Origin of the sequence: Jeongeupia sp. HS-3, from assembly GCF_015140455.1 — a bacterium.
Taxonomy (GTDB): Bacteria; Pseudomonadota; Gammaproteobacteria; order Burkholderiales; family Chitinibacteraceae; genus Jeongeupia.
The window spans coordinates 1,021,085-1,251,770 of the sequence record NZ_AP024094.1; the positions used below are offsets into that span (position 1 = coordinate 1,021,085).

A 230,686-nucleotide genomic window follows, 5' to 3' on the forward strand; every position below is an offset into this window, starting at 1 on the left:
CAGACTCGTGCCGAGGCTGACGGTGACGTAGCACGAATTTACGGCCACAAATGGTTTTTTTCGGTGCCGCAGGCAGATGCCCACTTGGTGCTGGCGCAGTCGAACGCCGGACCAAGCTGCTATTTCATGCCACGTCGCTACGACGATGGCGGTCTCAATGCCATCAGCCTGTTGCGGTTGAAAGACAAACTCGGCAACTGGTCCAACGCGAGCGCCGAGGTCGAATTCGATGGAGCCCTGGCTTACCCGGTTGGCGAGCCCGGTCGCGGTATTGCGACCTTGCTGGAGATGGCGGCGCGAACCCGGCTCGACTGTGCGATTGCTTCGGCCGGTTTGATGCGCATGGGCTTGCTGGAGGCCATGCACTATGCGCGCCATCGTCGGGCGTTTGGTGTCCGGCTGGTCGAGGCGCCGCTGATGCAGGTGGTGCTGGCCGAGCTCGCCGTCGAGTCCGAAGCGGCGATGTGGTTTGCAATGCGGTTGGCGCATGCGGCGGATGGGGCGGACGAAGCCGAATCCTTGCTCTATCGCGTGTTGACGCCGGTGGCGAAATTCTGGATTTGCAAGCGCGCCGAGGCTTATCTCGGCGAGGTAATGGAGGTGCTGGGCGGCAATGGTTATTGCGAGGATTTCCGCCTCGCGCGTGCTTACCGCGAGGCACCGGTGAACGCGATCTGGGAAGGCGCGGGCAATGTGATGTGTCTGGATGTGCTGCGCACCTTGCGCCGCTTGCCTGGAGCCGCCGATGCGTTGCTGGGCGAGCTCGGCACGGCTGCAGGTTTGGATCGCGATTACGATCGGCTACTCCTTGCGTTGCCGGATCAACTGCGCAGTACCGACGAGGCTGGTGCCAGGCGCTTGACTGGCTTGCTCGCGCGCTTGATGCAGGCCAGTCTGTTGCTGCGTTACGGCGGCAAAGTGATGAGCGACGCTTACTGTGGCAGCCGCTTGAGCGATTGGCGGAACGATGCCGTGATTGGTGAGTCGCCGTTTGTTGGCCATGCCGCAGCGGTGCTGAAACGGGCGTGGCCGGAATAGCAAAGGCCCGGCGGTGCCGGGCCTTTGAGTCGACGCATTGATGGCTTACTTGGCCTGTGCAGTAGCCTCCGACATGCGCCAGCCGCCGCCGACGGCCTTGTACAGCGCGACGCGGCTATTGACCTCGCCGAGCTGGGCATCGACCAGTGCCAGACGCGCGTTGAACAGATTGCGTTCGGTGTCGAGCACTTCCAGATAGCTGGAATAGCCGTTGTCGTAACGCAGGCTGGCAAGCCGGTACTGGCGTTGCAGCGCGACAACCCGCTCGGCCTGTGCCTTGGTCTTTTTGTTCGATTCGGCGTTGGACACCAGGGCACCGCGCACATCGGCAAAGGCCTGTTGCACCGTGAGTCGGTAGTTGGCTAGTGCCTGTTTCTCGACCGCGCGTGCCTGGTCGATCTGGGATGCAGTCAAGCCGCCATCGAAGAGCGGCATCGCCAGATTGCCTGCGTATGACCACGTTTTGGCTGCGCCGGTGAACAGGTCGCCAAACGACAGGCTTTGCAGCCCCAAGAGGCCGGTCAGCGAAATCGTCGGGAAATAGGCCGCGCGGGCGGCTTCGACGCGGGCACGGGTGCCGATCAGCCGGGCTTCGGCCGACTGGATGTCCGGGCGGCGCAGTAGTAGATCCGACGGCAGGCCGGCCGGGATCGCCGGTGGGTTTCCTAATTGGTTGATCGACTTGCCGCGAGGCGGCAGTGCATCGATGATCGTTTTCGGATCGGCGCCCACCAGCACGCCCAGCGCACCTTCGGTCGTCGCAATGCCACTGACCAAGTCCGGCACAGCGGCACGGGCGATATCGAGTTCCGACTCGGCTTGGCGCACATCGAGTTCGGAAATCAAGCCGCCCTTGAAACGCTTGGTTTGCAGCGAATAGGTTTCCTCTCGCGACTTGACGGTGTCGTTGGCAATAGCGAGCTGGGCGTCGAGGGCACGCAGGTTGAAGTAGGTCTGTGCGACCTCGGCATCCAGCGCGATCTCAACGCCGTCACGGTTGTACGCGGCACCGAGGTAATCGCGCCGGGCCGCTTCGGTCAGGTTGGCCAACTTGCCCCACAGGTCGATTTCCCAGCTTGCCGAACCGGCGAGCTGGTAGTCGCTATAGGTACCCAGTGCGGCCGACGAGCCCTTTTCAGATGCCTTTTGCCGGGAGCCTGCGGCACCGAGGTCGACGCGTGGCAGTTGTGCCGCCGAGTTGATGCCGAGCACCGCACGCGCCTGGTCAACGCGGGCGCTGGCGATCGCCAGGTTCTGGTTGTTGCTACGCGCGGTCTCGATCAACTGGTCTAGCGTCGGATCCCCGAACTGCTTCCACCAGCCGTCGCCTATCCATTCCGGCTGCGTTTGCAGCACGTTTGGCAACGGCATCTGTGGCGGCTTGGTGTCTGGCTGAAATAGCGCGCAGCCGGACAGCAGGGCGAGCGCGATGGAAGCGGACAGAAGTTTCAACTTAGGCATGGTGATCTCCCGCGGTCGGCGCGGCTTCTTTCTTCTTGCCCAAGCCCATGATCAGTCGGAAGAAGAGCGGAACGAAGAAGGTGGCAAGGCAGGTTGCAGCGAGCATGCCGCCGATCACGCCGGTGCCGATCGAGTGGCGGCTGGCGGCGCCGGCACCGCTCGAGGTGACAAGCGGGACGCAACCGAGGATGAAGGCGAGTGACGTCATCACGATCGGCCGGAAGCGCAGTCGGGATGCTTCCAGCGCAGCATCGAGCAAGGTCATGCCTTCGTGGTGTTTCTCGACGGCAAATTCGACGATCAGAATCGCGTTTTTCGCCGCCAGACCGATCAGTGTCACCAGCCCGATCTGGAAGTACACGTCGTTGTTGAGGTCGCGTAGCCAGACCGCGAGCAGCGCGCCGAACAGGCCGAACGGTACTGCGGTCACCACCGCGATCGGCAAGGTCCAGCGTTCGTACTGTGCGGCCAGGATCAGGAACACCATGATGATCCCGAACACGAATGCCTGCGTCGACGTGCTGCCGGCGAGTTTCTGCTGGTAAGCGCTGCCCATCCACGCGAGCGTGTAGTCCGAGCCGAGATCCTGGGTGGCGATTTCTTCGGCGGCGGTGATCGCCTGGCCGGTCGAGTAGCCGGCGGCCGGCTGCAGCATTACCTTGCCGGCGGCGAACACGTTGAAGCGTTCGACCAGTTCCGGGCCGGTGACCGGCTTGACCGTAACGAGCGAGTCGAGCGGAATCATCTGGCCACTGGCCGAGCGCACGAACACGTTGCGGATGTCGCTGGGGCGCGAGCGGAAGTCGGCTTCGGACTGCAGCTCGACCTTGTAGGTGCGACCGAACTTGTTGAAGTCGTTGACGTAGAGCGAGCCGAACGTCGCCGACAGCGTCTGGAAGACCTGGTCGACCGGCACGCCGAGCGTCTTGGCCTTCTCGCGATCAAGGTCGAAGTACATCTGCGGCACGTTGGCGCGATACGTCGTCGTTACGCTGGAGAACTCCGGCCGCTTCTTTGCCGCTTCGATGAACGACTGGATCGCCGCCTCGATCTGCTTAGGATCGGTCGTGCCACGGCTCTGGATGTAGGCTTCCAGGCCCCCGGTCGTCGACATGCCGGTAATGGGTGGCGGGTTGAACGCCAGCACCACGGCATCCTTGACCGAGTGGGCACCAAAGCCCATCACCTGCTTGGCGAGCGAGAATGAGTCCTGGCCTTCGCCCTCGCGCTCTTTCCAGTCCTTCAACGTCACGAAGGTCGCGGCCGCATTGGAGCGGTAGGAACTCGACAGCAGGTCAAAGCCGGAGAAGGTGAGAACCTGATCGATATCCTTGTTCTTGACGAAGCCTGCATCCAGCGTGCTGGTGACGGCCTGGGTACGGGTCAGCGATGCGGCATCCGGTAGCACCGGTACGACCATCAGATAGCCCTGGTCTTCGTCCGGCACCAGACCACCCGGGACGCGGTAGAACAGCACCACGAGCAGCACGATCATCGTGCCGAACAGGGTGAACGCGACCAGTACCCGGCGGTTCAGAAACGAGACACCCGCCACGTAGCCATTGGTCATCTTGTCGAAGCTGCGGTTGAACCAGCGGAAGAAGCGGTTCGGTTCCGAATGCGTCGGTTTGAGGATCAGTGCGCACAAGGCCGGGGTCAGCGTCAGTGCGACCAGGCCTGAAATCACCACCGAAACGGCAATGGTGACGGCGAACTGTTTGTACATCTGGCCGGTCATGCCGCCCATGAAGGCCACGGGCAGGAAGACCGAGCACAGCACCAGCACGATCGCGACGACCGGGCCGGACACTTCTTCCATCGCCTTGATTGCCGCGTCCTTGGGTGAGCATTTCTCGGTGCGCATGATCCGCTCGACGTTCTCGAGCACGACGATCGCGTCGTCGACGACGATACCGATCGCCAGCACCATGCCGAACAGCGTCAGCAGGTTGATCGAGAATCCGAGCACATACATGCCGGCAAAGGTGCCGATCAGCGAGACCGGAACGGCCAGGCAGGGGATCAGTGTGGCGCGGGCGTTCTGCAGGAAGATATAGACGACGATGAAAACGAGAATGATGGCTTCGAACAGCGTATGGACGACTTCCTCGATCGAAATCTTGACGAACTTGGTTGTGTCATACGGGATGCTGTATTCCATGCCCTTGGGGAAGCGTGTTTTCATCCCGTCCATGGTGGTGCGCACGGAATCCAGCACCTTGAGCGCGTTGGCGCCCGGCTGCAGATAGACCGCGATACCGACGGTATCCTTGCCGTTGTGCTTGGCAACCATGTCGTAGTTGTCGGCACCGAGCTGGATGCGTGCGACGTCCTTGAGCTTGGTCTGCGAGCCGTCGGAATTCGAGCGCAGGATGATGTTGCCGAATTCCTCGGTCGTCTCGAGCCGGCCTTTGGCGGAGGCGGTGTAGGTGAACTCGAGCGGTTCCTTGGTCGGTGCGGCGCCCACCTTGCCGGCGGCGAACTGCTGGTTCTGCTCGTTGATCGCGTTGACGACGTCGGCCGTGCTCAGGCCGAGCTGGGCGAGCTTGTCCGGGCGCAGCCAGACGCGCATCGAGTAGTCGCCGGCGCCCATCACCATGATGTCGCCGACGCCGTTCAACCGCTTGAGTGCATCGACAACGTTGAGGTTGGCGTAGTTGGCGAGGAACAGCGAATCAAGACTGCCGTCGGGTGAGTCGAGCGTGACGAAGGCGAGAATCGACGATGATTTCTTCTGTACCGTCACGCCTTGCTTCTTCACCGTGTCCGGCAATTGCGCCATGGCGGCCTGGACCCGGTTGTTGACGTTGATGGTCGCCAGGTCGGGGTCGGTACCGATATTGAAGTAGACGTTGAGGTTCATCGCGCCGTTCGATGCACCGGACGACTGCATGTAGATCATGTTCTCGACGCCGTTGACCTGCTGTTCGATCGGTGCGGCAACGGTTTCGGCAATCACCTCCGGCGAGGCGCCCGGATACGCCGTGGTGACGGACACCACCGGCGGGACGATGTTCGGATACTGCTCGACCGGCAGCGCCTTCATCGACACCAGCCCGGCAAGGGTGATGATGATCGAGATGACGCTGGCGAAGATCGGCCGTTCGATAAAGAATTTGGAAAACATGCCGGCTCCTTACTTGGCCGCGGCCGGGGCGCTGGCCCCTGCCTGAACCGGGTTCACCGGCTGACCCGGACGCGCCTTGAGTACGCCGTCGACGATGACGCGGTCACCGTCCTTGAGACCCGAAATCACGACGAATTCATTGCCGCGCTCCTGCCCCAGCTGCACCACGCGCGGCGCAACGATGTTCTTGTCGTTCAGCACCATCACGGCTTTGTCGGCCTGGAACTGGACGACGGCGCGTTGCGGAATCAGCATGGCATTGTTGAGCTGTGCACCGTCGATCACGACGCGGACGAACTGGCCCGGCAGCAGATCGCCCTCGGGGTTCGGAATCACCGCACGTGCCTTGATCGTGCCGGTAGCCGGATCGACCTTGCTATCGGAGAAGTCGATGCGGCCGCTGTGCTTGAAGGTCGAGCCGTCCGCAAGCTTGAGCGAGACCTGGTAACTGCGACCTTCAGGTAGCGTGATGCTGCCGCGCTGGGCGGCTTTATCCAGTGCCAGCTTTTCGGCCTCGGAGAACGAGAAATTGGCATACAGCGGGTCGAGCTGGACGATGGTCGTCAGCAGGCCGCCGTTGGTGGTCGGCGATACCAGGCTGCCCTCGGAGAAGTTGATCTTGCTGGCCATGCCGGAAATGGGCGCCACGACGGTGGTGTAGCCGAGGTTGATGCGCGCCTCGTCGGTCTTGGCGGTCGCGGCGGCAAGGTTGGCCACCGCGGCGTCGTAGGCGGCATTGGCGTCGTCGAAATCCTTCTTCGAGACGGCGTTTTCCTTGAATAGTGGCACGATGCGGTCGCGATCGGCGGTGGCCTTGGTCAGTGATGCCTTGGCTTGCGCCTGTACGCCGAGCGCCTGATCGAGTGCAGCCTTGAACGGCGCCGGATCGATCTGGAACAGCGTTTGACCTTCCTTGACCGGTTTGCCTTCGGTGTACACCCGCTTGAGCAAGATGCCGTCTACCCGCGCGCGCACGTCGATTTCGCGATACCCCGCCGTCTGGCCAACCGCTTCGTAAGTGTACGGCACGGTCAGCTTCTTCATGGTGATGACGCCCACTTGCGGCGGCGGTGCTTGAGGTGGGGCTTTCTGTTCGCAACCGGCCAGACCAATGATCAATGCGGCGGTAATAAGAGTGGGGATCGCTTTAAATCTGCGGCTAGGCACGGGAGTCTCCTGATGCGATTTTGGTGACGTATTTGAAACGCCTTTTTTGAGCGGCAATGCAAAGCACGCTTTTTCTGGCTGGGGCTGAATATCAGTTTACCCAAGATTGAATCAATTTTATGACGATCTGACATGGAGGCGCTGGCTTCGGGCGCTTGGATGTCTTTTGCAACAATGTGCGGACGTGCATCGTAAACAAAGCCGACCAATGGTGCTTGAGGAAACGATGTAGATATTTACGATCCGTCGGGCGACATTTAGACTGGACAGTCCAATCCAGTGTTACGGTGAAGTCTGGTGTCAGAACAAGAGTTGCAAGCGTCAGGTTGCAGGCAGCGCATCGTCGCCGCAGCGCTCGAAGTTTTCCGCGAGTGCGGTTATCGAGCCAGTGTCGATCGCGTGGCGCAACGCGCCGGCGTCGCCCGGCAGACGATCTACAACCACTTCGTTTCCAAGCCTGCGCTGTTCTCGGCCGTTTTGCAGGAAGGCTGCGCCGAACACCGGGCCAGACTGATTGCCGGGGAAGGGGGGCTGGCCGAGCGGCTGCTGCATTTTGCCGTCGCCATGCAGGCCAATCTACTGACGCCAGCATCGATCAATCTGCATCGTTTGCTGACGCACGAAGCGGGGCGATTTCCTGAGCTTGCGGCGCAGGTTTATGTCAATGGCGTTCAGGCGACGGCCGAGCAGCTCGCAAGCTTGCTGACAAAAGCCATGCGGGATGGCGAGCTGCGCGACGATGATCCGCAGCTGGCCGCCGATATATTCCTCGACATCATCGTCAGTCACGACCGTCAGCGGTTGCTGTTTTGCATGCCTTTGCCCGATGCGGACGAGCAATTGCAACTGTTGCGTCGGCGCATCGGTGTGTTCCTGCGCGCCTATCAACCAGATTGCGCCTGACCTTGGCCGTACACGTAGTTGCAGCGCCGTTGTCGTGAAATAGAAAAACAGAACAATCAGCTCGTTACCACAAGGATATTCACCATGCAGCAACGACTTGCCGTGCTGTGCGCCGCGATGGCGCTTGCCCTGACTGCCTGCAGCAAACAGGATGCCGCTGCCAAACCGGGGGCAGGCGGGCCGCCGCCGGCCGAAGTGGCGGTGGTGACTGCTACCCGTGGCGATAGCGCCGTGACGCGTGAGTTCCCCGGTCAGGTCACCGCTTTTCGCACCGCCGAGGTGCGTGCTCAGGTCGATGGCATTCTGCAGAAACGTTTATATGCTGAGGGCGGTGAAGTGCGCGCCGGCCAGCAGCTGTTCCAGATCGATCCGCGCACGTTGCGCGCCAATCTGGCGTCGGCCAAGGCCGAGCTGGCACGCACCCAAGCCAGCGCCGAGATCGCGCGGGCAACGTTGAAGCGCTACGGGCAGCTGGTTGGTGATCAGGGCGTGTCGCGACAGGAATACGATCAAGCGCAATCGGCGCTGAAACAGGCGGAGGCGCAGGTGCTGGCATCCGCCGCGGCGGTCGATCGTGCGCAGATCGATCTTGAGCATGCCGCGGTATCGGCACCGATCTCCGGCCGCATCGGCCGTGCGCTGGTGTCCGAAGGCGCGCTGGTCGGCAAGGGCGAGGCGACGCATCTGGCGACGATCGAACAGCTTGATCCGGTTTATGTCGATTTCGCCCAGTCGGCCAACGACATCCTGCGTTTCCGCCAGCAGCTCAAGTCGGGCAAGTTGAATGCGGCTGACGGCTTGCCGGTGGAGATCATCCTGCCCGATGGCAGCGTCTATCAGCACGCAGGCAAATTGCTGTTTTCCGAGCAGACGGTCGATCCGGCCACCGGCACCATCGTCGTTCGGGCGCAGTTCCCCAATCCGGATCGGCTGCTGATGCCCGGCGTGTTCGTGACCGCGCGCTCGGCGCAAGGCGTGCTGAGTGGCGCGGTACGCGTGCCGCAACGGGCGGTGCAAAGCTCGCCGCAAGGGCAGTTCGTCTACATCGTCGACAAGGACAGCAAGGTGGGGCCGCAGCCGGTGAAGACCGCCGGCTTCTCGGGCAAGGACTGGTTGATCGGCGAAGGCCTCAAGGGCGGTGAAACGGTGATCGTCGAGGGCATTCAGAAGATTCGCCCCGGCGCGTCGGTCAAACCGGTGCCCTTTGGCGCTAGCCATTCAGCCAGCCAGAGTGCCAGTGCGCCGGCAGCCAGTGCAGTCGCGGCCAAACCTGCGGCCAGCGCCGCAGCTGCCAAGTAAAGAGGGGCGACCATGTCACGCTTCTTTATTGACCGCCCGGTGTTCGCCTGGGTGATCGCACTGATTATCATTCTGGCCGGTCTGCTCGCCCTGCGCGGGCTGCCGGTGTCGCAGTATCCGGAGGTTGCGCCGCCGGGCCTGACGATTTCCGCCACCTATCCCGGCGCCAGCGCCAAGCTGGTCGAGGAAACGGTTACGGCGCTGATCGAGCAGGAAATGAACGGGCTCGAGAACCTGCTGTACTTCGATTCGGCCAGCGACAGCAACGGCTCGGCGACGATCACGCTGACGTTTGCGTCGGGCACCGACATCGACATCGCGTCGGTCGAGGCGCAGAACCGCATCAAGCGGGTCGAGGCACGCCTGCCGGCCGAAGTGCGCCAGCAGGGTGTGCAGGTCGCCAAGTCCCGCCGCAACTACCTGCTGTTCATGACGCTGTATTCGCCGGACGGCGCGCTTGATAGCGTCGCGCTCGGCAGCTATGCCAGCTCGGCGGTGCTCGACAGCATCCGCCGGGTCAAAGGGGTCGGCGAGGCAACGTTGTTCGGCACCGAGTACGCGATGCGGGTGTGGCTTGATCCGCAGAAGCTCGCCGGTTACAAAATGACGCCGGCCGAGGCCCTGGCCGCGGTGCGGGCGCAGAACGTCCAGGTGGCTACCGGCGAACTCGGCCAGCTGCCGTCGATTCCGGGGCAGGAAGTCAACGCCACGGTGGTGACGCAAGGGCGTTTCGTGACGCCGGAGCAGTTCGGCAACGTCGTGCTGCGTGACGGCGGCAAGGGGGGGCAAGTCCGGCTGAAGGATGTGGCGCGCGTCGAACTCGGCGCGCAGGATTACTCGGTGGTGGCGCGGCTGAACGGCAAGCAGACGGCGGCGATCGGCGTGAAGTTGTCGCCGGACGGCAATGCGGTCGAGACCGCCGCACTGGTGCGCGAGAAGATGAACGAGCTGTCGCGCTACTTCCCGCAGGGCGTGGCGTGGGATATTCCGTACGACACGTCCAAGTTCGTCGATATCTCGATTAAGGAAGTGCTGAAAACACTGGCCGAGGCGATCGTGCTGGTGTTCCTGGTGATGTACCTCTTCCTCGGCAACCTGCGGGCGACGCTGATTCCGACCATCGTGGTGCCGATTGCCTTGATCGGCTCGCTGGTCGGTCTGTATCTGCTCGGCTACTCGATCAACGTGCTGACCCTGTTCGCGATGGTGCTGGCGATCGGGATTCTCGTCGACGATGCGATCGTGGTGGTCGAGAACGTCGAGCGGATCATGTCCGAAGAAGGGCTGGCGCCACGCGAGGCGACGCAGAAGGCGATGGGCCAGATCGTCGGCGCGATCGTCGCGATCACACTGGTGCTGTCGGCGGTGTTCGTGCCGATGGCGTTTTTCACCGGCTCGGTGGGGGCGATCTACCGGCAGTTCTCGGTGACGCTGGTGCTGACGATGGGCTTCTCGGCGCTGCTGGCGCTGACGCTGACGCCGGCGCTGTGCGCGACGATGCTCAAGCCGATCCACAAGGGCGAGCTGCATGCGCAGACCGGCTTCTTCGGCTGGTTCAACCGCAAGTTCCATAACACCACGGTCGGCTACGTCGGCTGGGTGACGCGCATCCTGCGTCGCTCGGGTCTGGCCTTGCTGTTCTTCGCGCTGATCCTGGCGGCGACCGGCTGGCTGATGAGCCGCCTGCCGACGTCGTTCCTGCCCGACGAAGATCAGGGCTACTTTGTCAGCATGGTGCAGTTGCCGGCCGGCGCGACGCGCGAGCGCACGCTGGTGGTGATGAACGAAGTCGAGCAGTACTACATGAAGCAGCCCGAGGTCGAGAAGGTGATCGGCGTGGTCGGCTTCAGCTTCTTCGGTCGCGGTCAGAATGCCGCGCTGGCGTTCATTACGCTCAAGGACTGGAAGAATCGCCCCAAGAAGGAAGAAGGCGTGTCGACGCTGGTGCAGAACGCCAACATGACGCTGTTCCGCATCAAGCAGGCTTTCGTGTTCGCGCTGAACGTGCCGCCGATTCCCGAACTGGCATCGGTGGGCGGTTTCGATTTCCGTCTGCAAGACCGTGCCGGCCTTGGTCGAGAAAAACTGCTCGAAGCACGCAATACGCTGCTCGGGATGGCGGGGCAAAATCCGGCCTTGGCCGGTGTGCGTCCCGAAGGCCAGGAGCCGGGCCCGCAGGTTTATCTCGACGTCGATCGCGTTCGCGCCAGCCAGCTCGGCATTCCGCTGGCCGACCTGAACGACACGCTGTCGATTGCACTCGGTTCGGCCTACGCCAACGACTTCGTTCGCGATGGCCGCATCCTGCGCGTGCTGATCCAGGCCGATGCGGCGTCGCGCTCGTCGCCGGACGGCATCCTCAACTTGCAGTTGCGCAACCGTCAGGGCGGACTGGTGCCGCTGTCCGAGATCGCGACCGCAAGCTGGGTCATCGGTGCGCCCAAGCTCGACCGCTACAACGGCTTGCCGTCGTACAAGATCAGCGGCGGGCCGGCGCCGGGCAAGAGCTCGGGCGATGCAATGAGCGCGATGGAGGAAATGGCCGCCAAGCTGCCGCAAGGCATCGGCTTTGAATGGTCCGGCACCTCGTACGAGGAGAGATTGTCGGGCTCGCAGGCACCGTTCCTGTTCGGGCTGTCGGTGCTGGTGGTGTTCTTCTGCCTTGCGGCGCTGTACGAAAGCTGGTCGATTCCGTTTGCGGTGCTTCTGGTGGTGCCGCTGGGGCTCTTTGGCGCGGTGATGGCGATGACGATGCGGGGGCTGCCGAACGACGTGTACTTCAAGGTCGGCCTGATTGCGATCATCGGTTTGTCGTCCAAAAACGCCATCCTGATCATCGAGTTCGCCAAGGATCTGCAGCGCCACGGCATGGACTTGACCGAGGCGACGCTCGAGGCCTGCCGGCTGCGCTTCCGGCCGATCCTGATGACGTCGATCGCCTTCATCGCCGGGGTGCTGCCGCTGGTGATCAGCACCGGCGCCGGCGCAGCGAGCCGGCACGCGATCGGCACAGGCGTGATGGGCGGAATGATCGCCGCGACGGTGCTGGCCGTGTTCCTCGTGCCGGTGTTCTTCGTGGTGACCCGCAAGCTGTTCCCGGACAAGGCGCACAAGGCTTTGAGCGAGGCAGCCAGTGACGATCACCGCTAAGGAGCTGACGATGAAAACAACGATACTTTCGTTCGCGATTGCCTCCTTGCTCGGCGGCTGCGCGATGGAGCCGGATTACCAGCGCCCGGTGCTGGAGATGCCGAAACAGGTCGGCACCGCCAGCCAGCCGGCTACCTTGCCGGCGATCAAGTGGCAAGACTACTTCACCGATCCGGCGCTGACGCCGCTGATCCGCGATGCGCTGGCGAACAACCGCGATTTGCGCGTTGCGATGGCGCGGGTCGAGGAAGCCCGGGCGCTGTACGGCATTCAGCGCGCCGATACGTTGCCGTCGTTCAGCGCGGTCGGTGCCGAGGCGGTCAGCCGTGTGCCGGCAACGGTCAACGGCGGGCGCGAGGCGACGATTTCGCGCCGCTACGACGCCAACCTCGGGCTGCTGTCGTACGAGCTCGACTTCTGGGGGCGAGTGCGGCGCTTGAACGAGGCGGCGCAGGCCAACTATCTGGCGAGCGAGGCGGCGCAAAAGAGCTTTCGCGCCGGGCTGATCGCCGACGTTGTCAGTGGTTATTACGGCGCGCAGGCACTGTCCGAGCAACTGGCGTTCTCGCGCAAGACCGAAGTCGCCCGCAGCGAGACCTTGCGGCTGGTGCAGCGCCGGCTCGACGTCGGCCTCGCCGATCGGCTGGAGTTGCTTGAGGCGCAGACGGCGTTCGAGTCGGCGCAGGCGATCTCGGCACAACTGGCCAAGCAAAAGGACAACGCGCGCCATGCGCTCGGCGTGCTGATCGGCCGGGTGGTTGCGGACGACGAAATCATTTCCGGCGATGCCACCCTGCTGGAAAAACGGCCCCTGCCGTTGGCGATCCCGGCCGGTGTGTCGTCGGAAGTGCTGCTGAGCCGTCCGGATGTCGAGCAGGCCGAACAGCAACTGGTGGCGGCCAATGCGAATATAGGCGCGGCGCGGGCGGCGTTCTTTCCCAAGGTGACGCTGGTCGGCTCGGCCGGGACGGCGAGTGCCGAGCTGGGCGATCTGTTCGGCAGCGGCAGCGGAGCGTGGAGCTTCCTGCCGACGGTGTCGATACCGATCTTCGACGGCGGCCGTACGCGTTCGGGGCTGGATCTGGCCGAGGCGCGCAAGGTCGGGGCGGTGGCATCGTACGAGAAAACCATCCAGGTGGCCTTCAGGGAAGTCGCCGATGTGCTCTCCGATCAGCAGTGGCTCGAAGCGCAGCTGGATGCGCAGCAGCGATTGATCCGCAGCCAGACCGCTAGGATGAATCTGGCCGAGCGTCGCTACAAGGACGGCCTGACCAACTATCTGGCATTCCTGATTGCCCAGCGCGATTACTTCGCGTCGCAACAGACGTTGATCGAGGCGCGGCGTGCGCGGCTGACGGTGGCGGCGCAGGCGTACAAGGCGCTCGGCGGCGAGTAGGGGTTGTGGGCGACGCATAAAAAAAAGGCTATGTATCCGCTAACTGTTGTGGATCACTGCGCTACGCCTGCTAGCCCAAGCAACAAGCCGTATTCCAGCGTGCCGTTGGCGTCACTGGTATCGCAAGGGTTCACGCCACTTACGTGAGGTTGCAACAGTTAACGTCGACAGAGCCTAAAAAAAGGCTATGTATTCATTAGCTGTTGTACCCCCAATGCCTCGGCCAAACACAGCTGCGGCGTGATGCCCGAGCGGTAACGCTCCAGCATCCGCCGCCAGCCCAAATAATTCACCAAGTATCGCGTCGCCACACCGTGAAACCGCCGCATCCACTGCTTCAGCCTGCTGTCGTAGGCGTTAACGTTCTGGATATGAAACACCCCATCGACCCGCTGGCCGCGGCGCACATTGATCGCGCGGTGACGCAATCCGCTCGCCTTGGCGAAGGCGGCATACACCCCGGCACTGTCGGTGCACAGCATCGCGTCGGCATCGACCAACGGGCCGAGCACGGCGGCGATGTGTGCCGTATCCAATCGTGCCAGCTGGAAGTCGGCCGTCTGGCCACTGCGATCCCGCACCACCAACACCGGAATCTGCTCGGCAATTGATGCCGCGCTTTTGCGCTACACCGCCACGTTGACGGCTGGGGCGATTGAGGTGGCGCTGGCCCTTGAACGATTCGAGGAAGAAGGTTTCGTCGGCTTCGACAATGCCGCCAAGATGCTCGGCTCGATGGTCAGCGACGGTGGCCAGGAAGCGCTGGCGCCAGCGCCAGGCGATGTTCTTGCCGATAGCGCATTGTGCTGCCGCCGCCTGCACTGACAGGCCATCGATTAGCGTTTGCGCGAAGCGCGCCCATTGTTCGCGCTGGCGCAGCCGCGCCAGCGGCGTGCCGGTGAGTGCATTGCAGGTCTTGCCACAGTGGCGGCAGCGAGAACGGGGCAAGCCATCGCTACTGCCCCAAGGGCGCAGTTCGGGCTGGTGGCAATGCGGACAATCGGACTGCGGATGCAGTTGTTGGATCAGGTTGGCCATGGCCTGGCGCGGGTCGCCGTGCTCGAGCTGCTGCTGCAACTGCTGGCGTTGGTACGGGTTTAGCCGAGCAAGCTTGGCTATCGATGGTACGCATGGCGTCGCCCTCAAACACGCTACAGTGCTTGGGCTACGAGGGGTCGCAATAGTTTATGAATACAGAGCCTAAAAAACGCCAAGGCAAGCCTTGGCGTTTTTATTGCGCTGACGCGAATCAACACATGTGCTGGCCGCCATTGATGGCGAGATTGGTGCCGGTCATGAAACCGGAAACATCCGAGGCCAGGTAGCTGATCAGTCCGGCGATTTCTTCCGGTTTGCCAAGGCGGTTGACCGGAATGTGCGCAATGATCTTGTTGCGAACATCCTCGGGTACGGCCATGACCATGTCGGTGGCGATGTAGCCCGGCGAAATGGTGTTGACCGTCACGCCCTTGCGCGCCACTTCCTGTGCCAGGGCCATGGTGAAGCCGTGCATGCCGGCTTTGGCCGCCGAGTAATTGGTCTGGCCGAACTGGCCCTTCTGACCGTTGATCGACGAGATGTTGATCACGCGACCCCAGCCGCGCTCGGCCATGCTGTCCACGAATTGCTTGCAGACGTTGAAAACCGAATCGAGGTTGGTCTTGATCACCGAATCCCAGCTGATCTTGTCGAGCTTTTTGAACGTTGCATCACGGGTGATGCCGGCGTTGTTGATCAGAACGTCAACCGGGCCGAGTTCCGCGGTCACTTTCGCGGCCATGGCGACGCAGGCATCATAATCGCTGACATCACACTGGTAGGCGTGAACGGTGTAACCCACTTCCTTCATGTCGGCGAGCCAGTGTTGCTCTTTGCCCGGGCGTGAATAGGTCGTGACGACAGTGAAGCCATCGTCCGCTAGCCGTTTGCAGATGGCCGTGCCGATGCCGCCCATGCCGCCTGTGATCAGTGCGATCTTTGTCATGATTCTGTCCTTGTATTTGTAGATTTTGTCGTTTTGGCTGTGGTGTTTGCCGTAGTAATCTTACTATTTACATTCTTTGGATGTAAATATTTGTGGTGCACCGGTTGTGTGTATCAGCAACACCTGTTGTTTTACTAGAAGATGCCACAATGAAAAAAATAGTGAAGGCCATGCCGCGATCCATCCTGATAAGTGGCTGTTCTACGGGGATAGGCCTTTGTGTCGCCCGTGGCTTGGCGCTCCGTGGGTGGCGAGTTTTTGCGACCGCACGCCAAACTGACGATGTGGACAGCTTGGCCGCCGAGGGACTGACCGCCTTTCAGTTGGACGTTGCCGGCGATGCGTCGATTCGTGCGTGTGTAGCCAAGGTGCTGGCGCAAACCGGTGGCAGGCTCGACGCCGTTTTCAACAATGCCGGCTTTGGCGTGCCCGGCGCGGTTGAGGATTTGTCGCGCGAAGCGATGCGGCACCAGTTCGAAACCAATGTGTTCGGTAGTCTGGCGCTGACCCGCGCGGTACTGCCGGTGATGCGCAAGCAGGGGCATGGTCGGGTGCTTTTCAATAGTTCGGTGCTCGGATTCGCGGCCATGCCGTATCGCGGTGCCTATAACGCCAGCAAATTTGCACTCGAAGGCCTGGCGGATACATTGCGACTTGAGCTCGAGGGCTCGGGGATCGCCGTGGCGCTGATCGAGCCCGGGCCGATTACCAGTCGTTTTCGCGCCAACGCGCAGATGCAGTTCGATCACTGGATCGACGAGGGCTCGAGCGCGCATGCGCCGGCGTACACGGCAATGCGGGCGAGACTGGCCAAGCCCGGGCCCGCGGCACCGTTTACGCTACCTCCCGAATCGGTGCTGGCAGCCGTGGTCGCCGCACTTGAGGCTCATCGCCCGGCTGCGCGCTATCGCGTGACGGTGCCGACGCACCTGTTCTGGTGGCTGAAACACCTGTTGCCGACCCGTTTGCTTGATTTGGTACTTTTGCGGGCTAGCGGCGATGAGCCCGGTCACGTCTACGGACGCAAGTGAATCTTGCGCGCAAAACGGGCCAAGCCACATTCCGTCGTCCTTGTCCAGAATTGAGGCTGGCCGCCGGTTCAGCTAAAATAGGCGATTCCAATCTGTTGCCCATCGCCATGACCAAGTACATCTTCGTAACCGGCGGCGTTGTCTCTTCCCTCGGGAAGGGCATCGCCGCCGCGTCACTTGCGGCCATCCTCGAATCGCGTGGCCTCAAGGTCACCATGATGAAGCTCGATCCGTACATCAACGTGGACCCGGGCACCATGAGCCCGATGCAGCACGGTGAAGTATTCGTGACCGAAGACGGCGCCGAAACCGACCTCGATCTCGGCCACTACGAGCGCTTCATCCACGCCAAGATGAAGAAGAGCAATAACTTCACCACCGGTCAGATTTACGAGTCGGTAATCAAGAAAGAGCGTCGTGGTGATTACCTCGGCAAAACCGTTCAGGTGATTCCGCACATCACCGACGAGATCAGGCTGTTCATCGGCGAAGGTACTCATGAGGCCGAGCTGGCCGTGATCGAAATCGGCGGGACGGTCGGCGATATCGAGTCCCTGCCATTCCTTGAAGCCATTCGCCAGATGGGTGTGCTGCTCGGGCGTGAGAACGTCTGTTTCGTGCATCTCTCCTATGTGCCTTACATTGCCGCCGCCGGCGAAATCAAAACCAAGCCGACCCAGCACAGCGTCAAGGAATTGCGCGAAATCGGTATCCAGCCCGATGTGCTGATTTGCCGCGCTGATCGCGTGGTGCCGGATGAAGAGCGTAAGAAGATCGCGCTATTCACCAATGTGTCCGAAAAGGCCGTGATTTCCTGCCCGGACATGGATTCGATTTACCAGATCCCGCACGTGCTTTCGAGTCAGGGCATCGACGATATCATCTGCAAGCAATTGCAGCTGTCGCTGCCGAAGGCCGATCTGGCGTTGTGGGACCGCATCGTTGGCGCGATCCAGAATCCGAAGCAGACCGTCAATGTGGCCATGGTCGGCAAGTACGTCGACCTGACCGAATCGTACAAGTCGCTGATCGAAGCGCTCAAGCACGCCGGCATCCATACCGAAAGCGAAGTGAAAATTCACTTCATCGATTCTGAATCGCTGGAAACCGAAGGCCCGAATTGCTTGGCCGCGATGGATGCGATTCTGGTGCCGGGCGGTTTCGGCAAACGCGGCGTTGAGGGCAAGATCGTTGCGGTCAAATATGCCCGCGAACACAATATTCCTTACCTTGGCATCTGCCTGGGCATGCAGATCGCGTTGATTGAATACGCGCGTGATGTGGCCGGCATGAGCGGCGCCAATTCGACCGAGTTTGATCTCGAAACCGAATTTCCGGTGGTGGCGCTGATCGATGAGTGGGTAAACCACGACGGCAAGATCGAAACCCGTGATGAAAACTCCAATATGGGCGGCACCATGCGTCTGGGCGCGCAAGAGTGCAAGCTCGTTGAGGGTAGCCACGCGGCAGCGATCTATGGCGCCGGAGCCATTACCGAGCGCCATCGCCATCGCTACGAAGTGAACAACTACTATCTGCCGCGGCTCGAAGCTGCCGGGCTGAAAATCAGCGGCAAGTCCACGGGCGCCGAGCAACTCGTTGAAACGATCGAGCTGGCGGGGCATCGCTGGTTCTTCGCGTGCCAGTTCCACCCGGAGTTCACCTCGACGCCGCGTGATGGTCACCCGCTGTTCAAGTCGTACATCGAGGCCGCGATCGCTTATGCCAAAGAGCATGGGCGTGAAGGCCTGAGCTGCTGATTCAGTCTTGGGTTGGCCCGCAAGGGCTAACCCGCCAGCCATTCGAGAGGGTGGGTTGCGGCTATGCCGGGCTCGCCGAGAGGAAGACACCATGAAACTTTGCGGATTCGAAGTCGGGCTCGATCACCCGTTTTTCCTGATTGCCGGCCCATGCGTGATCGAGGGTGAGCAGTTCTCGATCGATGTGGCGGGCCAGCTCAAGGAAATCACCACCGAGCTGGGTATTCCGTTTATTTTCAAATCCAGCTTCGACAAGGCCAACCGCTCTAGTGGCAAGTCGTTTCGTGGCTTTGGCATGGACGAGGGGCTGAGGATTCTCGCCAAGGTCAAGGAGCAGATTGGCGTACCGGTGTTGACCGACATCCACGAAATCGGTCAAATCGAACAGGTTTCGGCCGTGGTCGACGTCTTGCAAACCCCCGCCTTTCTGTGCCGTCAGACCGACTTTATCCGCGCCTGTGCCCAGTCGGGCCGGCCGGTGAATATCAAGAAGGGCCAGTTTCTCGCACCGGGCGACATGAAGAATGTCATCGACAAGGCGCGTGAAGCCGCCCGCGATGCCGGTCTGCCGGACGACGTATTCATGGCATGTGAACGTGGCGCCAGCTTCGGCTATAACAATCTGGTCTCGGATATGCGCTCACTGGCGATCATGCGCGAAACCGGCGCGCCGGTCGTCTTTGACGCGACCCATTCGGTGCAATTGCCTGGCGGTCAGGGTGATCGCTCCGGCGGTCAGCGCGAATTCGTACCGGTGCTGGCGCGCGCGGCGATGGCCGTGGGCGTGGCAGGGCTGTTTGCCGAAACGCATCCCGATCCGGCGTGCGCGATGTCCGATGGCCCGAATGCCTGGCCGCTACCGAAAATGAAGGAGTTGCTGACCGTGCTCAAAGCAATCGATGCCACGGTTAAAGCAAACTCTCTGGCTGAACAAACGCTGTAATCCGGGGCGAGCAGGATAGCCCCGGTTCGTGTTCCACAACATCTATCGTCAACAAAGGAAAGCATCAATGAGCGCAATCGTTGAAGTGATCGCCCGCGAGATTCTCGATTCCCGCGGCAACCCGACCGTCGAAGCAGATGTTCTGCTCGAATCCGGTGTGATGGGCCGTGCAGCTGTGCCGTCTGGCGCATCGACCGGTGAGCGCGAAGCGCTTGAGCTGCGCGACAACGACAAGTATCGCTACCTCGGCAAGGGCGTGCTCAAGGCCGTTGAAAACATCAACACCGAAATCGTTGAAGCGATCATTGGTCTGGATGCAGCCGATCAGGCTTTCATCGACGCGACCATGCTGGAGCTCGACGGCACCGAAGACAAGAGCAAGCTGGGCGCCAACGCCATCCTCGCCGTGTCGATGGCCGTGGCCAAGGCTGCTGCCGAAGAAGCCGGTCTGCCGCTGTACCGCTACATTGGCGGTTCGGGTCCGATGAGCCTGCCGGTGCCGATGATGAACGTCGTCAACGGTGGCGAGCACGCATCGAACAGCCTCGACTTCCAGGAGCTGATGATTGTTCCGGTTGGCGCACCGACTTTCCGTGAAGCACTGCGTTACGGCGCCGAGATCTTCCATAACCTGAAGAAGATCCTGCACGACAAGAACCTGCCGACCCAAGTGGGCGACGAAGGTGGTTTTGCACCGGACGTGGCCAATGCGGAAGAAGCGCTGGATCTGATCCTGGCTGCCATCCACAAGGCGGGGTACAAACCGGGTGAAGACATCATGATTGCGCTGGACTGCGCTGCGTCGGAATTCTTCGACAAGGCCACCGGCAAGTACGTGTTCAAGAAGAGCGACAAGCGTGCGCTTACCAGTGTCGAGATGGTTGATTACCTCGAAAGCCTGGTGAACAAGTACCCGATCATCTCGATCGAAGACGGCATGGGCGAGCGTGACTGGGATGGCTGGAAGGTGCTGACCGACCGCCTGGGCGATCGCGTCCAGCTCGTCGGCGACGATCTGTTCGTCACCAACACCAAGATCCTGGCCGAAGGCATCTCCAAGGGTATCTGCAATTCGATCCTGATCAAGGTCAACCAGATCGGTTCGCTGTCGGAAACGCTGGCTGCGGTTGATCTGGCCAAGCGCCACGGTTACACCTCGGTGATGTCGCATCGCTCGGGCGAAACCGAAGATTCGACCATTGCCGATCTGGCCGTTGCCACTAACTGCATGCAGATCAAGACCGGCTCGCTGTCGCGCTCGGATCGTATCGCCAAGTACAACCAGCTTCTGCGTATCGAAGAAGAGTTGGGCGATGCTGCGGTCTACCCGGGCCTGGGCGCCTTCTACCAGCTCAAGAAGTAATCACTGAGCCGGTACATGCCGCAAACTTGTAGTAAGATGGAAAACCGGGGTTTAGGCCCCGGTTTTCTTTTGGATTTTCAACGGGTTTTCGCCCGCACACACTCATTCCCATGCGCCTGCTTGCCATTATTCTTGCCCTATTGATTGCCCTGTTGCAGTGGCCGTTATGGATCGGCAAGGGGAGCTGGTTGCGCGTGTGGCAGCTGGATAACGAGCTGGTTGCCAAGCGCGGACAAAACGAGCGCTTGAAAGAGCGCAATGCCGCACTCGATGCCGAAGTCGCCGATCTCAAATCGGGAACCGATGCGATCGAAGAGCGTGCCCGCAACGAACTGGGCATGATTCGCCAGGATGAAGTGTTCTTCCAGGTGCTGGATCGGCGCAAGCCGGCGAGTGCGCCGAGCATCGCAGGCCGCATTGCCTCCTCGCCCTGACGTGCAACTGTACTGTTGTATTGCTCAATAAAACAAATATTCACAACTGTTGTACCGTGACTGTATATTGGTATCTCATCTGAAATGAGGTGCCATGATGGCGACGTCGGTCTCCCCTGCCGCAAGGCGCAAGTCGGATACGCTGTATTTCCAGTTGGCTGAGGAAATGGCGCAGGCGATTGCCGCTGGTGTGCTCAAGGCCGGCGAGCGTTTGCCATCGATCCGGAAGCTGTCGGCACAGCGGCAAATCAGTCTCTCCACCGTGATGGAGGCGTATCGCGAGCTGGAAGCCCGTGGTTTGATCGAGGCGCGGCCGCAGAGCGGTTTTTACGTTCGTGCGATGCATACCGCCTTTGTGGCGCCGGCGTTGACCCAGCCACCGACCGAGCCTCGCGAGGTTGTCACCGCACCGGTACTCTGGCCTTATCAGATCAACGAAAACCAATCGATACGCGTCGATTTCGGTCTGGCGATTCTCTCTCCCGAACTTTATCCGACCCAGCAATTGCAGCGCTTGCTGGCGCAAACCACGCGTTATCAGCCGCGCATCCTGGCCGATTATGGCAAGCCGGCTGGCGATATCGAACTGCGGCGACACATCGCCCGGCGCTCGCTGGCCTGGGGTGGCCAGTTCGAGGCCGATGATGTTTTGATCACGCACGGTTGCCTCGAGGCGATCAATCTGTGTTTGCGTGCCGTCACCGAGCCCGGTGATGTGGTGGCGATCGAATCGCCGGCGTATTTCGGGCTGTTGCAGATTCTGGAGAGCTTCAAGCTCAAGGCGCTGGAAATCCCGACGCATCCGCAAACGGGGATTTCGATCGAGGCGCTGGAACTGGCTACACGCGACGGCCGGGTGAAGGCCTGTCTGCTGATTCCCAATTTCTCCAACCCGCTCGGCAGCGTGATGCCGGACGAGAACAAGAAGCGTCTGGTCGAGATGTTGTCGAGCCGGAATATTCCGCTGATCGAGGATGACCTGTATGGCGAGTTTTTCCACCACGGCAGCCGTCCCCGTCCGGCCAAGGCCTTCGATCGCGACGGCAATGTGATGCTGTGCTCGTCGTTCACCAAGGCACTGGCTCCGGGGATGCGTGTGGGCTGGGTGGTGGCCGGGCGCTGGCGGCGCGAGCTCGAGAAGCTCAAGTTCATCAACACCTATTCGACGCCGCTGGCGCTGCAGCAGACGATCGCACGCTTTCTCGAAAATGGCGGCTACGATCACCATTTGCGCCGTTTGCGGCGTGCCGTGGCCGAGCAGGTGGATGGTGCGGTATCGGCAATCCGGCGTTTTTTCCCCAAGGACACCCGCTTGAATGTGCCAAGCGGCGGCTATGTGCTGTGGGTTGAGCTACCAGAGTGTATCGATACGCGAGCACTGCTCAGGCTGGCGCTGAACGAGGGCATCAGCTTTGCGCCGGGCGAGCTGTTTTCGCCCAGCCAGAGCTACCGCAACTGCTTGCGTATTTGCTGCGTCGAGCCGTGGACAACCCGGCACGAGCGGGCCATCCAGCGTTTGGGCGAGATCTGCCAGTCGCTTTTGCAGCCGGTGCCGCAAGATACGGCCACGGTCTGAGTCAGGCTAGCTAGCGGCTGTCGTCGCCGCCCTCATCGGTGATGTTCATCACCATCATGCAGCTGGTCGGGCCGCTATATTGCACCTCGTCGCAAAAGGGCGAGTACGACATCAGGCAGGGCTGGTTGGTGCGTGTTTCATCGACCCAGATTACGTCAAAGCGCTGCCCGCAGACGGAATCCAGCACCGTGCGCAGCATGCTGATGTTTTCGACCAGGCCGGCGGTCGCTACCGAGCTGAATATGCTCACGGCGAGGGCTAACGAGGCGAGGAGGGAGGGGTGAGCCATGGTGAACCTCCTTGCAGTCTGCCAGCACGGCGTGCTGGCCTGATAAATCGACTGCATGGGTTCACTCTAGTTTCTTACAGCGGTCACTTCAGTGCCGTGATGCCACCGAATATCGGCTGGGGTGTTGCCGAAAAACGAAAATGCATACTGCGCGGCGGCTCGGGGTCAAGTACGAGGCACGCCGGAATGCCGCTGGATTCGATCAATGCGATGCCACTTGCGGGCGCATGCCAGTGCTCGCCTTGCGACAAAATGATGTCTACGCCATTGAATGTGAGCCAGGCGCTGCCGTGTTTGCAATACAGCTGCCGCCCCGATGTGAGTGTCAGTTTGAGCAGCCGATCCGCTTGAAGTGTCAGGGTTTGCATCGTCGCCTCCTGTTTGGGCCGATATGACGATGCTACGACGTGCGGTGTTGGCTCGACAGGCGCAACTGTACCGGTTCAGGGTGATGCAGTGCTTCAGGCAAGGCTGATTGTATTGCTTATGCCGTTGGCAAACTGTTTGGGTTCCCCGTCCACCGGATAGCCAGATTGCGGCCGACCTTCCATTCGGGCCAGGGTTTTAGTCGTCATCATCGCCGGGGCTGGGTGCCTGATAGGCCTCGCCACGGCGCAGGGCGCGCAGCAGGAAACGCGCCGGGTCGATCGCCCGAATCAGCGCCGTTTCAACGGGTAATGGTTCGCCGTTGAGCTGGCAGGCGAGGATTTCTCCCGTCAGCACCGACCACGATAATCCGCGTGCGCCAAAGCCGAGCGCGCCGTAGAGGCCGGGCTGGCACGGGATCTGCGCGGGTTGATGGCAACGTGGATAGCCTTCAAACCAGGGCTGCGGCAACGCGCCGACGAGGGGCAGACGATCCGGCGAGGCCGGGCGATGACAAAGGCGGTTCGTCATCGGCAACGCATCGGAGATAACCTGTTCGGGCAGTAGCGCGGCCAGCGCGGCGCGGTTTTCCGCTTCAGCTGCGGTGATGTCGCCGTTATAGCTGGCCGCCCCGACGATGCGCTCGCCGTTGTGGCTGCCGGTCAGGTAACCGGCGCCGGCGATGCCGGCCGCCGGTAGCGCTATGGCGTCGGCGGCGATGTGGCTGGCGACGCGGGCGACACGCCAGAGCGGCAAGTCGCTGGCTTGCGGCAGCGCCCGTGCGGCGCTGGCGTTGGCAAGGATGACGATAGGCGCGCGACCGATCAGGGCCGCGTCGGCATCGAACGCCAGCCAGTGACCGGTCGGTTCATCGTATTCGAGTCGGGCGACGGTGGTCTCGCCGCGAAAGCGCACCAAGGCGCCGTGCCGCGCCAGCAGTGCGCGACAAAAGCCTGGCGGATTGATCCATGCGCCGCGCTCAAACCACCAGCCGCCGCGCGCGGGACGAAGCCGGAGCTTTGCCTTGGCCTCGTCACGAGACCAGAACTGCAAACCGGGCCAGTCACCGCTGCTGGCGATGCTTTGTTGGAGTGTCTCTTGTTCGGCGCTGCGGGCGACCTGCAGGATGCCGTCGATGCCGTGCGGGACGTCGAGGCCGGCGTTGCCGAGTTCATTCAGTAATGCCAGTGTCGCCGCATTGCCGGCACGGCTGAGTCGGGCGAGGTGGTTGTCGTCCTGGGACACATAGGCGTGCATCAAGCCGGCCAGATTACCCGATGATTGCGTGGCCGCTTCGGCTTCGGCATCGACGATGTCGATCTGCCAGCCGCGGGCCGCCAGTCTTTCTGCGGTGGCGCAGCCGGCGAGGCCGGCGCCGATGATCAATGCGTGTCTGGCGGTGGCGTGCGGATCGGGTCGCCGTGGTGCACGGGCCACGCCGCCGCGCAGCATCTGCCATTTGCTGCCATAACCCTTGGATTTGGCGACGGCAAAACCGCATTCGTTCAGGCTGCGCCGCACCGCGCCGGCGGCGGTATAGGTGGCCAGCGTGGTTTGGGCATGGCTGAGCCGCCAGAGTTGCTTGAAGACCGCCGGCGACCAGAGTTCGGGGTTTTTCGACGGTGAAAAGCCATCGAGATAAATGGCATCGGCGCGCGCCTCAAGCTGCGGCAGTACCTCGAGCACATCGCCGAACAGCAGCGTCAGCGTGACCCGGCCCTGAGCCAGCCGCAGGCGATGAAAGCCCGGGGTGAGTTCGGGCCATTGCGCCAGCAGTTCAGCGGCCATGTCGGCAAATTGCGGGTAGCGTGCCAGCAGGGTGGCCAGATCATCCCGGCCGAACGGATGGCGTTCGACCGAGACGAAATGCAGCCGGGCACAGGCTTGCGGATCGGCCCGCCAGGCCGCCCAGGTCACCAGAAAGCTCAGTCCCTGGCCAAAGCCGGTCTCGACGATGGTAAAGACCTCGCGGCCTTGCCAGCGACCGGGCAAACCGTTGCCGCCAAGGAAGACATGCTCCGCCTGGCCGATGCCGCCGTCGGGCGAATGGTAGGCATCGTCATACTGGCTCGAATACGGCACGCCGTGATCGTTCAGCTCGAGGCGGGCGGGCGTGAGGCGGGCAGAGTGAGCCAAGGGGGCTTTCCGGGCAAAGGCGCGATTTTACGCGCCGACGGCCGGCGTGTCGTGGTTGGAGAGGAAGCGGCGTACCAGCAGGCAGAAGCCGATGCCGGTGGCCAGGTTGGCGCAGGCAAACCAGAGGTTGCCGCCGCTGCCATAGCCCCAGCGGACGATTTCGATCCCGACGGTAAACAGCATCATGGTGATCATGCCCAGCGATGCGGCCACGGTGCCCTTGCTGACGGTGCTCGAGAACAGCGTCAGCCGGTACAGCGCGGCGTTGGCAAGACCGGTGCCGAAGGCGCAGAGGCTGATGCCGGCAACGAGCCAGGCCACGGCGTTGCTGTCGATCAGCATCGCCACTGCGGCCAGTGTCAGGCCGGCCATGACCGGAACGAGGCCGATGGCGATCACCCGGTGAATCGGTACGCGGTCGGCCAGGCGGGCCAGCGTCAGATTGCCGGCGATCAGTGCGGCGAACACCGGGATCTGCCACAGACCGTAGCTCAGCGGCGTCATCTGGGCGCGTTCCATCAGGATCACCGGCGCCTGGCCGATCCACGTCAGCAGCGGCAGGCTGGCCGCGCCGATGGCCAGCGCGCCGCAGACGAAGCGGCGGTTGCCGAACACCTTGCGGTAATCGCCGACGATCTCGCGCGCATTGAACGGTGTGCCGCGCAGCTTGGCGGTCTCGGGCATGGTGCGCCAGAGGCCGAACAGCGAAATCGTCGTCGTCACGGCGATGATGACGAAGATGCTGCGCCAGGGGGCCACCTCGATCAGCGCCGCGCCGGCCACCGGGCCGATCAGCGGCGCCAGCAGGGCGACGTTGGCCATCAGTGCCATCACCTTGATCGCCGCAGTCTCGGAAAACGCCTCCTGGATCGAGGCATAGCCGATCGCGGTGACAAAGCACAGGCTCATGCCCTGAAAGAAGCGCAGCACCATGAACTGGCCGATCGAGCTGGTCGGCAGCGTCAGCAGTAGCAGGACGATGAAGGCGGCGACACCGAACAGCATCACCGGGCGCCGGCCGACGCGGTCGGACAGCGGCCCCAGCAGCCACTGCAGTGCCGCACCGCCGGCGAGATAGGCCGCCAGCGCGGTCGGCACCAGCGAAGACGGCGCATTGAATTCGTGCACCACCTGCAGCATGCCGGGCAGGATCATGTCGTTGGCGATGTAGGTGGAGAACTCGAACAGAACCAGCGAGAGCGGAAACAGCATGGCTCGCCAGCTCAGCCGGGAAATGGGCTGACTGATCATGGACGTGCTTTGGAGAGGTGGCCCGGCAGTGTGAAGGATGACGTGGGGATGTGCGATGAACGATTACCAATTCCGACAAGCTGGATCAAATCGCGTGCTCGCTGTGGCTAATCCGGCCCGGTTTCCAGACTGTTCCGGCCCGAATCGGGGGAGGCCGGCACCGGCCGGCACGAGAAAGCTGACTGCCGGTGTTGCGCCTGTCGGGGGCTGAACCCAGTCCGGGGGCGGGTTGAACAAGAGCGGGCTGAGGGTGGTGGCACAGGCTGACGCATGCTGTTCCTGGCTGGAATATCGTTCGCTTTATTAATTCTTTCCGGGTCTATGTGGCGTCTCACTAACCTTGCTGAGTATTTACAAACAAGGAGGAATGTTGAATGACGTCACCCCGCGCCGTATCGAATCTCCCCCGGTCGAGCCGTTTTCGCGGCCAGTTGCTGCTGCTGGCGTTGAGCAGCTTGCTGGCCACCGCCGCCGCACCCGCCGCATCGGTGCTGGCCACGCCCGAGCAGCAGCTGCTCGATGCCAAGGCGATCCAGATCAAGAAGAGCAATATCTTCATCGTGCAGCGGGCCCAGCTTGCTGCGGCCTATGCCGCGGCGCATGGTGCGCCGATCAGTTCGGAAGCATCGTCGCGGCTGAACGGCGCGCTTGATGAGCTGATTTTCAGCGCGATCCAGAAGGCGGTGAACAACGATCCGGTCTACCCGAAGGTGTATTGGCTGAATGCGCCGCCGCGCAACTGGTTCGGCCTGAAAGTGCCCGGCGGCCGTTATTCCTACGACAACCCGGACAATATCTACCGCACCATTCCGATCGATGGCGATTCCAGCTATGTGATCCACGGCAAGCGCACCGGCAGCGGCCCGAGCGACGTGACCTTTTCGCTGATCAGCAATCCGAACTATCAGCAGAGTATTGCGGTGCTGAACGGCCCGGATTTGGTGGTGGACGCCGATGGCAATTTCACGATCACGATCGACAATCAACCGGCCAATGGTCGTCCCAACCACATCCGGTCGACGTCGGAGGCGAAGCAACTGTTCGTGCGTAACAACTTCGGCAACTGGAACACTGAAACGGCCGATGCGCTGAGCGTGACGCGGCTGGGGACGCCGTGGCGCAGCGGCAAGAGTGACGCCGCTATCGTCGCCGATGTGGTGACCAATCTGAACGAATCGACGCTGGCGTACGGCGTCGGCACGCTGGGGGTGAAAACCTACGCCAACCCGGTCAATACGCTGCCGCAGCCGAGCTCGTCGAGCACGCTGGGGACGCTGGTGACCCAGGCGAGCACCTTCGGTCACTTCAGGCTGGCCGACGACGAGGCGCTGATTGCCTCGGTGAGCATCGGAGGCGCGGGCTACTTCGTGCTGCCGGTGACCGATCCGTGGACGGTGACGGTCGATCCGGTCAATCGTCAGCTCAGCCTGAACAACACGCAGGCGGTGGCCGACGCTGACGGCAACTACACCTTCGTGGTGTCGTTGCGCGATCCGGGCGTGCACAACTGGGTGGAGACCGTCGGCCTGCACGAAGGCACGATCATGCCGCGCTGGCAAAACCTGCCGGCCACGGCACCGGCGAGCGGTGGCCCGGCGATTTCGGCGCGCGTCGTCAAACTGGCGGACCTGCCGCATTACCTGCCGGTGGGAACGCGCTATGTCAGCGCCGCCGAGCGCCAGCAACAGTTGCAGTCGCGGGCGGCCGCCTATGCACAACGGCTGGTGACGGACTGAACGCGGCGCGGATCTCGCGTCGGCGACAAAGCACCTGCGGGTGCTTTTGTCCTTTGTGCGCTTGAGTGCGGACGTTGGCCGGGGCTGGCCGGGGCTGGCCGGGCGAGCTGCTTTGCGGCATGCTCGCCGGCTTCCGTCTGACCTGGTTTTAGCGATGAAACAGATTGATATCGATGCCTTGAATAGCTTGTCGGCGCAGGCCGCCGGATCGCCGCGCCAGCGCGCCAACCTCAACCTGCATCCGGAACTCGCCGATCCGATCCAGCGACTGGCGATCGCGATGGAGCCGGGCACCTATGTGCGCCCGCACCGGCATCCACATACCTGGGAGTTGCTGTATCCGCTGCGCGGCCGGTTTGTGGTGCTGCATTTCGACGACAAGGGCACGGTGATCGACCGTGCGGTGCTTGGCGAAGATAGCGCGGTACTGGAAACGCCGGCCGGCGTCTGGCATGCGGTGTTGTCGCTCGACGAGGGCGGGGTGATCTTTGAAGTCAAGCACGGGCCGTACACCGCCATCGCGGCCGAGGACTACACGCGCTGGTCGCCGGCCGAGGGCGATGCGGCCACTGCCGCGCTGATGGCCCGCTATGCAACGGCGCAGCCGGGTGATGTGCTGGCGAACTAAAAACCGCCGCCTAAAACCTGCGCGCTATCGAGTACCGACCTGTTTCGGGCTTTCGCTCACATCTCGGCCGAACCAGATGGCGATCAGCGTCAGCAGCGCCAGAACGGCGAATGTCCAGTGAAACGCGGGCAACAGCGCGACACCGGTCAAGCCGACAGGGGCGAGCGCTGCGAGCAGCAGGCTGCCGAATGCCAAACCGAAGGCAATGGAGAGCTGCATGGCGGTGATCCAGCCGGTATTGCCCATATTGGTGAGGTCGGTTGGCAGTTCGGTGACCGTGGCGGCGTTGAGTACCGTGTACTGGGTCGAGTTGAGTGCGCCGTTGAGCAGTAGCAAGACAATGAGCCATGCGCCCGCGCTATCCGGCGTGAACCAGCCGAAGGCCCAGGTGGTGAAGGCGAGCAGCACATTGGTGGCCGTCAGCAGCCGGGCACGGCCGAAGTGGCGGATCAGCATCGGCAGCAGCGGTTTGGCACCGATAGCGCCAATCGAGGCAATGCCGACACAGGCACCCGCCTTGATCGGGCTGAAACCCAGTGCCAGTTGCAGAAACAGCGGCACCAGTAGCGGGATAGCACCGGTGCCGAGTCGGCCGAGTAGCGTGGCCAGAATGCCGGCACGGAAACCCTTTAGTCGCCATAGTGCGGGCGAAAACAGCGGTGCCTCGTGCCGGCCGAAGTGACGGGTGCACCAGAACAGCGGGAGCAGGGCCAGTGCCGCAAGTGGCAGCGCAATGGCGGCCGGCCATGCCTGCTGGCCCAGTGCATCCAGCGCGGTGGTCAGCACCGCAATGCCGCCGGCAAACAGCAGGAAGCCGTAGGTGTCGAAACGTCGGGCTTGCGGGTTGCGGTAATCGGGCATGCAGCGCTTGATCAGCATCAGCCCGATCAGGCCGATCGGCACATTGATGAAAAAGATCCAGCGCCATGATGCGTATTCGGTCAGCCAGCCGCCCAGCAATGGCCCAAGCAGCGGGCCGACCAGACCAGGAATGGTGACGTAATTCATTACTTTCAGATATCGATCCCGCGGGTAGTGATGCAGGATCGCGGCAAGGCCTACCGGCACCATCAGCGCCGCGCCAGCCCCTTGCAACACGCGTACGAGCACCAGAAACCACAGACTCTGCGACAAACCCGCCGCGAGCGAGCTGACCGTAAACAGCGCTACCGACGCGGCAAAAATCGCGCGGCTGCCGAAGCGGTCGGCCAACCAGCCCGACGCCGGCGTGCAGACGGCAACGGCCAAGCCATAGGCGAGGATGACCGCGTGCAGCGAGAACGGGCTGGTGCCGAGATGCTCCGCCATCGATGGAATCGCGGTATTGAGGATGGTGACGTCCAGCATCTGCATGAACATCGCGATGGCAACCAGCCAAGGCAGACCACGGAAGCGGCGGGTGACGTGAGGGCGTGTATCTGTCTGGGGCATCAAGGGGTGGTGGTCTCGGGCGGCGGGGTGATCAGCTCGGCCAGAAGGGCTGGTGAGACCGGATATTGCGCGCACAGCCCGCGCTTTTGCACCGCAGATAGTTGCTTGACTGCGTACTCGGCGCGGCTGGCGCTGGCGCGGTCCGGGTGTGGCATCACCGCGGCGAGCCGGCGCGGCGGGTTGGCACGGGTGTAGCGCGCGCCCTTGCCGGCGAGGTGGGTGCGATAGCGCGCGGCGACGTCATTGCTGATGCCGGTGTAGAAGCTGCCGTTAACGCATTCGATCAGGTAGACGAACCAGGCCATGGATCATGCCCGGCGTGCGGGCATTCAAACGTGTGGGAACTGCGGATTGTACGCGACCTCCCAGAGGACACCGTCCGGGTCGGCAAAATAGCCGGAGTAACCGCCCCAGTCGGCGCGCTGCGCCGGCTTGACGATGCGCCCGCCGCCAGCGGCGACCTCGGCCAGCAATGCGTCGACCTCGGTTTCGCTCTTTACATTGTGCGCCAGCGTGAACCCGGGAAAGCCGCTGCCCTGCGCCGGTACGCCCGCATCGGCGGCGAGCTCGTCGCGTGGAAATAGCGACAGCCAGGTTTTGCCGAGCTCGAAAAAAAACGATCGCCGGACTCGATGGCTGGCGGGGTAGCTTGAGCACGTCTTCGTAAAAACGGGCACTGATGGCGAGATCGGCGACGCCAAGGGTAACGAAACTCAACCGTGCTTCCATCGCTTACTCCCAGCCCGCCGTCTTGGCGCGGGCGTGCAGCTCGGTTTCGCTGAGCGCCTCGATCCGCGAGGCAATATGCCAGGTGTGGCCGAAAGGGTCGACCAGCGAACCGGTCCGGTCACCGTAGAACTGATTGTCGACCGGGCCCCGCGCCGTCGCCCCAAGCTCGACCGCCTGGGCAAAGGTGGCGTCGACATCGTCGACGTAGAGCATCAGCCCGACCGGGCTGCCACCCAGTTGCGTCGGGCTCTGCGCCTGGCACTCCGGGGAGGGGCTGGCCAGCATCAGCGGCTGGCCGCGAATGCGCATCTCCGCGTGGCCGATGCGGCCGTCCGGCGCCGCGATGCGCAGCGTTTCGACGGCGCCGAATGCCTTGCTGTAATACGCGATCGCAGCGGCAGCGTCATCGACGATCAAATAGGGGGTGATGCCGAGGTAGTCGGCGGGAATGGCTTGGACGGCAGGCATGGTCATCATCGCTTCCAGAGCAATCGAGCTTCAGCTTAGGTCTGCGCGCCAGCGTGGCCAATACGTACCGGCAAGCGGTCAACGCGGTACCAGTTTGAGAATGGCGCCATCCTCCTCGTCGCTCAGCAGGTAGAGCCAGCCGTCCGGTCCCTGGCGAACGTCGCGGATGCGCCGCTTTTCGTTCTGCAGCAGCCGCTCTTCGGCAACGACCTTGTCGCCGGACAGCGTCAGCCGGACCAGCATCGTGTCCTTGAGTGCGCCGATAAAGACGCTGCCGGCCCAGCCCGGATAGCGCGTGCCGGTATGGAACGCCATCCCCGATGGCGCGATCGACGGATCCCAATGGTAGACGGGTTGTTCCATCCCGGCCTTGGCCGTACCTTCGCCGATCTTGAAACCGCTGTAGTCGCGACCGTAGGTGATCACCGGCCAGCCGAAATTACCGCTCGCTTGCGGGATGTTGATCTCGTCGCCACCGCGCGCGCCGTGTTCGACCGTCCACAGCCGGCCGCTGGCGGGATTGATCGCCGCGCCCTGCGGGTTGCGATGGCCGTAGCTCCAGATTTCCGCTAGCGCATCCTTGCGGTCGCGAAACGGGTTGTCGATGGGAACGCTGCCGTCGGTATTGATGCGAACGACCTTGCCCAGATGGCTGCCGAGATCCTGCGCGCGGTCGCGTTGGTAGCGTTCGCCCAGCGTAATGAACAGCGTGCCGTCTCGGGCGAAGACCAGGCGCGAACCGAAATGCGCGCCACCGTGGACCTTGGGTCGCTGGCGGAAAACCACCCGCAGTTCGTCCAGCCTGGCCTTGCCGCCGGCTTCGACCAGCTTGCCTCGCGCGACCGCCGTGCCGGCCTTGCCTTCGCGGTCGGCCTCGGCATAGCTCAGGTAGACGAGGCGGTTGTCGGCGAACTTCGGATCGAGAACGACATCGAGCAACCCGCCTTGGCCAGACGCATAGACGCCGGGGACGCCGGCGACGGGGGCCGAGAGTTCGCCGGCGGCCGAGACGATGCGCAAGCGCCCCGGGCGTTCGGTCACGAGCATCCGGCCGTCGGGCAGGAAGGCGAGCCCCCACGGGTGGTCGAGTCCGCGGGCGACGGTCGTCGTGGCCCAGGCGTCGGATACGCCGACCGGTACCGCGGCCCGGATGCCGCCGGTCAGCGCCGCCAGCGTGACGCCGAGCGCGAACAGAAGGTTGCGAGCGCGGCGCGGACAGGACTGGCACAGCGGCGCTCGATGTACGGCCGTCATCTCGCGTTTGACGTTCGGGCGGGATGTCGTCGCCGGGGCCGGTGGGGCTGACTGGACCATGCTGGATTCCGGAGGTTGAACGCCCCAGCATAGCCGGTGGCGCTGCGATGCAGACTTCGTTACTCACCGTTCCGTCGACCGGCGCTGCGACGGAGCAGGCCGGATGCAATACTTGCGGCATGAATACGGTGACCTTCCGCTTCTACGAGGAGCTCAACGACTTTATCGCGCCCGAGCGGCGCAGGCACGATTTCGCCTGCACGCTGGCGCGGGCGGCGACGGCCAAGCACATGATCGAGGCGCTCGGCGTGCCGCATACCGAGGTCGAACTGGTGCTGGTCAACGGCGAGTCGGTCGGCTTCGAGCGGGTGCTCGACGACGGTGACCGGGTCGCGGTCTACCCGAAGTTCGAGTCGCTCGACGTCTCGCCGCTGCTGCGCGTGCGCGAGCGCCCGTTGCGGACGATGCGCTTCGTCGCCGACGCGCATCTCGGCGGGCTGGCGCGGCTGCTGCGCATGGCCGGTTTCGATACGCTATACGACAACCACTTTGCCGACGACGAAATAGAGCGGCTTGCCGCAGTCGAACAACGCATCGTGCTGACGCGGGACCGGGAACTGCTCAAGCGGCGCACGATCACCCACGGCTGTTACGTGCATGCGCTCAAGCCGCCGCAGCAGCTGCGCGAGATCGTCGATCGACTTGATCTGGCCGGCAGCGTCCGGCCGTTTACGCGGTGCATGCACTGTAACGCACCGCTGCACCGGATTGCCAAGGATCTGGTGTTTGAGCGCCTGCCGCCGGCGGTGCGCGAACAGCACACGCGCTTCAGTACCTGCGACGTGTGCCGGCGCGTTTACTGGGAGGGCTCGCACTGGCAGCGGATGCGAGCGCTGCTTGAAACGCTGGTGCACTGATATGGCGGGCCGGGTTGCCGCCCTGACCGCACTGGCGATGCTGGCCTTCGCCGGCAACTCGATCCTGTGTCGGCTGGCGCTGCGCGCCACCTCGATCGACGCGGCCAGCTTCACCATGATCCGTCTTGTGTCCGGCGCGCTGGTGCTCTGGCTGATCGTCGTGATTCGCGGCGGCAGGGCGGCGGGTAACTGGCGATCGGCGCTGGCGCTGCTGGCCTACGCGGCCATGTTCTCGTTCGCGTATCTGGGTCTGGCCGCGGCCACCGGTGCATTGCTGCTGTTTGCTACGGTGCAGGCGACGATGGTCGGCGTCGGCGTGTGGGGTGGTGAGCGGATGAACGGCGGACAGTGTGCCGGGCTCGCCATTGCGATGGGCGGGCTCGTCGTGCTGCTGTTGCCGGGGCTGTCGGCGCCGCCGCCGCTGAGTGCGGCGCTGATGGTTGGCGCTGGCATGGCTTGGGGCGTTTACTCGCTGCGCGGTCGGGGTTCGACCGATCCGCTCGGCGAGACTGCCGGCAACTTTGCGCGTGCCGTGCCGCTGGCCTTGCCCCTGTTGGCGTGGGCTGTACAGCCGCCGACCGTTGACGGCGTCGTCTACGCGATATTGTCGGGGGCGTTCACCTCGGGTTGCGGTTACGCGATCTGGTATGCGGCGCTGCGCGGCCTGAGCGCCGCCGGCGCCGCGACGGTGCAGCTGAGCGTACCGGTGATCGTCGCCATTGCCGGCGTATTGCTGCTTGGCGAACCGCTGTCGCCGAGGCTGATGCTGGCCTCTGCGGCGATACTCGGCGGCATCGCATTGGTGCTGCGGGCGAAGCGCGCCACCTGAGCTCAGCGCGTCCCCGCCAGCAATTCGCGCAACACATAAGGCAATATCCCGCCGTGCCGGTAGTAATCGACCTCGATCGGCGTGTCGATGCGGCAGCGCGCGGCGACGTCGCGCACCCTGCCGTCGGCGGCGGTGATGCGCAGGGTCAGATCCTGTTGCGGCTTCAGCGCATCGTTCACGCCCAGTACGTCAAAGGTTTCGTCGCCGACGAGCTGCAGTGTTACGGCGCTGTCGTCACCGATGAATTGCAAAGGCAACACGCCCATGCCGACGAGGTTGGAGCGATGAATGCGCTCGAAGCTTTTGGCGACGACCGCCTTGACGCCGAGCAGCTGCGTGCCCTTGGCCGCCCAGTCCCGGCTCGATCCGGTGCCGTACTCCTCGCCGGCAAACACCATCGTCGGCGTGCCGCGGGCGATGTGCGCCTGCGCCGCTTCGTAAACCGTTGTTTGCGCACCGTCGAGCAGGGTGAAGCCGCCCTCGATCCGGCTGCCGTCGGGCTTGGCCGCCAGCATCAGGTTCTTGATCCGCACATTGGCGAAGGTGCCGCGAATCATGATGTCGTGGTTGCCGCGCCGGCTGCCGTAACTGTTGAAGTCGGTGCGCTGCACGCCATGCGCGACCAGGAATTGCCCGGCCGGGGTTTTCTCGGCGAACGAACCCGCCGGGCTGATGTGATCGGTGGTGACCGAATCGCCCAGAATCAGCAGCGCCTTGGCGCCGTGGATATCGTCGACATGGCCGGGCTGCATGGCGAAATCGTCGAAGAACGGGGGTTGGGCGATGTACGTCGATGTTGGCCACGAGTAGACCTGGCCGCTTGGCGCCGGGATGGCATTCCACAGGTCGAGATCCTTGGTGAAATCGGCGTACAGGCGACGGAATACCTCGGGGTCGAGCGCGGTCGGCAGCAGGGTGGCGATCTCGTCGGATGACGGCCAGATGTCGCTCAGATAGATCGGTTCGCCCTCAATGCCGGTGCCGAGCGGTTCCGTGTCGAGGTCGATGTTGACCCGTCCGGCGATGGCGAACGCGACGACCAGTGGCGGGCTGGCGAGGTAGTTGGCACGGATGTTCGGATGGATGCGCGCCTCGAAATTGCGGTTGCCCGATAGCACTGCGGCGGCGATGACGTCGTTCTCGGCGATCGCCGCGTTGAGTTCCGGCGTCAGGTCGCCGGAGTTGCCGATACAGGTGGTGCAGCCATAGCCGGCCAGGGCAAAACCCAGTTGCGCCAGTGGATCGAGCAGGCCGGTTTTCTCCAGATATTCGGTGACGACGCGCGACCCCGGCGCCAGACTGGTCTTGATGTGTGGCTTGACGCGCAAGCCCTTGGCGACGGCATTTCTGGCCAGCAGTCCGGCCGCCAGCAGCACGCCGGGGTTCGAGGTATTGGTGCAACTGGTGATCGCCGCGATCAACACGTCGCCATGGCCCAGATCGATGCCGCTGTCGTGGCGCTCGTCGAGGTGGCCGGGGGCGGGTCGGTTGTCGGCCATTTCAATGACGTTGCGCGTCAGGCCGGAGCTGTCCAGTCGCTGGTTGTCGACGGTGCCGCAACTGCTGGCTTGCTCGACCGGTACGCGGGTATGCAGTTCGGCGGCGGGCTTGCCGAAGCCGTTTTCGGCGACGGGCTTGGAGAACAGCGCGTCAAATGTTTCGCGCATCGCCGGCAGCGCAATCCGGTCTTGCGGGCGCTTCGGTCCGGCCAGGCTGGGGACGATGCTGGCAAGGTCGAGCGTCAGCGTCTTGGAGTAATCGATCTCGCCGGCCTTGGGGACGCCGAACAGCTGCTGCGCCCTGAAGTAGGCCTCAAACGCTTCGATTTCGCGATCGAGCCGGCCGGTGCCTTTCAGGTAGAGGATGGTCTTGTCGTCGACCGGAAAGAAGCCCATCGTCGCGCCGTATTCGGGCGCCATGTTGGCGATGGTGGCGCGGTCGGTTACCGACAGGCTGGCGGTGCCTGCACCGAAGAATTCGACGAACTTGCCGACGACTTTTTCGCGCCGCAGCAGCTCGGTCACCGTCAGCACCAGATCGGTCGCGGTCACGCCTTCGCGCAGCTTGCCCTGGAGTTCGACGCCGACGACGTCGGGCGTGAGGAAGTACACCGGTTGGCCGAGCATGCCGGCCTCGGCCTCGATGCCGCCGACGCCCCAGCCAACGACGCCGACGGCGTTGATCATCGTCGTGTGGCTATCGGTGCCGACCAGCGTATCGGGGAAAGCAAGGCCATCGCGGATCTGTACGCCACGGAACAGGTACTCAAGATTGACCTGATGGACGATGCCGATGCCCGGCGGCACCACCTTGAAGGTGTCGAAGGCCTGCATCCCCCACTTCATGAACTGGTAACGCTCGCGGTTGCGGCTGAATTCCAGTTCCATATTCCTTTGCAGCGCGTCGGGCTGGCCGAACACGTCGACCTGCACCGAGTGATCCACGACCAGATCGACCGGCACCAGCGGCTCGATCAGCTTGGGGTTCTTGCCGAGCTTTTCCGTCGCCGTACGCATCGCCGCCAGATCGGCCAGCAGCGGCACGCCGGTGAAGTCCTGCAGCACCACGCGGGCGACGATGAAGGGGATTTCATCGACGCGTTCGCCCTGTGGCTGCCAGTTCGCGAGCTGCCGGACATGCGCTTCGGTGACCTTTTTGCCGTCGCAATTGCGCAGCACCGATTCGAGCACCAGCCGGATCGACACCGGCAGCCGCGACACCGGGCCGATGCCGGCGGCTTCGAGCGCCGGCAGGCTGTAGTACGACAGGGTTTCGCCGCCAGTCAGGGTAAGCAACTTCAGCGTGTGCGGCATGGCGGAGCTCCGTCTGCAGGGTCGATAAATAGTCCGACCACGCGCCGGCCCGGCCGTTCACGTGGCAGCACTCATCTTTGCAGATCGGGGCGCCGAGGCGCGGGTACGCCGCCCGGCGGCGGCTCAGGGGTGGCGAGGCGGGCCGGGTGGCAGATAAGGGAGCGCCGCCTGCAGCGCCGGGATGCTCAGCACGACCCACAGCGCGGTCAGTCCGGCCAGCCAGAGCCAGTAGCGCTTGAGTGTGAACAGCCAGAGTGCCCAGGCCAGGGCGCTGACCATCAGCGGTAGAAACTGCAGCAATAGCGAGAGCTCTTTGTAATATCTGGGCAGCCGCGGATTCATGTGGCCGACGCCGAGGACGAAGGCCGCGAAGCCATAGACGCCGTATCCGACGGTAAGTCCGGCGATCACGATGCCCAAACGTACCCAGATTCGATGCTTCATCGCACCTCCACGGATGATCCGGTACCGAGGCCCTTGAGTCCTTCGGCCGAGCGTTCGAGCCACTGGCAGAACGCCGCAATGGTCGGGTCGTTCAGCGCCGTGCGCGGCGCAATCCAGCAGTAGCCACGCACCGGCACCGTTGGGCCCGGCAGCGGGGCGATCAGGCTGCCGTTTTCAAGCTCGGTCTGCATCATCGGCATCGGCCCGAGCGTGACACCGAGACCGTCCATCGCGGCCTGCAGCGCCAGGTAAAAATGATCGAACTGTTGCGTCGCCGCTGGCTTGAGGTCGGGAACGCCGGCGAGTGTGAACCAGCGCTGCCACGCGGTCGGGCGGGTATCGGCGTACAGCAGCGTGTGCTTGGCCAGATCGGCCGGCGTGGTAATCGGCAGGCGCTCCAGTAGCTTGGGGCTGCACAGCGGCAGTTCCCATTCATCCAGAAACGGTTTGCTCACATAGCCGGGCCAATCGCCGGGGCCGCGGCGGATGGCGATGTCGAACGGGGTGTCTAGCCGGCTGATGTCACGATCCGAGGTCATCAATCGCAGCTCGACGTCGGGGTGTTCACGCTGGAACTGCGCCAGATGCGGCAGCAGCCAGTACATCGCCAGCGTCGGCGTCGAATTGATCACCAGCCGGCGTTGGCGGTTCGGTTGCATCAGCTGTTGCGTGGCGTTGGCAATGATGTCAAAGCCATCCTGTACCTGCACCAGATAGCGCCAGCCGGCATCATTGAGTTTGACCCGGCCGCCGCTGCGCTCGAACAGCTGCACCGACAGCCATTCTTCCAGTTGCTTGATCTGCTTGCTCACAGCGCCATGGGTAACGAACAGCTCGTTTGCGGCGGCGGAGAAGCTTTCCAGCCGGGCAGCGGCTTCAAAAATGCGCAGGGCATTCAGCGGGGGGAGGGTCTGGCTCATGATGTGAGTATATCTCACAGTCCATGTGGCGATTACTCGTTTGTGCCGCGCGCGCCGGCGCGTTACCCTCGCATCCAAATCCCCGGTTTCCGTTTGCACGCAGCAAGCGGTGGCCGGCGGAGTCGATACGGACGAGACGTCTGATACACAACCGCAAAGGTCACCCCATGCTTGAAGCCTATCGCCAGCACGTTGCAGAGCGCGCCGCTCTTGGTATTCCGCCACTCGCACTGACCGCCCAACAGGTCGTTGATCTGGTGGCGCTGCTGCAAAATCCGCCCGCGGGCGAAGAAGAGTTCCTGGTTGATCTGATCACCAACCGTGTTCCGCCGGGCGTTGATGATGCCGCCAAGGTCAAGGCCGCCTTCCTCGCTGCCGTCGCCGCTGGCAAAGACACCTGTAAGCTGATCAGCCGTGCCAAGGCGGTCGAGCTGCTCGGCACCATGCTCGGTGGTTTCAACATCAAGCCGATGATCGACCTGCTGGGCGATGCCGAAGTCGGCACCGTCGCCGCCGAAGGCCTGAAGAAAACCCTGCTGATGTTCGATTACTTCCACGACGTGAAGGAATTGGCCGACGCAGGCAACGCCAATGCCAAGGGCGTGATCGAATCGTGGGCGAATGCCGAGTGGTTCACCAGCCGCCCGGAAGTGCCGCAATCGGTGACGCTGACCGTGTTCAAGGTCACCGGCGAAACCAACACCGACGACCTGTCGCCGGCGCCGGATGCCTGGTCGCGCCCGGATATTCCGTTGCACGCGCTGGCGATGCTGAAGAACGCCCGTCCCGGCATCACGCCGGAAGAAGACGGCAAGCGCGGCCCGATCCAGTTCATCGAAGATCTGGCCAAGAAGGGCCATGCGATTGCCTACGTCGGTGACGTGGTCGGTACCGGTTCGTCGCGCAAGTCGGCTACCAACTCGGTGTTGTGGTGGACCGGTGACGACATCCCCTTCGTGCCGAACAAGCGCTTTGGCGGCTACTGCCTCGGTGGCAAGATCGCGCCGATCTTCTTCAACACCCAGGAAGACTCGGGCGCGCTGCCGATCGAAGTCGATGTCACCAAGCTCGACATGGGCGACGTGATCGAGCTGTTGCCGTACGAAGGCAAGGTCAAGAAGAACGGCGAAGTGGTTTCCGAATTCAAGGTCAAGTCCGACGTGCTGTTCGACGAAGTGCGCGCGGGTGGCCGTATCAACCTGATCATCGGCCGTGGCCTGACCGCCAAGGCGCGTGAATCGCTGGGTCTGCCGGCGTCGACGCTGTTCCGCCTGCCGACACCGCCGGTTGAATCGACCAAGGGCTACACCCAGGCGCAGAAAATGGTCGGCCGCGCCGTCGGCCTGCCGGAAGGCCAGGGCGTGCGTCCGGGCACCTACTGCGAACCGCGCATGACCTCGGTCGGCTCGCAAGACACCACCGGCCCGATGACCCGCGACGAGCTGAAAGACCTGGCTTGCCTCGGTTTCTCTGCCGACCTCGTGATGCAATCGTTCTGCCACACCGCCGCGTATCCGAAGCCGGTCGACGTCAAGACCCACCACGAACTGCCGGAATTCATCCGCAACCGTGGCGGCGTGTCGCTGCGTCCGGGCGACGGCGTGATCCACAGCTGGCTCAACCGCATGCTGCTGCCGGATACCGTCGGCACCGGTGGTGATTCGCACACCCGCTTCCCGATCGGCATCTCCTTCCCGGCCGGTTCGGGTCTGGTTGCCTTCGGCGCCGCCACCGGCGTGATGCCGCTGGACATGCCGGAATCGGTGCTGGTGCGCTTCAAGGGCGAGCTGCAACCGGGTATCACCCTGCGTGACCTCGTCAACGCGATTCCGCTGTACGCGATCAAGGCCGGTCTCTTGACCGTCGCCAAGGCCGGCAAGAAGAACATCTTCTCGGGTCGCATCCTCGAAATCGAAGGTCTGCCGAACCTGAAGGTCGAGCAAGCGTTCGAACTGACCGATGCATCGGCCGAGCGTTCGGCCGCCGGTTGCTCGGTGCGTCTGGATAAGGCACCGATCATCGAGTATTTGAACTCGAACATCGTGCTGCTCAAATCGATGATCACCAACGGCTACGGCGATGCCAAGACGCTGGCTCGCCGCGTCAAGAGCATGGAAGCCTGGCTGGCCAACCCGAACCTGATCGAGCCGGATGCCGATGCCGAGTACGCCGCCGTGATCGACATCGATCTGGCCGACGTCAAGGAGCCGATCCTCGCCTGCCCGAACGACCCGGACGACGTGAAGGTGTTGTCCGAAGTCGCCGGCACCAAGATCGACGAAGTGTTCATCGGTTCGTGCATGACCAACATCGGCCACTTCCGCGCCGCCGGCAAGCTGCTGGAAGGCAAGCGCGACATCCCGGTGAAGCTGTGGATCGCTCCGCCGACCAAGATGGACGCCCAGCAACTGACCGAAGAAGGCTACTACGGTACTTTCGGCAGCGCCGGTGCTCGTACCGAAATGCCGGGCTGCTCGCTGTGCATGGGCAACCAGGCACAAGTGCGCGAAGGCGCAACCGTGGTCTCGACCTCGACCCGCAACTTCCCGAACCGTCTGGGCAAGAACACCAATGTGTTCCTCAGCTCGGCCGAACTCGCCGCGATCGCCTCGCGTCTGGGCCGCATCCCGACCGTTGCCGAGTACATGGCCGACGTGGCCGTGCTCGACTCGAAGTCGAAGGAAGTCTATCGCTACCTCAACTTCAACGAGATCGAGCAGTATCAGAACGAGGCTGACAAAGCGACCGTCTGATATTGGATGGTTGAATCAAAAAAGCCCACCAGGAAATCGGTGGGCTTTTTTGTTAGCGCTGCTTGTCGATCACCACATGGTCGAATTGTGCGCCGTCGATGCTCACATCGAAGGCCTGGCCAAATCCCACCACATAACGGCCCGCGGCCGGCGTCAGCTCGAACAGCGAAAAATCCAGCCCGCGCAGCAGGTCGAGCATCTTTTCGCCGAAGCGCTCGTTGAATAGCGCAAAGACGTCCTCGTGGCCTTTATTGCCCAGATTCGATGCCGCGCACAACCAGCGTGCACGCTCGCGGCCGAACAGGTTGGCGGTGTCGGCTTCATCGGCCAGCAGCATCACATTGGCTTGCCGGCGCTCGTCGATGCACTGGTAATGCTCGGCAAGGCGGCTGATGTAGATGTAGAGCCTGCCGTCCTTGTGTACATAGGGCGCGTAGCTGATGAAGGGCAGGCCGGCTTCATCAAGACAGCTGATCGCCAGCGTCTTGCGGCTGGCAACAAAATCAAGATAGCGCTGCTTGGCGGCGGGGAGATCAATGGCCATGGTGGGTCCGGTTTTTTGAGCTGGCCGTATTGTCGCGCAAGGCCCTGCTTGCCGTGCAAGCTAGTTGTTGGCTGGACAGGGCTGTTGCGCGGTGCCCGCGCTTTCCGGTGCCGAAAAGGTGTTCCGGAAGGTGAATGCGTAGGGGCTGGGGCCGTGCGCGCGCAGATGCGCGAGGCGTTCGGCTGCTTCGGCCGCATCCGGGCGATGTCCGGCCTCCACCCACCACAGCACCACAACCGCTTCGGCCATTTTCGCAAACCAGTCGCGGCGTTGTTTGATGAGCTCGGTATGAACGGTTTTGTACACGTAGTGGTGCAATGCCTCCACATCCTGCCAGATCGACATATTGACGAGAATGTCATCGCCCAGCGGGCGCAGGTCGGTGGCGTCCCCGTCTTCGGTTTGCAGTCGCCAGATGAAACCGGGCGAGCGCTCGGCCAGTGTGTTGATTTCGTCGAGCCGGGCAACAAAGCCAGCCAGTTGCGGCGAATCAAGTGGTGCCAGTAATTGGGCGATATTGAGTTGGGCAAGTTCGTGCGTTGGCATGGATTCGGTCTTTGTGGGTTGGGGTTTTCTCGTATCTTGTGCTTGGTGTCATGCATTTCAATGACTTATCCAGCCTGACGGCTGCATTGATGCGGCATGGGCGATCTCGGGTAAAATTGCGGCCTTGCCCGGCACCTGCGCGGGTTTTACCCGGTCCGTCCTTTACGTGGACGACCGCCTGGAGAATGAGATGTCCCAACAAAACACCCAGCCCATTGTGGTTGCGGCGCTGTACAAGTTCGTCACGCTGAGCGATTACGCCGCGCTGCGCGAACCGCTGCTGCAATGCATGCTCGACAACGACGTGAAAGGCACCTTGCTGCTGGCCGAGGAAGGCATCAACGGCACGGTGTCTGGCACGCGTGCGGCGATTGATGGGCTGCTGGCGTGGTTGAAAAACGATCCGCGCATGGTCGATATCGATCACAAAGAATCGTATTGCGACGAGCAGCCGTTCTACCGTACCAAGGTCAAACTGAAGAAAGAGATCGTCACGCTGGGTGTGCCCGACGTGGATCCGAACAAGCGGGTGGGCACCTATGTCGAGCCGCAAGACTGGAATGCGCTGATTGCCGATCCCGAGGTTCTGGTGATTGATACGCGTAACGATTACGAAGTCGCCATCGGCACCTTCGAGCGCGCCATCGATCCCAAGACCGAGAGCTTTCGCGAGTTCCCCGATTACGTGAAGGCGCACTTCGACCCGGCCAAGCACAAAAAAGTGGCGATGTTCTGCACCGGCGGGATTCGTTGCGAAAAGGCGTCGAGCTATATGCTGGGCGAAGGCTTTGAAGAGGTTTACCACCTCAAGGGCGGCATTCTCAAATACATGGAAACGGTGCCGCAGGAAGAAACCCTGTGGCGCGGCGATTGCTTCGTGTTCGATAACCGCGTCACCGTGCGTCATGATCTGAGCGAGGGCGATTTCGATCTGTGCCACGCCTGCAGGCAGCCCGTTTCGCTGGAAGATCGCCAATCGCCGCATTACGTGGCTGGCATCAGTTGCCCGCATTGCTGGGATAGCCTGAGCGAGAAAACCCGTAGTGGCGCGCGTGAGCGGCAAAAACAGATCGAGCTGGCCAAGGCGCGTAATCAACCCAATCCGCTGGGGCGCAATCCGCGCGATTTGGTCGAATGAGGCTTGATCGCTAGCGCGATAAAAAATGGCCTGACTAAGCGTCAGGCCATTTTTACGTGCAAATTCGCAGGGCGCTAGCCGCGAATGCGCGTCGTCAAACCCTTGAGGAAGTAACGCAGCACCTGATCGCCGCAGTTGCGATAGTTTTTCTGGCCTTCCTTGCGGAACAGTGCGCTCAACTCGGGCTTGGAAATCTCAAAGCCGGCACTGGCCAGGATGGCGTGCATATCGTCTTCCTTCAGCTCGAACGCCACGCGCAGCTTTTTCAGTACGGTGTTGTTCGATACCGGCCAGCTCACTTCCGGTAGCGGACGGTTCTCGTCCCGGCCGCGCTTGAAGATCACCAGTCCATCCAGAAAGTAGGCGAACAGGGCGTTGTCGCAATGGCGATAACCGTCTTCGTCATCTTTCTTCAGATAAGCCTGGATATCTTCTTTCTGCGCTTCATAGCCGGCGAGAGCAACAATCTCGACCAGTTTGGCGTCGCTGAGGTCGAGCATGTAGCGCACGCTGCGCAGTACATCATTGGAGAGCAAATCGGCATCCTTTTGGTAACGAAGGCGCGACGCGGAACTAGCCGGCCGCGCGAATGCCGTCATTTTGCCATTTTGGCCACGGCTTTGCCCGGTGGCGTTACCGACGGCGTCATCCGGCGGCATGATCGGGCGTCCGGTCGCTCGGGCCGGAACTCATCGTCCAGATGGGGCTAAATTTCTAATTTCCCTGGGTTTTTTACTGTTTTTGGCTTGCCTGGCCTCGCATCACAAGGCAAGATTCTGGTCTTTTTTCGGGCCGGGTTCTCATCCGGCATGTGTTGAACTGATGGCTTGCCCACCCATCGTGACCCGGTCACAAAGTGGCGAGACGTCTTAGACCTTCTAGCCCAGGGGGTATGGGATAAACATGACGAATCTGGCTACGGCTGCAGCCCTGCAGCTGGATATGACGACCCAACTGCCGGTGTCGTCCTACTTCGACGACGCCCTTTTCCAGTTAGAGCAGGAACGCCTGTTCGCCCGTGGCCCGAAATATATCGGCCACCAGTTGATGGTCCCTGAAGTCGGCGATTACCACGTACTGGAAATGAGCAGTGGTGCGCAGTACCTCAAACGCACCGACGCGGGGGTCAAATTGCTGTCCAATATCTGCCGGCATCGGCAGGCGACCATGCTGTCCGGTCGTGGCAGCGGAACGCATACGGTCTGCCCCTTGCATCGCTGGACTTACGATCAGCATGGCCAGTTGCTGGGTGCACCGCACTTTCCCGGTAATCCCTGCCTGCATCTGCCCGAAACCGGACTGGTGCAGTGGAACGGCTTGTTGTTCGAGAAAAATGGCCATGATATCGAGGCCGACCTCAAGGATTTGGGTGTCGCCAAGCATCTGGATTTTTCGAACTATGTTTTCCACAGCGTTCAGGTCGATGAGTACGAAGGGAACTGGAAAACCTTTATCGAGGTTTATCTCGAGGACTACCACGTCGAGCCCTTTCACCCCGGTCTGGGCAAGTTCGTGACTTGCGACGATCTGAAGTGGGAGTTCGGCGACTGGCACTCGGTGCAGACCGTCGGCGTCAATAACGCGCTCGCCAAGCCTGGCTCCAAGGTCTACCAGGAGTGGCACAAGCAGGTGCAGGCCTATTACGGCGACAAGGTGCCCGAGCACGGCGCGATCTGGCTGACCTACTACCCGAACGTGATGGTCGAGTGGTATCCGCACACGCTGGTGATTTCGACGTTGATCCCGACCGGGCCACGTCGTTACAAGAACGTGGTCGAGTTCTACTACCCGGAAGACATTGCCTGGTTCGAGCCCGAGTTCGTCGCTGCCGAGCAGGCTGCATATGCCGAGACCGCGGTCGAGGACATCGAGATCATCAATCGCATGGAAGCTGGGCGTACCGCGCTCTACAAGGCGGGTCGCAACGAAGTCGGCCCATACCAAAGTCCGATGGAAGACGGCATGCGCCATTTCCACCAGTTCATCCGTCGCGAATTGGGCGATGCAATCGGCACTTAGGATTTAGCCCAATAGCCATGATCAATTGCAAAGTTGATCATGGCTTTCAAACGCAAAGGCAGCCGCGGGCTGCCTTTCTTTTTTCAATCACCATAAGCCGATCAATGACCTCACCTCTTTGGCAGCGCCTGAAAAATTCCGGCCCATTCTGGATGGTGATCGCCTGCCTCAGCTTTGCCGTGATGGGGGTGTTCGTCAAACTGGGTAGTCACAGTTTCAGCACCGCGGAACTGGTGTTTTACCGTTGCTTTGCCGGTTTTGTCGGCATTTTGCTGATTGCTTTGCCGGCACGTAGTCCATTGCGGGTGTCCTGGCCTTTGCTGCAGGTTCATCTGGGGCGAAGCATCTCGGGTTTTTTATCGCTGATGCTGTATTTTTTCGCGATCAGCCGCTTGCCGCTATCAACAGCAGTGACGCTCAACTACACCTCGCCGCTGTTTCTGATGGTGGTCTCTACCTTGTGGTACCGGCAGTGGCCGATACGCCGGCAGGTGCTGGCTATCCTGTTTGGTTTCGTGGGCGTGATTTTGCTGCTGCGGCCGGCCCTGCATGACAATGAATGGCTGGCCGGCTTGCTGGGCCTCTGTTCGGGTCTGCTGGCCAGTATCGCCTATATGAATGTGCACGAGCTGGGGCGGCGCGGCGAGCCAGAGTGGCGCACGGTGTTCTACTTTTCGCTGGTCTCGTCAATCGGCGCTGGCGTCTGGATGGCGCTGCAGCCGGGGGCGCTGGCACCGCTGACCTTGGATAATCTGTGGGTCGTGCTCGGCATGGGGACCAGCGCCACGATTGCGCAACTGTCGATGACGCGCGCGTACAGCAAGGGCAAGTCGCTGGTGGTCGCCAGTTTGGCTTATCTGACGGTGGTGTTTTCCACCTTGTTTGGCGTGCTTTTATGGGGTGAGCACCTGCCGCCGTCAAGTTATCTGGCGATCGTGCTGATTGCCGCTTGCGGGGTCGTTTCTGCCCGTTTGGGGACACGGCCGCAACGGCCGGGTTAGCGGTATTTTGTCGTGCCCGACCATCCAGCTAGAATAGGGCTGAGCGGGGGGACGAATGCGCATACTAATTTCAAACGACGATGGTTATTTCGCACCGGGGCTGGCTGCACTGGCCGGCGTGCTGGTCGCCGCAAATCATGACGTCATGGTGTGCGCGCCAGAGCGTGATCGCAGTGGCGCGAGCAACTCGTTGACGCTGGATCGACCGCTGACCGTGCGTACCGCGCCTAACGGTTATCGCTACGTCAACGGTACGCCAACCGATTGTGTTCACCTTGCCGCTACCGGTTTGATGGATGCACTCCCGGATATGGTGGTCTCCGGCATCAATCACGGTGCCAATATGGGGGACGACACCATCTACTCGGGCACCGTCGCGGCAGCAACTGAAGGCTTTCTGCTGGGCGTGCCAGCGATGGCCATTTCGCTGGCATCCCGTAATCCGGTCCATTTTGAAACGGCCGCCCGGATCGCTGCGGAGTTGGTGGCGCGGGCCGTGCGCGAACCATTTCGCGGTGCCGTGCTGCTGAACGTCAATGTTCCTGACCTTCCCTACGAGGCACTGGCGGGAACAAAGGTCACGCGGCTTGGCCGGCGGCATCGTGCCGCGCCGGTCATCAAGGATGCCAATCCGCGCGGAGAGGCCATCTGGTGGGTCGGCCCACCGGGACATGCGGCCGACGCCGCAGAGGGTACTGACTTCCACGCTATCTCCCAAGGCCAGGTTTCGATTACGCCGTTGTCGATCGACCTCACCGCTTATCCCCAGATGGATTTCATCGAATCATGGCAGCGCGCATGAATTTCAACGCTTTTGATGGTGCCGGCATGACGTCGGCCCGCACCCGTGCCCGTATGATCGATCGCATCAAGCAGCTTGGTGTCGAGGATCAACGGGTGCTTGCCGTGATGAGTAATGTGCCAAGGCACGTCTTCGTTGACGAAGCCTTGTCGCACAAAGCATACGACGATACTGCGCTGCCGATCGGTCATGGCCAGACCATTTCCCAGCCCTATATCGTTGCGCGTATGACGGAGTTGGCACTTGGCGCCGCACAGCATGAAAAAGTGCTGGAAATCGGTACCGGCTGCGGTTATCAGGCCGCAGTCCTGTCGCAGCTATTCAAGACCGTCTATACCATTGAGCGGATAGGGCAGTTGAGTAAAAACGCCCGTGACCGGCTCAATCAGCTTGGCGTGCGCAATGTGCGGGTTCGGCATGGCGACGGTAGTGCCGGCATGCCGGATGCTGCGCCGTTCGATGTGATTCTGATTGCCGCCGCCGCGCCTATCGTGCCGGAGGACCTGATCGAGCAATTGCGGCTTGGCGGCAGACTGATTTTCCCTGTGGGGGATGAGGTCCAGGAGTTGCGCATGATCGAACGCCATGAGGATGGGGTCGTCGAAACGCGGCTTGAAAAAGTGCGGTTTGTACCGCTTTTGCCCGGTCTGGCCTGAGCATCTGCAGTGATTGCGCGTTGCCGCGCATCAGGCCATTATGCGCACAACCGGTCCATTTACGATTCGCTGTCGGTAACCGGTGTATCCGCTGGCAGCTAAACAAGGAGATCCTTTGTGAGTTGCAGGCCGCGCCTGATCGCCCCGACCGTTTTATTGCTGCTCGCCGCGTGCACCAGCACGCCGCGCCAGCCGGCGCCGATCGTTGATCATACCAATCCGACGCCTTTGCCGGCGACAACCCCCGCGCCCGTGGCTGTGGTGCCGCCGGGGCAATATATGGTCAAGCGGGGCGATACGCTCTATCGGATCGCACTTGATCATGGCTTGGGTTATCGCGACCTGGCCGGCTGGAACGGCCTTGCCGACTTCAATGACATCAAGGTTGGTCAAGTCCTGCGGCTGACCGCGCCAGTCGGCGCCGCCGTGGGTACGCCGGCCGGGGTCGAGGTTCGTCCCTTGGCCGACTCCGCACCGGTTGGCAGTGTCGCGCAGCCGGTTAAGTCCACGGCTAAGCCGGTGAGTACAGTCACCACAGCGTCGGCCGTTGCTGCCAAACCACAGACGGTTTCAGCGAGTAGTCCAGTTAAGACCACTTCATCTTCGGTCGCCTCTGCGCCAAAAAACACAGAAAAATCAACTGCCAAGCCTGCTTCTGGTGACGATGCCGAGGTGACAGACTGGATGGCGCCGACACCCGGCAAGCCAGGCAAAGGTTTTACCGAGGAAAATCGGGGCATTGATATTCCGGGAAGATTAGGACAATCTATCGTTGCGTCAGCGTCTGGAAAGGTTGTTTACGCGGGGTCTGGGCTTCGTGGGTATGGAAAGATGTTGATTGTTAAGCATAACAAGGAGTATTTGTCAGCTTATGCCCATAACAGCAAGCTGTTCGTCAAAGAGGGCGATAGCGTCAAGAAGGGCGAGAAAATTGCTGAAATGGGTAATACCGATACCGACCAGGTTAAGCTGCACTTTGAAATTCGCAGATATGGCAAACCGGTCGATCCCGTCAAATATATTCAGCTTGAATGACCGACTATGAACGATCAAATCGATATGCTGGAAAACGAACCGGGTCTCGATCAAAGCGACGAGACTGAACGGGAAGAGGCGGAAGAAGAAGCTGAGGCTGAGGAGGCCAGTGGCGGTGACGGAGCCGACCATACCAGCTACGAAAGCACTGGCGATGTCACGCAGATCTACCTGAACGAGATCGGTCGCAGCCCGCTGCTGAAGCCGGACCAGGAGCGGGAGCTGGCCCGACGGGTTGTCCAGGGCGATTTTGAAGCTCGCCAGAAAATGATCGAACACAACCTGCGCCTGGTGGTGAACATCGCCAAGCATTACATCAACCGCGGCATGACCCTGCTCGATCTGATCGAGGAAGGCAATATCGGTTTGATGCATGCGCTGGAGAAATTCGATCCCGAGCGCGGATTTCGCTTCTCGACCTATGCCACATGGTGGATCCGCCAAAGCATCGAGCGGGCCATCATGAATCAGTCGCGCACCATCCGCTTGCCGGTGCATGTCATCAAGGAACTCAACGTCTATCTGCGTGCGCAAAGGCACCTGGAGACTCACCTTGGTTACGAGCCGACTCTGGAAGATGTCGCGCATCTGGTTGGCAAGGATGTTGATGATGTTCGACGGATCATGGGGTTGAACGAGCGGGTTGCATCACTGGATGCGCCGCTGGATATCGATCCGATGCTGACGATCGGTGAATCCATTCCGGACGAGCAGAACGAAGGCCCGGAGATGATTCTGCAGAATGCCGAGATTCAGCGTTATGTGCGCGAATGGCTGCGGCAGCTCAATGAAAAACAGCGCATGGTCATTGAGCGGCGTTACGGTTTGAATGGCTACGAGATCTGCACACTGGAGGATCTGGCGGCAAGCTTGAGCCTGACACGCGAACGTGTGCGACAAATCCAGATCGAAGCGCTGGAACAGTTGCGCAGAATCCTGCGTCGCTACGGGGTATCTCGCGATGTACTGCTGTAAGTATCGTGCCCAATAAAAAGCCGGCCAATTGGCCGGCTTTTTATTGGGCTGAATGCGCGAACTTATCAAATGCCGCGTAGCAACTCGTTGATGCCGACCTTGCCGCGAGTCTTGGCATCAACCTTTTTGACGATCACGGCGCAGTATAGGCTGTACTTGCCGTCGGCCGACGGCAGGTTCCCTGACACGACAACCGAGCCTGCCGGGATGCGACCGTAGCTGACTTCGCCGGTTTCGCGGTCGTAAATCTTGGTGCTTTGGCCAATATAAACACCCATCGAAATCACTGCGCCTTCTTCAACGATCACGCCTTCGACAACTTCCGAGCGGGCACCGATAAAGCAGTTGTCTTCAATGATGGTCGGATTGGCTTGCAGCGGCTCAAGCACGCCGCCGATGCCAACACCGCCGGAGAGGTGAACATTTTTGCCGATCTGGGCGCACGAACCCACTGTGGCCCAAGTGTCGACCATGGTGCCTTCGTCGACGTAAGCGCCGATGTTGACGTAGGACGGCATCAGCACGGCGTTCTTGCCGACGAACGAGCCCTTGCGCGCGATCGCGTTAGGAACGACACGGAAACCACCTGCACGGAAGTCGGCCTCGGAGTAATCGGCAAACTTCGACGGTACTTTGTCGAAATACTGGGTGCAGCCGCCATCCATGGGTACGTTGTCGTTGATGCGGAACGACAGCAGTACGGCCTTTTTCAGCCACTGGTGGGTATGCCATGCGCCATCGATCTTTTCGGCAACGCGGAGCAGGCCCTTGTCGAGCTGGTTGATGACTTCGTTGACGGCATCTCGCAGTTCGGCAGTTGCTGATGCCGGGGTGATGTCTGCACGATTTTCAAATGCGGTTTCAATCACGGATTGCAGATTGTTCATGCTGTTTTCCTTGGTGGTTTACGAAGATTGGGTGAAGCGAGCGATGCGTTCGGCCGCTTCCAGGCATTCTTCCTGTGAGGCAACCAGGGCAATGCGGATATATCCCGCACCTGGGTTGACGCCGTGTGCATCTCTGGCCAGGAAGGATCCGGGCAGGACGGTTACATGTTCTTGTTGGTAAAGCCGCCGAGCAAAATCGGTATCGCTACCGGGCACTTTGGCCCAAAGGTAGAACGACGCATCCGGAACATCGACCTCGAGCGCCGTTTGGAGGCGGGGTGTTACGGCTTCAAACTTGGCGGCGTACAGGCGGCGATTCTCCTCGACGTGGGCCTCGTCATCCCACGCGACTGCGCTGGCGGCTTGAATCATGGGGCTCATCGCGCAGCCGTGATAAGTGCGGTAGAGCAGGAATTGCGCGAGCAGTCCGGCGTCGCCAGCGACGAAGCCCGAGCGCAGGCCCGGCACATTCGAGCGCTTTGAAAGCGACGAGAACATCACCAGATTCTTGTAGTCGCGACCGAGTTTTGCTGCCGCCTCAAGGCCGCCGAGCGGCTTTTCTTTGCCGAAGTAGATTTCCGAATAGCATTCGTCACTGGCGATCACAAAACCATAGCGATCCGACAGCGCGAACAGCTTCTCCCAGTCTGCGAGCGACGCTACCGCGCCGGTAGGGTTGCCAGGGGAACACACGAAAACCAGCTGGGTACGCGCCCAAATATCTTCGGGGACGGCGGCCCAATCGGGCTGGAAACGGGTTTCTGCGGTGCAGTTGACGTAGTAGGGCTCCGCCGCCGCGAGTAGCGCAGCACCCTCGTAAATTTGGTAAAAGGGGTTGGGCGAAAGCACAATCGGTTTTTTGCCGCCGCTGGTGTCGATGACGGTCTGGGCAAAGGCAAACAGGGCTTCGCGACTACCGTTAACGGGCAGAATCTCGGTCGCAGGATTCAGTGCCGAAATGCCGTAGCGGCGCCTTGCCCAGCGGCTGATCGCCGTACGCAAGGCATCGCTGCCTTGCGTTGCCGGATATGCGGACAGGCCGTCGAAATTGGCAATGAGCGCGTCTTTAACCAGCTGCGGTGTCGGGTGTTTGGGCTCGCCAATCGACAGATTGACGTGAGCAAGCGCCGGATTTGGCGTGATGCCGGCAAAGAGCTGCCGCAGCTTCTGGAACGGGTAGGGGTGTAACTGCGCGAGATGCGGTGACATGGCGGCAGGGATTAGGGAAAACGCTGAGTATAACCCGCCAGCCGGCCCCATCGCGCTCCGTCCTTAGCCGTCGCTGCGGGTCAGCTGCGCGAATTGTGCGTGTAGCTTGCGCACCTTGGGCAAGACCACCGCCATACAATAGGGCTGATTGGGATGCCGGTTAAAGTAATCGTTGTGCTCGGCTTCCGCGGCATAGAAGGTGGTCGCGTCTCTTGTCTCGGTCACGATCGGTGCCGAGAACTGGCCGCCAGCCGCCAGTTCGGCCAGCTTGGCCTGCAGCGATTGCCGCTGCGCTTCGTCGTGCACGAAAACGGCCGAACGATACTGGGTGCCGCTATCGTTGCCTTGCCGGTTCAGCGTGGTGGGGTCATGGGTTGCGAAAAATACATCAAGCAGTGTTTCGTAGTCGACTTGATCGGGGTCGTAGTCGATTTGAACGGCTTCAGCATGGCCCGTCGTTCCGCTGCAGATGCTGCGGTAGTCCGGATTAGGGGTGTGGCCGCCGATATAGCCAGAAACAACCCGTTTTACGCCGTTGATGCGCTGGAATACGGCTTCCAGACACCAAAAACAGCCACCCGCGAAAGTTGCGCGATCCATGTCGTTCCTCTGCTTTATTGGCGTGCGGTACGCAGATTGGACGGCTGCGGCGCGTTGAAGTTGCTGCGGTACGGATTGATGTCCAAGCCCCCCCTGCGGGTGTAACGCGCATAAACGGAGAGCTTGAGCGGTGCACAGCTGCGCATCAGGTCGACGAAAATGCGCTCGACGCACTGCTCGTGAAATTCGTTGTGATTGCGGAACGAAATCAGGTATCTGAGTAGTGATTCCCGGTTGATTGGCTGGCCGGTATAGCTGATCTGCACGCTGGCCCAGTCCGGTTGCCCAGTGACGAGGCAGTTGGATTTGAGCAGGTTCGAAACCAAGATTTCGTTGACCGGGCTATCTGCATCATCACAATGGAGTATGCCCGGTGCCGGGGTGTAGGTTTCGACGTCGATATCCAGATTGTCGATGCAATAGCCATCGAGTTCGGCCAGCTTTTGTTTGCCAAAAGCCGAGGTGTCAATCAGTTCGACATGCACGGTGGCGCCTGCGGCATCGCTGAGGTCATGGCGCAGCAATTCGGCCAAAGCCTCGGCGTTGGTGAGGCGAGTCTGGTTGAAGCTATTGAGGTATAGCTTGAACGACTTGGATTCGATGATGTTCGGACTGGAGGCGGGCACCTCGAACCTGGCCAGTGCCACCTGCGGTTTGCCACGCATGTTCAGCCACGACAGCTCATAGGCGTTCCAGATATCGACGCCCATAAACGGTAGCGTGCTGCCGAGGCCGATTTCCTCGCGCTTGCCGCTGCGCGGAATCGGGAATAGCAGGCTCGGGTCGTACTCGGCCGTGTAGCTGACGGCTTTGCCGAGCGGAGAGTGTTGTTCGTTGCTCATCGCAATCCAGAAGTCATCGGTTCAGGGCGGATTTTAGCGGTATTTACGTATCAGACCGACCATGATGCCAAAGATTTCCAGTCCTTCCTGCGGGCGGATCGGCGCATAGGCGGGATTGTGTGGCAGCAGCATATAGCCCTGTTTATCCCGCCCCAGTTCCTTGAGCGTGTACTCGCCATCGACTATCGCGATAACGATGTCGCCGACGCTGGCGGCATGGCGTTTTTCGACGATGGCAATGTCGCCGTCGTGAATGCCGGCATCGATCATCGAGTCGCCCTTGACCTTGACCATGATGGTGTTCGATGGCTTGGGGATCAGGTACTCATCAATAGTGAGCGATTCGCTCATCGCGTCGTTGGCGGCCGCGGGCATGCCGGCGGGGATCGGAAAATCCGCCAGTTCACGCTCGAAGAACCGCTTGGTCGGTGCCAGGCGCTTGTCCGGAGTCATATCAACGTAGCCGGCCAGCGTTAGTCGCTTGATCAATGCTGATACGGCTGATTTGGAGGCCATCCCGAGCATGTCACCAATGACGGCGTATGAAGGGATGCTGCGGTAATCGGCATAGTAGTCTTGCAGCTTGCCGAGGTATTCCTGGTCGCGATTTGGGTTGCCCATAGCCTGTACGATAGAGAACATTCGTTCCATTAGCGTAGTGAACGATCGTACGCGTGTCAATCCGCGTGCGGTCAATCTGTATCGGCAGGGTAAAATGCCGGAATTGTCTTGAGTTTTGATGCCGTGAAAATCTATCTCGCCCCGATGGAGGGGCTGCTCGACCATTTGTTGCGCGACATGCTGACCCGTACACCTGGGGTGGATATCTGCGTGACCGAGTTTGTCCGTGTCTCGGGTACCTTGCTGCCGAACCGAACGTTCCAGCGTATTGCGCCGGAGTTGCTGCACGGTAGCCGCACGCCGTCCGGCGTGCCGGTGCGGGTGCAGCTGTTGGGGTCGGATCCGGTGTGCCTGGCTGAGAATGCTGCGCGTTTGGCTGAACTGGCGCCAATGGCGATCGATTTGAATTTTGGGTGTCCGGCCAAGACGGTGAACCGCCATCGCGGTGGCGCGGTGTTGCTGGATGAGCCCGAATTGCTGCACGAGATCGTTTCGAGCGTACGCCGCGCGGTGCCGGCGCCAATGGCTGTTACTGCCAAAATGCGCCTTGGCTACAACGATCGCGAACGGATGCTCGATTGTGCGCATGCGCTGGGGAGCGCCGGTGCGGCCGAGCTGGTGGTGCACGCGCGCACCAAGGCCGATGGATACAAGCCGCCGGCGTACTGGCACGAGATCGGTCGGATTCGTGAGGCAGTATCGGTGCCGGTGATCGCCAACGGCGAGATCTGGACGGTCGACGATTATCACCGCTGTCGTGCCGAATCCGGTTGTGACGACGTGATGTTGGGGCGCGGCATCGTCGCCGATCCCGGTCTGGCTGCGCGGATCAAGGGCTTGCCGGCACCGGACTGGGAGGCACTGAAGCCTTTGCTATCGAGCTTCTGGGATAACGTGCTGGTGCATATTCTGCCCAAGTATCAGGCTGGGCGATTGAAGCAGTGGCTCAACTACCTGAAGCGGATTCATCCCGAGGCCGAAGCGGCGTTCGAGCACGTCAAAACCATCAAGGATGCCGAGGTAATCAGCGCCTGGCTGACCGACGGCTGCCCGATTCCGGTGCAGGATCGGGCGAGCCATTGAATCAATGCGGCTGCAGCTTCAGAACGGTATTTCCCTGCAGGGTTTCTTCCGCCTTGAGGCGCCACTGGCCGGCATCATCACCTAATTCCAGCTGCCAGCGATGCGACGGGAGTGGCTTGTCCAGCTGCGCGGCGTACAGCATCGGACCTTGCTCGACGAGCTTGAGCTGCTGATCGTGGCCGGCGATGGTCGGGTGGACGATTTTGAGAAACAGAGCCCCCTCGACTGGACGATTGAGCATGATGCGGATGGCTCGGCTGTCGTCGCTGATCATGATTTGCGCGCTCAGGCCCAGTTCACGTGCCTTGTCATCGCGCGCCAGCCGCTGATTGATCTCTTGGCCTTCCTTGTAATAGTCATCCGAAACCAGGCTATCTTCGCTTTTGAAGGCGATCACAAAGGTGGCAATGCCGGCAACGACAGCAATGGCCGGAAAGGCCATCAGAAACCAGGGCCAGGGCGATTTGTACCAAGGTGTTTGTGGTGGCGTGAAGGACTTGCTCATTACGGACCCTGCTTGTGTTCGTGACGTGATGGACAGCCGGGAGTCCTGAGGATTCCCGGCTATGCGGATTACTGACCGATGAATGTCGCTTTTTCCCGCGTGCTGATCTCGGGTTTATCGATCGCGGTAATGACGAAATGAATGTCGTGGCTGCCCTTGGTCGCGATCTGCGGATCGGCTTGCAGACGGATGCCTACGTCCTGTATTTCGGTCGGTGCGACATCGACCTCGCTGGGGCCGTCCATGATGACGCGCAGCCCGGGTAGCCCTTCGGCAGTGATCCGATAAACATGACGGGCTTCATCGGCGTTTTCGATCTGAACGCGATAATTGTTCTCCAGCCAGCCATCATCGGCTTCCCGCACCAGTGCAACGCGATCCCGGGCGATATTGACCTTGACCGGTTGGCGCAGCACCAGACTGGTGATCGTCGTCACCATGATGATGGCGAGCACGATGCCGTACATCAGGACGCGCGGGCGACCGATGCGCTTGAGCATCTGCCGTTCCGGGTAGTCGCCCTTAAGCGCGTTTTCCGATGTATAGCGGATCAGCCCGCGCGGGTAGTCCATCTTGTCCATGACGCTGTCGCAGGCGTCGATACAGGCGGCACAGCCGATGCATTCATACTGCAGTCCGTCGCGGATGTCGATGCCGACCGGGCAGACCTGCACGCACAGCGTGCAGTCGATGCAGTCACCCAGGCCTTCGGCCTTGTAATCGGCACCTTTTTTGCGACTGCCGCGTGCTTCGCCGCGCTTTTCGTCGTAGGACACGATCAGGGTATCGGCATCGAACATCGCACCCTGAAAGCGGGCATAGGGGCACATGTATTTGCAGACCTGTTCGCGCATCCAGCCAGCGTTACCGTAGGTGGCGAAGCCGTAGAACAGAATCCAGAACAGCTCCCAGCCGCCGAGGGCAAGGATCAGCATGTCGTGCCAGAGTGCACGAATGGGGGTGAAATAACCGACGAAAGTAAAGCCGGTCCACAGCGAGAGGACGATCCACGCGGTATGTTTGACCGTTTTTAGGCGCAGCTTGCGGGTATTGAGTGGGCCGTTGTCGAGTTTGATTCGTGAAGGGCGGTCACCTTCGACCCATTTCTCGATCCACAGGAACATTTCGGTGTAAATGGTTTGCGGGCAGGCGTATCCGCACCAGAGTCGCCCGCCGATGGTGGTCCAGGCAAACAGGCCGAACGCACACAGCAGCAGCAAGGCTGTCAGATAGATGAAGTCCTGCGGCAGAAACAGCAGGTTGAAGATGTAGAACTTGCGGGTGGAGAGGTCGAACAGCAACGCCTGGCGGCCATTGATCTGCAGCCACGGCACGGCATAGAAAAATAGCTGGGTCGCAACGACGAAGAAAATCCGCCAGTTGTTCCACAGTCCGGTCACCCAGCGCGGGTAAATCTTCCGGTGCGAGGTGTACAGATGAATCTGCTCGTACTCGCCGTCGTCCTTGACCACGGTAACGGGGATGTCCTGGAGTTTCTGTTTGCTCATCACGCCTTCCTACTGCTGTATCCGTGACGCATCGCAAACGGTTCTCGTTCTTGATCGGTGCATCAAGATGGTAAAACGGGCGGGGATAACCCGCCCGTTGCACATGCCGGAAGTTTTGCCGCTTATTTGGACGCGGTTTCCGGGTTGTTCGACAGACCATACACATAAGCCGCCAGCAGATGAACCTTGCTGTCGCCGAGGAAGTCCTTCCAAGGTGGCATGACGTTATTGCGACCGTTGGTGACCGTTTCGATGATGGTGGCTTCGGAGCCGCCATACAGCCAGGTTTTGTCGGTCAGGTTCGGCGCGCCGATGTCTTTGTTGCCCTTGCCGTCCGCGGCGTGACAGGCGACGCACACCTGCTGATAAGTCGACTGACCGCGCGAGGCGCGTAGCTCATTGTGCGGTTTGCCGGCAATCTGCATCACGTAGTTGGCGACGTCGCGAACCTTCTCTTCACCGAAGGCTGCACCAAATGCAGGCATCTGGCCGTGGCGACCCTTTTCGACCGTTTCAAGGATCTTCTCGGGCGTGCCGCCGTACAGCCAGTCGCTATCGGTCAGGTTCGGGAAGCCCTTGGCGCCGCGTGCGTCAGCGCCGTGGCACTGGATGCAGTAGGTGTAAAACAGGCGCTGGCCCATTTCACGCGCTTCCTTGTCTTGCGATACCTTGGTGATGGGCATGTTCAGGTATTTGTCGTAGATCGGGCCATATTTGGCGTCGGCCTTGGCGACTTCCTGCTTGAACTGTCCGGTCGAGGTCCAGCCTTTGGCATTGCCAAAGATCACGAGGCCAGGGTAGAGCGCAAGGTAGCCCACTGCGAAAACGATGGTCAGGATGAACAGCCACAGCCACCAGCCTGGTAGCGGATTGTTGTATTCCTGCAGATCGCCGTCCCACTTGTGATCGAGAACCGCGGCTTTTTCGCCTTTCTTGAGCTTGATCACCGCCTGGCTCTTGAGCAGGACGGCAAGCCAGATCAGCGACACGATCACGATCACGGCAATGAAAATGCCCCAAAAACCGCTATAGAAATCTGTCATCTCATTCTTCTCCGTACGGCAGATTTTCAGGCGCGCGTATCGTGCGGGGTGTCATCGTCGAGGAGCGGTGCTTGTGCCGCTTCATCGAAACCGGCGCGGCTCTTGCGGCTGTAAGCCCAGATGCAAATACCGATGAAACAGCAAAAACTGCCGACGGTGACCGAGATGCGAGCGAGGTCCTGAAAATCCATGATCCGTATTACCTTTTGTTCTTGAGTGCCAGGCCGAGACCTTGCAGATAGGCGATCAGCACATCCATCTCGGTCTTGCCTTCAACTTCCTTGGCTGCACCAGCGATGTCCGCATCGGTATAGGGCACGCCCACCTTGCGCAGTGCGCTCAGCTTGGCTGGCATCGTTTCTGCATCGGCCTTTTGTGCGGCCAACCACGAGAACGATGGCATTACCGATTCCGGCACCACGTCTTGCGGACGCATCAGATGGGCGCGATGCCATTCATCCGAGTAGCGACCACCCACGCGGGCCAGATCCGGACCGGTGCGCTTGGAGCCCCACAGGAAGGGGTGGTCGTATACCGACTCACCCGCCACCGAGTAGTGGCCGTAGCGCTCGGTTTCGGAGCGGAACGGACGGATCATCTGCGAGTGGCAGTTGTAACAGCCTTCACGGATGTAGATGTCGCGGCCGGCAAGCTGCACCGCGGTGTATGGCTTGACGCCCTCGATCGGTTTTGTCACCGATTTGGAGAACATCAGCGGCAGGATTTCCACCAGCATGGCGACGCTGATGGTGGCGATCGTCAGGACGATCAGCCAGCCCACGTTTTCTTCAATCAGCTTCTGAGCCTTATTCATTTTCTGTAGGTCCTCTTACAGCTCAGGCGTGCGCAGGCACGGCCGGGATCGGCGCGTTGACCGGCTTGCCGTCAAATACGGTGCGCAGCACGTTGTACATCATCAGGAACATGCCGGAGACGAAGCAGCAACCACCGATGAAACGGATGAAGTAATACGGATGGGTTGCCTTGACCGAATCGATGAACGAGTAGGTCAGCGTGCCATCCGGGTTCACCGCGCGCCACATCAGGCCTTGGGTTACACCGGCAATCCACATCGACGAGATGTAGAGCACGATGCCGAGCGTGGCGATCCAGAAGTGGGCTTCAATCAGCTTGACCGAATGCATCTGTTCACGGCCGAAGAGGCGCGGAATCAGGTAGTAGATCGAACCAATGGTGATCATCGCAACCCAGCCCAGCGCACCCGAGTGCACGTGGCCCACGGTCCAGTCTGTGTAGTGGCTCAGCGCGTTGACGGTCTTGATCGCCATCATCGGGCCTTCGAACGTCGACATGCCGTAGAACGACAGTGCGGTCACCAGGAACTTGAGGATCGGATCGGTACGCAGCTTATGCCAGGCACCCGACAGTGTCATGATGCCGTTGATCATGCCGCCCCAGCTTGGCGCCAGCAGAATCAGCGAGAACACCATGCCCAGCGACTGAGTCCAGTCCGGCAGTGCGGTGTAATGCAGATGATGAGGGCCGGCCCACATATAGGTGAAGATCAGCGCCCAGAAGTGCACGACCGACAGGCGATATGAATACACCGGGCGGCCAGCCTGCTTCGGTACGAAGTAATACATCATGCCGAGGAAGCCGGCGGTCAGGAAAAAGCCGACCGCGTTATGGCCGTACCACCACTGCACCATCGCATCGACGGCGCCGGAGTAAGCCGAATACGACTTCCACATTGAGACCGGGATAAAGGCACTGTTGATGATGTGCAGCAGCGCAACGGCGAGGATGAACGCGCCGTAGAACCAGTTTGCCACGTAGATATGCTTGACCTTGCGCTTGGCGATGGTGCCGAAGAACACCACGGCATAGGCGACCCAGACAATGGCGAGCAGAATCTTGATCGGCCATTCCATCTCGGCATATTCCTTGCTAAAGGTCATGCCAAGTGGGTAGGTGATGACGCAAGAAATAATGACCAGCTGGTAACCCCAGAAGGTAAACGCGGCAAGGCGGTCGGAGAACAGGCGCGCGTTACAGGTGCGCTGGACGACGTAATAGCTGGTCGCAATCAGGCCGCAGCCGCCGAACGCGAAAATCACCGCGCTGGTGTGCAGGGCGCGCAGGCGACCGAAGTGGAAATATTGGCCCAGATTGAGTTCCGGCCAGACGAGTTGCGAGGCGATGAACACCCCGAGCAGCATGCCGACAATGCCCCAGACGACTGTCATGATGGCGAATTGCCGAACCACTTTATAGTTATATGTGGCTTGGTTTTCCATGGGAGCGCTCCGAATGTTCTCCAAGAACGGCGAGTTTTAAAATTTTTTATTCGAACGCAATGTTTTCTCTGGCGAGAGAACAAGTGCCGGGTGATGAAGGCACTTTGCGCAATTTACCGGCGCGACTATAGCGAGGCAGGCACTAGTTCAACCTTGATATAAATCAAGCCGGTCGACGACCAACGTGCATTTTACCGTGCCATACGTCCTTCAGTCAGTTGTTTTTTTCCCTTCGGGCCTCATTTGCGGGTGGTTGCTGCTCTGATCGATCATCGTCTTGCAAGATTCGATGGGCCGGCCCTTCCAGATCATCGAATTGCCCGCCGCGAATGGCATTCCAGAACAGAGCCCCAATCACGATGACCAACAGCACCGATAGCGGAATCAGCAGGTATAGGCTCTCCATCATTTACTCCATGGGCTGCGCGCCAGCCGCAAAGCGTTGAGGACGACCAGCAGCGAGCTTGCCGCCATGCCGACGCTGGCCAGCCACGGCGTGACCCAGCCGGCAACCGCGATCGGCAATGCAACCAGGTTGTAGATCAGCGCCCAAGCAAGGTTCTGCCGCACAATCTGCCGGGTGCGGCGGGCAAAGCCGATCGCCTCGGGGACGCGCTGCAGGCGGTTTTCCAGCAGGATGGCATCGCCGGCGCTGTGTGCGACATCGGTGCCGGCACCCATGGCGATCGAGACGTCGGCTGCGGCGAGCACCGGCGCGTCGTTGACACCATCGCCGATCATCAGCACGCGAGCCCCACCGGCCTGCAGCCGTCGCAGGTAATCGAGTTTTCCTTCCGGCGTAGCCCTGGCTTGCCAGTGGTCGATGCCGAAGCGTTGCGCCAGCCCGCCGGCGGCGATGGTCGAATCGCCGCTGAGCAGGTGCGTGCGCAGACCGCGGTGCTTGAGTGTGGCGATTGTCGTGCCGGCGTCGTGGCGCGGCGAGTCGGCAAGAATGAACCAGGCCAGCCATTCGTTTTCTGAGACCAGCGCCACCAGCGTACCTCCCATTTCGTCCGGCAAATCGGGCTGCTTGGTACGGCAGAACTGCGCTACGAAATCGGGCCGGCCGATGGCGTACGGTATGCCATCGATATGACCGCTCAATCCGCCGCCCGGGTGGTTGATGATATTGCTCGCGGTCGGGTGTTCGCTGGCGGCGAAGGCGCGCGCTAGCGGGTGTTCGGAGTGGGCTTCCAGTGCCGTGGCAAGAGCGACCAAGGTGTTCTCGCCTTGCTTGGCGAGCGGAATCACCATTTCGATCCGGGGCTCGCCCAGCGTCAGTGTGCCGGTCTTGTCAAAAACGACGTCGGTGACGTTGGCCAGGGTTTCAAGTGCGTGGCCGCGACTGACCAAAACCCCGCGCCGTGCCAGCGCGCCGGTGGCGGCTGTTAATGCGACCGGCGTCGCCAACCCGAGCGCGCAGGGGCAGGAGATCACCAGTACCGCAACGGCGATCGGCAGGGCGTGAATGGGGTCGTGAAAATGCCAGAAGACCCAGGTGAGCGCGGCGATCACGAGTAATGCGGCCACGAAGGCGCCTGAGACGCGATCCGCGAGCAGGGCAAGCCGGGGCTTTTCGGCCAGCGCCCGATCCAGCAAGCGCACGATGCCGGCCAGGCGGCTTTCTTCGCCTATGCGTTCGACCGTGGCGATCAAGGGAGAATCCAGGTTGATCGTGCCGCCGATGAGGGCGTCGCCTTGACGTTTTTCGACAGGCAGGCTTTCGCCGGTCAGCATGGCTTCGTTAAGTTGTGATTGGCCTTCGACGACCCGGGCGTCGGCGGGCACCGCTTCGCCGGGCTTGATGAGGAGTACGTCGCCGACCGCCAGGCGGGCCACTGCAGCTTCGTGCACGCTGCGATCGTGCGGATAGTCGGCGAGTCGATGCGCGAATGCAGGAATCAAGGCCGCCAGCTGTTCCAGCGCCGCGCCGGCCTTGGCGCGTGCTTGCGATTCGAGGTAACGGCCGGTGAGCAGCAAAAAGACGAACATCGATACCGAATCGAAATACACCTCGCCGTGATCGGTAATCAGCGCGTAGACGCTGGCGAAGAAGGCCGACAACACACCGAGCGTAACCGGCAAGTCCATGCCGGTGCGGCGGCGCTTCAGGTCTCGCCACGCCGATACGTAAAATGGCCAGCTTGAATACGCGACGACCGGCAGCGTCAGCACCAGACTGGCCCAGTTCATCAGCTTGAGCCAAACGGGTTCGATCTCGCCGGTCGGTGCCAGGTAGACCGGCACGGCGAACATCATCACCTGCATCATCGACAGCCCGGCGACCCAGAGCCGGAACAGCGCCGATTTGCGCGCCTTGGCCTGCGCGGCTTCCTGTCGGGCCCGGTCGTACGGCAGCGCGCGGTAACCGATCGCGGCAACCGCCTCAAGTACGGCCGACAGGCTGGTTTGCGCCGGGTTCCAGCGTACGCGGGCACGATGGCTGGTGTAGTTGATCGATACGTCGCTGACGCCCGGTACGCGGGCGATTTGCCGTTCATTAAGCCAAATGCATGCGGCACAGGTGATGCCTTCGATCATCAGTGCCGCATCGCGCAGCTCGCCATCGGTGGCGACAAAGCCGGCTTGCAGTTGCGGATCGTCGTAGAGCTTGAGCTGTTCGCGCAAGGCCTGCGGCAATGGTTCGGCGCGATCGGCCGGCGCTTCGCGTCGCTCGTAATAGGCGTCGAGCCCCGCGTCGATAATGCTCTGCGCTACCGCTTGGCAGCCGGCGCAGCAGGCCGGCTCGCTACGTTGGCGGTAGTGGATGGAGAAACAGGTGCCATCGGGTACGGATTCGCCACAATGGAAGCAGCAAAGATCGACGGGCGAGGAAACGGCATTCATGGCGCGCATTTTACCCGAATGGATGACCCCGGTCGGACTTGTGTGTCCGGATGGCCGGAAAGCAAAACGCCCCGGCGGAACGGGGCGTTCTTGATTGCACGTGGGCGGTCAAGCCAGCCCTTTGGGGAGGGAAAACACGACGTTTTCCTCGATGCCGTCCATCGGCGAAACCGATTCGGCGCCAAAGTCACCAATGCGCGTGATCACGCGCTGCACCAGTACATCCGGTGCCGATGCGCCGGCAGTAACACCGACGCGGGCGCCCTCGGCGAACCATTCGGGCTTGAGCTCGGTTTCGTTGTCGACCATGTACGAGTCGATGCCGAGGCTGGTGCCGACTTCGCGCAGCCGGGTCGAGTTCGAGCTGTTCGGCGAGCCAACCACCACCAGCACGTCGACATCACGCGCCAGCTGCTTCACCGCATCCTGGCGGTTTTGTGTGGCGTAGCAGATGTCGTCCTTCTTGGGGCCGACGATGTCGGGGAAGCGGGTGCGCAAGGCGTTGACCACGCGCTGGGCATCGTCGACCGAGAGCGTGGTTTGCGTCACGTAGGCGAGCTTGGCGCCTTCGTTGACGACCATTGTCGGTACATGCTCGGCTTCTTCGACCAAGTACATGCCCCCATCGGCCTGCCCCATGGTGCCTTCGACTTCGGGGTGGCCCTTGTGGCCGATCATGATGATCTCGAAGCCTTGCTGGCGCAGCCGCTTCACTTCCAGGTGCACCTTGGTTACCAGCGGGCAGGTGGCGTCGAACACGTTCAAGCCGCGCGCTTCGGCTTCGACACGCACCGCCTGCGAGACGCCGTGCGCCGAGAAAATCACCGTGTTGCCGGCAGGCACTTCGGCCAGCTCTTCGACGAAGATCGCGCCCTTGGCCTTCAGGTCTTCGATCACGAACTTGTTGTGCACGACTTCGTGGCGCACGTAGATCGGCGCGCCATATTTTTCCAGCGCCTTCTCGACGATGGCGATCGCCCGGTCAACACCGGCGCAGAAGCCGCGCGGCTGCGCGAGGATGATCTGCATGCTCATGCCGTTTCCTTTTTGCGGAAGCTGTCCCACACCATCAGCGCCGCGCCGACGCAAATGGCCGAGTCGGCGATATTGAAGGCCGGGTAGTACCAGTTCTGATAGTAAAACTGGATGAAATCGATGACGTGACCGAACAGCACCCGGTCGATCACGTTGCCCAGTGCGCCACCCATGATCAGCGACAGCGCCAGCGAGAACAGCTTCTGGTCGTGATGCTTGCGCAGTGTCAGCACGATAAACACCGACACGCCGAGCGCCAGCACGGTAAAGAAGTGGCGCTGCCAGCCGCCGGCATCGGCAAGGAAAGAAAATGCCGCGCCGGGATTGTACGCCAGGGTCAGGTTGAAAAAGCCCGGAATGACCGGCAGCACGTCGCCGTAGCTGAACGCCGCTTCGGCGGCGTGCTTGCTTGCCTGATCAAGCACGATCACCACAATCGCCAGGGCGATCCATTGCCAGAACCGCTTAGGCATGGACGCGCGCCTCGCCTGCACCGTGCAGGTTGTCGTCGCAACGCGCGCACAGGCCCGGATGACCGGCAACGGTGCCGACGCTGGCGACGTAATGCCAGCAACGATCGCACTTGGTGTAGACCGATGGCGTCACCGCAACGGCGGTTTCATTACCTTGCTTGAGCACGGCTTTCGAGGTGATCAGCACGAAGCGCAGTTCGTCACCGAGGCTGGCGAGCACGGCATGGGCATCCGCTCCCACGGTGAGCTCGACTTCGGCCTGCAGACTGGAACCCAGCTTGCCGTCGGCGCGCAGCACTTCAATGTCCTTCTGCGCGGCGGTGCGCACCTCACGGATCAAGGCGAAGCGAGCCGACAATTCTGCGGCATCGGCGATGGCCGGGATCTTGTGCCAGGTCGCCAGGAAGACGCTGTCGTCGCTGCCGTTGAGTACTTCCCATGCCTCGTGCGCGGTAAACGACAGGATCGGCGACAGGATGCGCACCAGCGACTGTGTGATGTGCCACAGCGCGGTTTGCGCCGAGCGACGAATCGCCGAGTCGGCCTTGGTGGTGTAGAGCCGGTCCTTGATGATATCGAGATGGAAGGAACCGAGTTCTTCCGAGCAGTAGCGGTGGATTTCCTGCACCGCCGAATGGAACTCGTAGCGATCGAACAGCGCGGTAACGCGCTGCTGGAATGCATCGAGTTCGACCAGTGCGTAGCGATCCAGCGTCAGCAGTTGCTCGGCCGGTATCAGCTGATCTGCCTTGAAATCGGACAAGTTGGCGAGCAGGAAGCGCAGCGTGTTGCGGATGCGGCGATACGAGTCGGTGGTGCGCTTGAGGATCTCCTGCGACAGCGACATTTCGCCCGAGTAATCGGCGCTGGCGACCCACAGGCGCAGCATGTCGGCGCCGATGCTGTTGAAGATTTCCTGCGGTTCGATGCCGTTGCCCTTGGACTTCGACATCTTGTGACCCTTGTCGTCGACGGTGAAGCCGTGGGTCAGCAGTTGTTTGTACGGTGCGCGGCCTTCGGTGGCGCAGCCGGTGAGCAGGGACGACTGGAACCAGCCGCGGTGCTGATCGGAGCCTTCCAGGTACAGATCGGCCGGCCAAGCGAGGTCTTCGCGCTGTTTCAGTACCGCGTAGTGGGTCGAGCCCGAATCGAACCAGACGTCGAGCGTGTCTTTCAGCTTGTCATACTGAGCGGCTTCGGCGCCGAGCAGCTCTTCGGCCTCAAGCTTGAACCAGGCCTCGATGCCTTCGTTCTCGATGCGCTTGGCGACGATCTCCAGCAACTCGCCGCTGCGTGGATGCAGGTCACCGGTTTCCTTGTGTACGAAGAAGGTCATCGGTACGCCCCAGTTGCGCTGACGCGAGATGCACCAGTCCGGGCGGTTGCCGATCATCGACTCAAGACGTGCGCGACCCCAGGTCGGGAAAAACTCGGTGTCGTCGACGGCCTTGTTGGCAAGCTGGCGCAGCGTGGTGCCGTTGACCGCCTTTTCCATCGCGATAAACCACTGGGTGGTGGCGCGGAAAATGATCGGTGTCTTGTGGCGCCAGCAGTGCGGGTAGCTGTGCTTGAGCTTTTCGCTGGCGAACAATGCTTCATGTGCGGCGAGGGTTTCGATCACCAGCGGGTTGGCTTCCCACACGGTCTTGCCCGGCGCGAACGGTGCGCTGGCGATGTAGCGGCCGTCGCCACCAACCGGATTATCAACCGGCAGCTTGTAATGCAGGCCAACCAGGTAGTCGTCGAGGCCGTGTGCCGGCGCGGTGTGAACCAAGCCAGTGCCCGCTTCGGTGGTGACGTGCTCGCCCAGAATCACCGGTACCTGGCGATCGAGGAAGGGGTGTTGCAGCTGCAACAGATTCAAGCGCGAGCCATGGACCTTGGCGATCACTTCAGCGGCTTCGATGCCGTAGCGCTTCAGTGCCGATTCGGCCAGATCGGCGGCCAACACCAGCAAGCCCTTGGGCGTGGCGATCAGGTCGTAGTTCAGCTCCGGGTGGACGCACACGGCCTGGTTGGCCGGCAGCGTCCACGGCGTCGTGGTCCAGATGGGCGCGTAGGCTGGCTGGTCCTGCAGGTTCACGCCGCCAAAGGCTTGCGACAGCGCCGCTGTGTCGACAAAACGGAAGCCGACGTCGATGGCCGGCGACACCTTGTCTTCATATTCAACTTCAGCCTCTGCCAGCGCAGAGCCACAATCGACGCACCAGTGCACCGGCTTCTGACCTTTGACGATGAAGTCATTGGCGTGGATTTTGCCAAGCGTGCGAACGATATCGGCTTCGGTCTTGAACGCCATTGTCTGGTACGGGTTGGCCCAGTCACCCCAGACGCCGAGGCGGATAAAGCCTTCTTTCTGGATCTCGATCTGCTTGGCCGCGTAGTCGCGGCACAGTTCACGCACAAAGGCGGCCGGCAGATGGGTTTCCTGGTCGGAAAGCCCGGCTTCCTTGCGATAGGCAACGATGCGGGCGTGGATGTCCGGGTTGGCTTTGACGGCTTTGGCGTCGTTCTTGGAGATTTTTTCGATCTGGTGCTCGATCGGCAGGCCGTGACAATCCCAGCCCGGCACATAGGGCGCATCGAAGCCGGCGAGCGACTTCGACTTGATGATGATGTCCTTGAGCGTCTTGTTCACCGCGTGGCCGAGGTGAATCTCGCCGTTCGCGTACGGCGGGCCATCGTGCAGGATGAACTTCGGACGGTTTTCCTGCTTGGCGCGTTCGCGCAGCTTTTTATACAGCTGTTGGTCTTGCCACTGCTTCAGGAAGCCCGGTTCGCGCTTGGCGAGGTCGCCGCGCATCGGGAACGGGGTGTCCAGTAGGTTGACCGGGTATTTGTTCGACGCTTTTTCGCTCATGGTTTCTCTCAGTGTTGGGCACGTGTCGCGAACCAGTCGCGGGCTTGGTCACAATCTTTGTGGATCTGGGCGATCAAGGGTTCCAGACCCGAATACTTTTCTTCGTCGCGCAGCTTGGCGAGGAAATCCACCCGCAGGTGCTCGCCGTAAATCTCGCGCTGAAAATCGAATAAATGCACTTCCAGCACCGGCGCCGCATTGGCGCCCTTGACCGTCGGGCGCACGCCCAGGCTGGCGACGCCTTGCCACGGCTTTTCCAGTCCGTGTGCTTCAACGATGAATACACCCATCATGGGCGGTTTGTTGTGACGCAACTGGATATTGGCGGTCGGAAAGCCCAGTTGCCGGCCCAGCTTGTCGCCGCCGACCACTCTGCCGGAAATCGAATACGGCCGCCCCAGCAGGGCTGCGGCGTGATCCATATTGCCGTCGGCGAGTGCTGCGCGCACAGCGGTCGACGACACGCGCTCGCCGGCATGAATGATCGTCGGTAGCGCGTGCGCCTCAAAGGCGCTTGATGCCGCCAGCAGTGCGATATTGCCGGCCCGTTTGGCGCCAAAGCAGAAGTCGTCGCCGACGATGACATAGCGGGCGTTCAAGCGTTTGGCGATGATTTCATCGCGAAACGCGCTGGCGTCATAGCCGGCGAAGCGACGGTCGAAACGCTGCACGATCAGATAATCGATGCCTTCGGCGGCCAGCAGCTCGGCCTTTTCTCGAAAGCTGGTCAGCCGTGCCGGTGCGGCATCCGGGGCAAACAACTCGCGTGGATGCGGCTCGAACGTCAGCACGGCCGTGGCGAGCTTGCGCCCGGTTGCGACGGTGCGCACCTTGGCAATCATGGCTTGATGCCCAAGGTGCAGGCCGTCGAAATTGCCGATGGTCAGCGCACAGGGCGGAAGATTGGCGGCGGCTATGCCGCGGATGACTTGCATGATCGGCAATGGCAATCGGTTGCAAAACCATAGATTTTAACGGTTAAGCGGCTGCTTGTCAGGCGCGGCTGCGTCGATGTTTTGCACACGCTTGGCGAACTCTTTTTCTATATTGAAAGGAATTTGTCAGGGGTCGGCGATGAACGAGATTTATCTGCTTGGTTTGCATCTGCTGCCGCTATTGATTGCCGCCCTGGCGATTCATGGTGGGCTACATTGGCTCGAACGTGTCGCGGGCACGACGGAGCGGCGGCAATCCCGCTTTGTGTTTGCCGGTGCACTAGCGATCGGCGGTGGTTTCTGGCTGGCCAGGCTGGCGTGGTTGCTCGCCGCGAGCCCGCAGCGCCTCGGACAATTGCCGCTCCTTCCCGCGTTGTGCTCACTGGGCGTGTTGCTGGCGGGCGTCACTATCGTGCTGCGGATATTGCTCAAACACCGCTTGCGCCTGGTGGGTTGGGCCGCGCTCGTGCTGGCTTTGACCGGGGTGTTGGCGCTGGCCGACTGGTTGGTCGGCGTGGGTGTAGATGCTCAGGCGCCTTGGGGTTGGCCTTGGGCGATAAAGTTTGCGTTGCTGTCGGTTGCTGCGATCGTGACCATGTGGAGCTGCAATTTCTGCCTTGCAGGCTCGGCCTTGCCGTGGCGGAGAATGACGTTGACGCTGGTCTTCGCACTGGCCGTTGCTGGCATGGGTTTCGTGCCGCTTCTGCCGGGAGCCGCAGACGAGGGGGCTGCGATCGATGGTGGCGGGCTGATGACGCTGGCCCTGTTGAGCTTGCCACTGGCCGCGTACATCGTCTTGTCCCCGCCGTTGGCGGAGTTGCTCAAAATCGACTTGGCGGGCGAGGTGCCGGCTACAGGCAGTCCGCGTCACGGGTGGATCGCGTTTGTGCTGCTGCTTGGCGCTATGGCCTTGGTGGGTGTGTGGACCGTGGCCCAGCATCGCAAGGCCCTGCAAATCAGTGCGCCGCAACACGGTGTACTGATTGGCGAAATCGAGCATTTGCAGGCATTGCGTCAGGATCTGGCCGACGTCAACTCGGTGTCTGCCTGGCAGGGTGCCGCAGGTGAAAAACTGCGGCAAAGCTGGCTGGCATGGCAACGCAACGGTGGCGCCGGCGCTGCTGTCGCCGTGCGCAATGCCGAACTGGTGGTGCTGCCTTTACGACTAGATGAGGCTGCGGCGGGGCGAAGTTCGCCGGTCACATTTCAAGCCGCGCGGGATCGGCTTTTTCAATCCATTGACGTTCGGCAGCAGGGCTTGGTCCAGCAACTGAAGCAGGTGCGTCAGGCGATTGGTCGTACTGGCGCGGCAGCTCAGGCCACTGGCGTGGCGTTGCTGTTGACGACGGCTCTGCTGATCGTTGGCGCGTTCTGCCTGGTCGCGCATCTTGCGCGAGGCACCCGGCGCGCCTGGCTGGAGCAGGCACGCTTGCATGCGGATTTGATCGAGCGGGATACAGTCAGCGATGTGCTACAGCACAGCAATGAGTCGCTGGAGGGTAGGCTGGACGCGCTGCGGCGTCATTTGCAGGACGTATCCCTGCAGCGTGAACTCGGGAGGATGCTCGATTGCTGCCAGACGTTTGATGAGGCGCGCGACATCATTCGCTCTTCAATGGCGCGCCTGTTCCCGGAGAGTGCCGGTCAGCTGTTCATCGATAATCCGGCAACCGCGCAGATGGAAGAGGCGTGCCGCTGGGGTGAGTTGCCGAGAACGCAAACAGTTATGACACCAGACGATTGTTGGGGCGTGAGACTGGGGCAGCCGCACTGGGTGCAAACACCGCAAAACGGGCCGCGCTGCAAGCATGTGCCCATTGCGCCGGCCCGACAAAGCCTGTGCATTCCGATGACCGCACAGGGGCGCAATCAGGGAATGCTGACGCTATTGGGATCGCTTTCACATTCGGATTGCCAGTTCAGTGATGTGGAACATCAACTGGCCTTGTCGGTCGCCGAGCAAATATCCATCGCGATAGCCAACCTGCATCTGCGTGAAACGCTGAAACTGCAGTCGATCTCTGATCCGTTAACCGGGCTGTTCAATCGCAGGTATCTGGAAGAATGCCTGCGGCGTGAGCTTGCCCGGGCCAAGCGCAGTCATGGCACGCTGGGCGTTGCCATGATCGATATTGATCATTTCAAGCGCTACAACGACACCTATGGTCATGAGGCTGGTGATGCCGTGCTGCGTGCACTGGCTCAGTGCCTCCTCAATCTGGGGCGGGCGGACGATGTGGTGTGCCGATTTGGCGGTGAGGAATTTACCGTATTGTTGCCGGGCATCGATCACGAAGGCTTGACCGACTGGGGCGAGCGCTTGATGAGTGCCGTACGGCTTCTGGCGGTGGATTTTCACGGTCAACGGCTGATCGGCATCACGATTTCGATTGGCGCAGTGCTATCCATCAGCGCCGATGCGGAAACCGACCCTCCGCTGGAGCGGGCAGATGCCGCGCTGTATGCCGCCAAGCGGGAAGGGAGGAATCGGCTGCGCTGGTGGACCGCGGCGGATCCTACCCGTGCCGAGGCCGAGTCTACGCCGTCGGCGGCACAGCTACAGCCGGCCGACTGAACCGAACCAATCAGGGCGTGGCGTTGACCGAACCATCGGCCATGGCCGTGCCCTGAACGATTTGATTGCCAAGCAAGCGAACCCGCACCAGTTGGCCCTCGGTGGCGTTGTTCAGGGCGGCGCCTTCGTTGCTGACATCAATACCATTCATGCGAACGGTGAGTTTTACCCGTTGCCCCTGGCGAATTACGATCGCTGCGCGAAGCATTTCGGCGCGAAGCAGCGCCCCGCTCGCAAGCGCGGTGCCAAGGGTACGACCGAGCGCCTGAGAGGGGTCGAGCACAATGCTGCCGGGTAATTGCCCGAGGTTGCCCTGCTGTAGCTGGATGTCGGCGGCGCTCAGCACCTGGCCGGCCGGAAGGGGCCGCGCGGCGACGTAATAACTGACGTTTTGGTTGATCTGTACCGGCAGATTAATCGCCCAGCTGGCGCCCTCAACACAGCGAACCCGTACATGGGTATTGCCGATCAGTCTGGCACCTGGCGCCAGCTGGATATCCCTGCGTGCACAAGCAGCCAGCCGAAGCCGGCTGTCAAATTCGCCCACCGTGATCGTGGCCGGTGCCGCCGAGGTGCTGAGCTGCTGCTGCACCCAGCCCTCCACTTCTCGGCGCAAAGTGTCGTTATTCTGAGGGGCCGCCAGTGCGCATGCGCTGCTGATGGCGATAAGGGCTGGGAAGATGAATCGCATCGGGACATTATAACGGTCTGTTGTGATTGCGCCTCATTGGCGCCCATCGTGCTGGCCGGTCATGGAATCGTCATTTCCAGACGTTAGCGTCTGCGCTTTTCTGGAAAGAGAACGAGCGACGATGAAACAACGTATCCCGACCCTGATATTAACCGCCCTGGTCTCGGCCGGGCTTTCCGCATGCGGAGGGGGTGACGACAATGCGGTTGCAGTCACGCCAACGCCGACCCCCATTCCTGCGCCAAGTCCGACCCCGACTCCCGTTGGCAGTAAGACCGGCCAGTTTTACGATGCTCAGGTCGCCGGACTGGAATACGTAACCAGCTCCGATGCCACCCAGCAGCTCACCGATGCGAGCGGCACCTTCAGTTATCGGGATGGTGATACGGTAACGTTCAGCGTTGGAGGCATTGTGATCGGACAGTCCAAGGGGAAATCCAAGGTGACGCTCGCCGATTTCGACCCGGCCAATCCGCTCTCGGACAAGGTCATTGCCCGCGCCCGCCTGCTGCAGACGCTGGACGCCGACCAGAACCCTGATAACGGCATTGCCATCGAGGCCGCAAGCCGCGCAGCACTCAAGGGGAAGACGTTGCCGCTGGATAATATGCAAGCCTTCGATGCTGTGGCCAGCGGCGTGCTCGGCAAGACGCCCGTCAGCGTGGCCAGTACGCGTGAACATTTTGAATCGACGCTGGCCATGCTCGGCGCTACGGCAACGACCAAGGTAGATGCTTCGGGCGTGACGCTGGAAATCAGCAAATACCGCGTGCAAGTGCCGGAAAAATTCAATGTGCCGTATCCGGGGAGCGATGCTGGCATCAAGGCCGCTTTTCCGCAGGGCTTCCCGCTGTCGATCGGCTCCAGTCTCGCCTACAAGGGCAAGGACGCGGACGGCAGCCTGCTGTTCTACATCCTGACCGACCGTGGCCCGAACGGCGACTCGCCGGATCAGGCGGATGGCAAAAAGAGCAAGGTATTCCCCGCCCCGGGCTTCAACCCGAAAATCGGCCTGATGCGGCTGAAGGGGGGCGTGGCCACGGTGGAGTCGACCACCGACTTGAAAGACGTCGACGGCAGCAAGATGAGCGGCCTGCCGATCCCGGCTGAGATGGTCGGAGCGACCAACGAGGTGGCGTTGAGCGAATCGCTGAGCAAGCTTGCCGTTGCAAATGATATCCACGGCATCGATCCGGAAGGGCTTTCGCTCGACCAAGGTGGCAAGCTATGGCTGACCGACGAGTACAGCCCGTACCTCGCCCAGCTCGACCCGGCAACCGGCCGGTTGCTGAGAAAACTGGCGCCGGGCGCGGGCTTGCCGGAAATCATCAAGAACCGCCAAGCCAATCGCGGTTTCGAAGGTGTTGCGGTTACGCCGTCCGGCAAGGTCGTCGCGATGGTGCAATCCATTCTGTCGCTGCCTGACGCCCCCGACAGTAACAACAAGGTGCAAAAAACCAGCAAATCTCCGGTGATCCGTTTGGTCGAATATGATCCGGCGACCGGTGCCACCCGCATGCTCGCATACCCGTTCGATACCGCCCTGTACGGCAAGGCCAAAGACGCCAAACTCGGCGATCTGATCGCATTGTCGGATACCAAATTCCTGCTGATCGAGCAGGGTGAGCAGAAGGACGGCATTGTCCACAACATGCTGGTGCTGATTGATATTTCCGCAGCGACCGACCTGACCGGCAAGAAGATCAATAGCCTTGACGTCGAGTACCAGAGCGATCTGGCCGTGATCAAAGCGGCAGGCGTTATTCCGGCGACCCGGAAAGTGCTGGCCGATTTGCGTGACGCCAAGTTTGGCTGGATCGCCGAGAAGGCCGAAGGCCTGACGCTGATCGATGCCAACACCATTGCCCTCACCAACGACAACGATTTTGGCCTTTCCGGCAAGATCATCGATGACAAGGGCACTGCACTGAAGGGCGACGACTGCAGTCAGGACGCAAACGGCGCGCTAACTGGCAGCAAATGCACGACACTAACCAAACCGAAATACCGGATTGGTCGCGGCAGCGACGACGAACGCCCGAGCCGCCTGTGGGTGATTCGATTCGGGGTGGCGTTCAAGGACATCCCGCTGTAATCAATCAGGCATGTAAAAAGGAACTTCGCCACGACGGGGTTCCTTTTTTTTATGTTTGTCTAGGTGGTGTCGTCACAAGATGCACGCCCAGATCGCAATGCAGCGAATCTGGACTGCCGCCAGGAATGACGCCGCATTCTTGGCATAGCGCGTGGCGATGCCTCGCCAGCGTTTGAGCTGCAAAAACGCATTTTCAACCAGATGCCGGTGGCGATACAGCGCCGCATCGTGTTCACGCGGCGCCTTACGGTTGCGGCGCGACGGAATCACCGTTCTCATGCCTTGCGCCGAGGCCTGAGCAACGATGGCGTCGCTGTCATAGCCACGATCAGCCAGCAGGTATTCCGCGCTCAAGCCGTCAATCAACGCGCCGCCCTGGGTGCAGTCCGCCGTCGTGCCCGAGGTCACCAAGACCCGCACCGGCATGCCGTGCGCGTCCACCGCCAAGTGCAGCTTACTGTTTAGCCCCTTTGGTCACCCCCATTGCCTGATTGCCGCCGCGTGCGCCGGCGGCATGCGGATGCACCTTGGCATGCGTGGCGTCGATCATCAGCCATTCGAAATCCGGATTGGTGATCAGCGCTTCAAGCAGGTGTGCCCAGACGTCCTTGTCACGCCAGCGACAAAAGCGGCGGTGGGTGTTCTTCCAGTCGCCATAATCGGGCGGCAAATCGCGCCATGGGGCGCCGGTACGCAAAATCCAGAACACGGCGTTGAGGAACAGGCGGTTATCTCTGGCCCGGCCGCCCCAGGCGCCGTGGCGACCGGGCAGGAGCGGTTCGAGCAAAAGCCACGTTTGATCAGGAAGGTCGTGGCGGCGGTGTACCAGGCGCTTGGTCGGCGGTGTGCTTGTCATGGCGGCAGCATACACACTCGCCAATCACTCGTGACGACACCATCTAGCAGGCGTAGCTAGGGTCAAACGTATACTGGTGCAATTAACAGTCAGACTTTGGTATTGATTCATGCCTTTACCACCCTCAGTTGATACACCCACCCCAGCAGCTCTTACCATCTGCGCTTGGTCTTCATGGGAAGCCGCCCCGCGCGACTGTTTTGATGCCTGGCTGGCTTTGCCAGTCGTCAAGGGCAGGGGGCGCTTCCGCAGTTCGTCGGCCGATGTCTATCGCGCGCAATGGCATAAATTCATCGCCTGGCTCGAGGCGAATCAACTCAGCTTGCGGCAATTGAGCGCCGCACAGCTGGTGCAATTTCTCGGCAGCCTCACCGACGTCAAGCGCCAGCAGCGCGACCGCTATTTGCGCATCATTGAGCGTATTTTCGATTTCCTGGCCGGAGAGACGCCGGATCCCTCGAATCCGGCTCGCGTGGCGATTCGCCTGCAAGCGGAGCAGTGGCGCCGGGTTCATTCGAACGACGATACCGGGTTCTTATCGCGCAACGAGTGCGCCGATTTGTGCGCATGGTTGGCAGTACCAGTGGGGGCGGACACCGAATTGGGCCTCTGGCGACAACAGCGTGACCGTGCCCTGGTTGCGGTATTGCTCGGCGCCGGCTTGAAGCTGGCGGAAGCTCAGCGACTGACCATCGATAGCCTCGCGTTTTTAACGCCATGTATTCTGAGCCTCAAACGGGATGACCAACCGACACGGCAGGTGGCGCTACAAGCCTTTGCAGTGCCGCACTTAAATGGGTGGCTGATTCAGCGTCAGCATGCCGGCACGGCAGGTGATCTGGTTTTTCCCGCCGATCTTGATGGCCGGATGATGCACCCGGCCACTATTCTACGGGCGACGCGAAGCCAGGTTGCCGCATCAGGCATTGCTACATTGCACCCCGAGCGGATCAGCCCGCAAACCCTGCGCAACAGCTTTGCCGCAAGCCTGTTCGAGCAGGGTGAGGCCATGACGTCCGTAGCGCGGCAATTGGGCTTTGTTCATTCTGTTTCTGCCGAGCGCTTGCACACGGCCTGGCTGGCGTGGTGCGCACGGGAATGACGCCATCAGGCGGAGCATGATCACTTACAATGTCCGGCTGGTTTCCGGAGTTCTTCATGCTTGATCTGCTTTTTGGTATTACAACCCTGTTGGTGCTCCTCGCCGGTGTCGTGGTGGTGGTGCGACTGCAGCAACTCGCCAATACCCAGCAAGACGTTCTCGAGCTGTTATCCCAAGAGCTGGAAGACAAGCACAGGCAAATGCTGGGCGACCTGCATGCCGGACTGGCAAGGCAGACCGAATCGCAGCATGCGGCGATGGCGCAGCATGGCAGCCTGCTGAACGAGGCGATCAACCGTTCCGCCGGGCAGTTGCGTGATGCAATGGGCGAATCCTTCGATCGCCTGCGCACGGGTGTCAGTACCGAACTCAAGGATACCCGCGAAGCGCTGCATCGGCTTTCCAGTACGCAAAGTGAATCGCTGTCGGTCATGCGTTTGTCACTGACCGCGACACTATCGGAAACCCGCGAGCTGATGCTCAAGCAACTGGCCGACATCGCCGCCGAGCTCAAGGGCAAGCAGGATGCCTTGCGTGAGGATGTGCTGGTCAAGCTCTCGACCATGCTGGCCGAACAATCGAAGCGTGAAATGGAACAGATCCAGGCACTGCTTGCGTCGACCTCGCTGCAACTCACCACTACGGTCGGCGAGCTGACCAAGACCGCCGATACCCGCCTGGCGGAAATCTCCGGCAAGGTGAACGAACGGCTCGACGAAGGCTTCAAGAAGACCAATGAGACCTTTGCCAACGTGATGGCGCGGCTGGCAACGATCGACGAGGCGCAAAAGAAAATCGACGGGCTGACCACCAATGTCATCAGTCTGCAGGAGCTGCTCGGCGACAAGCGTTCGCGCGGCGCGTTTGGCGAGGTGCAGCTGGAACATCTGGTGCGCAATGTGCTGCCGGCACAGGTGTATGAGTTTCAGGCGACCCTGTCGAACGGCACCCGTGCCGATTGCCTGTTGCGCCTACCCGAGCCGACCGGTCTGGTCGCCGTCGACGCCAAGTTTCCGCTGGAAAACTATCACCGGATGTTCGATCCGAGCGCCGATAAGGTTGTCGCAACGCGCGCCTTCAAGGCCGACATCAAAAAGCATGTCGACGATATTTCCGGCAAATACATCATCGCCAATGAGACGGCCGATGGTGCGGTGATGTTTGTGCCGGCCGAGGCCGTGTTTGCCGAAATCCACGCCTATCACCCGGAACTGGTGCAGCATGCGATGAGCCGGCGCGTGTGGATAGTCTCGCCGACGACACTGATGGCCGTGCTCAATACTGCGCGAGCGGTGATCAAGGACGTGGAAACCCGCAAGCAGGTTCACATCATCAAAGAGGCGCTGGGCAAGCTCTCGCAGGAGTTCAGCCGCTTCGACGATCGAATGAAAAAGCTGGCGACGCATATACGACAGGCGAACGATGATGTGCAGAATGTGGCGATCACCAGCGAGAAGATTTCCCGCCGCTTTGTCGAGATCGAGCAGGTGAAGCTTGATGGGGATGGCGGCGATGAGGCGAGAATCGGCGCATAAAAAAATGCCCGCAGGTCGCGGGCATAATCTGAGGAGAGATGAAGCTCGCCGGCTATCCTGTTGACAGAACGACCGGCACAAATTCATCTTATTCGGCGCAAGGCCCGATCTCCACGGGCAAACTCACACTTGTTAGTAATGCCGGCAGGGCGTGAGCTGGTGTTGCCTTTTCGATGCACTGTCCGCGAATAGATCGGCTGCAGCTTGCAGGCAAACGGCTTCGACGCTATTGATCTGGCTATCGCGCTTTTGCCTGATCCAAATACAAAAACAGGGGTACAGCAATGAAACCGTATCTGGCGCTATTGGCGCTTTGTCTGGCCGCAAGCTTGTCGAATGCCGAGATTTACAAATGGAAAGACGCGAAGGGCGCCTGGCAGTATTCCGATACGCCTCCCGCTGGCGCGGACAAGGGCAAGGCCCAGATCGTAAAAACCAGCAAACAACCGGTGAGTGTTGCGCCCTCCAGTCGAGCCGAGGGCGCAAAGCCTGTCACTACCGCATCGCAAGCGGCTGCTTCTGCGCCGGCGGCTGAATCGCAGTCGGAAGCCAAGAAAGACCCCAAGCTATGCGCCGAGGCGAGGACGCGGACGGGTTACTTGCAGTCTGCGCGCTACAACAGCCTGAACGAGAAGGGGAAGGTCGAGTTCATGACCGAAGAACGCAAGAAAGAAGAGCTCGCCAAAATGCAGGACATCATCAAGAAAAACTGCGGATGATTTTGTAATGTAGTGCTGCAATAAAAAATCGGCCGCTGGGCCGATTTTTTATATCGTCACAGCTCGCCGCCGCCTTTCTTCATCGCCTTGCCTTCTGCCACGCGGCGACGGCGTACTTCCTTGGGGTCTGCGATCAGCGGGCGGTAGATTTCCACTCTGTCCTTGTCGCGCAGGACCGTATCCAGCTTGATCGCCTTGCCGAAAATGCCGACCTTGTTGGCGGCAAGATCGATTTCCGGAAAATCCGAAAGGATGCCGGATTGCTGAATCGCCTGTTCTGCGGTCGTGCCGGCGGGCGCACGCAAGGAATGCAGTTTCTGCTTGCCGGGCGTGGCGTACACCACTTCGACGACGATGTGTTCACTCATGTTTATGCCTGCTCAGCCATAGCGCCGATCGGCCTCTTTAACGAAGCAATCGACAAAGGTGCTGGTGATTTTTTCGAATACCGGTCCGATCAGCACTTCGAGCGCGCGATTTTCGAACTCGTAATCGAGCTCGAACTCGACCTTGCAGGCATCTTCCATGAGTGGCGTGAACCGCCAGATACCTGTTAGTGCCTTGAACGGGCCATCAACCAGCTGCATGTCGATGCGGTTGTCGCCATTGATGTTGTGGGTGCGGAAAAAGGATTTCACCCGCAGAAAATCAATCCGCAGTGTCGTGTTGAGTGTGCCCTCGGTGCGCTCGTGCACTTCGACGCCGCCGCACCACGGCAAAAAGCGCGGGTAATGCTCGACGTCGTCGACAAGTCGAAACATGTGCGCAGCGGAGTGGGGGACGAGAACGGACTTGCGGATACGCTTCATGGCAGTATGGCGTCGCGCCACGGGCTGCAAGGGACTAGAATAGGCAACCTTTCGCCCACGAAGCAACTGTCGGAAATGACCGAGTATCCTACCGCCCCCCCTCAAGCCATGCAAGCCGGGCTCGCCGCCGACGTCGCGGCACTGCGCCTGCCGCCGCATTCGATCGAGGCCGAACAATCGGTGCTCGGCGGGCTGATGCTCGATAACACGGCGTTCGACAAAATCGCCGATGTGATCAACGAGAACGATTTCTACCGCGAAGATCACAAGAAAATCTGGCAACACATCGTCAAGCTGATCGAGCATAACCGCCCGGCCGATGTGATTACCGTGGCCGAGTCACTGGATAACTCGAACGATCTTGCCTACGTTGGCGGCCTGGCGTACCTGGGGTCGCTGGCATCAAATACGCCATCGGCCGCCAACATCCGCCGCTACGGCGAAATCGTGCGCGAGCGCTCGGTCATGCGCCAGCTGGCCGGGGTCGGCGCCGATATTGCCGAGTCGGCGTACAACCCGAATGGTCGGGAGTCGGCAGAGTTGCTCGACGAGGCCGAGTCGCGCGTGTTCATGATTGCCGAGCAATCGGCCAAGGGGCAGAAAGGTTTTATTTCGATGCCGCCGATCCTGAAAGAGATCGTTGAGCGCATTGATCATCTGTACCAGCAGGACAATCCATCCGAGGTCACCGGGGTTGCCACCGGATTTATCGACCTCGACAAGATGACATCCGGCCTGCAGAAGGGCGACCTAGTGATCGTGGCGGGTCGGCCATCGATGGGCAAAACAGCGTTCTCGGTCAACATCGCCGAGTATGTCGGTACCGAACTCAAGCTACCGGTGGCCATTTTCTCGCTGGAAATGGGCGCGGCACAGCTCGGCATGCGGATGGTGGGTTCGATCGGCAAGATCGACATGCACAAGCTCAAAACCGGCCGCTTTGAGGATGAGGATTGGCTGCGCCTGACGCATGCGGTGAACAAGCTATCCGAGGCGCCGATCTTCATCGAGGAAACCGGCGCGCTAACCGCGATGGAAATTCGCACCAAGTCACGAAGACTGGCGCGCCAGGTCGGTGGCCAGCTGGGGCTGATCGTGATCGACTATATCCAGCTGATGGCGGGAAGGGCCGGCGCCAAGGACCAGAACCGGGCGACCGAGGTTAGCGAAATTTCCCGCTCACTCAAGGGCTTGGCGCGCGAACTTCAAGTGCCGATTATCGCGCTGTCGCAGTTGTCGCGTGCGGTCGAGCAGCGTACCGACAAGCGGCCGATGATGTCCGACTTGCGTGAATCGGGCGCCATCGAACAGGATGCCGACGTGATCATGTTCATGTACCGCGACGACTACTACAACCCGGATTCACCGCACAAAGGCCTGGCCGAGTGCATCATCGGCAAGCACCGGAACGGGCCGACCGGCAAGATTCCGCTGGTGTTCATGGGGCAGCACTCGCGCTTCGACAATGCCTTGATGCGGCCCGATGGCTGGTCGAGCGATCTCGAATAATCACCTCACCCGGAACATAAAGAAAAAACGCCAATCAATTGTTTTGATTGGCATTTTTTATTGCACTTAAAGTAATTCTTTAGCGGAAGTAGTTAAGCACACCCTCAAGCCCGACCTGATTGATACAGTACGGCGCCTCGGCCTGTACCTTGGGTTTGGCGTGGCAGGCAACGCCGAAGCCCGCAGCATGCAGCATCGGCAAATCGTTGGCGCCGTCACCGATCGCGACGACCTGCTCACTGCGCAGGCCAAGCGATTCGCGCAGTGCGATCAGCTCTCCCTTCTTGCGCTCTGCGTCGACAATGTCACCATTGACGCGACCGGTCAGCTTGCCGCCTTCGATCTCAAGCACATTGGCGATTGCCTTGCTCAACCCCAGGCGGCCCTGCAGCTTGTCGGTAAAAAAGGTGAAGCCGCCGGAGATCAGCAAGGTTTGTGCGCCGGCAGCCTGAAAACCGGCAAGCATTTCCTCTGCGCCGGCCATCAGCGTGAGGCGCTCGTCATACACGCGCTGCAGCGCGCCTTCATGGAGCCCGGCCAGTAGTGCGACACGGCGGGTCAGACTCTCACGAAAATCAAGCTCGCCGCGCATTGCCGCTGCGGTGATTTCGGCGACTTGCGGCTTGATGCCGACCATATCAGCGATCTCGTCGATGCATTCGATCGTGATCAGCGTCGAATCCATATCCATGACCACGAGGCCGATGTCGCGAACGCCGATATCTTCAGGGATGAAGGCGAAATCAAGCTGGTTGGATTCGCAAAAGTCGGCAACGGCTTCCTCGTTGTCGATATGGGCGCCATGCAGTTTGAAGGCGCGCTGGCTGATCGCCTCGATCTGGTTCGCATCCGACAGTCGGGCGAGTTGCTTCAGGTCTTGCGTGGCAATTTCAGGGGCTTGAATGACGAGGCGATGCATGGGCGCGCTATAAAGAAGGTGCTGTGAAGAGGGCGGATTATACCGGATCGTGCCTTGGCCGCCTTAAGCCGGACCCGTCGACCTCGGCGTGCATTGCAATGCCTGCCGAGGTCGACGGGTCTTGATGCAAACGGCAGCGATTAAGCGCCGTGGCACTTCTTGAATTTTTTCCCCGAACCGCACGGGCATGGATCGTTGCGGCCGGTTTTGGGTTCTTCGCGCTCGACACGCTCGACCTGGCCGTATTTTTTCTCCAGCCAGTAGAACATCACGTCTTCGACGATCCACGGCAGTTCGGAAATCCGCTCTTCACGTGCTTTGAGTGTGAGGGGTTTGGTTTCGTCATCGGCATCATGGCCTTCTTCCAGCGCGAGGATCGAGGCAACGGAATCGAACAGGTGTTCGTCCTCATCGAGGGCGGCCTGCCAGATTTCTTCGCGCGCCAGCAAACCCGCGCGAAAACCGCTGGCCCAATAAGCGCCGAGGGAGTCCTGCCATTTTTCATCAGCGCCTTCGTCCGACAGCACCAGCGGAAAGTACAGCGGCTCTTCGCCGATGTTTTCGCGGCGTTTCGGCGCGAACGAGGCCTTGACGCTCGCGGCGTGACGGCGGATCAGGCTGAAGGTTTCTTCGGCCTCGATGGCATCGTCAAATTCGGGTGGCGTACCGTCGAAAACTTGCGGCAGCCATTCGTCCTCAAGGATGTCCTCTGGCCCGACGGCAAGCGCGACGAGAAAGCCGTCGAGCATTTCCAAGTCCATGGTTTCGGCCGGGGTGCGCGGGGACATCAGAAACGCATCCAGACGGTCGAGTTCTTCTTCGGAAAGCGGGGCAGGCAAGGTATCGGTCATGGTGGGGTCCATTTATTTACTGAGTTCGGCGAGCAGTTCTTTGATGCGGACGGCTCGCAGTGCGGGTTCTGGCCAGTTGCCTTCGACACGGATCCGGTCGGGCGGCAGCATTTTGTAGTTCTTTTTGCTCTGGATCAGCTGAATGATCTTGAACGGATCAATCACTGTGTTTTGCGTGAAGGTCACGACAATGGCCGAGTCGGCAGCGTCGATTTTTTGAATGCCCATCGGCTTGGCGAGAATGCGCAACTTGTGACAATCAAGCAGCACCTTGGTCGCATCCGGCAGCAGACCAAAGCGGTCGACCAGTTCGCGGAAAATATCGTCGAGGTCGTCTTGCATATCGCAATTGGCAAGGCGTTTATACAAAGACAAGCGCTCATGGACATCGGGGCAGTAGTCGCTAGGCAAAAGCGCCGGCGCATGCAGGTTGATTTCGGTCGTAACGCCAAGCGGTTGGGATAGATCAGGTTCCTGACCCTTTTTCAGCGCTTTTACTGCTTCGTTGAGCATCTGGCTGTAGAGCGAAAAACCGATTTCCTGCATTTCGCCCGACTGTGAGTCGCCGAGCACCTCGCCCGCGCCGCGAATTTCCAGATCGTGCATGGCCAGATAAAAGCCCGAGCCGAGCTCTTCCATCATCTGGATGGCCTCGAGCCGCTTTCTCGCATCGGTGGTCAGCCCCTCAAGATCGGGAACCAGCAAATAGGCATAGGCTTGATGGTGCGAGCGGCCGACGCGACCGCGCATCTGGTGCAGCTGCGCCAAGCCGAACTTGTCGGCGCGATTCATCACGATGGTGTTGGCGTTCGGAATGTCGATGCCGGTTTCGATGATGGTGGTACACAGCAGCACGTTAAAGCGTTGCGCATGGAAATCGCGCATGACGTGTTCAAGCTCGCGCTCGCGCATCTGGCCATGTGCAATCCCGATTCGCGCCTCTGGCAACAGCGCGGCCAGCTTTTCACGCATGTTTTCGATGGTGTCGACCTCGTTATGCAGGAAGAACACCTGCCCGCCGCGCTTGATTTCGCGCAGCATCGCCTCGCGAATGATGCCGTCGCCGAACTTGGCCACAAAGGTTTTGACCGACAGCCGCTTGGACGGGGCGGTCGCGATGACCGAGAAGTCCCGAATGCCTTCCAGGCTCATCGCCAGCGTGCGCGGAATTGGCGTGGCCGTCAGGGTGAGGACGTCGACATTGGCGCGCAGTGCCTTGAGCTGTTCTTTCTGGCGGACGCCGAACCGGTGCTCCTCGTCGATGATCACCAGACCCAGGTTCTTGAACTGCACATCCGGTTGCACCAGTTTGTGCGTCCCAATGACGATATCGACGGTGCCATCGGCGAGGCCCGCTAGCGCCGTCGTGGTTTCCTTGCCGGAGCGGAAACGGCTTAGCTCGGCGAGCCTGATCGGCCAGTCGGCAAAGCGGTCGGCAAAGGTTTGGTAGTGCTGCTCGACCAGTAGCGTCGTCGGCACGAGTACCGCAACCTGTTTGCCGCCGGCGACGGCGGCAAAGGCGGCACGCAGGGCGACCTCGGTTTTGCCGAAGCCGACATCGCCGCACACCAATCTATCCATCGGCTGGGCGATACGCATATCGACCAGAACCGCTTCGATCGCGGCGGCTTGGTCGGGGGTTTCTTCAAAGCCGAAGCCCTCGGCAAAGGCTTCATAGTCTTGATGTTTCCACTCGAAAGCGTGTCCTTGGCGCGCGGCGCGGCGGGCATACAGATTGAGTAGTTCGGCGGCGGTGTCGCGTACTTGTTCGGCGGCACGACGCTTGGCTTTTTCCCAGACGCCCGAGCCAAGCCGATGCATAGGGGCGGCATCTGCAGCCCCCCCCGAATAGCGCGAGATCACGTGCAGCTGCGATACCGGCACGTAAAGCTTGTCGCTCCCGGCGTATTCAAGCAGCAGCAGTTCGGTTTCGCCTTCGCCAAGATCCATCGACGTCAGGCCCATATAGCGGCCAATGCCGTGTGCCTCATGCACTACGGCATCACCGATCTTGAGTTCGGACAGGTCGCGCAGCATCGCATCGGTATTGCTGCGCTTTTGCTGTTTCCGGCCACGGCTTGGCGCCACGCTGGGGTAGAGGTCGGCCTCGGTGATGACGGCAATGCCGTCGGCTTCCAGCACGAAGCCGTTGTAGATGGGTGCCGCCGTCAGCATCAAGCGGGTTTTGGTCGCTTCGGCTGCGTCGGACCAAGCCTCGACCAAGACCGGCTTGACGCCGTATTCCGCAAAGAACTGCGCCATCGTCTCGCGCCGGCCCAGGCTTTCGGCGGAGATAAGTACCTTGCCGGAAAAGTCGGCAAGGAAGCTATTGAGCTTGGTGAGCGGATTTTCGGCGCGTCGATCGACCGCCAGCGATGGCAGTGCCCGAGTGGGGCGGGGCTCGTCGCCGCCCACAACAAGCTCGATGCGCCGATGCGGCTTGATCAGCCCAAACAGGGCGTCTGGCGCAAGGTAAAGCTCGGGCGGCTTGAGCAAGGGGCGGTTTTTTTCGCCGGACAGGTTGCGATAGCGTTCCTGCGTGTCGCGCCAGAAGCCTTCGGCGGCATCAAGAACATTGCCGTGCAGCGCAACAACGGTATCTGTCGGCAGGTAGTCGAACAGTGTGGCGGTGTGGTCAAAAAACAGCGGCAAATAGTACTCGATGCCCGCCGGTGTTACGCCGTTGCTGATGTCCTTGTAAAGTTGCGACTTACTTGGATCACCTTCGAATGTTTCACGAAAGCGTTGGCGGAATTTGCTGCGACCGGCATCGTCAAGAGGAAACTCGCGCGCAGGCAACAAACGGATGTCTGGAACCGGGTAAAGGCTGCGCTGGGTATCGACATCGAAGGTGCGGATGGTTTCGATATCGTCGCCAAACAAATCAAGCCGGTAAGGTAGCGGCGAGCCCATCGGGTACAGATCAACAAGGCCGCCGCGTATCGCGAATTCACCGGGGCTGAATACCTGGGTGACATTGCTGTAGCCGGCAAAAACCAGATCTGCACGCAGTTTGTCCGGGTCGAACTTGTCACCTTTTTTGATGTTGAATGTGTGAGCGGCAAGGTATTCCACTGGCGCGAGCCGACTCATGGCGGTTTGTACCGGCACGATGATGACGTCAGCCTGCTGCTCGCGAATTTGCCACAGACCGGCGAGTCGTTCCGAGATCAGATCGTGATGCGGACTGAAGTGATCGTACGGCAGCGTTTCCCAGTCCGGCAGTTGCACTACGGTGCACTGCGGTGCAAAGAAACGGATTTCATCCTTGATGCGACTTGCATCTTGCGCGGTTGCTGTCAAGATGAGTAAAGATTTTGTTTGGCCGGCAAGTCGGCTGAGCAGCCAGGCATCGGCCGACCCGTGCGGGGTGGCGAGCAACAGGCGCTCGCCGGCGCGAGGCAAAGCTAGCGTGGTCATGGCGTGAGCGGAATGCGATCCAAAGAGGCTTCGATTATACCGGCCTTGCAGCGTGCTTTATTGCACTCTGATCCGGTTGTGAATAACAAATGCGCAAGCAAACGATAAAAACGGGAGGAGCCATGCCGTTGAAATGGCTACGCGAAGCGCAACTGGCAGTGCTCTATGTGCTGGCCCAGTACCTGGCCTGGGTGTTTTTTACGCCGGGGCAATACGGCTCGCTCGTGGCGCCGCAAACCGGCGTGGCGGCCGCGGGCCTGCTGCTGCTTGGTACCCGTGCCTGGCCGGCCATCGCCCTGACCGCCTGGGTGTTGCCGGTGCTAAGCGGGCTGTCGCTGCCTAGCGTGATGCTGGTGGCGATGGTTCAGCTGGCGCAGGCCTTGCTTGTGGTTGGTCTGCTGCCCGGGCTGGCCGTGTCGGGCGATGTGCGCGTTCGCGATGCCTTACGCATTCTGATTGCCGGGCCACTGACCGGTGTACTGCTGTCGTCCACCGCGACGGCGGTGGTGTTCGGCCTCTTCGAACCCGCACGCAACCTGAATACCTTTGACGGCTGGGTTGTGCGAACGATGGGTGAGGCGCTGGGCATCCTGATTATCGTGCCTTTCGTAACCGGCCTGCGCTCGGAGCTGCGCGGCTTCAGTGCTAATCGCCTGATTGAATTGACGCTGCTGGTCACGGTCACGGCCGTCAGCACGATGCTGATTTACCGCCATTACGGCGAAGGTTTGACCAATCTGCAGTTTTTGCTATTCCCCATCATTATTTGGTCCGCCTTGCGGCTGGGCCACGTCGGCAACGGCTGTGTGATGCTGACTGCGGTGATGGTGGCCTCGGCGACGCTGCAGGCTCGCAGCCTGCCGGGCATGGACGATTTATCGATCATCCTGCATCTGTTTACCATTTCGGTAGCCGGCATGCTGATGGCTGCCTCGTATCGCGACGAGGCCGCGGCTGCGCGTAGCGTTCGACTGGCGGCGCAGGTGTTCGATAATGCCTCGGAAGGCATTCTGATCACCGATTCGCTGGCGCGCATCATTGCCGTCAACCCGGCCTTCAGCCGCATCACAGGCTTCAATGCCGACGAGGCCATCGGCAAAACGTCCCGCATGTTTGGCGCGCATCGCCGCGAGCGCAATCACGAAATGGTGGCCAGACTGGCCGAGTGCGGTCACTGGGAAGGCGAGATGCTTGACCGGCGAAAGAACGACGAAACCTACCCGGCATGGCTGTCGATCAGTGCGGTGCGCGACGAACTCGGCGGCGTCAGCAACTACGTAGGTGTGTTCTCCGATTACACCCACCGTAAAGAAGCCGAGCTGCGGCTGCACTTTCTTGCCAACCACGACGCGCTGACCCAGCTGCACAATCGCAGCGCCATGCACGTGGCGCTAAAGCAGGCCGTCGCGCGTGAAGGCAACCGGCAGTTTGCGCTGCTTTTTCTCGATCTGGACCGGTTCAAGGCGATCAACGACAGTCTTGGTCATGATGTGGGCGACGAATTGCTGAAAGTGATTTCGCAACGCTTGCGCGCATCCCTCAAGGAGACGGATGTCATTGCCCGCCTCGGCGGCGACGAGTTCACCGTGCTGCTTGATGACATCCATAATGCCGATGAAGTCGCCGCAGTTGCCGATCGATTGCTCAACAAACTGGGGCAGGCGGTCCTGATTCAGGGGCAGGAGCTGTTCGTTACCTGTTCGATCGGCATCAGCCTCTTTCCGAACGATGATCTGCAACCCAATCAGCTATTGAAAAACGCCGACGTTGCGATGTATCGGGCCAAGGAACTGGGCAAAAACACCTACCAGTTCTTTGCCCCGGAGATGAATGTCCGCGCCTTCGAGCATCTGGTACTGGAAAACAGCCTGCGCCACGCCCTGGAGCGCAAAGAGCTCTGTTTGTACTTCCAGCCGCAGGTCGATCTGGCTGCCGGTACATTGTATGGCGTTGAAGCGTTGCTGCGTTGGTCGCACCCGCAGCTTGGCCTGGTGCCACCGGCAAGCTTCATTCCGCTAGCCGAAGAGAACGGGCTGATCGTGCCGATTGGTGAATGGGTGCTGATGGAGGCCTGCCGGCATATGCGCGAGTGGCTGGATGCCGGTCACGACATCCCGCGCATCGCCGTCAATCTGTCACCGCGGCAGTTTCTGCGCGAGCAGTTGCCGCAACAGGTTGCAAGCGCGCTGGCGCAAGCCCGTTTGCCGGCGGCCCATCTGGAGTTGGAAATCACCGAAAGCATGATCATGCAGAATCCCGATCACGCGGTGCGCATTCTTGCCCAGTTGCGGGAAATGGGCGTGCGGCTGGCGATTGATGATTTCGGCACGGGTTACTCTTCACTCTCCAATTTGCGGCACTTTCCGCTCGATACGCTCAAGATTGATCGCTCCTTCATCGAAAGCATGCCGGACGATGAAGACAGCGGTGCCATTGCCGAGGCCATCGTCGCCATGGCCAAGAAGCTGCGCCTCAAGGTCGTTGCCGAAGGGGTTGAAACCCAGCAGCAGGCGCACTTCCTGCGTCGCACCGGCTGCCATGTCGTACAGGGCTATCTGTATGCGCCGCCGCTGAATGGCGCAGATTTGCTGCTTTACATCGACCAGTACGGCCTGCTCGGGCCGGGAGGGCAGCAGTTTGCCGCGCTGACTGCCTAGATGGTGTCGTCACGAGTGATTGGCCGAGTGTGTATGCTGCCGCCATGACAAGCACACCGCCGACCAAGCGCCTGGTACACCGCCGCCACGACCTTCCTGATCAAACGTGGCTTTTGCTCGAACCGCTCCTGCCCGGTCGCCACGGCGCCTGGGGCGGCCGGGCCAGAGATAACCGCCTGTTCCTCAACGCCGTGTTCTGGATTTTGCGTACCGGCGCCCCATGGCGCGATTTGCCGCCCGATTATGGCGACTGGAAGAACACCCACCGCCGCTTTTGTCGCTGGCGTGACAAGGGCGTCTGGGCACACCTGCTTGAAGCGCTGATCACCAATCCGGATTTCGAATGGCTGATGATCGACGCCACGCATGCCAAGGTGCATCCGCATGCCGCCGGCGCACGCGGCGGCAATCAGGCAATGGGGGTGACCAAAGGGGCTAAACAGTAAGCTGCACTTGGCGGTGGACGCGCACGGCATGCCGGTGCGGGTCTTGGTGACCTCGGGCACGACGGCGGACTGCACCCAGGGCGGCGCGTTGATTGACGGCTTGAGCGCGGAATACCTGCTGGCTGATCGTGGCTATGACAGCGACGCCATCGTTGCTCAGGCCTCGGCGCAAGGCATGAGAACGGTGATTCCGTCGCGCCGCAACCGTAAGGCGCCGCGTGAACACGATGCGGCGCTGTATCGCCACCGGCATCTGGTTGAAAATGCGTTTTTGCAGCTCAAACGCTGGCGAGGCATCGCCACGCGCTATGCCAAGAATGCGGCGTCATTCCTGGCGGCAGTCCAGATTCGCTGCATTGCGATCTGGGCGCGCATCTTGTGACGACACCACCTAGCTGAATCTAGGGTGCTGCTCGCCGGTTGCAGCACGTAGTTTGCTAGAATTGCGTTTTCTTCTTCGCGATCGCTGGCGTGATTGCCTGCGTTGCCCGCCATGCAAAATAAACTGATCCACGGCTTTCATGCCGTTTCCTCGCGACTGAAACGCTTTCCCGATAGCGTGCGTGAGCTCTATCTCAACGCCACCCGCATCGATGCGCGCGCCAAAGAGCTGATCAAGCTTGCCGAGGAACAAGGCGCCAAGGTGGTGCTGGTTGATGTCGCCCGGCTTGATGGGCTGACCGGCAAGGCCAAGCATCAGGGCGTTGCCGCACTGATCGATCCGACCAAATCGTACGTTGCGCTTGATGATGTGCTCGATACGCTGGACGAGCCGCCGTTCCTGCTGGTGCTCGATGGCATTACCGATCCGCACAATCTGGGCGCTTGCTTGCGCGTGGCCGATGCCATGGGCGTACACGCGGTGATTGCGCCGAAAGACAAATCGGTCGGCATCAACGCCACCGTTTCCAAGGTCGCCTGTGGCGCGGCCGAAACCGTGCCTTATGTGATGGTCACCAATCTGGCGCGCACGCTGCGTGAACTGAAAGACCGCGACATCTGGGTGGTCGGCACCGCGGCCGAGGGCGATACCGACCTGCATCACTTCGAGGCCAGGGGCGGCATCGCCTGGGTGCTCGGCAATGAGGGCGAAGGCATGCGCCGGCTGACGCGCGAATTGTGCGATCAGCTGGTGTCGATTCCGATGTTCGGCTCGGTGGAAAGCCTGAACGTGTCGGTGGCAACCGGGATCGTGCTGGCCGAAACGCGCCGGCAACTGAACCTGACCAAGGCACGCCGAATCGCCTGATGTGAACGCTAAAATGGCCGGACTGGATCCGGCCATTTTTCGTTGGGACTACCTGACGAGCGTTTGGCTCAGCGCTTGGGTTTGCCCCAACTGCCACTGCTCTTGACGGGCGCGGGCTTTTTCGCCGCAGCGCCAGTCAGATCCTCGCCATTCAGGTAGGCCGCCTTGATGTCGCTGGCAAGCTCCAGCACTGCGCTGGCGTACAGCGTGCTCTTGTTGTAACGGGTGATCACGTAAAAGTTGGTGTAGCCGAGGTAGTAGCGGGTGAAATCCGGCTCGGTATCCAGCGCAAACAGCACCGCCTGGCGCTTGGGGTCGACCTCGGTCAGCGGGGTGACGCCCTTGGCCATCAATTCGGCCACGCTGTAATGCAGGTTGAATTTATCGGCAAGCAGCGCATCGACCTGGTCGCTGTTGACGTTGACGACGTCCATGGTCGGCCCGTCCTTTTCCCATCCATGTGCGGCCAGATAGTTGGCGACGCTGGCGATCGCGTCGTCGGCGTTGTTCCAGATGTCGCGATGATGATCGCCGTTCCAGTCGACCGCGTACTGGCGAAAGCTCGACGGCATGAACTGCGGCCAGCCCATGGCGCCGGCGTACGAACCCTTGAATGACAGCGGATCTACGCCTTCCTCGCGCGCCAGCAGCAGAAACTGGGTCAGTTCTTTCTTGAAGAAGTCGGCGCGACGCGGGTAATCGAAGGCGACGGTCGTCAGTGCATCGATCACGCGGAAGCTGCCGGTGTTGCTGCCGTAGTTGGTTTCTGCGCCGAGGATGGCCACGATCACATCGGCGGATACGCCGTAGCGTGCCGAAACGGCAGCCAGCGTTTCGGCATTGGCGCGCCAGAAGCGGGCGCCGGCCTTGATACGCACCGGATTGACGAAGTTGCCGCGGAACTGATGCCACGGGCGGCTGGTCGAGGGACGATCCAGGATCGAGATGATGTTCGGCTTCAGCTCTACCTGTGCAAACAGCGCATCAAGCTTGTCGCGCGACATGTTTTCACTGGCAGCGATCTCGCCGATGTATTGCTGAACCTCGGGGCGGGCGATCAGCGCATCATCGGCCAGGGCCGGGGCGGCAATCGTGATGGCAAGTAGGGCGGCAAGCAATGGAGTACGCATGAAATCCTCAGCCGGCATTGCCGGGTGGCGGTAGTAGGTGGGTATGGGAAATTATTGGGAAAGGGCGCTTGATAGCAGCTTGGCGGTGACATTGACGATGGGGATGATCCGTTCATACGCCATCCGGGTCGGGCCGATCACGCCAAGCGTGCCGACGATTTCGCCATTGGCACGATACGGCGCAGTAATAACCGAGCAGTCATCGAGCGGCTCAAGGCCGGACTCACCACCGATGTAAATCTGTACGCCGTCGGCACGGTTGCCGATCTCGAGCAATTGCAGCAGTGCGGTTTTGCGGTCGAACAGCTCGAACAATTGCCGCAAACGCCCCATATTTGACGCCAGATCGTCACTGTCGAGCAAATTGCGCTCGCCCGAAATCAGCACCGGTTCGTCAACGGGTTCGGTCAACGCGCCTTGTGCCGCGGCGTTCAGCAACGTCACCAGCTCGCCCTTGAGTGCATGTACCTCGACCTCGACCACCTGACGTACGTGCGCAAAGGTTTTTCCAACGCAGTGGGCGTTGAGGAAATGGGCGGCCTCGGCCAGTTGCGCTGCGGAGTAGATGGTTTTGGTGTTCAGTATCCGGTTTTGTACATCGCCATCGGCGGTGACCAGAATCAGCAATACCCGGTTATCGCCAAGTTGCAGGAATTCGATGTGCTTGAGAATGGCTTCCTGCCGTTTGGGCAGCATCACTACACCGGCGAAGTGCGTCAGCTGCGACAGCAGCTGCGAGGCCGCAGCGATCGAGCGTTGCGGATTGCCTTGCGGCAAGCCGGTGACCCCGGGCGAGGCTTTTTGTTCGAGCATGTCGAGCGTTTGCACCACCATCAACGAGTCGACAAAAAAACGATAGCCGCGCGCGGTGGGGATGCGGCCGGCCGAGGTGTGCGGGCTGGCAATAAAGCCGAGGTCTTCGAGTTCGGCCATCACATTGCGTATCGTCGCCGGGCTGACGACCAGGCCGCTAGCCTGCGAGAGCGTTTTCGATCCGACCGGCTGGCCGTCGGCAATATAACGCTCGACGAGCGTGGTAAGCAGGTGTTGGGCGCGTTCGCTAAGCATGCCCCGATTCTAACGCCGATGTCGCAGCCGTGCGTGCTCGGGATGGCTATGGTTTAATTCTGGGCACTTGCGCGGCAGCAGCTGCAGTCTGGCCGTGCAGCTCATACCGGAATTTGCCATGACAACCCTATTCAAAACGGTGGCCCTGGTTGGTCGCCGCAATACGCCGACCATCGCCGAACCGATGGTGCAACTGGCGGCGATGCTCGCCGCCCGTGGCGCCAGCGTCCTGATCGACGAGGAAGCCGCCGCCGAGCACGGCATCACCGACCATCCCACCGTTGCACGTGACATGATCGGCCGGCTTGCCGACCTGGTGATCGTCATGGGTGGCGACGGCACCATGCTCGGCATTGCGCGCCTGGTTGCGCCGTACCGGATTCCGCTGATCGGCGTGAACCAGGGGCGACTCGGCTTTATGACCGATGTGCCGCTGGGCGAGATGGAAAAATTGATCGGCGACATGCTCGCCGGCGCCTTCGTCCCGGAAGAGCGCATCCTGCTGGAAACGACGATCTGTCGTGGCGACGAGGAGTTCGGCCCGTCGCTGGCGTTCAATGACGTGGTGTTCAGCCGCGGCTCGACCGGTTCGATGATCGAGTTCGAAATCATCATCGATCGCCAGTTTGTTTACAGCCAGCGCTCGGACGGCTTGATTGTCAGCACCCCGACCGGCTCGACCGCCTACGCGCTCGCGTCGGGCGGGCCGATTCTGCACCCCAGCCTGCCGGCGATCACGCTGGTGCCGATCTGCCCGCAATCGCTGTCAAACCGCCCGATCGTCGTTAGCGACGATAGCGAAGTCGAGTTCCTGCTGACCCGCGCCAATGATGCGCGCGTCTACTTCGACAACCAGTCGGACTTCGAGCTCAAAGAACACGATCGCGTGCGTATCCGTCGCTACCGCAATACGCTGCGCATCCTGCACCCGGTCGGATACAACTACTACGATATGCTGCGGGCCAAGTTGCACTGGGGCCACAAGCTCCAATAAGCCACTGTTCCCCATTCAGGACACCACTCAGGATTTCCCGATCGCATGCTGCTTTCGCTCAGGCTCAAGAATTTCGTCATCGTTGACGCGCTCGAACTCGATTTCGCCGCCGGCCTTACCGTACTGACCGGTGAAACCGGCGCAGGCAAATCGATCGTCCTCGATGCGCTCGGCTTGCTGCTCGGCGATCGTGCCGATACCGGCATCGTCCGGCATGGTTGCGATCGTGCCGAGCTGGCGGCCGAGTTCGAACTCGGCGATGTACCGGCGGCGAGCGCCTGGTTGATCGAGTCGGCGCTTGCCGACGACGACGCCAATCGGCTGGTGCTGCGGCGAACCATTGATATCCACGGCAAGAACCGCGCCTTTATCAACGGCAGCCCGGCGACGCTGGCGCAGTTGAAGGGTGTTGGCGAGTTGCTGGTGGATATTCATGGCCAGCACGCACATCAGCGCCTGCTGCGCGCCGAGGTACAACGGCAGGTGCTCGATGGCTACGCCGACGCCGAAGCGCAGGCCGTGGCGATGACTGTCGCCTGGCGCGGCTGGCGGCGACTGGCCGACGAGCTCGACGCCGCGCACCGCAATGCGGCGACCTTCGAGGCTGAGCGCGAGCGCTTGCAGTGGCAAATCGACGAAGTCAGCACACTTTCGCTGAGCGACGATGAGTGGTCGACGCTGCAGGCCGAACACAAACGGCTGCATCATGCCGCCAGCCTGATCGATGGCGTGCAGGCGGCGCTGATGGCGTTGGCTGACGGCGACGACAACTGCCAGGCCTGGCTCGGCAGTGCACAGCACCATATCACCGAGCTGGCTGCTTACGACGGCGCACTCGGCGAGGCGCAAGAGCTGCTGGCGTCGACCGATGCGCAACTGGCCGAGGCGGTGAACACGCTGCGGCGCTACGCCGATGCGCTGGAACTCGATCCACAGCGACTGGCCGACGTCGAAGCGCGGATGGATGCGATCTGGCGGCTTGCGCGCAAATATCGCAGCGAACCTGAAAAACTGCCGGCCTTGCTGGCGGAGTGGCATGCACGGCTGGATACGCTGGGTGGGCGCGACGGACTGGCGCGACTGGAAGCCGATGTGCTCGCGGCCGAAACCCGCGCGACCAAGCTGGCGGCGGAGCTATCAAGCAAACGCGCCAAGGCGGCGCCGAAACTTGCCGAGGCGGTGACGCGTGAAATGCGGCCGCTGGCGTTGGCCGACAGCCGCTTCGAGATTGCGCTGACAAAGCTGGACACATTGTCGGCCCACGGCGCTGAAAGCATCGAGTTCCTCGTCGGCCATGGCGATGCGCCGGCGAAACCGATGGCAAAAATCGTCTCCGGTGGCGAGCTTTCCCGCATCAGTCTGGCGTTGCAGGTAATCGCCGCCACGCAAGGCGGCATTTCAACCTTCGTGTTCGACGAGGTGGATGTCGGCATCGGCGGGCGGGTTGCCGAAATCGTCGGACGGCTGCTTGCCGACCTTGGCGCCAATCGGCAGGTGTTGTGCATCACCCATTTGCCGCAGGTTGCCGCCTGCGGGCATCAGCACCTGCAGGTGAGCAAAGCCAATACCGCGGCCGGCATCGTCAGCGCGGTGAAGCCGCTATCGAGTGACGAGCGTATCGAGGAAATCGCCCGTATGCTCGGTGGCGTCGAGATCACCGAAACCACGCGCCGCCACGCTGCCGAACTGCTTGACCTGGTTCAGTCGGCATGATCGAGCCGGATTTGCCGTCGGCGCCGGCGTGGACCGATGCCGAGATCGGCTTTATGCGCGAGGCATTGCTTGAGGCCGATCGTGCGCGCGGCATGGGCGAGGTGCCGGTTGGGGCGGTCGTGGTGCTCGATGGCGAAATCATCGGCCGTGGCTGCAACCAGCCGATCACGCGGCACGACCCCAGTGCGCACGCCGAAATGCTTGCCCTGCGCGATGCAGCATTGCGGCTCGGCAACTATCGGCTTCCCGGCGCCGTTCTTTATGTGACGCTGGAGCCGTGCCTGATGTGCGCCGGTGCCATGCTGCACGCGCGGCTGGCGCGCATCGTCTACGCCACCACCGATCCGAAAACCGGCGCGGCCGGCAGCGTGATCAATCCCTTCCCGGATCGCCGGCTCAATCATCAAACCGACGTCATCGGCGGGCTCTTGGCCGATGAGGCCGCCACACAGTTGCGTGCTTTTTTTCGTGAACGGCGTGAAACCGAAAAAGCGCGGCGCTTGGTCGGGTTTTAAGCCCCGGTTTTGCTGCAATGCAGCGACTGCACCGCTGTAACATTTGCGCGTCAACCCGGCTTGCAAACGCCGTTGTTCCGAATACGGGCGCTACACTCACTCCACCATAAGCGGCCAAACGGCCGCATGACGTCATGCATGGATGGAGGAGTGAGGATGAATAAGCTGTTATTGCCGCTGTTGTTGACCGCGGCATTTTCGCACGCCGATAGCGTGGTCTTCGAAGAAGGATTTGAGGGCGACCTGGCGACCAAATGGGTCGGTCAGCGTGGCGATGGCACCGTGCCGATGAACGTCACCCTGGTCGACGATCCGCTCAAGCCCGGCAACAAGGTCGCCCGCTTCGACAAACCGGTTTATGGCGGCGACATCTTCAGCAAGCAGTCCTTCCCCGAAGGCAAGTATGTCCTGTCGTTCGACTACCTTGGCACTTGCGGTGGCAATTGCGGCGGTGTGATCGGCGTCACCGCCGAGTTCCCGGGGCGCGACAACTGGCTCGCAGGTACGGCCAATTCGGGCTTCCCGGATCGGATCAAGGACACCGGCAAGTGGGAACACTACGAGCTCGACTTCAAGGGGCGCTTCGACTTCCATATCGCCATCGAGCAATGGACCAGCTCTAGTGGCGCCGGCAAGGACGTATTCTTCGACAACATCAAGCTGGTGCAGAAGGGCGATGCCGCGGCGGCTGCTGGCGCGGCCAAGGCCGCCGCAGCGGTTGCCGTCACCGGTGTACCCGCGCCCAAAGAGCCACAGATCGTCGGTTACTTCCCCGCTTGGGCCAAGCACAACAGCAATTACTGGGTGAAAGACGTCGAGACGTCGGGCGCGGCCAAGCGCATGACCGTGATCAACTACGCCTTTGGCAACGTCAAGGACAACAAGTGCGTCGTTGGCGTCGAAGCCAAGGGCGTGGGTGCTGCGGCCGACGATTACTGGGATCCGGTGCCGAAAGCGCACACGCTTGACGGCCTGGACGACAAGGGCGACAAGGGGCTGTTCGGACACTGGAATCAACTCAAACAGCTGAAAAAGAAAAACCCCAACCTCAGGGTAATGATCAGTCTGGGCGGCTGGAGTTGGTCGAAATACTTCTCCGATGCGGCACTGCCGGCGAATCGCGAATCCTTCGTCAAGTCCTGCGTCGACGCCTATATCAAGGGCAACGTGCCGGATAAGCAGGGTAAGCTGGTTCCCGGCCTGGCTGCAGGCGTGTTCGACGGTATCGACGTTGATTGGGAATACCCGGCCAGCGAGGGCGAGAAGGGCAATATCGTCCGCAAGGAAGACACCAAGAACTACACCGCCTTGCTGGCCGAGTTCCGCAAGCAGCTTGACGCCGTCAAGCCGGGCTTGCTGCTGACGATTGCCGCACCGGCTGCCGGCGACAAGTCTAGCCAGATCGAACTCGACAAGATTCATCCCTCACTCGATTTCGTCAACGTAATGACCTACGACTACAGCAACGGCTGGGGCAATCAGAGCCAGCCGCACGCCAACCTGTTCGGCGGCAAGAAAGACCAGTTCGCGGGCGATTTCACCGTGAAGGAGTACCTGGAGAAAATGCCGTCGCAGAAGCTGGTGCTGGGCGTGCCGTTCTACGGCTACGGCTGGATGATCAAGAGCACCGATAACAACGGCATGTACCAGCCCGCCAGCGGCCCGGCCAAGGGGCCGGTCGAGCAGGGCAGCAAGCCGTATGCGCAGATCAAGACTGCGCCGGGCAAGGTATTCCGCGATGACAAGACCCGCGCCGTCTGGAAGCTCAACGGCAATGAAGTGTGGGCCTACGACGATCCACAGGCTCTGCAGGAAAAGGTCGAGTTCGTGAAGAAGAACAAGCTTGCCGGGGTGATGTTCTGGGAGCTTTCCAATGACACGCAAGACGGCGAGTTGAGCAAGACACTGGCGGATGCATTGAAGAAGTAACACCCGCCAACCGATGAAAAAGGGCGCCCGCGGGCGCCCTTTTTTACGCACCAAGACTCTGTTTTCCTGCGGTCGCAACCCCTCATCGGCACCGTGTGTCACCAGTGCGAACAAGCGCTAATGAAAACGTCCGCATTAGAGAGCTTGGCGCAGTCTGTTAGAATCACTTTTTTGCCCCACCTTACGCACTCACCATGCTCAGCCTCTACAACACCCTCGCACGCGAGAAGCAAGTCTTCACCCCCATCCATGCCGGCAAGGTCAACATGTACGTCTGCGGCATGACGGTGTACGACTACTGTCATCTCGGTCATGCGCGGGTGATGGTGGCGTTCGATATGGTGGCGCGCTGGTTGCGTGCTTCGGGTTACGACGTCAATTACGTGCGCAACATCACCGACATTGACGACAAGATCATCAAGCGCGCGCTTGAAAACGGTGAGTCGATCAATGCGCTGACCGAGCGCTTTATCCAGGCCATGGATGAAGACGCCGCTGCACTGGGCGTGCAAAAGCCCGACCACGAACCCCGCGCGACCGAATTCGTCGGCGAGATGCACCAGCTGATCGAAAAACTCATTGCCAACGGCCTTGCCTATCCAGCGCCGAATGGCGACGTGTACTACGCGGTGCGCAAGTTCGATGGCTACGGCAAGTTGTCCGGCAAGAGCCTGGAAGACCTGCGCGCCGGCGAGCGCGTCGATGTCGACATCAACAAGCAGGATCCGCTCGACTTCGTGCTGTGGAAAGCGGCCAAGATCGATGAGCCGCAGGACGCCAAGTGGGCGTCGCCCTGGGGCGAGGGACGGCCGGGCTGGCACATCGAATGTTCGGCGATGAGCTGCCACCACCTTGGCTCGCATTTCGACATTCATGGCGGCGGCGCCGATCTGCAGTTCCCGCACCATGAGAACGAGATCGCCCAGTCTGAAGGTGCCAGTGGCCACGCCTACGTGAACTACTGGATGCATAACGGCTTTATTCGCATCGACAACGAAAAGATGTCGAAGAGCCTAGGCAACTTCTTCACCATCCGCGAAGTGCTGCAGAAATACGACGCCGAAGTGGTGCGCTTCTTCATGCTGCGCGCGCATTACCGCAGCCCGCTCAATTATTCGGACGCGCACCTGGATGATGCCAAGAGCGCACTGACCCGACTCTACACCACATTGAAAAGCGTGGCGCCGGCCGAGGTGACGATCGACTGGCAAGCCGGCCATGCGGCACGTTTCAAGGCCGCGATGGACGACGACTTCAATACCGCCGAAGCGATCGCGGTACTGTTCGAGCTGGCGCATGAAGCTAACCGAGCACAATCATCGCAGCTTGCCGGCGAACTCAAAGCCCTGTCGAGCGTGCTTGGCCTGCTGGAGCGCGAGCCGCAAGCCTTCTTGCAAGGAGGTGATGGCAATGGTGAATGGACTGCCGAGAAGATCGAAGCAGCAATTGCGGCACGAAAAGCGGCGCGTGTTGCCAAGAACTGGGCCGAATCCGACCGTTTGCGTGACGAGCTGGCCGCGGCAGGCGTCGTGATCGAGGATGGCCCGCAGGGAACCAGTTGGCGCCGCCAGTAGCGTATTGCGAAGCCCACGAAAAACGGCCTCATCGAGGCCGTTTTCTTTCCTGTATCCGCTCTCCTACAATGAGTTTGGATATTTTGTGACTAGCGACCCATCCGATCATGCGCCATCCAGACGACCGCCAGACCGCAGAACTACCCGGCCTCCCCACCACCAAGAAGCGGGGCCGCCCCTCCATCGGCGCCAAGGCGATGACCTCGGCCGAACGCAAACGGCGCAGCCGCTTCAACCAGCTGCAGCGCGCGCTGCAAAGCAAGGACGTGGCCAATACGCAGATTCCGGCCCAGCTGAACGCCGTGGTCGACGAATCAACCCGCCGTTATCTGGTGGCCGCTGCGCGTGAGCAGGGCACGACCGTAGGCAAGTTGGTCGACCAATTAGTGGCGGCGGAACGGCATCGCCAGGAAGAGGCCAAACGCCCGGCTTTCGAGCTGGTGCAGCCGAGCGCTCCCGCTACCCGGCGCTGAGCCGGCATCAGGCCGGGCCGACGGTCAGTCCTGCTTCTGGCCCTGTACGGACATTTCGACATACGAGACAAAGAACTGGGCCGGCTCGACGCTGTCATCCCCCAGGGTCCAAGCATCTTCCATCGTATTGTTGTCGGTGGAGGCCTTGAGCCAAAGCTCGGCCAGGCGTTTCTCGCTCAACTTGTGCTGGCGGCCGTAAGCGATGGCGTCCTGCTTGGCTGTGCGGTAGCAAGGGATTGCCTTGACGGCGAATGCCTTGCTGGCCGGATCGATGGTGGCGGGGATTGCCCGCAGGCAGGTCACGAATGCCTGCGTCACCGGGCCGTCCGAGGTTGGCACCGACGCGGCGAAACCCAGCGTGGTCACGTGGGCAGCGACGAGTGCCGTCGCGCTCTTGAGGATGTTTCGGTTTTTCATGGCCGAAGCATAACGTCACGGGCAATCGCTTGTGAATGGATTAGCGCTCGGGTGTGTGATCTTGGCTGCCGAGCTGGGTCGCGCCGGCATCCACGGCGTAAGTTCCGCAGCGGCAAATAAGTCACCTGAATTCGGCTTCCTGCGCGAGGCCGAAGCCGGTTTACCCCTCACGTAGTGTTAGGCGGCGATGCAAGCGTAGCGCTGCACGAAGAGGAGCGCAGCGATCCGCCAACACATACTTTCCCTTCCAGTCAGAAATTTTTTATGCGAATCTCTCCCGCTCAAGGGGGAGTTATGCGAATCATTCTGGTGGCTTGTTGCGTTGCTGGCGTTCTTTACGGGGTTTACAGTCTTTTACTGCTTGACGAGCAGAAGAGGGCAGTACAACTTGGCGCCGATCGCGCCTTGAAGCAGATAGAGCCAGCCAAGCAGCGACTTGATCCGACTTCGCCGATCACCGAAACCGAACCGGTTACCGCTTCACGTGATGTCGATTTCTACAAGTGCCTTGACTCATCGGGCCGCGTTCAGTATCAGCAAGAGCCATGCGCTGCTGGTACGCGCTCGGTTAAGCCCCGAGCTGTTTCGCTGATCACCGTCGAGAGCAATCACTCAGCCCCGGCCATTGGCACCCCACAGATTCAGCCAGTTGCCCAGGTGCAAGATAATTCCGCCGTCGTGTCATCGATCACGCATGACACATCCTCGCGGGAAAGCCGCGACAGCCCGGTTTGCGCCCAGCTTTTGCGGAATAAAGAGTGGATTCTGAGCGCTCAGCGCCATAACTCTACCGAGTCATTGCGTAGAGCCTTCCAAGACAACAGAAAGGCTCTCAGCGACAACAAATGCCCGGCGGCCTGATTACGGGAAAATCTTTGGCATTTTGAATGTGCGTCGTGCGCTCATTGTTGTTTTCTCCCAACATTAAAAAACCCCCGACAAGCGGGGGCTTTCATGTTCGTGTCGGGCTCGGATTTTCCGCCGCATTCGCAGAATGATCCATAAAGCTTTACATAATATACATTATGCGAAATAACGTTAACTTTACGCTTGCGCCTTGATGCCGGTCAGATTTATTGTGCTGCCAAGGGATTACTCTGACGGTGAACCTATCGGCACCGTACCTGCCTTAATTGAGATCTTGGCGCTTAAGCCCCTCTGATCCACAGCAGGCAAGATTGCCCCCAATGTCGTTACCAAAAACGACGGCATTACTTCTTCAAAACCAAGGAGATCACCCATGGCTGTTACTTCGGTGCAAGAACTCGACGCACTGGTAGCGCGCGTCAAAAAAGCGCAGCAACTTTTTGCGACCTACACCCAGGAACAAGTAGACGCGATTTTCCGCAGCGCCGCGCTGGCTGCCGCCGATGCCCGCCTTCCACTGGCCAAGCTGGCCGTTTCCGAAACCGGCATGGGTGTGCTTGAAGATAAGGTCATCAAGAACCATTTCGCCTCCGAATACATCTACAACGCGTATCGCGACGAGAAAACCTGCGGGATCCTGTCGACCGACGACGCCTTCGGCACGATCACGATCGCCGAGCCGATCGGCATCATCTGCGGCATCGTGCCAACGACGAACCCGACGTCGACCGCGATCTTCAAGGCGCTGATTTCGCTGAAGACCCGCAACGGCATCATCTTCAGCCCGCACCCGCGCGCCAAGGATTCGACCAACGCCGCAGCTCGCCTTGTGCTTGAAGCTGCCGTGGCTGCTGGTGCGCCGCGCGATATCATCGGCTGGATCGATGCGCCGAGCGTCGAGCTGTCCAACCATCTGATGAAGCACCCTGACATCAACCTGATTCTGGCGACCGGCGGCCCGGGCATGGTGAAAGCCGCCTACTCGTCGGGCAAACCGGCCATTGGCGTCGGCGCCGGCAACACCCCGGTCGTGGTCGATGAAACCGCCGACATCAAGCGCATGGTCGCATCGATCCTGATGTCCAAGACCTTCGATAACGGTGTGGTCTGTGCATCCGAGCAAGCCGTCATCATCGTCGATGAAGTGTACGAAGCCGCAAAAGAGCGCTTCTCCAAGAACGGCGGCCACATCCTCAGCAAGAAAGACGCTGAGGCGGTTCGCAAGGTCATCCTGATCAATGGCGGCCTTAATGCGAACATCGTTGGCCAGTCGGCGGTCAAGATCGCCGAAATGGCCGGCGTCAAGGTTCCGCCGTACACCAAGGTGCTGATTGGCGAAGTCACCTCGGTCGGTGAAGAAGAAGCCTTTGCGCACGAAAAACTCAGCCCGGTTCTGGGCATGTACCGCGCCAAGGATTTCTACGATGCAGTGACCAAGGCCGAAGCGCTGGTGGCGCTGGGCGGGATTGGCCACACCTCCTCGCTCTACACCAATCAGGACCTGCAGGGCGAGCGCATCAACTACTTCGGCGACAAGATGAAGACCGCACGGATCCTCATCAACACGCCGTCGTCGCAAGGTGGCATCGGCGACCTCTACAACTTCAAACTCGCGCCGTCGCTGACGCTGGGTTGCGGCTCCTGGGGCGGTAATTCGATCTCCGAGAACGTTGGTCCGAAGCATCTGATCAACAAAAAAACCGTCGCGAAGAGGGCCGAAAACATGTTGTGGCACAAACTGCCTAAGAGCATCTATTTCCGTCGCGGTTGCCTGTCGATCGCGCTGGAAGAACTCAGCAACAAGAAGCGCGCCGCCATCGTTACCGGCCACTACCTCTTCAACCACGGCTTCTGCGACGAGACCATCCGCATCCTCAAGCAGATGGGCCTTGAAGTCGAAGTCTTCTACGACGTGCCAGCAGATCCGACCCTCGAAGTCGTTCGCAAGGGCGTCGCGCTGCTGAACAGCTTCAAGCCGGACGTCATCATCGCGCTCGGCGGCGGCAGCCCGATGGATGCAGCCAAGATCATGTGGGTGATGTACGAGCACCCGGATGTCCACTTCGAAGAACTGGCCCTGCGCTTCATGGATATTCGCAAGCGCATCTACAAGTTCCCGAAAATGGGCGTCAAGGCAGAGCTGGTCGCCATCCCGACCACCTCGGGCACCGGCTCGGAAGTCACGCCGTTCGCCGTCGTGACCGACGAAAAAACCGGCATGAAGTATCCGATCGCCGATTACGAGCTCACCCCGAACATGGCCATCATCGATGCCAACCTGGTGATGGACATGCCGCAAAGCCTGACCGCTTTCGGTGGCATCGACGCGGTGACCCACGCGCTTGAAGCCTATGCTTCGGTGATGGCGACCGAGTACTCGGATCCGCAAGCACTGCAAGCGCTGAAACTGCTGAAGCAGTACCTGCCCTCCTCGTACAAGAACGGCGCCAACGATCCGAAGGCCCGCGAGCAGGTGCACAACGCCGCAACGATCGCCGGCATGTCGTTTGCCAACGCCTTCCTCGGCGTCTGCCACTCGATGGCGCACAAGCTGGGTGCCGAGTTCCATCTGGCCCACGGTCTGGCCAACGCGCTGCTGATCTCGAACGTGATCCGCTACAACTCGGCCGACATCCCGACCAAGCAGACCGCGTTCAGCCAGTACGACCGCCCGATCGGCAAGTGCCGTTACGCCGATATCGCCGAGTACCTCGACCTACCGGGCAAGAACGACGACCAGAAGGTTGAAGCGCTGATTGCGTGGGTCGACGAACTGAAGGCGACGCTGGACATCCCGATGTCGATTCAGGCTGCAGGCGTACCGGAGAAGGACTTCCTCGCCAAGCTCGACACCCTTGCCGAAGAAGCGTTCGACGACCAGTGCACCGGCGCCAACCCGCGCTATCCGCTGATCTCTGAACTCAAGCAACTGCTGCTGGACAGCTACTACGGTCGCCCGTACGTTGAATCGTACGAGCGCGAAGAAGCCAAGGCCAAGTAAGTCCCGGCCAGAGAAAAAGCCCCGCCAGGTCCGGCGGGGCTTTTTTATGCTCTGGATTTCGCTAGACCGAGAGCGCCAGCGCCAGATGCGGATCGATGATCACGAAGCGACCTTCCCCACGCTGGCCCAAAACCCGATTGCGAACCAGCTTTTTCAGACTACTTTGGACTTGCGATGATGACACCGCTGCGGCGCCAGTCTGCATTGCCAGGTAATCCCTGAACGCATTGCCATATAGCCGATCGACGCCCTTGGCGATTTCAACCAGCAACAGTCGATCAAGCCGGCTCATATCCTCCCACGACAGCGCCGAAACCCGGTGTCGCTGCAGCCTGAGTTGCTGCTGCTGCAAAGCCTCCACCGTGGTGCGCTGCGGATTGAGCACCAGGTCCTCGATCAAGGCCCGCTGATAGTACGGAATACGCTGCAAGCGGTTAAACGCATCGAGCATCCCCCCTTCGTCGACCTGCCCCCAGGTAATCCCCTCATACGGACTACTGACCTTGGCGAATGCCCGCTCGTCTTCACGCTGACCCTGGGTGCGCAACTGATACTGGCTCACCAGATGGCGAACAAAACCAACGCCGATGTCGGGCAGCTGCAGCACGCTGCTTTGTTGCTGCAGCAGCAAGGGAATCGCATGGGCTTCGTTGCTGATGCTCGCAGTCATTACCAGCTTGGCCCGCCCGGCGATCCCGGCGAAGGCCTGCAGGATGTCGCGCAACATCGCGTCACCATTCGCCTGGCGCAATACGAGATCCACGTCGTCGATCAACAGTAGCGAACGGCGCTTCTCCTCACGCAGCTGCGAGAGCTCTTTGGCCAGACGCTCGGCCAGCGTCTGCTTCGCCTTCGGGGCTTGGCCGGTCAGCGAGGCGAACTGACGGGCGAGCCACTTCTCACCGGCGGCAAAGTCGGCCAAAAGCTCGACCAGTTGACGCAGTAGCGCCTTGGGCGAAATCGCGTCGCAGGCGAAATAGCGCACCCGCCAGCCCTGCTGTTCCGCCAGCGGGATCAGGTCGTATTGCAAGAACTCGCTCTTCCCCATCTGCCCGGCCGCAGCCAGCGTCACCGACTGCGCCAGCCCGGCATGAAGCGTGTTCAGCAACGCATTGGCTAATTCGGTACGGGGGTAGTGCCAACCCTGAGACGATGACATCAACATGATCCAGTCGTATGCATATGCATATGCATACGCACATAATTATGCATCAATAGCCATACAAGCATCATCCGAGAATATTAACGCCATCAAAGTCGGTATTTATAAGGTGATATCGCTTGCGGCATTGCCGCAACATCCAGCCAGGATGAATACCCTAATATTGGTAATTGTTCGATTTCGGCGTTCTTGAGCGGGGCGCAGCATGCTGACAAGCATCACCAACCCGCAAGGAAACCGTCCATGTTGCAAGACATTCTCCCGGTAGAGAGCATTCGCTTCGCCGATCGCTTCGATGACTGGCGCGACGCTGTCCGTGCCGCGTGCCAACCCCTGCTTGAGCGAGGCGCCATCGAACCGGCCTATATCGATGCCATCATCGAAAACGTCGAGAAAATCGGCCCCTACATCGTGATTGCCCCCGACGTCGCAATTCCGCACGCCCGGCCCGAGGCCGGCGCCAAGGCGATCGCTATGTCGCTACTCAAGGTCAGCGAACCGGTCGCGTTCAGCGACGACCCGGAACACCAGGCCCGGCTGTTGTTCGCCTTCTCGGCGACCGACTCGCATAGCCATCAGCGCGCACTCAAGCAGTTGGCGCACTGGATCATGGACGAGGCCAAGTTCGCCGAACTTCAGGCGGCGACATCGCCCGAAGTGATCGCAGCGTTGATCGCCAGCCTAGGCGACTAAGCCCCCTCTTACCGCTTGAACAAGGACTCCATCATGAAAATCCTCATCGTTTGTGGCAATGGTCTCGGCAGCAGCCTGATGCTGGAAATGGCCGTCAAGGAAGTGCTGCGGGATCTCGGCAGCGATGCCGAAGTGGCGCACACCGACCTTTTTTCCTCACGCGGCGAAACGGCAGATTTATTCCTCGGCTCGCGCGAGATCATCGACAACCTTGACGACGGCACCCGGACGGTCGCGTCGCTGAAAAACATCATGGACAAGGCCGAGATCAAATCGGTGCTGGTACCGCATCTGTCCTAAGAATTTGCGGGCTGTCGCGAGCGACGCCGCAGCGTAAAGATTCGAAGCCCGTATGCCGACCCAGCGGTCGGCCTCACCACCCGTAGAGGTGCACCATGATTCAATTCCTGCTCGATATTCTCTCCGACCCCGCAGTACTGATCGGCATCTTCGCCCTGGCCGGTCTGCTGCTGCAGAAAGCCAAAGTTTCCGACGTCGTCGGCGGCACCATCAAGACCATCCTCGGTTTCGTCATCCTCGGTGCTGGTGCGCAGATTCTGGTCGGTTCGCTCGATAACTTCCGGCAGATTTTCGATCACGCCTTTGATCTGAAAGGTACGATCCCGAACAACGAAGCCATCGTTGCCCTCGCAATGAAGCAGTTCGGCACCTACACCGCCTACGTGATGATCCTGGGCATGGGCGTCAACCTGCTGCTGGCACGGATCACGCCGCTGAAGTACATCTTTCTCACCGGGCATCACACGCTGTTCATGGCCTGCCTGCTGGTTGCGGTGCTGTCGGCTGGCGGCATGGGCGGCATTGCGCTGGTCCTGAGCGGTGGCGCGCTGCTCGGCATGCTGATGGTCGTCATGCCGGCCTTGGCGCAGCCGTTCACCCGCAAGATCACCGGCAACAACAGCTTCGCACTCGGCCACTTCGGCACCATCGGCTATCTGTCGGCCGCGCTCGTTGGCAAGGCCTTTGGCAAGGGCGGCCGCAGCACCGAAGACATCAAGGTGCCGGATTCGCTGCGCTTCCTGCGCGACACGTCGATTTCGATGGCGCTGACGATGGGCATCCTCTACATCATCGTCTCGCTGTTTGCCGGGCCGGCCTTCATCGAAAGCACGCTGTCTGACGGTGTGAACTTCCTCGTCTTCGCGATCAAACAGGCGCTGGTGTTCTCGGCAGGCGTCTACATCATCCTCGCCGGCGTGCGGCTGCTGATCTCGGAAATCGTCCCCGCGTTCAAGGGCATTTCCGACAAGCTGATTCCGAATGCCAAACCGGCACTCGATTGCCCGGCGGTGTTCCCGTTCGCACCGAATGCGGTGGTCATCGGCTTCATGTGCAGCTTTCTGGGCGGGCTGATGGCGATGTTCATCACACCGGCGCTCGGTCTGGCGGTGATCGTTCCTGGGCTGATTCCGCACTTCTTTACCGGCTCGACCGCAGGCATCTACGGTAACGCCACCGGTGGCCTGCGCGGCGCGGTCGTTGGCTCTTTCGTCAATGGCCTGCTGATCAGCTTCCTGCCAGCCATTCTGCTCAACAGCCTCGGCGCGCTTGGTTTTGCCGGCACCACCTTTGGCGATACCGACTTCGGCATCGTCGGCATCGTGCTCTCGGTCTTCCTCGGCCGATTCTGAACACCTGTCGCGGGTGCGACAGCGAACAAAAGGTAGCTCGCGGGCTCCCTTTTGTTCGCTCATTCAAGCCCCTTCCCTGTAGACCAGCAAACTGCGACTGGCGGCGCCTATTTCTCAACCACAACACCGACTGTTAATTGCACGAACGAAATAGAAAAAGCCCCGCATTCGCGGGGCTGATTGCCGAATCGAAGGCTAGCCTAGTTCGCGGCGAAGGCTTCCAATGCCTCATTGGCGGTCAGCCACTCCATCTCCAGCTCGTCGATTTCGCCCTTGATCACGGCTTCACGCCGCACAAGCGCCTGCAGCTCTTCCTTGCGATTCGCGTCGTACAAACCGGCATCCTGCAATGTCACTGCCAGCTCGGCCAGTTCGGCCTGCTTGGGCGACAATGCGTTATCGATTTTTTTCAGCCGCTGTTCCAAGGGCTTGCGCTGCTTTGCCAACGCCTGCCGTGCTTCCGCCTCGGCACGTTTTTGCGCCTTGCGATCCACGCCAGAGCTCGATGAGGCCAAGCCATCAGACTTCGATGAACCGTCACCCTGGCGTTTTTCCTGACTGTAGCGAGTGTAATCATCCAGATCGCCATCGAACGGCCGCACCCTGCCCGCTTCGATCAGCCAGAAATCGTCTACCGTTGCCCGCAGCAAATGCCGATCGTGCGACACCAGAATGATCGCACCTTCAAAATCGGTCAGCGCCCGAGTCAGGGCCTGGCGCATTTCGATATCAAGGTGGTTGGTCGGTTCATCGAGCAGCAGCAGGTTAGGCTTCTGCCAGATCAGCAGCGCCAGCGCCAGCCGCGCTTTTTCGCCACCGGAGAATGGCGCCACCGGGCTGGACGCCATCGGACCACGGAAGTCGAATCCGCCCAAGAAGTTGCGCAATTCCTGCTCGCGCGTGTTCGGCGCCAGCTTTTGCAGGTGCCACAGCGGCGATTCATCCAGCCGCAAGTGCTCGAGCTGATGCTGGGCGAAGTAACCGACCTTCAAACCCTTGCCTTCGTGTCGCTCGCCAGCGAGCAGCGCCAGATCGCCAACCAGCGTTTTGATCAGCGTCGATTTGCCGGCGCCGTTAACGCCCAGAAGACCGATCCGGGCTTCTTTTTGCAGACTGAGGTTCAACTCGGACAGCGTCGACTTGCCCAGTGCATAGCCGGCCTCACCGTCTTCGATACGCAACAAGGGATTCGGGCTCGAATCGGGCTCCCGGAACGAGAAGGTGAACGGTGAATCGACGTGCGCAGCGGCGATGACTTCCATCCGCTCCAACGCCTTGACGCGGCTTTGCGCCTGCTTCGCCTTGCTCGCCTTGGCCTTGAAGCGGGTAATGAACGACTCAAGGTGGGCAATTTCGCGCTGCTGCTTACCGAAGGCCTGCTGCTGCTGCGACAACTTTTCGGCGCGCTGCGCTTCAAAATCACCGTAGTTACCGGTATAGAGATCAAGCTTGCCTTGATCCACATGCAGGATGCTGCCGACAGTAGCATCGAGAAAATCGCGATCGTGAGAAATAACCAGCAGCATGCCCTGATAGCTGCGCAACCAGTTTTCCAGCCAGACCACGGTTTCGAGATCCAGGTGGTTGGTCGGCTCATCCAGCAGCAGCAAATCGGAACGGCACATCAGCGCCTGCGCCAGGTTCAGCCGCATCCGCCAGCCGCCGGAAAAATCGGCGACCGAATGCTGCATTTCCTCGGTAGAAAACCCAAGACCGGCGAGCAGCTTGGCCGCGCGAGCGCGAGCGGTGTAGCCATCGATCGCCTCATAGCGCGACAGCAGCTCGGCATGGTGCACACCATCGTCGTGATCAAGCGCCAGCTCTTTTTCAAGCGCGCTCAGCTCGGCATCGCCATGCAGCACATAATCGAGTGCGGGCTCGGCCAGCGCGGGCGTCTCCTGCGCGACATGGCCAATGGCCAGGCGAGGAGGAAGCTCCAGATCGCCGCCATCAAGGTGCAGCTCACCGCGAATCAAGGCAAAGAAAGAGGACTTGCCGGCGCCATTGGGGCCAACAACACCCGCTTTTTGCCCCGGGTTAATCGTCAGGTCAGCCTGGTTAAGCAGGACTTTGAGGCCACGTCGCAACGTGGCGGATTTGAGTCGAATCATGGCCGCAGTTTACCAGACCTCGGCGAGCCAAGATCGTAAGGACGACCGCTTTACAACTCAGACCGCCAGCGCCTCACGCAACTGGGCGAAGGCGTCTTCGGTGACGCCATCGCCGAGCTTGAGGCGACTCAGCACGCCGGAGGCCAGATACGCCTCGATTTCGTGACGCATCAGCGTCAAACCCTTGTCACCGCGACTGGTCAGGAGAAAACGGGTGCCTTGCGGGCTGATCCAGCTGACGCGTAAACGCCGTGGCAGCGCATCGCCCTCGCGCCATTCGACCCACTCGCCGCGCTCGGGCACCTGGGATTGTGGTTCAAGCGCTGCGCTTGAGGCCACGTTCGGTGCACTGGCATCGCCCCCAAACGGCTCAGCCATCAGCACCGACGGTGCCTCCGCGCCAAGCTGTGACATCGCCTCCTGCACGGGCGCAACCACCCCCTCTTGCGCCACGACGGGCTCAACCGTCGGAATGCTTGCACCAACAACCGGCACAGCCAGCGCGGCGGGTGTGGCTTGCACCTGCAAGGCCAGCTTCAAACCTTGGCGAATGGCACCGGCGTGCAACTGCACCAGCTCGGAGAAAAAAGACTTGCGTGTAGCGTCACCGACACCGATTTCGCGAATCCCCGCCTCCAGCTTGCTCAGCAGCGCAGGCAAGGTGTTCACAAGCTGCAGGCGGTCTTCCGGCCTGACTTTCGGCGCGACACTCCAGAGCAGCTGATCAATCACGGCAAGCCGCTCGACAAATAGCGACGCGGCCTCCCCTTCGACACCGTAGGCAGCCACCAAGGCCGCACGCCAATGCTCTTGCACAAAGGCGATCACGACCGGCGGGTGTTCGGTACTCAGCTTTTGCTCGATCAGCGCCTGCGCGGTTGCATTGGCCAGCTCGCTGATCTCGCCGGCAAGCAAGGCATCGGCCTGATCGCTGATTGCAGCGTCGATGACCGCACGCTCTGCGTCCAGCCACTGATCAAGGGCATCCAGCGCCGACTGGAATACCGCAGTATCGTCGGTAAAGGAGCGGGCGACGTCGGCGATGACTTCGACGAATTTGCAAAGCTGCGGATCATCGGCCGCAGGCTCCCCCTGCCACTCCAGCCCGGCGTCGGCCAAACGGTCGATAAGGCGCCGCGCGGGGTGCGCCTTGTCACTAAAGAAGCGGGTATCCAGCATCGCCGCCTTGAGCGCCGGCACTTGCAGTCGCGCCAGCAACCCTTTGGCCGCATTGGAAAGACGGTCATCCTCGAACAGCCGATCAAAGAGCAAGGCCACCAGTTCGACCGTCATGGTATCGAGCCGGTCGAGCTCTTGCGTCCAGCGGCTGCCGCGCAGCAGCGCCAGCAGGTTCTCCGGATGCAGCGACATATCCTGAACACTGCCCAACGCATCTTGCTGCAGGTGATCGAGGAAATTAAACCAATCCGGCCGCAGCGCCCGCTGGGGTTGCGGCGTGTCCGAACTGAAAAGCTGGTTCAGATGCGTGACCAGCTCGGGCCGCAGCATCGATGCCAATGCGCTTTCGCCCCCGGCGCCTTGCCCACCTGTCATACCGTCCTGCGCAGCAAGGCCGGACACGCCAGCCTGATGTGCTTGACTCGGTGTACTGCGTGAACCAGCGCGACGCGCGATCGCCGGCAAGGGTACGTTCTGCTGAATCAGATATTGATTCAGTTGCTGATACACCCCGGCGACCCGGCCCGACAACTCGACCTCGAAGGTACGCAACGCCACCAGACGCGCGGCCAAGCCGCTATCCAGTTGCTGGCAGGCAGTCAAAAATGCTTCGCAGATGACTTTCGGGCTAAGCGGGCTGAACGAATTGCCGTTGTCGTGGCTGTCGCGATGGTCCGGCAATAGCGAGGCCAGTCTTTGCTCAAGATGGGTCAGCGTCTCGCCGCTTTTTTGCTGCAAGGCATTCGAAATACTGCTCAGGGTGAGCGACGTTTCGTATTCTTCATTTGCCACCAGCGAGAGCGCGTCGGGCGTCAGATTAACCTGGTAAAAAGCGCTTTCGCCGCGTGCGCCCCGCGGCTGCAAACTGGCCTCGAAACTGGCCAGAAATTGCTGCTTGAAGGCGGCGACAATGGCGTCTTTCTTGGTTCTCGCCTCGACCCTGGCGTCGAAATACTGATCACGCAGGCTACGTTCGGTCGTAGTTTCCGCCAACTGGAAGAAGGTCTCCTCCAGTCCCTGAAAGAAGTCATCCAGCGACTCGGTCAGCATACCCAGCGCAAGATCGCGACAAGCGATCAGCGTCCCCGTTTGCGGGCTACCTGGGGTTCGAGTGAGTACGGTTTGCATGAGGTAGCCGGGGAGTCACTTGATATATTAGTTTATGGTAATGTTTGGCGAATTCACCGGTCAACCCGACCACCGGCGGCCGGGCGGCAATGAGACACCGCGCCATGTTTTCACCCTATCCAGTCTTTACAACTAGGGAAAACAAGCCTGAGGAAAACCCTGTCTGGCAAGGGTATGGGGGCGGGTATAGAGTCAAGTCAGCTTCAACGATGCAGAGACAGGCCGACATGACTTTTTCCGTTCCCCGCCCGCAGCTGGACGCACTCTCTCAAGCCCGCGAACCCCTCGGTGACAACGTCAAATCGCTATTCGCACGCTACTACGCGAATTTGCCCAGCGAGGACTTCGATGCCAGGGACGCCGAAAACTGGGTCGGTGCCGCGTTGTCACACTGGCGCTTTGGTGCCCGTCGCGCGCCCGGTGAGTTGCTACTGCGCGCGGACAACCCCACGCTGATCGAGCATGGCTGGGAGTGCAAACACACAGTGATCGAGCTGGTTGCCGACGACATGCCCTTTCTGGTCGACACGGTCAGCATGGCGATCAATCGCCTCGGTTATGGCGTGCATCTGGTGGTGCATCCGGTCTTGCATGTGCAGCGCGATGCGGCCGGCCAAGTGGTCGATTTGGGCGACGACGGTCCGCGCGAATCGTGGATGCATTTTGAAATCGATCGCATCACCCGTCCCGAGGCACTGGCCGAGCTGGATGAGGAAATCCGCCGGGTATTGAATGTACTTTCGGTGGCCGTGGCCGACTGGCCCAAAATGACCGAGCACATCGATGCGACGCTGGCGCAATTGCACAGCGCCCCGCCCCCGGTGGCCGCAACCGAATTATCCGAAACCGTCGCCTATCTTGAATGGCTGCGTGACGATCATTTCATTTTTCTGGGTTGCCGCGATTACCGGATCAATGAAGAACACGGCGACGGTAATATGTGGATCACGCCCGGCTCTGGCCTTGGCATGCTGCGCGATGACGGCGTGGGCGGCCCATCGCGCACCTGGGCTTCGTTGACACCGGAACTTCGCCAGATTGCCTATCGCCCCGATACCCTGCTGATCCTGACCAAGGCCGATACCCGTTCGGTGGTACACCGCCCGGTTTATCTGGACATGATCTGCCTCAAGCAGATCGATGCCGGCGGCAAGGTCGTTGGCGAACTGCGCATCCTCGGCCTGTACACCGCCAGCGCCTACAGCACGCCATCGCGGCAAATCCCGATTCTGCGCGACAAAATCGCCCGTGCGATCACGCTATCCGGTGCAGATGTCGAAGGGCATCGCGGCAAGGCGCTGCTGAATGTTCTGGATACCTATCCACGTGAAGAACTGATCGAAACCGATGTCGAAGCCCTGTCTCGCATCGCCAGCGGCATTGTCGGTCTGCAAGAGCGCAATCGCACCCGCGTCTTTTTCCGCGAAGACATTTATCACCGCTATATATCGGCCATGCTCTATGTGCCGCGCGACAACTACACCACCGAAGTACGCGTCAAAGTACAGCAACTACTGATCGATCGCCTTGGCGGCGACGGCGGCGAATTCAATGTCCTGCTGTCAGATAGCCCGCTGGCACGCATCCACTTCATCACCCACATCCCGCATGGTGCCCACCCGCAGTACGACGCCCGGGCCATTGAGGCCGAGATCGCCGAGATTGCCCTGCGCTGGCCGGATGAGCTGCGCCGGCAACTGCTCATGCATGGCGGTGAAGAGCAAGGCGCCGTTCGCTACCAACGTTATGCCAACGCCTTCTCGGCAGCCTATTGTGCCGACTACCCGCCCCGCGTGGCGGTGCATGATATCGACGCGCTTGAAACCGCGCTTGAAACCGGCGAGCTCGCCACGGCCATCGTTCCTGGCAGTCAGGCCGATACCCGTTTGTGGCGACTGAAGCTGTATCGCAATACGCCGATCGAGCTCTCCGATTGCTTGCCGCTACTGGAGAACCTGGGCGTGCGCGTGCAGGACGAGCGCCCCTACAAGCTGTCCTTCAGCGATAACGCGGCGGCATGGATCATCGATATCGGCATCCAGCTGCCGCAAAGCGGCATGCTCGAAAACCCGCAAGCACGCAGCCGTTTGCTGGATGCGTTCGAGGCCGTCTTCGCGGGGCGCAGCGAAAACGACACGTTCAACCGGCTGGTGCTGCAGGCGGGCCTGGCCTGGCGTGATGTATTGGTGCTGCGCGCCTACGCCAGGTATCTGAAGCAAATCGGCCTGCACTTCAGCCAGGACACGCTAGCGGCCACGCTGCTGCGCTTCCCGCTTCAGGCCGGGCAACTGGTCGAGCTGTTCCACGCCCTGCTACAACCGTCCGCGAGCAATACGCACGAAGCGGAGGCACTGGGTAAAACGCTGGCCAAATTCGCCACCGACCAACCCAATGCCGACGACGAAAAGATGCTGTCGCAGTTTCGAGCCGCCATCGAAGCAACGGTGCGAACCAACTTCTGGCAGCAAAACGCCGCCGGCAACCCCAAACCCTACGTCTCGTTCAAGATCGCTTCGGCGCAGATACCGGACATGCCGCAGCCGGTGCCGCTATTCGAAATCTTCGTCTACGCCAATGATATGGAAGGCGTACACCTGCGCGGCGGCAAAGTAGCCCGTGGCGGCCTGCGCTGGTCCGATCGGCGCGAAGACTTCCGCACCGAGGTACTGGGGCTGGTCAAGGCGCAGATCGTCAAAAACACCGTTATCGTACCGGTAGGCTCCAAAGGGGGGTTTATCGTCAAGAACCCGCCGACCGAGCGCGAAGCCTTCCTCGCCAAGGGTGTTGAGTGCTACCAGACGCTGATTCGCGGCATGCTGGACATCACCGACAACCTCGTCAACGGCAAGCTCGTACCGCCGCCGAATGTAACCCGCCGGGATGAGGATGACCCCTATCTCGTCGTCGCCGCCGACAAGGGCACGGCAACCTTTTCCGACACCGCCAACGCCCTCTCGCAGGAATACGGCTTCTGGCTCGATGACGCTTTCGCCTCCGGCGGCTCGGTCGGTTACGACCACAAGAAGATGGGCATTACCGCCCGCGGCGCCTGGGTGTCGGTCGAGCGCCACTTCCGCGAGATGGGCATCAATGTCGCGACGGATCCGATCACGATCGCCGGCATCGGTGACATGTCGGGCGACGTGTTCGGCAATGGCCTGCTGCGCTCGACCGCAGTCAAGCTCGTCGCCGCATTCGATCACCGGCATATATTCATTGATCCGAACCCGGATCCCGCACTGTCGTACAAGGAACGCGAGCGGCTATTCACCCTGCCCCGCTCCAGCTGGGCAGATTACGATGCGAAACTGATCTCGCGGGGTGGCGGGCTGTGGCCGCGCAACGCCAAGACGATTCCGCTCTCTGCCGAGATGAAAGCGCTACTGCAGGTCGAGGACGACGAGCTCGAACCGAACCTGCTGATCCAGGCCATTCTCAAGGCGCCGGTCGATCTGCTTTACAACGGTGGCATCGGCACCTATGTAAAGGCGAGCACGCAAACGCACGCCGAAGCCAATGATCGCGGCAGCGATGCGGTGCGCGTTGACGGGCGCGAGCTGCGCTGCAAAGTGGTCGGCGAAGGCGGCAATCTGGGCTTTACCCAGCTGGGGCGCATCGAATACGGCCTGTCTGGCGGGCGGATATTCACCGATGCGATCGACAACTCGGCCGGCGTCGATTGCTCCGATCATGAAGTCAATATCAAGATTTTCCTCAATCGCATCGTCGCCAGCGGCGACATGACGCTAAAACAGCGCAACCAGCTCCTTGCCGAAATGACCGACGAGGTAGGCCATCTGGTACTGGAAGACAACCGGCTGCAAACACAGGCGATTTCGCTCGAACGGATGCAGGCCCCCTCCTTGCTGCCGGTACACCAGCGCTTCATGCAGGCCATGGAACATCAGGGCAAGCTGTCGCGCCGGCTGGAATACCTGCCGAGCGACAGTCTGCTGATCGAGCGACAACAAGCCAAGCTGGGTTTGACCCGACCGGAACTGGCGGTACTGCTGGCCTATGCCAAGATCGTTCTCAAACAGCAACTGCTCACCAGTCAACTGCCAGACGATGCGCGCTGGAACACGCTGCTCACCGCGTACTTCCCGAGTGCGCTGGTGGCGCGCTACGGCGATCGCGTCGCCGAACATCCGCTGCGCCGCGAAATCGTCGCCACCTTGCTGACCAACCATGTAGTCAACCGCTACGGCATCAGCTGCGTCTTCCGCCTGGCCGAAGAGGTAGAACGCCCAGCCGATGCAGTGGTCGCGGCGCTGATCGATGCGCAGCAATTGCTGGGTATCGAAGCGCTGACCAAGGAAATCGAATCCGCTCAGGGCATGTCGATTACCGAGCAATACGAGCTGCTGTCGTCGGTGCGTCGGCAAACCGAGCGCGTCGCGCGCTGGCTGTTGCAGCACCCGCTCAACCCTGCGGAACTCGAACATCTCGGCACCTGCGCCGAACTGTGCCTGCCCAGACTGCCGGAATGGCTGGCCGAAAGCGGCGATGTCCAGGCGCGCCGGGAAATCTGGCTCAACGCAGGCGTGCCGGGCGCGCTGGCCAACAAGGTATTGGCGGTCGAACACGCGATGCCGTTTATCGAGCTGGCGCGCAGTGCCGGCGACACCGATACGCTGGCCGAGCGCATGAAGCTCTTTCTCGCCCTTGGGCAGACGCTGGAACTCGACTGGCTGGTTACCGCGATCGAAAAGCTGCCGCGCGACAATCGCTGGCAGACGCTGGCCCGCCTGGCTGCACGCGACGATTTGCAGCGCTTGCACGCCACGCTCACCGAACGGATCTGGCTGCGCCCGCAAGATGATGCCGATGCCAAGCTTGTCGCCTGGCAAGCCGACGTATCCGGGCCTTTGGGGCAATGGCTGCGCATGCTCGGCGAGCTGCGCGAAAGCCAGCCGGATCTGGCGATGATCTCGGCGGCGCAGCGCGAGCTGCGTGGCAGACTGATCACCTGAAGACCTTGATGGCGTAAAAAAGCGGCGTAGCGATACGCCGCTTTTTTCTGGCCACGCCCTTGGCAAATTGGCCCCAACCGGACGTCAAGCATTACCCCGATCCGGCTTGGCAATCCGGTATAATGCGCGGTTTTCCGACCGACATAGACCGTGATGGAAGCCGAACAGCTCAACCAGATCGACAATCACCTCGCAGACTTGGCCAACCGCGCCGAGGAGCTGAAACGTTATCTTGACTACCCGGGTAAACGTGACCGGCTCGAGGAGGTTGTCCGCCTCTCCGAAGACCCGGACATCTGGAACGACCAGAAGAAAGCCCAGGATATCGGCCGCGAACGCAAAGCACTCGAAGATGTCGTTGTCGTGCTCGACGATGTCGCCAATGGCGCCGCCGATGCCAAGGAGTTGTTCGACATGGCGCGCGGCGAAAGCGATTTCGACACCTGCGCCGCGATCAATGACGACGCACAGGCGCTCGAAACCAAAATCGCCAAGCTCGAATTCCGCCGGATGTTCAGCAATCCGATGGATCCGAACGCCTGCTTTATCGACATCCAGTCGGGCGCGGGCGGCACCGAGGCTCAGGACTGGGCCGGCATGCTGCTGCGGATGTATATCCGCTACGGCGAGCGCAAGGGCTTCAATGTCGAAGTGATGGAAGTGTCCGACGGCGAAGTCGCCGGCATCACCAGCGCAACGATCAAGCTCACCGGCGAATACGCCTATGGCTTCTTGCGCACCGAAACCGGCGTGCATCGCCTGGTGCGGGTGTCGCCGTTCGATTCGAACGCTCGCCGCCACACCTCGTTCTGCTCGGTCTTCGTTTACCCGGAAGTCGATGACAGCTTTGAGATCGAGATCAATCCGGCCGACGTGCGTACCGATACCTATCGCGCCTCGGGCGCTGGTGGTCAGCACATCAACAAGACCGACTCGGCCGTTCGCCTGACCCACGCGCCGACCGGCATTGTCGTGCAGTGCCAGAACGATCGTTCGCAGCACCGCAACCGCGACGAAGCCTGGTCGATGCTGCGCGCCAAGCTGTACGAGCTTGAACTGCGCAAGCGCATGGAAGCGCAGCAATCGCTGGAAGCCGGCAAGGCCGATATCGGCTGGGGCCACCAGATTCGCTCCTACGTGTTCGACCAGAGCCGAATCAAGGATCTGCGCACCAGCTATGAAGTCGGCAACCTCAAGGGCGTGATGGATGGTGACCTCGATGGCTTTATCGAGGCCAGCCTGAAGCAAGGCGTCTAAGTTTGTGATTTGACCGGAGCAGGCCACCCTGCTCCGTTTTGCATCTGATGGAACCTAGAATGAGCGAACAGCAAGCAGTCCCGCAGGACGAAAACCAGATCATGGCCGAGCGTCGCGCCAAGCTTGGCGCATTGCGCGAACAAGGCCCGGCCTTCCCGAACGATTTCAAACGCGAACATTTGTCCGGCGATCTGCACGCCAAGTACGGCGAAATCGAGAAAGAAGAGCTCGAAGCACAGAATATTTCGGTCAGCGTTGCCGGCCGCATGATGCTCAAGCGCGTCATGGGCAAGGCGAGCTTTGCCACGGTGCAAGACGTTGCAGGCCGCATCCAGTTCTACGTCAGCCGCGACAGCGTCGGCGAAGACGTCTACGCCGCATTCAAGAAATGGGACCTGGGTGACATCATCGCCGCCCGCGGCACGCTGATGAAAACCAAGACCGGCGAGCTATCGGTGCAAGTCACCGAACTGCGCCTCTTGACCAAGAGCCTGCGGCCGCTGCCAAGCGATTATTACGGCCTGGCCGACCAGGAGCTGAAGTACCGCCAGCGCTATGTTGACCTGATCATCAACGAACAAAGCCGCACCACCTTCATCAACCGCTCGCGCATTGTGCAAAAAATCCGCGAATACATGGTGAACGAGTCCTACCTCGAAGTCGAAACGCCGATGATGCACCCGATTCCGGGCGGCGCCACGGCCAAGCCGTTCACGACGCATCACAATGCACTCGATATGCCGCTGTTCCTGCGCGTGGCGCCGGAGCTGTACCTGAAGCGTCTGGTCGTCGGCGGCATCGAACGTGTGTTCGAAGTGAACCGCAACTTCCGCAACGAAGGGATGAGCACGCGCCACAATCCCGAATTCACGATGATGGAGTTCTACGAGGCCTACGCCGACTACCAGCGCATGATGGACATAACCGAAGGCGTCATCCGTTACGCGGCCAAGGAAGTCATCGGCCATACCGTGATCGAGTACCAGGGCAAGCCGGTTGATCTATCCAAGCCGTTTGCGCGCTTCACCATCGCCGGCGCCATCCAGCGCTACAACCCGCAATACACCGCCGAGCAACTGCACGACCGCGCCTTCCTCAAGGCCGAGCTGGCCCGTCTGGGCGCCAAGCCGGTACTGACCGACGGCATCGGCGGCCTGCAGCTGTCGCTGTTCGATGAAACCACCGAAGAAAAGCTCTGGGAGCCAACCTTCATCATCGATTACCCGGCCGAAGTATCGCCACTGGCACGCGCCAACGATAACGATGCAGGCATTACCGAACGCTTCGAGTTGTTCATGGTGGGCCGCGAGCACGCCAATGGTTACTCGGAGTTGAACGACCCGGAAGACCAGGCAGCGCGCTTCCAGGCACAAGTTGACCTGAAAGACCGGGGTGACGACGAAGCCATGCATTTCGACGCCGATTACATCCGTGCGCTCGAGTATGGCCTGCCACCGACCGGCGGCTGCGGCATTGGCATTGACCGTCTGGTCATGCTGCTAACCAATGCGCCAAGCATTCGCGATGTGATTTTGTTCCCGCAAATGCGCCGCGAAGATTGACACGCATTTGATCGCTCCAAATAAATAAAGCCGGCATTGCCGGCTTTATTTATTTCTGTGCCGTACGCAAGCCCGGGCAAAAGCAGAACAACCGCCTTTGCCCGGCATACATTAAATACGGTATTGCGATGTTTCCCGTTGCATATTACTGGCCAACTCGCCAAGTTGTTTGGCTGAGCTATTGGTTTGCTCGGCAATCGCGCTATTTTCTTCGGTCATCTGTGCAATCCGCTCAACCTGCTGAGCGATATTCGAGCTGGCCAATGATTGTTCACGCAGCGCCGCCGAAATATCGTTGACCATATGCACGGTTTGCTCCGCCTTGCCGCCAATCTGATCGATCACCTCGCGCGCCGCATCTGCCTGCGCCACGCCGGATTTAACCAATTCAACCGCCTGATTCATCCCCGCGACCGAGCGTTGCGCGCGCTCGCCTACCGTTTCAATGATTTTTGAAATCTCCGCGGTCGAATTGGCGGTGCGCTCGGCCAGCTTGCGAACCTCATCGGCGACAACGGCAAAACCACGCCCCTGTTCACCGGCGCGGGCCGCCTCGATGGCCGCATTCAACGCCAGCAGATTGGTCTGATCCGCAACATCGCGAATCACGCCAATCACCGACGAGATCTGCTGAGTTTGCTGCTCGAGCTCGCTCAAACGCGCAGCCGCCTCGCCCACGCCATCGGCGATCTGATTAATCTCGTGCACGGTACGGCCGATCACTTCGCCCCCCTGCAGCGCCAGCTGGCCGGATTCACGCGCCAAATTCTGCGCCTCACCGGCGCGATCGGAGACGTGGCTGATGCTGACGGTCATTTCTTCGACCGACGAGGCCATGCTCGCGGTGGCATCGCTCTGGTAGTTGGCGCTCTTGGCGACTTGCCCCGACGCATCCGACAACTCGCTCGCCGCGCCAGACACCTCACCGGCACCGCGCTGCAACTGCCCCAAACTACTCTGCACCTTGTCCATCAGCCGATTGAAGGCGGTAATCGCTTCACCCACTTCGCCCTTGCCATCGGTCTTGGCACGACGCTTGAAGTCGAGATCCTGCTCAACCCCACGAATGGCGTCACGCATACCATTCAGTGGCGTCACGATGGCACGATAGCTGATCCAGCCGAATGCACCGGCGCCAAGCAAGCCGACCAGCAAACAGAGGGTGGACTGGAGAACTGCGCTCTTGAATGTTTCACCGGCAGCCCTGTCCTGCTCGACCGACCATTCCTCGCTGTACTTGACATGCGCATCCAGCGCAGCGGCGACGCGTTGCGAGTCCGCGTAGCTTTTCGTCAGCAGCTCGTTCGCTTCGTCACGCTGCGCCAGCCGTGACAGCGCCAGTGCCTTGTCCTGAATCTGCATGAAGTTGCGGAAGCTTTCGCGATCCTCGGCCAGCAGGCTGGCGTCCTTCGAATCACCGGCGGTGAGGACATTTTTTTCGTAGTCACTGAACGACTGCGCAATTTTTTCCTTGTAACTGCCGATGCGTTTTTCAAGCTCGGCCTGATCTTGCGTGCTTGCCGAATTAAGGTGGCGAAAGGTGGTGACCCGCATCCGTTGAAAGGAAATGTTCGCTTCGTTCAAATAACGCAAACTGGGAATGACGTTACCGTTGATCTCGTCAACATGGCTGTCGAGCCGATTCAGCTGATAGATCCCCAGACCGGAAAGCAAAGCCAGCGCTACAGCAAAGGCGGCAATCAGCGTAATTAATCGTGTTTTGACTGTCATGGGGCACTCGCAAGGAACAAGCTACTTTGAAGGCTTGGTGTTTTATTGAGGCAAGCTATGTGTAATTGTTTTTGCCCGCGCGTATCTGCAATGCCGATGATATTAGGGATTCATGATGGATGCAAAAAAAATGCCCTCGGTATGTGAGGGCATTCAAACCAAGCACAAAACTTAAATCAATACATCGACATACCTACAACCAATGCAAGCCCAACAGAAAAGGATTTTTCGCATTTGTTCTGTATATCCATGCCGGCGCGGCACATCACTTCGACGACCGAATCGAGACTCACTTTGTGATGTCCATCTTCAATGATCGGCAATTGTGCACAATTGATCGATTTTTCCGGTGCAACGCCATTACGCTCGACGCACGGATTTGCACCAAACCATCGAGCAAATCACCGCACAGGCAATGCGCCATGACGATCTCGGCGGCAGAAAACGCCAAACATGTACTTCTCCGGCCAGGCGGGATATTTCCGAGACGGCGAATGTAAAAAACGCAGGCCAGCGCGTGTAGCGCTGGCCTGCGTTCGGCGCGGTTTTTACCTAAACCGGCTTAACCTAGAGGTAGCTACCAACAAAGTCGCCGGCAATCCCCACCAGGCCCATGACAAACACAAAGCTGGCGAAGGACGAGCGATAGATCAGCAGCCGCGGCACACGCTTCATCAGCATTACCGGCATCAGGTAAGCGTAGATCGCGATGATCGGCGCCGACAGCGCGCCAATGATCTTCAGGATGGGCGGGTTGTAAACGGCGAGGAACCACAGCCCGATCATCATCAGCATGGTGACGACCAGATTGATGCGCTTCTTGTTCAGCTTTTCTTCATCGGCCGGCTTACTCCAGGTCATCAAGCGGGTGATGATGCCGACCAGGCCTTCACGCGTACCCACGAAGTGGCCGAAGTAGGAGCTGGCGATCGCGAGGAAGGCGATCAGCGGAATCAGGTACTTGAGCAGCGGCTGGTTCACCGCCAGCGACATCACCGTAAGGATGTCGACGTTCTTGGCTTGCGCTTCGGCGAGCATCGCTGGCGTCGTGCTCAAGAGCATCGAGAACACGAAGAACATCACAAAGACCAGCAGGATCAACGATGTCCACTTAACGATGCCATCGGTCCGCCTGACCGCCTCGGCCGCCGGATACTGCGCGCGGTACGACGCCCCGAGGGTCGAGCACACCGGCGAGAAATTCATCGCAAACACCAGCACCGGGAACAGCAGCAGCAGGTTCTTCATGACATCGGCGCCGGTAGTCGGCGCGGTCAGCACGGCGGTATTCCAGTGCGGAATCATGTACGCCGACAGCAGCGCCAGCAGGATGATCAGCGGGAAAGTGATGATCGAGGTCACGCGTACCATGATCTTCTCGCCGGCCAGAATCACGCTGGTCAGGCCGACCAGCAACAGAAAGGTCAGCACCGGCCGCGAGACTTCGCTGACGCCCATCTGATTGGTCAGGAAGGACGAAACAATATTGGTGATGCCGGTGGCGTAGCCGACGCAAATGGTAATGATCGACAGGAAATACAGTACCGACACGGCAAAGCCGGCATTGCGGCCCATGTCATGCTCGACGGCGCCAACGATGTCGGTCGCCTTGCTGCACGATGCCACGACCCGAGTAATGCCGCGATGCGCGACATAGGTGATCGGGAAGATGATCGCGGTCAGGATCAACGTCGGCCAGATGCCGCCGAGGCCGGCGCGGATAGGCAGAAAAAGAATGCCTGCACCCACGGCGGTACCAAAGCACGTCAGCACCCACTCCCAGTCTTTGCGATCAAGTTTCATACGACCCTCCTGAGGTCTTCATATTTAATTATCAGGTCGTCCCTTGTATGGACGGCGTGTGACGACCCTTTTAAGGCCAACAGGAGGATGGTGGTTGTGACTTATTTACGCAGTACGCGCTTTCCCTTATGCATTTTGCGTTTCCTCAAAAGAATTAAACGATATAAGACAAGCCCCTTGCCCTTAACTGCACAGCTTAAGACAAGGCATTTGCCTTAATCGCCGTCACTCTTCGTGCTGCTGCAGCGCCCACAACCGTGCGTAGTGCCCGTCGCGCGCAAGCAGTTCAAAGTGGGTGCCGCGCTCGACGATGCGACCATCGTCCATCACGCCAATCTCATCGGCATCGGCAATCGTCGACAAACGGTGCGCAATGATCAGCGTGGTGCGGTTGGCCGAAATCGCTTTCAGCTCGGCCTGAATGCCCTTCTCGGTCTTCGAATCGAGCGCGCTCGTAGCTTCGTCGAAAATCAGGATCGGCGGATTCTTGAGAATGGTGCGGGCAATCGCCACACGCTGCTTTTCGCCGCCGGAGAGCTTGAGCCCGCGCTCGCCCACCATGGTGTCGAAGCCGTCGGGCAGCTTCTCGATGAAATCGTAGATATGTGCCGCCCGCGCCGCCTCGATCACTTCTTCACGGCTGGCGCCGGTTTGGCCGTAGGCGATGTTGTAATAGATGGTGTCATTGAACAGCACCGTATCCTGCGGAACGATGCCGATGTGCGCGCGCAAACTCTCTTGCGTCATGGCCCGCAAGTCGATGCCATTGATCGCCACTTGCCCCTGCCAGACGTCATAGAAACGGTATAGCAGTCGCGACAGCGTGGATTTCCCTGCACCGCTGGCACCAACCACCGCCAGCGTCTTGCCCGCCGGGATTTCGAAGCTCACACCGTGCAGGATCTGCCGGTTGCGGTCGTAGCCAAAATCAACCTGCTCGAAACGGATCGTTGCGCTATCGGTTCGCAGCGTCGTCGCGCCGGGCGCATCCTTGATCTCGGCGTTCTGGCGCATCAGCGCGAACATTTTTTCCATATCGGCGAGCGAGTGCTTGATCTCGCGATAAACGAAACCAAGGAAGTTCAACGGCGCGTAGAGCTGCAGCAGGAAGGCGTTCACCAGCACCAGATCGCCCAGCGTCATCTTGCCACTGGCGACATCACGCGCCGCCAGCCACACCAGCGCGGTGACGCCAGCGGCGATGATCACCGCCTGACCGGCGTTCAGCAGCGACAGCGACACCTGATTCTTGACCGAGGCGGTTTCCCACTTTTCCAGGCTACGATCGTAGCGCGAGGCTTCCCAGCGCTCGTTGTTGAAATACTTGACGGTTTCATAGTTCAGCAGCGCATCGACCGCACGGGTATTGGCCTTGGAATCGAGATCGTTCATCTGCCGGCGAAACGCCATACGCCACTCGGTGATGCCAAGCGTGAACCCGATGTAGATGACGATGGTGCCGAAGGTGATCGCGGCGAAGTACCAGTCGTACTTTTTCAACAAGATGATCGCGACGAGGATGATTTCAATCAGCGTCGGCAGGATATTGAACAGCATGAAATTGAGCAGGAAGGCGATACCCTTGGTACCCCGATCAATATCACGGCTCATCCCCCCCGTTTGCCGCTCCAGATGAAAGCGCAAACTCAGCGCACTCAGGTGCTCGAACACCTGCAGGGCCACCTTGCGGATCGACCCTTGCGTGACCTTGGCGAACACTGCATCGCGCAATTCACCAAACACTGACGAGCACATCCGCAGTGCGCCGTAGGCCAGCACCAGCGCAACCGGCATCACCATGAGGCCCTTGCTGCCATCGAGCGAGTCGACAATCCCCTTCAGGACCAGCGGTACGGCGACGTTGGCAAACTTGGCGGTAATCAGCAGCCCCAGCGCCAGCAGAACGCGATTTTTGTAGCGCCAGAGATAGGGAAACAGCGTACGCAAGGTATGCCAATCGTTACGCGGTGCAGAATCGGGAATAGCCATGATCGTTTTTCGTTTTTGTTAAAAGCGGAATATTCGTGCTCGATACAAATGGCTGCGCCACGCCCTGCTGGTTGCAAGGCGTGGCGCAGCGTATTCGCGATCGTTTCAGTGCAGCGTGCGCGGAATTGACAGGACGAACTCGGGAATGTCGGCGTGAAACTCGACCCCCTCTTCGGTGCGCATCAGATAACTGCCCTGCATCGTGCCCACCGGGGTCTCCAGGGTTGTGCCGCTCATATACTCGAATGACTGCCCCGGCTGCAGCATCGGCTGCTCGCCGACCACTCCCAGTCCGCGCACCTCCTGCACCCGCCCTTGCATGTCCCGAATGATCCAGTGCCGGGACACCAACTGCGCGGCCACATCGCCGTGGTTGGTAATCCTGATGTGATATGCAAAGACAAAGCGATCCTCTTCTTCGTCCGACTGCTCGGCGATGAAGCTGGCGCGCGGCAACACTTCGATATTGAACTTGGGACTATCGCTCATGCACGAACCCCGATTGATGGAGGACAATCTTAACAGGCTGACGCCCTCGCCGCGCACTCAGCACCGGTACAATCCAAGCAATCCATGTCGGAGTCGACCCATGAGCCAGTTCCGCATTGCCCCGAGCATCCTTTCTGCCGACTTTGCCCGTCTGGGCGAGGAAATCAGCAGCGTCATCGCCGCTGGTGCCGGCCTGATCCACTTTGACGTGATGGACAACCATTACGTCCCCAACCTGACCATCGGCCCGCTGGTTTGCGAGGCGATCAAGCCCTACGCCACCGTGCCGATCGATGTGCACCTGATGGTCAAGCCGGTCGACCGTATCGTTCCCGACTTCGCCAAGGCCGGCGCCAACATCATCACCTTTCACCCGGAAGCGTCGGACCACATCGACCGGACGCTCGGCCTGATTCGCGAACATGGTTGCCAGGCCGGGCTGGTGTTCAACCCGGCCACCTCGCTCGATCACCTCGACTACGTGCTCGACAAGGTCGACATGGTGCTGCTGATGTCGGTCAACCCCGGCTTCGGCGGCCAGTCGTTCATCCCGGCGATGCTCGACAAGGCCCGCGCCGCGCGCACCAAGCTTGATGCCTACAAGGACAGAACCGGTCGCCATATCAATCTGGAAATCGACGGTGGCGTCAAAATCGACAATATCGGCGCCATCGCCGCTGCCGGGGTCGATACCTTCGTCGCGGGCTCGGCGGTGTTTGGCCATCCGGACTACAAGAGCGTGATCGACGCGATGCATGTCGAAATCGCCAAGGCACTCGCATGACGATTCGCGCCTTTGCCTTTGATCTGGATGGCACCCTTGTCGATTCGATCGCCGACCTCGCTCGCGCCGCCAACGCCGCACGCGCCGATCTCGGCCTCTCGGCGCTGGCCGAAGCCGCGGTGGAAAGCTACGTCGGCGATGGCGCGCACAGCCTCGTCGCACGCACGCTGGCCGATGATCACGACGCCGACTGGACAAATACGCCCGAGCAGCAGGAGGCGATGCAACGCTTCGACCTGCATTACAAGGCGGGACTGACGATCGCGACGCGTTTTTACCCCAAGGTCCAGGAAACACTGCACGCGCTGCACGAACTGGGTCTGCCACTGGCGATCGTCACCAACAAGCCCGAGCGCTACACCTTGCCGCTGCTACGCGAGCTGGGCGTATCCGAACAGTTCGACGTCGTCGTCGGCGGTGACACCCTGGCCGAGCGCAAACCGTCGGCGCTGCCGCTGCAATATGTAAGCGAGCGCCTTGGCGTTGCGGCGGACGAAATACTGATGGTCGGCGACTCGAAGAACGACATCCTCGCCGCCCGCGCCGCCGGCTGCCCGGTGGTGGCGGTCGAGTATGGCTATGGCAGCGACGTGCATGCGCTTGGCGCCGACCGGGTGATCGGGGTGTTTTCCGAGCTGCTGGAATTCGTCGAGGAATAGCGCTCCGGATCGTCAATGCAAAACGGGCCGTCATGGCCCGTTTTTTCATTCAATGCTTGAAACCCGTGCCAACGACTCAGCGACGGCGATAAGTCACAAAGGAATAAGCGACGCCCTTGCTGCTCACCTGATCGTCCCGCCCAATGACTTCCCACACCGATGCGGGAATCTCCGGAAAGAAAGCATCGCCATCGGGCGACAGCGCAACCTCGGTGAGATAAAGCACATCGGCCAGCGCCAAGGCTTGCCGATAAATTTCGCCGCCCCCGATCACGAAGACCGTCTCATCGCGGGCGCATGCAGCCAGCGCGGCGTCGATACTGGTAAACACTTCAGCGCCATCGGCGCGCCAACTGGCATCGCGACTGATCACCAGATGCCGCCGCCCCGGCAGCAGCCCCGGCAGCGACTCAAAGGTCTTGCGCCCCATCAGCATCGGCGCCCCCATGGTCAAGGCCTTGAAGTGCTTCAAGTCCTCGGGCAGATGCCAGGGCAACTTGTTGTCGATGCCGATGACGCGGTTTTGTCCGAGCGCGGAAATAATAGCCAACTGCATGGTCATATCTTCAAAATATTCTGTTGGAACGATGCGGTGCGCCCATCGAGATAAGCCTCTACCCCGGCCAACTGCGTGCGCAGCGCAGACCTGGCAATGAATCGCTCGAGTGAGTCGTCCGGAACAGCAAAGCGGTAATGATGCCCGTCCCGACTCAAGTGCCCGCGACCGAGCAAATCGTGCAACTCCGCCCTGTACGCGATACAAAACCCTTTAGACAGCGAAACCGGGCGTTGACCGAACGCGGAGTACTTGCAGATCGTCATGTACACGAGAAATGTAGCGGCCTCGAACAAGACACCGGTACTCAGCTCGTTATCCCGATCGATCTTGTCGCCAGGCAACCACAACTCGCCCAACAGCCACTTCCCGCCATCCAGCCACATCGCGGCAATTTTTTTTGCTTCACTCGGAAAACACAGCTCCAGATTAGCTTTGCGGGCAAAGACCTTGCTTCTGCTGCGCAGGATGCCTTCCAGCTCCCGCTTCACCGAGGAAAAGGTCTCGCCGCCGCGCCGGGTCATTTCCGCTTGAATGCGGGCAAGGAGATCGAACAAGCCATGCTCGGCACAAATTCGCGACAACATCGCCAGCACCTTGTCCGGATGTTGCTCGACCGGCATATCAAGGAGTTCTTTGACGCGCGGCGGAAGCGTAAATGACACGACCGCTGATCTTAAACCGCTACCGGCGCTTTGATCGCCGGGTGGGATTGGTAGTTCTCAAGCGTAAAGTCATCAAACTCGAACGCAAATAGATCTTGCCGCGCCGGATTGAGCTTCATCGTCGGCAAAGGCAAAGGCTCGCGCGCCAGTTGCGTTTTAACTTGCTCAAGGTGATTTGAATAGATATGGCAATCGCCACCGGTCCAGACAAAATCACCCGGCTTGAGCCCGCAAGCCTGCGCCACCATCATCACCAACAGCGAGTACGAGGCGATGTTGAATGGCACGCCGAGGAAAAGATCGGCACTGCGCTGGTAGAGCTGACAAGACAGCTTGCCATCGGCGACATAGAACTGAAAAAAGGCATGGCATGGCGGTAGCGCCATGTTTTCGATTTCGCCGACGTTCCACGCCGAAACGATAATCCGGCGCGAATCCGGATTGGTTTTCAGCGTTTTGACGACCTCGGCAATCTGGTCGATGTGACGGCCGTCCGCAGTCGGCCAGCTTCGCCACTGGTAGCCGTAAATCGGCCCCAGCTCACCATCCTCACGCGCCCACTCGTTCCAGATCGATACGCCGCGCTCTTTCAACCAGTTGTTATTGGTTTCGCCACGCAGGAACCACAGCAGTTCGTAAACGATCGACTTCAGATGGGCTTTCTTGGTCGTCACCAGCGGGAAGCCCTGCGACAAATCGAATCGCATCTGCCGGCCGAAGACCGATAAGGTGCCGGTGCCGGTTCGATCTTCCTTCTTCGCACCGTGATCGAGAACATCCTGAAGAAGGTCGAGGTATTGCCGCATCGTATCGCTCCGTACTGGCCGGCGTGGACATCCGGCAATCGCATCAAACCTCGATTCTACCGCCCCGTTCCAACATCTGCGCTGCTTTGTCGGCCGGTGCCGGCGTGAATGCGTCGGCTTGCGGCAGTGAAACGGTAAACGTCGTGCCATGACCGAGCAGGCTGTCGCAACGCACGCCGCCACCCATTTCCTCGGCCAGGCGCTTGACGATGGAAAGGCCAAGGCCGGTGGTATGTTCGCCACCGGTCGGCACAGCGGAAAGCCGGCCAAACTTGCGGAACAGTTTATCCATTTCGTGCGGCGCAATCCCGGGGCCACGATCACACACCGCGACTTCAACCATTCCGAGCAGTGATACGGCACCAACCTCGATCCGGCTTTGGTGTGGCGCGTACTTGGAGGCATTCGATATCAGATTATCGAACACCTGCCACAAGGCTTGCCGATCGGCGAGCACCATCAGGCCGCTGGCCTGCGCATGGCAGCGCTGCTGCTTTTCCTCCAGCCGCCCTTCCCAGCTGGTCAGCAGCTCGGCGAGCACCTCATCCAGCGCAAGCGGCTCCAGCGTCAATCGATACTGGCCCGATTCAAGCGTATTGATATCGAGCAGATTGCCAAGAATGCACTGAATGCGGTGTGCCAGCTGCGTGATGCCGGACAAGCGATCGCGCACGCGCTCCTTGGGCCAGACATCGAATTTACTGCTAATCAGACTGGCCATGCCGCCGATGCTGGCGACCGGATTTTTCAGATCGTGCGCGGCGATGGTCAGCAGTTCGTTTTTTTCTTCGTTCAAACGCGAAAGCTCGACATTGACCGTTTCCAGCTCGGCGTTACGCTGCGCCAGCTCATCGGTGCGGGCACTCACCTGCTCTTCAAGATGATGGCGATGATGCGCAATGGTCGTCGCCATGGTATCGAAACTGCGGGCCAACTCACCCAGCTCGTCGGTGCGATCGATATCCAGTGGATGCGTATGACGCCCCTGTGCCAATGACTGAATCGCAGACTTCAAGCGCCCAAGCGGGCGGGCGACATCGACCTTGAGCACCCAGGCCATCAAACCCAGTTCAATCAACAAGGCAACCAGACCTAACAGCAAGACCATGCTTGCGGCCAGCGCGGCCTTTTCCTGCAGCAGTTTTTTCGGATAGACGATGACGAACAACCAATCGGCACCGCGAATCTGCGCCATGCCCAGCCAGGACTGCCCATCGGTGCTTTCAACAAAAAGCTGCTTGGGTGATGCCTTGGAAATGGCCGAGTACAGATCACGCAAGCCGGCATCGTCGGTATCATGCAGATTGTAATGACCACGACTGGCTTCGATCTGCTGCATCCGCTCCGGATGGGCGATCAGATCGCCTTGCCGCGTCACGATGAAATTGGTTGTACCTGGAATACCAACGCTGTTGGTGCGCCCGATCAACTGGTCGAGCAGCACATCCTGCCCGGCGCCGCCCAGATAGCGGCCCAGATAGTCGATCGGTGTAACGACCGAGACCATCCACTGCATCGCCTGTTTGTCGAAGTAGATACCGGTCCAGAATGTCTTGCGTTCGGGATTGCGTGCCGGCGTTGCGCCCAGCTCGGTTTCAAGGTCGAACTCGAAATCCGCCACCGAGCCATTGCGCGCGTAATTGAGATCCGGCAGGAACATCAAACTGGCATCGGAGATGTTCAGATCGATGAACGTATCGTAATAACGATTTCGAAACGCCGGCCCGTACTGACTCAGCAGATCGTAACCAAGCATCACCTGACGCATGAATTCGGGTGTCAACTCGATCCGCGGCAAGAGTGCGACGGTGGCGCGGTATTCAAAATCGTCGCGTTCGACCCGGACACGCCACATACCATCCCGATCCTGCTTCAATAAGGCATGGAAATCGGCGGAGACATCCTTGCCCTGCATCTGCGCGTAGCGGCGAATGAATTCGTTGCGCAGCAGCTTGGTATTGGTTTCAGCCTGAAGAAAGGGCTCGCTCTCGAGCTGGCTGCGTGCCTTGATGTACTTTTCGAGATTGCCCAGCGCCTCTTCCTGCAGGCGCATATAGCTGTAGTAATAGCTGACAGCCGAAATAGCCAACGACACGATGGTGATCCGGAAAGCCATGTTCCGCAGTACGCGGCGAAATAAACTGCTTTGTGTGGTGCGCTCCATGCGCGGAGCATACCCAAGGAGAAAGATACGCGCAAAACTGAAATCAGGTCTGTATCAGCTTGGGCGCTCTATTTCCAGCGCCACGTACCGCACGGCGATGATTTCGATCTCTTCAACACCACCCGGCAAATGCAGCCTGACCGCATCACCCTCGCGAGCGCGGAGCAATGCCCGGGCAATCGGCGCCGTCCAGCTGACGTAGTGCCGTTTCAGATCGGTTTCATCGACACCAACAATCGAGACCGTTTCTTCATCGCCATTGGCACGCAAATAGTCGACGGTGGCACCAAAGAAAACCTGATCGGTTGCCTCGCGCGCCTCCGGATCAACCACTTCGGCATTTTCAAGCCGCTTGGTCAGGAAGCGAATCCGCCTATCGGTCTCGCGCAGCTTTTTTTTGCCGTAGATGTAATCGCCATTTTCCGAGCGGTCGCCATTGCTGGCGGCCCAGTTGATGATCTGGGTCAGCTCCGGCCTGGCTTTGGTGACCAGATCGTGCAGCTCGGTCTTGAGGCGCCGCCAGCCGCCGGGCGTCATATAGTTCTTGCTGCCGATCGGCACCTTGAGCTCGACGGGTAGATCGTCGTCGCCCTGATCATCTTCTTTGGTGAAAGCCTTGCTCATCGCGGTCGCTCAGTTACTCTTTGGCTTCGCCATTGAGCTTCAGCCCGGCCCACTTCATCACGGCCAGCACTTCGGTTTCGGATAGCTCATAGAACTGGCCACGTTTGAGCCGCCCCGGCAAGGTCAGCGCGCCAAAACGCACCCGCATCAGTCGCGACACCGTCAGGCCATAGTGCTCGAACATCCGCCGCACTTCACGATTCCGGCCTTCCTTCAGCACCACGCTGTACCAGCGGTTGGTGCCTTCGCCGCCCTGAGCGCGGATAGACGTGAATTTGGCCGGACCATCGTCAAGCTCGATGCCTTTGCGCAACTCGGTCATTTGCTCCTCGGTCAGCTCACCCAACACGCGCACGGCGTATTCGCGCTCCATTTCAAAGCGCGGATGGGTCATCTGGTTGGCCAGATCGCCCGAGGTGGTAAAGATCAGCAAGCCGCTGGTATTGAAGTCGAGCCGGCCGACGGCAATCCACTTACTCGACGTCAATCGCGGCAAGCGCTCGAAGACGGTGACGCGACCTTGTGGATCGTCACGGGTAACCAACTCGCCTTCTTGCTTGTGATAGAGCACCACCCGGGCAAGACGATCCGGCCAGCGCATGGTGACACGCTTGCCATCGAGACGAACCTCGTCACCCGGCTTCACCTTGGCGCCCAGCTCGGCGATTTTGCCGTTCACGCTGACGCGCGCGGCAGCAATCAGCTCTTCCATATCGCGGCGCGAACCGATGCCGCTAAAAGCCAGCGCTTTTTGCAGGCGCTCCTCACCCACTTGCTCGGTCGTCAGGCGCTTGGCACGCAGCTGTTTTTGCACCGCAACTTCGTGTTGCGAGCCAGCGCGCTGACGCATGCGCTTGGCCTTGGTGACCACATCACGACGCTTTTGCTCAACCCCTGCTGCTACCGGAGTACGGCGCTCCGTACTTGCCCCCTCGGCTTGCGGCGCAGGACGACCCTGCCTGGGGGCGGGAGCGGCCTTTCCGGCGACGCCACTGCGAGGCGGTTTGCCCCCGGAAATGAATTCATCACCAGGGCGGCGTGGTGTAGCGCCTTTTTTATTACGGCTTGCAAGCCCGGCTCGCTGCTGGTCAGCCGCCTTCTGTTCGCGGATCGCCGGCTGAGGGCGACGGGCACGGGTGGTTTTCATGATGTTCGATAATCCGGGGGTAACAGATGATTATATCGCGTACGGCGGGTGCCGATCACACCGGCCGCCAAACAAACAAGGCCACCCGAAGGCGGCCCCATGAGTTCGACACCCGCAAGCCATCAGCGTTCGGTAAAAAAGGCAATACTACCCAGACTGGTCAGGCCAAGATTAAAGTGCTGATTCTTGAAGCGATCGGTATCGCGCAGCTCGGCCTTGCGCAGGATTTCATACAAAAGCTCTACTTCCTTGAACATCTTGAGCACACGGGTATCGGCATTGAGACGCGCTTCAATCGCCTCTTTTGCGGCATGCTCGCTGGTCACGACGATCTCGCCAGCTTCACCACCACTCAATTGCACTGCAGGCGGGATATGAACATCCATGGCATCAAAATGGCCACCGATCTCGTCACCAAGGTGCTTGAGTTCGGCGGCGGCCTTTTGCCGGACATCGGCAAGCCGAAACGTACCGCCGTTCGGGACGATACCCAGAAAGCGGGCGATACCTTCATCAAGCTCCCACTGATCGTTATCGGCTTGGCCACTCGGTGTTTTTACGGCGTCCACGATATTGCTCCTCTATACGTTCGCTGCTGAATATGTTTCTAGCTTAGATTGGCGAACGGTTTTATTTGTCTGGTTGTGACTTGTTACCTTAACAAGCTCAATCAATCAGCGCTTTGAGCTCGAACAACAGCTGCAGCGCGGCTCGCGGGCTCAGCTCGTCCGGATCGATCCCCGCCATTTTCTCGACGAGCGGATGAGGCTCGGCGAGCAGAATCGGCTCAAGCGGCGCACTGAACAAGTCGCCCTGATGGGTTTGTCCCAAACTGGATGACTCCAGCTCCGTCAATTTGCGCTTTGCCTGCCGGATAACTTCGCGCGGCACGCCCGCAAGCTGGGCCACGGCCACCCCGTAGCTTTGCGATGCGGGCCCCTCCTGCACCGCATGCAAAAACACAATCCGATCCTTGTGTTCAACCGCATCCAGATGAACATTGGCGACAACCGGGTAATCTTGCGCCAGCCGCGTCAGCTCGAAATAGTGCGTCGCGAACAGCGTATAGGCGCGGTTCTTTTCGATCAGCTGCCGGGCAATTGACCAGGCCAGCGCCAGCCCGTCAAAGGTGGACGTACCGCGCCCCACTTCATCCATCAGCACCAGACTGTGCTCGCTGGCGTTGTTGAGGATGTTGGCGGTTTCGGTCATTTCGACCATGAAGGTCGATCGCCCGCCAGCCAAATCATCCGAGGCGCCGATACGGGTGAAGATCCGATCCACCTTGCCGATCACCGCGCTCGTTGCCGGCACATAACTGCCGATATGCGCCAGCAGCACGATCAGCGCCACCTGGCGCATATAGGTCGATTTACCGCCCATGTTCGGGCCGGTGATCAACAACAGCTTGCGCGCCGCGCTGAAGGTGACGCCGTTCGGAATGAAATCATCGATTTGCGCCTCAACCACCGGATGCCGGCCGGCGTCGATATCGATACGCACCTCATCGACAAATTCCGGTGCCACATAGCCGCGGTCGTGCGCATGGCATGCCAGGCAAGCCAACACATCGACGGTGGCGATCGCCTGTGCCGCCAGCCGCAATGCCGCCAATTGTGGCTGCAGCGCATCCAGCAAGGCCTCGAACAGTTGTTTTTCCAGCGCCAGCGCCCGGTCTTGCGCCGACAAGGCTTTTTCCTCGAAAACTTTCAGCTCGGGGGTGATGTAACGCTCGGCGTTTTTCATCGTCTGGCGGCGCCGATATTCCGGCGGCACCTTGTCGACATTGGCATTGCTGATTTCGATAAAGAAGCCGGCAACGCGGTTGTACTCGACCCGCAAGGTCGGAATGCCGGTGCGCTCGCGCTCAAGCAGTTCCATGCGCTGCAGGTACTCGCCGCAATTGGCCTGAATGCCGCGCAGCTCATCCAGATCGGCCGAATAGCCGTCGGCGATCACGCCACCTTCGCGCAACACCACCGACGGCTCGGCCAGCACTGCTGCTGCAAGCAGCTCATGAATCTCGGCATCGGGCAGCAAGGCTTGGGCGAGGCCGGCAAAAAACGACGTATCGGGCAAGCTATCGCGCAGAGCCGGCAGCAAGGCCAGGCCATCGCGCAGACTCGACAGGTCGCGCGGCCGGGCGCTGCGCAAGGCGATGCGGGCGGCGATGCGCTCGATATCGGCGATGCCGTTCAGCGTCTCGTGCAGATCATTGGCCGAGCCCGCGTCGAGCAAGGCGGCGATCGCCGACTGTCGCTCCAGAATCGCCGCATGCTGGCGCAAGGGGTGATGCAGCCAATGCCGCAGGCTGCGCGAGCCCATGCTGGTGGCGCAGGCGTCGAGCAGCGAGAACAAGGTTGGCGCGGCCTCACCACGAATGGTCTCGGTCAGCTCCAGGTTGCGGCGTGTCGCCGGATCAAGCTCGATGTACTGGCTGGCGTGCTCGACGCGCAAACCGGCCAGCGTCGGCAGCACGCCGCCCTGGGTCGTGCGCACGTATTCAAGCAAAGCGCCCGCACCGCCCAGCGCCAGCATATTGTCGGCAATGCCGAAACCGGCGAGGTCGTGCGTAGCGAAATGGCGGGTCAACGCGCGCGTTGCGCTGTCCTGATCAAACTGCCACGGCGGCATCTGCCGCACCGGCACGGTCAGCAGATCGAGCAAGGCCAACTGGGTGTCGGACGAAACGACGACCTCGGCCGGACGCAGCCGTTCCAGCTCGGTCGGCAAGCGTTCGATCTCGGTATCCATCACGGCGAAATCGCCCGAGGCGAGCGACAGCCAGGCCAGCCCCAACCGCCCCTTCAGCGCCACGATCGCCAGCAGGCGGTTTTCCTGCTTGTCGTCGAGCAAGGCGGCATCGGTCAGCGTGCCCGGCGTGACCACGCGAACCACCTTGCGCTCAAGCGGCCCCTTGGTCGTCGCCGGATCGCCGAACTGTTCGCAAATCGCCACCGACTCGCCCAGCTTCACCAAACGCGCGAGGTATTGCTCAGCGGCGTGATACGGCAGGCCGGCCATCTTGATCGGCTGACCGGCGCTTTGACCGCGCGTCGTCAGGGTGAGGTCGAGCAGCTTTGATGCCTTCACCGCATCGTCATAAAACAGCTCGTAGAAGTCGCCCATCCGGTAAAAAACCAGCTTATCCGGGTGATCGGCCTTGAGCTTGAGGTACTGCGCCATCATCGGGGTATGAGTTACGCCCATGTTTTCATTTGCTTTTTTGGTCAACGGTTAAGGCCTGTCAAAAACGGATATTGCTTCAGGCCGAAATTCTAGCCGCTGTTGCGCTGGCTTACACCCCGCATTGCGGCGCCCGGCATGAAAATATTGCCAACATCAAGGCCGTTCACCGATTCGCCCTCGTCACCACCGCGATTTGCCGCTTTCCGGGCAAAATGGCGAACGCGGGCGATCGCCCCCGAACCTGCTCCTCACATTCAAATTCGCACTTGGCCCTCATGGACAGCAATAACCGTCGCCGGCTCAAACAACTCAAGAAGCAACTGCAAGCAGCAAGCCGACCTGCTCCTTCCCGCCCACAAGCGCCAGCAGAGCCCGACGATCACACGCTTTTTCTGCTTGCGGCACAGGGCAGCACGCCATTGCGCCAGGTCCTTCGCTACCCGCACCCAAGCATACCGCCCAGCCCTTGGCCGCAGCAGCAGCGGACGCAAGCCATTGTGCAGACCGACGCAATGAGCGACTTCTGGCCCTGGGATGAATTGGCCACCGGCGAAGAGCTGCTGTATCTGCGTCCCGGGCAAAAGCTTGATACCTTGAAAAAACTCCGCCGTGGGCACTGGCTGGTGCAGGCCGAACTGGATCTGCACGGCTATGGCAGCGATACGGCTCGGCAAATGGTCGGCGAGTTTCTTCATGCCGCGCAGCAGGCCCACCGCCGCTGCGTACGCATCATTCACGGCAAGGGCTTGAGCTCCAGAAACCAGGAGCCGGTGCTGAAGCACAAACTCAAAAACTGGCTGGTACAACGTGATGAAGTATTGGCCTTCAGCCAGGCACGCCCGGCCGATGGCGGCAGCGGCGCGGTGTTGGTACTGCTCAAAAATCGGCCTGCTCGCTGACGCTTCACGTTCGCTTAACTGGCAAAGCCTAGTGTTTTCGCTTATTTTCTCGGGCGCCCTTGATCTACCGTGTTCTTGGCCGCTCCGACACCAACGTAACTGGAACCACGCATGACCGATTTCGCCAATAAGCGCTGGCCCAAATGGCTGCTGTTCATTTCTTTCGCCGTGCTGTGGTTCAGTACCCTGGGTTATCGGAAACTGATTTCTCCCGACGAAGGACGCTACGCCGAAATTGGCCGGGAAATGCTCGCCAGCGGCGACTGGCTTACACCACGCCTCAACGCCATCAAGTATTTTGAAAAGCCCATCCTGCAATACTGGGCGACGGCGGCGAACTTCAAGTTGTTCGGCGAAACCGAATTCGCCGCCCGCCTCTGGCCCGGCTTGACCGGGTTTATCGCGATCATCGCGCTTTATTTCACCGCCAAACGACTGTTCCGCCGCCGCAATGACGCCGAAACCCGTGCCGTGGGCGCGTCGGTGATGCTTGCCAGCAGCCTGTGGTGGATCGGCAACGGGCACTTTCTGTCGCTGGATATGGGGGTGTCGAGCTTTCTGGCGATCGCGCTGTTCGCCTTCGTCTGGGCGCAACAGGACGACGCCTCGCCGCGGGAAAACCGCAACGCCATGCTCGTTGCCTGGGGCGCCATTGCGCTAGCGGTGATGTCCAAAGGTTTGATCGGACTGGTGTTCCCCGGTGGCACACTGATCATCTATTCGTTGTGGACGCGGGACTGGAAACCCTGGACGCGGATGCACTTCGTCAAAGGCATTGCACTGTTGCTGCTGATCACCGCGCCGTGGTTCGTCATGGTGTCGCGCACCAATCCAGAGTTTGCCCACTTCTTCTTCATTCACGAACACTTCCAGCGTTTCGCCACCGACGAAGCCCGCCGCGACGGCTCGTGGTGGTATTTCGTGCCGGTATTGCTCGCCGGCATGCTGCCGTGGACCGCGCTGTTGCCGCAGATTATCCGCGCCGGCTGGCTAAGTCGTCCGTCACAACGCTTCCAAGCGCAGCGTTTTCTACTGGCCTGGGCCGTTCTGATCTTTCTGTTTTTCTCGAAATCACAATCGAAACTGCCGTCCTACATTCTGCCGATGTTCCCGGCGCTGGCGCTGCTCGCCGGCTACACGCTGATCGAGCTGCGCCGACGCAGCTGGCTGTGGCTGAGCGGGACGATGCTGACGCTTGGCATTGCCATGATGGTGGCGGCGCCCTTCATCGCAGCCAAAGGCAGCGACAAAACCCCACAAATCTACAATGCGGCGTTCTCGCAGTGGGCACTCATTGGCGGCATCGTCATCACGGTGACGGCACTGTTTGCGCTATGGAGCGCCATCCGCCACCGGTTTGATCTGACGCTGATCGCACTGGCGGCCAGCGGCCTGATCGGCGCGCAGATTCCGATGCTGGGCCATAACGAATTCGCCGCAACCAATTCAAGCTATCACCTGATCGACGTGATCAAACCGCAACTAAAAGCCGACAGCACGGTTTATATGTATCGCTACTATGACCAGACCGTGCCGTTTTATCTGAAGCGACCGGTACAGCTGGTCGACTACACCGACGAATTCAAGCTTGGCCAGACGCAAGAACCGGGGAAGCTGATGAATACCGAAGCCTTTCTGATCCACTGGCGTAACGATCCGGCGCCAGTGGTGATCACTAACCCCGACCACTTTCGCCTGCTGCAACGGCAAGGCCTGAGCATGCAGATCCTCGCCAGCGATCCACGCCGCATTGCCTTTACCCGCCCCGCATCTGCATCGAACTAATCGAGATCACCATGGATTTTCTGCCCTTCACCCGTCCGAGCATTGACGAAGAAACGATCGCCGACGTTGCCAGCGTCTTGCGTTCCGGCTGGATCACCAGCGGCCCCAAGGTGGCAGCACTCGAAGCGGCGCTATCGGACTACTTCGGTAGTCGGCCGGTGCGCGTCGTCACGTCGGCAACCGGGGCGATGGAAATCGCCTTGCGCCTGATCGGCTTGCAGCCGGGCGATGAAGTCATTACCACCGCAATGACCTGGGTCGCGACGAGCAATGTCATCATCAACGCCGGCGGCAAGCCGGTGTTTGTAGACATTGATCCGGCAACGCGCAATATCGACCTCGAACTGATCGAAGCGGCGATCACCCCGCGCACCCGCGCCATCCTGCCGGTCGACCTCGCCGGCCTGCCGGTCGATCGAGACCGGCTCTACGCCATCGCCAGCAAGCACAAGCTGCGGGTGATCGAAGACGCCGCGCAGGCACAGGGCGCAACGTGGAATGGCCAGCGCATCGGCAGCTTCGGTGACTTGTGCTCGGTATCGTTCCACCCGAACAAGAACATGACCACCATCGAAGGTGGCGCGCTGATCATGAATACGATCGAGGAAGCGCGCCTGTTCGAGAAATGGCGCTTGCAGGGCGTCACCCGCCTGCCCGATGGCACCATGGACGTCGACCTGCCCGGCGGCAAATACAACCTCACCGACGTAGCCGCAGCGGTCGGACTTGGTCAACTCAAGCACCTCGAGGCCTTCAACAAGCGCCGAGCCGAGCTGGCCGAACGCTATTTCGCCAAGATCGACCGTTCGCTCGGGCTGGCGCTGCCGATCGAATCAGCACAAAGCAACTGGCATATGTTCCAGATCCTGCTGCCGCTCGAACGGATGAGCATCAGTCGCGGCGAGTTCATCACCCGCATGAAGGACGCCGGTATCGGTGTTGGCGTGCATTACCCGGCCTTGCATCTGTTCAGCTATTACCGTGGCCTGGGTTACGTGGAGGGCATGTATCCGCACGCCGAGCACGTCGGCGCCAGCACCATCAGCCTGCCGCTGTTCCCGGCGATGATCGAATCGGATGTCGATCGCGTTTGCGATGCCCTCACCGCCGTACTGGCGCCGGTGTTGCACGGATGAAAACAACCATGACTTCATCACCGCTTAAACCTGCGCCGGCATCATGGCAGACAACCATGAACATGCCTGAAACCGAATTGCCGCACATGACTCAACCGATCGTCTCCATCGTCATCCCCGTTTACAACGAGGAAGAAGGTCTCGCTGCGCTGTTCGAGCGCCTGTACCCGGCGCTCGATGCGCTGGGCAAGTCCTACGAAGTGCTGTTCATCAACGACGGCAGTCGTGACCGCTCGCCAGCCATGCTCGCCGACCAGTTCCACGCCCGCCCCGATGTGACCCGCGTGATCCTGTTCAACGGCAACTTCGGCCAGCATCGCGCCATTCTGGCCGGGTTCGAGCACGCGCGCGGTCAACAGATCGTCACGCTCGACGCCGATCTGCAGAACCCGCCCGAGGACATCAAGACCTTGCTCGACGAGATGGACAAGGGCCACGACTACGTCGGCTCGATCCGCCGCCAGCGCAACGACTCGGTCTGGCGCCACGTCGCCAGCCGCGCGATGAACCGGCTGCGCGAAAAGCTCACCCGCATCAAGATGACCGATCAAGGCTGCATGCTGCGCGCCTACAGCCGCCGCATTATCGATACGATCAATATGTGCAACGAGATGCACACCTTCATTCCCGCGCTGGCGTATTCGTTCGCGCAGAATCCGACCGAAGTCGTCGTCGGCCATGAAGAGCGCTTTGCCGGTGAATCCAAGTATTCGATCTACAGCCTGATCCGGCTGAACTTCGACCTGATGACCGGTTTTTCGATCGTGCCGCTGCAGATGTTCTCGATGCTCGGCATGGTCATTTCGACGCTGTCGGGCTTTCTTGTGCTCTACCTCGTCGGCCGCCGCTTCATCATCGGCCCCGAAGAAGGTGGTCTGTTCACGCTGTTCGCCGTCGCCTTTCTCTTGATCGGCATTGCACTGTTCGGCATCGGGCTGCTGGGTGAGTACATCGGGCGGATTTATCACGAGGTGCGCCAGCGGCCGCGCTATCTGATCGCCGGCATTCTTGAAAAGCAGGCTGGCGAATGACCCGCGCCGTCGTTTTTGCCTACCACAACGTCGGCGTTCGCAGCCTCAAGGTCTTGCTGGCCCAAGGCGTACAGATCGATCTGGTCGTGACGCACGAAGACAACCCGAACGAGAACATCTGGTTCGACTCGGTGGCGCAGCTGTGCGGCGATTACGACATCCCCTGCATCACGCCAACCGACCCGAACACGCCCGAGACCGAAGCGCGCATTGCCGCGCTCGCACCGGATTTCGTGTTCTCATTCTACTATCGCCACATGCTGAGGGCGCCGATTCTCGCCGCGCCGAGCCGAGGCGCATTCAATCTGCACGGTTCGCTGCTGCCCAAATACCGTGGCCGCGTACCGGTGAACTGGGCGATCATTCACGGCGAACTCGAGACCGGCGTCACCTTGCACGTAATGAACATCAAGCCCGACAACGGCGCGATCGTCGACCAGTTCGCGATCCCCATCCTGCCCGACGACACCGCGCACGATGTGTTCGAGAAGGTCGCAGTGGCTGGCGAGCTGTGCCTGCACCGCGCGCTACCCCGACTCATCGATGGCACCGCGACGCTGACGCAGCAAGATCTCAGCCTTGGTGGCTATTTTGGCGGCCGCAAGGCGGAAGACGGCAGGATCGACTGGCGGCAATCGGCGCAACAGCTGCACAACCTGATCCGCGCGGTGACTCGCCCTTATCCGGGCGCCTTCGGCGACACGGCACAAGGCCTGCTAACGCTGTGGCGCAGCCGCTGTGTGGCAACGGCGCCGGATTGCCCCGACACGGCCGGCTGCGTACTCTGGGCCGCTTCGGACAAACTCTGGCTCAAGATGAGCGACGGCAGCCTGCTTAGGGTGCTTGAGGCCGATCTTGACCATGCACCACTGACGCCGGCACGGCTGACGCAAGCACTCGTGCTCGCCGCCTGAACATTACGAATTTGAACACCCCAGATTTACTAGGCAGACCAGACAATGAAAAAAGTCCTCATCCTCGGTGTCAACGGCTTTATCGGCCACCACCTGACCAAGCGCATCCTCGAAACGACCGACTGGGAAGTTTTCGGCATGGATATGTACGCCGGCAAGGTCGGCGAATTCCTTGGTCACCCGCGCTTTCATTTTTTTGAAGGCGACATCACCATCAATCAGGAATGGATCGAGTATCACGTCAAGAAATGCGACGTCGTGCTGCCACTGGTTGCAATCGCCACGCCGGCGACCTATGTGCAGGAACCGCTGCGCGTGTTCGAACTCGACTTCGAAGCCAACCTGCCGATCATCAAGTGGTGCGTGAAGTACAAGAAGCGCGTGGTCTTCCCGTCGACGTCTGAAGTCTATGGCATGTGCAAGGACGGCGAGTTCGACCCGGAAAACTCCGAACTGGTCTACGGCCCGATCAACAAGCCGCGCTGGATCTACGCCTGCTCCAAGCAGCTGATGGACCGCGTCATCGCCGCCTACGGCCAGCAGGAAGGCCTCGATTACACACTGTTCCGCCCGTTCAACTGGATCGGCGCCGGCCTTGACAGCATTCACACGACCAAAGAAGGCTCGAGTCGCGTCATCACCCAGTTCCTCGGCCACATCGTTCGCGGCGAGACCATCAAACTGGTCGACGGCGGCGAACAAAAGCGCGCATTCACCTATATCGATGACGGCATCGCCGCACTGATGAAGATCATCGACAACAAGGACGGCAAGGCATCGGGGCAGATCTACAACATCGGCAATCCGGTGAACAACTTCTCGGTACGTGAACTGGCAACGATGATGATCGACCTGGCCAAGCAGTACCCGGAGTACGCGGAAGGCGTGGCCAAGGTGCAGGTCGTTGAAACCACTTCGGGCGAATACTACGGCAAGGGTTATCAGGACGTGCAGAACCGCGTGCCCAAGATCGACAACACCAAAAATGACCTGGACTGGGCGCCGACGGTGAATATGGCCGATGCGCTGAAGGGTATTTTCGACGCGTACAAGGACCAGGTCGCCGAAGCCCGCAGCCTCGTCGACTAAGCAGACGCGGCATCGAAGAAAACCGGAAGCACGCCTTCCGGTTTTTTTATTGCATCACTTGCGCCCATGCCGCCCTGCAGCAGGGGGTGACTCCCTATAATGCAAGAGCATTCCGCGCCCAATGCCGAGAACCATGCCCGCCCCGACCAATCCGACCGATATTGCCCGAGAAACCCTCAAGCAGCTGATGCAGCGCAGGATTCCGCCGACGCCGGATCACTACGCCAAGATTTACGACGCCATCGCCGAAACCCCCGAGGATGAGCGCGTTCCGGTGCTGATGCGCGAAATGGATCAGGCTCTGCACGCGCTTCCCCGCCAGGGGCAGGAATTTTTCCGCCTGATCAAGCAAATTCGCCAGTCGGCGCGGCTTGGCGAATGGAAAGACATTCCGCCATCCATCATTCGCGCCGTGGAACTGCAAGGCGGCCAGGCCAATTTGGCCATGCCCTGGGCCGATCTGGTGCGCGATCTCGTGCGCCTCTGGGATATGCGCAATCCGCTCTACACACCGACACGCAAGCAGGAGTCGCTGGAGCGCGTGCTCATACACTTCAGCAACGAACCCGATGTGCTCAATGAAAAGCTCACAGCTTTGTTGCAGGCTTGGAATGACACCAACGGCGGAGCAAGCGAGCCCATTGCCGCGACCACGGCAACCGATGACGCCCCGATTGAAACGGAAAGCAGCGATCCGGCATGGCGCAACTGGCAGGAGGCGGTTACGCAAGTGCTCGAACGAGGCGTGCTGCCCGCACTAGCCCACGACCCGGAGCTTGCCGAGGAAGTCCGGCAAATCAGCCGTGAGGCACACGCTCTAGGCAACGAACACGACCTGCAGAAGTGGCTACCGCGACTAAAAAAGCTCTGGTTGAAAATCGAGCTGCAAGGGCAACAGGAAAGGCGTCTGACCGACGGGCTGCTCAATCTGCTGCGGCTACTCACGGACAATATGGGTGAGCTGGTGGTCGATGATGGTTGGCTGCAAGGTCAAGTTGCCGTGGTTCAAGCCATCATGGCGCGCCCGCTCGACATGCGGCTGATCTACGACGCAGAAGCCGGGCTGAAGGAGGTCATCTACAAGCAGAGCCTGCTGAAACACAATCTGCACGATGCGCAAACCACGTTAAAAAGCATGGCGACGACGTTTCTTGATCGCCTGGGGTCACTGTCGGTCAGTACCGAGCAATATCAGGAAAAAATCCGCCAATACGCAGAGAAAGTGCAAACCGCTGACAATCCGGCCAGCCTTAAATTCGTGCTCGATGACATCATGCACGACACCCGCACCCTGCAACTGGATGTGCTGCGCTCGCGCGATGAGCTGATCGAGGCACGGCAAGAAGCCGATGTCGCTCAGCAGCGCGTCATGCAACTTGAGCGCGAATTGCGCGAAGTCAGCGAGAAGGTGCGCGAAGATCAGTTAACCGGCGCGCTCAACCGTCGCGGGCTGGAAGATGCGTACGAAGTCGAGCTATCTCGAATGGGCCGGAAAAATTCGCCCATGGCTTTGGCCCTGCTCGACATCGACAATTTCAAAAAGCTCAATGACCAGATGGGCCATGCCGCCGGCGACAATGCACTGGTGCATCTGGTTCAGGTGGTGCGGGAGTTGCTTCGCCCCACTGACGTGGTCGCCCGCTACGGCGGAGAAGAATTCGTACTGCTGTTGCCCGACACCGATCTCGACGATGCCATCCAGATTCTGCAACGACTGCAACGCGAACTTACGCGACGTATTTTCATGCACAACAATGACAAGCTACTGATCACCTTCAGCGCAGGCGTCACCATGGTTTCACCCGGCGAGCATCGGGCGCACGCGATCGAACGCGCCGATCACGGCATGTATCGCGCCAAGCTTCTGGGCAAGAACCGGGTCGAGGCCGAGGAATCCACCACGCCGGATGAAAAGCCTGCTGCATAAGGCGCTGATACTGGCTCGATAAGCCCCAATAAAAAAAAACGACCGGATTCCGGTCGTTTTTTTTTATTGGCCAAGTGCGTAACTCAAGGCCTGGTGGCAAACACTTCGTCTTGCAGCACCGTCGCGGTACCCAGCTTGGCAACAACAATGCCCGCCGCGTGATTGGACCAGCTCATCGCTTGCGGCAACGGCAAGCCTGCCGCCAGCATCAAACCCAAGGTGGCGATCACGGTATCACCGGCACCGGAGACGTCGAACACTTCACGTGCGAGCGTTGCCTGATGAACCACGCCCTCGCGGCGAAACAGCGTCATACCCTCTTCGCTACGCGTGACCAGCAAGGCTTCGAGATCGAGTTGTTCGCGCAGCGCCTGGGCCCTTGCGACCAAATCGGCTTCATCACGCCAATCGCCAGCCACCTGACGAAATTCGCTGCGATTCGGCGTCAGCAAGGTTGCGCCACGATAGCGAGAATAATCATCGCCCTTGGGGTCGACCAGCACCGGCTTGCCGGCCGCACGCGCCGCCGCGATCATGTCGTAGACATGACGCAAGCCGCCCTTGCCATAATCCGAGAGAATGACGACATCGGTGTCGTCCAGCATGCGACGGAAATCATCAAGCTTGGCAGCAAGAATTTCGTGACTTGGCTTTTCCTCGAAGTCGATGCGCAACAACTGCTGCTGCCGCGCCAGCACCCGCAGCTTCACCGTAGTGGCGATTTGCGGGTCACGATACAACGAGGTGTTGACGCCATCGTCCTGCAACAGCTTTTCCAGGCTACGGCCCGCTTCGTCATCGCCAACGACGGCAAGCAGCGTCGCCTGCCCGCCGAGCGAGGCGATATTGCGCGCCACGTTGGCGGCACCGCCGGCGCGCTCGTCGGTTTTGCGGATCCGCGCCACCGGCACCGGGGCCTCCGGCGAAATGCGCTCGACATCACCGAACCAGTATCGGTCGAGCATCACGTCACCCACGACCATGACACGGGCACCCGCAATTGCCGCCTTCAACGCGGCGATGGATTGGCCGGCCGGCACCATCATTTGCGCCCGATCGCGTCGTATTCGAGCCCTTGCGCACGCACAGTGCTCGGCTCGTACAGATTGCGCCCGTCGATGATCAGCGGCGTTTTCAGGGCTTTCTTGATCTGCTCGAAATCGGGCGCGCGGAACTGCTTCCACTCGGTCACGATCAGTAGCGCGTCGGCACCATCCAACGCCGCCATCGGATTGGTCGCGTAATCGATACGATCACCCAGAACCCGGTGCGCCTCTTCATTGGCAACCGGATCAAAACCGCAAACGGTCGCACCGCGAGCGGTCAGGCCGTCGATCAGCGTCAGGCTCGGCGCCTCACGCATATCGTCAGTCCCGGGCTTGAATGCCAAGCCCCACATCGCAAAGCGCAGGCCGCTCAGATCGTGACCGAAACGGGCCACGACCTTGTCGATCAGTCGCAGTTTTTGCGCATCGTTGGCTTCTTCAACCGCGCCGAGCACTCGCAAGTTGACGCCGTTTTCTTCGCCGGTTTTCTGCAGCGCCTTGACGTCTTTCGGGAAGCAAGAACCGCCATAGCCACAACCGGCATACAGGAAGCCATAGCCGATACGCGGGTCGGAGCCGATGCCCCGGCGCACGAGCTCAATATCGGCGCCGAGCACCTCGGCCAGATTGGCGAGTTCGTTCATGAATGAAATCCGCGTGGCCAGCATCGCATTGGCCGCGTACTTGGTCAGCTCCGCCGAACGGATATCCATCACCAGCGTGCGGTCATGATTACGCTGAAACGGATGGTAAAGCGCACGCATGGTATGAATGGCCTGATCATCCTCGGCGCCGATCACGATGCGGTCGGGGCGCATAAAATCCTCGACTGCCGCGCCTTCCTTCAGGAATTCGGGATTGGAAACGACGCTAAAACCCAGCGCCGATCGATCCCGCGTGGCCAGCTCATCGGCGATGGCGGCCTTGACCTTCTCAGCGGTGCCAACCGGCACGGTCGATTTATCGACGATCACTTTGTAATCGGTCATGCGCTGGCCGATATTGCGCGCCGCGGCAACGACATACTGCAAGTCGGCCGAGCCGTCTTCATCCGGCGGGGTGCCCACGGCGATAAACTGCACGGTGCCATGCGCGACCGAGCGATCGATATCGGTGGTGAAGTGCAGGCGGCCAGCGGCAACGTTGCGCGCGACAACCTCATCCAGGCCCGGCTCGTAGATCGGCAGAATGCCCTGATGCAATTTGTCGATCTTCGCCTTGTCCAGATCAAGACAAAGCACGTCGTTACCCACTTCGGCGAGGCAGGCGCCGGTCACCAGGCCAACATAACCGGTTCCGATTACGGTGATTTTCATAGCAGTTCCAACGATTGGTTGATTCGGTTCAGCGTTGCGAGCGGGTCTATGCTCTGGGTGATTGGCCGGCCGATCACCAGATAATTGCTACCCGCGAGAATGGCTGCATCCGGGGTCATGATGCGATGCTGATCATCGGCACTGCTGTCGGCCGGGCGAATGCCGGGCGTAACCAGCTTGAAATCCGGGCCACAAACACCCCTGAGCATCGCCGCCTCCTGCGCCGAGCAAACCACACCATCCAGACCACAATCCTGCGTCAAGCGCGCCAGCCGCTCAACCTGGACCGCCGGCACGGGCAAGCCCAGCTCGGCGAGCTGGATCTCGTCCATGCTCGTCAGCACCGTTACGGCGATCAGGAGCGGACGCTGCGGCAAGCCATCCAGCGCTTCACGCGTGGTTTCCATCATTTTTCGCCCGCCCGAGGCGTGCACATTGACCATCCAGACGCCGAGCTTTGCCGCGGCTTTGCACGCCTGTGCAACCGTATGGGGGATATCGTGAAACTTGAGGTCGAGAAAAACATCAAAACCGCGCGCCACCAGCGCTTCGACCAATTGCGGCCCGGCCGTGGTAAAGAGTTCTTTGCCAACTTTCAATCGGCACTGCGCCGGGGAGACACGCTCAGCGAATGCCAATGCAGCACTCGCATCGGCAAAATCAAGTGCGACGATGACTTTCGGGTCTTTCATATGTATCAATCCAGAGAGATCAGGCGTTGGCTTTTTTGCGGCCGCGAACGGGCGGATAGGTTTCCCACTCGTTGCAAGCCGGGCAATGCCAGAAATACTGCTTGGTCTTGAAGCCGCAATGGCCGCAGTAATACATCGACTGATCGCGCGTCACATCGTTCAGCAAGCGAACGATGATTTCGAGTTCAGGCTTCTGGTCATCCGGTGCGACCAGAAGATGGGCTTCAAGCACCTTGCGCAGACCTGGCATCGTCGGATGCTCACGCATCCGTTCGCGGACGAAATCGTAGGCGGCATCGACGCCCTGCAGGGACATCAGCCTTTCGTAGGCGAAATCCATCACATCCAGCTCGGGATACTGCTTCAGCGAGCGCAACAACAGCGTCGTCCCCTCGTCGCTGCGATCCAGTGCGTCGTAAGCCCCCATCAACTGCCGCATTGCCAGCGCCAGCGCATGCGGCTCCTGTGACTCGATCTCCAGCCACTCGGTGATCGCGCCAAGATAATTCTTGTCGGCAAAAGCCATTTCACCGAGAAGCAAGCGTGCGCGAGTGCATTGGCGGTGCGTTTCAAGCGCGCGCGCCAGATAGTCACGGGACTCTTCCTGCTTGGAGCGGGCCAGCGATTGCTCGGCCAGTTCACAGTAGAACTGGGCGATTTCGTGCTGATAACTATGACTGTCATCGCGCAGCTGCTGCGCGGTCTCAATCGCCTTTTTCCAGGCCTTCTCCAGCTCGTACATGCCGAGCAACTCGGTGCGAGCCTGACGGGCGTAGTCGCTGTGCTGCAGCTCGTTCAACAAGGCTTCGGCCCGATCGAACAAGCCAGCCTTCATGAAATCCTGTGCCAGTTCAAACTGGGCGAGCTGGCGCTGGGCATCGGTCAGCTCACGCCGCTCGAGCAGCTTCTGGTGCATATTGATCGCCCGCTCCAGCTCGCCTCGGCGGCGGAACAGATGGCCCAGCGAAAACTGCAGCTCGATCGTTTCGGCATGATGCCTGGCGATATCGACATAGACCTCGACCGCGCGATTGGTCTCACCGTTAAGCAGGTGATTGAGGCCCTTGAAGTACGCCGCGGGCAATGAGCGCGTTTCGGAAAGGACGTGTTTGATATCAACGCGGGCAGCCAGCCAGCCAAGTCCGAAAAAAATCGGAAAGGCGATCAGCCACCAATACTGGGATTCGAGCATGGGAGGAGCCTGTCAGACCGAAAGGGTCAGATTGCGTCGCGTGGAGGCTGCAGCGCGGCATCAGCCGTCACAACCTCAACCTGAGTACGTGCGCGAACTTCTTTGCGCAAGGCAACAAGCTCGCGGCGCAAGCGGATCACCTTGCCCAGCACGGCCAGAATGCCGAACACGGCCCCCAGCACAAAAGCGATCAGCAGCAGCAGCGCAAGTGGCGCCTGCCAAGCGTAATCGAAAAAGAAATTGAGCTTTACCGTTTCGGCGTTATGCATGGCAAAGCCGAACAGGATGACGAACAGCAGGAATTTAATCAGCCAGAACAGATAGCGCATCCACAGATCCGAAACAATGGGTTGACTTCGTATTGTAGCCGATTACATCCGGGCAGGTTCAGCCGGGAGCAGGCAAAAAAATGACGACACCCAAAGGTGTCGTCATTTATGCCGCAAGCAGCAGGATTACATCAGCTCGTCAACGCGCTCACGCAATTCCTTGCCAGCCTTGAAGTGGGGTACAAACTTTTCCGGCACCTCAACTTTGCTGCCGGATTTCGGATTACGCCCCACTCGCGGCGGTCGGTAGTTGAGGTCAAAGCTGCCGAAGCCACGGATCTCGATGCGCTGACCTTGAGCAAGGCTCTTGGCCATGGCATCGAGAATGGTCTTGACGGCCAACTCAGCATCCTTCGCAACAAGCTGCGGATAGCGCTCGGCGAGCTTTGCGATGAGTTCGGACTTGGTCATGCCGCCTCAGCCCGTCTTACTCTTGCGAGCCGGACAGCTTGGCCTTCAACAGCGCACCGAGGTTGGTTGTGCCGGCCGATGCATCGGCAGACAGCTGGCTCATTGCCGACTTTTCTTCGCCCATGTCTTTCGACTTGATCGACAGGTTGATCGAACGGTTCTTGCGATCAACGTTAATGATCATCGCCTCGACTTCATCACCTTCCTTCAGGACGGTGCGGATGTCTTCAACGCGATCACGCGACACTTCGGTAGCCCGCAGGTAGCCTTCGACTTCGTCGGTCAGGCCGATTACAGCACCCTTGGCGTCAAGCGACTTGACGGTACCGCGAACGATGGCACCCTTGTCGCTGGTCGACACGTAGTTGTTGAACGGATCGCCTTCGAGTTGCTTGATACCCAGGCTGATGCGTTCCTTGTCGACATCGATCGACAGAACCACGGCTTCGACTTCGTCGCCCTTCTTGAAGTTGCGAACCGCTTCTTCGCCGGTAGCGTGCCACGACAGATCCGACAGGTGAACCAGACCATCGATACCGCCTGGTAGACCAACGAACACGCCGAAGTCGGTGATCGACTTGATCGCGCCCTGAAGCTTGTCGCCCTTCTTGAAGTTTTGCGCGAACTCGTCCCACGGGTTGGACATGCACTGCTTCATGCCCAGCGAGATGCGACGCTTTTCTTCGTCGATATCAAGGATCATGACTTCAACTTCGTCGCCCAGCGAAACAACCTTCGACGGGTGAACGTTCTTGTTGGTCCAATCCATTTCGGACACGTGTACCAGACCTTCGATGCCTTGTTCGATTTCAACGAATGCACCGTAGTCGGTCAGGTTGGTGACCTTGCCGAACAGGCGGGTGCCCGACGGGTAGCGGCGCGACAGGCCAACCCACGGATCATCGCCGAGTTGCTTGAGGCCGAGCGAGACACGGTTCTTTTCTTGATCGAACTTGAGGACCTTGGCTTCGATTTCGTCGCCAACCGCCAGCACTTCCGACGGGTGCTTGACACGACGCCATGCCAGGTCGGTGATGTGCAGCAGGCCATCGATACCGCCGAGGTCGACGAATGCGCCGTAGTCGGTGATGTTCTTGACGATACCCTTGATGACAGCGCCTTCGCGCAGGGTTTCCATGAGCTTTTGACGCTCTTCGCCCAGCGACTCTTCCAGCACGGCGCGACGCGAAACAACCACGTTGTTACGCTTGCGATCGAGCTTGATAACCTTGAACTCGATTTCCTTGCCTTCGTACGGGGTGGTGTCTTTCACCGGACGGATGTCGACAAGCGAACCCGGCAGGAAAGCGCGCAGGCCGTTGACCATGACAGTCAGACCGCCCTTGACCTTGCCCGAGATGACGCCGGTCATGACGAGACCCTTCTCGAGGGTATCTTCCAGCTCGATCCACGCAGCCAGGCGCTTGGCCTTTTCGCGGGAGAGCTTGGTTTCGCCGTAGCCGTTTTCCAGGCTGTCGATCGCCACAGCGACGAAATCGCCGATCTGGACGTCGAGCTCGCCGTTGTCATTCTTGAATTCTTCAACCGGAATCAGGGATTCCGACTTGAGGCCGGCATTGACGGTCACGAAGTTGTGGTCGATACCAACAACTTCGGCGGTGATGACTTCACCGGAGCGCATTTCCTGGTTTTGAAGGCTTTCTTCAAACAGGGCGGCAAAGCTCTCCATCGAGCCAAAAACAGTTTCAGTAGTCATTGAGAAAATTTTCCAAACCTCTCTACTGGCGCAGAGAGCGGGGGGTTCGTTGAACTTCATCGGCACCGCCTTGCGCAGCACCGATACTTTGCATCAAAAAATACCTTTGCCCCGGCGGCGGCAACGCCGCAACCGGAACTGGGGTGATTTTATTGAATTCTCTTAGTCACTTCAAGCGCTTAGCGCGTTTTCCACCACATCAACACCTGCTCAACCGCCTCATCGATCCCCATATCGGTCGTATCGAGCAACAAAGCATCCGGCCACTGCTGCAGCGGAGCGACCTTGCGCTCCCGGTCGCGTGCGTCCCTGGATTCAAGATCGGCGGTGATTGCAGCCAGATCAGCCTGCTCGCCACGGCCGATCAATTGCTTGTAACGGCGCTCGGCGCGCGCCGCTGCCGATGCGGTCAAAAAAACCTTGAGCCGTGCGTCGGGAAATACCACCGAGCCCATGTCGCGGCCATCGGCAACAAGCCCGGGCAACGCGGCAAAGGCATGCTGCCTGGCCAGCAAAGCCGTACGCACCGACGGCAGCGCGGCCACGATTGAAGCGCCGACGCCGACCGTTTCACCGCGAATCGCCTCGGCGACATTATTACCATCAAGCAAAACAGCCGCGCCATCGAAGACAACATCAAGCTCGCCAGCCAGTCGAGCCACCACCACCTCGTCACGCCAATTCAGCTGACGACGCTCGGCAGCCAGCGCGGTCAGGCGATAGAGCGCCCCCGAATCAAGATACCCAAATCCGAGTTCGGCGGCGACGCGCTGGGCTACGGTACCTTTACCCGACGCGGAGGGGCCGTCGATGGTGATGACGGGGACGATACTCATGCGAAATTACTCCAATTAAAAACCGGCGGGATGGCCCGCCGGTGTCGATGCACTCATATGCACTCATGGATACATTAATGGTACGGCCTAGCGCTTGAGGATGACTTCAATCCGTGCCAGCTCGTCGGCGCTGAATTCGAGGTTGGACACTGCGCCCACATTCTCGACGATTTGCTCGACCCGGCTGGCGCCGATGATCACCGAGGTCACCGTTTGCAGCGCCCACGCCAGCGCCATCTGCGCCAGGCTCTGGCCGCGCTCGACGGCGATCTCGTTCAAAGCCTTGACTTGCGCCAGCCTGGCATCGACGTTATCGGTGGTCAGGAAAGAATTATCAGCGGCGGCGGCACGCGAATCGGCCGGGATACCACCGAGGTAGCGGCTGGTCAGCAGCCCTTGTGCCAGCGGGCAGAAGGCAATCGAGCCGATCCCCTCTTCCTTGAGCACGTCGGTCAGCCCGCCTTCGATCCAGCGATCGAACATCGAGTACGACGGCTGGTGAATCAGGCAGGGTGTACCAAGCGCCTTGAGAATGCGCGACGCCTCTCGGGTTTGCTCGGCCGAGTACGACGAAATCCCGACATAAAGCGCCTTGCCCTGACGCACGATGGCGTCGAGCGCCCCCATGGTTTCTTCGAGCGGCGTATCCGGGTCTGGGCGATGTGAATAGAACACGTCGACGTAATCGAGGCCCAGACGCTTCAGGCTTTGATCAACACTGGCGAGCAGGTATTTACGGCTACCCAGATCGCCATAAGGGCCGTCCCACATCTCCCAGCCGGCCTTGGTCGAAACCAGGATTTCATCGCGATGCGTGCGCAGGCCATCGGCAAGCACGCGACCGAAGGTTTCTTCCGCCGAGCCCGCTGGCGGGCCGTAGTTGTTGGCAAGATCGAAATGGGTAATACCCAGGTCAAAAGCCTTGTGGATCATTGCCTTGCTGTTGTCGTAGGGTTTGTTGGCGCCAAAATTGTGCCACATGCCGAGCGACACCGCCGGCAACAACAAACCGCTGCGACCGCTGCGGCGATAAGGCATACGGCCATCATAACGATTCGCATCTGGAACATAAGTCATGTGCTTCTCCTGTTACCGGCCTGCAGGGTCACTGCCCACCAGCTTGCAATTCAGGGTTTACGGCCGCGACTACCCCAGTCGGTTCGGGCCTTGCTTGCGCGACCAATATAAGCCGTCAGCGCATCGGCATCGCCCGATTCGATCAAGGAAATCAATGTTTGCAGCGCGCCAAGATTGGCGCGCAAATCGTTCAGCACCGCCCCGCTGTTGGCGAGCGAAATATCGCGCCACATATCGGGGTGCGAGCCGGCAATGCGGGTGAAATCACGGAAACCGGTTGCGGCAAAATCCAGGCATGTACCGACATCGGCCTTATCCAGCAAGGCGTTCATATAGGCGAACGACAGCAGGTGCGGCACATGGCTCACGGCGGCGAAAACACCGTCGTGCTCGGCCGCACTCATTTCGAACACGTCGGCACCACACGCCAGCCACAAGGCTCGGATACGCGCGACGGCATCGACCGCCGTCTCCGGCAGCGGCGTCAGCACCACGCGCCGCCCTTCGAATAAACCGTACTGCGCGGCCGCAGCACCGGATAATTCCGACCCGGCGATCGGATGGCCCGGCACACATTGCGCCAAACGCTCGCCCAGGTGTTCGCGATACAGCGCGGCGACATCCTGCTTGGTCGAGCCGCCGTCTGTCACGATACAGTCGTCGGCCAGCACCGGCGCGATCTCAGCCATCAGCGCGCCCATCTGCCCCACCGGCGTTGCCAGCAGAACCAGATCGGCGCCCCTGGCCGCCTCGGCCGCGCTCTGACTGGCGCTGTCGATCACATTCAGATCGAGCGCGCGCGCCAGATTAGCCTGATTGCGCCCGACGCCGACAACGTGCTCGACCAGCCGGGCACGCTTGAGCGCCAATGCGAACGAACCGCCAATCAGGCCGGTACCCAGCAGAACCAGTTTTCGAACAGGGGTCATGAGTATCTTGGTGCCTGCTCGCGCATCGCGCCGAAGCAGGGTAAACGGAAAGCCGCGAAATCAAGCGGCGACGCGCCAACGCCGGGATAGCCTAGCGTTGGCGCGTCATTTTAGCGAGAACGCCGCCTTAGCGGCGGGTTTCCAGCGTTTCGATCAGGATCAGGCGGCGATCCGGCGCATCGGCAGGTGGATTTTCAACGCGCTCTTCGCGCACCTTGACCACATAACCCACGCCCGCCTGCGGCTGGAAGCCTTCGATACCGGAGTACATCAGCTGCCAGTCACCCTGCCCCGGCTCGCGCACTTGCAGGCACTCCATTTTGCCAACCCCGGAACACGTCTTGCGTTCCGCCGAGATCTCCAGCACGCGCTCGACCGGGGCCGCTTCGGCGCGAACCAGCGAGATCAGATTGCCGGCGTCATTGCTGAACACCAGCTTGCCATTGGCCAGCGAGAAGGATTTGGCATCACCGAGCACCTTGAGCATCGAGTTTTCATACGTTGCCGTTTCGTTCTGGATGCACGCCATCATCGTCGACGCCAAGGGGCCGATCTTCAGCGGGCTCGGGCCGTACTGGATTTGCCCCATAAACCGGTTGCAGCCGGAAAAGCCGCTGATACGGGCGCCGTCGATTTTCACCGACAACTTGGTATCGTCACCAAAGCGCTGCACGCCGCCGTCCTGAACCAGCCGCTCAACCCGGTAGTCGCCATCCAGCATCGACCGCGCCTGCGCGCCGCTCGTCACCGATAGCGCCAGTGCGCCAACCATCAAACAGTTGCGAAGCAGTGATTTATGCATGATTTTTCCTTTTCGGGTCGTTGATCAAATCGTCCGGCCGATGGCATGGGCAATCGCACCCAGCGTTGCCATCAGCGTCTTGAGTTCATCCGGGGTCAATGCCTGATCGGCATCGCACCATGCATCGCACGGATTCGGGTGCATTTCGATCAGCAGACCATCGGCGCCAGCCGCGACGGCCGCTTGCGCCAGCGCGGGCACCATCCACGCCTTGCCGCCGGCATGGCTCGGATCGACAATCACCGGCAGGTGCGTTTCGCGCTTGAGCACCGGGATCGCCGTCACATCGAGCACATTGCGGTAGGCGGTTTCAAAGGTGCGGATACCGCGCTCGCAGAAAATGATGTTGTGGTTGCCGCCGGCTGCGATGTACTCGGCGGACATCAGCCATTCGTTCACGGTCGCCGACAGGCCGCGCTTGAGAATGATCGGCTTGTTGACCCGGCCGACTTCCTTGAGCAGATCGAAGTTCTGCATATTGCGCGCACCGATCTGGATGACGTCGACGTCATACTCCATGAAGGTATCGAGCATGCGCACGTCCATCAGCTCGGTCACGATCGGCAGCTTGTGCCGCTCGGCCGCATGCTGGAAATACTCCAGACCCTCGATGCCCAAGCCCTGGAATGCATAGGGGCTGGTGCGCGGCTTGAACGCGCCACCGCGCATCATCCGGCAACCGGCGGCGGCAACCGCATCGGCGGCGATGTTCATTTGATCCTGCGTCTCGATCGAGCACGGGCCGGCGATCACCTGGATCTGCGGGCCGCCGATCGGAATGCCGCGAACCTTGATCACCGAGCCTTGCGGATGCGAATCACGCGAGACGATCTTGTACTGCTTGGTCACGCGGTTGACCCGCTCGACGCCGGGCATGATCTCGAAGTGGCCCGGATTGAGCTTATCCTCGTCGCCAATCGCGCCGATGATCACCAAGTCCGAGCCACGGGAAACGTGCTCCTGCAAGCCGGCCTTGCGAATCTCTTCAACGACCGCGCTGACTTCAGCGTCGCTTGCTTGATGCTGCATCACAATGATCATGCTGCTTTCCCGTAACAAGTCTGGCCTGCGTTTACGCTAGCAGGCAAATAGGCTGAATATCGTCGCAATACTCGGCGCAGGCGACAACCGTCATATTTACCGGACGGCTATCTGGTCTCTTGCACCGGGCAAGCCAAACCAGCAGAGCACGCCGCCAAGGGCCGCGACCAGCGCGGCAAGGCTGAATACGCCAACGCCCGACAAATCCGCCCACAGAAAGCCGGCGATCACACCGCCAAGGCTGCCACCGATGCCGAACGACGCGGCGATGTACAAGGCCTGCCCCTTGGCCGAGTGTGCGCCGGCGAAATGGCGATGCAAATAGCCCATCGCCACCGCATGATGGCATGCAAAGGTGAATGCATGCCCCAGCTGCGCCACGACCAGCAAGGGCAGGCTGGCGGCACCGTAGGCGATGATCAGGAAGCGTCCAAGTGCAATCGCGAAATCGGCGACAAACAGCGCCTTTGGCGAAAAGCGCGCGTTCAGCTGCGGCATCGCCAAAAACAGCGCAACCTCGGCAAGCACGCCGATGGTCCACAACCAGCCGATGCTGCTCTGCCCCAGGCCGTGCTCGGCGAGGTGGATCGAGTAGAAACTGTAGTACGGCCCATGCGCGAGCGACATCAGGAAGCAGCCGGCCAGGAACACCTGCACTTCCCGTCGCCGGAGGATGTCGCCAAAGCCCGCCGAAGCCACGACGGCGGCCGTGCTCACTGGCGCCTCGGGCAAGCGCCAGCAATACACAGCCAGCGCGGCCATGGTGCCGACGACCGCCAGCGGAAATACGCCAACGCCGCTTGCCTCTATCCAGTAGCCGGCGCCCAGCGAAGCAACGATAAAACCGATCGAGCCCCATACCCGCAAACGCGCGTAGCGACCACTGTCACCGGAGAGTTTGGCGATCGCCAGCGACTCGACCAGCGGCAAGGCCGCGCTCCAGAAGAAACTGGCAAACAGCACCGCCAGAAACATCGGCCAGAAAGTGTCGACGACCAGCAGCGACAGGAATCCGGCCAGGCCGGCCGCGCCCGCGAGCCTGAGGATGGCGCGGCGACGGCCGCTGCGATCGGCCAGCCAACCCCAGATTGCCGGCGCGTAGATGCGGTTGACCTGGGTTAGCGAGGTGAGAATACCGATCTGCCACGCTGGCAAAGCCAGCGCGGCAAGATAGAGCCCCCAGTACGGTGAAAACAAGCCATTGAAGGCGAAGTAACAGAAGTAGAAACCCCCGATGACGGCAACGCCACCAACCGGCGATTCAGCCTTCACGGAACTGTTGAGCCGCCACGCGCAGGTAGTAGAACATCGACACGATGGTCAGCACGCCGGCGATATATAGCGCCAATATGCCGATCAGCTCGGTCGAAACACCCGGCAGCAGCGGCCCGTACCAGAGCAAGAACAGAACCGCCAGCATTTGCGCCGCAGTCTTGAGCTTGCCGATGTAGGCCACAGCCACGCTCTTGGTCTTGCCCAGTTGCGCCATCCATTCGCGCAGCGCCGAAATGGTGATCTCGCGACCGATGATGATCACCGCCAGCCACGCCGGCGCGCGACCGATCTCGACCAGCAGGATCAGCGCTGCGGCGACCATCAGCTTGTCGGCCACCGGATCAAGAAAAGCACCAAAACTGGATGTCTGATTCCAGCGCCGCGCCAGATAGCCGTCGAACCAGTCGGTCAGCGCGGCAAAGGCGAAAATACTGGCGCCAATCATGTTTTTCATCGGCAGGCTCACCAACACATCGGGCAGGTAAAACAGACCGACAAAGACCGGAATCAGCGCGACGCGCAACCAGGTAAGCAGAATGGGCAGATTCAGGGGCATCGGCGCGAAATCGGTGAGGAGCTAGGAAAGTAAGCCATTTTAGCTGTTTGACCCGGTGACGCGAAGCCGCAATCACAATCAAATGCCAAGACCAGACCAACGAGGTTAATTCCAGGCGACAAATAACGCCCGTCCCTCATCTGCCGATTGACAATAAAACGATCGCTTGAGAATTTAGCACTCCCAAACCTTCAGGCTCGCCTTACCCATGAACGCCCGTACGCTTCGCCTGCTGATCAACTGGTGGCCGCCGTTTTTGCTCACCGGCATCCACGCCACCCGCATCACCCCGGATTTCCACGAAGTCGATGTCGAACTGCGATTGCGCTGGTACAACCGCAATTATGTCGGCACCCATTTCGGCGGCAGCCTGTTCGCCATGACCGACGCCTGGTACATGTTGATGTTGATGCACACGCTTGGCGGCGATTATTACGTCTGGGATCAGAGCGCTAGCATCGATTTTCTCGCCCCCGGCCGTGGCATCGTCACCGCGCGCTTTCGCCTTGATGCCGCAACGCTCGACGACATCCGCGCCCACACAGCGGACGGCGACAAATACTTGCCGCAGTTTTGCGTCGACATCATCGATAGCCAAGGAGAAGTCATCGCCCGGGTCAACAAAACACTCTATGTGCGCAAGAAGCCCAAGGCGCGTGATGCGCCACCCTAGACCGACCACTAAATCGGACGTCCCCGGTGCCGATTGGCGCAATCTTGACCCGCACGGCAGAATCACACCTTGATTGATTTGATTGAGGCTTGGCGATGACCCAGGAAAACGTGATCGCGGCCACCCGCGACTGGCTGGAAAAGGCCGTGATCGGGCTGAATCTGTGCCCGTTCGCCAAGGCGGTTTATGTGAAGGAGCAGGTACGTTATGTGGTCAGTGAGGCGAGGCACCTTGATGGTTTCCTCGACGAGCTCGACCGTGAGCTGGTACTGCTTGCCGCCGCCGATCCGGAAAAAATCGACACGACCTTGCTGATCCAGCCGACGCTGCTGGGCGATTTTCTCGATTTCAATGAGGTGGTCGGTATTGCCGAAGAAGCAATCGAGGAGCACGGCCTCGAAGGCGTGCTCCAGATCGCCAGCTTCCACCCGCAGTTCCAGTTCGAAGGCACCGGGGCCGACGATATCGGCAACTACACCAATCGCTCGCCCTACCCGACCCTGCATTTACTGCGCGAAGCCAGTATCGCCCGTGCCGCAGCCAGCTTTCCGGATGCATCGGTGATCTTCGAGCGCAACATCGAAACGCTCGAGAAACTGGGCCATGCCGGCTGGGATGCACTGCAGATCGGCGGGCGGGCTCCCACACAGGAATAAACCAATGGAGAATAAACCGATGCACTTTCGGGAAACCCGCGTTGACGACCTACCCGAACTGTTTGCGCTGCGGGCGCAAACGCGCGAGAACGCCCTCAGCATCGAGGAACTGGCCGGCTACGGCATCACCCCCGAATCCAGCGCCGAAACCTTGCGCGCCGGCAGCGTGAAAGGCTGGCTGTGCGAGGTCGATGGCCGCATCGTCGGCTTTGCCAGTGGCGACCGGGATAGCGGCGAGATGCTGGTGCTTGCGGTGCTACCCGATCATGAAGGGTGCGGCATCGGGCAAGCGCTATTGCAGCACGTCGTCGGCTGGCTGCAGTCGCTCGGCCACGCCCGGATCTGGCTGGTCGCCAACCCCGACCCGGCGGTGCGCGCGCACGGCTTTTATCGCCATTGCGGCTGGCACGCCACCGGCGAAATCATCAATGGCGAAGAAGTCATGGAATACCGCGGCTAAATCCACAGACATCAGCCCCGCAGCGCTGCGTAGATTTTTTCCGCCAGCGCTGCATTGATGCCCTCGACCTGCATCAGGTCATCGACACCGGCCGCCTTCACGCCCTGCAAGCCGCCAAAGCGCGCCAGTAATCGCTGCCGGCGTTTCGGGCCGACGCCTTCGATCTCTTCCAGGCTCGATGCCACCTTGGCCTTGGCGCGGCGGGCGCGATGGCCGGTGATGGCAAAACGGTGTGATTCATCGCGAATCTGCTGGATCAGGTGCAAGCCCGGATGGTCACGCTTCAGGTGTTTGACCTCGTGCGTGGTCGCCAGAATCAACTGCTCCAAGCCGGCCTTGCGCGTTTCGCCCTTGGCCACGCCGATCAGCGCCGGCTGCGTCAGCCCGACCTCGGCCATGACTTCCTCGGCTTGCGTCAGCTGGCCCTTGCCGCCGTCGATCAGGATCACGTCGGGCACGACACCCTCGCCGGCGGCGATCTTGCCGTAGCGCCGCGTCAGCACCTGCTTCATTGCCGCGTAATCGTCACCGCCGGTGATGGCCCCTTCACCGCTGGTGGCGATGTTGTAGCGCCGGTATTCCTTGGGCTGCATATCGCCGCGATCGAACACCACGCACGACGCCACGGTCAACTCGCCCATGGTGTGCGAAATATCGAAACATTCGATGCGCTGTGTTTCCTCGGGCAGATCCAGTGCCTCGATCAGCGCCTGCAGCCTCCCCGCCTGGGTTGCCGCCTGGCCAAGCCGCAGCGCAATCGCCAGCTCGGCATTTTTCCTCGCCATGTCCAGCCACACTCTGCGCTCGCCATTCGGATTGCTGTTGAGCCGCACCACTCGTCCGGCCTGATCCGACAACAGCGAGGAAATCAGCTCGCCATCCAGCGGTGGCGGGTGACAGATCACCAGCGGCGGCACACTGCGATCAAGATAATGCTGCGCGAGAAAGGCCGAAATCGCTTCGGCGGCATCGTAATCATCGGCATGCTTCGGAAACAGGTTTTTATCGCCGACATGACGACCGCCGCGCACCATCGCCAGATTGACGCAAACCATGCCGTCCTTGACCACGCAGGCGACGATATCGGCATCAAGCTCGCTGGTATTGCTTGAGACGAACTGTTTTTCCTGAATCTTCGCCAGTGCCTGTATCTGATCACGCAACATGGCGGCGCGTTCGAAATCCCACGTCTCGGCCGCAAGCTGCATTTGCGCCTCCAGCCCTTCAAGCAGTTCATTGCCCTTGCCGCTGAGGAACATCACCGCATTGTTGACGTCGCGGCGGTAATCCTCCGGGCTGATCAGCTTCACGCACGGCGCCGAACAACGCCTGATCTGGTGCAACAAGCACGGCCGGGAGCGATTGGCGAACACCGTGTCTTCGCAGGTGCGCAGCTTGAATATCTTTTGCAGCAGCTGCAGCGACTCCTTGACGACATAGCCATTCGGAAACGGCCCGAAATACTGATTACGCTTGTCGAGCGCGCCACGATAGTAGGCCAGCCGCGGCGAGGCATGGCCGCTGATCATCACATAGGGATATGTTTTGTCGTCGCGAAACAGGATGTTGTAGCGCGGCGAGAGCGCCTTGATCAGGTTGTTCTCGAGCACCAGCGCTTCGGCTTCGCTGCGCACCACGGTGGTTTCGATTTTCGCGACTTGCGACAGCATCAGCCGGATGCGCGGGCCGTGGTCGTTTTTCTGGAAGTACGACCCCACCCGCTTGCGCAGATCAAGCGCCTTGCCGACGTAGAGCACCGCGCCAGCCGCGTCGAGATAACGATAGACGCCAGGCAGATGCGGCAAGGCCTTGACGTGCTCGATGAGCACGGCAAGCCGGCTGTCGTTATCGGTCTGGGTGGGTACGGGCGAATCGGTGGTCATGCGTCCATTTTACCCCGTCCGCGCTGAGGATTTCCCGAAGCGACAAAATCCCCCGTCAGGCACATCATTCACGCCTTTGGGCTCGCTGCCGATCCCGGCGCGGTCTATGACGCAATTGAGTCGGCCGCAAGCCGTACACGACGCGGGTACGGCAAGGCACATCAACCACCCCGCCACGGGCACGCCATTGCGATATGGCTCCCCGGGGACGCCGCCGCTGCGCCGACCACTCCGCGACAAGGAATACGTGCATGACACAACGCGACGGCTTTACCTCCACCTTCGGCGTACTGGTCGCCACCCTCGGCTCGGCCGTCGGGCTGGGCAATATCTGGAAGTTCCCCTACCTCACCGGCACCAACGGCGGCGCCAGCTTCCTGCTGGTTTATCTGCTTGCCACGCTGCTGGTCGGCCTGCCGGTGATGATTGCCGAAATCATGCTCGGCCGCACCGCCCGCGCCAACGCGGTCAGTACTTTTGAAATCCTCGATCAGAAACAGCCCTTCTGGAAGTCCATCGGTTATATGGGCTTGGTCGCCGCGGTACTGATTCTGGCGTTCTACACCGAAGTCGCCGGCTGGGTCTTCGCTTACGTGGTCAAAAGCATCAGCGGCTCGCTCGGGCAAACCGATCCGGCCAGCGCCAAAGCCACCTTTGGCGCCCTAGTGACGTCACCAATGCACGCGCTGTTCTGGCAATGGCTGGTGCTGGTGGTGACGGGCGGCATCATCATGCTCGGCGTATCCAAAGGCATTGAGGCCGTCGCCAAAAAGCTGATGCCGCTGCTGTTCCTGTTATTGATCGTGCTTTGCGTTCGTAGCCTGACACTTCCCGGCGCCGCCGAAGGGCTGCGCTTTCTGTTCGCGCCGGATTTTTCCAAGATCACTACCGGCGTTGTACTGACCGCGCTTGGGCTGGCGTTCTTCAAGCTCTCGATCGGCATGGGCACCATGCTGACCTATGGCAGCTATTTCCGCCCCGAGCAAAATATCCCCACCACCGCCGCGCGCGTGATGATTGCCGATCTGAGCGTGTCGCTGCTCGCCGGGATGGCGATCTTTCCTGCTGTGTTTGCGTTTGGTTTCGAGCCCGCCGCCGGCCCATCGCTGGTGTTCATGACCATCCCGGCGGTATTCGACAGCATGCCCGGCGGGCATGTTTTCATGACGATGTTCTTCGTACTGACCGCCATTGCCTCGCTCGGTGCAATGTTGTCGATTCTGGAAGTGCCGGTAGCGATGATGACCGAGCGCTGGGGCTGGCACCGCAGAAAGGCCACGCTGGCAACGCTGGCGGTGATCGCGCTGCTTGGCGCGCCAGCGTCGCTATCGCAAAGCCTGACGCAGGATTGGACCCTGTTTGGCCTGAACGCATTCGATCTGTTCGACTTCCTCAGCTCCAACGTCCTGCTGCCGCTCGGCGGCATTCTGATTTGCCTGTTCGCCGGGTGGCGTTATGGCCTGCCCAAACTGCGCGCCGGGCTATCAAACGACGGCCAGCTTGATAACGCCATGCTGATTCGCGTGTTGTTCGTGCTGCTGCGTTATGTGTCGCCGCTACTGATTGCCGCGGTCATGCTCAAGGCGCTCGACATCATCTGATGCAGACGCATTGGCAGCATCCGGCGTAACCGGCAGCGCGAATATCGGCGCGCTGACATCGGCGCCAGCCTCAAGCAGATAGATGAACGCCAGCAACTCCGCCACTGCACGGTACAGCTCGGCCGGAATATGCCGATCCAGGTCAACCTGCATCAGCAAGGACACCAGCTCCGGGGATTCATGCACGAACACCCCGGCCTCGCGCGCTTTTTCGATAATGCGCTCGGCGGTCATGCCCTGCCCCTTGGCAACGACACGGGGGGCGCCGCCCCCTTCGGCATATGCCAAGGCAACGGCCCGCTGCCTGTTGTGCGGCTTATTCATTCGCCTCCCCGGCGACCACGGCCGGCGTACCGGCGAGCGCCAGGCCGGCAGCGGCAAAACGCGCTTGCAGTGCCGATTGGCCCGCGCTGATGGCGGCACGGGTATCGGCCTCGGCCGAAATGAAACGCAGGGAGAACTGACCGTTGCGCAATTCGGCCTGTACCGAGACCGCACCAAGACGCGGCAGATCAAGATCCAGCCGGGTTTGCCAGCGTGAAGGCGCTTGCTCGTCCAGCGGCGCGGCATCACGCTCGGTCTGCGCCTCTGCCTGCAGGGCCCATCGCAAGGGCTGGCCCGGCCAAGCTTGCCCTTGCCAGAGCACCGCGCCCTGATCGAGGGTATCGAGCTGCCGCTGCACCAGTTGCCCGAGTACCGCCTTGGTTTCGTCGAGTTTGGTACCGGATACAGCAGCAGATACATTCACGCCGCTGCGGGTGTCGAGCGTCTCTGCCGGCTTGTTCTGCGGTTCGCGCAGCAGCGATTGCAAAGGCCGCTCGCCACGCGCCCAGTCGGCCTGATGTGATTCGTAAAACAAACCGCTATCGTTGATCGTTTGCGCCAGTCGCGTGGCCAGTTGCTGCGTGTCAGGCGTTGCGCCGACACCAACGCTTAACAAGGGCTTGCCATCGGTCAGCGCACCCGCTTTGGTGTCCGCCGGCCGGAGCAATTCGGCCAGCGCACGCGCTGCGGTACTCAGGGATGTTGAGGGCTGCGCTGCGCTGCCGCTTTGTAACAAGGCAAAGCGCAAGCCGGGGTGCGTAGCGACGACTTCAAGCTCAAGCGCGGCGCCCGGTTCGGTATTGCGCGGCAGATTCAAATCAAGCAACTGATCCTTGATCTGTACCACAAAGCGACCGCCGGGCAATTCATTGCGAACGATGGCCTGCAAGCGCTCGCCGACGCTGAACAGCGGCTCTTCCGTGCCCGGCAACAGCCGCGTATCGATAAGCGGCGCATCGCCGCGCAGATACTGCTGCAACAGGCCAACCGCATTGGCGCCCGGCAACATGACTATTTATGACCCTGCTTGCGGTACAGGGCGATGATCAGATCGACCTCGCCGCGCGAAAGACCGCATACCGACACCACCTGCGATGCCTCGGCGCCCTGCTTGGCGAGCCGGATGGCGTGGGCGTACGGTGACTCGTCATCGAATTCACCCACAGGATCGCCGCCGCTGCTTGCCGGCTCTATCTGCAAGGCGGCAAGGCGGATTTTCAGCCGCTCCACTTCCTGCCGCAACGCCAGCACCTCGTCGGCCAATGCGCCGCTGGCCCCCGTGGCATCGACGTGCCGTGGCCACGCCCAGTCATGGCGTTTCAGGAAAAACAGCAGCTGCGCGATGTAAAAAACAATCAGGCCAAGGCTGACGTAAAGCAGTTGCTGCCAAGTGATCACGATGCCGTTCATGCTCGATTCCGTCGCCCGCTCGGGGAAAATTCAGCGATAGGCTCGATTCAGTTTATCGGCGTTGTGCAGATTTTGCAGCAGCCCTTGCGATGCGTCACGCGCTTGGCGGATCAGCGGCATCAATGTTTGCAGCAGCATTTGCGACTCCTGCAACAGCGCCTCGGCCTGCTGGCGTTGCGGTGATGCACGCCAGTCGACGGGCACCAGCGCTGCCGCAGCCACCTCGTAACGACTCAGCGCATCAAACTGCGCGGCTTCATCGCCGGTTTCAAGCGTCAGCTGCACATCCCGCAGGCTATCCCGCAGGCTGCGCAGCTGCGCCAGCGCATCAGGCGCGGCCATAACTGAGTACAGCGTCGGCCTGGGCTTGTCGCGGCGCCTCGTTCACCCGCGCGGCTTGTGCGGCGGGATCAATCGCTTCCCACGATTGCTTGAGGCCACTGAGCAAACCCTGTACTTCGTCGAACATCGCCGCGTCATTGCGCAGATTGGCCTGCAACAACTGGCTGCTGATGTATTCGTACAGCGCATCCAGATTTTCGGCCAGATCACCGCCCTGCGTTTTATCCAGCGACAAGCGCAAACCATCGTCAACGATAGCGATCGCCTTCGACGTCGCCGCGCCTTTTTCGGCGATATTGCCCGCCTCCAGGTGCACCTTGGCCATGGCGACGGCCTTGATCGCACCTTCGAACAGCATGGTGACCAGCCTATGCGGGCTGGCGACGTCCACCGCCATCTCCACCGAGGTCTGGCCGTAGGCATTCAGGGCTTTTTTCATTCCCAACATCAAAATTTCCTTTTCAGCGCGCCGATCAGTTGGACGACAGGCTAGACAGCATCGCCATCAGCGACGAACTGCTTTGCTGCATCTTGGTCAGTGTCTGGTCGAGTGCTACATACTGCTTCCGCAGCCGGGCCTCGGTCTCCGTCAGCTTGGTCGTCATCGTGTCCTGCTGCCGCCCCAACTGCTTGATGCTTTGGTTGATGCCGTCGGTGCGGCTATCGAGCGTGCCACCCTTGGTCAGCATCTTGTCGAGCATGTCGTTGAGCGCAACGCCAAAGCTACCTTGGCTCGAATCCGGCGCCTTGGTCGGATTCTTGGTTTTGTCGTAAGCGCCAAGAAAAGACAACACCGAATCCAGATTGCCGGTCACGGCTTTATCCAGCTTGGCCGAATCAAGCGCCAGCTTGCCGTCTTTCTGGAACGATACGCCGAGCTGAGACAGCGTCTTGACCGCCTGGTCGCCACCACCGAACGCCTCGCTCAGCATGCTGCGCAGTTGGTTCTGCACGCCACGCACCGACGCGTCACCCTGCAGAATGCCGCTGGTCTTGGACGTGGCATCGTAGCCCGATACCGAGGTAATCGACGCCTGCACGTCGTTGTACGCCTTCACAAACGCACCCAGCGCTGCCTTGATCGCGCCGCTGTCGCGGGTCGACGTCAAGGTGATCGGCGTCGACTTGCCGGCCGAATCCAAGGTGGTTTTCAGCAGGTTGATCGTCAGCCCGCCGATCACGTCGGTCATCGTATTGCTCTGGTTGCTGACCTTGATACCGTTGATCGTCGCTTCGGCATTCTGCGCGACGTCGCCGGGCAGAATGCCGAAGCTGCCGCCGGACGGCGCGGCGGGGTCGAACGCCAGTTCGTTCAGCCCGGATGACGTTGCCGCGCCGGCGTTCACGTCAAGCTTGAACGCCATGTTCTCGCCAGTCTTGGTGCCGGTCAGTACCAGCCGCACGCTATTGTCGCCGTCCTTGACGATGGACGCGGTCACGCCCAGATCGGATTGTTTGTTGATCGCGTCGCGCACCTCGCCCAAGGAGAGCTTGTCGTCCTTGCTGGCGCCGGAGAGGTCAACGGTCGCCGTCTTGACGTCCGGGTTGACCGTAAATGCACTACCCGAAACAGTGCCAAACGTAAACGTCAACTTGGCGCCACTCAGATCGCCGCTCGCCAGTACCGTATCGGCGTTCTTGTACAGCGGCGCGCCGCCGCCGTCCTTGGCGTTGGTGGTGATGCGCTGCGCCTTGGCCAGTTGCGACACCTCGAGCGCAAAGTTGCCGAGGTCCGCCGTATTGCCGGCGGTGATCGTGGCGATCTCTGGCGTGCTCGAGCTCGCCTTCACGCCGTTGAGTTTGTTGATGTCGAGCAGCGCGGAAACAGCACTCTGAAAGCTCGACATCGCCCCCTTGACCATCCCCAGTGCGCTCAACTGCGACTGGAAACTCGCTACTTTCGTATTCAGCTTATTGATCGGCTGTTGTTCGATCTGCATCAGCTGGCTGACGATGGTGTTGATATCCAGCCCGGAGCCACCGTTCGAGGTAATCGTTGCCATGGGGTGTCCTTTTTAAGACGTGTACGGGGTCAAGCCTTGTCGCGCACCAGCAAGCCACGCAGCTTGTCGATGCTTTTGGCGATATTGACCGCTTCCTCGGTCGGGATTTGCCGGATAACTTCTTTCGACTGCGTGTCGATCACTTTCACCAGCGGAATCTGCGTATCTTTATCGACGCTGAATTCGATGCCGACCTTGGGCTGCATCGCCTGCACCGTTTCGTTCAGTTTCTTTACTGCATCTTCGGCCGCCGCCGTTTGCTGCTTTGGCGTCAGCGCCTGCACTGCATCTGGACTCGTCGCAACGACGCCATTGGCCGCCTGCGTTGCCACCGCAACCGGAGCCGCTGCTTGCTTCGGATCTGCGTGTGTTTGTAGCGGCGAGCTTTGGCTCAGGGGATTGATCGCCGAAATCGACATGGGTTCCCACTCCTGCAATAAAGCCCCGGCGCATGGCCGGGGCTTATCAGTTTAACGCAAGGTCAAACCGAAGGCTTAGCCGCGGAGCAGGCTCAGCACCTGGTTCGGCAGCGCGTTGGCTTGGGCCAGCATCGCGGTGCCGGCTTGTTGCAGCACCTGGTTACGCGTCATGTTGGCGGTTTCCGAAGCGAAGTCGGTATCGCGGATGCGGCTGCGCGCTGCGGTCAGGTTTTCCGACGTCGATTGCAGGTTGTTGATCGACGACTCAAAACGGTTCTGCACCGCGCCCATATTGGCGCGCGCAAGGTTGACCGCCTTGAGTGCGTTATCCATACCCGTAATTGTCATCTGCGCATTGGTGTACGAGGACACACTCAGCGACGAAATCCCGGTCGTCGTCGTCGCCACCCCCATCGGGCCGGCAACCAAGCCAGAGTCACCGGCGCCACCACCGCCCACCACGGTAAACGGACTTGCCGATGTGAATGTAATCGACCCGGTGGTCGAATCGTAATTGGCGCCCACCCCGGTTTGGCTGGATACCCGATTGACCGCCTCGGTCACTTGGGCCGCACGTTCTTGCGAATTCGATGCGGAAGCGATCGGGCCAATATCCACACCATTAATGGTGGTGCCAGCAACGATCGCATTGGCAAAACCGGTCAGGCTAGCTGCGGTCACCGTTGCCGTCGACCGACTAAAGGTGCCGCCCAAATTGGCGGTCTGCGCATTAATCATACTGCCCGGGCCAATCGTGATCGATTGCCCTGCCTCGGCACCAATCTGGAAGGAGTTGGAACCAAAGCTGCCATCCAGCAACTTCTGGCCGTTGAATGTCGTTTGCGTCGCGACGCGCTGAATTTCTGCCTTCAACTGCGTGACTTCGGTATCGAGGGCATCACGGTCCACTTGCGTGTTCGAGCCGTTCGACGCCTGAATGCCCAACTCGCGAATACGCTGCAAGTTGTTACCGATTTCATTCAACGCCCCTTCCGCCGTTTGCACCAAGGACACGCCATCATTGGCATTGCGCTTGGCTTGATCCAGACCGCGAATCTGGCTGGACATCCGATCCGAAATGGCGAGGCCGGCGGCGTCGTCCTTGGCGCTGTTGATGCGCAGACCGGACGAGAGGCGTTGCAGCGAGGTGTTGAGGCTTGCTTGCGAAGTGCCGAGGTTACGCTGTGCGTTGAGCGAAGCAACGTTGGTATTGATGACTTGAGCCATGATGTTTCTCCGAGAGAGAGACGTTATTTTTAGGAAGCCGGACCAGCGTTGCTGCGTCCTTGCTCACTTATCGTCTGCTTTACGAAGAACTTTAGGATTTGCTCACATATATTTCGAGCAGGGTCGCCGCCGAACCCAAACCCTGCAGCAAGGCCTGCGCGGCATCAAGCTGATTCACGCTTTCTATGCTCCCGGCGACACCGGCAGCCCGGTTGGCGACAACGGCCAGCGTGACGTAGGCAATCGCCCGCTCGCGCGCCAGCGCCGCTTCGGGCATCGCGGTCATGCCGACCATATCGCCACCATCGCGCTTGATCTTGCGAATCTCGGCCGCCGTTTCAAGGCGCGGCCCTTGCATGCAGACGTAAACACCACCGTCGATCAACGGCACCCGCGCCTGGCTTGCCGCCGCCAGCAGCGCCTGCCGTAGCGATTCGGTGTAGGGCTCGGTGAAATCGACATGGGTGATGGCCTGATCGTTGCCATCAAAATAGGTATGCTGCCGCCCCCAGGTGTTATCGATCAGCTGATCGGGCAGCACCAGCAAGCCCGGCTTGAGACCGGGCTTGATGCCACCGACCGATGCCAGTGCAATGATGTTTTCAACCTTTTGCGATGCCAGTGCCCAGATATTGGCGCGGTAATTGATGCGGTGCGGGGGAATGGTGTGGCCGTAGCCGTGCCGTGCCAGAAAAATCACCGGCTTGCCGGCCAGTTCGCCAAACACCAGCGGACCGGATGGCTCGCCATACGGCGTGCGCACGATCAGCCGGCGCACGTCTTTCAACCCCGCCAATCGGGTCGCCCCGGTTCCACCGATGATGGCCAACATGATGACACCTCGCCGGCTCAGCCACGCGGCGCCGGTCTTTCATCATATGGCGCTTTGAATACGGTGCTGGTGCGCCAAGTATCCGCCATAAAAAAAGGCGATCCGTAGATCGCCTTTTTTCATCACATAACAGCATCAAGCCCTGGGCAAAGTGAAGCGGCTCAGGTACTCGGCAAACTCGGCGCCGACTTCGGGGTGCTTCAAGCCATAAGCCAGCGTGGCTTTCAAATAGCCGAGCTTGGAGCCGCAGTCATAACGCGTGCCCTTGAGCGTGTGCGCCAGAATGTGCTGCTCCTGCATCAGCGCAAAGATACCGTCGGTGAGCTGGATTTCGCCCCCCTTGCCCGGCTGCACGTGCTGCAGATGATGGAAGATGCGCGGTGTCAGGATATAGCGCCCCACCACCGCCAGGTTCGACGGCGCTTCTGCCGGGCTTGGTTTTTCAACGATGTTGTTGATGCGCAGGCGACCATTGTTGTCATCCACGGCCACGATGCCGTAGGAACTGGTTTCCTCGCGCGGCACTTCTTCCACGCCGAGCACCGCGCAATGGGTATCGCCAAAGACTTCAACCATGCGCGCCATTTCGGAGGTCGCGCCACCATCGATCAAGTCATCGGCAAGAATGACCGCAAACGGCTCGTCACCCACCACCGGGGCGGCGCACAACACCGCATGCCCCAGACCCAGTGCCTCGGGCTGACGGATATAGATGCAGCTTACCGACTTGGGGATGATCGACTGAACGATGTCGAGCAGCTTTTGCTTGCCCTTGGCCTCAAGCTCGCTTTCCAGCTCGTAGGCCTTATCGAAATGGTCTTCGATGTTGCGTTTGTTGCGGCCGGTAATGAACACCATTTCGGTGATACCGGCATCCAGCGCCTCTTCAACCGCGTACTGGATCAACGGCTTGTCGACCACCGGCATCATTTCCTTCGGGCTGGCCTTGGTGGCCGGCAGAAAGCGGGTACCCATACCGGCGACCGGAAACACGGCCTTGCGGATTTTCTGCATTGAAGTTGCTCCTTTGTAGTTTTGGCTTTGCGTCAACAACCCCAGCCGCAGCGCGGCGCCCATGGCCTGATCAGCCTGGCGCTGCGTCAGAACGTCGGGCCACTGCGATACCGCAGACCGCCCCAGGCCAAGTGCATCGGCAAGGCGGCTCTGACTACCAAACAGGCGAAGGGCTTCGGATTTGCGCATCAGCACATTGTTTAACAATTTAAACCAACAAAGCAAGTGTAAAAATATTCCGTTACGAGTTCATTAAATTAAACTTCGACCTCACCCAACAAGGCCCGCAATCCAGCCTCATCCAGCACCGCAACCCCCAGAGACTCGGCTTTGACGAGCTTGGAGCCCGCCGCCTCGCCAGCCACAACATAATCGGTTTTCTTCGACACACTGCCAGACACCTTGCCGCCCGCCGCCTCGATCAAGGCCTGCGCCTCGTCGCGGCTCAAGGTTGGCAGCGTACCGGTCAGCACCAGCGTTTTACCCGCGAGCACGCCAGCAACCTCGGCCTGCGCAGGCAGGCTCGCCAGCAAGGCGATGCGTTGCGCATCCAGCTCGTTCAGCATGCCGCGATGGCCATCGACCGCCAGCCAGGCTTGCAATGAGGCAAGTACATCCGCAGGCAGGCCGTTCAGGCCGGCAATATCGGCAGCGGCCAGCGCCGCCGGCGTCGGCAGCAACTCGGCCAACTGGCGACTGCGCAGCGGCGTGAGCTTGGCGATGCCAAGCACGGCATACAGTTCAGCCACGTCCAGCTTTTCGCGCCAACCGGTGCTTGGCGCATGCGTATCGGCAGGCTCCACACCGGCAGCCAACAACGCATCCAGCGCCTGTTGATTCTTCGGCTCGGCAAAAAAATCGGCGATCGAGTCGGCCACGGTGGCGCCGACATCGGGCAACACCCGCAGCAACGGCGCCGGCGCCTTGCGGATCAGCGCCAGATCACCAAACCAGTCGGCCAGCGTTTTGGCGGTTGATTCGCCGACGTGGCGAATACCCAGCGCGAACAGCAACCTTGCCAGTAGTGGGCGCTTACTGGCGGCGATGCCTTCGATCAGGTTTTCCGCCCACTTGCTCGCGATCTGGCCGACCTTGACCGTTTCCGCCACCACGCCGTCGCGCTCGTCGGCGCGGCGCTTCATTTCCAGCAGGTCATCCAGCGTCAGCCGATACAGGTCTGCAACGCCATGGACGTATTCAAGCTCGACCAGATTATCGATATAGCGCTCGCCCAAGCCTTCGATATCCATCATTCGCCGACCGGCAAAGTGACGGATCGCCTCTTTGCGTTGCGCCGAGCAAAACAGCCCGCCCGAACAGCGAGCGATGGTTTCGCCCTCTTCGCGCACCACATGCGAACCACACACCGGGCACGCCGCAGGCAAGGCAAACGGCGCGTACTGCGGCCGCTGCGCCGGCGAGAACAGATCCGCACCGGGCTCGGCGACCATCGGCCGGCGCTCCAGCACCACACCGACCACCTCGGGGATCACGTCGCCGGCCCGGCGAACGATCACCGTATCGCCAACGCGCACATCCTTGCGGCGCACTTCGTCTTCGTTGTGCAGCGTGGCATTGGTAACGGTGACGCCGCCGACGAACACCGGCGCCAACCGTGCCACCGGCGTGATCGCCCCGGTGCGACCGACCTGGACGTCGATCGCCTCGACGGTGGTCAACGCCTCCTGCGCCGGAAATTTGTGCGCCACCGCCCAGCGCGGTTCACGACTGCGAAAACCCAGCTCGCGCTGCAGGGCAAGTGCATCCACCTTGTAGACCACGCCATCGATATCGAAGGGCAGATCGGCACGCAATCCGGCAACGCGATCATGAAACGTCACCAAGCCGGCCCCGCCCTGCGCCTGGGCGCGTTCGGCGCAAACCGGCAAGCCAAAGCCGTCCAGCGCATCCAGCAAACCCGAATGCGTTTGCGGCTCGGATATCCAACCAGCCAACTCGCCGACACCATAGGCGAAGAACGATAAAGGCCGGGTGGCGGTAATGGTCGAATCAAGCTGGCGCACCGCCCCGGCTGCGGCATTGCGCGGATTCACGAACGCCTTGTTGCCAGCGGCGAGCTGTTTTTCGTTCATGGCGTCAAAATCGTCGCGGCGCATATACACCTCGCCACGCACTTCGAGCAGCGGCGGCGCCTCGCCATGCAGCCGCAGCGGAATCTGCCGGATCGTGCGGATATTCTGCGTCACATCCTCACCGGTAACACCGTCGCCACGGGTCGCCGCACGAATCAGCACACCCTGCTCGTAACGCAGACTGATCGCCAGACCATCGAATTTCAGCTCGGCGATGTATTGCACCGGCGCGCCGGCGTCACCCAGCGCCAATTCCTTGCGCACACTGGCATCAAACGCCAAGGCGCCGGCGGCAGTCACATCGGTTTCGGTGCGGATCGACAGCATCGGCACCGCGTGCTGCACCGGCTGAAACTGCGGCAGGGGCTTGCCGCCGACACGCAGCGTGGGTGAATCCACTGTCTTGAGTTCGGGATGTGCGGCCTCCAACGCTTCCAGCTCGCGAAACAGCCGGTCGTATTCGGCATCGGGAACCGTTGGCGCATCGAGCACGTAATACTCGTGACCATAGCGATGCAGCAGAGCCCTCAGCTCGGCGGCGCGTGCGGTGATCGGGTCGGAAACAGTCATGATCGTCAATCCAGAACGAAAAACGCCGCTGTCGGGCAGCGGCGTTTGGGTCTAATCGGTAAACCGGTCAGGCAAACAGGCGCAGCGCCGCCATCGATCCGGGCGCAATGCCACGATCGTCCATTTGCGCATAGATATTGGTCAGCTGCCGGCGGATGTTGGCAATGCTGCCCGGCGCCAATGGGCGGCCGGAGTCGTCAACCAGATCGCCAGCCAGCAGGTTGGCCAATTGCTGCGCAATCTCGCTGAGGTGATCGAACACCGGCAGACCACCGGCCACGCGCGGCACATCGAACAGGAAGGTCAGGCCTTCGCTGGTATTGCCAAACGGCGTTTGATCCTGATTGACCAGCGAAAACAGCGCCTTGCCCGATTCGCTACGGTAGTGATACAGACCATCACCACCACGCGCCAGACCGGTTTGATCGGCAAACAAGCGCACTTTTTCCATCGGGAAAGGCTTGCCCTTCGCCATCACGTTCATGCCAATCAGCACATCGACCGACGCGCAGAATTCGTCCAGCTCCTTGGCGGCACTGAGCTTGCCCGAGCGCTGCGGAAAGGTCACCACAGCCTCGTGCTCATCGGCGAACTGCTGTACCAGCATGCAGAAGGCATTGAGCTGCTCTTGTGTCAATGACCCCTGGCGATCGGCCAACTGCACGCCGGCACGCAGCGCGGTATAGCGGCCGGTGCTGCGGCTGTTGACGACTTCCCACTGGCCCGCGTCGGTCAGGCCAAGCACCATCACGCGCTTGGCGGCCGGGAATTGCGGCACCTCGGCGGCGGGGATCGACTCGCCCGCGTGAACGTCGGCGATAAAATCAAGCGAAGGATCAAGCTGGCTGGTTGCCAGCACTTCAACATCCTGCAGTTCGACTTGCTTGGCTACCGGCGCGATCTGCGGCTCGGCTGCGTCGATATCATCAAAGTCGGCGACATCATCATCGAGATCGACCTGCGGCACATCCAGCTGCGGCTCGCGTCGCTCCGCGACCACGGGCTGCGCTACCGGCTCGATCATCGGCTCCAGTCGCTGGCCACTGGCGGCCGGACGAACCATGTTTTTCTGCGTTTCCAGCAGCACATCGGGCTGATTCTGCGCAAATGCACGCTGCGCCTGCTTGCGATAGCGGTGTTCTTGCCACCAATTGAAGGCGTAAACCGCCGCAACAATGGCGCCACCGGCAATCAAGGATCCGAGTTGTAAGTCTGTCATGGTTTTCTGCACGTCTCGCTCGTTGCACTGGCAACGGGAGAATTATTCCGAATAAGGGCCAAGCAATTCAAGCCCACGGTTTACCTTGCACTTTGCAAGTTTTGTTTGACTCATACCGCAAGCGCCGAATCCCGCATCGTCAGCGCCTGCTGAATATCTACGGCCACGACACGCGACACGCCCTGCTCTTGCATGGTGACGCCGATCAGTTGTTCGGCCATCTCCATCGTCAGCCTGTTGTGACTGATATAGAGGAATTGCGTTCGTTCGGCCATTTTTTTGACCAAGCCACAAAAACGCAAGGTATTCGCATCGTCCAGCGGCGCATCGACTTCGTCCAGAAGACAAAATGGCGCCGGATTCAGCCTGAACAGCGAGAATACCAGACTCAGCGCGGTCAGTGCCTTTTCGCCCCCCGAAAGCAAATGGATGGTGCTGTTCTTTTTTCCCGGCGGCTGCGCCATGATCTGTAAGCCCGCATCGAGAATCTCGTCGCCGGTCAGCAGCAGCTCGGCGTGGCCGCCACCAAACAGCGCCGGAAACAGTTCCTGCAAATTGGCATTGACCGCATCGTAGGTCTCCTGCAGAAGCGAACGGGTTTCGCGATCAATCCGGCGAATCGCGCCCTCCAGCGTCTCGATCGCCGCGGCCAGATCGTTCGATTGCGATGCCAGATAGCCGGCACGCTCCTGCGCGCCTTGCAATTCGGCCAGCGCGGCCAGATTGACCGGGCCGAGCGCATTCAAGGCCTGACTCAGGCGACTCATCTCATTGATCAGCGATGGTGTTTTGACGCCATCGCCCAGTTTATCGAGCAAGACGGTCTCATCGGCGCCGGCCTCGGCCAGTTCTGCGGCAAAACGCTCGAACGCCAGCCGCGCCTCCTGCTCGCGCAACTTGAGCGCCGACAGCGCCTCCCGTGCCGGATCAAGCGCGCCTTCAATTGCCTGCTTGTCGGTTTCGCGTTCGCGCAGCGCCTGGGCGATGCCGTTCAAGGCATCGCGCGAGCCAGCCAGCAAGCGCTCTTTTTCGCCGCGCAGCTCCACGGCCTGCTGTACGTCACCATCCAGCGCCGCCTCATCTATGCCGTCGAACTCGATCAGCTGCGACGCCAGCCGTTCCCGCAATACCTCGGCCTGCTCGATCAGTGCGTCGCCGCGATGGGCCAGATCGGCAAGACGGTCATGCGCCGTTTGCGCCGCAAAGCGCGCGGCTTGCGCGGCCTGTTCGGCCATGCGCAGGCGATCGCGCTGAGCGACGGCCGCAGCATCGGCGTCAGCCCGCGCCAGCTGTGCAGCCTCGACGATGGCCAGCAGCGGCGGCAAGCTGGCCTCGGCCCGTTCAAGCCCAGCGGCGGCAAGCTGCTGCGCAAGCACGGCTTCGGCGTATTGCTGATCAATATCGGCGAGCGCCGCAGAGGACGCCTCGCGCCGTAACCGCACCTCGATTGCGGCGGCCTCACGCTTGGATAGTTCATTCACCATCGCCAGCAGACGCGGCTGCGCGGCTACATGCTGCTGGCGTAGCGACTTGAGCGTCATCTCACGGTCGGCCACCGTACGCTGCAGCAGCTCGCTATCGGCCTGCGCGGCGAGCAATCTGGGAGTCAGTTCGCTCAGCGCCGCTTCGGCGAGCTCCTTTGCCTGCTGCCGGCGGATCAAGCCGCCGGCCTCGCCGCTCGCGGCGTGATAACGCACGGCAATGGCGTCAACGATATGGCCATCCCGCGTCACGAAGCGGCCACCGCCCGGCAGCGTGTGCCGCGCCTGCACGGCATCTTCAAGACTGTCGGCGCAATAGACCGTCGCCAGCAATGCGCCGACGACGCCAACGACGTCCGCATCACGCACGCTGATCCTGGCCAACAACGGCATCCAGCCTGCTGGTGCGCCAAGCGGCGTGGACAATGCGCCACCATGCAACAGCACAGCGCTCGCCGGGGCGATCTGACTCGGGATGTCGGCGGCGATGCGGCCCTTGAGTGCGTCCCCCAGCACCGCCTCCAGCGCCGTCGCCCAGTCTGGCTCGACATCCAGCTGCGCCAGCAACGTCGGCACATCGCTCAAACCAGCCTGAGTCAGCCATTGCGTCAAGGCGGTTTCATCGCCCGCCGGCTCGGCAGCAAATGCAGCGCAGCGCGCCGCGGCATCCGTCTGCGCCAGCGCCAGTCGCTCGCGCTCGATACGCAGCACCGAGAACTGTTCGCGCTCGGCATCCAGCGCATCTTCCTGAATCTCGACCGCCAGCGCGCTATCGTCGATCGACGCACGCAGCGTCTCGATGCCGGCGTGCAGTGCGGCGAGATCATCATCTTGAGCCGGTAGCGCCAGATCGCTCGCCAACTTGGCTCGCCGCGCCGCCAGCGCCGCTACGGCTTGATCTTGCTGCTGGCTTTGCTGTTGCGCCAATTGCGCGGCAGTGTGCGCAATGGCGAAGCGCTCCCGCGCCTGTTGCAACGCCTGATCTTGCTGGCCCAATGCGGCATCAAGCTCGGGCTGACGCTGGCATTCGTCGTCGAACGCCAACGCGGCCTCCTCGACCGCCAGCCCCGCTTCATCCCGCTTGCGCTGCCAATCGACGCCATCCTGCTCCGCGGTGCGCGCCTGCTGTTCGACTTTAGCCAGCTCATCGCGCGTCACGCCAGCCTGCTGCTGCAGCCGTTCGCGCGTCTGCCGCAGGTGTAGCAGTTGCTGTTCGAGCCGGGCGACGGCGGCATTGGCCTCGAACAAACCGGCCTGCGCCAGTTGCACCTGATCGGTCGCGCCAAGCTGATGTTCGCGCAAGGATTCGATCTCGGCCTCGTGCGAGCGCAGCGCGGCCAGTTGTGCCTCAAGTGCGTTTTGTGCGGCGGCAATGCGGCCTCGGGCAGTATCCAGATCACCGGCGGCATCACGCTTGCGCCGCAAGGCCAGCAGGTTTTGCTTTTCGGTGATCGCGGCCTGCAGCCGCTGATACTCGGTCGCGACCTCGGCTTGCGCCTGCAGCTTGTCGACCTGCACCAACAACTCCTGACGAATGTCATCAAGCCGCGCCAGATTGTCGCGGGTGTCGGCCAGCCGTGATTCGGTTTCGCGGCGGCGCTCCTTGTATTTGGAGACGCCAGCCGCCTCTTCGAGGAAATGCCGCAGCTCCTCGGGCTTGGCCTCGATGATGCGGCTGATCATGCCTTGCTCGATGATCGCGTAGCCGCCCTTGCCGACGCCGGTGCCAAGGAACAGGTCGGTAATATCGCGGCGGCGCACCGCCAGATTGTTGATGTAGTAGTTGGAATCGCCCTGCCGCGTCAGCACGCGCTTGATCGAAATCTCGGCGTACTGCTGCCACGGCCCGGCAGCCAGGCCGGCGCTATTGTCGAACACCAGCTCGACCGAAGCGCGACTAACCGGTTTGCGACTGGTCGAGCCGTTGAAAATCACGTCCTGCATCGATTCGCCGCGCAGCTGCTTGGCCGACGACTCGCCCAGCACCCAGCGCACCGCGTCGATCACGTTCGACTTGCCACAACCGTTCGGCCCGCACACCGCGACCAATTGGCCGGGCACGTGAATCGTGGTCGGATCGACGAAAGACTTGAATCCGGCGAGTTTGATATGGCGAAGGCGCACGCGGGCATCTGCTTATGGAACGAAGCGCCGATTGTAGCGGCCTGCGCCATGCAGGCACAGGCCGCGACGTGATGCTAGATGCGTGGGTTCGGGCTCACCCGGCCGATGGTCATGCCGGCCTCGGAAAGCCAGCGCTGCGCGCCCTCCCGCAAGCTCGCGGCATCGGTGGCCTCCAGCGCCTTGTACACCGCATCAACCCGGGTCACCGGCAGCCCGCCGGCGTCGTTGGTCAGTAGGTACAGACACAGCAGTTCGGGCACATCCAGCTCGGCCCGCGCCTCGCGCAATGCAATCCGCTTGGCCACCTGCAATTCGTCATCGCCTATCGGTTTGGCACGCAGGCTCGCAAGCTCGCCACGCGCCAGCTCAACCGCTTCGTCCTCATACTTTGGATCGACGTCGAAACCAACCACCAACTGGGCCAACTGCGCCGAACTGGGCAGCAACTGATAGCCGGTGGCCGGCGAATAACTGACGCCGCTGCCATCGCGCAAACGCAGCCGCAAGCGTTCATCAAGCACCGTCCGCAATAATCGAGCCTGCGCCACCGTCTGCGGTGACCACGCCTGACGGGTATTGAATTCGATCCGCACATAGCTGCTGCGTCGCGTGGTATCGGTCACCTGCACCGAACCACCGGCAACGGCCTTGATCGGCGCAATCACCGTCGGGGCGATGTCATCGCGCCTGGGCAAGTTGGCCAGCCACGTTTCCAGCAAGGGCTTGACCACGGCCGGATCGAAATCGCCGACCAGACCAAGCGTAAACCGTGATGGATCGCCATAAAGCTGGCGCACGACCATTTCGATTTCACTACCGTCGAAATCGTCAAACCAGCGCGGATTGGCGCCTTGCATCCGGTAATCGTCGGGAAATGCGGCCACGCGCATGTCCTGCCACATCAACCTGGCCACGCTGTTGAGCGGCGTATCGGCCTTGATCAACGTCTCGCGACCGCTGATACCCAAACGGTCGTAATCAAAGTCCCGATAAAACCGGTGGTGCAGCTCGGCCAGCGCCGTTTTCAGCCCGGCGGCTGGCGCATTGCCGTAAAAACCGAACCATTCCGATTCGACCGAACTCATCATGGTCACGCCATCGGCAAGGCGAATCCGCGCCACCTCCGACTGCGGCAGCCGCGCCACCGTGCTCCGCGCAATGGCTGTGGGCATGGTCAACGCCGCCGCATACTGCGCTTCACCGAACTGGAATTGCCCACCCATCGCGCCAAAACGGAAATACACCAGCCCCTTGCCATCGGAAATGGGTCGCAGCAACACCTTGATGCCGTTGGACAAGACCAGCGTTTCCACCTCGCCTGCGCGCTGATCGCTGCGGATCGACCCCGGCTCGGCCTTGGGCGCCGGAAACGCCAGCATGGCGTAATCAGCGAATGCCGCCGGTTGCGGCCCGGGTTTGAAGTCGGCGTACCAACTCAGCACCGCTGCTCGATCAGGGAATTGCTTGACGTGCTTTTGCTGGAAAGCCAGTTGCAGATAGCGTGGCCGCCCGAGCGCAGCACCGAGCAGACGGGAAAGATCCTGCGCCTTGACCGGTTCGATCGCCTTGCGCACGGCCGGCATTTCGGTGCGGCTGTTGCTCCACGGATGCTGGCCCTGCGCCGCCTGCACCAGTAGCTCGGCCTCGGCTTTGGCACGGTCACGATCATTGGCATGCCATTGCACCACCGAACCCAGATATTCGCGCTTGAGTTGCGCCAGCGTTGCATCGTCGAACGGCTGGGCAACGAACGCGGCCAGCTGGCCTTCCAGGTTCAGCACTTGCTCGCGCGTCGCCAGCTTGTCGTTGTGCTTGTTCAACTCCGGACCGAGCTGAAAGCCGAAGTTCAAGATGGGCTGGCCATCGTCACGCCAACGCCAGTCGATTTGATAATTTACCCCGCGCTGCGCCAGACGCTGCTTGAGCGCGTACTTCAGAAACGAGGCGACATACGCAAGACGAACCCCGTCCGCAGTGGCGAAATTCGGGTGTGGAAATGAAATTCCCAAGTTCGCCCAATCGTTCATGCCATCGTTCACCGGCGTCACCGCATAGGCCAAATCCTTCGATGCCGGCTGCAGTGGGCGCAACTGGCCGACACGAGCACCTCTGGCCTCGGCCGGCAAAGCGGAAAAACGCTCACGCAGCGCTGATTCAACCTGCCTGGTATCAACGTCACCGGTGACGATCACCGTCATTCGGCTCGGCACATACAGGCGCCGATACAGCGCCTGTAAATCAGCGGCCGACATCTGCTGCACCGAATCCGCCGTGCCGTACGACCAACTGCCGCCGCCCGTACCATGCTGGTACAAATGGCGCTCCTGCTCCCAGAAATTGACCCAGGGATTGTTGTGCCGGCCGCGCAGCTCTTCGGCCACCACTTTGCGCTCCGCAGTCACGACGGCGGGATCAAAACGAATGCCCGCCGCCATGCCGGCCAGAACCTTGAGGCCCGCAGTGACGCCAGCGGCATCGCCGTGCGGCAGCGCCAGCTGATAGGTCGTCGCAGCCGGCAAAGTCCAGCCGTTCAGGTGCTCGCCAAAGCGAAACCCTTGCGTGCGCAAATAGGGAATCAGCGTGCCGTTCGGATACGCCTCGGTATCGCGAAATGCCAGATGCTCGATCAGGTGCATGCCACCTTCAAGCCTAGCGTCCTGAACGTCGACCTCGCCAGCGTTGACGATCAGGCGAAATTCGATCTCACCCACCGGCCGATCAGTGTGCCGGATCGCATATTTGAGGCCGTTATCCAGCGCACCCACCCGGTCACCCGAGTCGGCCAGCACCGAACCGGCGCAACACATGGACACCGCCACCCAAAACAGCCGCCACAAACCCGGTTGCCTACGCATATCCGCACACACCCTGTCATATAAATGACAAATTGTACGGCAACAACCAAGCAAAATAATTGCGACGCGATTACCAAATCAATGACATATCGCAAGCATCCGTCTTATTTCTGGATCACGATCTTCGGGAATTTGGCCGAAAAATCCTGCGCCTTGTCGGCGATCTTGATCGCCACCTTGCGGGCGATCGCCTTGTAGAGCTCAGCGATTTTCCCCTCAGGATCGGCAGCAACGCTGGGCTTACCGGCATCGACACCAAGACGGATCGACAGATCCAGCGGCAACTTGCCCAGCAGATCGACACCGTAATCCTCACCCATGCGCGCACCGCCGCCCTCGCCGAAGATCGGCTCGATGTGCCCGCAGTTCGAGCACACATGCGTACTCATGTTTTCGACGATGCCAAGAATCGGCACACCGACCTTCTCGAACATCTTCAGCCCCTTGCGCGCGTCGAGCAGCGCGATGTCCTGCGGCGTGGTGACGATCACCGCGCCGGTCAGCGGCACCTTCTGGCTCAGCGTCAGCTGGATATCACCGGTACCCGGTGGCAGGTCGATGATCAGATAATCGACATCGTCCCACAGCGTGTCGTTCAGCAACTGCTGCAAGGCCTGGGTCACCATCGGCCCGCGCCAGACCATCGGCTGCTCGGGGTCGATGAGAAAGCCGATCGACATCGTCTGCACGCCATAGGCGACAATCGGCTCAATGTGCTTGTTGTCTGGCGACTGCGGCTTGGCGTCGGCGACGCCCATCATCAAGGGTTGCGACGGCCCGTAGATGTCTGCATCCAGCAAACCGACACGCGCGCCTTCCGCCGACAAGGCCAGCGCCAGATTGACCGCGGTCGTCGACTTGCCGACGCCGCCCTTGCCGCTGGCCACGGCAATGACGTTTTTTACGTTCTGAAGCAAAGGCACGCCGCGCTGAACCGAGTGCGCAATGATCTGGCTCGATACCGCCACGGTCACCGCGTTCACACCTTCAAGCGCCTTGAGCGCTGCTTCAAACTGGGCACGTACCAAACCAAACTGGCTGGCTGCTGGATAGCCGAGGACGATGTCCGCGTAAACGTGGCCATCCACAAGCGCAAGGCGCTTGACGCTCTTGCTCGACGCGTAGGTCTTGCCGGTACTGGGGTCAACGAGCGCGGCAATCGCCGCCTGCAGGAAGTCGGGTTGGGACATGGGCGGGGTTCCTTCACGCACAGCGCCAAAAAGGCGGGAGATAAACGACATGGTGGCCGGCCGCAAGGGCCATGGTTGACTGGATTAGTCGGCTATTTTCGCGGATTGACCGCATAAAAACAAACACCCCGCACAATGCGGGGTGTCCATGGACGCGATCAGCACCGGGACTCAGTACGGGTTGCCCAGCATCACGTAGAAGCGGGCCTTCTTGTTGTCGCCGTATGCGGCGGCGACGTAGAACGGGCCAAGATAGGTATCCATGCCGACAAAAGCCGTCACCGACGTATGTAGATCATTATCATCTTTGTTGACCGCGTCGAACAATTGCCCCAATTCAAGCGCCCCGCCGATATAGATGCCGCTATCCGGAACCAGAAAAGACAAGGGATGGTACAAAGCGATGCGCCCATAAGCCAACCTATCGCCGATGATTTCCTGATAACCATAACTGGAAAGATTCATGAATCCCCCCAGCCATTGAATATCGTTCAACGCATCGTCACCGCCGCCTTCCTGCGTCACGGCGTGCAGTTTGACATGGCCACCAAACCCGCCCAACTTGAAACCTTTGACCAAGGTCGCACTGGCTTGGCTATAAGGTTCGAAATCGCCCGATTCGGTACTACCGCCAAAAGACTGGTACAACGAGGCATTAAAGTACGCGCCCTCGGTCGGGAAATTCAGACTGTCGAGCTGATCGTAATAGATGCGTAAACGCGCACCCCAATCTTTTTGGTTGTAGTTTTCCAGCGTATTGTTGCCTTCCTCATCAGGAATAAACCCGATATCACGCGAAGCGCGATACTGGTTATACGCCAGGCCAAAACGAATCTCGCCATATTTACCATAGCCCGAGCCGAGATCCAGCCCCGCCTTCTCCCGGCGATACTTGAACTGGGCAGCCTTGCTGCCGTCAAGCCAGACATCGACAGGCTGATTTTCGACACTGAAATAAGGTGAAATAAATGCGTAGCCATCCAGTTGCAAGGGCTGATAGAACTCGGTCACAAATTGGGTGTGGTCGCCAAGGCGTAGCAGCGTGGACCATTCACCACCCAGGCTGTTGATCCAGGTACGACGGTAGCGTGCAGCCAAGCTGTAGCGATTATCGGTATCGAAGTCGGTACTCAGTGCCAGACCCAGATTCAGATAATTTGGCCCCCAGCTTTTTTCTACCGGCGTTAGCCGGAACAGTTGGCCGTTCGGGGTATCGATCAGCTCGTAATCAAGCTGCGAAAAATCGCCGCGGGCATAGGTCTTGGTCAAACGTTCGCTGAACGCGGCGTTATCCAGCGGCTTGCCCGGGCTAATATCAAGTGCGCCCTTCAATACGTCCGGATTCACATAGTCGAGCTGAGCGACTTGCACTTCGTTGATCGGTTTTGCCGCCAACTGCCTGGATTGCCGCGCCACCAGCCAATTCCGGTAATCAGTTGCCGGCAACGCATAACGCTCCAGCTCGGCCAAATGCAGTTTCGCCGCGGCTTCACCGCGCTCAATCAGTTGCTTGGTCTTGGTGAAATCCGAGCTACCGAGTTTATCGAGCTGCGGCGCAATCAAGATATCGCTGCCCGACTTCAAGCTGGCAATCTGCGGTCGCTGGTTCTGTAAAATCATCAGCCGGGTGTATTGATCGGCCACCGAAAACAGACTGTCGATTTCACTGCTTTTGAGCGGCGGCGACGCCACATCGATGGCAATGACAACGTCGGCGCACAGCTTGCGTGCCACGTCGATACCCATATTGCGGGAGAGCCCGCCATCGACCAGCGTATGCCCTTCCAGCGGCACCGGCGGAAACACCCCCGGCACGGCCATGCTGGCGCGCATGGCGCTGACGATATCGCCGTCGCCGAGCACAACCATCTCGCCGGTCTCAAGATCGGTCGCAATCGCCCGGTACGGCGTCGCCAACTGGTCAAAATGCGCGACCGTGCCGCCGTAAGTCAGTTCGCGCAGAAAATACTCGACCTTCTGGGTGCTGATCGCCGAACGGGGAAACGCAATCGTGCCATTGTCGCGCACCCCGAGTTCGATCGGCACCTGGCTGACCCGATCAAGTTCCTTTTGCCGAAACGACGACATCTGCCGCGGCAGACTGCTACTCAATAGGTCGTCCCAGTTGGCCTTCTCGCTCTGCTCGGCCAGCTCCTCGGGCGTGCGCCCTGCCGCATAGCCGCCAGCGACCAGCGCGCCGATGCTGGTGCCCACGATGCAATCGATCGGCACCCGTGCCTCTTCGAGCACCTTGAGGACGCCGATATGCGCCAGACCACGCGCACCGCCGCCGCCCAACACCAAGCCAATCCGAGGACGCGCCGGCTCGGCAGCGCCCGATGCAGCCATGACAACGCCGATGACACCATTTGCCACGATGAACCAAAAACGCCGCATTCAATCCCTGCTAAATTGCTTGTATCGTCAACATTATACGAGCTCGACATGCAACTCATTGCCCATCGCGGCTTGGCGCGCACCGTACCGGAAAACACCCTCGCCGCATTCGCGGCTGCATTATCCAGCGGCTTTGACGGTTTGGAAACCGACGTTCGCCTTTGCGCGGATGGTGAAGCCATATTATTTCACGACCGCGTCACCGCCAATGGCACCCCAGTCGCGCTGCTAAGCCGCAAAATGCTCTCACAGCAAGTCGGCTATCTGGTGCCGACCCTGGCAGAAGCCCTCGACACCTTTCCCGATGCCCACTGGAACCTCGAAATCAAATCCGGGGATGCCGTGCAAGCCGCGTTTGAAATCATCTCTGCCTCGCGCCGACCGCAGCGCTTGCTGCTCTCGTCGTTTCGGCACGATATCGTCGTTGCCGCGGCTGAGCTGCTGCGTATCGAATGTGCATTGCTGATCGCGCATCGCCCAAGCACGCTCGGCGAGCTGGTGCATACCGCCTTGCCGCACGAACGCCTGAGAAGCATCGTCTGGGATTTTGAGATCATTGACGCACCCTTAATCGAACAAGCCGCCAACCTCGGCTTTCGCAGCCACGTGTATGGCGCTCAAACACTATACGAGCACGCCTTCTGCCGGGATTGCCAAGTGCATGCGGTCATTACCGACTACCCGGAGTTCGTTGGCCTGACCCCCGCGCCGGCACTGCAATAAATGAATGACGTCAAGCGCAATCAGGCATTGCGCGCAAAACCGGCATGCGTCACCATGCCGCCGCCATAACTGCAGATTGCCCCCCATGCTATTGATCGAATTTGCCGTCGTCCTTGCCGCCATCCTGATTGGTGCACGCCTTGGCGGCATCGGCCTCGGCGTGATGGGCGGGCTCGGGCTCGCCGTCCTGACCTTTGTTTTCGGGCTTAAACCGGCAACAGCTCCGATCGACGTCATGTTGATGATTGTCGCCGTCATCACTGCAGCTGGTTGCCTGCAGGCGGCGGGAGGGATGGATTTCCTCGTCCACGTAGCCGAAAAGCTGTTGCGCCGTCACCCCAAGCGCATCACCTGGTTTGCCCCGCTGATCACTTATACCTTTACCGTATTCGCCGGCACCGGCCATGTCGCCTACTCGGTGCTGCCGGTCATTGCCGAGGTCGCGCGCGAATCTGGCATTCGCCCGGAACGGCCGCTCTCCATCAGTGTTATTTCCTCACAAGCCGGCATTACCGCAAACCCGATTTCTGCCGCAACAGTGGCACTGCTGTCGCTGCTATCCCCGGAGGGCGTGGGTTTGCCGGACATCCTGATGATCGCGATTCCGGCAACATTGTTTGGCACGCTCGCCGGCGCCTTCGTGGCAAGCCGCTTGGGCGTTGAACTGGATCAGGATCCGATTTACCAAGCCAAGCTTGCCGCCGGAGATCTGCCATCAAATACCGGGGCGGAACAAGCCGTGCTGCCGCGATCCGCCAGATGGTCAGTCTGGATCTTTCTGGCCGCAGCGTTCTCCGTCGTCATGCTTGGTTCGTTTCCGGCACTACGCCCATCCTGGGGGGCTGGCGATCAACTCGTTCGTCTCGATATGGCCCAAGCCATCCAGATCGTCATGCTTTCGGCATCCGCGCTGATACTGCTGATCAGCAAGGTCGACCCGGATCAGGTCGTACGCGGTAGCGTTTTTCGCGCAGGTGCAGCCGCGGTGATCGGCATCTTCGGTATCGCCTGGATGGGCGACACCTTCATTCAGGGCAACATCGCTTTCTTCTCGAGCAATATTCAAGCCGCCGTCAGCGCGGCGCCATGGTTATTTGCGATCGCCCTGTTCGGCATGTCGATCCTGCTTTATTCACAGGCCGCCACAATCCGGGCACTGCTCCCTTTGGGCATCGCACTCGGCATTCCCGCGCCGGCGTTGATCGCGATGTTTCCCAGTGTAAACGGCTACTTTTTCATTCCGAATTACCCCACGGTCATCGCCGCGATCAATTTCGATCAGACAGGGACAACCCGAATCGGGCGCTGGCTACTCAACCACAGCTTCATGCTGCCCGGGCTGACGTGCTCCTTTATCAGCGTCACCAGCGGCTTCGCGCTCATTCAGCTCTTGATGTGAGTACGCAGTTGCCATTTCGGTTTCGTAAAAAAATCACGCACCAGGGAGTAAATCGGGCATGGCTGCAAGGTGGCCCGAACCGGATGATTCATGGGATAGATGCTGACGACTGCAACCTTCATCCGGCCTCACCCAAGGATCAGCGAAGGGCTCAAGAGCGCACTCAGTCGGGCATCGCTACCGAGGCTCGTCATGTACCCGAATACATCTCCTTTATCTCGCACCGGTTGGTCGCACGCAGGTCACGCCGTATTGCCGATGCGTACGACCACGCCGGCAAAAGATCACGCCGATGAACGCGGCTTCGAGGATAGGCTGCAACATAGCCATCAATCCGCCGACAAGGGCCGCGCCCCGGAGGCGGAAAACAATCAGCGGGATCGCACCGACTGGGCCGACCGCTTGATTTTCATGCTGATGCATAGTGCTGCCAGGCAACGCAGCGAAGACTACACGCCGCGCCGTAACCATCAGCAACTGCATGAAACATACCATCAGCAGCCAGCCCTTGGAAAATGCATTCAGCTCGCCAAGGCCTGATGCTAGAGCATGCAGCGATAACGGCGAATCGGGCCGATCCTGCTTTCAAAGAAATCGCCTGTCGGTCGCCAATCGGGCGTCAACGGTGCCGTAGCAAGCATATCGACGTGATGCCAACCGAGTACGCGAGCCTCGTCCAGCAACACATCAAGTAACCGCCAAGCGGCAGCAATCCCGCTACTCGAGAGATTCAGCCACAAGGTTCCGCCAGCCTGCAGCCCGCCGCGCCCCTGACAATGCCCCTCTTCCTGCCATAAAGTGAACAGCCGGCCCACGGCTTCAGCATCTATCGCAGGGCTTTTCGGCCCGGCAATTGCATATTCCTCGAGGGATTCGGACAGCAGGCGTGACGCTGCAGGATAAACGCACCAATCCGGCGTGTCGGCAACGATATCGACGTCGACGCCCGGCTTGAGCATCGCAAACAATTCGACGATATCCGTATTGCGCATACGAATGCAGCCATGTGACGCAGGAAGCCCCATAGGCTCGTCATCCGGCGTGCCATGAATATAGATATACCTTGCCATGGTATCGACTTGGCCAAACCGATTGAAGCCGGGCACTTTTCCGGACAGCCAGATGATGCGGGACAAAATCCAGTCGCGCCCCGGCTGGGCCGCAGCGAGAGCCGGCGAATAAACCTCCCCGGTCCAACGCCGCCCTCTGAGTACGGCATTCAAAGGCAAAGTCGTGCCGATCATTGCCCTGATGGCGTGGCGGCCACGCGGCGTCTGAAAGCTCCCGAACAACTCTCCCGCACCACGTGCCGCAGTCGAAACCGGGTAGCAATGCAATAGCACCCCGGCAGCATCGTACACACGCAAAATTTGCGAAGCGATATCGATCTGGACATTCATCGGTTGATCGTCCCATGAGACAGAAAGCAAAACAAACTGAAATCGGTGACTTGCCTTATCAGCGCAATTGATCCGGCGCTCTGCTGCGCAGCGGCCCTTCTGTCGCGCCGGCGTCTTTTGCGCGCATAAAGCCAAAAGCAAAACCCCCCTGCAGCATTCTGCAGGGGGGTTTTCTATGGGGAGTCTGGCGATGACCTACTTTCACACGGGAACCCGCACTATCATCGGCGCTGAGTCGTTTCACGGTCCTGTTCGGGATGGGAAGGCGTGGGACCAACTCGCTATGGTCGCCAGACGTAACTGGTGGAGTTACGACTGTATTAGTCATATCTCTGAATTCGATAGAAGAAGTAATGACTCGGGTTTGATATTTACGAGCCTGTCGCATCATACCCGAACCACGCGGTTCAGGTTATAGGATCAAGCCGCACGGGCAATTAGTATCGGTTAGCTTAACGCATTACTGCGCTTCCACACCCGACCTATCAACGTGGTGGTCTTCCACGACCCTTTAGAAGGCTCAAGGCCTTAGGGAAATCTCATCTCGAGGCTAGTTTCGCGCTTAGATGCTTTCAGCGCTTATCTATTCCGCATTTAGCTACCCGGCGATACCACTGGCGTGATAACCGGTACACCAGAGATGCGTCCACTCCGGTCCTCTCGTACTAGGAGCAGCCCCCCTCAAATTTCCAACGCCCACTGCAGATAGGGACCAAACTGTCTCACGACGTTTTGAACCCAGCTCACGTACCACTTTAAATGGCGAACAGCCATACCCTTGGGACCGGCTACAGCCCCAGGATGTGATGAGCCGACATCGAGGTGCCAAACTCCGCCGTCGATGTGAACTCTTGGGCGGAATCAGCCTGTTATCCCCGGAGTACCTTTTATCCGTTGAGCGATGGCCCTTCCATACAGAACCACCGGATCACTATGTCCTGCTTTCGCACCTGCTCGACGTGTCAGTCTCGCAGTCAAGCTACCTTGTGCCATTACACTATCAGTACGATGTCCGACCGTACCTAGGTAACCTTCGAGCTCCTCCGTTACACTTTGGGAGGAGACCGCCCCAGTCAAACTGCCTACCATGCACGGTCCCCGATCCGGATAACGGACCAAGGTTAGAACCTCAAAGGGGTCAGGGTGGTATTTCAAGGACGGCTCCACAGAAACTAGCGTCTCTGCTTCAAAGCCTCCCACCTATCCTACACAAACCACTTCAAAGTCCAATGCAAAGCTACAGTAAAGGTTCACGGGGTCTTTCCGTCTAGCAGCGGGGAGATTGCATCTTCACAAACACTTCAACTTCGCTGAGTCTCAGGAGGAGACAGTGTGGCCATCGTTACGCCATTCGTGCGGGTCGGAACTTACCCGACAAGGAATTTCGCTACCTTAGGACCGTTATAGTTACGGCCGCCGTTTACCGGGGCTTCGATCAAGAGCTTGCACCCCATCAATTAACCTTCCGGCACCGGGCAGGCGTCACACCCTATACGTCCACTTTCGTGTTAGCAGAGTGCTGTGTTTTTGATAAACAGTCGCAGCCACCTTTTCACTGCAACCTCTTCACGCTCCACGAGCAAGTCGCTTCACGCTACAGAGGCACACCTTCTCCCGAAGTTACGGTGTCAATTTGCCGAGTTCCTTCTCCTGAGTTCTCTCAAGCACCTTAGAATTCTCATCCTGCCCACCAGTGTCGGTTTGCGGTACGGTCAATTCTGAGCTGAAGCTTAGTGGCTTTTCCTGGAAGCATAGGATCAATCACTTCAGTGCCAATGGCACCTCGTCATCACGCCTCAGTGTTAACAGGGATCCGGATTTGCCTAAATCCCCCACCTACACGCTTAAACCACCTATTCCAACAGATGGCTGACCTACCTTTCTCCGTCCCCACATCGCACTCAGAATCGGTACAGGAATATTAACCTGTTGTCCATCGACTACGCTTTTCAGCCTCGCCTTAGGGGCCGACTCACCCTACGCCGATTAACGTTGCGTAGGAAACCTTGGGCTTTCGGTGAACGGGCTTTTCACCCGTTTTAACGCTACTCATGTCAGCATTCGCACTTCCGATACCTCCAGCAGCCTTCTCAAGCCACCTTCACAGGCTTACGGAACGCTCCCCTACCATATGTACTTACGTACATATCCGCGTCTTCGGTTATCAATTTGAGCCCCGTTACATCTTCCGCGCAGGACGACTCGACCAGTGAGCTATTACGCTTTCTTTAAATGATGGCTGCTTCTAAGCCAACATCCTGGCTGTCTATGCCTTCCCACCTCGTTTTCCACTTAATTGATCATTTGGGACCTTAGACGGCGGTCTGGGTTGTTTCCCTCTTGACACCGGACGTTAGCACCCGATGTCTGTCTCCCAAGCTCGCACTTAACGGTATTCAGAGTTTGCAATGGTTTGGTAAGTCGCGATGACCCCCTAGCCATAACAGTGCTTTACCCCCGTTAGTGATACTTGAGGCACTACCTAAATAGTTTTCGGGGAGAACCAGCTATTTCCAAGTTTGTTTAGCCTTTCACCCCTATCCACAGCTCATCCCCTAATTTTGCAACATTAGTGGGTTCGGACCTCCAGTGCGTGTTACCGCACCTTCATCCTGGCCATGGATAGATCACTTGGTTTCGGGTCTACGCCCAGCAACTAATCGCCCTATTCGGACTCGGTTTCCCTGCGCCTCCCCTATTCGGTTAAGCTTGCTACTGAACGTAAGTCGCTGACCCATTATACAAAAGGTACGCAGTCACGGAACAAGTCCGCTCCCACTGTTTGTATGCATCCGGTTTCAGGATCTATTTCACTCCCCTCCCGGGGTTCTTTTCGCCTTTCCCTCACGGTACTGGTTCACTATCGGTCGATTACGAGTATTTAGCCTTGGAGGATGGTCCCCCCATCTTCGGACAGGATTTCTCGTGTCCCGCCTTACTTGTCGTACGCTTAGTACCACGTTTATCTTTTCGCATACGGGGCTATCACCCACTATTGCCGGACTTTCCATTCCGTTCTGCTAAGACAATCGCTATCACGTACAGGCTCTTCCCATTTCGCTCGCCACTACTTTGGGAATCTCGGTTGATTTCTTTTCCTCCGGCTACTTAGATGTTTCAGTTCGCCGGGTTCGCTTCACATGACCTATGTATTCAGTCATGGATACACCAAAAGGTGTGGGTTCCCCCATTCGGATATCTGCGGATCAAAGCTCGTTTGCCAGCTCCCCGCAGCTTTTCGCAGGCTGCCGCGTCCTTCATCGCCTGTAATCGCCAAGGCATCCACCAGATGCACTTATTCGCTTGATCCTATAACCTCAAACGCGTAGTTCAAGATTACAGTTATGTTTGCGACTCGAATTCAAAGTTCTCGAATTCAAAACTCGATGCAATCAAACCCATTCATTACTGAATAAATCTGAGTCTTACTTCTTCTATCTTGTTAAAGAGCGATACAGAGAATAAATTCTCGTCCAACTGAAGCAGTCAGAACTAAAATTGCTACACCAACATCAGCAAACTTAGTTCTGAAAACTAAAATGGTGGAGGCAGACGGGATCGAACCGACGACCCTCTGCTTGCAAAGCAGATGCTCTCCCAACTGAGCTATGCCCCCATCGGATCAAACTGTCTTGTCATTCACTAAAAAAGCAAATGGTGGGTCAAGCTGGAATCGAACCAGCGACCCCCGCCTTATCAAGACGGTGCTCTAACCGACTGAGCTACTGACCCAGTTCTCCGTATCTCTAACCTACAGCCGATGAGTGTGAATGCTTAATGAGGCATTATCTTTAAAGGAGGTGATCCAGCCGCAGGTTCCCCTACGGCTACCTTGTTACGACTTCACCCCAGTCATGAATCCTACCGTGGTAACCGGCCTCCCGAGGGTTAGCCTAGCTACTTCTGGTAAAACCCACTCCCATGGTGTGACGGGCGGTGTGTACAAGGCCCGGGAACGTATTCACCGCGACATGCTGATCCGCGATTACTAGCGATTCCGACTTCACGCAGTCGAGTTGCAGACTGCGATCCGGACTACGATTGGTTTTCTGAGATTGGCTCCACCTCGCGGCTTCGCGACCCTCTGTACCAACCATTGTATGACGTGTGAAGCCCTGGTCATAAGGGCCATGAGGACTTGACGTCATCCCCACCTTCCTCCGGTTTGTCACCGGCAGTCCCATTAAAGTGCTCAACTGAATGGTAGCAACTAATGGCAAGGGTTGCGCTCGTTGCGGGACTTAACCCAACATCTCACGACACGAGCTGACGACAGCCATGCAGCACCTGTGTTCTAGCTCCTTACGGCACTCCCAAATCTCTTCGGGATTCTAGACATGTCAAGACCAGGTAAGGTTTTTCGCGTTGCATCGAATTAATCCACATCATCCACCGCTTGTGCGGGCCCCCGTCAATTCCTTTGAGTTTTAACCTTGCGGCCGTACTCCCCAGGCGGTCTACTTCCCGCGTTAGCTGCGTTACTAAGCTCCGAAAAGCCCAACAACTAGTAGACATCGTTTAGGGCGTGGACTACCAGGGTATCTAATCCTGTTTGCTCCCCACGCTTTCGTCCATGAGTGTCAGTATCAGCCCAGGGGGTTGCCTTCGCCATCGGTGTTCCTCCGCATATCTACGCATTTCACTGCTACACGCGGAATTCCACCCCCCTCTGCCGTACTCTAGCGAGCCAGTCATCAATGCAGTTCCCAGGTTGAGCCCGGGGCTTTCACATCGATCTTAACAAGCCACCTGCGGACGCTTTACGCCCAGTAATTCCGATTAACGCTTGGACCCTACGTATTACCGCGGCTGCTGGCACGTAGTTAGCCGGTCCTTATTCTTCAGGTACTGTCATCCCCGACCCGTATTAGGGGCCAGGATTTCCTCCCTGACAAAAGGGCTTTACAACCCGAAGGCCTTCTTCACCCACGCGGCATTGCTGGATCAGGCTTTCGCCCATTGTCCAAGATTCCCCACTGCTGCCTCCCGTAGGAGTCTGGGCCGTGTCTCAGTCCCAGTGTGGCGGGTCGTCCTCTCAGACCCGCTACTGATCGTTGCCTTGGTAGGCTTTTACCCTACCAACTAGCTAATCAGGCATCGGCCGCTCCAATAACGTGAGGTCTTGCGATCCCCCACTTTCCCCCTCAGGGCGTATGCGGTATTAGCTTGCCTTTCGGCAGGTTATCCCCCATTACTGGGCACGTTCCGATGTATTACTCACCCGTTCGCCACTAACTTGAGGAGCAAGCCCCTCAAATCCGTTCGACTTGCATGTGTAAAGCATGCCGCCAGCGTTCAATCTGAGCCAGGATCAAACTCTTTCGTTTAATCACTGAATAATTGCGCACTTGCGTTAACTCAAAAAAACTCACCCAACCACCGAAGCGGTCAGATTTACTTTCTATCATCTAAGTGCAAGTACTTGATGCACTCATCAAGCACTCACACTCATCGGCTGTAATTTGTTAAAGATCGCTTGCTTCTGAACACTTCGCTCGGTAAACTCGGCGGGTTTCGCTTCGTTTCTTTCGCTGCGTCATCAGCAGAGAACGCAACTTTAAGCACTTCCCCTTCCCCCGTCAACACCTCCTCGCAACAAATTCGCAACCAACCCGCTAAGCCACTGATCGGACAGCGAATTTTTACTACACCCAAATCCCACTCTTTCGCACTACCCGGCAAACCCCACCGCCAAAGCTGACAAAATAAGACCAATGGCATAAAAATCGTCAGCATTCTGTAGCGCCGCGCGACTTTTGGCACCGATTTGCGCTGTTATTGGCATAGCCCCGCCCCGCGAACTTGCACGATGTTTGGCACAAAGGCGCCCAGCCCGTTAGAACAACCCACCCATCGCCTCTGGCACCCAGTTGCAGATCACCAGCTCACCCGTCGTCCTGCGCTCGCCCTGACCTCGGGCGTTGCCGACGCTGTACTTGATATCCAGCCCTTCCATCCAGAATTCCTTGAACAGCTCGCGAATGGCTGGGTGGTCGTTGATGCTGAACATGACCTTGCCTTTGCAAGTACGCATCGCCTCGGCGAGCTGTTCGTATTGTTCCCAGCCGAAGTCGACGCCATAGCCTTCGGTTTCCCAGTACGGCGGATCGGCATAGAAGAAGGTGTGTGGTCTGTCCCCATGCAGAAGGACAGAGGATTAAGCGCTAAGCGCTGAATGCTGCCGTTCAAACTCGACCGGTGCCAGGTAATCCAGCGTCGAATGGCGGCGGCGATGATTGTAAAATCGGATGTAGTCGAATATATCCGCGCGGGCCTCGTCGTGACTCCGGTAGCGGGTCAAGTAAACCCGCTCCGCCTTCAACGACCGGAAGAAGCTTTCCATCGCAGCGTTGTCCCAGCAATTGCCCGCTCGTGAATGGCTCGGCACCATGCCGTGCCGTTTCAGCAACATCTGGTAATCAAACGCACAATACTGGCTGCCTCGGTCCGAATGCAGTAGCACCTCCCGCACCGGTTTCCGTCTGGCAACGGCCATCGTCAACGCAGCATGCACCAGTTCTTGCTGCATTCGATGGTGCATTGCCCAGCCGACCACGGCGCGGGAATACAAGTCCAGCACCACAGCCAGATACAGCCAGCCCTCGTCAGTACGGATGTAAGTCATGTCCGACACCCAGCGTTGATTCATCCCGGATGCGTCGAATTGCCGTTCCAGCCGATTTGGTGCCACCGGAAGCAGGTGTTGGCTGACCGGGACAGGTCGCCACCGTTTACGGGAACGTACCTTCAGCCCGCCTTGGCGCATCAGGCGGCCAACACGGTGGCGGCCACAGGCGAAGCCTTGTGCGACCAGTTCCGCATGTATCCGACGATGCCCATAGATGCCGTTGACTTCGGCATGGACCAGACGGATTTCCCGTAACAGCACGCGATTAGCCATCTCTCGCATCGAAGGCGGCCGGTTGCGCCAAGCGTAGTAGCTGCTCCGTGAGACGCGGAACAACTGGCACATGACGGCAACAGGATAACGCTCAGCAAGCGCCTGAATGGCGCGGTACTTCACTTCGTGGGCTGCGAGAAGATGGCGAGCGCTTTTTTTAGGACGTCACGCTCCATGGTGACGCGTGCTAGATCATCGCGCAGACGCTTGAGTTCGGCTGCTTCGCCCAGTTGCTTGCCATGACCAGGAAAGGCATCCATGCCCTTGAGCAGAAACTGGCGTTTCCATTTGCCCAGCAGGCCTTCGGTGATGCCGAAGGCCTGCGCCACGTGACGTAGCGGCGTGCCAGCCAGGATTTGCTCAACAGCTTCCCGCTTGAAGGACTCGGGAAAGGTACGGCGGATTTGGGTCATGAACACTCCTTGGTGGCGATTATCCACCTTAAGTTAGTGTCCTTCCGTATAGGGACAGACCACACCAACAACTACGTCCCGAGTTACTCGCCGAGCGTGACCTGGGTGATTGAGGGTTATTGATATGGGAATGCTTTTTAGCGCAAGCCGGATGGGCTTTTTCGATGCCGATCAACGCGCCGACTATGAGGTCGCCGGCACATGGCCGGACGATGCGGTCGAGATCAGCGACGCGCTGTACCGATCGCTCATGGCACCGCGCGATGACGGCAAAGTGATGGATGTCAGCCCGGACGGCATGCCGGCGCTGGTTGATCCACCGCCGCCGGCGCCCGTGCCTGTTGATGCGTTGCGGCAACTCGCCCGCGACGCAATCAATCAATGGCGCGACCGGCAGGAACAGGGCGTGATTCAGTTCGAGCACGCCGGCCACCGCTGGGATGGCGGCCTCAAGGTGCGCGATCGGCTCAACACCACGCTCGGCACGCTCAAGGCCTACGGCGTACCGGACGATTTCTTCTGGACTTCCGCCGACAACATCGACGTACCGATGACCCATCTTGAGTTGCAGGCGCTGTACGAGGCACACGAGCGCGCGGTCTTCTATCAGGGCTGGCAAATCCATCAGCGGCAGCGCGAGCTGAAACGCCAGGTCGACGCTGCCGATGCGGTATGGCTGCAAACCTTCGTACCCAATTGGCCTATGGATTGACCTGAACGGGTAGTGTGCTGAGGTGAAATTTCATTCCACATGGTGAAAAATCACGCACTACCTACTTATCGCGCAAATGGCGTCGAGTTTTCGCGCCGCGCTTCAGCCTGAACTCAAGCAAGCGACACCCACCACCACAAACCGTTCGCCCCCCCCTACCCGAGACATCAACTCAGGCACCCACGACGCACTCACACCAACATAGCTCGGCAACAGCACCATACTCACCCCAGACGACGGCGCTCTGATCAAATTGGCACCCAAGGCATCGCGCAGCATCCTGCGAGAGATCCAGCACCAACACAGAGAGTTCGGGCGCCCAGTTCCGATCCGCCGGCTCGCCGAGACCGTCGAAATGGGTCAGCCCCTGCGCCACCAGCGCGTCGAGCAGGTTTTGGTGGCGGGCGCGATTTTCGTGCTCGCACAAAGCCACCGAGCGCGGATTCGCCGCCGAGACGAAAGCCCACGCAACAACGCCGTGCTGTTGCAGCACGGCGTCGAGATCGGGATGGCTGCGGCCGATCCGCAGCACCAGTTGCAGCGCCGGCACCACGTAACGGGTAGCACGGTAGGCTGCATCGAGGCTGGCGCGCTCGGCCGGGGTCATTACTTGATGTTGTACTGCTTGATCATTTGCAGCATCTGACCGAACACGCGCGGCGTACCGCAGAGCACGTCACCCGACTCCAGATACTTTTCTTCGCCAGCGAAGTCGGTCACCAGACCGCCCGCCTCTTGCACCAGCAGCGTACCGGCAGCGATATCGACAAGCTTGAGATCGAATTCGAAGAAACCGTCGAAGCGGCCGCAGGCGACATAAGCCAGATCCAGCGCGGCGGCACCCGGGCGACGCACACCGGCGGCCTTTTGCGCCATGTCGCGGAAGATGGCCATATAGGCATCGAGATTGTCGAACTTGGTGTACGGGAAGCCAGTACCCACCAGCGCATCGGACAGATCGCGCACCTTGGAAACACGGATACGGCGATCGTTCAGGAAAGCACCGACGCCGCGGGTCGCGGTAAACAGGTCATTGCGGTTCGGGTCGTAAACCACGGCCTGGGTGATCACGCCGCGATGTTCCAGCGCGATTGACACCGCGTATTGCGGGAAACCGTGCAGGAAGTTGGTGGTACCATCAAGCGGATCGATGATCCACACGTATTCCGAATTGCCGCGCGCACCGGATTCTTCGGCGATGATCGCGTGCGTCGGATAGGCCTCGAGGATGGTTTCGATGATCGCTTGCTCGGCAGCACGATCGACTTCAGAGACGAAATCGTTGTGGCCTTTCTTTTCCGGCGTGATCAGATCGAGGTTGTTCGAAGCGCGCTGAATAACAGAGGCGGCGCGGCGGGCGGCACGAACTGCCGTGTTGAGCATCGGATGCATTGCGGGTTCCTGTAGCGGTAAAAGCGGATCAACGGGAGCGCCAGCGGGCCTGTGAGGGCCATGCAACGCGATGCAAATTGTCATGCGACCAGGCGCTTGCCGCCGGATCCGCTTCTAAAGATCGAAAATCGGCCCCCATTGTAACCGTATCAGGCATGAATCCCAATACTTCAGACAATACCCTCGACCCCAATCACGAAGCCAATCAACAGCTTGAGCGTTTTCGTGTGGTGCTTTCGCACACTTCCCATCCCGGCAACATAGGCTCGACTGCGCGCGCGATGAAAACCATGGGGCTGACCCGGCTCTATCTGGTCAACCCCAAGGAGTTCCCCTCCGAGGTGGCCGTTGCACTGGCGTCGAACGCACACGACCTGCTGGATAGCGCCATCATCGTCGATTCGATGGAAAAGGCACTCGAAGGCACGACCCTGCAAGTGGCAATGACGGCACGCCGGCGCGAGCTGGCGCAACCGCTGCAGACACCTCGGCAGCTGGTGCCGGAACTGGTGAACGAAGCCCGCCACGGCGGCGAGATCGCCTTGGTATTCGGCACCGAAATGAGCGGACTGACGATCGACGAGGTGCAACTTTGCAATCGCCGCGTCACCATCCCGACCAATCCGGATTATTCGAGCCTGAATCTGGCGCAGGCAGTGCAAGTCTTGTGTTACGAGCTGCGCGCCACGCTGCTTGATGACGTCAGCCACCTGGAAGAGCGGCGCAACTACGCCAGCCACGAGTACATCGAACTCTTCTATAAGCATCTGGAAGAAACGCTGACGACGATCGGCTTCCTCAAACCCAAGGCACCCAAGCGGCTGATGCCACGGCTGCGACGGATGTATCAGCGCATCGACCTGGAACAGGAAGAGGTCGATATCCTGCGCGGCATACTGCGGGCGACGCTGGAGTACAAGCATAAGTCACCGCCGAAAGACGACACGCCATAAACAAAACGGGACCGATGGTCCCGTTTTGCTATTCCAGATAACGCTTGCCACCGTAACCGCTGATGGCCATCAATATTCGCACAATGCCGTGCGATATCCACGGCAACACACGAAACAGCCAGCGACCACGCCGCAAGTCGACCAGCGCGATCTGCGACGCGTCCTCGCTCAGACGCGAACGCAGATCATCGCGTAGCGCCACGGCCAGACCGTGGTCACGCACCGCGATATTGCCCTCTCGCGCCAGCAACAGACTAAAGGGATCAATATTGCTCGAACCTACCGTGGCCCAGTAACGATCGACGACCGCGACCTTGGCGTGCATGAAGCCCTCGCGATACTCGTAGATCTCGACCCCGGCCTTGAGAAAGCTGCGATAGAAACCACGACTGGCGTAATGCAACAAGGCGTGATCAACCCGCCCTTGCAGCAGCAGCACGACATTGACACCGCGCTCGGCCGCGCGCAGCAAGGCATGGCGGAACCGGTAGCCCGGCAGGAAGTACGCATTGGCGATGATGATTTCATCCCGCGCTGTTTCGATTGCGCGCAGATACTCCTGCTCGATCGCATGGCGATTGCGGAAGTTATCGCGGATCACCAGCTTGGCCAGGCTCTTGCCAGCACGCATCGGCATCTGCGGTGCTGGCAAGGTCTTGGCCCAATCCGGCACCAACTGCACCCACGCAGTGTGCCGCCACAAGCGGTTCGCCGTCTCGCGCATCTGCGCCACCAGCGGGCCGTGCACCCGCACCGCATAATCGTAACGCGGCGCCAGATCGGGCGAATCGAGATCGGAAAGGATGTTGATGCCACCAATGAAGCCCACCTGCCCGTCGATCACCGCCAGTTTGCGATGCAAGCGGCGCAAGCGCTGGCGGTTGAGCGAAAAGCGGCCGACCTCGGGACGGAAGAACAATTGCCGCACACCGGCATCAGCCAGTTTTTGCCGCCACTCGGCCGGAAAATGCCGCGCGCCGAAGCCATCAATCTGCAAGGACACCTGCGCACCGCGTGCCGCTGCCGCAATCAAGGCTTCGAGCACCGCAATGCCGACGACGTCGACTTCAAACAGATAGCTTTCCAGATAGATTTCGCGTTGCGCCGCAGCGATGGCTTCGAGCAATGCCGGAAAATAATCGGCGCCGTTGTACAGCAGGGTCAGGTGATTACCGCGAACAAAGCCCGTCGTCATACCTGCCCTCGGTGCAATACGGTATACAACGGCGCGTGATCGGACAGCGTCGCCCACGGCTCACCGGCGAGGACGTTCGCCACTTCGATCTGAAAACCGCGCACGTACACACGATCGAGCGACAACATGGGCAGGCGCGCGGGAAAACTGCGCGCAGAATCGCCATGCAAGGCCTCGAATGCCTCGACCACTCCGAGTTCGTGCCCAAGCAAACGGGTCGATTCGCGCCGCCAGTCGTTGAAGTCCCCGGCCAGCACCAGCGGCGCACTCTTCGGAATACGTTCGCCGATCACATCAACCAGCATCGCCAGTTGCTTGCGCCTATCGCGGCCGAACAGATTCAGATGCACGCACAACGCATGCAGCGGTTGACTCCAGCCCGGCAAATCGAGCTGGCAATGCAGCAGGCCGCGCTGCTCGAAACGATGCAGCGTCAGGTCGTGATTGTAGGAATCGCGGATCGGGAAGCGCGACAGCACCGCATTACCGTGGTGGCCGTGCTGATAATTGGCGTTACGCCCATAGGCGGCCGACAGACCCTCGCCGGCAAGGTACTCGTGCTGTCCTTCGCCGGGCCAGGTCTCAAAGCGATGCGCATGCGAACGATGCTCGCCCTGCACTTCCTGCAGGAACACGAGATCCGGCGACAAGGTTTTCAAGGCATTACGCACCTCGTGCACGACGAGGCGACGGTTGAACACCGAAAGGCCCTTGTGGATATTGTATGACGCGATTTTTAGCTTATTCACTTTAAAATCAGCAAGCTATAGCGGCACATTCACTACATACAAAGAGTCGAAGCACACCATCTCCCTTTAGCTATCATCAGCTTACCACGCGGTTTCGGATGCCGATCAAGGCAACCCGAACACCAAAACCACCGGCGCCATGACGAGCAAGCACAGCAGACAGCGCCACAAGATGCCTTCAAGCGCGACACCTGCAAAACCGTCCGACGCGGGAGGAGGAACCGAAGCGCCGTCGGCACGTCGAACCCAAGAGCGGCACGCCATCTTCTGCGGAGTCATCATGGTTTATGAAGAGCTAGCCCCAGCCGATGGAGCACATATCCAGCTCGCCGTACGCAAACGGCGGCGGCACACGCCCGCGCCAGAATTGCCGGCCGACCCCCCTTCCATGCATCGCGTCGATGTCCGCCTGCAAAAACCCTTCGATCAAGACGCGGGGGATCTGTACGACCCGGACTATCAACCCGAGGACGAAATCACTCGCTAGCGCGCCGATCCGCCAGCATGCGGATGGCGTCGGCATTCGACGGCGAAAACACCATCTCGGCGGCCTGCGGCCAATCGACCCAGCGGTAACGGCCATGCTCGGTCGGCGACAGCGTCACCGGCAACTCGGCCGGCACTTCCAGCGCGAACACATGCTCGACATTGGTCGTCACACCGGGAGCATAACGATGACGCCATACCTCGAAAATATCGTACTCATTGCAGCGCTGCCAGTCGCTCAGCCGATAGGCGCGCGCATCAATGCCGGTTTCTTCAAGCACCTCGCGCCGCGCCGTATCGATCAGCGCCTCGCCGCCTTCATGGCTGCCGGTGACCGACTGCCAAGCCTCGGCGAAGTCACGTCGTTCGATCAACAGCACTTTAAGCTCGGGCGTATGAATGACGACGAGCACGGAAACCGGTTGTTTGTAGGTCATGCCGGCATTATACAATCGCCGCCCGCCTCCACCATTCGCAACCGATGCCGATGACCGCGCCTTTTTCCGCCGCCAGCGTGCGCGCCGAGTTTCCGATTTTCCGGCACCACCCGGATCTGGTTTATCTCGACAACGCCGCGACCACGCACAAGCCGCTGGCGGTGCTCGACGCCGAACGCCACTTTTACGAAACAGCCAACGCCAACGTCCATCGCGCGGCGCACCGGCTCGGCGCGGCGGCGACCGATGCTTTCGAGGGGGCTCGTCATCGTATTGCCACACATCTGAACGCGGCGCACGTTGACGAAGTCCTGTTCACCCGCGGCACCACCGAGGCCATCAATCTGGCCGCCAACAGCTGGGGCCGCTCGCAACTGCGTCGCGGCGATGTGGTGCTACTGTCAACGCTGGAGCATCACGCCAACATCGTGCCGTGGCAACTCGTCGCCCAAGAGGTCGGCGCCAGCGTGCAGGCGATCCCGCTTGATGCCGACGGCAATCTCGATCTGACCGCCTATCACGCGCTGCTGACCTCGCGCGTCCGCCTGGTCGGCCTGACTCAGTGCTCGAACACCACTGGCGTACAACCGCCACTGACCGAAATGATCTCCGCGGCCAAACAGATCGGCGCAACGGTACTGATCGATGGCGCTCAAGGCATCGGCCACGGGGGTGTCGATGTACAGGCGCTCGGCGCCGATTTCTATGCGTTTTCCGGCCACAAGGTCTACGCCCCGACCGGCATTGGCGTGCTCTGGGCGCGGCGCGAACTGCTGGCGCAGATGCCGCCGTGGCAAGGCGGCGGTGAAATGATCGAACGTGTTTCATTCGCGGGCACCACCTTTGCCGAACCACCGTTCCGCTTCGAGGCCGGCACGCCCCCCATTGCCCAAGCCATTGGCCTGGCTGCGGCACTCAACTGGCTGGGCGAACAGGACGTCAGCGCGCTGATGGCCCATGAAATCGCCCTGCGCGATCGCTTCGAAGCCGGCATTGCCATGCTGCCGGACGTGCACATCCTCAGCTCGCACAACTCGCGCGGCCCGATCAGTGCGCTCAGATTCGACGGCATTCACCCGTATGACGTCGCACAATTTCTCGACGGCTACGGGGTCGCAGTCCGCGTGGGTCAGCACTGCGCCGGCCCGCTGCATCAGGCGCTCGGGCTTGATGCCAGCCTGCGGGTCTCGTTCGCAGCCTACAACTCCGAAGCGGATGTCGATACGGCCCTGGCGGCCCTGGCGGCGACGCTGGAATTACTGGCATGACCCCCTACCCGCCACCGTTCGATCATCCATTCGGCACCGGACTCGACCGTGACACGCTCGCCGCAAGACTCAACGCGGCACCGGGCTGGGAAGCCAAAAACCGCTTGCTGGTGCAACTGGCGCGCGAGCTGCCGACCCTGCCCCCCACCTATCGCAACGACCAGTATCGCGTTGCCGGTTGCGAGAGCAGCGCCTGGATGGTCATCACCTGGCAAGACGGCCACCTGCTCAGCGCGGCGGACAGCGATTCACGCATCATCAAGGGCTTGCTGGCACTTTTACTGACCGCCTATCACGGCCGCACCCCGGCGGAACTGGCCGATTTCGACTTCGAATCCTGGTTGATTTCGATGGGTTTGCAGCGCTTTTTAAGCGCATCGCGTGGCAACGGCTTGCGTGCCATGCTCAGAAAAATTCACGAGGCGATTGCGGAATACTCGCATTGACCGGGGCATACGGGCGCGGGGATGCTATTCGGAATAGAATCCGAAGGAGCCTTGTCCGATGAAATCCGCCCGTTCACTGATCGCCTCGCTGATTGCTTGTGCCTGCGTCATCGCGCCAGCCACTGCATCGGCCCGCACCTATATCGCCGGCGCCGAAGCTACCTTCGCGCCGTTCGAATCGCTGAATCAGAAGCGTGAAGTCGTCGGTTTTGACGCGGACATCATTGCGGCCATCGCCAAGAAGGCCGGCCTCGACATCAAGATGGTCAACACCCCGTGGGAAGGCATCTTCATGAGCCTGAACAACGGCGACATCGACATCGCCGCATCGGCAATCACCATCACGCCGGATCGCCAGAAGAATATGGACTTCAGCCAACCGTATTTCGAGGCCCAGCAACTGATCATCGTGCCCGAGGGCAGCAAGATCGCGACGATGGCCGACCTGAAAGGCAAAAAAATCGGCGTGCAAACCGGCACCACTGGTGACATCGTTTCGCAAAACACCTTCGGCAAAACCACGCCGAACATTCGCCGCTACGAGAGCATCACGCTCGCCATGCAAGAGCTGCGCGACGGCGGCCTGCAGGCGGTGGTGGGCGACAACGCGGTGGTCAAGAACTACATGAAAAACAACCCGCAAGCCAAGTTCAAGCTCGTCGACGACAAGACGTTCAAGAAAGAGTATTACGGTATTGCGGTGCGCAAGGGCAACAAGGCGCTGCTGGATCAAATCAACAAGGCGCTGGGGGCCATCAAGGCCGACGGCACCTATCAAAAGATCTATAACCAATATTTCGGCAAGTAAGTACACGCGCCGATCACGAAAAGCCTGGTACCAGCCAGGCTTTTTTTACGCACCCGAAGACTACGCTGACCGCGCGCTAGATCTTTGCGTAATGCACCGAGGTATCGGCAAGATGCTCGCCGAGGAAATCGAGCAGGGCGCGAACCGCCGGCAGCATGCCGCGCCGGCTCGGATACACGGCATGGACAACGCCCGGCTGCGGAAACCACACCGGCAGCACCTCCACCAGCGTGCCCGCGTTCAACTCCTCACGGCACATGAAATCGGGCAGCAACGCCATGCCGATGCCGGAGAGCGCGGCCCAGCGCAAGGTCAGCAGATCCTCGGCCACCAAGCGCGGGTAATGGCTGAATGTCGATGTTGCGCCACCGGGGCCGAGCAATGGCCACTGTGCTCGGCCGTCGCTTTCGCCGCTCGCCACGGTATCCAGCCACGACAACTCTTCCGGCGCGGTTGGCTGCCCCTGGCGTAGTAATTGCCCCGGACTGGCGACGAGGATGGTGCGGCTGACACCCAGCCGCTTGACCACCAACGTGGCACTATCTTGCAGCGCCGGGCGCACCCGCAGCGCGATATCGACACCTTCTTCGACCACGTCAATCGCACGATTACTGATCAACAGATTGAGTCTCACCTGCGGATACAGCGCCATGAACTGTCCCAGCAGCGGCGCCAGCGACCACTGCGCCAGCGTCACCGGACAACTCACCCGCAATACCCCGCGCGGTTCGCTCTGGATCTCCTGCACCGCTTCTTCGGCCGCCCTGGCCTCGTCGCGAATGGCCAGGCAATGGCGGTAATAACGCTCGCCGGCCTCGGTGAGCGCCAGCTTGCGCGTCGTGCGCTGCAATAGCCGCACCCCCAGCCGCGTCTCAAGCTCGGCCACGCGCCGCGAGAGCCGTGACTTCGGGATGCCCAGACTACGGCTCGCCGCACTGAAACCGCCTTGAGTAGCGACTTCGGCAAAAAAAAACATGTCGTTGAGGTCGATCATCCCGTGCACCATTGTTCTACTGATAGAACAATGTATCGCATTTTTGCCGGCTTATCGTCGATTCATCGCAAGGACACAATACGTCCATCGCCTCAACGCGAACCATCTGACCAAGGAGCCCACACCATGAAACTGCTGCGCATCGATTCCAGCGTCCTCGCCGACAACTCGGTGTCCCGCCAACTGACCGCCAGCATCGCCAGCGAATGGCAAGCCAAGCATCCGGGTACGACGATCGACTATCTCGATCTGGCTCAAGAAGCGCCGAGCCATCTGTCGATGGATTCGCTCGGTTTCCGCCTCGGCATCGATGCTCAGACCGACGTGCAGCGCGCCGAAAACCAGCACACCGAAGCGCTGCTGCAGCAGTTTCTCGCCGCCGATGTCGTCGTCGTCGGCGCGCCGATGTACAACTTCTCGGTGCCAAGCCAGCTCAAGGCGTGGATCGATCGCGTTGCCCAGGCCGGCCGCACCTTCAAGTACACCGAAAACGGCCCGGTTGGCCTCGCCGGCGACAAGACCGTGATCGTCGCCTCAAGCCGCGGCGGCTTCTACTCGACCAGCGAAGCGATGCGCGCGCTGGATCATCAGGAAAGCTACCTGAAGACCGTGTTCGGCTTCTTCGGCATCACCAATGTCCGCTTTGTCCGCGCCGAAGGCATGGGCATGGGCGAAACGGTCAAGGCCGAATCGCTGGCTGCGGCAGAGAAGGAAATCGCCGCACTGGCCTGATCGCCAACGCAGCGACAGGTCCACGAGGCCGAATCGGGCCGGCGCCAACCCGGCGCCCGGCGCGGTAGCGCGGAACCACCGTATACATCACGGGTACACCACCATGATCGAAGCCCGCTTCGGACCACGCCAGGCAGAACAAGCTTGGCGTTTGTTCGACGAGACCACCCCGCCCTGCGGCATCCCCAGCCTGATCTATCTACTGGAGGACGCAGTTGGGCGGCTGATGCTCGACGGCAATGAAGCACTGTATCCGGGCGACATTTACATCGGCCCGCTACCGCAGGCGCCGCACGCCGAACCGGGCTTGCCTTTGCGCGGCATCCAGATCGCCATGCCCGCACTGCAAGCGGCGGCGCAACGGCTGTGCAAAACGCAAATCCCGGTGGTGACCGCGCCCGGCTCGCGCACCCGTTTGCTGGCCGGACGCATCAAGCAGTGCAGCTCGCCGCTACCGTGGCCTGGTGCGCTGATCGATTTGCGACTGGACGCGACCATGGGCTGGACGCTGCCGTGCCAGTGCAAGGCACGCATCATTGTCGTCAGCGGCGAACTGCAGTACCGCGACACCCCCATCCGCGCCGGCAGCGAACAGCTCGTCTCCGACACCGCAACGCTGTACGCCAACCAGCGTAGTCACGCACTGATCTGGCTCGACGCCGACGATCAGCCCGGCGATTAACGCTCGTCCTTGCCCGAAACCCAGATCGAAAACACCAGCCAGACGGTATTGAGGAAGGCAATCAGAAAACCCAGGAAACCGAGCGCCGGCAGACCGAACAGCATCGGCCCGGTTTTGACTGTCATGACGATCGATGAACCGATGATCAGCGCGCCAGTGACGATACCCATGGTCAGCCGGTTGGCGCTCTTGGTCAGCTGACTACCGAAACGGTCCAGCCGTTTCAGATCAAGGTCGATGCGCAGATTGCCGCGCCGCGCCTGCTTGATCAGCTTGCCAACATCGCGCGGCAGCCCGGCGACAAGGTGAAACGCCTCGTACAGCCCGTCCTTGCCCTTCTTGTACAGCGCCTTGGGCTGAAAGCGCGACAGGATCACCTCGCGCACGAACGGCGTCAGATGCGGCACCATCTGGAAACCCGGATCAAGCTGTCGCCCCAGCCCTTCCAGCGTGATCAGCGCCTTGAACAGCAAGGTCAGATCGGCCGGCAGGGTGATCTCGTGCTCGCGCATCAGGCTGGCGATGTCATTGAGCAGCGCGCCGAAGCGGATGTCCTTGAGCTGCAGGTTCTCGTAGTTGAACATGAACTCGGCAATGTCGTGACCGAGTTTTTCCTCGTCCACCACGGTATCGCCGGTCCATTCGAGCAGCACATTGAGAATGTCGTGTTCGTCGCGCTCGGCCAGCGCGGCCAGCAGATTGACGATCTGATCGCGGCGCGGATGCGGCAGCCGACCAACCATGCCGAAATCCAGAAAGGCGATCTGGTTGCCCGGCAGGTACTTGACGTTGCCCGGGTGCGGGTCGGCATGAAAATAGCCATCGATCAGCACCATTTTCAGTACCGCATCGGCACCACGCTCGGCCAGCACCTTGCGATCCAGCCCCATGGCATCGACCATCGCCAGGTCGTTGCCGGCCACGCCACCGATCCACTCCTGTACGTTCAGCCGTTCCGAGGTATAGGCCCAGTGCAAGTGGGGGATATGGATTTCGCGACTGTCGGCAAAATTTTGTGCGAACCGATCCTGATTACGCGCTTCGGACGACAGATTGAGCTCGCGCCGCAAGGAGCGGGCGAATTCCTCGGCGATGCGCCTGGGCTGATAACGGCGCGTTTCGGGGAATTCGAACTCCAGCAAGCCGGCGATATGCGCAAGGATGCGCAAATCGGCCTCAATCTTGGCGGTAATACCCGGACGGCGCAGCTTGAGCACCACATCACGCCCGTCCTTGAGCTTGGCACGGTGCACTTGCGCAATCGACGCCGAGCCAATCGGGCTAGGGTCAAGATCATCGAATATTTCACTCGGATTGCAACCGAGAATTTCGGTCAGCTCCGGCTCGATCTGCGTGAACGGCAAGGCGGGTACATTGCTTTGCAATTGCTCGAACTCGGTAATCCAGTCTGGAGGAAAAACGTCGACACGAGTCGCAAGCACCTGGCCAAGCTTGATGAAAGTCGGCCCCAGTTCTTCCAGCGCCCGGCGCACCCGTACTGCCGGCACCAGCATTTCGACCTCGTGATTACCCGGCAAATGCAGCAAATCCGCGCCGCGCTCCAGCCCCTTGGCCAAGCCCAGCCGCTGCACCAGATTTCCCAATCCGTGCCGCACCATGACCGTGATGATCTCCCGCACACGCGGCAAATCGCGCATGACCGAGAAGGTTTCTTTCAACACGGATGAAACTCCCACTCTGATTTCGTTGTCAGCCAGAATACCGGCTGTGTGCACTCCTGCGCACTGCCAATCACGCCGATTCGGCGCAGTAAAGAGCCCCCGCCGACTTACAGCCTCAGAATATTAGGCTTTACAGCATTTTTGTTCATCCGATACATTCCAAACCCATGAGATGGTACCGAATTCCCGCAGCGCTGCTTTTCAGCGTCTGCCTATCCACCGCCTTGCCCCTTGCCCATGCCGATGAGCCACCGGCTGACACGGGCAACTGGAGCAAAACTTCAAACAATGATGGCGCAGACAACCATGCCGCCGCGCAGGAGCTGTTGCTGCAGGCCATGAGCCTGATCGGCGTGCGCTATCAATGGGGCGGCAATACGCCGGAAGAAGGCCTCGATTGCAGCGGCTTCATTCGCTACGTCTTCCAGAATTCGCTCAACATCACCTTGCCGCGTACCGCCGCCTCGATGTCTCAATCCGGCCAGAACGTGAACAAAGGCGACCTCAAGCCCGGCGATCTGGTGTTTTTCAACACGCTGGGCCGGGCCTTTTCGCATGTGGGCATTTACTTGGGTGACAACCGCTTCATCCACTCACCCCGCGCAGGCAAAAGCGTTGAAGTCTCGAATATCCAGCAAAACTACTGGCAACAACGCTGGAACGGCGCACGGCGCATCGCTGGCGCATCGGGCAACGGCATCAACATGACCACGCTACTGGCCTCGGCAGGCAACAGCAAAGCCCGCAAGGCCGCCAGCGTCGCCCCGGTTGTGGCAAGTGCCGACCGCCAATGCCGCAAGGTCACCACCGGCAAAGGTCGAAACAAAAAGACCACCACGGTGTGCGAACGAACCAGCGTCACCAAGCCGACGGCAACCCGGAGCAGCGGCAAAGCCCTGACCAGCAAATCCGCCGCCAAGACGCCGGCCAAGTCGGCAGCCAAGAGCACCAAAAAATCGACCACGGCAAAAAGCAGCGCCAAGGGCAGCACGAAGAAAACCACGGCAAAAGGCACTACCAAAAGCACGACAAAAAGCGCCGGCAAGCCGGCCAAGCCGCCAGCCAAGAAAAAGCAGTAAGCGCCGCACTAGGGCAGCGTAGCGGGGACAACGATCAGCCCCGCGCGCTGGCCGATGCTGACGTCCGGGTTCGGAAATACAATCAGTGCGTTTTCTTCGTCGACGACCCAGCGGATATCGCCGTCCTCGGCGATCGGCATGCCTTGCGGCAGCGGCGTGAAGTTGTCGGTCTCGCCATCGATCAGCAGCCGGAACGCGTCGCTGCGCTTGATCAGCTCGCGCGACACCCGATAGACCGCCACAGCGTCCCTCGTGACCGGTTTCGGCAGCTCGCCCTCGATCAAGCCGCGCAGATAAGCCGCCAGTCGCGTCAAATCAACGGACTGGTTCTGCCCGAAAGGCATCGCCCGGCCGAGTTCGACCGTGAAAGCCGAGGCATTGCAATACCGGCTACTGAACAGCGAGAACGTCGGTGCGGCCGCCGATTGCAATAGCACCGCCGACACACCCGCCAAACCCAAACGCTCGATTTCGACCGCATCGAAAGACCGCCCCGGCGCAGGCAGCGGATAGATCGCGAATTTCTCGATCAGGCTACCGTGAATCGCCGTATGCAGATCGTAATGCAGTCGCGGTACCGGCTCGCCGCCGCCCTGCGCGAAGAAACGTGCCAGCTGCATTTCCAGCATCGCGGCCCGCCGCGCCTCGGGGCCGTCGCCCACGTCGGGAACGCGGCAGAATTGCCGGTTCATATCCTGCTCGACAAAGCGCTCGCCACGCCGCAATGCCTCGATATTGCCGAACACGAACAAGACCCGTGCGCGCGGGCGCAGCTCGCCACCGAGCAACGCCGAGATCAAACGGTCCACCAGCTCGACCGGCGCGGTTTCGTTGCCGTGCACACCGCAGGAAATCACCAGATCGAGCACCCGGCTAGCCGGATCACGCGGCTCGAAACGGATCACACCTTCGTCGAGCACCTGCACATGGGTGCCATTGGCCTGACAGTACGGCAAGGCGATGGCGGTACGCCCCGCCAGCGTTTCGGCGAGAAAACTGTTCATCGGGATTTGCCTCCAGATCGTTGAAACGGGTAAAGCGCGCCTAGCCCGAGAGTCCGGCTCAGCTCGTCGAGCGCGGTACGCACTTCCGGCAGCAAGTGTGGGTCGGCCAGATCGGCCTCGCTGAGTCGGTCGCGATAATGCCGGCTCACCCAATCGGTCAGCGCCGCGTAGAGCGCATCGGTCAGCCACACGCCGGGATGCACCACCGCCGCCTCGGCGTCGGTCAGCGCCACGCGCAAACGCAGGCACGCCGGACCACCGCCGTTACGCATGCTCTGTTTGAGGTCATACGCCAGTACCTCGGCGATCGCGCCGTCTTGCCCCAATAGCGACTGCAGATAGGCCCACACCGCCGGCTGCTGCCGGCATTCCTCCGGCACGACGAGGCGCATGCGGCCATTGCCGGCATCAAGCAGCTGGCTGTTGAACAGATAACTGCGCACCGCGTCGTCGACGCTGATGGCGCGGGTGGGCACTTCGATCAGCCGCAGCTCGCCAAGCTTGGCGTCGAGTTCGGCGTAGACCGATTCGCGCTCGGCAAATGCGGTTTCATGACAGAACAGCACATCGAGATTGCCGACGGCGATCACGTCGTTGTGAAACACCCCGGCATCGATCACCGCGGGGTTTTGCTGCGCGAACACCGTGCGCTCCGATGCCAGCCCGTGCCGGCGCGCGATCGCCTGGCTCGCCTCCAGCGTTTGCCGGGCCGGATAGCGTTGTGGTGCGATATTCCCGCCCCAATGCTGCTGACCGTAAACGAAGAGCTCGACGCCGGCCGTGTCGTAGCGTTTCGCCAGCCGCGTATGGTTGGCGGCGCCTTCGTCGCCGAAGGCCGGATGCATCGCCAGCGCCGGATGATGAACGAAGTGCGACTCATCGCCAAAGATGGCCTTGAGCGTGCGCCCGGTCTGTTCATGCTCGATCGCACGATGAAATTTGTTCTGCAGATTGGCCGCACTGAAATGCACGCGCCCGTCGGCGGTATCGGCCGACGGGCTCACCGTCGCGGCATTGGCCACCCACATCGCCGAAGCCGACGACACCCCCGCGAGCAGCTGTGGCGATTGCCTGGCCGCCGCCGCGACCACCGCGGCATCGCTGCCGGTAAAACCCAGGCTGCGCAGCACCTCCACCGCCGGGCGCTCATGCGGCGGCAGCACGCCCTGCCGGTAGCCCAGATCGGCCAGCGCCTTCATCTTCGCCAGGCCCTGCAGCGCCGCGGCGCGCGGATTGGCTGGCTGGCCGGCGTTGCCGGTCGATGCGACATTGCCGAATGAATGCCCGCCGTAATGATGCGTCGGCCCTACCAATCCATCGAAATTCGCTTCAAATGCCGTCATCTTGCCCCCGCCAGCCCGTAGGCCGGATTTGCCTGTAACACACCAATACCGACCGTTGCGCCACTACAAGGCAAGCCCGGGCGGCAGTTGCGCCGGCAACGCCAAGGTCGGCGCCTCCAGCGACGCTACCGGATAGGCGCAGTAGTCCGCGGCGTAGTAGGCGCTGGGACGGTGATTGCCCGATGCGCCGATGCCGCCGAACGGCGCCGCGCTCGACGCCCCGGTCAAGGGCTTGTTCCAGTTGACGATACCGGCGCGCACCTGGCGCCAGAACTGTTGGTAGCGCTCGGCCGAGTCGGACAACAGCCCGGCGGCCAAGCCATAGCGGGTGCGGTTCGCCAGCTGTATCGCCTCGTCGAAGCTGCGATATCGCTGGATCTGCAACATGGGGCCGAAATGCTCCTCGTCCGGCAGCTCGGCAACGCCGCTGACGTCGAGCAGTGCCGGCGACAGCAAGGCGGTATCGGGCTGCAGACGTCGCAGCGGCAGAATGGGTTTGGCGCCGAGCGCAATCAACTGATCCTGCACCGCCAGCAGCGAGTTCGCCGCGGCGTTCGAGATCACCGCGCCCATGAACGGCGCCGGCTCGGCATCCCACGCGCCGACACGAATCGAGCGCGTCACCTCGGTCAGCCGGGTGATCAGTGCATCGCCCCATTCACCCTGCGGCACCAGCAAACGCCGGGCGCAGGTGCAGCGCTGCCCCGCCGAGGCGAAGGCCGACTGGACGATGTGGTGCAAGGCCGCCGGCACATCGGCAAGCTCGTCGACGATGAGCGGATTGTTGCCGCCCATTTCCAGCGCAAGAATCTTTTCGGGTCGGCCGGCGAACTGCCGGTGCAGCGCATAGCCGGTCGCGGCGCTGCCGGTGAACAGCAAGCCGTCGACATCGTCGTGCGCCGCCAGCGCCATGCCGGTATCGCGCCCGCCCTGCAGCAGGTTGATCACGCCGGCCGGCAGGCCTGCAGCCAGCCACAGCTCAACGGTTTTTTGCGCGACCATCGGCGCCAGTTCGGACGGCTTGAACACGATGGCGTTGCCGGCAATCAGCGCCGGCACGATATGGCCGTTGGGCAGGTGGCCGGGGAAGTTGTACGGCCCGAATACCGCCAGCACCCCATGCGGCCGGTGCCGCAGCACCGCCTGCGCGTCGCCCTGCTGGCTTTCGTGCTCGCCGGTGCGCTCGGCATGCGCACGCAGCGAAATGTCGACCTTGTTGACCATGGTCGTGACCTCGGTCAGCGCTTCCCAGCGCGGCTTGCCGGTCTCGCGGCCGATCAGCGCGGCCAGCTCGGCCTGCGCGTCGCGCAGCACATCGGCAAAGACGCGAACCACCGCGATCCGGTCTTCGACATCAAGATCGCGCCAAGTCACGAACGCCGAACGCGCAGCCGCCACGGCGGCGTCGACTTCGGTGGCATTGGCCGCACGGCCATGCCAGACCGTGTCGCCACTCACCGGATTGACCGAGCTGAATTCATCGCCACTACCGGGCCGCCAGGCCCCGTTGATCAACAACATGACTACTCCTTGCTCGAAAGAGGGACGGCACGCACCGGATCGCCATCGGCGATCTCCAGCGCGTCGAGTACGGCTTGCGGCAACGGCAACGCGTCTTCCAGCGGCCGGGTGATCGCCAGCGCGGCACGAAAGCCATCGAGCCGGCGATTGGACACCAGCCACGGCACACCGCCCTTGGGCGCGCCGCTGATCGCCAGCGCCTGGAAACCACCGCTTTGGCGCACCGCGCGGATATCGGTGCGCGAGCATTCCAGTGTCGGCCCGGCGTCGAAGATATCGATGTAGCCCTGATAGCGAAACCCTTCATCCTCGAGCAGCACCCGCGCCGGCTTGGTGGCCGGATGGACGTCGGCGATCGCGTCCTGCGCCTCCTGCGACAGCAGCGCCGTGTAGATCGGGTAACGCGGCATCAGCTCGGCGATGAACGACTTGCTGCCGATGTAGGAAAGGAAATCGGCGCGGGCGAAATCCATGGTGAAGAAATGCCGCCCCAGGCTTTCCCAGAACGGCGAACGGCCATCGGCATCGGAAACGCCGCGCATCTCGGCGATCACCCGCTCGGCGAAACGTTCGGGGAATTCGGCGATGAACAGAAAGCGGCTTTTCGATAACAGCGCGCCGTTACCGTCGCGGCGCCAGTCCGGATGCAAAAACAGCGAACACAGCTCGGACGAGCCGGTCATGTCCGAAGTCAGGAACAAGGTCGGCAGTTGTTTGTAGATATCCAGTTCGCGCGACGCGTGCACCGACAGGCCGACGCGATAGTTGTACCAGGGGTCGGCAAGGCCGACGGCCGCCTCGATCGCGGCGATACCCGCCAGCGTGCCACTGGTCTCGTCTTCAAGCGCGAAGAAGTAACCGGCATCGGTCGACCCGCCCTCGTCGGCCACGGTGCGCTCGCTCATCGCGATACGTTCGGCCAGGCGCTCCGGATCGGGCTGCAAGGTGGTGACGCCCACACCGGCACTCCCGGCCAGACGGACCACGGCATCCAGATCGGCGCGGTTCAGCAAACGGACTCTCATCGGGTACACCTCCCGATTTCACTGTATGCGCCGCCCCACGCCGCGGCCATTCGGTAAAGCCGCAATGGCTGTCGCCACATATCTCGCGCGCAAAAGAAAACCGCCCTGCAAGCGGGCGGTTTTTAGCTAAGCCGGATTCGAGACTAGCCCTTGAATGCCCTCAGCGCACGCGCAAAACGTGCCAGACCTTCATCGATATCGGCATCATCGATCACCAGCGACGGCGCGAAACGGATCACATTCGGCCCGGCCATCAACACCATCAAACCCTCGGCCGTGGCCGCACTCAGCACATCCTTGGCACGACCTTCGTACTCGGGCTTGAGCGCCGCGCCAATCAGCAGGCCGAGACCACGGATCGTACCGAACACGCCGAGTTCGGCATTGATCTCCTCGAGCCCGGCGACAATGCGCGCACGCTTCTCGGCAACGCCGGCAAGCGTCGCCGGATCGTTGATCACGTCGAACACCGCGCCGGCCACCGCACACGCCAGCGGATTGCCGCCGTAGGTGGTGCCATGCGTGCCGACGGTCAGATGACTGGCAATGGCCTCGGTCGCCAGCATCGCGCCGATCGGGAAGCCGCCACCGAGACTTTTGGCGCTGGAAAGGATGTCCGGCGTCACGCCGAAGTACTGATACGCGAACAGATGGCCGGTACGACCCATGCCGGTCTGCACCTCGTCGAAGACCAGCAAGGCGTTGTGCTTGTCACACAGCGCGCGCAGCCCCTGCAGGAACTCACGCGTCGCCGGCAGCACGCCGCTCTCGCCCAGAATCGGCTCGATGATCACGCAGGCGGTCTCATCGTCGATCAGCGCTTCGACACTGGCGAGATTGTTGTACTCGAAATGTGCAATCCCTTCCGGGCGCGGACCGAAACCATCCGAATACTTGGGCTGACCACCGACCGACACGGTAAAGAAGGTACGGCCGTGAAACGAATTCACCGCCGACAATACCTTGTGCTTTTGCGGGCCGAACCGGTCGATGGCGACGCGGCGGGCCAGCTTCAGCGCTGCCTCGTTGGCCTCGGCACCCGAATTGCAGAAAAACACCCGATCGGCAAAGGTCGCGCCGACGAGTTTCTCGGCCAGCGCCAGCGCCGGCTCGTTGGTGAATACGTTCGACACATGCCAGAGCTTGTTTGCCTGTTCGGTCAGCGCGGCCACCGCAGCCGGGTGGCAGTGGCCGAGTGAGTTCACCGCGATGCCGCCGGCGAAATCGACGAACTCCCGGCCGGCCTGATCCCAGACTCGGCTGCCCAGCCCTCGAACCGGCACAAAGGCGGCGGGAGCGTAGTTGGGTACCATGTACTGGTCAAAATCGGCGCGAGTCGGCGACATCGTTATTCCTTTGTATTGGGCGTTGAGAAATAGAAAACGGGCCACCGTGGTGACCCGTTCTTTTCCTTACCGATCAGTGCGCGATCAGTGCGCTTTCTGACCAGCCAGGAACAACCAGGTTTCCATCACAGTGTCCGGGTTCAAGGATACCGTTTCGATCCCCTCTTCGACCAGCCATTGCGCGAAGTCCGGGTGATCCGACGGGCCCTGACCACAAATGCCGACGTATTTGTCGAGTTTGCGGCAGGCCTTGATCGCCATGCTCAGCATCGCCTTGACCGCATCGTTGCGCTCGTCGAACGATGCCGACACCGGGCCGCCCGAATCGCGGTCGATGCCGAGCGTGAGCTGGGTCATGTCGTTCGAGCCGATCGAGAAACCGTCGAAGTACTGCAGGAAACGCTCGGCCAGCACCGCATTGGCCGGAATTTCGCACATCATGATCAGACGCAAGCCGTTGTCGCCGCGCTTCAGGCCATTGCGCTCCAGCAGATCAACCACGCACTCCGCCTCACTCAGGGTACGCACGAAGGGGATCATCACCTCGATGTTGACCAAGCCCATCACATCGCGCACTTTTTTGACCGCGCGGCACTCAAGTTCGAAGCAGTCGCGGAAGCCCTTGTCGACGTAACGCGCCGCACCACGGAAACCCAGCATCGGGTTTTCTTCGTGCGGCTCGTACAGCGGGCCGCCGATCAGGTTGGCGTACTCGTTCGACTTGAAGTCGGACAGGCGCACGATCACCTTTTTCGGCCAGAACGCGGCCCCCAGCGTGGCAATACCCTCGGCGAGCTTGTCGACGTAGAAATCGACCGCGCTGCGATAACCCGCCATGCGCTCCTCGACCTGCTCCTTCAGCTCCGCCGGCAGGTTCGGGTAGGCCAGCAGCGCCTTCGGGTGCACACCGATCATGCGGTTGATGATGAATTCAAGCCGCGCCAAACCGACACCTTCGTTCGGCAGTTGCGCGAATTCGAATGCCAGCTCCGGGTTGCCGACGTTCATCATCAGCTTGACCGGCGACGGCGGCATCTTGGTCATTGCGATGTCGAGCTTCTCGAACTTCAACAGCCCTTCGTACACGTTGCCGGTGTCGCCATCGGCACACGACACGGTGACTACATCACCGGTCTTGAGCATGCGCGTGGCATCGCCGCAACCGACAACCGCCGGTACGCCGAGCTCGCGGGCAATGATCGCCGCGTGGCAGGTACGGCCACCACGATTGGTGACAATCGCCGAAGCGCGCTTCATCACCGGCTCCCAATCGGGATCGGTCATGTCGGACACGAGTACGTCACCCGGCTGAACCAGATCCATTTCGGAGACATCGCGAATCACCCGCACCGTGCCCTGACCGATCTTCTGGCCGATGGCGCGACCGCTGGTCACCACCGTGCTGCGTTCCAGCATGCGGAATTTCGACATCTTGTCGGCCGTGGCCTCCTGCGACTTCACCGTTTCCGGGCGCGCCTGCAGGATGTAAAGCTTGCCGTCGATGCCGTCACGCCCCCACTCGATATCCATCGGGCGGCCGTAATGCTGCTCGATGATCAATGCATAGCGGGCGAGTTCCTCGACCTCTTCGTCGCTGATCGAGAATTTGCGGCGATCGGCCACATCCACATCGACCGTTTTCACCGATTTCCCGGCGGCGGCTTCGAGATCGAACTCCATCTTCAGCGCCTTGCCGCCGAGGTGCTTGCGCACGATCGCCGGACGGCCAGCCTTCAGGGTTGGCTTGTGCACATAGAATTCATCCGGGTTCACCGCGCCCTGCACCACGGTTTCGCCAAGGCCGTACGATGCGGTCACGAACACCACATCTTCAAAGCCGCTTTCGGTATCAATCGTGAACAGCACCCCGGCTGCGCCCTTGTCCGAACGCACCATGCGCTGGATGCCGGCCGACAGTGCCACGAGCTTGTGGTCGAAGCCCTTGTGCACGCGATAGGCGATGGCGCGATCGTTGTAGAGCGAGGCGAACACATGCTTCATCGCGTCGAGCACGTTCTCGACGCCGACGATGTTCAGATAGGTTTCCTGCTGGCCAGCAAATGACGCGTCCGGCAAGTCTTCCGCCGTTGCCGACGAACGCACTGCCACGGTCACACCTTCACCCAGCAGGTTGTAGTGCTCGCGGATCTCGGCTTCGAGCTCGGTCGGGAACGGCGTTTCGATGATCCAGTCGCGAACCTGCTTGCCCACGATGGCCAGCGCCTTCACATCGTCCACATCAAGCGCCGACACAGCGGCATCAATGCGATCGGCCAGCCCGTTGTGCGCCAGGAACACGCGATAGGCATGCGCCGTGGTGGCAAAGCCGCCCGGTACGCGCACGCCTTTTTCGGCCAACTGGGAAATCATCTCGCCCAGCGACGCATTCTTGCCGCCGACATACTCGACATCGGTCATGCGCAGGTGGACGAAGTCGATCACGTTGCGATCGTTGAGATATGCGGTCATCAGCGGCCTCAGATCCTAGAAATAGGTGTGTATGGGATGAAAAATGTTGCACTGCGAAAACGGTTACTGCCATTCTAGGCACCCCGCCCTTTCCGGCTAGTCGGGATAATCCTTTACATGCTATCCCGGAATTGGCGGTTACGAGAGCGAGCGTATATGCTCGCCAGAACCCAATCATTGCCCAGCCTCGCGCGCACGGAGCCCCGATGCCTCGCACTGCCTTCTTTGTATCCGACCGAACCGGTATCACCGCGGAGATGCTCGGCCACAGCCTGATTACCCAGTTCGAGGACGTCAACTTCCGCCGGATTTCGCTGCCCTATATTGATACCCCCGAAAAAGCGCACGAAGCAACGGCAAAAATCCGTCATCAGGCCGAAATCGACGGCTGTCGTCCGCTGGTTTTTTCCACGGTGGTTAACGATGCGCTCCGCGCCATCATCCATGTTGATGAAGCACTGACGCTGGATTTCTTCGAAATCTTCATCGGCCCACTGGAAAAAGAGCTTGGTCGTGAATCTTCACACACGGTAGGCAAAACCCACGGCATCGCCAATTTCGAGGAATACAAGACTCGCATCGATGCAGTGAATTTCGCACTCAACCATGACGACGGCGTGATGCCACGTGATCTGAACGAGGCGGACATCATTCTGATCGGGGTTTCCCGCGCCGCCAAAACGCCTACTTGCCTCTATCTGGCACTGCAATACGGCATCAAGGCCGCCAACTATCCGCTGACGCCGGAAGACTTTGGTCAACATACATTACCCAAACTGCTGCTACCGTACCGCAACAAGCTGTTCGGGCTGACGATCGATCCGGTACGGCTGTCGCAGATCCGCGAAGAGCGCAAACCGAACAGCAAGTACGCAGCACTCGACAATTGCCAGTTCGAAGTCGGCGAAGCCGAAGCGCTAATGCGCCACGTCGGTGTTCCCTATCTCGCCTCGACGACGCGCTCCATTGAAGAGCTTGCCACCACCATCATGCACCGCACCGGCCTGACCCGGCGCACCTACTGAGGCCGATCGGCCACCCCGGAGTTGTCATGCCCCGTACCGCGTTCTTCGTTTCCGGCCGAACCGGCATCACCGCAGAAATGCTGGGCCACAGCCTGATCAGCCAGTTCGAAGACGTCAACTTCCGCCGTATCACGCTGCCGTACATCGATAGCGTCGACAAGGCACACGAAGCCATCGAGCTCATTCGCGAACAAGCACGCATGGACGGTTGCCGCCCGGTCATTTTCTCGACGCTGATCGACGAGGATCTGCGCCAGTGCTTCTATATCGAGGAAGCGCTGACCGTGGACATTTTCGCGACTTTCATCAAGCCGCTTGAGGAAGAACTCGGCGTGGTGTCGTCGCACACGGCCGGCAAGGTGCACGGCATTGCCAATTTCGAGGAATACAAAAACCGCATTGACGCAGTGAATTACTCGATGAGCCATGACGACGGCGGGGTATCGCGCAATCTCGCCGATGCCGACGTCATTCTCGTCGGCGTCTCGCGCGCCGGTAAAACACCAACCTGCCTTTATCTGGCGCTGCAATACGGCATCAAGGCCGCCAACTACCCGCTGACGCCGGAAGACTTTGCCGACCACAAACTGCCCCGCGTACTTCACTCACACCGGAGCAAAGTGTTTGGTCTGACTATCCAGCCCGAACGCCTCTCGCAGATCCGCGAGGAACGCAAACCCGGCAGCCATTACGCATCGATCGATATTTGCCGGCGCGAAGTCACCGAGGCCGAAAGCCTGATGCGCCAGGCAAAAATCCCCTTCCTCAATACCACCTCGCTCTCGATCGAGGAGCTGGCCAGCTCCATCCTGCATCACAGCGGTTTGAAGCGACGGGTCTTCTAGCCCTCTCAACCACAGAAACAAGCGCATTGCGTCAGCTGTGATCCCGCCCACAGCAGCACTCGGGGCGCAAGCGCTTACGCGCAACAACAGCTTTCATCGTCAAGATCGAACCGGTACACTCGACGCTTCATTTGTCCGCAATTTAGAACACCCATGCCCAGCGGTTCCCTCGATTCGGCCTCGGCCTTTGAATTCAAGAGTACCAGCGTGCAGCTGGTCAGCTTCGTTCCCGCAACGCTCGATGCCGAACACATCGAAGCAGCGCTGCGCGACAAGCTCGGCGACGGCGACCACATGCTGCGTGACAGTCATCTCAGCATTGATTTTTCCAGCCTACCGGAAATCCCGGATGCAACCCGGCTGCAGCAGCTCACCGCGCAACTCGCCGGATTCGGACTGGGCCTGGTCGCGGCGCAAGGCGGCAACGATGCCCAACTTGCCGCCGCCCGCGATGCAGGGCTGATCGTTATCGACAGCGACGCCGTCACCCAGCTGCCTACACCGAAACCGGTCGTTGCCGAGCGCATCCCGGCGATGATCGTCACCAAGCCGGTTCGCGCCGGCCAGCAGGTTTACGCCCGCGGGGGCGATCTTGTCGTGCTGGCTCAGGTATCGAACGGTGCCGAAGTCATTGCCGATGGCAGCATCCATGTTTATGCACCACTGCGTGGCCGGGCGATTGCCGGCGCGCGTGGCGACGCCGGCGCCCGCATTTTTACCACCTGCCTTGAGGCCGAACTCGTATCGATCGCCGGTGTTTATCGGACACTGGACGAAGCACTGCCGGCCAATATCAAGTCAGGCGCGGCACAGGTTCGGCTGAACGAAGACAAACTCGTGATCGAGGCCCTGAGCGGCCTCGTCTAACCCAATAATGCATAGCAAGCACTTACAAGGAATTTTGCAACGTGGCTAAGATCATCGTCGTCACCTCCGGCAAGGGAGGCGTAGGCAAGACGACCACCAGCGCCAGCTTCGCCACCGGGCTCGCGCTGCGTGGCTTCAAAACCGCCGTTATCGACTTCGACGTGGGCCTGCGCAACCTCGACCTGATCATGGGCTGCGAGCGCCGCGTGGTGTATGACTTCGTCAACGTGGTTCAAGGCGAAGCCTCACTGAATCAGGCCCTGATCAAAGACAAGAATTGCGACAACCTGTACATCTTGCCGGCATCGCAAACCCGCGACAAAGAAGCCCTTTCGAAAGAAGGTGTCGAAAAGGTGCTCAAGGAGCTTGAGCACGAAGGCTTCGATTACGTGATCTGCGACAGCCCGGCCGGCATTGAAACCGGCGCTTTTCTGGCGCTGTATTTCGCCGATGAAGCCATTGTCGTTACCAACCCGGAAGTCAGCTCGGTGCGCGACTCCGATCGCATCATCGGCATTCTCGACGCCAAGTCGAAGAAGGCCGAAGAAGGCGGCTCGGTCAAAACCCACCTATTGATCACCCGCTACAGCCCCAAGCGCGTTGACTCGGGTGAAATGCTCTCACTCGACGATGTGCAGCACTTGCTGCGGATTTCGCTGATCGGCGTGATTCCGGAGTCCGAAAGCGTACTGCAGGCGTCGAACTCCGGTTCGCCCGCCATCCACCTCAATGGCTCGGATGTCTCCGAAGCCTATAAGGACGTGGTCGCCCGCTTCCTCGGCGAGCAAAAGCCGTTGCGGTTTATCGATGCACCGAAGCAGCCGTTCTGGAAGCGGCTCTTTGGAGGTTAATGAATGTCTATCCTGAGTTATTTTTTCGGCGAAAAGAAAAAAACCGCCTCGGTCGCCCGCGAGCGGTTGCAAATCATTCTGGCGCACGAACGCGCCGGTGACCGCGCCACGCCCGACTACCTGCCACAGCTGCAAAAAGAGCTGATGGAAGTCATTTCCAAGTATGTATCGGTCAATCCGGACGACATCAAGGTTCAGCTCGACAAACGCGACGACATGGAAGTACTCGAAGTGAATATCGTGCTACCGGAATCACCGCGGCGATAGAATGTAAGCATTCAGCGCCGTCGCAGACCGCACGCGACACAAAGAGAGGCGCACGCCTCTCTTTGCCATTTCAGGCATCCCCACACAGGATCCAGCATGACGATCACCATCAAAACCAGCGAAGACATCGCAAAAATGCGCATCGCCGGTCGCCTCGCCAGCGAGGTGCTCGACTACATCACGCCGCATATCGTCCCCGGCGTCACCACCGAAGCGCTCGACAAGTTATGCGCCGACTATATGCGCGACGTGCAGGGCACGATTGCCGCACCGCTCAATTACTGCCCGCCAGGCTACACCCCGTACCCGAAGTCGATCTGCACCTCGATCAACAACGTGATCTGCCACGGCATTCCAAACGATAAGCCGCTGAAGAACGGCGACATCGTCAATCTCGACATCACCGTCATCAAGGATGGCTACCACGGCGACACCAGCCGTACCTTCCTGGTCGGCGACAAGGTGCCGCCGCACGCCAAACGACTGGTGCAGGTCACTTACGACTGCATGTGGATCGGGATCGACCAGGTCAAACCCGGCGGCCATTTCGGCGATATCGGCGCGGCCATTCAGCCTTACGCCGAAAAAGCCGGTTTCTCGGTGGTTCGCGAATTTTGCGGTCACGGCATTGGCCAGGTGTTTCACGAAGAACCGCAAGTGCTGCATTACGGCAAGGCCGGTACCGGCGACGAATTCGTACCGGGGATGATCTTCACCATCGAGCCGATGATCAATGCCGGCAAACGCGAACTGCGGGCGATGCCCGATGGCTGGACTATCGTGACCAAGGATCGCAGCCTCTCGGCCCAGTGGGAGCACACCCTCCTGGTCACCGAGACCGGTTACGAAGTCCTGACCCTCTCGGCCGGGACGCCCGCACGCCCCGATCATTACCTGCTCGGCTAACCAAAGGCTCCCCATGCGCTCGGTCAATGCGATTCGTGACGATTACGCCGCTGCCAAGGCGGCCATCAAAGCCCGTTTCGCCGCGCCGCGCCGCGCCGCGCCGCTGCTGCGCGCGCTGGCCAAGCAGACCGACGCTACCCTATCCGAGCTATGGGGACGCCATCAGTTCGGCCGCGAAGTGTTGCTGCTTGCAGTGGGCGGCTACGGCCGTGGCGAGCTGTATCCGCACTCGGACATCGACCTACTGATCCTGCTACCCGATCAGTTGAGCGCGGCACTACTGGAAAAGCTCGAAGTCTTCGTCGGCGAGCTATGGGATATCGGCCTTGAAGTGGGCCATTCGGTCCGCACCGTCGCCGACTGCCTCGCCGAAGCCGAGAAAGACATCACCGTTCAAACCGCACTACTGGAGTCGCGCCTACTGGTCGGCGACGAGGCGCGCTTTGCCGAGTTCCGCGATACGGTCTACCGCTACATCGATCCGAAGGAATTCTTCGAAGCCAAGCTGCTCGAGCAACAGGCGCGCTACGGCCGCTTCCAGAACGCCACCTACAAGCTCGAACCCAACCTGAAGGAAGCGCCGGGCGGCCTGCGCGATCTGCACCTGATCGGCTGGATCGCCGCCAGCCTCGGCCTCGGTCGCGACTGGCGTGCACTGGCGGCGCTGGGCATGCTCACGCGCGAGGAAGGCCAGAAACTGCGTCGGGCCGAGCGCGTACTGCGCACGATCCGCATCCAGTTGCATTGGCTGGCCCGCCGGCGCGAGGATCGCATCCTTTTCGATCACCAGAACCGGCTGGCCGAGCTGTTTGGCTATGAGGACGACGGCAAACTGCGTGGCAGCGAGCAACTGATGGCGCGTTATTACCTGGCCGCGCGCATCATCACCCAGCTCACACCGTTACTGGTACAGGCACTGCGCGCGCGGATTTTTTCGCAGATCGGCACCCAGGCCATACCGCTGAACGAGCGTTTCCAGTTGCGCGGCAACACACTGGAAATCACCGCGCCGGACGTATTCGAGCGCACACCGTCGGCGATTCTGGAAATCTTCCTGCAGTTCGAGCAGCAACGCGACGTCACCGATATCGCCCCGGAAACGCTGCGCGCGCTGTGGCACGCCCGCGCGCTGATTGACGACGATTTTCGCGCCGACCCGCACAATCAGGAACTGTTCATTCAGCTCTTTCGCGAACCGCGCGGCCTGACCCGCGTACTGCGGCGGATGAACCAGTACGGCGTGCTCGGCCGCTATATTCCGAAATTCGGCGAGCTGGTCGGCCGAATGCAGCACGACCTGTTCCACGTTTACACCGTCGACGAGCACACGCTGATGGTGCTGCGGAACATGCGCCGCTTTGCGCAACCGGCGTTCACGCATGAATACCCGCTGTGCTCAAAACTGATCGAGGGCTTCGAGCACCCGGAAGTACTCTACCTCGCGGCACTGTTTCACGACATCGGCAAGGGGCGCGGCGGCGATCACTCCAAGATCGGCACCGCCATCGCCGCCGATTTTGCCGAACAGCACCCGCTGCGCACCGAGGATCGGGAGCTGATCGCCTGGCTGGTCGAGCATCACCTGACGATGTCGCACGTCGCACAGAAGCAAGACGTTTACGACCCTGAAGTCACCGCCAGATTCGCCCAACTTGTGGGCACCCAACGGCGACTGAACGCGCTCTACCTGCTGACCGTCGCCGACATCCGCGGCACCAGCCCCAAGGTCTGGAACGCGTGGAAAGCCAAGCTACTGGAAGACCTGTTCAAGGGCACACAGCGGCAACTCGCCAGCGAAAATCTGCCGGCATCGAGCTGGCTGGAAGAGCGCCAGGAAGACGCCCTGAGCCAGCTGCGGCTGTACGGGCTGCGCGACGACGCACACACGGCCTTCTGGAACGAGCTCGACACCGTTTATTTTCTGCGCCACGAAGCGCGTGAAATCGCCTGGCATACACGCCAGCTCTTCAGCAAAATCAACAGCGATACGCCGATCGTGCGCGCCCGGCTCTCGGAGTCCGGCGAGGGGCTGCAGGTGTTCGTCTACACCCGCGATACCTCGGATCTGTTTGCGCGTATCTGCAGTTTCTTTGAGCGAGCCGGCTACAACATCTTCGACGCACATGTGCACACCACGCACCACGGCTACGCGCTCGACAGTTTTTACGTATTCATTCCGGAAAACCGTAACGACAACTACCGCGACCTGATCGGCTTCGTCGAATACGAACTGGCCGCCCAATTGATCAAGGCCGGGCCGCTGCCGCCTCCGGTCACGGCCCGGATCTCGCGCCAGCTCAAACACTTCCCGGTACAGCCGCACGTCTTGATTCGCGCCGACGAGCGCGGCAAGTATCACGTACTGTCGATCGCCGCCGGCGACCGCCCCGGCCTGCTGTCGACGATTGCCCGGGTGCTGGCCGACAACCGTATCGACATCCAGAGCGCCAAGATCATGACCCTGGGCGAGCGCGCCGAAGACAACTTCCTGATCTCGGGCCCGCGTCTCGGTGACGAGCGCCATGCGCGGCAACTGGAAACCGAGTTGCTGCAAGCCCTGCAAGTCTGACGTCCTACCTGGCGGGTTTGCTCGCTTCGCGCTTGTCGGCACTGCGATCGGCAGCCTGGTAGGCCAGATAGTAGCGATTCACCGACGACACGTAGTCGAGCAGATGCTGGCCGACCGTACGCCGGGCCACCTCTTCGACGTTGCCGCGCCAGACATTGGGATCCAACCCCTGTGCCTTGGCTTTTTTCCGCAACTGCTGCACCCGCCCTTCCCCGGCGTTATACGACGCAATCATGAAATAGAGCTGATCGGTCGGGGTAATGCCGCGATCGGAAAACAAGCGGCGCAGATACGTCAGATAGCGCGCTGCGGCGGTCACATTCTGCTCGGTATCATGCGGATTGCTCACGCCCATCTTGCGCGCGGTGTTCGGATTGACCTGCATCAGCCCGGTCGGCCCACCGCCCTTGCGGGTCATCGGTTGCAGCTTGGTCTCGCGCTGGCCGATCGCCGCCAGCAGCAGCCAGTCGAGATTATTGGCGGCGGCAACGAGCTGCAGCATCGGCGCAAAAAAACCGAGCTTGTCGGTCGAGCTCATTTCATCGGGCGCATCGGCCCGTGCATCCTTGGGCAGAAATCGCCGCGTGTCGCCCGCCGCCTTGCTTGCCAACTTGCCGCCGGTCGAGGCGATGAAGCGATTGAGCACCGACAATAGCTGCGGATGCTCCGGCGCCACCGCCCACGCCACCGGCACGCTGGCGGCAGCACAGGACTGCGACTTCAGCGCCGGATAGCGCTGACTCCACAAGCCGAGCACATAGTCGCTGGCCACTGTCGCGGTATCGCCCCCGCGCTGAATCTGCGCAAAGAGCTGCTCGGTCGACGTCCCCAGTGGCGGCTCGACCACCTTGACCGAGGCCAGCTCGCCCGCCATCACCCGTCGGCCGTAGCTCGCCGCCGGAATCGTCACCGCCCGCTCGCCAAGGTCCTCGACCTTGGTCAGGGGCGGCTTGCTGCGATTCTGCACCAGACACCAGCGCTCGTTCAGGTAGGGCACGGTGAACTCGGCCAGATGCCCTGCACCGGCGATCACCGGAATCAGCCCGGCGGCCAGATCACCCTCGCCGTCACGCAGCTTGGGCAGCAGCGCGCCGGCATCGACCGGCACGTACTGAATGCGTAGCGGCGCACGCCCCTTGGGCCGAGTGCGATTGAGGTATTTCTCCAGCTCGCTAAGCATGGCGAACTCGACGCCGTGCGGCCTGCCGTTGGCGAAAAAATACGTCGACGGCCCGAGTGCGACGAGCACGCGCAAACGATCCGGCGGGTTGGCAGGATCGTAATCACCACCGGAAAGCTCGGTCGGCTGCGACAGCGTCGGATGCTCGCTTTCAGGGGCCGCCACCGGCTTTTTCGTCACCGGCTTGGCGGCAAGCACAAGCGGCGACGCGCAAACCAGCAAGGACGCCAGGAGCAAGTACCTGAAAGGAAAGGATTTATGCGAATGGGTTGAGTGCATTTTTTGATTCTAGCGGGATTCGGGCAATTCGGCATGTCGCCAAGGTGACTTGAGCATTCGTGCCGAATCCGCTAAAGCGGGGCAAGGCACGCTTATAATGGCCGGCTTGTTGAATGGAAAACCGCCATGCCCTTGCTTCTCGTTGAAAACGCCTCGCTTGCCTTCGGCCATTGGCCGCTACTGGATCACGCCACCGTGGCGCTGGAGCCGGGCGAACGGGTCGGGCTGATCGGTCGCAACGGTCAGGGCAAATCCTCGTTACTCAAGGCCGTCGCCGGCGTAATCAAGCTCGATGACGGCGAAATCCGCATTCCGGCCGACGTCCGCGTCGCTTATGTCGCGCAGGAACCCGAGTTTGCCGACGATTGCACCGTATTTGACGCGGTCGCCGAAGGCCTCGGCGAGCTCAAACAGATCCTCCACGATTACCACCTCGCCACGCACTCGCAGGATCACTCCGACGAAGCCATGACCCGACTGGCCGAACTGCAGCACGGCATCGAGTCACGCGATGGCTGGCGTTTTGATGCGCTGATCTCGGCCACGCTCTCGCACCTCAACCTGCCCGCCGACACGCTGGTATCGGCACTCTCGGGCGGCTGGAAAAAACGCGTCGCGCTGGCGCGCGCACTAGTGGTCGAACCGCAACTGCTGCTGCTCGACGAGCCGACCAACCACCTTGACGTCAGTGCGATCGAATGGCTGGAAGGCCTGCTCGGCAATTTCGGCGGCAGCGTGCTGTTCATTACTCACGATCGGCGCTTCCTCGATAACGTCGCGACCCGCATCATCGAACTCGATCGCGGCCGCGTCACCAGCTTCCCGGGCAACTTCAGCCAGTACGAACTGCGCAAAGCCGATTTGCTGGCCTCGGAAGAGCAGGTCAACAAGAAGTTCGACAAGGTGCTGGCGCAAGAAGAAGTCTGGATCCGCAAGGGCGTCGAAGCGCGCCGCACGCGCAACGAAGGCCGGGTGCGCCGGCTTGAGCAATTGCGCCGCGATCGCTCGGCCCGGCGCGACCGCGTCGGCAATGTGTCCTTCCAGGTGGATGCCGGCGAACGCAGCGGCAAGCTGGTGGCCGAGTTCGAACACGTCAGCAAATCGTTCATCGATGCCGACGGCAAGGAAAAACGCATCGTCGCCGACTTCACCACCCGACTGATGCGCGGCGACCGGATCGGTCTGATTGGCCCGAACGGCGCCGGCAAGACCACCTTACTTAAACTGATTCTCGGCGAGCTTGAGCCCGACACCGGCACCGTCAAGCGCGGCACCAATCTGCAGGTTGCCTATTTCGACCAGTTCCGCACCCAACTCGATGACGAAGCGAGCATTGTCGACGTCATCGGCCAGGGCAAGGATTTCGTCGAGATTGGCGGCGCCCGCAAACACGTGATGGGCTACCTGGAAGAATTCCTGTTCGCGCCGGAACGCGCCCGCAGCCCGGTCAAATCGCTTTCCGGCGGCGAGCGCAACCGCCTGCTGCTGGCGATGCTGTTCACCCGCCCGGCCAATGTGCTGGTACTGGACGAACCGACCAACGACCTGGACATCGATACGCTCGAACTGCTGGAAACGCTGCTGGCCGACTACCCCGGCACACTGTTCCTGGTCAGCCACGATCGTGCCTTTCTGGATAACGTCGTCACCCAGACCATCGCCTTCGAGGGCGACGGCGTGCTGGTCGAGAACGTCGGTGGTTTTGCCGACTGGCAGGCAGTGCGGGCGCGCAAGGCCGCGCAGGCCGCAGCCAGCACCAAGGCTGCGGCAGCCGAATCGGCCGGCAAACAGGCAGGCGCCGAGCGCAGCAAATCGCGCGGGCAAAAACTCAATTTCAACGAGCAGCGCGAACTGGATCGGCTCCCTGCCGACATTGCGCAACTGGAAACCGAACAGGCCGATTTGCAACAGGCCATGCTCGATCCGCAGCTTTACAGCGAAAGCGCAACGAAAGCCAAGGAAATGCAGGATAGAATCGAGGTCATCGAAAACCTGCTACTCGAAAAGCTAGAGCGTTGGGAAACGCTTGAGGCCAAACGCTCCTGAATATGAACTGGCCCTGGCCGCGACGTCACTCCAAATCCGCTCAAATCTCGCTGCGACCCCTGCGTCGCGGCTTGATCATGTTTTATGTCGCACTGATGTTCATCGGCATAACGATGTTGCTTTGGGTAACGTCGCGCGATTACCAGCAAGCGCTGGAAGAGGCCGAGCGACAGAACATGTCGCTCGCCCGCTCGCTTGATGAGCATGCCACCCGGACGTTTGTCTCGGTTGAGCAGGCCATGCAGAACATCATCGAGAACCTTGAAGGTCTGGGCGGCGTCGACAAAGCCGACGAGTACCTGACCTATCTGCTGCTGCGCGACAAGGTCAAGCTGGCGCCGCAAGTGCGCGGCATCATCGCTATCGATTCGCGCGGTCACATCCAGAGCCACGGCCTTGAATACCCGACGCGCCGCGTGGATTTGTCCGATCGTGCGTATTACGGCTTCCACCAGCAATTTCCGGATCTGCGCCCGCAAATCCAGCTTCCCGTCGTCAGCCGTACCGACGGCAAATGGCTGATTCCGGTCACCCGGCGCATCAATCGCCCCGATAACAGCTTCGGCGGCATCCTGCTCGCCGGAGTCGAGCCGAATTACTTCCTCGAATTCTACGACTCACTCAAACTCCCTCCGAGCATGCGTATCCAGCTGCTGCGCTCGGATGGCGTCGTCATCCTCAACTATCCGTTCGACGAAGTACACATCGGCCAGAGCGTCCGCGCCCGCGACCCGCTGCTATTCGAGCAGCGCCGCCTGATGCGCACCAGCGTCTATCGCCAGAACGACCCGGCCACCGGCAAGAACGAGCTCACCGCTTTTCATGCCAGCCAAGGCGAACTGCCGCTGATCGTGACCGTATCGATCGACCAGAGCGCGGTGCTGCACAAATTCCGTGACAACCTGCTCGCCCGCGCCATCATCACCGTCACGCTGCTACTGGTGGTCACCGTACTGTTCTATCTGCTGCTGCGGCAGCTGCGCCGGATCGAACAAATCGAAGGCCGTTTGCATCTGACGCAATTTACCGTCGACGAATCGCCGGATGCGGTGCTGTGGAGTGATCGCTTCGGCAACATCCGCTACGCCAACCGCACCGCATCGCGGATCGCCCATTACAGCCGTGAGGACATGCTCGGCCTGCGCTTTGCCGACCTGTTCCCCAACATCGGTGAAGCGCAATGGCACGAATTTTGGGGCAAGCTGAAGCAGGATCGCCAACTGGTGCAAATGACGCACCAGCGGGATCGCTTTGGCCAGCTGCTGCCGGTCGAGGTCACGCTGGCACACATTGAATTCAACGACGAGGCCTACACCTGCGCGACGGTGCGCGACATCACCGAACGGCAGAACACCGAACGCGAGCTGCGCCGCCACCGCGATCACTTGCAGGACCTGGTGCTCGAACGCACCGCCGAAATCCGCACGGTGCTCGACGCCAGCCCGCTGGCGATCATGCTGTCGG

General features: G+C 60.5%; 191 protein-coding genes, 2 tRNA genes, 3 rRNA genes and 2 pseudogenes (2 of these 198 cut by a window edge). 81 read left to right on the forward strand and 117 right to left on the reverse strand.

Annotated features, from left to right (window positions below; genetic code table 11):
* Positions 1–1,038: the 3' portion of an isovaleryl-CoA dehydrogenase gene (locus JLC71_RS04835; RefSeq protein ID WP_200917601.1), read on the forward strand. The gene continues 573 nt to the left of window position 1, outside the view; only the last 1,038 of its 1,611 coding nucleotides appear in the window; its start codon lies off the left edge, out of view; it ends in the stop codon at positions 1,036–1,038.
* A 45-nt stretch (positions 1,039–1,083) separates the two neighbouring features.
* On the opposite strand, the gene JLC71_RS04840 is transcribed toward JLC71_RS04835, so the two are convergent.
* The 3 genes from JLC71_RS04840 to JLC71_RS04850 are packed head-to-tail and all read right to left on the reverse strand — an operon-like array spanning position 1,084 to position 6,793.
* Positions 1,084–2,499 (reverse strand): efflux transporter outer membrane subunit, encoded by a 1,416-nt coding sequence (locus JLC71_RS04840; protein WP_200917603.1) that lies wholly within the window; start codon positions 2,497–2,499, stop codon positions 1,084–1,086.
* A complete protein-coding gene (locus JLC71_RS04845; RefSeq protein ID WP_200917605.1) occupies positions 2,492–5,626 on the reverse strand; it encodes an efflux RND transporter permease subunit in 3,135 nt (1,044 codons plus the stop codon). Before JLC71_RS04845 ends, JLC71_RS04840 begins: the two co-directional genes overlap by 8 nt.
* Positions 5,627–5,635: 9 nt before the next feature.
* Entirely contained in the window at positions 5,636–6,793 is a 1,158-nt protein-coding gene (locus JLC71_RS04850; protein WP_374757618.1) for an efflux RND transporter periplasmic adaptor subunit, read from the reverse strand.
* 297 nt (positions 6,794–7,090) lie between these two features.
* Here JLC71_RS04850 and JLC71_RS04855 point away from each other — a divergent pair, with 297 nt between their 5' ends.
* From JLC71_RS04855 to JLC71_RS04870, 4 genes are all read left to right on the forward strand, one after another.
* On the forward strand, positions 7,091–7,696 hold the full coding sequence (locus JLC71_RS04855) for a TetR/AcrR family transcriptional regulator (protein WP_200917609.1): 606 nt from the start codon (positions 7,091–7,093) through the stop codon (positions 7,694–7,696).
* 84 nt (positions 7,697–7,780) lie between these two features.
* Positions 7,781–8,995, forward strand: a complete 1,215-nt coding sequence (locus JLC71_RS04860) for an efflux RND transporter periplasmic adaptor subunit (RefSeq protein ID WP_236250984.1) — start codon at positions 7,781–7,783, stop codon at positions 8,993–8,995.
* Positions 8,996–9,007: 12 nt separating this feature from the next.
* The gene (locus JLC71_RS04865) at positions 9,008–12,145 is read left to right on the forward strand and encodes an efflux RND transporter permease subunit (RefSeq protein ID WP_200917612.1); all 3,138 of its coding nucleotides are present in this window, start codon (positions 9,008–9,010) and stop codon (positions 12,143–12,145) included.
* Between the two features lie 10 nt (positions 12,146–12,155).
* On the forward strand, positions 12,156–13,541 hold the full coding sequence (locus JLC71_RS04870; protein ID WP_200917614.1) for an efflux transporter outer membrane subunit: 1,386 nt from the start codon (positions 12,156–12,158) through the stop codon (positions 13,539–13,541).
* 185 nt (positions 13,542–13,726) lie between these two features.
* Here the strand turns inward: JLC71_RS04870 and JLC71_RS04875 are convergent.
* Together JLC71_RS04875 and phbB are read right to left on the reverse strand one after the other, a co-directional pair.
* Positions 13,727–14,687: pseudogene (locus JLC71_RS04875) on the reverse strand (IS1595 family transposase).
* A gap of 103 nt (positions 14,688–14,790) precedes the next feature.
* Complete coding sequence (phbB, locus tag JLC71_RS04880) at positions 14,791–15,525, reverse strand: acetoacetyl-CoA reductase (protein ID WP_200917616.1); 735 nt, start codon at positions 15,523–15,525, stop codon at positions 14,791–14,793.
* A gap of 170 nt (positions 15,526–15,695) precedes the next feature.
* Between phbB and JLC71_RS04885 the strand changes: the two genes are divergently transcribed.
* From JLC71_RS04885 to JLC71_RS04910, 6 genes are all read left to right on the forward strand, one after another.
* Positions 15,696–16,556 (forward strand): SDR family NAD(P)-dependent oxidoreductase, encoded by an 861-nt coding sequence (locus JLC71_RS04885; RefSeq protein WP_200917618.1) that lies wholly within the window; start codon positions 15,696–15,698, stop codon positions 16,554–16,556.
* 107 nt (positions 16,557–16,663) lie between these two features.
* Positions 16,664–18,316: a CTP synthase gene (pyrG, locus tag JLC71_RS04890; RefSeq protein WP_200917620.1), complete on the forward strand. Its 1,653-nt coding sequence runs from the start codon at positions 16,664–16,666 to the stop codon at positions 18,314–18,316.
* Positions 18,317–18,407: 91 nt separating this feature from the next.
* Positions 18,408–19,259 carry a 3-deoxy-8-phosphooctulonate synthase gene (gene kdsA, locus JLC71_RS04895; protein ID WP_200917622.1) on the forward strand — a complete coding sequence of 284 codons (852 nt, stop codon included), beginning with the start codon at positions 18,408–18,410 and terminating at the stop codon, positions 19,257–19,259.
* Positions 19,260–19,326: 67 nt separating this feature from the next.
* The gene (gene eno, locus JLC71_RS04900; protein WP_200917623.1) at positions 19,327–20,622 is read left to right on the forward strand and encodes a phosphopyruvate hydratase; all 1,296 of its coding nucleotides are present in this window, start codon (positions 19,327–19,329) and stop codon (positions 20,620–20,622) included.
* Between the two features lie 110 nt (positions 20,623–20,732).
* Complete coding sequence (gene ftsB / locus JLC71_RS04905; RefSeq protein WP_200917625.1) at positions 20,733–21,056, forward strand: cell division protein FtsB; 324 nt, start codon at positions 20,733–20,735, stop codon at positions 21,054–21,056.
* A 94-nt stretch (positions 21,057–21,150) separates the two neighbouring features.
* Positions 21,151–22,632 carry an aminotransferase-like domain-containing protein gene (locus JLC71_RS04910; RefSeq protein ID WP_200917627.1) on the forward strand — a complete coding sequence of 494 codons (1,482 nt, stop codon included), beginning with the start codon at positions 21,151–21,153 and terminating at the stop codon, positions 22,630–22,632.
* Between the two features lie 10 nt (positions 22,633–22,642).
* Here JLC71_RS04910 and JLC71_RS04915 read toward each other — a convergent pair whose 3' ends face one another.
* The 4 genes from JLC71_RS04915 to JLC71_RS04930 form a co-directional block, all read right to left on the reverse strand.
* Positions 22,643–22,921 (reverse strand): hypothetical protein, encoded by a 279-nt coding sequence (locus tag JLC71_RS04915; RefSeq protein WP_200917629.1) that lies wholly within the window; start codon positions 22,919–22,921, stop codon positions 22,643–22,645.
* 83 nt (positions 22,922–23,004) lie between these two features.
* Entirely contained in the window at positions 23,005–23,289 is a 285-nt protein-coding gene (locus JLC71_RS04920; RefSeq protein ID WP_200917631.1) for a hypothetical protein, read from the reverse strand.
* 196 nt (positions 23,290–23,485) lie between these two features.
* Positions 23,486–25,423, reverse strand: a complete 1,938-nt coding sequence (gene mnmC, locus JLC71_RS04925; protein ID WP_200917633.1) for a bifunctional tRNA (5-methylaminomethyl-2-thiouridine)(34)-methyltransferase MnmC2/FAD-dependent 5-carboxymethylaminomethyl-2-thiouridine(34) oxidoreductase MnmC1 — start codon at positions 25,421–25,423, stop codon at positions 23,486–23,488.
* A 27-nt stretch (positions 25,424–25,450) separates the two neighbouring features.
* Positions 25,451–26,674 carry an MFS transporter gene (locus tag JLC71_RS04930; protein ID WP_200917635.1) on the reverse strand — a complete coding sequence of 408 codons (1,224 nt, stop codon included), beginning with the start codon at positions 26,672–26,674 and terminating at the stop codon, positions 25,451–25,453.
* A 374-nt stretch (positions 26,675–27,048) separates the two neighbouring features.
* Here JLC71_RS04930 and JLC71_RS04935 point away from each other — a divergent pair, with 374 nt between their 5' ends.
* Together JLC71_RS04935 and JLC71_RS04940 are read left to right on the forward strand one after the other, a co-directional pair.
* Positions 27,049–28,410: a hypothetical protein gene (locus JLC71_RS04935; RefSeq protein ID WP_200917637.1), complete on the forward strand. Its 1,362-nt coding sequence runs from the start codon at positions 27,049–27,051 to the stop codon at positions 28,408–28,410.
* Between the two features lie 154 nt (positions 28,411–28,564).
* Complete coding sequence (locus tag JLC71_RS04940; protein ID WP_200917639.1) at positions 28,565–29,038, forward strand: WbuC family cupin fold metalloprotein; 474 nt, start codon at positions 28,565–28,567, stop codon at positions 29,036–29,038.
* Between the two features lie 24 nt (positions 29,039–29,062).
* Here JLC71_RS04940 and JLC71_RS04945 read toward each other — a convergent pair whose 3' ends face one another.
* The 5 genes from JLC71_RS04945 to JLC71_RS04965 form a co-directional block, all read right to left on the reverse strand.
* Positions 29,063–30,469, reverse strand: a complete 1,407-nt coding sequence (locus JLC71_RS04945; RefSeq protein WP_200917641.1) for an MFS transporter — start codon at positions 30,467–30,469, stop codon at positions 29,063–29,065.
* On the reverse strand, positions 30,469–30,774 hold the full coding sequence (locus JLC71_RS04950) for a GIY-YIG nuclease family protein (protein ID WP_200917643.1): 306 nt from the start codon (positions 30,772–30,774) through the stop codon (positions 30,469–30,471). Before JLC71_RS04950 ends, JLC71_RS04945 begins: the two co-directional genes overlap by 1 nt.
* Before the next feature lie 24 nt (positions 30,775–30,798).
* Positions 30,799–31,146 carry a VOC family protein gene (locus tag JLC71_RS04955; protein WP_236250985.1) on the reverse strand — a complete coding sequence of 116 codons (348 nt, stop codon included), beginning with the start codon at positions 31,144–31,146 and terminating at the stop codon, positions 30,799–30,801.
* Between the two features lie 55 nt (positions 31,147–31,201).
* The gene (locus tag JLC71_RS04960) at positions 31,202–31,666 is read right to left on the reverse strand and encodes a VOC family protein (RefSeq protein ID WP_200917645.1); all 465 of its coding nucleotides are present in this window, start codon (positions 31,664–31,666) and stop codon (positions 31,202–31,204) included.
* A 78-nt stretch (positions 31,667–31,744) separates the two neighbouring features.
* On the reverse strand, positions 31,745–32,980 hold the full coding sequence (locus JLC71_RS04965) for a PQQ-dependent sugar dehydrogenase (protein WP_236250986.1): 1,236 nt from the start codon (positions 32,978–32,980) through the stop codon (positions 31,745–31,747).
* 47 nt (positions 32,981–33,027) lie between these two features.
* Between JLC71_RS04965 and JLC71_RS04970 the strand changes: the two genes are divergently transcribed.
* Together JLC71_RS04970 and JLC71_RS04975 are read left to right on the forward strand one after the other, a co-directional pair.
* Complete coding sequence (locus JLC71_RS04970; RefSeq protein ID WP_200917647.1) at positions 33,028–33,837, forward strand: Mut7-C RNAse domain-containing protein; 810 nt, start codon at positions 33,028–33,030, stop codon at positions 33,835–33,837.
* A 1-nt stretch (position 33,838) separates the two neighbouring features.
* Positions 33,839–34,666 carry a DMT family transporter gene (locus tag JLC71_RS04975; RefSeq protein ID WP_200917649.1) on the forward strand — a complete coding sequence of 276 codons (828 nt, stop codon included), beginning with the start codon at positions 33,839–33,841 and terminating at the stop codon, positions 34,664–34,666.
* A gap of 2 nt (positions 34,667–34,668) precedes the next feature.
* Here the strand turns inward: JLC71_RS04975 and acnA are convergent, their stop codons facing one another.
* The 3 genes from acnA to JLC71_RS04990 all read right to left on the reverse strand — a co-directional run bounded on the left by acnA (position 34,669) and on the right by JLC71_RS04990 (position 38,843).
* Positions 34,669–37,479, reverse strand: a complete 2,811-nt coding sequence (gene acnA / locus JLC71_RS04980) for an aconitate hydratase AcnA (RefSeq protein WP_200917651.1) — start codon at positions 37,477–37,479, stop codon at positions 34,669–34,671.
* Positions 37,480–37,602: 123 nt separating this feature from the next.
* Positions 37,603–37,923: a hypothetical protein gene (locus tag JLC71_RS04985; RefSeq protein WP_200917653.1), complete on the reverse strand. Its 321-nt coding sequence runs from the start codon at positions 37,921–37,923 to the stop codon at positions 37,603–37,605.
* Complete coding sequence (locus tag JLC71_RS04990) at positions 37,920–38,843, reverse strand: transcriptional regulator GcvA (RefSeq protein ID WP_200917655.1); 924 nt, start codon at positions 38,841–38,843, stop codon at positions 37,920–37,922. The genes JLC71_RS04985 and JLC71_RS04990 overlap by 4 nt, the downstream gene beginning before the upstream one ends.
* Before the next feature lie 167 nt (positions 38,844–39,010).
* On the opposite strand from JLC71_RS04990, the gene acnB reads away from it, so the two are divergent.
* Complete coding sequence (gene acnB, locus JLC71_RS04995; RefSeq protein WP_200917657.1) at positions 39,011–41,596, forward strand: bifunctional aconitate hydratase 2/2-methylisocitrate dehydratase; 2,586 nt, start codon at positions 39,011–39,013, stop codon at positions 41,594–41,596.
* 52 nt (positions 41,597–41,648) lie between these two features.
* Here the strand turns inward: acnB and JLC71_RS05000 are convergent, their stop codons facing one another.
* A complete protein-coding gene (locus tag JLC71_RS05000; protein WP_200917659.1) occupies positions 41,649–42,140 on the reverse strand; it encodes a HugZ family pyridoxamine 5'-phosphate oxidase in 492 nt (163 codons plus the stop codon).
* A gap of 60 nt (positions 42,141–42,200) precedes the next feature.
* Positions 42,201–42,686, reverse strand: a complete 486-nt coding sequence (locus JLC71_RS05005; protein WP_200917661.1) for a DUF3291 domain-containing protein — start codon at positions 42,684–42,686, stop codon at positions 42,201–42,203.
* A 190-nt stretch (positions 42,687–42,876) separates the two neighbouring features.
* Here JLC71_RS05005 and trhO point away from each other — a divergent pair, with 190 nt between their 5' ends.
* A complete protein-coding gene (gene trhO, locus JLC71_RS05010) occupies positions 42,877–43,824 on the forward strand; it encodes an oxygen-dependent tRNA uridine(34) hydroxylase TrhO (RefSeq protein ID WP_200917663.1) in 948 nt (315 codons plus the stop codon).
* A 74-nt stretch (positions 43,825–43,898) separates the two neighbouring features.
* On the opposite strand, the gene JLC71_RS05015 is transcribed toward trhO, so the two are convergent.
* Complete coding sequence (locus JLC71_RS05015; protein WP_200917665.1) at positions 43,899–44,360, reverse strand: YehS family protein; 462 nt, start codon at positions 44,358–44,360, stop codon at positions 43,899–43,901.
* 406 nt (positions 44,361–44,766) lie between these two features.
* Between JLC71_RS05015 and JLC71_RS05020 the strand changes: the two genes are divergently transcribed.
* The 6 genes from JLC71_RS05020 to rpoS all read left to right on the forward strand — a co-directional run bounded on the left by JLC71_RS05020 (position 44,767) and on the right by rpoS (position 50,312).
* Positions 44,767–45,843: an aromatic ring-hydroxylating oxygenase subunit alpha gene (locus JLC71_RS05020; RefSeq protein ID WP_236250987.1), complete on the forward strand. Its 1,077-nt coding sequence runs from the start codon at positions 44,767–44,769 to the stop codon at positions 45,841–45,843.
* 104 nt (positions 45,844–45,947) lie between these two features.
* Positions 45,948–46,844, forward strand: coding sequence for a DMT family transporter (locus JLC71_RS05025; RefSeq protein WP_236250988.1), 897 nt, complete (start codon positions 45,948–45,950; stop codon positions 46,842–46,844).
* Between the two features lie 55 nt (positions 46,845–46,899).
* The gene (gene surE / locus JLC71_RS05030) at positions 46,900–47,646 is read left to right on the forward strand and encodes a 5'/3'-nucleotidase SurE (RefSeq protein ID WP_200917668.1); all 747 of its coding nucleotides are present in this window, start codon (positions 46,900–46,902) and stop codon (positions 47,644–47,646) included.
* Entirely contained in the window at positions 47,643–48,302 is a 660-nt protein-coding gene (locus tag JLC71_RS05035) for a protein-L-isoaspartate(D-aspartate) O-methyltransferase (RefSeq protein WP_255517367.1), read from the forward strand. The genes surE and JLC71_RS05035 overlap by 4 nt, the downstream gene beginning before the upstream one ends.
* 117 nt (positions 48,303–48,419) lie before the next feature.
* Entirely contained in the window at positions 48,420–49,337 is a 918-nt protein-coding gene (locus JLC71_RS05040) for a peptidoglycan DD-metalloendopeptidase family protein (RefSeq protein ID WP_200917670.1), read from the forward strand.
* A gap of 24 nt (positions 49,338–49,361) precedes the next feature.
* A complete protein-coding gene (rpoS, locus tag JLC71_RS05045) occupies positions 49,362–50,312 on the forward strand; it encodes an RNA polymerase sigma factor RpoS (protein ID WP_255517369.1) in 951 nt (316 codons plus the stop codon).
* A gap of 65 nt (positions 50,313–50,377) precedes the next feature.
* On the opposite strand, the gene dapD is transcribed toward rpoS, so the two are convergent.
* From dapD to JLC71_RS05070, 5 genes are all read right to left on the reverse strand, one after another.
* Complete coding sequence (dapD, locus tag JLC71_RS05050) at positions 50,378–51,199, reverse strand: 2,3,4,5-tetrahydropyridine-2,6-dicarboxylate N-succinyltransferase (protein ID WP_200917674.1); 822 nt, start codon at positions 51,197–51,199, stop codon at positions 50,378–50,380.
* Positions 51,200–51,217: 18 nt separating this feature from the next.
* A complete protein-coding gene (gene dapC / locus JLC71_RS05055) occupies positions 51,218–52,408 on the reverse strand; it encodes a succinyldiaminopimelate transaminase (protein ID WP_200917675.1) in 1,191 nt (396 codons plus the stop codon).
* 63 nt (positions 52,409–52,471) lie between these two features.
* A complete protein-coding gene (msrA, locus tag JLC71_RS05060) occupies positions 52,472–53,008 on the reverse strand; it encodes a peptide-methionine (S)-S-oxide reductase MsrA (RefSeq protein WP_200917677.1) in 537 nt (178 codons plus the stop codon).
* 14 nt (positions 53,009–53,022) lie between these two features.
* Entirely contained in the window at positions 53,023–53,850 is an 828-nt protein-coding gene (queF, locus tag JLC71_RS05065; RefSeq protein ID WP_200917679.1) for an NADPH-dependent 7-cyano-7-deazaguanine reductase QueF, read from the reverse strand.
* A gap of 33 nt (positions 53,851–53,883) precedes the next feature.
* Positions 53,884–54,492 carry a LexA family protein gene (locus tag JLC71_RS05070; protein WP_236250989.1) on the reverse strand — a complete coding sequence of 203 codons (609 nt, stop codon included), beginning with the start codon at positions 54,490–54,492 and terminating at the stop codon, positions 53,884–53,886.
* 87 nt (positions 54,493–54,579) lie between these two features.
* On the opposite strand from JLC71_RS05070, the gene JLC71_RS05075 reads away from it, so the two are divergent.
* On the forward strand, positions 54,580–55,554 hold the full coding sequence (locus JLC71_RS05075) for a tRNA dihydrouridine synthase (protein WP_308431170.1): 975 nt from the start codon (positions 54,580–54,582) through the stop codon (positions 55,552–55,554).
* A gap of 1 nt (position 55,555) precedes the next feature.
* On the opposite strand, the gene JLC71_RS05080 is transcribed toward JLC71_RS05075, so the two are convergent.
* From JLC71_RS05080 to JLC71_RS05135, 12 genes are all read right to left on the reverse strand, one after another.
* Positions 55,556–56,059: a FixH family protein gene (locus JLC71_RS05080; protein WP_200917681.1), complete on the reverse strand. Its 504-nt coding sequence runs from the start codon at positions 56,057–56,059 to the stop codon at positions 55,556–55,558.
* 68 nt (positions 56,060–56,127) lie between these two features.
* Positions 56,128–57,567 carry a cytochrome c oxidase accessory protein CcoG gene (gene ccoG / locus JLC71_RS05085; RefSeq protein ID WP_200917683.1) on the reverse strand — a complete coding sequence of 480 codons (1,440 nt, stop codon included), beginning with the start codon at positions 57,565–57,567 and terminating at the stop codon, positions 56,128–56,130.
* A 122-nt stretch (positions 57,568–57,689) separates the two neighbouring features.
* Positions 57,690–58,610 (reverse strand): cytochrome-c oxidase, cbb3-type subunit III, encoded by a 921-nt coding sequence (gene ccoP / locus JLC71_RS05090; protein WP_200917685.1) that lies wholly within the window; start codon positions 58,608–58,610, stop codon positions 57,690–57,692.
* A gap of 26 nt (positions 58,611–58,636) precedes the next feature.
* The gene (locus JLC71_RS05095; RefSeq protein WP_200917687.1) at positions 58,637–58,801 is read right to left on the reverse strand and encodes a cbb3-type cytochrome oxidase subunit 3; all 165 of its coding nucleotides are present in this window, start codon (positions 58,799–58,801) and stop codon (positions 58,637–58,639) included.
* Positions 58,802–58,809: 8 nt separating this feature from the next.
* On the reverse strand, positions 58,810–59,424 hold the full coding sequence (ccoO, locus tag JLC71_RS05100) for a cytochrome-c oxidase, cbb3-type subunit II (RefSeq protein ID WP_200917689.1): 615 nt from the start codon (positions 59,422–59,424) through the stop codon (positions 58,810–58,812).
* 22 nt (positions 59,425–59,446) lie between these two features.
* Positions 59,447–60,868: a cytochrome-c oxidase, cbb3-type subunit I gene (gene ccoN, locus JLC71_RS05105; protein ID WP_200917690.1), complete on the reverse strand. Its 1,422-nt coding sequence runs from the start codon at positions 60,866–60,868 to the stop codon at positions 59,447–59,449.
* A 214-nt stretch (positions 60,869–61,082) separates the two neighbouring features.
* The gene (ccoS, locus tag JLC71_RS05110; protein WP_200917691.1) at positions 61,083–61,274 is read right to left on the reverse strand and encodes a cbb3-type cytochrome oxidase assembly protein CcoS; all 192 of its coding nucleotides are present in this window, start codon (positions 61,272–61,274) and stop codon (positions 61,083–61,085) included.
* Positions 61,274–63,715 carry a heavy metal translocating P-type ATPase gene (locus JLC71_RS05115; RefSeq protein ID WP_200917692.1) on the reverse strand — a complete coding sequence of 814 codons (2,442 nt, stop codon included), beginning with the start codon at positions 63,713–63,715 and terminating at the stop codon, positions 61,274–61,276. Before JLC71_RS05115 ends, ccoS begins: the two co-directional genes overlap by 1 nt.
* Positions 63,716–63,823: 108 nt before the next feature.
* Complete coding sequence (gene ispH, locus JLC71_RS05120) at positions 63,824–64,750, reverse strand: 4-hydroxy-3-methylbut-2-enyl diphosphate reductase (RefSeq protein ID WP_236250990.1); 927 nt, start codon at positions 64,748–64,750, stop codon at positions 63,824–63,826.
* Positions 64,747–65,223, reverse strand: coding sequence for a signal peptidase II (lspA, locus tag JLC71_RS05125; RefSeq protein ID WP_200917693.1), 477 nt, complete (start codon positions 65,221–65,223; stop codon positions 64,747–64,749). The genes ispH and lspA overlap by 4 nt, the downstream gene beginning before the upstream one ends.
* Positions 65,216–68,083, reverse strand: a complete 2,868-nt coding sequence (gene ileS, locus JLC71_RS05130; RefSeq protein WP_200917694.1) for an isoleucine--tRNA ligase — start codon at positions 68,081–68,083, stop codon at positions 65,216–65,218. Before ileS ends, lspA begins: the two co-directional genes overlap by 8 nt.
* Before the next feature lie 8 nt (positions 68,084–68,091).
* Positions 68,092–69,018 (reverse strand): bifunctional riboflavin kinase/FAD synthetase, encoded by a 927-nt coding sequence (locus JLC71_RS05135; RefSeq protein ID WP_200917695.1) that lies wholly within the window; start codon positions 69,016–69,018, stop codon positions 68,092–68,094.
* A 139-nt stretch (positions 69,019–69,157) separates the two neighbouring features.
* On the opposite strand from JLC71_RS05135, the gene JLC71_RS05140 reads away from it, so the two are divergent.
* Positions 69,158–71,593, forward strand: coding sequence for a GGDEF domain-containing protein (locus JLC71_RS05140; protein WP_200917696.1), 2,436 nt, complete (start codon positions 69,158–69,160; stop codon positions 71,591–71,593).
* A 10-nt stretch (positions 71,594–71,603) separates the two neighbouring features.
* Here JLC71_RS05140 and flgA read toward each other — a convergent pair whose 3' ends face one another.
* Positions 71,604–72,284, reverse strand: coding sequence for a flagellar basal body P-ring formation chaperone FlgA (gene flgA / locus JLC71_RS05145; protein ID WP_200917697.1), 681 nt, complete (start codon positions 72,282–72,284; stop codon positions 71,604–71,606).
* 121 nt (positions 72,285–72,405) lie between these two features.
* Here flgA and JLC71_RS05150 point away from each other — a divergent pair, with 121 nt between their 5' ends.
* On the forward strand, positions 72,406–74,379 hold the full coding sequence (locus tag JLC71_RS05150) for an esterase-like activity of phytase family protein (protein ID WP_200917698.1): 1,974 nt from the start codon (positions 72,406–72,408) through the stop codon (positions 74,377–74,379).
* Positions 74,380–74,451: 72 nt separating this feature from the next.
* Here JLC71_RS05150 and JLC71_RS05155 read toward each other — a convergent pair.
* Positions 74,452–75,235 (reverse strand): IS5 family transposase gene (locus JLC71_RS05155; protein ID WP_200917699.1). Its coding sequence is split into 2 segments (ribosomal slippage): positions 74,452–74,848 and positions 74,847–75,235, totalling 786 coding nucleotides; the frame shifts between segments, so codons are not numbered across the junction.
* 109 nt (positions 75,236–75,344) lie between these two features.
* Between JLC71_RS05155 and JLC71_RS05160 the strand changes: the two genes are divergently transcribed.
* The 3 genes from JLC71_RS05160 to JLC71_RS05170 all read left to right on the forward strand — a co-directional run bounded on the left by JLC71_RS05160 (position 75,345) and on the right by JLC71_RS05170 (position 78,591).
* Entirely contained in the window at positions 75,345–76,337 is a 993-nt protein-coding gene (locus JLC71_RS05160; protein ID WP_200917700.1) for a tyrosine-type recombinase/integrase, read from the forward strand.
* A 56-nt stretch (positions 76,338–76,393) separates the two neighbouring features.
* Positions 76,394–77,872 carry a DNA recombination protein RmuC gene (locus tag JLC71_RS05165; RefSeq protein WP_200917701.1) on the forward strand — a complete coding sequence of 493 codons (1,479 nt, stop codon included), beginning with the start codon at positions 76,394–76,396 and terminating at the stop codon, positions 77,870–77,872.
* Between the two features lie 284 nt (positions 77,873–78,156).
* The gene (locus tag JLC71_RS05170) at positions 78,157–78,591 is read left to right on the forward strand and encodes a DUF4124 domain-containing protein (protein WP_200917702.1); all 435 of its coding nucleotides are present in this window, start codon (positions 78,157–78,159) and stop codon (positions 78,589–78,591) included.
* 56 nt (positions 78,592–78,647) lie between these two features.
* On the opposite strand, the gene JLC71_RS05175 is transcribed toward JLC71_RS05170, so the two are convergent.
* Together JLC71_RS05175 and JLC71_RS05180 are read right to left on the reverse strand one after the other, a co-directional pair.
* On the reverse strand, positions 78,648–78,959 hold the full coding sequence (locus tag JLC71_RS05175; RefSeq protein WP_200917703.1) for an RnfH family protein: 312 nt from the start codon (positions 78,957–78,959) through the stop codon (positions 78,648–78,650).
* A 12-nt stretch (positions 78,960–78,971) separates the two neighbouring features.
* Complete coding sequence (locus JLC71_RS05180) at positions 78,972–79,400, reverse strand: type II toxin-antitoxin system RatA family toxin (RefSeq protein WP_200917704.1); 429 nt, start codon at positions 79,398–79,400, stop codon at positions 78,972–78,974.
* A 75-nt stretch (positions 79,401–79,475) separates the two neighbouring features.
* Between JLC71_RS05180 and dnaB the strand changes: the two genes are divergently transcribed.
* Complete coding sequence (gene dnaB / locus JLC71_RS05185) at positions 79,476–80,909, forward strand: replicative DNA helicase (protein ID WP_236250991.1); 1,434 nt, start codon at positions 79,476–79,478, stop codon at positions 80,907–80,909.
* Positions 80,910–80,988: 79 nt separating this feature from the next.
* Here dnaB and serB read toward each other — a convergent pair whose 3' ends face one another.
* The 3 genes from serB to mfd form a co-directional block, all read right to left on the reverse strand.
* Positions 80,989–81,828, reverse strand: a complete 840-nt coding sequence (gene serB / locus JLC71_RS05190) for a phosphoserine phosphatase SerB (RefSeq protein ID WP_200917705.1) — start codon at positions 81,826–81,828, stop codon at positions 80,989–80,991.
* Positions 81,829–81,968: 140 nt separating this feature from the next.
* Positions 81,969–82,679: a YecA/YgfB family protein gene (locus JLC71_RS05195; RefSeq protein WP_200917706.1), complete on the reverse strand. Its 711-nt coding sequence runs from the start codon at positions 82,677–82,679 to the stop codon at positions 81,969–81,971.
* 12 nt (positions 82,680–82,691) lie between these two features.
* Positions 82,692–86,099 (reverse strand): transcription-repair coupling factor, encoded by a 3,408-nt coding sequence (gene mfd, locus JLC71_RS05200; protein WP_200917707.1) that lies wholly within the window; start codon positions 86,097–86,099, stop codon positions 82,692–82,694.
* Positions 86,100–86,221: 122 nt separating this feature from the next.
* Here mfd and JLC71_RS05205 point away from each other — a divergent pair, with 122 nt between their 5' ends.
* The 3 genes from JLC71_RS05205 (at position 86,222) to rlmB (ending at position 90,451) form a co-directional block, all read left to right on the forward strand.
* On the forward strand, positions 86,222–88,756 hold the full coding sequence (locus JLC71_RS05205) for a bifunctional diguanylate cyclase/phosphodiesterase (RefSeq protein ID WP_236250992.1): 2,535 nt from the start codon (positions 86,222–86,224) through the stop codon (positions 88,754–88,756).
* Positions 88,757–88,800: 44 nt separating this feature from the next.
* A protein-coding gene (locus tag JLC71_RS05210) for an IS5 family transposase (RefSeq protein WP_200915002.1) occupies positions 88,801–89,584 on the forward strand; the annotation gives its coding sequence in 2 pieces (ribosomal slippage) (positions 88,801–89,189 and positions 89,188–89,584; 786 coding nt in all).
* Between the two features lie 111 nt (positions 89,585–89,695).
* Positions 89,696–90,451, forward strand: coding sequence for a 23S rRNA (guanosine(2251)-2'-O)-methyltransferase RlmB (rlmB, locus tag JLC71_RS05215; protein ID WP_200917708.1), 756 nt, complete (start codon positions 89,696–89,698; stop codon positions 90,449–90,451).
* Between the two features lie 68 nt (positions 90,452–90,519).
* On the opposite strand, the gene mltB is transcribed toward rlmB, so the two are convergent.
* Together mltB and hrcA are read right to left on the reverse strand one after the other, a co-directional pair.
* Positions 90,520–91,581 carry a lytic murein transglycosylase B gene (mltB, locus tag JLC71_RS05220; RefSeq protein WP_200917709.1) on the reverse strand — a complete coding sequence of 354 codons (1,062 nt, stop codon included), beginning with the start codon at positions 91,579–91,581 and terminating at the stop codon, positions 90,520–90,522.
* Positions 91,582–91,632: 51 nt separating this feature from the next.
* Positions 91,633–92,649: a heat-inducible transcriptional repressor HrcA gene (gene hrcA / locus JLC71_RS05225; protein WP_200917710.1), complete on the reverse strand. Its 1,017-nt coding sequence runs from the start codon at positions 92,647–92,649 to the stop codon at positions 91,633–91,635.
* 118 nt (positions 92,650–92,767) lie between these two features.
* Between hrcA and JLC71_RS05230 the strand changes: the two genes are divergently transcribed.
* The 6 genes from JLC71_RS05230 (at position 92,768) to JLC71_RS05255 (ending at position 99,847) form a co-directional block, all read left to right on the forward strand.
* A complete protein-coding gene (locus JLC71_RS05230; protein ID WP_200917711.1) occupies positions 92,768–93,643 on the forward strand; it encodes an NAD kinase in 876 nt (291 codons plus the stop codon).
* A 45-nt stretch (positions 93,644–93,688) separates the two neighbouring features.
* A complete protein-coding gene (recN, locus tag JLC71_RS05235) occupies positions 93,689–95,356 on the forward strand; it encodes a DNA repair protein RecN (RefSeq protein WP_200917712.1) in 1,668 nt (555 codons plus the stop codon).
* Positions 95,353–95,871, forward strand: coding sequence for a tRNA adenosine(34) deaminase TadA (gene tadA / locus JLC71_RS05240; protein ID WP_200917713.1), 519 nt, complete (start codon positions 95,353–95,355; stop codon positions 95,869–95,871). The genes recN and tadA overlap by 4 nt, the downstream gene beginning before the upstream one ends.
* A gap of 156 nt (positions 95,872–96,027) precedes the next feature.
* On the forward strand, positions 96,028–97,800 hold the full coding sequence (locus tag JLC71_RS05245) for a glycoside hydrolase family 18 protein (protein WP_200917714.1): 1,773 nt from the start codon (positions 96,028–96,030) through the stop codon (positions 97,798–97,800).
* A gap of 194 nt (positions 97,801–97,994) precedes the next feature.
* Entirely contained in the window at positions 97,995–99,374 is a 1,380-nt protein-coding gene (gene cysS / locus JLC71_RS05250) for a cysteine--tRNA ligase (RefSeq protein ID WP_200917715.1), read from the forward strand.
* Between the two features lie 107 nt (positions 99,375–99,481).
* Entirely contained in the window at positions 99,482–99,847 is a 366-nt protein-coding gene (locus JLC71_RS05255) for a hypothetical protein (protein WP_200917716.1), read from the forward strand.
* Between the two features lie 24 nt (positions 99,848–99,871).
* Here the strand turns inward: JLC71_RS05255 and JLC71_RS05260 are convergent, their stop codons facing one another.
* The gene (locus tag JLC71_RS05260; RefSeq protein ID WP_200917717.1) at positions 99,872–100,264 is read right to left on the reverse strand and encodes a hypothetical protein; all 393 of its coding nucleotides are present in this window, start codon (positions 100,262–100,264) and stop codon (positions 99,872–99,874) included.
* A 294-nt stretch (positions 100,265–100,558) separates the two neighbouring features.
* On the opposite strand from JLC71_RS05260, the gene JLC71_RS05265 reads away from it, so the two are divergent.
* Entirely contained in the window at positions 100,559–101,125 is a 567-nt protein-coding gene (locus JLC71_RS05265) for a hypothetical protein (protein ID WP_200917718.1), read from the forward strand.
* 379 nt (positions 101,126–101,504) lie between these two features.
* A complete protein-coding gene (gene adhE, locus JLC71_RS05270; RefSeq protein WP_200917719.1) occupies positions 101,505–104,132 on the forward strand; it encodes a bifunctional acetaldehyde-CoA/alcohol dehydrogenase in 2,628 nt (875 codons plus the stop codon).
* A 61-nt stretch (positions 104,133–104,193) separates the two neighbouring features.
* On the opposite strand, the gene JLC71_RS05275 is transcribed toward adhE, so the two are convergent.
* Complete coding sequence (locus JLC71_RS05275; RefSeq protein WP_200917720.1) at positions 104,194–105,291, reverse strand: P-loop NTPase family protein; 1,098 nt, start codon at positions 105,289–105,291, stop codon at positions 104,194–104,196.
* Positions 105,292–105,537: 246 nt separating this feature from the next.
* On the opposite strand from JLC71_RS05275, the gene JLC71_RS05280 reads away from it, so the two are divergent.
* The 3 genes from JLC71_RS05280 (at position 105,538) to ulaA (ending at position 107,639) form a co-directional block, all read left to right on the forward strand.
* Positions 105,538–105,987: a PTS sugar transporter subunit IIA gene (locus JLC71_RS05280; RefSeq protein WP_200917721.1), complete on the forward strand. Its 450-nt coding sequence runs from the start codon at positions 105,538–105,540 to the stop codon at positions 105,985–105,987.
* 33 nt (positions 105,988–106,020) lie between these two features.
* Positions 106,021–106,287, forward strand: coding sequence for a PTS sugar transporter subunit IIB (locus JLC71_RS05285; protein WP_200917722.1), 267 nt, complete (start codon positions 106,021–106,023; stop codon positions 106,285–106,287).
* Positions 106,288–106,382: 95 nt separating this feature from the next.
* Entirely contained in the window at positions 106,383–107,639 is a 1,257-nt protein-coding gene (gene ulaA, locus JLC71_RS05290; RefSeq protein WP_200917723.1) for a PTS ascorbate transporter subunit IIC, read from the forward strand.
* A gap of 200 nt (positions 107,640–107,839) precedes the next feature.
* On the opposite strand, the gene JLC71_RS05295 is transcribed toward ulaA, so the two are convergent.
* Entirely contained in the window at positions 107,840–109,750 is a 1,911-nt protein-coding gene (locus tag JLC71_RS05295; RefSeq protein ID WP_200917724.1) for an ATP-binding cassette domain-containing protein, read from the reverse strand.
* 57 nt (positions 109,751–109,807) lie between these two features.
* Positions 109,808–112,057, reverse strand: a complete 2,250-nt coding sequence (locus tag JLC71_RS05300) for a DUF1631 family protein (RefSeq protein ID WP_200917725.1) — start codon at positions 112,055–112,057, stop codon at positions 109,808–109,810.
* A 227-nt stretch (positions 112,058–112,284) separates the two neighbouring features.
* Here JLC71_RS05300 and JLC71_RS05305 point away from each other — a divergent pair, with 227 nt between their 5' ends.
* The 3 genes from JLC71_RS05305 to lysS all read left to right on the forward strand — a co-directional run bounded on the left by JLC71_RS05305 (position 112,285) and on the right by lysS (position 119,849).
* Complete coding sequence (locus tag JLC71_RS05305; protein WP_200917726.1) at positions 112,285–117,030, forward strand: NAD-glutamate dehydrogenase; 4,746 nt, start codon at positions 112,285–112,287, stop codon at positions 117,028–117,030.
* A 153-nt stretch (positions 117,031–117,183) separates the two neighbouring features.
* Positions 117,184–118,287 (forward strand): peptide chain release factor 2, encoded by a 1,104-nt coding sequence (prfB, locus tag JLC71_RS05310; protein ID WP_200918269.1) that lies wholly within the window; start codon positions 117,184–117,186, stop codon positions 118,285–118,287.
* 59 nt (positions 118,288–118,346) lie between these two features.
* On the forward strand, positions 118,347–119,849 hold the full coding sequence (lysS, locus tag JLC71_RS05315; protein ID WP_200917727.1) for a lysine--tRNA ligase: 1,503 nt from the start codon (positions 118,347–118,349) through the stop codon (positions 119,847–119,849).
* A 111-nt stretch (positions 119,850–119,960) separates the two neighbouring features.
* Here lysS and JLC71_RS05320 read toward each other — a convergent pair whose 3' ends face one another.
* The 5 genes and pseudogenes from JLC71_RS05320 to apaG all read right to left on the reverse strand — a co-directional run bounded on the left by JLC71_RS05320 (position 119,961) and on the right by apaG (position 125,861).
* Entirely contained in the window at positions 119,961–121,580 is a 1,620-nt protein-coding gene (locus JLC71_RS05320) for a methyl-accepting chemotaxis protein (RefSeq protein ID WP_200917728.1), read from the reverse strand.
* 176 nt (positions 121,581–121,756) lie between these two features.
* A pseudogene (locus JLC71_RS16700) lies at positions 121,757–121,948 on the reverse strand (L-serine ammonia-lyase); the annotation flags it as partial.
* A gap of 199 nt (positions 121,949–122,147) precedes the next feature.
* Positions 122,148–123,383: an amino acid permease gene (locus tag JLC71_RS05330; RefSeq protein ID WP_200917729.1), complete on the reverse strand. Its 1,236-nt coding sequence runs from the start codon at positions 123,381–123,383 to the stop codon at positions 122,148–122,150.
* 225 nt (positions 123,384–123,608) lie between these two features.
* On the reverse strand, positions 123,609–125,372 hold the full coding sequence (locus JLC71_RS05335) for an ABCB family ABC transporter ATP-binding protein/permease (RefSeq protein ID WP_200917730.1): 1,764 nt from the start codon (positions 125,370–125,372) through the stop codon (positions 123,609–123,611).
* Positions 125,373–125,477: 105 nt separating this feature from the next.
* Entirely contained in the window at positions 125,478–125,861 is a 384-nt protein-coding gene (gene apaG / locus JLC71_RS05340; RefSeq protein ID WP_200917731.1) for a Co2+/Mg2+ efflux protein ApaG, read from the reverse strand.
* A 100-nt stretch (positions 125,862–125,961) separates the two neighbouring features.
* Between apaG and rpe the strand changes: the two genes are divergently transcribed.
* Positions 125,962–126,645 carry a ribulose-phosphate 3-epimerase gene (gene rpe / locus JLC71_RS05345; RefSeq protein WP_200917732.1) on the forward strand — a complete coding sequence of 228 codons (684 nt, stop codon included), beginning with the start codon at positions 125,962–125,964 and terminating at the stop codon, positions 126,643–126,645.
* Positions 126,642–127,304, forward strand: a complete 663-nt coding sequence (locus tag JLC71_RS05350; RefSeq protein ID WP_200917733.1) for a phosphoglycolate phosphatase — start codon at positions 126,642–126,644, stop codon at positions 127,302–127,304. Before rpe ends, JLC71_RS05350 begins: the two co-directional genes overlap by 4 nt.
* A gap of 76 nt (positions 127,305–127,380) precedes the next feature.
* Here JLC71_RS05350 and JLC71_RS05355 read toward each other — a convergent pair whose 3' ends face one another.
* The 8 genes from JLC71_RS05355 to mutS all read right to left on the reverse strand — a co-directional run bounded on the left by JLC71_RS05355 (position 127,381) and on the right by mutS (position 136,476).
* Positions 127,381–127,860, reverse strand: a complete 480-nt coding sequence (locus tag JLC71_RS05355) for a dihydrofolate reductase (RefSeq protein ID WP_200917734.1) — start codon at positions 127,858–127,860, stop codon at positions 127,381–127,383.
* Between the two features lie 2 nt (positions 127,861–127,862).
* Entirely contained in the window at positions 127,863–128,525 is a 663-nt protein-coding gene (locus JLC71_RS05360) for a hypothetical protein (RefSeq protein WP_200917735.1), read from the reverse strand.
* 11 nt (positions 128,526–128,536) lie between these two features.
* The gene (locus tag JLC71_RS05365) at positions 128,537–129,331 is read right to left on the reverse strand and encodes a thymidylate synthase (RefSeq protein ID WP_200917736.1); all 795 of its coding nucleotides are present in this window, start codon (positions 129,329–129,331) and stop codon (positions 128,537–128,539) included.
* A gap of 43 nt (positions 129,332–129,374) precedes the next feature.
* Positions 129,375–131,426 carry a sensor histidine kinase gene (locus JLC71_RS05370; RefSeq protein WP_200917737.1) on the reverse strand — a complete coding sequence of 684 codons (2,052 nt, stop codon included), beginning with the start codon at positions 131,424–131,426 and terminating at the stop codon, positions 129,375–129,377.
* A gap of 123 nt (positions 131,427–131,549) precedes the next feature.
* Positions 131,550–132,119 carry a transcription elongation factor GreB gene (greB, locus tag JLC71_RS05375; RefSeq protein ID WP_200917738.1) on the reverse strand — a complete coding sequence of 190 codons (570 nt, stop codon included), beginning with the start codon at positions 132,117–132,119 and terminating at the stop codon, positions 131,550–131,552.
* A 13-nt stretch (positions 132,120–132,132) separates the two neighbouring features.
* A complete protein-coding gene (rluB, locus tag JLC71_RS05380) occupies positions 132,133–132,969 on the reverse strand; it encodes a 23S rRNA pseudouridine(2605) synthase RluB (RefSeq protein ID WP_236250993.1) in 837 nt (278 codons plus the stop codon).
* 419 nt (positions 132,970–133,388) lie between these two features.
* Positions 133,389–133,835, reverse strand: a complete 447-nt coding sequence (locus JLC71_RS05385; RefSeq protein WP_200917740.1) for a hypothetical protein — start codon at positions 133,833–133,835, stop codon at positions 133,389–133,391.
* Positions 133,836–133,932: 97 nt separating this feature from the next.
* A complete protein-coding gene (gene mutS / locus JLC71_RS05390; RefSeq protein WP_236250994.1) occupies positions 133,933–136,476 on the reverse strand; it encodes a DNA mismatch repair protein MutS in 2,544 nt (847 codons plus the stop codon).
* Between the two features lie 50 nt (positions 136,477–136,526).
* Between mutS and JLC71_RS05395 the strand changes: the two genes are divergently transcribed.
* From JLC71_RS05395 to JLC71_RS05425, 7 genes are all read left to right on the forward strand, one after another.
* Positions 136,527–137,354 carry a Smr/MutS family protein gene (locus JLC71_RS05395; RefSeq protein ID WP_236250995.1) on the forward strand — a complete coding sequence of 276 codons (828 nt, stop codon included), beginning with the start codon at positions 136,527–136,529 and terminating at the stop codon, positions 137,352–137,354.
* Positions 137,355–137,465: 111 nt separating this feature from the next.
* Positions 137,466–139,139, forward strand: coding sequence for a phospholipid carrier-dependent glycosyltransferase (locus JLC71_RS05400; RefSeq protein ID WP_200917741.1), 1,674 nt, complete (start codon positions 137,466–137,468; stop codon positions 139,137–139,139).
* An 11-nt stretch (positions 139,140–139,150) separates the two neighbouring features.
* A complete protein-coding gene (locus JLC71_RS05405; RefSeq protein WP_200917742.1) occupies positions 139,151–140,275 on the forward strand; it encodes a DegT/DnrJ/EryC1/StrS family aminotransferase in 1,125 nt (374 codons plus the stop codon).
* A gap of 56 nt (positions 140,276–140,331) precedes the next feature.
* Positions 140,332–141,306, forward strand: coding sequence for a glycosyltransferase (locus JLC71_RS05410; RefSeq protein WP_236250996.1), 975 nt, complete (start codon positions 140,332–140,334; stop codon positions 141,304–141,306).
* Entirely contained in the window at positions 141,303–142,220 is a 918-nt protein-coding gene (locus tag JLC71_RS05415; RefSeq protein WP_200917743.1) for a formyltransferase, read from the forward strand. Before JLC71_RS05410 ends, JLC71_RS05415 begins: the two co-directional genes overlap by 4 nt.
* A gap of 45 nt (positions 142,221–142,265) precedes the next feature.
* Positions 142,266–143,309, forward strand: coding sequence for a bifunctional UDP-4-keto-pentose/UDP-xylose synthase (locus JLC71_RS05420; RefSeq protein ID WP_200917744.1), 1,044 nt, complete (start codon positions 142,266–142,268; stop codon positions 143,307–143,309).
* Positions 143,310–143,589: 280 nt separating this feature from the next.
* Positions 143,590–145,236, forward strand: a complete 1,647-nt coding sequence (locus JLC71_RS05425; RefSeq protein WP_236251027.1) for a GGDEF domain-containing protein — start codon at positions 143,590–143,592, stop codon at positions 145,234–145,236.
* Between the two features lie 83 nt (positions 145,237–145,319).
* Here JLC71_RS05425 and rfaE1 read toward each other — a convergent pair whose 3' ends face one another.
* From rfaE1 to pgsA, 14 genes are all read right to left on the reverse strand, one after another.
* Positions 145,320–146,282 (reverse strand): D-glycero-beta-D-manno-heptose-7-phosphate kinase, encoded by a 963-nt coding sequence (rfaE1, locus tag JLC71_RS05430; protein WP_305066883.1) that lies wholly within the window; start codon positions 146,280–146,282, stop codon positions 145,320–145,322.
* Positions 146,279–147,598, reverse strand: coding sequence for a UDP-glucose dehydrogenase family protein (locus JLC71_RS05435; protein WP_200917746.1), 1,320 nt, complete (start codon positions 147,596–147,598; stop codon positions 146,279–146,281). The genes rfaE1 and JLC71_RS05435 overlap by 4 nt, the downstream gene beginning before the upstream one ends.
* Positions 147,595–148,290 carry an orotidine-5'-phosphate decarboxylase gene (pyrF, locus tag JLC71_RS05440; protein WP_200917747.1) on the reverse strand — a complete coding sequence of 232 codons (696 nt, stop codon included), beginning with the start codon at positions 148,288–148,290 and terminating at the stop codon, positions 147,595–147,597. The genes JLC71_RS05435 and pyrF overlap by 4 nt, the downstream gene beginning before the upstream one ends.
* 19 nt (positions 148,291–148,309) lie before the next feature.
* Complete coding sequence (gene lapB / locus JLC71_RS05445) at positions 148,310–149,482, reverse strand: lipopolysaccharide assembly protein LapB (RefSeq protein ID WP_200917748.1); 1,173 nt, start codon at positions 149,480–149,482, stop codon at positions 148,310–148,312.
* A gap of 26 nt (positions 149,483–149,508) precedes the next feature.
* Positions 149,509–149,811 (reverse strand): LapA family protein, encoded by a 303-nt coding sequence (locus JLC71_RS05450; protein WP_200917749.1) that lies wholly within the window; start codon positions 149,809–149,811, stop codon positions 149,509–149,511.
* A 126-nt stretch (positions 149,812–149,937) separates the two neighbouring features.
* Complete coding sequence (locus tag JLC71_RS05455) at positions 149,938–150,222, reverse strand: integration host factor subunit beta (RefSeq protein WP_070525962.1); 285 nt, start codon at positions 150,220–150,222, stop codon at positions 149,938–149,940.
* 16 nt (positions 150,223–150,238) lie between these two features.
* On the reverse strand, positions 150,239–151,912 hold the full coding sequence (rpsA, locus tag JLC71_RS05460; protein ID WP_200918275.1) for a 30S ribosomal protein S1: 1,674 nt from the start codon (positions 151,910–151,912) through the stop codon (positions 150,239–150,241).
* A gap of 206 nt (positions 151,913–152,118) precedes the next feature.
* Entirely contained in the window at positions 152,119–152,775 is a 657-nt protein-coding gene (gene cmk, locus JLC71_RS05465) for a (d)CMP kinase (RefSeq protein ID WP_200917750.1), read from the reverse strand.
* Positions 152,776–152,862: 87 nt separating this feature from the next.
* Positions 152,863–153,852 (reverse strand): aldo/keto reductase, encoded by a 990-nt coding sequence (locus JLC71_RS05470; RefSeq protein ID WP_200917751.1) that lies wholly within the window; start codon positions 153,850–153,852, stop codon positions 152,863–152,865.
* A 50-nt stretch (positions 153,853–153,902) separates the two neighbouring features.
* Positions 153,903–154,781, reverse strand: a complete 879-nt coding sequence (locus JLC71_RS05475) for a prephenate dehydrogenase (protein WP_200917752.1) — start codon at positions 154,779–154,781, stop codon at positions 153,903–153,905.
* A gap of 127 nt (positions 154,782–154,908) precedes the next feature.
* A complete protein-coding gene (locus tag JLC71_RS05480) occupies positions 154,909–155,583 on the reverse strand; it encodes an META and DUF4377 domain-containing protein (RefSeq protein WP_200917753.1) in 675 nt (224 codons plus the stop codon).
* A gap of 24 nt (positions 155,584–155,607) precedes the next feature.
* Complete coding sequence (gene aroF, locus JLC71_RS05485; RefSeq protein WP_200917754.1) at positions 155,608–156,624, reverse strand: 3-deoxy-7-phosphoheptulonate synthase; 1,017 nt, start codon at positions 156,622–156,624, stop codon at positions 155,608–155,610.
* A 96-nt stretch (positions 156,625–156,720) separates the two neighbouring features.
* Positions 156,721–157,896, reverse strand: coding sequence for an MFS transporter (locus JLC71_RS05490; RefSeq protein WP_200917755.1), 1,176 nt, complete (start codon positions 157,894–157,896; stop codon positions 156,721–156,723).
* Positions 157,886–158,455, reverse strand: coding sequence for a CDP-diacylglycerol--glycerol-3-phosphate 3-phosphatidyltransferase (gene pgsA, locus JLC71_RS05495; RefSeq protein WP_200917756.1), 570 nt, complete (start codon positions 158,453–158,455; stop codon positions 157,886–157,888). Before pgsA ends, JLC71_RS05490 begins: the two co-directional genes overlap by 11 nt.
* A 208-nt stretch (positions 158,456–158,663) precedes the next feature.
* On the opposite strand from pgsA, the gene JLC71_RS05500 reads away from it, so the two are divergent.
* From JLC71_RS05500 to JLC71_RS05510, 3 genes are all read left to right on the forward strand, one after another.
* Positions 158,664–159,128, forward strand: coding sequence for a DUF4442 domain-containing protein (locus tag JLC71_RS05500; RefSeq protein ID WP_200917757.1), 465 nt, complete (start codon positions 158,664–158,666; stop codon positions 159,126–159,128).
* 95 nt (positions 159,129–159,223) lie between these two features.
* Positions 159,224–159,784, forward strand: a complete 561-nt coding sequence (locus JLC71_RS05505) for a DUF1415 domain-containing protein (RefSeq protein WP_200917758.1) — start codon at positions 159,224–159,226, stop codon at positions 159,782–159,784.
* 4 nt (positions 159,785–159,788) lie between these two features.
* Entirely contained in the window at positions 159,789–160,244 is a 456-nt protein-coding gene (locus JLC71_RS05510) for a GNAT family N-acetyltransferase (protein WP_200917759.1), read from the forward strand.
* An 11-nt stretch (positions 160,245–160,255) separates the two neighbouring features.
* On the opposite strand, the gene uvrC is transcribed toward JLC71_RS05510, so the two are convergent.
* Positions 160,256–162,127 (reverse strand): excinuclease ABC subunit UvrC, encoded by a 1,872-nt coding sequence (gene uvrC, locus JLC71_RS05515; protein WP_200917760.1) that lies wholly within the window; start codon positions 162,125–162,127, stop codon positions 160,256–160,258.
* Positions 162,128–162,378: 251 nt separating this feature from the next.
* Between uvrC and JLC71_RS05520 the strand changes: the two genes are divergently transcribed.
* Positions 162,379–163,728 carry a sodium-dependent transporter gene (locus JLC71_RS05520; protein WP_236250998.1) on the forward strand — a complete coding sequence of 450 codons (1,350 nt, stop codon included), beginning with the start codon at positions 162,379–162,381 and terminating at the stop codon, positions 163,726–163,728.
* Here JLC71_RS05520 and JLC71_RS05525 read toward each other — a convergent pair.
* The 16 genes from JLC71_RS05525 to JLC71_RS05600 form a co-directional block, all read right to left on the reverse strand.
* A complete protein-coding gene (locus tag JLC71_RS05525) occupies positions 163,684–164,052 on the reverse strand; it encodes an EscU/YscU/HrcU family type III secretion system export apparatus switch protein (RefSeq protein WP_200917762.1) in 369 nt (122 codons plus the stop codon). The two genes, JLC71_RS05520 and JLC71_RS05525, sit on opposite strands and share 45 nt — an antisense overlap.
* A complete protein-coding gene (gene fliK / locus JLC71_RS05530) occupies positions 164,045–165,061 on the reverse strand; it encodes a flagellar hook-length control protein FliK (RefSeq protein ID WP_200917763.1) in 1,017 nt (338 codons plus the stop codon). The genes JLC71_RS05525 and fliK overlap by 8 nt, the downstream gene beginning before the upstream one ends.
* A gap of 2 nt (positions 165,062–165,063) precedes the next feature.
* Positions 165,064–165,462 (reverse strand): DUF2802 domain-containing protein, encoded by a 399-nt coding sequence (locus tag JLC71_RS05535; RefSeq protein ID WP_200917764.1) that lies wholly within the window; start codon positions 165,460–165,462, stop codon positions 165,064–165,066.
* Between the two features lie 30 nt (positions 165,463–165,492).
* The gene (locus JLC71_RS05540) at positions 165,493–165,804 is read right to left on the reverse strand and encodes a hypothetical protein (RefSeq protein WP_200917765.1); all 312 of its coding nucleotides are present in this window, start codon (positions 165,802–165,804) and stop codon (positions 165,493–165,495) included.
* Positions 165,791–166,243, reverse strand: coding sequence for a flagellar export chaperone FliS (fliS, locus tag JLC71_RS05545; RefSeq protein WP_200917766.1), 453 nt, complete (start codon positions 166,241–166,243; stop codon positions 165,791–165,793). Before fliS ends, JLC71_RS05540 begins: the two co-directional genes overlap by 14 nt.
* 34 nt (positions 166,244–166,277) lie before the next feature.
* Positions 166,278–167,807, reverse strand: coding sequence for a flagellar filament capping protein FliD (gene fliD / locus JLC71_RS05550; protein ID WP_200917767.1), 1,530 nt, complete (start codon positions 167,805–167,807; stop codon positions 166,278–166,280).
* Between the two features lie 29 nt (positions 167,808–167,836).
* Positions 167,837–168,226 carry a flagellar protein FlaG gene (locus JLC71_RS05555; protein WP_200917768.1) on the reverse strand — a complete coding sequence of 130 codons (390 nt, stop codon included), beginning with the start codon at positions 168,224–168,226 and terminating at the stop codon, positions 167,837–167,839.
* 75 nt (positions 168,227–168,301) lie between these two features.
* The gene (locus JLC71_RS16620; RefSeq protein ID WP_200917769.1) at positions 168,302–169,453 is read right to left on the reverse strand and encodes a flagellin; all 1,152 of its coding nucleotides are present in this window, start codon (positions 169,451–169,453) and stop codon (positions 168,302–168,304) included.
* Positions 169,454–169,544: 91 nt separating this feature from the next.
* Positions 169,545–170,285 carry an S-methyl-5'-thioinosine phosphorylase gene (locus JLC71_RS05565; protein ID WP_200917770.1) on the reverse strand — a complete coding sequence of 247 codons (741 nt, stop codon included), beginning with the start codon at positions 170,283–170,285 and terminating at the stop codon, positions 169,545–169,547.
* 135 nt (positions 170,286–170,420) lie between these two features.
* Positions 170,421–171,299, reverse strand: coding sequence for a UTP--glucose-1-phosphate uridylyltransferase GalU (gene galU / locus JLC71_RS05570; protein ID WP_200918276.1), 879 nt, complete (start codon positions 171,297–171,299; stop codon positions 170,421–170,423).
* Positions 171,300–171,556: 257 nt separating this feature from the next.
* Positions 171,557–173,962, reverse strand: coding sequence for an NAD-dependent DNA ligase LigA (gene ligA, locus JLC71_RS05575; RefSeq protein WP_200917771.1), 2,406 nt, complete (start codon positions 173,960–173,962; stop codon positions 171,557–171,559).
* Between the two features lie 67 nt (positions 173,963–174,029).
* Complete coding sequence (locus JLC71_RS05580) at positions 174,030–175,181, reverse strand: cell division protein ZipA C-terminal FtsZ-binding domain-containing protein (protein ID WP_200917772.1); 1,152 nt, start codon at positions 175,179–175,181, stop codon at positions 174,030–174,032.
* A gap of 110 nt (positions 175,182–175,291) precedes the next feature.
* Positions 175,292–178,786 carry a chromosome segregation protein SMC gene (gene smc, locus JLC71_RS05585; RefSeq protein ID WP_200917773.1) on the reverse strand — a complete coding sequence of 1,165 codons (3,495 nt, stop codon included), beginning with the start codon at positions 178,784–178,786 and terminating at the stop codon, positions 175,292–175,294.
* A 74-nt stretch (positions 178,787–178,860) separates the two neighbouring features.
* On the reverse strand, positions 178,861–181,641 hold the full coding sequence (locus tag JLC71_RS05590) for a M16 family metallopeptidase (RefSeq protein WP_200917774.1): 2,781 nt from the start codon (positions 181,639–181,641) through the stop codon (positions 178,861–178,863).
* 104 nt (positions 181,642–181,745) lie between these two features.
* Complete coding sequence (apbC, locus tag JLC71_RS05595; RefSeq protein ID WP_200917775.1) at positions 181,746–182,831, reverse strand: iron-sulfur cluster carrier protein ApbC; 1,086 nt, start codon at positions 182,829–182,831, stop codon at positions 181,746–181,748.
* Between the two features lie 171 nt (positions 182,832–183,002).
* The gene (locus tag JLC71_RS05600) at positions 183,003–185,132 is read right to left on the reverse strand and encodes a patatin-like phospholipase family protein (protein WP_200917776.1); all 2,130 of its coding nucleotides are present in this window, start codon (positions 185,130–185,132) and stop codon (positions 183,003–183,005) included.
* On the opposite strand from JLC71_RS05600, the gene JLC71_RS05605 reads away from it, so the two are divergent.
* The 3 genes from JLC71_RS05605 (at position 185,097) to JLC71_RS05615 (ending at position 187,890) form a co-directional block, all read left to right on the forward strand.
* Positions 185,097–185,951 (forward strand): glycerophosphodiester phosphodiesterase, encoded by an 855-nt coding sequence (locus tag JLC71_RS05605; protein ID WP_200917777.1) that lies wholly within the window; start codon positions 185,097–185,099, stop codon positions 185,949–185,951. The genes JLC71_RS05600 and JLC71_RS05605 overlap by 36 nt on opposite strands.
* 85 nt (positions 185,952–186,036) lie before the next feature.
* On the forward strand, positions 186,037–187,350 hold the full coding sequence (locus JLC71_RS05610) for an anaerobic C4-dicarboxylate transporter family protein (protein WP_200917778.1): 1,314 nt from the start codon (positions 186,037–186,039) through the stop codon (positions 187,348–187,350).
* A gap of 258 nt (positions 187,351–187,608) precedes the next feature.
* Positions 187,609–187,890, forward strand: coding sequence for a hypothetical protein (locus tag JLC71_RS05615; protein WP_200917779.1), 282 nt, complete (start codon positions 187,609–187,611; stop codon positions 187,888–187,890).
* A 2-nt stretch (positions 187,891–187,892) separates the two neighbouring features.
* On the opposite strand, the gene JLC71_RS05620 is transcribed toward JLC71_RS05615, so the two are convergent.
* The 9 genes from JLC71_RS05620 to JLC71_RS05660 form a co-directional block, all read right to left on the reverse strand.
* A complete protein-coding gene (locus JLC71_RS05620; protein ID WP_200917780.1) occupies positions 187,893–188,750 on the reverse strand; it encodes a L,D-transpeptidase in 858 nt (285 codons plus the stop codon).
* Between the two features lie 182 nt (positions 188,751–188,932).
* Positions 188,933–189,045: ribosomal RNA gene (rrf, locus tag JLC71_RS05625) — 5S ribosomal RNA — on the reverse strand.
* A gap of 121 nt (positions 189,046–189,166) precedes the next feature.
* Positions 189,167–192,059, reverse strand: a 23S ribosomal RNA gene (locus tag JLC71_RS05630).
* Between the two features lie 231 nt (positions 192,060–192,290).
* Positions 192,291–192,366, reverse strand: a tRNA-Ala gene (locus tag JLC71_RS05635).
* 39 nt (positions 192,367–192,405) lie between these two features.
* Positions 192,406–192,482: transfer RNA gene (locus JLC71_RS05640), tRNA-Ile, on the reverse strand.
* A 61-nt stretch (positions 192,483–192,543) separates the two neighbouring features.
* Positions 192,544–194,077, reverse strand: a 16S ribosomal RNA gene (locus tag JLC71_RS05645).
* Together the 16S, 23S and 5S rRNA genes with 2 tRNA genes alongside form the textbook arrangement of a ribosomal RNA operon.
* A 509-nt stretch (positions 194,078–194,586) precedes the next feature.
* A complete protein-coding gene (locus JLC71_RS05650) occupies positions 194,587–194,760 on the reverse strand; it encodes a hypothetical protein (protein ID WP_200917781.1) in 174 nt (57 codons plus the stop codon).
* 147 nt (positions 194,761–194,907) lie between these two features.
* Entirely contained in the window at positions 194,908–195,774 is an 867-nt protein-coding gene (locus tag JLC71_RS05655) for an IS3 family transposase (protein WP_200914866.1), read from the reverse strand.
* On the reverse strand, positions 195,771–196,064 hold the full coding sequence (locus JLC71_RS05660; protein WP_200914865.1) for a transposase: 294 nt from the start codon (positions 196,062–196,064) through the stop codon (positions 195,771–195,773). Before JLC71_RS05660 ends, JLC71_RS05655 begins: the two co-directional genes overlap by 4 nt.
* A 130-nt stretch (positions 196,065–196,194) precedes the next feature.
* Here JLC71_RS05660 and JLC71_RS05665 point away from each other — a divergent pair, with 130 nt between their 5' ends.
* Positions 196,195–196,776, forward strand: coding sequence for a DUF4376 domain-containing protein (locus JLC71_RS05665; RefSeq protein ID WP_200917782.1), 582 nt, complete (start codon positions 196,195–196,197; stop codon positions 196,774–196,776).
* Between the two features lie 172 nt (positions 196,777–196,948).
* Here JLC71_RS05665 and JLC71_RS05670 read toward each other — a convergent pair whose 3' ends face one another.
* Together JLC71_RS05670 and JLC71_RS05675 are read right to left on the reverse strand one after the other, a co-directional pair.
* Positions 196,949–197,383, reverse strand: a complete 435-nt coding sequence (locus JLC71_RS05670) for a DUF3293 domain-containing protein (RefSeq protein ID WP_200917783.1) — start codon at positions 197,381–197,383, stop codon at positions 196,949–196,951.
* Positions 197,383–198,168 carry an inositol monophosphatase family protein gene (locus tag JLC71_RS05675; RefSeq protein WP_200917784.1) on the reverse strand — a complete coding sequence of 262 codons (786 nt, stop codon included), beginning with the start codon at positions 198,166–198,168 and terminating at the stop codon, positions 197,383–197,385. Before JLC71_RS05675 ends, JLC71_RS05670 begins: the two co-directional genes overlap by 1 nt.
* A gap of 155 nt (positions 198,169–198,323) precedes the next feature.
* Here JLC71_RS05675 and JLC71_RS05680 point away from each other — a divergent pair, with 155 nt between their 5' ends.
* Positions 198,324–199,121, forward strand: a complete 798-nt coding sequence (locus JLC71_RS05680) for an RNA methyltransferase (RefSeq protein ID WP_200917785.1) — start codon at positions 198,324–198,326, stop codon at positions 199,119–199,121.
* A gap of 28 nt (positions 199,122–199,149) precedes the next feature.
* On the opposite strand, the gene clsB is transcribed toward JLC71_RS05680, so the two are convergent.
* Positions 199,150–200,316, reverse strand: a complete 1,167-nt coding sequence (gene clsB, locus JLC71_RS05685; RefSeq protein ID WP_200917786.1) for a cardiolipin synthase ClsB — start codon at positions 200,314–200,316, stop codon at positions 199,150–199,152.
* Positions 200,313–201,065, reverse strand: coding sequence for an endonuclease/exonuclease/phosphatase family protein (locus JLC71_RS05690; RefSeq protein ID WP_200917787.1), 753 nt, complete (start codon positions 201,063–201,065; stop codon positions 200,313–200,315). The genes clsB and JLC71_RS05690 overlap by 4 nt, the downstream gene beginning before the upstream one ends.
* A 280-nt stretch (positions 201,066–201,345) precedes the next feature.
* On the opposite strand from JLC71_RS05690, the gene JLC71_RS05695 reads away from it, so the two are divergent.
* Positions 201,346–201,552, forward strand: coding sequence for a hypothetical protein (locus JLC71_RS05695; RefSeq protein ID WP_200917788.1), 207 nt, complete (start codon positions 201,346–201,348; stop codon positions 201,550–201,552).
* Here the strand turns inward: JLC71_RS05695 and nudB are convergent.
* Positions 201,542–201,988 (reverse strand): dihydroneopterin triphosphate diphosphatase, encoded by a 447-nt coding sequence (nudB, locus tag JLC71_RS05700; RefSeq protein ID WP_200917789.1) that lies wholly within the window; start codon positions 201,986–201,988, stop codon positions 201,542–201,544. The two genes, JLC71_RS05695 and nudB, sit on opposite strands and share 11 nt — an antisense overlap.
* A gap of 50 nt (positions 201,989–202,038) precedes the next feature.
* On the opposite strand from nudB, the gene JLC71_RS05705 reads away from it, so the two are divergent.
* The 3 genes from JLC71_RS05705 to JLC71_RS05715 are packed head-to-tail and all read left to right on the forward strand — an operon-like array spanning position 202,039 to position 204,510.
* Positions 202,039–203,256: an aminotransferase class V-fold PLP-dependent enzyme gene (locus JLC71_RS05705; RefSeq protein ID WP_236250999.1), complete on the forward strand. Its 1,218-nt coding sequence runs from the start codon at positions 202,039–202,041 to the stop codon at positions 203,254–203,256.
* Positions 203,253–203,702 (forward strand): SufE family protein, encoded by a 450-nt coding sequence (locus JLC71_RS05710; protein ID WP_200917791.1) that lies wholly within the window; start codon positions 203,253–203,255, stop codon positions 203,700–203,702. Before JLC71_RS05705 ends, JLC71_RS05710 begins: the two co-directional genes overlap by 4 nt.
* Positions 203,703–203,760: 58 nt before the next feature.
* Positions 203,761–204,510, forward strand: coding sequence for a basic amino acid ABC transporter substrate-binding protein (locus JLC71_RS05715; protein ID WP_200917792.1), 750 nt, complete (start codon positions 203,761–203,763; stop codon positions 204,508–204,510).
* Positions 204,511–204,586: 76 nt separating this feature from the next.
* On the opposite strand, the gene JLC71_RS05720 is transcribed toward JLC71_RS05715, so the two are convergent.
* Complete coding sequence (locus tag JLC71_RS05720; protein WP_200917793.1) at positions 204,587–205,504, reverse strand: LysR substrate-binding domain-containing protein; 918 nt, start codon at positions 205,502–205,504, stop codon at positions 204,587–204,589.
* Between the two features lie 126 nt (positions 205,505–205,630).
* On the opposite strand from JLC71_RS05720, the gene JLC71_RS05725 reads away from it, so the two are divergent.
* The gene (locus JLC71_RS05725) at positions 205,631–206,236 is read left to right on the forward strand and encodes an FMN-dependent NADH-azoreductase (RefSeq protein WP_200917794.1); all 606 of its coding nucleotides are present in this window, start codon (positions 205,631–205,633) and stop codon (positions 206,234–206,236) included.
* Positions 206,237–206,339: 103 nt separating this feature from the next.
* Complete coding sequence (locus tag JLC71_RS05730; protein ID WP_200917795.1) at positions 206,340–206,918, forward strand: pirin family protein; 579 nt, start codon at positions 206,340–206,342, stop codon at positions 206,916–206,918.
* Here the strand turns inward: JLC71_RS05730 and JLC71_RS05735 are convergent.
* Positions 206,915–208,600, reverse strand: a complete 1,686-nt coding sequence (locus JLC71_RS05735; protein ID WP_200917796.1) for an ABC1 kinase family protein — start codon at positions 208,598–208,600, stop codon at positions 206,915–206,917. The two genes, JLC71_RS05730 and JLC71_RS05735, sit on opposite strands and share 4 nt — an antisense overlap.
* A gap of 326 nt (positions 208,601–208,926) precedes the next feature.
* On the opposite strand from JLC71_RS05735, the gene JLC71_RS05740 reads away from it, so the two are divergent.
* On the forward strand, positions 208,927–209,679 hold the full coding sequence (locus JLC71_RS05740; RefSeq protein ID WP_236251000.1) for an NlpC/P60 family protein: 753 nt from the start codon (positions 208,927–208,929) through the stop codon (positions 209,677–209,679).
* 8 nt (positions 209,680–209,687) lie between these two features.
* On the opposite strand, the gene astE is transcribed toward JLC71_RS05740, so the two are convergent.
* From astE to ppsA, 6 genes are all read right to left on the reverse strand, one after another.
* The gene (gene astE, locus JLC71_RS05745) at positions 209,688–210,683 is read right to left on the reverse strand and encodes a succinylglutamate desuccinylase (RefSeq protein WP_200917798.1); all 996 of its coding nucleotides are present in this window, start codon (positions 210,681–210,683) and stop codon (positions 209,688–209,690) included.
* Positions 210,680–212,026, reverse strand: coding sequence for an N-succinylarginine dihydrolase (gene astB / locus JLC71_RS05750; protein WP_200917799.1), 1,347 nt, complete (start codon positions 212,024–212,026; stop codon positions 210,680–210,682). The genes astE and astB overlap by 4 nt, the downstream gene beginning before the upstream one ends.
* Positions 212,027–212,089: 63 nt before the next feature.
* Positions 212,090–213,547, reverse strand: a complete 1,458-nt coding sequence (gene astD, locus JLC71_RS05755) for a succinylglutamate-semialdehyde dehydrogenase (protein ID WP_200917800.1) — start codon at positions 213,545–213,547, stop codon at positions 212,090–212,092.
* Between the two features lie 2 nt (positions 213,548–213,549).
* Positions 213,550–214,572 carry an arginine N-succinyltransferase gene (gene astA / locus JLC71_RS05760; protein WP_200917801.1) on the reverse strand — a complete coding sequence of 341 codons (1,023 nt, stop codon included), beginning with the start codon at positions 214,570–214,572 and terminating at the stop codon, positions 213,550–213,552.
* Positions 214,573–214,715: 143 nt separating this feature from the next.
* The gene (locus JLC71_RS05765; protein WP_200917802.1) at positions 214,716–215,918 is read right to left on the reverse strand and encodes an aspartate aminotransferase family protein; all 1,203 of its coding nucleotides are present in this window, start codon (positions 215,916–215,918) and stop codon (positions 214,716–214,718) included.
* 84 nt (positions 215,919–216,002) lie between these two features.
* Positions 216,003–218,387, reverse strand: coding sequence for a phosphoenolpyruvate synthase (gene ppsA / locus JLC71_RS05770; protein ID WP_200917803.1), 2,385 nt, complete (start codon positions 218,385–218,387; stop codon positions 216,003–216,005).
* Between the two features lie 206 nt (positions 218,388–218,593).
* On the opposite strand from ppsA, the gene ppsR (JLC71_RS05775) reads away from it, so the two are divergent.
* The 7 genes from ppsR (JLC71_RS05775) to JLC71_RS05805 all read left to right on the forward strand — a co-directional run bounded on the left by ppsR (JLC71_RS05775) (position 218,594) and on the right by JLC71_RS05805 (position 225,717).
* Entirely contained in the window at positions 218,594–219,412 is an 819-nt protein-coding gene (gene ppsR / locus JLC71_RS05775; protein ID WP_200917804.1) for a posphoenolpyruvate synthetase regulatory kinase/phosphorylase PpsR, read from the forward strand.
* Positions 219,413–219,438: 26 nt separating this feature from the next.
* The gene (ppsR, locus tag JLC71_RS05780) at positions 219,439–220,257 is read left to right on the forward strand and encodes a posphoenolpyruvate synthetase regulatory kinase/phosphorylase PpsR (protein WP_200917805.1); all 819 of its coding nucleotides are present in this window, start codon (positions 219,439–219,441) and stop codon (positions 220,255–220,257) included.
* Between the two features lie 153 nt (positions 220,258–220,410).
* Complete coding sequence (gene minC, locus JLC71_RS05785) at positions 220,411–221,124, forward strand: septum site-determining protein MinC (protein WP_200917806.1); 714 nt, start codon at positions 220,411–220,413, stop codon at positions 221,122–221,124.
* Positions 221,125–221,165: 41 nt separating this feature from the next.
* Positions 221,166–221,975: a septum site-determining protein MinD gene (gene minD / locus JLC71_RS05790; RefSeq protein ID WP_200917807.1), complete on the forward strand. Its 810-nt coding sequence runs from the start codon at positions 221,166–221,168 to the stop codon at positions 221,973–221,975.
* A gap of 3 nt (positions 221,976–221,978) precedes the next feature.
* Entirely contained in the window at positions 221,979–222,242 is a 264-nt protein-coding gene (gene minE / locus JLC71_RS05795) for a cell division topological specificity factor MinE (protein ID WP_200917808.1), read from the forward strand.
* A 96-nt stretch (positions 222,243–222,338) separates the two neighbouring features.
* A complete protein-coding gene (gene map / locus JLC71_RS05800) occupies positions 222,339–223,148 on the forward strand; it encodes a type I methionyl aminopeptidase (RefSeq protein WP_200917809.1) in 810 nt (269 codons plus the stop codon).
* A 13-nt stretch (positions 223,149–223,161) separates the two neighbouring features.
* Positions 223,162–225,717, forward strand: a complete 2,556-nt coding sequence (locus tag JLC71_RS05805; RefSeq protein ID WP_200917810.1) for a [protein-PII] uridylyltransferase — start codon at positions 223,162–223,164, stop codon at positions 225,715–225,717.
* 4 nt (positions 225,718–225,721) lie between these two features.
* Here JLC71_RS05805 and JLC71_RS05810 read toward each other — a convergent pair whose 3' ends face one another.
* Entirely contained in the window at positions 225,722–227,062 is a 1,341-nt protein-coding gene (locus JLC71_RS05810; RefSeq protein WP_200917811.1) for an MltF family protein, read from the reverse strand.
* A gap of 240 nt (positions 227,063–227,302) precedes the next feature.
* Here JLC71_RS05810 and JLC71_RS05815 point away from each other — a divergent pair, with 240 nt between their 5' ends.
* Together JLC71_RS05815 and JLC71_RS05820 are read left to right on the forward strand one after the other, a co-directional pair.
* On the forward strand, positions 227,303–229,222 hold the full coding sequence (locus JLC71_RS05815) for an ATP-binding cassette domain-containing protein (protein ID WP_200917812.1): 1,920 nt from the start codon (positions 227,303–227,305) through the stop codon (positions 229,220–229,222).
* Positions 229,223–229,299: 77 nt separating this feature from the next.
* Positions 229,300–230,686, forward strand: the 5' end (the start) of a protein-coding gene (locus JLC71_RS05820) for a PAS domain S-box protein (RefSeq protein ID WP_200917813.1). Its footprint extends 1,430 nt past the window's final position; only the first 1,387 of its 2,817 coding nucleotides appear in the window; the start codon lies at positions 229,300–229,302; the stop codon falls past the right edge of the window.

Coding starts and splice junctions, on each gene's coding strand:
- JLC71_RS05415 (WP_200917743.1), top strand. CDS start 141,303: ATGACCCGCGCCGTCGTTTTTGCCTACCACAACGTCGGCGTTCGCAGC.
- lapB (WP_200917748.1), bottom strand. CDS start 149,482: ATGCTCGAATCCCAGTATTGGTGGCTGATCGCCTTTCCGATTTTTTTC.
- JLC71_RS05580 (WP_200917772.1), bottom strand. CDS start 175,181: ATGACAGACTTACAACTCGGATCCTTGATTGCCGGTGGCGCCATTGTT.
- JLC71_RS05510 (WP_200917759.1), top strand. CDS start 159,789: ATGGAGAATAAACCGATGCACTTTCGGGAAACCCGCGTTGACGACCTA.
- kdsA (WP_200917622.1), top strand. CDS start 18,408: ATGAAACTTTGCGGATTCGAAGTCGGGCTCGATCACCCGTTTTTCCTG.
- JLC71_RS05705 (WP_236250999.1), top strand. CDS start 202,039: ATGACCGCGCCTTTTTCCGCCGCCAGCGTGCGCGCCGAGTTTCCGATT.
- JLC71_RS05205 (WP_236250992.1), top strand. CDS start 86,222: ATGCCGTTGAAATGGCTACGCGAAGCGCAACTGGCAGTGCTCTATGTG.
- pyrG (WP_200917620.1), top strand. CDS start 16,664: ATGACCAAGTACATCTTCGTAACCGGCGGCGTTGTCTCTTCCCTCGGG.
- ccoN (WP_200917690.1), bottom strand. CDS start 60,868: ATGGAAAACCAAGCCACATATAACTATAAAGTGGTTCGGCAATTCGCC.
- JLC71_RS05450 (WP_200917749.1), bottom strand. CDS start 149,811: ATGCGCTATCTGTTCTGGCTGATTAAATTCCTGCTGTTCGTCATCCTG.
- JLC71_RS05020 (WP_236250987.1), top strand. CDS start 44,767: ATGACGACCCAACTGCCGGTGTCGTCCTACTTCGACGACGCCCTTTTC.
- JLC71_RS05665 (WP_200917782.1), top strand. CDS start 196,195: ATGCTTTTTAGCGCAAGCCGGATGGGCTTTTTCGATGCCGATCAACGC.
- astD (WP_200917800.1), bottom strand. CDS start 213,547: ATGTTGTTGATCAACGGGGCCTGGCGGCCCGGTAGTGGCGATGAATTC.
- JLC71_RS05425 (WP_236251027.1), top strand. CDS start 143,590: ATGCGCGAAATGGATCAGGCTCTGCACGCGCTTCCCCGCCAGGGGCAG.
- JLC71_RS05725 (WP_200917794.1), top strand. CDS start 205,631: ATGAAACTGCTGCGCATCGATTCCAGCGTCCTCGCCGACAACTCGGTG.
- JLC71_RS05405 (WP_200917742.1), top strand. CDS start 139,151: ATGGATTTTCTGCCCTTCACCCGTCCGAGCATTGACGAAGAAACGATC.
- JLC71_RS05475 (WP_200917752.1), bottom strand. CDS start 154,781: ATGACCCCTGTTCGAAAACTGGTTCTGCTGGGTACCGGCCTGATTGGC.
- minC (WP_200917806.1), top strand. CDS start 220,411: ATGCCCAGCGGTTCCCTCGATTCGGCCTCGGCCTTTGAATTCAAGAGT.
- adhE (WP_200917719.1), top strand. CDS start 101,505: ATGGCTGTTACTTCGGTGCAAGAACTCGACGCACTGGTAGCGCGCGTC.
- astE (WP_200917798.1), bottom strand. CDS start 210,683: ATGAACAGTTTTCTCGCCGAAACGCTGGCGGGGCGTACCGCCATCGCC.
- JLC71_RS05590 (WP_200917774.1), bottom strand. CDS start 181,641: ATGCGTAGGCAACCGGGTTTGTGGCGGCTGTTTTGGGTGGCGGTGTCC.
- rpoS (WP_255517369.1), top strand. CDS start 49,362: ATGCTGGAAAACGAACCGGGTCTCGATCAAAGCGACGAGACTGAACGG.
- pyrF (WP_200917747.1), bottom strand. CDS start 148,290: ATGAAAGACCCGAAAGTCATCGTCGCACTTGATTTTGCCGATGCGAGT.
- JLC71_RS05455 (WP_070525962.1), bottom strand. CDS start 150,222: ATGACCAAGTCCGAACTCATCGCAAAGCTCGCCGAGCGCTATCCGCAG.
- JLC71_RS05150 (WP_200917698.1), top strand. CDS start 72,406: ATGAAACAACGTATCCCGACCCTGATATTAACCGCCCTGGTCTCGGCC.
- JLC71_RS05675 (WP_200917784.1), bottom strand. CDS start 198,168: ATGCATCCGATGCTCAACACGGCAGTTCGTGCCGCCCGCCGCGCCGCC.
- JLC71_RS05265 (WP_200917718.1), top strand. CDS start 100,559: ATGCGAATCATTCTGGTGGCTTGTTGCGTTGCTGGCGTTCTTTACGGG.
- surE (WP_200917668.1), top strand. CDS start 46,900: ATGCGCATACTAATTTCAAACGACGATGGTTATTTCGCACCGGGGCTG.
- JLC71_RS05295 (WP_200917724.1), bottom strand. CDS start 109,750: ATGATTCGACTCAAATCCGCCACGTTGCGACGTGGCCTCAAAGTCCTG.
- hrcA (WP_200917710.1), bottom strand. CDS start 92,649: ATGCTTAGCGAACGCGCCCAACACCTGCTTACCACGCTCGTCGAGCGT.
- JLC71_RS05285 (WP_200917722.1), top strand. CDS start 106,021: ATGAAAATCCTCATCGTTTGTGGCAATGGTCTCGGCAGCAGCCTGATG.
- ileS (WP_200917694.1), bottom strand. CDS start 68,083: ATGAGCGAAAAAGCGTCGAACAAATACCCGGTCAACCTACTGGACACC.
- lspA (WP_200917693.1), bottom strand. CDS start 65,223: ATGCCTAAGCGGTTCTGGCAATGGATCGCCCTGGCGATTGTGGTGATC.
- cmk (WP_200917750.1), bottom strand. CDS start 152,775: ATGAGTATCGTCCCCGTCATCACCATCGACGGCCCCTCCGCGTCGGGT.
- uvrC (WP_200917760.1), bottom strand. CDS start 162,127: ATGACCACCGATTCGCCCGTACCCACCCAGACCGATAACGACAGCCGG.
- ispH (WP_236250990.1), bottom strand. CDS start 64,750: ATGAGCATGCAGATCATCCTCGCGCAGCCGCGCGGCTTCTGCGCCGGT.
- JLC71_RS04965 (WP_236250986.1), bottom strand. CDS start 32,980: ATGGTCCAGTCAGCCCCACCGGCCCCGGCGACGACATCCCGCCCGAAC.
- rluB (WP_236250993.1), bottom strand. CDS start 132,969: ATGCGTCAGCGCGCTGGCTCGCAACACGAAGTTGCGGTGCAAAAACAG.
- ccoG (WP_200917683.1), bottom strand. CDS start 57,567: ATGAGCAAACAGAAACTCCAGGACATCCCCGTTACCGTGGTCAAGGAC.
- JLC71_RS05610 (WP_200917778.1), top strand. CDS start 186,037: ATGCTATTGATCGAATTTGCCGTCGTCCTTGCCGCCATCCTGATTGGT.
- JLC71_RS05160 (WP_200917700.1), top strand. CDS start 75,345: ATGCCTTTACCACCCTCAGTTGATACACCCACCCCAGCAGCTCTTACC.
- dapC (WP_200917675.1), bottom strand. CDS start 52,408: ATGTCACCGCATCTCGCGCAGTTACACCCCTACCCGTTCCAGAAGCTG.
- JLC71_RS05540 (WP_200917765.1), bottom strand. CDS start 165,804: ATGGCCGCGCCTGATGCGCTGGCGCAGCTGCGCAGCCTGCGGGATAGC.
- msrA (WP_200917677.1), bottom strand. CDS start 53,008: ATGGATCGCGCAACTTTCGCGGGTGGCTGTTTTTGGTGTCTGGAAGCC.
- JLC71_RS04865 (WP_200917612.1), top strand. CDS start 9,008: ATGTCACGCTTCTTTATTGACCGCCCGGTGTTCGCCTGGGTGATCGCA.
- fliD (WP_200917767.1), bottom strand. CDS start 167,807: ATGGCAACGATTACCTCGAACGGTGGCTCCGGGCTGGATATCAACACC.
- JLC71_RS05115 (WP_200917692.1), bottom strand. CDS start 63,715: ATGAATGCCGTTTCCTCGCCCGTCGATCTTTGCTGCTTCCATTGTGGC.
- JLC71_RS05005 (WP_200917661.1), bottom strand. CDS start 42,686: ATGCCAACGCACGAACTTGCCCAACTCAATATCGCCCAATTACTGGCA.
- apbC (WP_200917775.1), bottom strand. CDS start 182,831: ATGTCCCAACCCGACTTCCTGCAGGCGGCGATTGCCGCGCTCGTTGAC.
- mutS (WP_236250994.1), bottom strand. CDS start 136,476: ATGGGCGTAACTCATACCCCGATGATGGCGCAGTACCTCAAGCTCAAG.
- JLC71_RS04930 (WP_200917635.1), bottom strand. CDS start 26,674: ATGATCAGTCAGCCCATTTCCCGGCTGAGCTGGCGAGCCATGCTGTTT.
- tadA (WP_200917713.1), top strand. CDS start 95,353: ATGATCGAGCCGGATTTGCCGTCGGCGCCGGCGTGGACCGATGCCGAG.
- JLC71_RS04870 (WP_200917614.1), top strand. CDS start 12,156: ATGAAAACAACGATACTTTCGTTCGCGATTGCCTCCTTGCTCGGCGGC.
- JLC71_RS05355 (WP_200917734.1), bottom strand. CDS start 127,860: ATGCAGTTGGCTATTATTTCCGCGCTCGGACAAAACCGCGTCATCGGC.
- JLC71_RS05660 (WP_200914865.1), bottom strand. CDS start 196,064: ATGACCCAAATCCGCCGTACCTTTCCCGAGTCCTTCAAGCGGGAAGCT.
- JLC71_RS05680 (WP_200917785.1), top strand. CDS start 198,324: ATGAATCCCAATACTTCAGACAATACCCTCGACCCCAATCACGAAGCC.
- astA (WP_200917801.1), bottom strand. CDS start 214,572: ATGAGAGTCCGTTTGCTGAACCGCGCCGATCTGGATGCCGTGGTCCGT.
- astB (WP_200917799.1), bottom strand. CDS start 212,026: ATGACGGCATTTGAAGCGAATTTCGATGGATTGGTAGGGCCGACGCAT.
- JLC71_RS04975 (WP_200917649.1), top strand. CDS start 33,839: ATGGCGGGCCGGGTTGCCGCCCTGACCGCACTGGCGATGCTGGCCTTC.
- JLC71_RS05230 (WP_200917711.1), top strand. CDS start 92,768: ATGACAACCCTATTCAAAACGGTGGCCCTGGTTGGTCGCCGCAATACG.
- JLC71_RS05305 (WP_200917726.1), top strand. CDS start 112,285: ATGACTTTTTCCGTTCCCCGCCCGCAGCTGGACGCACTCTCTCAAGCC.
- phbB (WP_200917616.1), bottom strand. CDS start 15,525: ATGACAAAGATCGCACTGATCACAGGCGGCATGGGCGGCATCGGCACG.
- rfaE1 (WP_305066883.1), bottom strand. CDS start 146,282: ATGATGGTGCCGGCCGGCCAATCCATCGCCGCGTTGAAGGCGGCAATT.
- ppsR (WP_200917805.1), top strand. CDS start 219,439: ATGCCCCGTACCGCGTTCTTCGTTTCCGGCCGAACCGGCATCACCGCA.
- JLC71_RS05170 (WP_200917702.1), top strand. CDS start 78,157: ATGAAACCGTATCTGGCGCTATTGGCGCTTTGTCTGGCCGCAAGCTTG.
- JLC71_RS05400 (WP_200917741.1), top strand. CDS start 137,466: ATGACCGATTTCGCCAATAAGCGCTGGCCCAAATGGCTGCTGTTCATT.
- greB (WP_200917738.1), bottom strand. CDS start 132,119: ATGAGCAAGGCTTTCACCAAAGAAGATGATCAGGGCGACGACGATCTA.
- JLC71_RS05180 (WP_200917704.1), bottom strand. CDS start 79,400: ATGAAGCGTATCCGCAAGTCCGTTCTCGTCCCCCACTCCGCTGCGCAC.
- ccoO (WP_200917689.1), bottom strand. CDS start 59,424: ATGAATAAGGCTCAGAAGCTGATTGAAGAAAACGTGGGCTGGCTGATC.
- map (WP_200917809.1), top strand. CDS start 222,339: ATGACGATCACCATCAAAACCAGCGAAGACATCGCAAAAATGCGCATC.
- mltB (WP_200917709.1), bottom strand. CDS start 91,581: ATGCGTACTCCATTGCTTGCCGCCCTACTTGCCATCACGATTGCCGCC.
- JLC71_RS05765 (WP_200917802.1), bottom strand. CDS start 215,918: ATGTCGCCGACTCGCGCCGATTTTGACCAGTACATGGTACCCAACTAC.
- JLC71_RS16620 (WP_200917769.1), bottom strand. CDS start 169,453: ATGGCTCAAGTCATCAATACCAACGTTGCTTCGCTCAACGCACAGCGT.
- JLC71_RS05470 (WP_200917751.1), bottom strand. CDS start 153,852: ATGACTTATGTTCCAGATGCGAATCGTTATGATGGCCGTATGCCTTAT.
- prfB (WP_200918269.1), top strand. CDS start 117,184: ATGGAAGCCGAACAGCTCAACCAGATCGACAATCACCTCGCAGACTTG.
- JLC71_RS05000 (WP_200917659.1), bottom strand. CDS start 42,140: ATGGCCATTGATCTCCCCGCCGCCAAGCAGCGCTATCTTGATTTTGTT.
- ppsR (WP_200917804.1), top strand. CDS start 218,594: ATGCCTCGCACTGCCTTCTTTGTATCCGACCGAACCGGTATCACCGCG.
- ligA (WP_200917771.1), bottom strand. CDS start 173,962: ATGACTGTTTCCGACCCGATCACCGCACGCGCCGCCGAGCTGAGGGCT.
- JLC71_RS04910 (WP_200917627.1), top strand. CDS start 21,151: ATGATGGCGACGTCGGTCTCCCCTGCCGCAAGGCGCAAGTCGGATACG.
- JLC71_RS05480 (WP_200917753.1), bottom strand. CDS start 155,583: ATGCATAAATCACTGCTTCGCAACTGTTTGATGGTTGGCGCACTGGCG.
- acnB (WP_200917657.1), top strand. CDS start 39,011: ATGCTTGAAGCCTATCGCCAGCACGTTGCAGAGCGCGCCGCTCTTGGT.
- rpsA (WP_200918275.1), bottom strand. CDS start 151,912: ATGGAGAGCTTTGCCGCCCTGTTTGAAGAAAGCCTTCAAAACCAGGAA.
- JLC71_RS05720 (WP_200917793.1), bottom strand. CDS start 205,504: ATGATCGACCTCAACGACATGTTTTTTTTTGCCGAAGTCGCTACTCAA.
- JLC71_RS05525 (WP_200917762.1), bottom strand. CDS start 164,052: ATGAATAAGCCGCACAACAGGCAGCGGGCCGTTGCCTTGGCATATGCC.
- JLC71_RS05715 (WP_200917792.1), top strand. CDS start 203,761: ATGAAATCCGCCCGTTCACTGATCGCCTCGCTGATTGCTTGTGCCTGC.
- cysS (WP_200917715.1), top strand. CDS start 97,995: ATGCTCAGCCTCTACAACACCCTCGCACGCGAGAAGCAAGTCTTCACC.
- JLC71_RS05300 (WP_200917725.1), bottom strand. CDS start 112,057: ATGCAAACCGTACTCACTCGAACCCCAGGTAGCCCGCAAACGGGGACG.
- eno (WP_200917623.1), top strand. CDS start 19,327: ATGAGCGCAATCGTTGAAGTGATCGCCCGCGAGATTCTCGATTCCCGC.
- JLC71_RS05135 (WP_200917695.1), bottom strand. CDS start 69,018: ATGCAAGTCATCCGCGGCATAGCCGCCGCCAATCTTCCGCCCTGTGCG.
- JLC71_RS05520 (WP_236250998.1), top strand. CDS start 162,379: ATGACACAACGCGACGGCTTTACCTCCACCTTCGGCGTACTGGTCGCC.
- serB (WP_200917705.1), bottom strand. CDS start 81,828: ATGCATCGCCTCGTCATTCAAGCCCCTGAAATTGCCACGCAAGACCTG.
- galU (WP_200918276.1), bottom strand. CDS start 171,299: ATGCAGAAAATCCGCAAGGCCGTGTTTCCGGTCGCCGGTATGGGTACC.
- JLC71_RS05095 (WP_200917687.1), bottom strand. CDS start 58,801: ATGGATTTTCAGGACCTCGCTCGCATCTCGGTCACCGTCGGCAGTTTT.
- rlmB (WP_200917708.1), top strand. CDS start 89,696: ATGCAAAATAAACTGATCCACGGCTTTCATGCCGTTTCCTCGCGACTG.
- JLC71_RS05070 (WP_236250989.1), bottom strand. CDS start 54,492: ATGTTCTCTATCGTACAGGCTATGGGCAACCCAAATCGCGACCAGGAA.
- JLC71_RS04920 (WP_200917631.1), bottom strand. CDS start 23,289: ATGCAAACCCTGACACTTCAAGCGGATCGGCTGCTCAAACTGACACTC.
- JLC71_RS05335 (WP_200917730.1), bottom strand. CDS start 125,372: ATGGCTATTCCCGATTCTGCACCGCGTAACGATTGGCATACCTTGCGT.
- JLC71_RS05140 (WP_200917696.1), top strand. CDS start 69,158: ATGAACGAGATTTATCTGCTTGGTTTGCATCTGCTGCCGCTATTGATT.
- fliS (WP_200917766.1), bottom strand. CDS start 166,243: ATGAAAAAAGCCCTGAATGCCTACGGCCAGACCTCGGTGGAGATGGCG.
- ccoS (WP_200917691.1), bottom strand. CDS start 61,274: ATGGAGAGCCTATACCTGCTGATTCCGCTATCGGTGCTGTTGGTCATC.
- JLC71_RS05245 (WP_200917714.1), top strand. CDS start 96,028: ATGAATAAGCTGTTATTGCCGCTGTTGTTGACCGCGGCATTTTCGCAC.
- ccoP (WP_200917685.1), bottom strand. CDS start 58,610: ATGACAGATTTCTATAGCGGTTTTTGGGGCATTTTCATTGCCGTGATC.
- clsB (WP_200917786.1), bottom strand. CDS start 200,316: ATGACGACGGGCTTTGTTCGCGGTAATCACCTGACCCTGCTGTACAAC.
- flgA (WP_200917697.1), bottom strand. CDS start 72,284: ATGCGATTCATCTTCCCAGCCCTTATCGCCATCAGCAGCGCATGCGCA.
- JLC71_RS05555 (WP_200917768.1), bottom strand. CDS start 168,226: ATGTCGATTTCGGCGATCAATCCCCTGAGCCAAAGCTCGCCGCTACAA.
- recN (WP_200917712.1), top strand. CDS start 93,689: ATGCTGCTTTCGCTCAGGCTCAAGAATTTCGTCATCGTTGACGCGCTC.
- lysS (WP_200917727.1), top strand. CDS start 118,347: ATGAGCGAACAGCAAGCAGTCCCGCAGGACGAAAACCAGATCATGGCC.
- JLC71_RS05280 (WP_200917721.1), top strand. CDS start 105,538: ATGTTGCAAGACATTCTCCCGGTAGAGAGCATTCGCTTCGCCGATCGC.
- aroF (WP_200917754.1), bottom strand. CDS start 156,624: ATGATCATTGTGATGCAGCATCAAGCAAGCGACGCTGAAGTCAGCGCG.
- JLC71_RS05165 (WP_200917701.1), top strand. CDS start 76,394: ATGCTTGATCTGCTTTTTGGTATTACAACCCTGTTGGTGCTCCTCGCC.
- JLC71_RS04985 (WP_200917653.1), bottom strand. CDS start 37,923: ATGAAGCATCGAATCTGGGTACGTTTGGGCATCGTGATCGCCGGACTT.
- queF (WP_200917679.1), bottom strand. CDS start 53,850: ATGAGCAACGAACAACACTCTCCGCTCGGCAAAGCCGTCAGCTACACG.
- JLC71_RS04990 (WP_200917655.1), bottom strand. CDS start 38,843: ATGAGCCAGACCCTCCCCCCGCTGAATGCCCTGCGCATTTTTGAAGCC.
- JLC71_RS05410 (WP_236250996.1), top strand. CDS start 140,332: ATGAACATGCCTGAAACCGAATTGCCGCACATGACTCAACCGATCGTC.
- JLC71_RS04970 (WP_200917647.1), top strand. CDS start 33,028: ATGCAGACTTCGTTACTCACCGTTCCGTCGACCGGCGCTGCGACGGAG.
- acnA (WP_200917651.1), bottom strand. CDS start 37,479: ATGCCGCACACGCTGAAGTTGCTTACCCTGACTGGCGGCGAAACCCTG.
- JLC71_RS05650 (WP_200917781.1), bottom strand. CDS start 194,760: ATGTTCAGCATCAACGACCACCCAGCCATTCGCGAGCTGTTCAAGGAA.
- JLC71_RS05420 (WP_200917744.1), top strand. CDS start 142,266: ATGAAAAAAGTCCTCATCCTCGGTGTCAACGGCTTTATCGGCCACCAC.
- JLC71_RS05025 (WP_236250988.1), top strand. CDS start 45,948: ATGACCTCACCTCTTTGGCAGCGCCTGAAAAATTCCGGCCCATTCTGG.
- JLC71_RS05695 (WP_200917788.1), top strand. CDS start 201,346: ATGGTTTATGAAGAGCTAGCCCCAGCCGATGGAGCACATATCCAGCTC.
- JLC71_RS05195 (WP_200917706.1), bottom strand. CDS start 82,679: ATGACCGATACCTTGCCTGCCCCGCTTTCCGAAGAAGAACTCGACCGT.
- JLC71_RS05435 (WP_200917746.1), bottom strand. CDS start 147,598: ATGAAAATCACCGTAATCGGAACCGGTTATGTTGGCCTGGTGACCGGC.
- JLC71_RS05330 (WP_200917729.1), bottom strand. CDS start 123,383: ATGAAACTTGATCGCAAAGACTGGGAGTGGGTGCTGACGTGCTTTGGT.
- JLC71_RS05505 (WP_200917758.1), top strand. CDS start 159,224: ATGACCCAGGAAAACGTGATCGCGGCCACCCGCGACTGGCTGGAAAAG.
- JLC71_RS04945 (WP_200917641.1), bottom strand. CDS start 30,469: ATGCCCCAGACAGATACACGCCCTCACGTCACCCGCCGCTTCCGTGGT.
- ppsA (WP_200917803.1), bottom strand. CDS start 218,387: ATGACCGCATATCTCAACGATCGCAACGTGATCGACTTCGTCCACCTG.
- JLC71_RS05670 (WP_200917783.1), bottom strand. CDS start 197,383: ATGACCCCGGCCGAGCGCGCCAGCCTCGATGCAGCCTACCGTGCTACC.
- JLC71_RS05275 (WP_200917720.1), bottom strand. CDS start 105,291: ATGTCATCGTCTCAGGGTTGGCACTACCCCCGTACCGAATTAGCCAAT.
- JLC71_RS05035 (WP_255517367.1), top strand. CDS start 47,643: ATGAATTTCAACGCTTTTGATGGTGCCGGCATGACGTCGGCCCGCACC.
- JLC71_RS05605 (WP_200917777.1), top strand. CDS start 185,097: ATGCGCCAGACCACGCGCACCGCCGCCGCCCAACACCAAGCCAATCCG.
- apaG (WP_200917731.1), bottom strand. CDS start 125,861: ATGAGCGATAGTCCCAAGTTCAATATCGAAGTGTTGCCGCGCGCCAGC.
- JLC71_RS04915 (WP_200917629.1), bottom strand. CDS start 22,921: ATGGCTCACCCCTCCCTCCTCGCCTCGTTAGCCCTCGCCGTGAGCATA.
- JLC71_RS04950 (WP_200917643.1), bottom strand. CDS start 30,774: ATGGCCTGGTTCGTCTACCTGATCGAATGCGTTAACGGCAGCTTCTAC.
- dapD (WP_200917674.1), bottom strand. CDS start 51,199: ATGAACAATCTGCAATCCGTGATTGAAACCGCATTTGAAAATCGTGCA.
- JLC71_RS04840 (WP_200917603.1), bottom strand. CDS start 2,499: ATGCCTAAGTTGAAACTTCTGTCCGCTTCCATCGCGCTCGCCCTGCTG.
- pgsA (WP_200917756.1), bottom strand. CDS start 158,455: ATGCCCCTGAATCTGCCCATTCTGCTTACCTGGTTGCGCGTCGCGCTG.
- JLC71_RS04940 (WP_200917639.1), top strand. CDS start 28,565: ATGAAACAGATTGATATCGATGCCTTGAATAGCTTGTCGGCGCAGGCC.
- JLC71_RS04845 (WP_200917605.1), bottom strand. CDS start 5,626: ATGTTTTCCAAATTCTTTATCGAACGGCCGATCTTCGCCAGCGTCATC.
- JLC71_RS05565 (WP_200917770.1), bottom strand. CDS start 170,285: ATGTTGGCCATCATCGGTGGAACCGGGGCGACCCGATTGGCGGGGTTG.
- trhO (WP_200917663.1), top strand. CDS start 42,877: ATGTCCCAACAAAACACCCAGCCCATTGTGGTTGCGGCGCTGTACAAG.
- rpe (WP_200917732.1), top strand. CDS start 125,962: ATGAGCCAGTTCCGCATTGCCCCGAGCATCCTTTCTGCCGACTTTGCC.
- JLC71_RS04935 (WP_200917637.1), top strand. CDS start 27,049: ATGACGTCACCCCGCGCCGTATCGAATCTCCCCCGGTCGAGCCGTTTT.
- JLC71_RS05365 (WP_200917736.1), bottom strand. CDS start 129,331: ATGCGGCAATACCTCGACCTTCTTCAGGATGTTCTCGATCACGGTGCG.
- JLC71_RS04860 (WP_236250984.1), top strand. CDS start 7,781: ATGCAGCAACGACTTGCCGTGCTGTGCGCCGCGATGGCGCTTGCCCTG.
- JLC71_RS05535 (WP_200917764.1), bottom strand. CDS start 165,462: ATGAACGGCATCGTGATCACTTGGCAGCAACTGCTTTACGTCAGCCTT.
- JLC71_RS05080 (WP_200917681.1), bottom strand. CDS start 56,059: ATGAGCAAGTCCTTCACGCCACCACAAACACCTTGGTACAAATCGCCC.
- JLC71_RS05320 (WP_200917728.1), bottom strand. CDS start 121,580: ATGACAGTCAAAACACGATTAATTACGCTGATTGCCGCCTTTGCTGTA.
- dnaB (WP_236250991.1), top strand. CDS start 79,476: ATGACCGAGTATCCTACCGCCCCCCCTCAAGCCATGCAAGCCGGGCTC.
- JLC71_RS04885 (WP_200917618.1), top strand. CDS start 15,696: ATGCCGCGATCCATCCTGATAAGTGGCTGTTCTACGGGGATAGGCCTT.
- JLC71_RS05815 (WP_200917812.1), top strand. CDS start 227,303: ATGCCCTTGCTTCTCGTTGAAAACGCCTCGCTTGCCTTCGGCCATTGG.
- JLC71_RS05255 (WP_200917716.1), top strand. CDS start 99,482: ATGCGCCATCCAGACGACCGCCAGACCGCAGAACTACCCGGCCTCCCC.
- JLC71_RS05615 (WP_200917779.1), top strand. CDS start 187,609: ATGCGTACGACCACGCCGGCAAAAGATCACGCCGATGAACGCGGCTTC.
- JLC71_RS05175 (WP_200917703.1), bottom strand. CDS start 78,959: ATGAGTGAACACATCGTCGTCGAAGTGGTGTACGCCACGCCCGGCAAG.
- JLC71_RS05620 (WP_200917780.1), bottom strand. CDS start 188,750: ATGAATGTCCAGATCGATATCGCTTCGCAAATTTTGCGTGTGTACGAT.
- minE (WP_200917808.1), top strand. CDS start 221,979: ATGTCTATCCTGAGTTATTTTTTCGGCGAAAAGAAAAAAACCGCCTCG.
- JLC71_RS05500 (WP_200917757.1), top strand. CDS start 158,664: ATGAACGCCCGTACGCTTCGCCTGCTGATCAACTGGTGGCCGCCGTTT.
- ulaA (WP_200917723.1), top strand. CDS start 106,383: ATGATTCAATTCCTGCTCGATATTCTCTCCGACCCCGCAGTACTGATC.
- JLC71_RS05260 (WP_200917717.1), bottom strand. CDS start 100,264: ATGAAAAACCGAAACATCCTCAAGAGCGCGACGGCACTCGTCGCTGCC.
- JLC71_RS05730 (WP_200917795.1), top strand. CDS start 206,340: ATGATCGAAGCCCGCTTCGGACCACGCCAGGCAGAACAAGCTTGGCGT.
- nudB (WP_200917789.1), bottom strand. CDS start 201,988: ATGACCTACAAACAACCGGTTTCCGTGCTCGTCGTCATTCATACGCCC.
- JLC71_RS05350 (WP_200917733.1), top strand. CDS start 126,642: ATGACGATTCGCGCCTTTGCCTTTGATCTGGATGGCACCCTTGTCGAT.
- JLC71_RS05710 (WP_200917791.1), top strand. CDS start 203,253: ATGACCCCCTACCCGCCACCGTTCGATCATCCATTCGGCACCGGACTC.
- JLC71_RS05805 (WP_200917810.1), top strand. CDS start 223,162: ATGCGCTCGGTCAATGCGATTCGTGACGATTACGCCGCTGCCAAGGCG.
- fliK (WP_200917763.1), bottom strand. CDS start 165,061: ATGTTGCCGGGCGCCAATGCGGTTGGCCTGTTGCAGCAGTATCTGCGC.
- ftsB (WP_200917625.1), top strand. CDS start 20,733: ATGCGCCTGCTTGCCATTATTCTTGCCCTATTGATTGCCCTGTTGCAG.
- JLC71_RS04960 (WP_200917645.1), bottom strand. CDS start 31,666: ATGCCTGCCGTCCAAGCCATTCCCGCCGACTACCTCGGCATCACCCCC.
- mfd (WP_200917707.1), bottom strand. CDS start 86,099: ATGACCACGCTAGCTTTGCCTCGCGCCGGCGAGCGCCTGTTGCTCGCC.